Annotated in this window: 244 protein-coding genes and 2 riboswitches (2 of these 246 only partly in view); of the genes, 100 read left to right on the top strand and 144 right to left on the bottom strand. The window is 29.5% G+C overall.

Annotation, left to right across the window (positions count from 1 at the left end; all coding sequences use genetic code 11):
• The 9 genes from ACTTA6_RS03390 to ACTTA6_RS03430 form a co-directional block, all read right to left on the bottom strand.
• Positions 1–819: the 5' portion of an ammonium transporter gene (locus ACTTA6_RS03390; protein WP_440614682.1), read on the bottom strand. It extends 474 nt beyond the left edge of the window; the window shows 819 of its 1,293 coding nt (coding positions 1–819); its start codon is at positions 817–819; the stop codon falls past the left edge of the window.
• A 227-nt stretch (positions 820–1,046) separates the two neighbouring features.
• Positions 1,047–2,348 (bottom strand): ammonium transporter, encoded by a 1,302-nt coding sequence (locus tag ACTTA6_RS03395; protein ID WP_440614509.1) that lies wholly within the window; start codon positions 2,346–2,348, stop codon positions 1,047–1,049.
• Between the two features lie 145 nt (positions 2,349–2,493).
• Positions 2,494–2,769, bottom strand: coding sequence for an HU family DNA-binding protein (locus tag ACTTA6_RS03400; RefSeq protein WP_075506581.1), 276 nt, complete (start codon positions 2,767–2,769; stop codon positions 2,494–2,496).
• Positions 2,770–2,926: 157 nt separating this feature from the next.
• On the bottom strand, positions 2,927–4,039 hold the full coding sequence (gene rseP / locus ACTTA6_RS03405; RefSeq protein ID WP_440614510.1) for an RIP metalloprotease RseP: 1,113 nt from the start codon (positions 4,037–4,039) through the stop codon (positions 2,927–2,929).
• Positions 4,040–4,098: 59 nt separating this feature from the next.
• Positions 4,099–4,782 carry a uracil-DNA glycosylase family protein gene (locus ACTTA6_RS03410; RefSeq protein ID WP_440614511.1) on the bottom strand — a complete coding sequence of 228 codons (684 nt, stop codon included), beginning with the start codon at positions 4,780–4,782 and terminating at the stop codon, positions 4,099–4,101.
• Between the two features lie 178 nt (positions 4,783–4,960).
• The gene (locus ACTTA6_RS03415; protein WP_440614512.1) at positions 4,961–6,307 is read right to left on the bottom strand and encodes an NAD(P)/FAD-dependent oxidoreductase; all 1,347 of its coding nucleotides are present in this window, start codon (positions 6,305–6,307) and stop codon (positions 4,961–4,963) included.
• 46 nt (positions 6,308–6,353) lie between these two features.
• The gene (locus tag ACTTA6_RS03420; protein WP_440614513.1) at positions 6,354–6,773 is read right to left on the bottom strand and encodes a hypothetical protein; all 420 of its coding nucleotides are present in this window, start codon (positions 6,771–6,773) and stop codon (positions 6,354–6,356) included.
• Positions 6,774–6,784: 11 nt separating this feature from the next.
• Positions 6,785–7,384 (bottom strand): LysE family translocator, encoded by a 600-nt coding sequence (locus tag ACTTA6_RS03425; protein WP_440614514.1) that lies wholly within the window; start codon positions 7,382–7,384, stop codon positions 6,785–6,787.
• Between the two features lie 37 nt (positions 7,385–7,421).
• Positions 7,422–7,967, bottom strand: a complete 546-nt coding sequence (locus ACTTA6_RS03430; RefSeq protein ID WP_440614515.1) for a DUF4174 domain-containing protein — start codon at positions 7,965–7,967, stop codon at positions 7,422–7,424.
• Between the two features lie 32 nt (positions 7,968–7,999).
• Between ACTTA6_RS03430 and ACTTA6_RS03435 the strand changes: the two genes are divergently transcribed.
• On the top strand, positions 8,000–8,203 hold the full coding sequence (locus ACTTA6_RS03435; RefSeq protein WP_440654396.1) for a hypothetical protein: 204 nt from the start codon (positions 8,000–8,002) through the stop codon (positions 8,201–8,203).
• A 5-nt stretch (positions 8,204–8,208) separates the two neighbouring features.
• Here ACTTA6_RS03435 and ACTTA6_RS03440 read toward each other — a convergent pair whose 3' ends face one another.
• Positions 8,209–8,661 carry an Lrp/AsnC family transcriptional regulator gene (locus tag ACTTA6_RS03440; RefSeq protein WP_440614516.1) on the bottom strand — a complete coding sequence of 151 codons (453 nt, stop codon included), beginning with the start codon at positions 8,659–8,661 and terminating at the stop codon, positions 8,209–8,211.
• Positions 8,662–8,778: 117 nt separating this feature from the next.
• Between ACTTA6_RS03440 and ACTTA6_RS03445 the strand changes: the two genes are divergently transcribed.
• The gene (locus ACTTA6_RS03445; RefSeq protein ID WP_440614517.1) at positions 8,779–9,753 is read left to right on the top strand and encodes a dihydrodipicolinate synthase family protein; all 975 of its coding nucleotides are present in this window, start codon (positions 8,779–8,781) and stop codon (positions 9,751–9,753) included.
• 23 nt (positions 9,754–9,776) lie between these two features.
• Here ACTTA6_RS03445 and ACTTA6_RS03450 read toward each other — a convergent pair whose 3' ends face one another.
• Positions 9,777–10,166, bottom strand: coding sequence for a DUF2306 domain-containing protein (locus ACTTA6_RS03450; protein WP_440614518.1), 390 nt, complete (start codon positions 10,164–10,166; stop codon positions 9,777–9,779).
• Between ACTTA6_RS03450 and ACTTA6_RS03455 the strand changes: the two genes are divergently transcribed.
• A complete protein-coding gene (locus ACTTA6_RS03455; RefSeq protein ID WP_440680381.1) occupies positions 10,150–10,611 on the top strand; it encodes a DUF2141 domain-containing protein in 462 nt (153 codons plus the stop codon). The genes ACTTA6_RS03450 and ACTTA6_RS03455 overlap by 17 nt on opposite strands.
• A 69-nt stretch (positions 10,612–10,680) precedes the next feature.
• Here ACTTA6_RS03455 and ACTTA6_RS03460 read toward each other — a convergent pair whose 3' ends face one another.
• The 3 genes from ACTTA6_RS03460 to ACTTA6_RS03470 are packed head-to-tail and all read right to left on the bottom strand — an operon-like array spanning position 10,681 to position 12,988.
• Entirely contained in the window at positions 10,681–11,130 is a 450-nt protein-coding gene (locus ACTTA6_RS03460; RefSeq protein ID WP_440614520.1) for a YtoQ family protein, read from the bottom strand.
• A gap of 17 nt (positions 11,131–11,147) precedes the next feature.
• Positions 11,148–12,353 (bottom strand): M20 family metallo-hydrolase, encoded by a 1,206-nt coding sequence (locus tag ACTTA6_RS03465; RefSeq protein WP_440614521.1) that lies wholly within the window; start codon positions 12,351–12,353, stop codon positions 11,148–11,150.
• On the bottom strand, positions 12,353–12,988 hold the full coding sequence (locus tag ACTTA6_RS03470) for a DUF1028 domain-containing protein (protein WP_440614522.1): 636 nt from the start codon (positions 12,986–12,988) through the stop codon (positions 12,353–12,355). Before ACTTA6_RS03470 ends, ACTTA6_RS03465 begins: the two co-directional genes overlap by 1 nt.
• Positions 12,989–13,130: 142 nt before the next feature.
• On the opposite strand from ACTTA6_RS03470, the gene ACTTA6_RS03475 reads away from it, so the two are divergent.
• The 4 genes from ACTTA6_RS03475 to ACTTA6_RS03490 are packed head-to-tail and all read left to right on the top strand — an operon-like array spanning position 13,131 to position 18,499.
• Positions 13,131–14,687, top strand: coding sequence for an ABC transporter substrate-binding protein (locus ACTTA6_RS03475; RefSeq protein ID WP_440676748.1), 1,557 nt, complete (start codon positions 13,131–13,133; stop codon positions 14,685–14,687).
• A gap of 56 nt (positions 14,688–14,743) precedes the next feature.
• Complete coding sequence (locus ACTTA6_RS03480) at positions 14,744–15,685, top strand: ABC transporter permease (RefSeq protein WP_440614524.1); 942 nt, start codon at positions 14,744–14,746, stop codon at positions 15,683–15,685.
• Positions 15,682–17,544, top strand: a complete 1,863-nt coding sequence (locus ACTTA6_RS03485) for a dipeptide/oligopeptide/nickel ABC transporter permease/ATP-binding protein (RefSeq protein WP_440614525.1) — start codon at positions 15,682–15,684, stop codon at positions 17,542–17,544. The genes ACTTA6_RS03480 and ACTTA6_RS03485 overlap by 4 nt, the downstream gene beginning before the upstream one ends.
• 4 nt (positions 17,545–17,548) lie before the next feature.
• Positions 17,549–18,499 carry an oligopeptide/dipeptide ABC transporter ATP-binding protein gene (locus ACTTA6_RS03490; RefSeq protein WP_440614526.1) on the top strand — a complete coding sequence of 317 codons (951 nt, stop codon included), beginning with the start codon at positions 17,549–17,551 and terminating at the stop codon, positions 18,497–18,499.
• An 18-nt stretch (positions 18,500–18,517) separates the two neighbouring features.
• Here the strand turns inward: ACTTA6_RS03490 and ACTTA6_RS03495 are convergent, their stop codons facing one another.
• The gene (locus ACTTA6_RS03495) at positions 18,518–19,537 is read right to left on the bottom strand and encodes a D-2-hydroxyacid dehydrogenase (RefSeq protein ID WP_440614527.1); all 1,020 of its coding nucleotides are present in this window, start codon (positions 19,535–19,537) and stop codon (positions 18,518–18,520) included.
• A 62-nt stretch (positions 19,538–19,599) separates the two neighbouring features.
• Between ACTTA6_RS03495 and ACTTA6_RS03500 the strand changes: the two genes are divergently transcribed.
• Complete coding sequence (locus ACTTA6_RS03500) at positions 19,600–20,085, top strand: YajQ family cyclic di-GMP-binding protein (protein WP_262589405.1); 486 nt, start codon at positions 19,600–19,602, stop codon at positions 20,083–20,085.
• Between the two features lie 84 nt (positions 20,086–20,169).
• Positions 20,170–21,465: a DEAD/DEAH box helicase gene (locus tag ACTTA6_RS03505; RefSeq protein ID WP_440614528.1), complete on the top strand. Its 1,296-nt coding sequence runs from the start codon at positions 20,170–20,172 to the stop codon at positions 21,463–21,465.
• Positions 21,466–21,467: 2 nt separating this feature from the next.
• Here ACTTA6_RS03505 and ACTTA6_RS03510 read toward each other — a convergent pair whose 3' ends face one another.
• The 3 genes from ACTTA6_RS03510 to ACTTA6_RS03520 all read right to left on the bottom strand — a co-directional run bounded on the left by ACTTA6_RS03510 (position 21,468) and on the right by ACTTA6_RS03520 (position 23,003).
• The gene (locus ACTTA6_RS03510) at positions 21,468–22,088 is read right to left on the bottom strand and encodes an SOS response-associated peptidase (RefSeq protein ID WP_440614529.1); all 621 of its coding nucleotides are present in this window, start codon (positions 22,086–22,088) and stop codon (positions 21,468–21,470) included.
• A 1-nt stretch (position 22,089) separates the two neighbouring features.
• On the bottom strand, positions 22,090–22,638 hold the full coding sequence (locus ACTTA6_RS03515; protein WP_440614530.1) for a tetratricopeptide repeat protein: 549 nt from the start codon (positions 22,636–22,638) through the stop codon (positions 22,090–22,092).
• A 107-nt stretch (positions 22,639–22,745) separates the two neighbouring features.
• Positions 22,746–23,003 (bottom strand): hypothetical protein, encoded by a 258-nt coding sequence (locus ACTTA6_RS03520; RefSeq protein WP_440614531.1) that lies wholly within the window; start codon positions 23,001–23,003, stop codon positions 22,746–22,748.
• A 130-nt stretch (positions 23,004–23,133) separates the two neighbouring features.
• On the opposite strand from ACTTA6_RS03520, the gene ACTTA6_RS03525 reads away from it, so the two are divergent.
• Positions 23,134–23,529: a hypothetical protein gene (locus ACTTA6_RS03525; protein WP_440614532.1), complete on the top strand. Its 396-nt coding sequence runs from the start codon at positions 23,134–23,136 to the stop codon at positions 23,527–23,529.
• Between the two features lie 6 nt (positions 23,530–23,535).
• Here the strand turns inward: ACTTA6_RS03525 and ACTTA6_RS03530 are convergent, their stop codons facing one another.
• From ACTTA6_RS03530 to ACTTA6_RS03540, 3 genes are read right to left on the bottom strand one after another with little or no spacing between them, the layout of a single operon-like run.
• On the bottom strand, positions 23,536–23,994 hold the full coding sequence (locus tag ACTTA6_RS03530; RefSeq protein WP_440614533.1) for a hypothetical protein: 459 nt from the start codon (positions 23,992–23,994) through the stop codon (positions 23,536–23,538).
• Positions 23,995–24,003: 9 nt separating this feature from the next.
• Positions 24,004–24,693, bottom strand: a complete 690-nt coding sequence (locus ACTTA6_RS03535) for an ion transporter (protein WP_440614534.1) — start codon at positions 24,691–24,693, stop codon at positions 24,004–24,006.
• On the bottom strand, positions 24,694–25,305 hold the full coding sequence (locus ACTTA6_RS03540) for an arylesterase (RefSeq protein WP_440614535.1): 612 nt from the start codon (positions 25,303–25,305) through the stop codon (positions 24,694–24,696).
• Here ACTTA6_RS03540 and ACTTA6_RS03545 point away from each other — a divergent pair.
• Together ACTTA6_RS03545 and ACTTA6_RS03550 are read left to right on the top strand one after the other, a co-directional pair.
• Entirely contained in the window at positions 25,304–25,969 is a 666-nt protein-coding gene (locus ACTTA6_RS03545) for an ABC transporter ATP-binding protein (RefSeq protein ID WP_440614536.1), read from the top strand. The two genes, ACTTA6_RS03540 and ACTTA6_RS03545, sit on opposite strands and share 2 nt — an antisense overlap.
• Entirely contained in the window at positions 25,953–28,487 is a 2,535-nt protein-coding gene (locus tag ACTTA6_RS03550; RefSeq protein ID WP_440614537.1) for an ABC transporter permease, read from the top strand. The genes ACTTA6_RS03545 and ACTTA6_RS03550 overlap by 17 nt, the downstream gene beginning before the upstream one ends.
• Here ACTTA6_RS03550 and ACTTA6_RS03555 read toward each other — a convergent pair whose 3' ends face one another.
• The 6 genes from ACTTA6_RS03555 to ACTTA6_RS03580 all read right to left on the bottom strand — a co-directional run bounded on the left by ACTTA6_RS03555 (position 28,488) and on the right by ACTTA6_RS03580 (position 32,634).
• Positions 28,488–28,901 (bottom strand): carbonic anhydrase, encoded by a 414-nt coding sequence (locus ACTTA6_RS03555; protein WP_440614538.1) that lies wholly within the window; start codon positions 28,899–28,901, stop codon positions 28,488–28,490.
• Positions 28,898–29,401, bottom strand: a complete 504-nt coding sequence (locus ACTTA6_RS03560) for an SOUL family heme-binding protein (protein ID WP_440614539.1) — start codon at positions 29,399–29,401, stop codon at positions 28,898–28,900. Before ACTTA6_RS03560 ends, ACTTA6_RS03555 begins: the two co-directional genes overlap by 4 nt.
• 68 nt (positions 29,402–29,469) lie before the next feature.
• Positions 29,470–30,024 carry a hypothetical protein gene (locus ACTTA6_RS03565; protein ID WP_440614540.1) on the bottom strand — a complete coding sequence of 185 codons (555 nt, stop codon included), beginning with the start codon at positions 30,022–30,024 and terminating at the stop codon, positions 29,470–29,472.
• A complete protein-coding gene (locus tag ACTTA6_RS03570) occupies positions 30,021–30,767 on the bottom strand; it encodes a sulfite exporter TauE/SafE family protein (protein WP_440614541.1) in 747 nt (248 codons plus the stop codon). Before ACTTA6_RS03570 ends, ACTTA6_RS03565 begins: the two co-directional genes overlap by 4 nt.
• Positions 30,758–31,027 carry a GNAT family N-acetyltransferase gene (locus ACTTA6_RS03575; protein ID WP_440614542.1) on the bottom strand — a complete coding sequence of 90 codons (270 nt, stop codon included), beginning with the start codon at positions 31,025–31,027 and terminating at the stop codon, positions 30,758–30,760. The genes ACTTA6_RS03570 and ACTTA6_RS03575 overlap by 10 nt, the downstream gene beginning before the upstream one ends.
• A gap of 173 nt (positions 31,028–31,200) precedes the next feature.
• The gene (locus ACTTA6_RS03580; protein ID WP_440614543.1) at positions 31,201–32,634 is read right to left on the bottom strand and encodes a helix-turn-helix domain-containing protein; all 1,434 of its coding nucleotides are present in this window, start codon (positions 32,632–32,634) and stop codon (positions 31,201–31,203) included.
• Between the two features lie 111 nt (positions 32,635–32,745).
• Between ACTTA6_RS03580 and ACTTA6_RS03585 the strand changes: the two genes are divergently transcribed.
• The 3 genes from ACTTA6_RS03585 to ACTTA6_RS03595 all read left to right on the top strand — a co-directional run bounded on the left by ACTTA6_RS03585 (position 32,746) and on the right by ACTTA6_RS03595 (position 35,463).
• Positions 32,746–32,907 (top strand): hypothetical protein, encoded by a 162-nt coding sequence (locus ACTTA6_RS03585; RefSeq protein ID WP_440614544.1) that lies wholly within the window; start codon positions 32,746–32,748, stop codon positions 32,905–32,907.
• A gap of 40 nt (positions 32,908–32,947) precedes the next feature.
• Complete coding sequence (gene aceA, locus ACTTA6_RS03590; RefSeq protein ID WP_440614545.1) at positions 32,948–34,222, top strand: isocitrate lyase; 1,275 nt, start codon at positions 32,948–32,950, stop codon at positions 34,220–34,222.
• 101 nt (positions 34,223–34,323) lie between these two features.
• Positions 34,324–35,463 carry a glycine cleavage T C-terminal barrel domain-containing protein gene (locus ACTTA6_RS03595; RefSeq protein WP_440614546.1) on the top strand — a complete coding sequence of 380 codons (1,140 nt, stop codon included), beginning with the start codon at positions 34,324–34,326 and terminating at the stop codon, positions 35,461–35,463.
• Here the strand turns inward: ACTTA6_RS03595 and ACTTA6_RS03600 are convergent.
• Together ACTTA6_RS03600 and ACTTA6_RS03605 are read right to left on the bottom strand one after the other, a co-directional pair.
• Positions 35,460–36,227 carry an ABC transporter permease gene (locus ACTTA6_RS03600; protein WP_262589435.1) on the bottom strand — a complete coding sequence of 256 codons (768 nt, stop codon included), beginning with the start codon at positions 36,225–36,227 and terminating at the stop codon, positions 35,460–35,462. The genes ACTTA6_RS03595 and ACTTA6_RS03600 overlap by 4 nt on opposite strands.
• A complete protein-coding gene (locus ACTTA6_RS03605; protein ID WP_440614547.1) occupies positions 36,217–37,149 on the bottom strand; it encodes an ABC transporter ATP-binding protein in 933 nt (310 codons plus the stop codon). The genes ACTTA6_RS03600 and ACTTA6_RS03605 overlap by 11 nt, the downstream gene beginning before the upstream one ends.
• A gap of 123 nt (positions 37,150–37,272) precedes the next feature.
• Between ACTTA6_RS03605 and ACTTA6_RS03610 the strand changes: the two genes are divergently transcribed.
• Entirely contained in the window at positions 37,273–37,587 is a 315-nt protein-coding gene (locus ACTTA6_RS03610; protein ID WP_440614548.1) for a thioredoxin family protein, read from the top strand.
• 1 nt (position 37,588) lies between these two features.
• On the opposite strand, the gene ACTTA6_RS03615 is transcribed toward ACTTA6_RS03610, so the two are convergent.
• On the bottom strand, positions 37,589–39,028 hold the full coding sequence (locus ACTTA6_RS03615; protein ID WP_440614549.1) for a sodium:solute symporter family transporter: 1,440 nt from the start codon (positions 39,026–39,028) through the stop codon (positions 37,589–37,591).
• Between the two features lie 128 nt (positions 39,029–39,156).
• Between ACTTA6_RS03615 and mgrA the strand changes: the two genes are divergently transcribed.
• Complete coding sequence (mgrA, locus tag ACTTA6_RS03620) at positions 39,157–40,185, top strand: L-glyceraldehyde 3-phosphate reductase (protein ID WP_440614550.1); 1,029 nt, start codon at positions 39,157–39,159, stop codon at positions 40,183–40,185.
• Between the two features lie 85 nt (positions 40,186–40,270).
• Here mgrA and ACTTA6_RS03625 read toward each other — a convergent pair whose 3' ends face one another.
• The gene (locus ACTTA6_RS03625; protein ID WP_262589440.1) at positions 40,271–40,564 is read right to left on the bottom strand and encodes a hypothetical protein; all 294 of its coding nucleotides are present in this window, start codon (positions 40,562–40,564) and stop codon (positions 40,271–40,273) included.
• A 3-nt stretch (positions 40,565–40,567) separates the two neighbouring features.
• A complete protein-coding gene (locus tag ACTTA6_RS03630) occupies positions 40,568–41,080 on the bottom strand; it encodes a pentapeptide repeat-containing protein (RefSeq protein ID WP_440614551.1) in 513 nt (170 codons plus the stop codon).
• Between the two features lie 105 nt (positions 41,081–41,185).
• Here ACTTA6_RS03630 and ACTTA6_RS03635 point away from each other — a divergent pair, with 105 nt between their 5' ends.
• On the top strand, positions 41,186–42,250 hold the full coding sequence (locus ACTTA6_RS03635) for a tartrate dehydrogenase (protein WP_440614552.1): 1,065 nt from the start codon (positions 41,186–41,188) through the stop codon (positions 42,248–42,250).
• On the opposite strand, the gene ACTTA6_RS03640 is transcribed toward ACTTA6_RS03635, so the two are convergent.
• The 12 genes from ACTTA6_RS03640 to ACTTA6_RS03695 form a co-directional block, all read right to left on the bottom strand.
• A complete protein-coding gene (locus tag ACTTA6_RS03640; protein WP_440614553.1) occupies positions 42,247–43,284 on the bottom strand; it encodes a Gfo/Idh/MocA family protein in 1,038 nt (345 codons plus the stop codon). The genes ACTTA6_RS03635 and ACTTA6_RS03640 overlap by 4 nt on opposite strands.
• 1 nt (position 43,285) lies before the next feature.
• Positions 43,286–44,269, bottom strand: a complete 984-nt coding sequence (locus ACTTA6_RS03645; protein WP_440614554.1) for an aldose epimerase family protein — start codon at positions 44,267–44,269, stop codon at positions 43,286–43,288.
• A gap of 8 nt (positions 44,270–44,277) precedes the next feature.
• Positions 44,278–45,039, bottom strand: coding sequence for an SDR family NAD(P)-dependent oxidoreductase (locus ACTTA6_RS03650; RefSeq protein ID WP_262589446.1), 762 nt, complete (start codon positions 45,037–45,039; stop codon positions 44,278–44,280).
• 129 nt (positions 45,040–45,168) lie between these two features.
• Positions 45,169–46,017: a phytanoyl-CoA dioxygenase family protein gene (locus ACTTA6_RS03655; protein WP_440614555.1), complete on the bottom strand. Its 849-nt coding sequence runs from the start codon at positions 46,015–46,017 to the stop codon at positions 45,169–45,171.
• A gap of 44 nt (positions 46,018–46,061) precedes the next feature.
• A complete protein-coding gene (locus tag ACTTA6_RS03660) occupies positions 46,062–46,841 on the bottom strand; it encodes an ATP-binding cassette domain-containing protein (protein ID WP_440614556.1) in 780 nt (259 codons plus the stop codon).
• A complete protein-coding gene (locus ACTTA6_RS03665) occupies positions 46,841–48,436 on the bottom strand; it encodes an ABC transporter permease (RefSeq protein WP_440614557.1) in 1,596 nt (531 codons plus the stop codon). Before ACTTA6_RS03665 ends, ACTTA6_RS03660 begins: the two co-directional genes overlap by 1 nt.
• A gap of 72 nt (positions 48,437–48,508) precedes the next feature.
• A complete protein-coding gene (locus ACTTA6_RS03670; RefSeq protein ID WP_440614558.1) occupies positions 48,509–49,414 on the bottom strand; it encodes a sugar ABC transporter substrate-binding protein in 906 nt (301 codons plus the stop codon).
• A gap of 189 nt (positions 49,415–49,603) precedes the next feature.
• Positions 49,604–50,506 carry an ROK family protein gene (locus ACTTA6_RS03675; protein WP_440614559.1) on the bottom strand — a complete coding sequence of 301 codons (903 nt, stop codon included), beginning with the start codon at positions 50,504–50,506 and terminating at the stop codon, positions 49,604–49,606.
• A gap of 5 nt (positions 50,507–50,511) precedes the next feature.
• Positions 50,512–51,261, bottom strand: coding sequence for an SDR family NAD(P)-dependent oxidoreductase (locus ACTTA6_RS03680; protein ID WP_440614560.1), 750 nt, complete (start codon positions 51,259–51,261; stop codon positions 50,512–50,514).
• A 2-nt stretch (positions 51,262–51,263) separates the two neighbouring features.
• The gene (locus ACTTA6_RS03685) at positions 51,264–52,736 is read right to left on the bottom strand and encodes a tripartite tricarboxylate transporter permease (RefSeq protein ID WP_440614561.1); all 1,473 of its coding nucleotides are present in this window, start codon (positions 52,734–52,736) and stop codon (positions 51,264–51,266) included.
• The gene (locus ACTTA6_RS03690) at positions 52,737–53,243 is read right to left on the bottom strand and encodes a tripartite tricarboxylate transporter TctB family protein (RefSeq protein ID WP_440614562.1); all 507 of its coding nucleotides are present in this window, start codon (positions 53,241–53,243) and stop codon (positions 52,737–52,739) included. It abuts the gene before it with no gap.
• Between the two features lie 23 nt (positions 53,244–53,266).
• Entirely contained in the window at positions 53,267–54,241 is a 975-nt protein-coding gene (locus ACTTA6_RS03695) for a Bug family tripartite tricarboxylate transporter substrate binding protein (RefSeq protein ID WP_440614563.1), read from the bottom strand.
• 160 nt (positions 54,242–54,401) lie between these two features.
• On the opposite strand from ACTTA6_RS03695, the gene ACTTA6_RS03700 reads away from it, so the two are divergent.
• Positions 54,402–55,403 (top strand): 4-hydroxythreonine-4-phosphate dehydrogenase PdxA, encoded by a 1,002-nt coding sequence (locus ACTTA6_RS03700; RefSeq protein WP_440614564.1) that lies wholly within the window; start codon positions 54,402–54,404, stop codon positions 55,401–55,403.
• A gap of 3 nt (positions 55,404–55,406) precedes the next feature.
• Here the strand turns inward: ACTTA6_RS03700 and ACTTA6_RS03705 are convergent, their stop codons facing one another.
• The 3 genes from ACTTA6_RS03705 to ACTTA6_RS03715 are packed head-to-tail and all read right to left on the bottom strand — an operon-like array spanning position 55,407 to position 57,547.
• Entirely contained in the window at positions 55,407–56,168 is a 762-nt protein-coding gene (locus ACTTA6_RS03705) for an SDR family NAD(P)-dependent oxidoreductase (RefSeq protein WP_440614565.1), read from the bottom strand.
• Between the two features lie 9 nt (positions 56,169–56,177).
• Complete coding sequence (gene rbsK, locus ACTTA6_RS03710) at positions 56,178–57,089, bottom strand: ribokinase (RefSeq protein WP_440680382.1); 912 nt, start codon at positions 57,087–57,089, stop codon at positions 56,178–56,180.
• Complete coding sequence (locus tag ACTTA6_RS03715) at positions 57,089–57,547, bottom strand: RbsD/FucU family protein (RefSeq protein WP_440614567.1); 459 nt, start codon at positions 57,545–57,547, stop codon at positions 57,089–57,091. The genes rbsK and ACTTA6_RS03715 overlap by 1 nt, the downstream gene beginning before the upstream one ends.
• A gap of 77 nt (positions 57,548–57,624) precedes the next feature.
• Between ACTTA6_RS03715 and xylB the strand changes: the two genes are divergently transcribed.
• Together xylB and ACTTA6_RS03725 are read left to right on the top strand one after the other, a co-directional pair.
• Positions 57,625–59,073, top strand: coding sequence for a xylulokinase (gene xylB, locus ACTTA6_RS03720; RefSeq protein ID WP_440614568.1), 1,449 nt, complete (start codon positions 57,625–57,627; stop codon positions 59,071–59,073).
• Between the two features lie 10 nt (positions 59,074–59,083).
• On the top strand, positions 59,084–59,710 hold the full coding sequence (locus ACTTA6_RS03725) for an AAA family ATPase (RefSeq protein WP_440614569.1): 627 nt from the start codon (positions 59,084–59,086) through the stop codon (positions 59,708–59,710).
• Here ACTTA6_RS03725 and ACTTA6_RS03730 read toward each other — a convergent pair.
• From ACTTA6_RS03730 to iolD, 6 genes are all read right to left on the bottom strand, one after another.
• A complete protein-coding gene (locus ACTTA6_RS03730) occupies positions 59,707–60,471 on the bottom strand; it encodes an ATP-binding cassette domain-containing protein (RefSeq protein WP_440614570.1) in 765 nt (254 codons plus the stop codon). The two genes, ACTTA6_RS03725 and ACTTA6_RS03730, sit on opposite strands and share 4 nt — an antisense overlap.
• Entirely contained in the window at positions 60,471–61,565 is a 1,095-nt protein-coding gene (locus ACTTA6_RS03735; RefSeq protein WP_440614571.1) for an ABC transporter permease, read from the bottom strand. Before ACTTA6_RS03735 ends, ACTTA6_RS03730 begins: the two co-directional genes overlap by 1 nt.
• Positions 61,566–61,656: 91 nt before the next feature.
• Positions 61,657–62,682: a sugar ABC transporter substrate-binding protein gene (locus ACTTA6_RS03740; RefSeq protein ID WP_440614572.1), complete on the bottom strand. Its 1,026-nt coding sequence runs from the start codon at positions 62,680–62,682 to the stop codon at positions 61,657–61,659.
• Between the two features lie 113 nt (positions 62,683–62,795).
• On the bottom strand, positions 62,796–63,818 hold the full coding sequence (locus ACTTA6_RS03745; protein WP_440614573.1) for an NAD(P)-dependent oxidoreductase: 1,023 nt from the start codon (positions 63,816–63,818) through the stop codon (positions 62,796–62,798).
• 10 nt (positions 63,819–63,828) lie between these two features.
• Positions 63,829–64,986 carry a Gfo/Idh/MocA family protein gene (locus ACTTA6_RS03750; RefSeq protein ID WP_440614574.1) on the bottom strand — a complete coding sequence of 386 codons (1,158 nt, stop codon included), beginning with the start codon at positions 64,984–64,986 and terminating at the stop codon, positions 63,829–63,831.
• A 6-nt stretch (positions 64,987–64,992) separates the two neighbouring features.
• Complete coding sequence (iolD, locus tag ACTTA6_RS03755) at positions 64,993–66,837, bottom strand: 3D-(3,5/4)-trihydroxycyclohexane-1,2-dione acylhydrolase (decyclizing) (protein ID WP_440614575.1); 1,845 nt, start codon at positions 66,835–66,837, stop codon at positions 64,993–64,995.
• Positions 66,838–66,931: 94 nt separating this feature from the next.
• Between iolD and ACTTA6_RS03760 the strand changes: the two genes are divergently transcribed.
• Together ACTTA6_RS03760 and ACTTA6_RS03765 are read left to right on the top strand one after the other, a co-directional pair.
• Positions 66,932–68,374: an NAD-dependent succinate-semialdehyde dehydrogenase gene (locus ACTTA6_RS03760; protein WP_440614576.1), complete on the top strand. Its 1,443-nt coding sequence runs from the start codon at positions 66,932–66,934 to the stop codon at positions 68,372–68,374.
• 2 nt (positions 68,375–68,376) lie between these two features.
• On the top strand, positions 68,377–69,171 hold the full coding sequence (locus ACTTA6_RS03765) for an HpcH/HpaI aldolase family protein (protein WP_440614577.1): 795 nt from the start codon (positions 68,377–68,379) through the stop codon (positions 69,169–69,171).
• Here the strand turns inward: ACTTA6_RS03765 and ACTTA6_RS03770 are convergent.
• The 3 genes from ACTTA6_RS03770 to ACTTA6_RS03780 are packed head-to-tail and all read right to left on the bottom strand — an operon-like array spanning position 69,168 to position 71,402.
• Positions 69,168–69,983 (bottom strand): 3-methyl-2-oxobutanoate hydroxymethyltransferase, encoded by an 816-nt coding sequence (locus ACTTA6_RS03770; RefSeq protein WP_440614578.1) that lies wholly within the window; start codon positions 69,981–69,983, stop codon positions 69,168–69,170. The two genes, ACTTA6_RS03765 and ACTTA6_RS03770, sit on opposite strands and share 4 nt — an antisense overlap.
• Positions 69,983–70,396, bottom strand: coding sequence for a MarR family transcriptional regulator (locus ACTTA6_RS03775; protein WP_262589473.1), 414 nt, complete (start codon positions 70,394–70,396; stop codon positions 69,983–69,985). Before ACTTA6_RS03775 ends, ACTTA6_RS03770 begins: the two co-directional genes overlap by 1 nt.
• Positions 70,397–70,424: 28 nt before the next feature.
• On the bottom strand, positions 70,425–71,402 hold the full coding sequence (locus ACTTA6_RS03780) for a DUF1907 domain-containing protein (protein ID WP_440614579.1): 978 nt from the start codon (positions 71,400–71,402) through the stop codon (positions 70,425–70,427).
• An 87-nt stretch (positions 71,403–71,489) separates the two neighbouring features.
• On the opposite strand from ACTTA6_RS03780, the gene ACTTA6_RS03785 reads away from it, so the two are divergent.
• From ACTTA6_RS03785 to ACTTA6_RS03805, 5 genes are read left to right on the top strand one after another with little or no spacing between them, the layout of a single operon-like run.
• A complete protein-coding gene (locus tag ACTTA6_RS03785) occupies positions 71,490–72,434 on the top strand; it encodes a ketopantoate reductase family protein (RefSeq protein ID WP_440614580.1) in 945 nt (314 codons plus the stop codon).
• Complete coding sequence (locus tag ACTTA6_RS03790; RefSeq protein WP_440614581.1) at positions 72,434–73,303, top strand: 2OG-Fe(II) oxygenase; 870 nt, start codon at positions 72,434–72,436, stop codon at positions 73,301–73,303. The genes ACTTA6_RS03785 and ACTTA6_RS03790 overlap by 1 nt, the downstream gene beginning before the upstream one ends.
• Before the next feature lie 31 nt (positions 73,304–73,334).
• Entirely contained in the window at positions 73,335–74,318 is a 984-nt protein-coding gene (locus tag ACTTA6_RS03795; protein WP_440614582.1) for a phytanoyl-CoA dioxygenase family protein, read from the top strand.
• A 10-nt stretch (positions 74,319–74,328) separates the two neighbouring features.
• Positions 74,329–75,249: a DMT family transporter gene (locus ACTTA6_RS03800; RefSeq protein ID WP_440614583.1), complete on the top strand. Its 921-nt coding sequence runs from the start codon at positions 74,329–74,331 to the stop codon at positions 75,247–75,249.
• A gap of 37 nt (positions 75,250–75,286) precedes the next feature.
• Entirely contained in the window at positions 75,287–76,210 is a 924-nt protein-coding gene (locus tag ACTTA6_RS03805) for a hydroxyacid dehydrogenase (RefSeq protein WP_440614584.1), read from the top strand.
• On the opposite strand, the gene ACTTA6_RS03810 is transcribed toward ACTTA6_RS03805, so the two are convergent.
• Both ACTTA6_RS03810 and ACTTA6_RS03815 read right to left on the bottom strand, forming a co-directional pair.
• The gene (locus tag ACTTA6_RS03810; protein WP_440614585.1) at positions 76,203–77,285 is read right to left on the bottom strand and encodes a Gfo/Idh/MocA family protein; all 1,083 of its coding nucleotides are present in this window, start codon (positions 77,283–77,285) and stop codon (positions 76,203–76,205) included. The genes ACTTA6_RS03805 and ACTTA6_RS03810 overlap by 8 nt on opposite strands.
• A gap of 31 nt (positions 77,286–77,316) precedes the next feature.
• Positions 77,317–78,549: a cytochrome-c peroxidase gene (locus ACTTA6_RS03815; RefSeq protein ID WP_440614586.1), complete on the bottom strand. Its 1,233-nt coding sequence runs from the start codon at positions 78,547–78,549 to the stop codon at positions 77,317–77,319.
• Positions 78,550–78,654: 105 nt separating this feature from the next.
• Between ACTTA6_RS03815 and ACTTA6_RS03820 the strand changes: the two genes are divergently transcribed.
• Complete coding sequence (locus ACTTA6_RS03820) at positions 78,655–79,125, top strand: tetratricopeptide repeat protein (RefSeq protein WP_440614587.1); 471 nt, start codon at positions 78,655–78,657, stop codon at positions 79,123–79,125.
• Between the two features lie 40 nt (positions 79,126–79,165).
• Here ACTTA6_RS03820 and ACTTA6_RS03825 read toward each other — a convergent pair whose 3' ends face one another.
• The 3 genes from ACTTA6_RS03825 to ACTTA6_RS03835 form a co-directional block, all read right to left on the bottom strand.
• On the bottom strand, positions 79,166–80,218 hold the full coding sequence (locus ACTTA6_RS03825) for a TRAP transporter substrate-binding protein (RefSeq protein ID WP_440614588.1): 1,053 nt from the start codon (positions 80,216–80,218) through the stop codon (positions 79,166–79,168).
• 86 nt (positions 80,219–80,304) lie between these two features.
• On the bottom strand, positions 80,305–81,594 hold the full coding sequence (locus tag ACTTA6_RS03830) for a TRAP transporter large permease (protein ID WP_440614589.1): 1,290 nt from the start codon (positions 81,592–81,594) through the stop codon (positions 80,305–80,307).
• On the bottom strand, positions 81,594–82,190 hold the full coding sequence (locus ACTTA6_RS03835; protein ID WP_440614590.1) for a TRAP transporter small permease: 597 nt from the start codon (positions 82,188–82,190) through the stop codon (positions 81,594–81,596). Before ACTTA6_RS03835 ends, ACTTA6_RS03830 begins: the two co-directional genes overlap by 1 nt.
• A gap of 112 nt (positions 82,191–82,302) precedes the next feature.
• On the opposite strand from ACTTA6_RS03835, the gene ACTTA6_RS03840 reads away from it, so the two are divergent.
• Entirely contained in the window at positions 82,303–83,268 is a 966-nt protein-coding gene (locus ACTTA6_RS03840; protein WP_440614591.1) for a hydroxyacid dehydrogenase, read from the top strand.
• A gap of 44 nt (positions 83,269–83,312) precedes the next feature.
• Here the strand turns inward: ACTTA6_RS03840 and iolE are convergent, their stop codons facing one another.
• Positions 83,313–84,215 (bottom strand): myo-inosose-2 dehydratase, encoded by a 903-nt coding sequence (iolE, locus tag ACTTA6_RS03845; protein WP_440614592.1) that lies wholly within the window; start codon positions 84,213–84,215, stop codon positions 83,313–83,315.
• 138 nt (positions 84,216–84,353) lie between these two features.
• Between iolE and iolG the strand changes: the two genes are divergently transcribed.
• Genes iolG through ACTTA6_RS03860 form a run of 3 tightly spaced genes read left to right on the top strand, consistent with a single transcriptional unit; the run spans position 84,354 to position 87,131 of the window.
• Positions 84,354–85,355, top strand: a complete 1,002-nt coding sequence (gene iolG, locus ACTTA6_RS03850; protein WP_440614593.1) for an inositol 2-dehydrogenase — start codon at positions 84,354–84,356, stop codon at positions 85,353–85,355.
• A 1-nt stretch (position 85,356) separates the two neighbouring features.
• Positions 85,357–86,097 carry an ATP-binding cassette domain-containing protein gene (locus ACTTA6_RS03855; protein WP_440614594.1) on the top strand — a complete coding sequence of 247 codons (741 nt, stop codon included), beginning with the start codon at positions 85,357–85,359 and terminating at the stop codon, positions 86,095–86,097.
• A complete protein-coding gene (locus ACTTA6_RS03860) occupies positions 86,094–87,131 on the top strand; it encodes an ABC transporter permease (RefSeq protein ID WP_440614595.1) in 1,038 nt (345 codons plus the stop codon). Before ACTTA6_RS03855 ends, ACTTA6_RS03860 begins: the two co-directional genes overlap by 4 nt.
• On the opposite strand, the gene ACTTA6_RS03865 is transcribed toward ACTTA6_RS03860, so the two are convergent.
• The gene (locus ACTTA6_RS03865; RefSeq protein ID WP_440614596.1) at positions 87,132–88,151 is read right to left on the bottom strand and encodes a LacI family DNA-binding transcriptional regulator; all 1,020 of its coding nucleotides are present in this window, start codon (positions 88,149–88,151) and stop codon (positions 87,132–87,134) included. It abuts the gene before it with no gap.
• 142 nt (positions 88,152–88,293) lie between these two features.
• Between ACTTA6_RS03865 and ACTTA6_RS03870 the strand changes: the two genes are divergently transcribed.
• From ACTTA6_RS03870 to ACTTA6_RS03885, 4 genes are all read left to right on the top strand, one after another.
• Complete coding sequence (locus tag ACTTA6_RS03870; protein ID WP_440614597.1) at positions 88,294–89,298, top strand: substrate-binding domain-containing protein; 1,005 nt, start codon at positions 88,294–88,296, stop codon at positions 89,296–89,298.
• 75 nt (positions 89,299–89,373) lie between these two features.
• The gene (locus ACTTA6_RS03875) at positions 89,374–90,228 is read left to right on the top strand and encodes an SDR family oxidoreductase (protein ID WP_440614598.1); all 855 of its coding nucleotides are present in this window, start codon (positions 89,374–89,376) and stop codon (positions 90,226–90,228) included.
• A gap of 19 nt (positions 90,229–90,247) precedes the next feature.
• Positions 90,248–91,090: an amidohydrolase family protein gene (locus tag ACTTA6_RS03880; protein ID WP_440614599.1), complete on the top strand. Its 843-nt coding sequence runs from the start codon at positions 90,248–90,250 to the stop codon at positions 91,088–91,090.
• Positions 91,091–91,093: 3 nt separating this feature from the next.
• Positions 91,094–92,056: an aldo/keto reductase gene (locus ACTTA6_RS03885; RefSeq protein ID WP_440614600.1), complete on the top strand. Its 963-nt coding sequence runs from the start codon at positions 91,094–91,096 to the stop codon at positions 92,054–92,056.
• Positions 92,057–92,092: 36 nt separating this feature from the next.
• Here ACTTA6_RS03885 and ACTTA6_RS03890 read toward each other — a convergent pair whose 3' ends face one another.
• Positions 92,093–92,932 (bottom strand): phytanoyl-CoA dioxygenase family protein, encoded by an 840-nt coding sequence (locus ACTTA6_RS03890; RefSeq protein WP_440614601.1) that lies wholly within the window; start codon positions 92,930–92,932, stop codon positions 92,093–92,095.
• Positions 92,933–92,965: 33 nt separating this feature from the next.
• Between ACTTA6_RS03890 and moaA the strand changes: the two genes are divergently transcribed.
• From moaA to ACTTA6_RS03930, 8 genes are read left to right on the top strand one after another with little or no spacing between them, the layout of a single operon-like run.
• The gene (gene moaA, locus ACTTA6_RS03895) at positions 92,966–93,958 is read left to right on the top strand and encodes a GTP 3',8-cyclase MoaA (protein WP_440614602.1); all 993 of its coding nucleotides are present in this window, start codon (positions 92,966–92,968) and stop codon (positions 93,956–93,958) included.
• A gap of 1 nt (position 93,959) precedes the next feature.
• Positions 93,960–94,505 (top strand): cyclic pyranopterin monophosphate synthase MoaC, encoded by a 546-nt coding sequence (gene moaC / locus ACTTA6_RS03900; RefSeq protein ID WP_440614603.1) that lies wholly within the window; start codon positions 93,960–93,962, stop codon positions 94,503–94,505.
• A gap of 5 nt (positions 94,506–94,510) precedes the next feature.
• Positions 94,511–94,780: a molybdopterin biosynthesis protein MoeD gene (locus ACTTA6_RS03905; protein ID WP_262589501.1), complete on the top strand. Its 270-nt coding sequence runs from the start codon at positions 94,511–94,513 to the stop codon at positions 94,778–94,780.
• The gene (locus tag ACTTA6_RS03910; RefSeq protein ID WP_440614604.1) at positions 94,780–95,232 is read left to right on the top strand and encodes a molybdopterin synthase catalytic subunit; all 453 of its coding nucleotides are present in this window, start codon (positions 94,780–94,782) and stop codon (positions 95,230–95,232) included. Before ACTTA6_RS03905 ends, ACTTA6_RS03910 begins: the two co-directional genes overlap by 1 nt.
• Positions 95,219–96,124, top strand: a complete 906-nt coding sequence (gene msrP, locus ACTTA6_RS03915) for a protein-methionine-sulfoxide reductase catalytic subunit MsrP (RefSeq protein WP_440614605.1) — start codon at positions 95,219–95,221, stop codon at positions 96,122–96,124. The genes ACTTA6_RS03910 and msrP overlap by 14 nt, the downstream gene beginning before the upstream one ends.
• Positions 96,124–96,708, top strand: coding sequence for a sulfite oxidase heme-binding subunit YedZ (locus ACTTA6_RS03920; protein ID WP_440614606.1), 585 nt, complete (start codon positions 96,124–96,126; stop codon positions 96,706–96,708). The genes msrP and ACTTA6_RS03920 overlap by 1 nt, the downstream gene beginning before the upstream one ends.
• Entirely contained in the window at positions 96,701–96,946 is a 246-nt protein-coding gene (locus tag ACTTA6_RS03925; RefSeq protein WP_440614607.1) for a DUF1244 domain-containing protein, read from the top strand. The genes ACTTA6_RS03920 and ACTTA6_RS03925 overlap by 8 nt, the downstream gene beginning before the upstream one ends.
• Before the next feature lie 21 nt (positions 96,947–96,967).
• Positions 96,968–97,384: a YqaA family protein gene (locus tag ACTTA6_RS03930; protein WP_440614608.1), complete on the top strand. Its 417-nt coding sequence runs from the start codon at positions 96,968–96,970 to the stop codon at positions 97,382–97,384.
• Here ACTTA6_RS03930 and ACTTA6_RS03935 read toward each other — a convergent pair.
• Positions 97,365–97,865, bottom strand: coding sequence for a molybdenum cofactor synthesis domain-containing protein (locus ACTTA6_RS03935; protein WP_440614609.1), 501 nt, complete (start codon positions 97,863–97,865; stop codon positions 97,365–97,367). The two genes, ACTTA6_RS03930 and ACTTA6_RS03935, sit on opposite strands and share 20 nt — an antisense overlap.
• A gap of 15 nt (positions 97,866–97,880) precedes the next feature.
• Here ACTTA6_RS03935 and ACTTA6_RS03940 point away from each other — a divergent pair, with 15 nt between their 5' ends.
• The 3 genes from ACTTA6_RS03940 to ACTTA6_RS03950 all read left to right on the top strand — a co-directional run bounded on the left by ACTTA6_RS03940 (position 97,881) and on the right by ACTTA6_RS03950 (position 100,321).
• A complete protein-coding gene (locus ACTTA6_RS03940; protein WP_440614610.1) occupies positions 97,881–98,627 on the top strand; it encodes a sulfite exporter TauE/SafE family protein in 747 nt (248 codons plus the stop codon).
• A 36-nt stretch (positions 98,628–98,663) separates the two neighbouring features.
• Entirely contained in the window at positions 98,664–99,254 is a 591-nt protein-coding gene (locus tag ACTTA6_RS03945; protein WP_440614611.1) for a putative 2OG-Fe(II) oxygenase, read from the top strand.
• A 91-nt stretch (positions 99,255–99,345) separates the two neighbouring features.
• Positions 99,346–99,408: riboswitch (SAM riboswitch) on the top strand.
• A gap of 7 nt (positions 99,409–99,415) precedes the next feature.
• Entirely contained in the window at positions 99,416–100,321 is a 906-nt protein-coding gene (locus ACTTA6_RS03950; RefSeq protein WP_440614612.1) for a homocysteine S-methyltransferase family protein, read from the top strand.
• On the opposite strand, the gene ACTTA6_RS03955 is transcribed toward ACTTA6_RS03950, so the two are convergent.
• Complete coding sequence (locus ACTTA6_RS03955; RefSeq protein WP_440614613.1) at positions 100,314–101,195, bottom strand: DMT family transporter; 882 nt, start codon at positions 101,193–101,195, stop codon at positions 100,314–100,316. The two genes, ACTTA6_RS03950 and ACTTA6_RS03955, sit on opposite strands and share 8 nt — an antisense overlap.
• Positions 101,192–101,674 carry a YbaK/EbsC family protein gene (locus ACTTA6_RS03960; protein WP_440614614.1) on the bottom strand — a complete coding sequence of 161 codons (483 nt, stop codon included), beginning with the start codon at positions 101,672–101,674 and terminating at the stop codon, positions 101,192–101,194. Before ACTTA6_RS03960 ends, ACTTA6_RS03955 begins: the two co-directional genes overlap by 4 nt.
• Before the next feature lie 140 nt (positions 101,675–101,814).
• Between ACTTA6_RS03960 and glnA the strand changes: the two genes are divergently transcribed.
• Complete coding sequence (gene glnA, locus ACTTA6_RS03965; RefSeq protein ID WP_440614615.1) at positions 101,815–103,221, top strand: type I glutamate--ammonia ligase; 1,407 nt, start codon at positions 101,815–101,817, stop codon at positions 103,219–103,221.
• A 7-nt stretch (positions 103,222–103,228) separates the two neighbouring features.
• On the opposite strand, the gene ACTTA6_RS03970 is transcribed toward glnA, so the two are convergent.
• From ACTTA6_RS03970 to ACTTA6_RS04010, 9 genes are all read right to left on the bottom strand, one after another.
• A complete protein-coding gene (locus ACTTA6_RS03970; protein ID WP_428080472.1) occupies positions 103,229–103,399 on the bottom strand; it encodes a hypothetical protein in 171 nt (56 codons plus the stop codon).
• Positions 103,400–103,471: 72 nt separating this feature from the next.
• Positions 103,472–103,804, bottom strand: coding sequence for a HesB/IscA family protein (locus ACTTA6_RS03975; RefSeq protein WP_075506524.1), 333 nt, complete (start codon positions 103,802–103,804; stop codon positions 103,472–103,474).
• Complete coding sequence (locus tag ACTTA6_RS03980) at positions 103,804–104,103, bottom strand: SUF system Fe-S cluster assembly protein (RefSeq protein ID WP_075506523.1); 300 nt, start codon at positions 104,101–104,103, stop codon at positions 103,804–103,806. The genes ACTTA6_RS03975 and ACTTA6_RS03980 overlap by 1 nt, the downstream gene beginning before the upstream one ends.
• A gap of 2 nt (positions 104,104–104,105) precedes the next feature.
• A complete protein-coding gene (gene sufU / locus ACTTA6_RS03985) occupies positions 104,106–104,570 on the bottom strand; it encodes a Fe-S cluster assembly sulfur transfer protein SufU (protein ID WP_262589517.1) in 465 nt (154 codons plus the stop codon).
• Positions 104,567–105,787 (bottom strand): aminotransferase class V-fold PLP-dependent enzyme, encoded by a 1,221-nt coding sequence (locus ACTTA6_RS03990; RefSeq protein ID WP_262589518.1) that lies wholly within the window; start codon positions 105,785–105,787, stop codon positions 104,567–104,569. Before ACTTA6_RS03990 ends, sufU begins: the two co-directional genes overlap by 4 nt.
• A complete protein-coding gene (gene sufD / locus ACTTA6_RS03995) occupies positions 105,784–107,022 on the bottom strand; it encodes a Fe-S cluster assembly protein SufD (RefSeq protein ID WP_440614616.1) in 1,239 nt (412 codons plus the stop codon). The genes ACTTA6_RS03990 and sufD overlap by 4 nt, the downstream gene beginning before the upstream one ends.
• The gene (sufC, locus tag ACTTA6_RS04000; RefSeq protein ID WP_440614617.1) at positions 107,022–107,756 is read right to left on the bottom strand and encodes a Fe-S cluster assembly ATPase SufC; all 735 of its coding nucleotides are present in this window, start codon (positions 107,754–107,756) and stop codon (positions 107,022–107,024) included. Before sufC ends, sufD begins: the two co-directional genes overlap by 1 nt.
• Positions 107,757–109,199, bottom strand: coding sequence for a Fe-S cluster assembly protein SufB (gene sufB, locus ACTTA6_RS04005; RefSeq protein ID WP_440614618.1), 1,443 nt, complete (start codon positions 109,197–109,199; stop codon positions 107,757–107,759).
• 1 nt (position 109,200) lies between these two features.
• Positions 109,201–109,626: an Rrf2 family transcriptional regulator gene (locus ACTTA6_RS04010; protein ID WP_440614619.1), complete on the bottom strand. Its 426-nt coding sequence runs from the start codon at positions 109,624–109,626 to the stop codon at positions 109,201–109,203.
• 148 nt (positions 109,627–109,774) lie between these two features.
• Between ACTTA6_RS04010 and ACTTA6_RS04015 the strand changes: the two genes are divergently transcribed.
• Positions 109,775–110,419, top strand: a complete 645-nt coding sequence (locus ACTTA6_RS04015) for an alpha/beta hydrolase (RefSeq protein ID WP_440614683.1) — start codon at positions 109,775–109,777, stop codon at positions 110,417–110,419.
• On the opposite strand, the gene ACTTA6_RS04020 is transcribed toward ACTTA6_RS04015, so the two are convergent.
• Entirely contained in the window at positions 110,416–111,561 is a 1,146-nt protein-coding gene (locus ACTTA6_RS04020) for an anhydro-N-acetylmuramic acid kinase (protein ID WP_440614620.1), read from the bottom strand. The two genes, ACTTA6_RS04015 and ACTTA6_RS04020, sit on opposite strands and share 4 nt — an antisense overlap.
• 45 nt (positions 111,562–111,606) lie before the next feature.
• On the opposite strand from ACTTA6_RS04020, the gene tyrS reads away from it, so the two are divergent.
• Positions 111,607–112,836 (top strand): tyrosine--tRNA ligase, encoded by a 1,230-nt coding sequence (gene tyrS / locus ACTTA6_RS04025; protein ID WP_440614621.1) that lies wholly within the window; start codon positions 111,607–111,609, stop codon positions 112,834–112,836.
• Here the strand turns inward: tyrS and ACTTA6_RS04030 are convergent.
• The 3 genes from ACTTA6_RS04030 to ACTTA6_RS04040 are packed head-to-tail and all read right to left on the bottom strand — an operon-like array spanning position 112,833 to position 118,897.
• On the bottom strand, positions 112,833–115,469 hold the full coding sequence (locus tag ACTTA6_RS04030; protein ID WP_440614622.1) for a hypothetical protein: 2,637 nt from the start codon (positions 115,467–115,469) through the stop codon (positions 112,833–112,835). The two genes, tyrS and ACTTA6_RS04030, sit on opposite strands and share 4 nt — an antisense overlap.
• A complete protein-coding gene (prfB, locus tag ACTTA6_RS04035; RefSeq protein ID WP_440614684.1) occupies positions 115,466–116,557 on the bottom strand; it encodes a peptide chain release factor 2 in 1,092 nt (363 codons plus the stop codon). Before prfB ends, ACTTA6_RS04030 begins: the two co-directional genes overlap by 4 nt.
• Before the next feature lie 3 nt (positions 116,558–116,560).
• Positions 116,561–118,897: a penicillin-binding protein 1A gene (locus tag ACTTA6_RS04040; RefSeq protein WP_440614623.1), complete on the bottom strand. Its 2,337-nt coding sequence runs from the start codon at positions 118,895–118,897 to the stop codon at positions 116,561–116,563.
• A gap of 99 nt (positions 118,898–118,996) precedes the next feature.
• Here ACTTA6_RS04040 and ACTTA6_RS04045 point away from each other — a divergent pair, with 99 nt between their 5' ends.
• Complete coding sequence (locus tag ACTTA6_RS04045; protein WP_440614624.1) at positions 118,997–120,802, top strand: Rne/Rng family ribonuclease; 1,806 nt, start codon at positions 118,997–118,999, stop codon at positions 120,800–120,802.
• On the opposite strand, the gene ACTTA6_RS04050 is transcribed toward ACTTA6_RS04045, so the two are convergent.
• Both ACTTA6_RS04050 and thiS read right to left on the bottom strand, forming a co-directional pair.
• The gene (locus ACTTA6_RS04050) at positions 120,799–121,572 is read right to left on the bottom strand and encodes a thiazole synthase (protein ID WP_440614625.1); all 774 of its coding nucleotides are present in this window, start codon (positions 121,570–121,572) and stop codon (positions 120,799–120,801) included. The two genes, ACTTA6_RS04045 and ACTTA6_RS04050, sit on opposite strands and share 4 nt — an antisense overlap.
• A 1-nt stretch (position 121,573) precedes the next feature.
• The gene (gene thiS / locus ACTTA6_RS04055) at positions 121,574–121,783 is read right to left on the bottom strand and encodes a sulfur carrier protein ThiS (protein WP_075506542.1); all 210 of its coding nucleotides are present in this window, start codon (positions 121,781–121,783) and stop codon (positions 121,574–121,576) included.
• Positions 121,784–121,799: 16 nt separating this feature from the next.
• Here thiS and aroQ point away from each other — a divergent pair, with 16 nt between their 5' ends.
• From aroQ to accC, 3 genes are read left to right on the top strand one after another with little or no spacing between them, the layout of a single operon-like run.
• Entirely contained in the window at positions 121,800–122,240 is a 441-nt protein-coding gene (aroQ, locus tag ACTTA6_RS04060; RefSeq protein WP_440614626.1) for a type II 3-dehydroquinate dehydratase, read from the top strand.
• Positions 122,237–122,671, top strand: a complete 435-nt coding sequence (locus tag ACTTA6_RS04065) for an acetyl-CoA carboxylase biotin carboxyl carrier protein (protein ID WP_440614627.1) — start codon at positions 122,237–122,239, stop codon at positions 122,669–122,671. Before aroQ ends, ACTTA6_RS04065 begins: the two co-directional genes overlap by 4 nt.
• A 3-nt stretch (positions 122,672–122,674) precedes the next feature.
• A complete protein-coding gene (gene accC, locus ACTTA6_RS04070; protein ID WP_075506549.1) occupies positions 122,675–124,012 on the top strand; it encodes an acetyl-CoA carboxylase biotin carboxylase subunit in 1,338 nt (445 codons plus the stop codon).
• Here accC and ACTTA6_RS04075 read toward each other — a convergent pair.
• Both ACTTA6_RS04075 and ACTTA6_RS04080 read right to left on the bottom strand, forming a co-directional pair.
• Positions 124,009–124,410, bottom strand: a complete 402-nt coding sequence (locus ACTTA6_RS04075) for a DUF2155 domain-containing protein (RefSeq protein WP_440614628.1) — start codon at positions 124,408–124,410, stop codon at positions 124,009–124,011. The two genes, accC and ACTTA6_RS04075, sit on opposite strands and share 4 nt — an antisense overlap.
• Positions 124,373–124,732 carry an NADH-ubiquinone oxidoreductase subunit NDUFA12 family protein gene (locus ACTTA6_RS04080; RefSeq protein ID WP_440614629.1) on the bottom strand — a complete coding sequence of 120 codons (360 nt, stop codon included), beginning with the start codon at positions 124,730–124,732 and terminating at the stop codon, positions 124,373–124,375. The genes ACTTA6_RS04075 and ACTTA6_RS04080 overlap by 38 nt, the downstream gene beginning before the upstream one ends.
• Before the next feature lie 114 nt (positions 124,733–124,846).
• Between ACTTA6_RS04080 and ACTTA6_RS04085 the strand changes: the two genes are divergently transcribed.
• Positions 124,847–125,662: a TSCPD domain-containing protein gene (locus ACTTA6_RS04085; protein WP_440614630.1), complete on the top strand. Its 816-nt coding sequence runs from the start codon at positions 124,847–124,849 to the stop codon at positions 125,660–125,662.
• A gap of 2 nt (positions 125,663–125,664) precedes the next feature.
• Here the strand turns inward: ACTTA6_RS04085 and aspS are convergent, their stop codons facing one another.
• From aspS to ACTTA6_RS04100, 3 genes are read right to left on the bottom strand one after another with little or no spacing between them, the layout of a single operon-like run.
• Positions 125,665–127,449 carry an aspartate--tRNA ligase gene (gene aspS / locus ACTTA6_RS04090; protein WP_440614631.1) on the bottom strand — a complete coding sequence of 595 codons (1,785 nt, stop codon included), beginning with the start codon at positions 127,447–127,449 and terminating at the stop codon, positions 125,665–125,667.
• A complete protein-coding gene (locus tag ACTTA6_RS04095; protein WP_440614632.1) occupies positions 127,450–128,112 on the bottom strand; it encodes a DNA replication protein in 663 nt (220 codons plus the stop codon).
• Complete coding sequence (locus ACTTA6_RS04100; RefSeq protein WP_440680383.1) at positions 128,109–129,188, bottom strand: hypothetical protein; 1,080 nt, start codon at positions 129,186–129,188, stop codon at positions 128,109–128,111. Before ACTTA6_RS04100 ends, ACTTA6_RS04095 begins: the two co-directional genes overlap by 4 nt.
• A gap of 11 nt (positions 129,189–129,199) precedes the next feature.
• On the opposite strand from ACTTA6_RS04100, the gene purM reads away from it, so the two are divergent.
• A complete protein-coding gene (gene purM, locus ACTTA6_RS04105; RefSeq protein WP_440614635.1) occupies positions 129,200–130,231 on the top strand; it encodes a phosphoribosylformylglycinamidine cyclo-ligase in 1,032 nt (343 codons plus the stop codon).
• The gene (gene purN, locus ACTTA6_RS04110) at positions 130,206–130,787 is read left to right on the top strand and encodes a phosphoribosylglycinamide formyltransferase (RefSeq protein ID WP_440614636.1); all 582 of its coding nucleotides are present in this window, start codon (positions 130,206–130,208) and stop codon (positions 130,785–130,787) included. Before purM ends, purN begins: the two co-directional genes overlap by 26 nt.
• Here purN and ndk read toward each other — a convergent pair.
• On the bottom strand, positions 130,777–131,178 hold the full coding sequence (ndk, locus tag ACTTA6_RS04115; protein ID WP_440614685.1) for a nucleoside-diphosphate kinase: 402 nt from the start codon (positions 131,176–131,178) through the stop codon (positions 130,777–130,779). The two genes, purN and ndk, sit on opposite strands and share 11 nt — an antisense overlap.
• 1 nt (position 131,179) lies before the next feature.
• Entirely contained in the window at positions 131,180–132,634 is a 1,455-nt protein-coding gene (locus ACTTA6_RS04120) for a leucyl aminopeptidase (protein ID WP_440680384.1), read from the bottom strand.
• A gap of 59 nt (positions 132,635–132,693) precedes the next feature.
• On the opposite strand from ACTTA6_RS04120, the gene ACTTA6_RS04125 reads away from it, so the two are divergent.
• Genes ACTTA6_RS04125 through rsmA form a run of 6 tightly spaced genes read left to right on the top strand, consistent with a single transcriptional unit; the run spans position 132,694 to position 140,388 of the window.
• Positions 132,694–133,836 carry an LptF/LptG family permease gene (locus ACTTA6_RS04125; RefSeq protein WP_440614638.1) on the top strand — a complete coding sequence of 381 codons (1,143 nt, stop codon included), beginning with the start codon at positions 132,694–132,696 and terminating at the stop codon, positions 133,834–133,836.
• Between the two features lie 3 nt (positions 133,837–133,839).
• On the top strand, positions 133,840–134,913 hold the full coding sequence (locus ACTTA6_RS04130; protein WP_440614639.1) for an LptF/LptG family permease: 1,074 nt from the start codon (positions 133,840–133,842) through the stop codon (positions 134,911–134,913).
• Positions 134,903–137,707, top strand: a complete 2,805-nt coding sequence (locus tag ACTTA6_RS04135) for an LPS-assembly protein LptD (protein WP_440614640.1) — start codon at positions 134,903–134,905, stop codon at positions 137,705–137,707. The genes ACTTA6_RS04130 and ACTTA6_RS04135 overlap by 11 nt, the downstream gene beginning before the upstream one ends.
• 5 nt (positions 137,708–137,712) lie before the next feature.
• Positions 137,713–138,645, top strand: coding sequence for a peptidylprolyl isomerase (locus ACTTA6_RS04140; RefSeq protein ID WP_440614641.1), 933 nt, complete (start codon positions 137,713–137,715; stop codon positions 138,643–138,645).
• A complete protein-coding gene (locus tag ACTTA6_RS04145; protein WP_440614642.1) occupies positions 138,635–139,606 on the top strand; it encodes a 4-hydroxythreonine-4-phosphate dehydrogenase PdxA in 972 nt (323 codons plus the stop codon). Before ACTTA6_RS04140 ends, ACTTA6_RS04145 begins: the two co-directional genes overlap by 11 nt.
• Entirely contained in the window at positions 139,603–140,388 is a 786-nt protein-coding gene (rsmA, locus tag ACTTA6_RS04150) for a 16S rRNA (adenine(1518)-N(6)/adenine(1519)-N(6))-dimethyltransferase RsmA (protein WP_440614643.1), read from the top strand. Before ACTTA6_RS04145 ends, rsmA begins: the two co-directional genes overlap by 4 nt.
• Here the strand turns inward: rsmA and gmk are convergent.
• The 4 genes from gmk to fabD are packed head-to-tail and all read right to left on the bottom strand — an operon-like array spanning position 140,377 to position 142,966.
• Positions 140,377–141,009, bottom strand: a complete 633-nt coding sequence (gene gmk, locus ACTTA6_RS04155; RefSeq protein ID WP_440614644.1) for a guanylate kinase — start codon at positions 141,007–141,009, stop codon at positions 140,377–140,379. The genes rsmA and gmk overlap by 12 nt on opposite strands.
• An 8-nt stretch (positions 141,010–141,017) precedes the next feature.
• Positions 141,018–141,257: an acyl carrier protein gene (locus ACTTA6_RS04160; protein WP_008544320.1), complete on the bottom strand. Its 240-nt coding sequence runs from the start codon at positions 141,255–141,257 to the stop codon at positions 141,018–141,020.
• A 48-nt stretch (positions 141,258–141,305) separates the two neighbouring features.
• A complete protein-coding gene (gene fabG / locus ACTTA6_RS04165) occupies positions 141,306–142,043 on the bottom strand; it encodes a 3-oxoacyl-[acyl-carrier-protein] reductase (protein ID WP_440614645.1) in 738 nt (245 codons plus the stop codon).
• A complete protein-coding gene (gene fabD, locus ACTTA6_RS04170; RefSeq protein ID WP_440614646.1) occupies positions 142,040–142,966 on the bottom strand; it encodes an ACP S-malonyltransferase in 927 nt (308 codons plus the stop codon). Before fabD ends, fabG begins: the two co-directional genes overlap by 4 nt.
• Positions 142,967–143,052: 86 nt before the next feature.
• On the opposite strand from fabD, the gene rpsF reads away from it, so the two are divergent.
• From rpsF to ACTTA6_RS04230, 12 genes are all read left to right on the top strand, one after another.
• Positions 143,053–143,406 (top strand): 30S ribosomal protein S6, encoded by a 354-nt coding sequence (gene rpsF, locus ACTTA6_RS04175; RefSeq protein ID WP_440614647.1) that lies wholly within the window; start codon positions 143,053–143,055, stop codon positions 143,404–143,406.
• Complete coding sequence (gene rpsR, locus ACTTA6_RS04180; RefSeq protein WP_440614648.1) at positions 143,406–143,678, top strand: 30S ribosomal protein S18; 273 nt, start codon at positions 143,406–143,408, stop codon at positions 143,676–143,678. Before rpsF ends, rpsR begins: the two co-directional genes overlap by 1 nt.
• Positions 143,678–144,136 carry a 50S ribosomal protein L9 gene (rplI, locus tag ACTTA6_RS04185; RefSeq protein ID WP_440614649.1) on the top strand — a complete coding sequence of 153 codons (459 nt, stop codon included), beginning with the start codon at positions 143,678–143,680 and terminating at the stop codon, positions 144,134–144,136. Before rpsR ends, rplI begins: the two co-directional genes overlap by 1 nt.
• A gap of 68 nt (positions 144,137–144,204) precedes the next feature.
• The gene (locus tag ACTTA6_RS04190; RefSeq protein ID WP_440614650.1) at positions 144,205–145,623 is read left to right on the top strand and encodes a replicative DNA helicase; all 1,419 of its coding nucleotides are present in this window, start codon (positions 144,205–144,207) and stop codon (positions 145,621–145,623) included.
• 20 nt (positions 145,624–145,643) lie between these two features.
• Entirely contained in the window at positions 145,644–148,037 is a 2,394-nt protein-coding gene (locus tag ACTTA6_RS04195; protein ID WP_440614651.1) for an efflux RND transporter permease subunit, read from the top strand.
• Positions 148,037–148,582 carry a CvpA family protein gene (locus tag ACTTA6_RS04200; RefSeq protein ID WP_440614652.1) on the top strand — a complete coding sequence of 182 codons (546 nt, stop codon included), beginning with the start codon at positions 148,037–148,039 and terminating at the stop codon, positions 148,580–148,582. The genes ACTTA6_RS04195 and ACTTA6_RS04200 overlap by 1 nt, the downstream gene beginning before the upstream one ends.
• A complete protein-coding gene (gene purF / locus ACTTA6_RS04205; RefSeq protein WP_440614653.1) occupies positions 148,536–150,017 on the top strand; it encodes an amidophosphoribosyltransferase in 1,482 nt (493 codons plus the stop codon). The genes ACTTA6_RS04200 and purF overlap by 47 nt, the downstream gene beginning before the upstream one ends.
• A gap of 3 nt (positions 150,018–150,020) precedes the next feature.
• On the top strand, positions 150,021–150,578 hold the full coding sequence (locus ACTTA6_RS04210; RefSeq protein ID WP_440614654.1) for an HD domain-containing protein: 558 nt from the start codon (positions 150,021–150,023) through the stop codon (positions 150,576–150,578).
• A 29-nt stretch (positions 150,579–150,607) separates the two neighbouring features.
• On the top strand, positions 150,608–151,903 hold the full coding sequence (locus ACTTA6_RS04215) for a glutamate--cysteine ligase (RefSeq protein ID WP_440614655.1): 1,296 nt from the start codon (positions 150,608–150,610) through the stop codon (positions 151,901–151,903).
• A complete protein-coding gene (gshB, locus tag ACTTA6_RS04220; RefSeq protein WP_440614656.1) occupies positions 151,893–152,816 on the top strand; it encodes a glutathione synthase in 924 nt (307 codons plus the stop codon). Before ACTTA6_RS04215 ends, gshB begins: the two co-directional genes overlap by 11 nt.
• Complete coding sequence (locus tag ACTTA6_RS04225) at positions 152,813–153,688, top strand: DMT family transporter (RefSeq protein WP_440614657.1); 876 nt, start codon at positions 152,813–152,815, stop codon at positions 153,686–153,688. Before gshB ends, ACTTA6_RS04225 begins: the two co-directional genes overlap by 4 nt.
• Positions 153,689–153,719: 31 nt before the next feature.
• On the top strand, positions 153,720–155,048 hold the full coding sequence (locus tag ACTTA6_RS04230; protein ID WP_440614658.1) for an MFS transporter: 1,329 nt from the start codon (positions 153,720–153,722) through the stop codon (positions 155,046–155,048).
• Here the strand turns inward: ACTTA6_RS04230 and ACTTA6_RS04235 are convergent.
• A complete protein-coding gene (locus ACTTA6_RS04235; RefSeq protein ID WP_440614659.1) occupies positions 155,045–155,818 on the bottom strand; it encodes an MOSC domain-containing protein in 774 nt (257 codons plus the stop codon). The genes ACTTA6_RS04230 and ACTTA6_RS04235 overlap by 4 nt on opposite strands.
• An 11-nt stretch (positions 155,819–155,829) precedes the next feature.
• Between ACTTA6_RS04235 and ACTTA6_RS04240 the strand changes: the two genes are divergently transcribed.
• Genes ACTTA6_RS04240 through ACTTA6_RS04260 form a run of 5 tightly spaced genes read left to right on the top strand, consistent with a single transcriptional unit; the run spans position 155,830 to position 160,277 of the window.
• Positions 155,830–156,654, top strand: coding sequence for a phytanoyl-CoA dioxygenase family protein (locus ACTTA6_RS04240; protein WP_440614660.1), 825 nt, complete (start codon positions 155,830–155,832; stop codon positions 156,652–156,654).
• Between the two features lie 4 nt (positions 156,655–156,658).
• Complete coding sequence (locus ACTTA6_RS04245) at positions 156,659–157,339, top strand: formylglycine-generating enzyme family protein (protein WP_440614661.1); 681 nt, start codon at positions 156,659–156,661, stop codon at positions 157,337–157,339.
• A gap of 27 nt (positions 157,340–157,366) precedes the next feature.
• A complete protein-coding gene (locus tag ACTTA6_RS04250) occupies positions 157,367–158,377 on the top strand; it encodes a Gfo/Idh/MocA family protein (RefSeq protein WP_440614662.1) in 1,011 nt (336 codons plus the stop codon).
• Positions 158,374–159,453 (top strand): Gfo/Idh/MocA family protein, encoded by a 1,080-nt coding sequence (locus ACTTA6_RS04255; RefSeq protein WP_440614663.1) that lies wholly within the window; start codon positions 158,374–158,376, stop codon positions 159,451–159,453. Before ACTTA6_RS04250 ends, ACTTA6_RS04255 begins: the two co-directional genes overlap by 4 nt.
• Positions 159,450–160,277, top strand: coding sequence for a phytanoyl-CoA dioxygenase family protein (locus tag ACTTA6_RS04260; protein ID WP_440614664.1), 828 nt, complete (start codon positions 159,450–159,452; stop codon positions 160,275–160,277). The genes ACTTA6_RS04255 and ACTTA6_RS04260 overlap by 4 nt, the downstream gene beginning before the upstream one ends.
• Here the strand turns inward: ACTTA6_RS04260 and ACTTA6_RS04265 are convergent.
• From ACTTA6_RS04265 to ACTTA6_RS04285, 5 genes are all read right to left on the bottom strand, one after another.
• On the bottom strand, positions 160,270–160,740 hold the full coding sequence (locus tag ACTTA6_RS04265) for a GFA family protein (protein ID WP_440614665.1): 471 nt from the start codon (positions 160,738–160,740) through the stop codon (positions 160,270–160,272). The genes ACTTA6_RS04260 and ACTTA6_RS04265 overlap by 8 nt on opposite strands.
• 72 nt (positions 160,741–160,812) lie before the next feature.
• On the bottom strand, positions 160,813–161,310 hold the full coding sequence (locus tag ACTTA6_RS04270; protein ID WP_440613961.1) for a hypothetical protein: 498 nt from the start codon (positions 161,308–161,310) through the stop codon (positions 160,813–160,815).
• Positions 161,307–161,858, bottom strand: a complete 552-nt coding sequence (locus tag ACTTA6_RS04275; protein ID WP_440613960.1) for a hypothetical protein — start codon at positions 161,856–161,858, stop codon at positions 161,307–161,309. Before ACTTA6_RS04275 ends, ACTTA6_RS04270 begins: the two co-directional genes overlap by 4 nt.
• A gap of 416 nt (positions 161,859–162,274) precedes the next feature.
• Positions 162,275–164,680, bottom strand: coding sequence for an N-6 DNA methylase (locus ACTTA6_RS04280; RefSeq protein ID WP_440613959.1), 2,406 nt, complete (start codon positions 164,678–164,680; stop codon positions 162,275–162,277).
• Positions 164,673–167,177, bottom strand: a complete 2,505-nt coding sequence (locus ACTTA6_RS04285; protein ID WP_440613958.1) for a DEAD/DEAH box helicase family protein — start codon at positions 167,175–167,177, stop codon at positions 164,673–164,675. Before ACTTA6_RS04285 ends, ACTTA6_RS04280 begins: the two co-directional genes overlap by 8 nt.
• 78 nt (positions 167,178–167,255) lie before the next feature.
• On the opposite strand from ACTTA6_RS04285, the gene ACTTA6_RS04290 reads away from it, so the two are divergent.
• Positions 167,256–167,483, top strand: coding sequence for a hypothetical protein (locus ACTTA6_RS04290; protein WP_262589584.1), 228 nt, complete (start codon positions 167,256–167,258; stop codon positions 167,481–167,483).
• Here ACTTA6_RS04290 and ACTTA6_RS04295 read toward each other — a convergent pair.
• The 6 genes from ACTTA6_RS04295 to mobA are packed head-to-tail and all read right to left on the bottom strand — an operon-like array spanning position 167,476 to position 173,701.
• On the bottom strand, positions 167,476–168,525 hold the full coding sequence (locus tag ACTTA6_RS04295; RefSeq protein ID WP_440613957.1) for a threonine aldolase family protein: 1,050 nt from the start codon (positions 168,523–168,525) through the stop codon (positions 167,476–167,478). The genes ACTTA6_RS04290 and ACTTA6_RS04295 overlap by 8 nt on opposite strands.
• 2 nt (positions 168,526–168,527) lie before the next feature.
• Positions 168,528–169,643: a serine/threonine protein kinase gene (locus ACTTA6_RS04300; protein ID WP_440614666.1), complete on the bottom strand. Its 1,116-nt coding sequence runs from the start codon at positions 169,641–169,643 to the stop codon at positions 168,528–168,530.
• Positions 169,644–169,648: 5 nt separating this feature from the next.
• Entirely contained in the window at positions 169,649–170,866 is a 1,218-nt protein-coding gene (locus tag ACTTA6_RS04305) for an aminopeptidase P family protein (protein WP_440613955.1), read from the bottom strand.
• A gap of 6 nt (positions 170,867–170,872) precedes the next feature.
• Entirely contained in the window at positions 170,873–171,778 is a 906-nt protein-coding gene (locus ACTTA6_RS04310; protein WP_440613954.1) for a DMT family transporter, read from the bottom strand.
• Positions 171,779–171,827: 49 nt separating this feature from the next.
• Entirely contained in the window at positions 171,828–173,081 is a 1,254-nt protein-coding gene (locus tag ACTTA6_RS04315; protein WP_440613953.1) for a molybdopterin molybdotransferase MoeA, read from the bottom strand.
• Positions 173,078–173,701, bottom strand: a complete 624-nt coding sequence (gene mobA / locus ACTTA6_RS04320) for a molybdenum cofactor guanylyltransferase (RefSeq protein ID WP_440613952.1) — start codon at positions 173,699–173,701, stop codon at positions 173,078–173,080. The genes ACTTA6_RS04315 and mobA overlap by 4 nt, the downstream gene beginning before the upstream one ends.
• Positions 173,702–173,725: 24 nt before the next feature.
• Here mobA and ACTTA6_RS04325 point away from each other — a divergent pair, with 24 nt between their 5' ends.
• From ACTTA6_RS04325 to ACTTA6_RS04350, 6 genes are read left to right on the top strand one after another with little or no spacing between them, the layout of a single operon-like run.
• On the top strand, positions 173,726–174,124 hold the full coding sequence (locus ACTTA6_RS04325; protein WP_440613951.1) for an iron-sulfur cluster assembly scaffold protein: 399 nt from the start codon (positions 173,726–173,728) through the stop codon (positions 174,122–174,124).
• On the top strand, positions 174,125–174,601 hold the full coding sequence (locus tag ACTTA6_RS04330) for an HPP family protein (protein WP_440613950.1): 477 nt from the start codon (positions 174,125–174,127) through the stop codon (positions 174,599–174,601).
• 2 nt (positions 174,602–174,603) lie between these two features.
• Positions 174,604–175,443, top strand: a complete 840-nt coding sequence (fdhD, locus tag ACTTA6_RS04335) for a formate dehydrogenase accessory sulfurtransferase FdhD (RefSeq protein ID WP_440613949.1) — start codon at positions 174,604–174,606, stop codon at positions 175,441–175,443.
• 16 nt (positions 175,444–175,459) lie between these two features.
• On the top strand, positions 175,460–177,115 hold the full coding sequence (locus tag ACTTA6_RS04340; protein WP_440613948.1) for an NADH-ubiquinone oxidoreductase-F iron-sulfur binding region domain-containing protein: 1,656 nt from the start codon (positions 175,460–175,462) through the stop codon (positions 177,113–177,115).
• Complete coding sequence (fdhF, locus tag ACTTA6_RS04345; RefSeq protein WP_440613947.1) at positions 177,115–179,883, top strand: formate dehydrogenase subunit alpha; 2,769 nt, start codon at positions 177,115–177,117, stop codon at positions 179,881–179,883. The genes ACTTA6_RS04340 and fdhF overlap by 1 nt, the downstream gene beginning before the upstream one ends.
• Positions 179,884–179,888: 5 nt before the next feature.
• Positions 179,889–181,334 (top strand): protein adenylyltransferase SelO, encoded by a 1,446-nt coding sequence (locus ACTTA6_RS04350; RefSeq protein WP_440613946.1) that lies wholly within the window; start codon positions 179,889–179,891, stop codon positions 181,332–181,334.
• A 3-nt stretch (positions 181,335–181,337) separates the two neighbouring features.
• Here ACTTA6_RS04350 and ACTTA6_RS04355 read toward each other — a convergent pair whose 3' ends face one another.
• The 4 genes from ACTTA6_RS04355 to ACTTA6_RS04370 are packed head-to-tail and all read right to left on the bottom strand — an operon-like array spanning position 181,338 to position 184,598.
• Complete coding sequence (locus ACTTA6_RS04355; RefSeq protein WP_440613945.1) at positions 181,338–181,850, bottom strand: class I SAM-dependent methyltransferase; 513 nt, start codon at positions 181,848–181,850, stop codon at positions 181,338–181,340.
• 4 nt (positions 181,851–181,854) lie between these two features.
• The gene (locus tag ACTTA6_RS04360) at positions 181,855–183,012 is read right to left on the bottom strand and encodes a 2OG-Fe(II) oxygenase (RefSeq protein WP_440613944.1); all 1,158 of its coding nucleotides are present in this window, start codon (positions 183,010–183,012) and stop codon (positions 181,855–181,857) included.
• Between the two features lie 12 nt (positions 183,013–183,024).
• Complete coding sequence (locus tag ACTTA6_RS04365; protein WP_440613943.1) at positions 183,025–184,128, bottom strand: NAD(P)/FAD-dependent oxidoreductase; 1,104 nt, start codon at positions 184,126–184,128, stop codon at positions 183,025–183,027.
• A gap of 2 nt (positions 184,129–184,130) precedes the next feature.
• Entirely contained in the window at positions 184,131–184,598 is a 468-nt protein-coding gene (locus ACTTA6_RS04370) for a TspO/MBR family protein (RefSeq protein ID WP_440613942.1), read from the bottom strand.
• Positions 184,599–184,619: 21 nt separating this feature from the next.
• On the opposite strand from ACTTA6_RS04370, the gene ACTTA6_RS04375 reads away from it, so the two are divergent.
• Positions 184,620–185,378, top strand: coding sequence for an SDR family NAD(P)-dependent oxidoreductase (locus tag ACTTA6_RS04375; protein WP_440613941.1), 759 nt, complete (start codon positions 184,620–184,622; stop codon positions 185,376–185,378).
• Here the strand turns inward: ACTTA6_RS04375 and ACTTA6_RS04380 are convergent, their stop codons facing one another.
• From ACTTA6_RS04380 to ACTTA6_RS04425, 10 genes are all read right to left on the bottom strand, one after another.
• On the bottom strand, positions 185,379–185,918 hold the full coding sequence (locus ACTTA6_RS04380) for a DUF3833 domain-containing protein (RefSeq protein WP_440613940.1): 540 nt from the start codon (positions 185,916–185,918) through the stop codon (positions 185,379–185,381).
• Between the two features lie 10 nt (positions 185,919–185,928).
• Entirely contained in the window at positions 185,929–187,107 is a 1,179-nt protein-coding gene (locus ACTTA6_RS04385; RefSeq protein WP_440614667.1) for a class I SAM-dependent methyltransferase, read from the bottom strand.
• Positions 187,107–187,871: a DUF1365 domain-containing protein gene (locus ACTTA6_RS04390; RefSeq protein ID WP_440613938.1), complete on the bottom strand. Its 765-nt coding sequence runs from the start codon at positions 187,869–187,871 to the stop codon at positions 187,107–187,109. The genes ACTTA6_RS04385 and ACTTA6_RS04390 overlap by 1 nt, the downstream gene beginning before the upstream one ends.
• Positions 187,864–189,102 carry an NAD(P)/FAD-dependent oxidoreductase gene (locus tag ACTTA6_RS04395; RefSeq protein ID WP_440613937.1) on the bottom strand — a complete coding sequence of 413 codons (1,239 nt, stop codon included), beginning with the start codon at positions 189,100–189,102 and terminating at the stop codon, positions 187,864–187,866. Before ACTTA6_RS04395 ends, ACTTA6_RS04390 begins: the two co-directional genes overlap by 8 nt.
• Positions 189,103–189,108: 6 nt before the next feature.
• Positions 189,109–191,979 carry an aminomethyl-transferring glycine dehydrogenase gene (gcvP, locus tag ACTTA6_RS04400; RefSeq protein WP_440613936.1) on the bottom strand — a complete coding sequence of 957 codons (2,871 nt, stop codon included), beginning with the start codon at positions 191,977–191,979 and terminating at the stop codon, positions 189,109–189,111.
• Positions 191,979–192,359: a glycine cleavage system protein GcvH gene (gene gcvH, locus ACTTA6_RS04405; RefSeq protein WP_440613935.1), complete on the bottom strand. Its 381-nt coding sequence runs from the start codon at positions 192,357–192,359 to the stop codon at positions 191,979–191,981. Before gcvH ends, gcvP begins: the two co-directional genes overlap by 1 nt.
• A complete protein-coding gene (gene gcvT, locus ACTTA6_RS04410) occupies positions 192,359–193,459 on the bottom strand; it encodes a glycine cleavage system aminomethyltransferase GcvT (protein WP_440613934.1) in 1,101 nt (366 codons plus the stop codon). The genes gcvH and gcvT overlap by 1 nt, the downstream gene beginning before the upstream one ends.
• Positions 193,460–193,537: 78 nt before the next feature.
• Positions 193,538–193,627, bottom strand: a riboswitch (glycine riboswitch).
• A gap of 31 nt (positions 193,628–193,658) precedes the next feature.
• Positions 193,659–194,531, bottom strand: coding sequence for a DMT family transporter (locus ACTTA6_RS04415; protein ID WP_440614668.1), 873 nt, complete (start codon positions 194,529–194,531; stop codon positions 193,659–193,661).
• On the bottom strand, positions 194,531–195,472 hold the full coding sequence (locus ACTTA6_RS04420; RefSeq protein WP_440613932.1) for a biotin-dependent carboxyltransferase family protein: 942 nt from the start codon (positions 195,470–195,472) through the stop codon (positions 194,531–194,533). Before ACTTA6_RS04420 ends, ACTTA6_RS04415 begins: the two co-directional genes overlap by 1 nt.
• Positions 195,462–196,139 carry an allophanate hydrolase subunit 1 gene (locus tag ACTTA6_RS04425; protein ID WP_440613931.1) on the bottom strand — a complete coding sequence of 226 codons (678 nt, stop codon included), beginning with the start codon at positions 196,137–196,139 and terminating at the stop codon, positions 195,462–195,464. The genes ACTTA6_RS04420 and ACTTA6_RS04425 overlap by 11 nt, the downstream gene beginning before the upstream one ends.
• Positions 196,140–196,167: 28 nt before the next feature.
• On the opposite strand from ACTTA6_RS04425, the gene ACTTA6_RS04430 reads away from it, so the two are divergent.
• The 3 genes from ACTTA6_RS04430 (at position 196,168) to ACTTA6_RS04440 (ending at position 198,121) form a co-directional block, all read left to right on the top strand.
• On the top strand, positions 196,168–196,941 hold the full coding sequence (locus ACTTA6_RS04430) for a 5-oxoprolinase subunit PxpA (RefSeq protein WP_440614669.1): 774 nt from the start codon (positions 196,168–196,170) through the stop codon (positions 196,939–196,941).
• Positions 196,941–197,426: a tetratricopeptide repeat protein gene (locus ACTTA6_RS04435; protein ID WP_440613929.1), complete on the top strand. Its 486-nt coding sequence runs from the start codon at positions 196,941–196,943 to the stop codon at positions 197,424–197,426. Before ACTTA6_RS04430 ends, ACTTA6_RS04435 begins: the two co-directional genes overlap by 1 nt.
• Before the next feature lie 83 nt (positions 197,427–197,509).
• Positions 197,510–198,121 carry a YjbE family putative metal transport protein gene (locus ACTTA6_RS04440; protein WP_262589620.1) on the top strand — a complete coding sequence of 204 codons (612 nt, stop codon included), beginning with the start codon at positions 197,510–197,512 and terminating at the stop codon, positions 198,119–198,121.
• On the opposite strand, the gene panB is transcribed toward ACTTA6_RS04440, so the two are convergent.
• Both panB and ACTTA6_RS04450 read right to left on the bottom strand, forming a co-directional pair.
• Positions 198,118–198,894 (bottom strand): 3-methyl-2-oxobutanoate hydroxymethyltransferase, encoded by a 777-nt coding sequence (gene panB / locus ACTTA6_RS04445; RefSeq protein WP_440613927.1) that lies wholly within the window; start codon positions 198,892–198,894, stop codon positions 198,118–198,120. The two genes, ACTTA6_RS04440 and panB, sit on opposite strands and share 4 nt — an antisense overlap.
• Before the next feature lie 4 nt (positions 198,895–198,898).
• A complete protein-coding gene (locus tag ACTTA6_RS04450; RefSeq protein WP_440613926.1) occupies positions 198,899–199,318 on the bottom strand; it encodes a VOC family protein in 420 nt (139 codons plus the stop codon).
• Between the two features lie 126 nt (positions 199,319–199,444).
• On the opposite strand from ACTTA6_RS04450, the gene ACTTA6_RS04455 reads away from it, so the two are divergent.
• Positions 199,445–200,320 (top strand): phytanoyl-CoA dioxygenase family protein, encoded by an 876-nt coding sequence (locus ACTTA6_RS04455; protein ID WP_440613925.1) that lies wholly within the window; start codon positions 199,445–199,447, stop codon positions 200,318–200,320.
• A 3-nt stretch (positions 200,321–200,323) separates the two neighbouring features.
• On the opposite strand, the gene guaA is transcribed toward ACTTA6_RS04455, so the two are convergent.
• The 7 genes from guaA to ACTTA6_RS04490 are packed head-to-tail and all read right to left on the bottom strand — an operon-like array spanning position 200,324 to position 206,535.
• Positions 200,324–201,886, bottom strand: coding sequence for a glutamine-hydrolyzing GMP synthase (gene guaA / locus ACTTA6_RS04460; protein ID WP_440613924.1), 1,563 nt, complete (start codon positions 201,884–201,886; stop codon positions 200,324–200,326).
• Positions 201,876–202,313 carry a tetratricopeptide repeat protein gene (locus ACTTA6_RS04465; protein ID WP_440613923.1) on the bottom strand — a complete coding sequence of 146 codons (438 nt, stop codon included), beginning with the start codon at positions 202,311–202,313 and terminating at the stop codon, positions 201,876–201,878. The genes guaA and ACTTA6_RS04465 overlap by 11 nt, the downstream gene beginning before the upstream one ends.
• Positions 202,313–203,389: an IMP dehydrogenase gene (gene guaB, locus ACTTA6_RS04470; RefSeq protein ID WP_440614670.1), complete on the bottom strand. Its 1,077-nt coding sequence runs from the start codon at positions 203,387–203,389 to the stop codon at positions 202,313–202,315. Before guaB ends, ACTTA6_RS04465 begins: the two co-directional genes overlap by 1 nt.
• Before the next feature lie 37 nt (positions 203,390–203,426).
• Complete coding sequence (locus ACTTA6_RS04475) at positions 203,427–204,038, bottom strand: RlmE family RNA methyltransferase (protein ID WP_440613922.1); 612 nt, start codon at positions 204,036–204,038, stop codon at positions 203,427–203,429.
• Positions 204,039–204,067: 29 nt separating this feature from the next.
• On the bottom strand, positions 204,068–205,042 hold the full coding sequence (locus ACTTA6_RS04480; RefSeq protein ID WP_440613921.1) for a glycosyltransferase family 9 protein: 975 nt from the start codon (positions 205,040–205,042) through the stop codon (positions 204,068–204,070).
• A 33-nt stretch (positions 205,043–205,075) separates the two neighbouring features.
• Positions 205,076–205,885, bottom strand: a complete 810-nt coding sequence (gene pssA / locus ACTTA6_RS04485; RefSeq protein ID WP_440614671.1) for a CDP-diacylglycerol--serine O-phosphatidyltransferase — start codon at positions 205,883–205,885, stop codon at positions 205,076–205,078.
• 2 nt (positions 205,886–205,887) lie between these two features.
• Positions 205,888–206,535 (bottom strand): phosphatidylserine decarboxylase, encoded by a 648-nt coding sequence (locus ACTTA6_RS04490; protein ID WP_440613919.1) that lies wholly within the window; start codon positions 206,533–206,535, stop codon positions 205,888–205,890.
• Between the two features lie 76 nt (positions 206,536–206,611).
• On the opposite strand from ACTTA6_RS04490, the gene ACTTA6_RS04495 reads away from it, so the two are divergent.
• Positions 206,612–207,826, top strand: a complete 1,215-nt coding sequence (locus ACTTA6_RS04495; protein WP_440613918.1) for an NADP-dependent isocitrate dehydrogenase — start codon at positions 206,612–206,614, stop codon at positions 207,824–207,826.
• Here the strand turns inward: ACTTA6_RS04495 and alaS are convergent.
• Positions 207,818–210,484 (bottom strand): alanine--tRNA ligase, encoded by a 2,667-nt coding sequence (gene alaS / locus ACTTA6_RS04500; RefSeq protein ID WP_440614686.1) that lies wholly within the window; start codon positions 210,482–210,484, stop codon positions 207,818–207,820. The two genes, ACTTA6_RS04495 and alaS, sit on opposite strands and share 9 nt — an antisense overlap.
• An 88-nt stretch (positions 210,485–210,572) precedes the next feature.
• Between alaS and ACTTA6_RS04505 the strand changes: the two genes are divergently transcribed.
• Together ACTTA6_RS04505 and ACTTA6_RS04510 are read left to right on the top strand one after the other, a co-directional pair.
• Positions 210,573–210,962: a tetratricopeptide repeat protein gene (locus tag ACTTA6_RS04505; protein ID WP_440680385.1), complete on the top strand. Its 390-nt coding sequence runs from the start codon at positions 210,573–210,575 to the stop codon at positions 210,960–210,962.
• Between the two features lie 29 nt (positions 210,963–210,991).
• Positions 210,992–212,770 carry a tetratricopeptide repeat protein gene (locus ACTTA6_RS04510; protein ID WP_440680407.1) on the top strand — a complete coding sequence of 593 codons (1,779 nt, stop codon included), beginning with the start codon at positions 210,992–210,994 and terminating at the stop codon, positions 212,768–212,770.
• Positions 212,771–212,824: 54 nt separating this feature from the next.
• Here ACTTA6_RS04510 and recA read toward each other — a convergent pair whose 3' ends face one another.
• From recA to ACTTA6_RS04535, 5 genes are all read right to left on the bottom strand, one after another.
• Positions 212,825–213,979 (bottom strand): recombinase RecA, encoded by a 1,155-nt coding sequence (recA, locus tag ACTTA6_RS04515; RefSeq protein WP_440613910.1) that lies wholly within the window; start codon positions 213,977–213,979, stop codon positions 212,825–212,827.
• Positions 213,980–214,086: 107 nt separating this feature from the next.
• On the bottom strand, positions 214,087–215,385 hold the full coding sequence (locus tag ACTTA6_RS04520; protein ID WP_440613909.1) for a TolC family protein: 1,299 nt from the start codon (positions 215,383–215,385) through the stop codon (positions 214,087–214,089).
• A complete protein-coding gene (locus ACTTA6_RS04525; RefSeq protein ID WP_440613908.1) occupies positions 215,382–216,308 on the bottom strand; it encodes a uridine kinase in 927 nt (308 codons plus the stop codon). The genes ACTTA6_RS04520 and ACTTA6_RS04525 overlap by 4 nt, the downstream gene beginning before the upstream one ends.
• Positions 216,309–216,315: 7 nt before the next feature.
• Positions 216,316–216,681: a GFA family protein gene (locus ACTTA6_RS04530; RefSeq protein ID WP_440613907.1), complete on the bottom strand. Its 366-nt coding sequence runs from the start codon at positions 216,679–216,681 to the stop codon at positions 216,316–216,318.
• Positions 216,682–216,694: 13 nt separating this feature from the next.
• Positions 216,695–217,078 carry a VOC family protein gene (locus ACTTA6_RS04535; RefSeq protein WP_440613906.1) on the bottom strand — a complete coding sequence of 128 codons (384 nt, stop codon included), beginning with the start codon at positions 217,076–217,078 and terminating at the stop codon, positions 216,695–216,697.
• Positions 217,079–217,266: 188 nt separating this feature from the next.
• Here ACTTA6_RS04535 and ACTTA6_RS04540 point away from each other — a divergent pair, with 188 nt between their 5' ends.
• Together ACTTA6_RS04540 and ACTTA6_RS04545 are read left to right on the top strand one after the other, a co-directional pair.
• On the top strand, positions 217,267–217,662 hold the full coding sequence (locus ACTTA6_RS04540; RefSeq protein ID WP_075506508.1) for a LexA family protein: 396 nt from the start codon (positions 217,267–217,269) through the stop codon (positions 217,660–217,662).
• Complete coding sequence (locus ACTTA6_RS04545) at positions 217,640–218,917, top strand: Y-family DNA polymerase (protein WP_440613905.1); 1,278 nt, start codon at positions 217,640–217,642, stop codon at positions 218,915–218,917. Before ACTTA6_RS04540 ends, ACTTA6_RS04545 begins: the two co-directional genes overlap by 23 nt.
• Before the next feature lie 15 nt (positions 218,918–218,932).
• Here ACTTA6_RS04545 and ACTTA6_RS04550 read toward each other — a convergent pair whose 3' ends face one another.
• The 5 genes from ACTTA6_RS04550 to ACTTA6_RS04570 all read right to left on the bottom strand — a co-directional run bounded on the left by ACTTA6_RS04550 (position 218,933) and on the right by ACTTA6_RS04570 (position 224,833).
• The gene (locus ACTTA6_RS04550) at positions 218,933–219,967 is read right to left on the bottom strand and encodes a GMP reductase (protein ID WP_440613904.1); all 1,035 of its coding nucleotides are present in this window, start codon (positions 219,965–219,967) and stop codon (positions 218,933–218,935) included.
• A 67-nt stretch (positions 219,968–220,034) separates the two neighbouring features.
• Positions 220,035–221,186 carry a DUF1501 domain-containing protein gene (locus ACTTA6_RS04555; protein WP_440613903.1) on the bottom strand — a complete coding sequence of 384 codons (1,152 nt, stop codon included), beginning with the start codon at positions 221,184–221,186 and terminating at the stop codon, positions 220,035–220,037.
• Positions 221,183–222,622, bottom strand: coding sequence for a DUF1800 family protein (locus ACTTA6_RS04560; RefSeq protein WP_440613902.1), 1,440 nt, complete (start codon positions 222,620–222,622; stop codon positions 221,183–221,185). The genes ACTTA6_RS04555 and ACTTA6_RS04560 overlap by 4 nt, the downstream gene beginning before the upstream one ends.
• An 18-nt stretch (positions 222,623–222,640) precedes the next feature.
• Complete coding sequence (locus ACTTA6_RS04565; protein WP_440613901.1) at positions 222,641–223,510, bottom strand: glycosyltransferase; 870 nt, start codon at positions 223,508–223,510, stop codon at positions 222,641–222,643.
• 3 nt (positions 223,511–223,513) lie between these two features.
• Positions 223,514–224,833, bottom strand: coding sequence for a glycosyltransferase family 39 protein (locus tag ACTTA6_RS04570; RefSeq protein ID WP_440613900.1), 1,320 nt, complete (start codon positions 224,831–224,833; stop codon positions 223,514–223,516).
• A 79-nt stretch (positions 224,834–224,912) separates the two neighbouring features.
• On the opposite strand from ACTTA6_RS04570, the gene ACTTA6_RS04575 reads away from it, so the two are divergent.
• Complete coding sequence (locus tag ACTTA6_RS04575) at positions 224,913–225,428, top strand: TraR/DksA family transcriptional regulator (protein ID WP_262589647.1); 516 nt, start codon at positions 224,913–224,915, stop codon at positions 225,426–225,428.
• Here the strand turns inward: ACTTA6_RS04575 and ACTTA6_RS04580 are convergent, their stop codons facing one another.
• The 5 genes from ACTTA6_RS04580 to ACTTA6_RS04600 all read right to left on the bottom strand — a co-directional run bounded on the left by ACTTA6_RS04580 (position 225,429) and on the right by ACTTA6_RS04600 (position 229,321).
• On the bottom strand, positions 225,429–226,055 hold the full coding sequence (locus ACTTA6_RS04580) for a glutathione S-transferase family protein (RefSeq protein WP_440613899.1): 627 nt from the start codon (positions 226,053–226,055) through the stop codon (positions 225,429–225,431).
• Positions 226,052–227,068: an NAD(P)/FAD-dependent oxidoreductase gene (locus ACTTA6_RS04585; protein WP_440613898.1), complete on the bottom strand. Its 1,017-nt coding sequence runs from the start codon at positions 227,066–227,068 to the stop codon at positions 226,052–226,054. The genes ACTTA6_RS04580 and ACTTA6_RS04585 overlap by 4 nt, the downstream gene beginning before the upstream one ends.
• Positions 227,069–227,389, bottom strand: a complete 321-nt coding sequence (locus ACTTA6_RS04590) for a 2Fe-2S iron-sulfur cluster-binding protein (protein ID WP_440613897.1) — start codon at positions 227,387–227,389, stop codon at positions 227,069–227,071.
• Between the two features lie 60 nt (positions 227,390–227,449).
• A complete protein-coding gene (locus tag ACTTA6_RS04595; protein WP_440613896.1) occupies positions 227,450–228,451 on the bottom strand; it encodes a fatty acid desaturase in 1,002 nt (333 codons plus the stop codon).
• A 102-nt stretch (positions 228,452–228,553) separates the two neighbouring features.
• Positions 228,554–229,321: a bacteriorhodopsin-like gene (locus ACTTA6_RS04600; protein WP_440613895.1), complete on the bottom strand. Its 768-nt coding sequence runs from the start codon at positions 229,319–229,321 to the stop codon at positions 228,554–228,556.
• A 213-nt stretch (positions 229,322–229,534) separates the two neighbouring features.
• Between ACTTA6_RS04600 and ACTTA6_RS04605 the strand changes: the two genes are divergently transcribed.
• A protein-coding gene (locus ACTTA6_RS04605) for a propionyl-CoA synthetase (protein ID WP_440613894.1) crosses the window boundary here: on the top strand, positions 229,535–229,922 show its 5' portion. Its footprint extends 1,508 nt past the window's final position; 388 of the gene's 1,896 nt are visible here — the first part of the coding sequence; its start codon is at positions 229,535–229,537; the stop codon falls past the right edge of the window.

Here is a 229,922-nt window from a genome sequence, read left to right on the forward strand (position 1 = left end):
TAAGTGAGTGTTAACCGCAATTTTACTAATTGCATTCACATCATCGAACGTTCCCATTGCAAGTTGACTAAAACCATTAAATCCAAACCAACCAAACCATAATAGGAAAGTTCCTAATGTGACAAGTGGTATTGAAGATGCCGCAAAAGGTACTAAAGATTTTGTTTCACCTTTTTTATTAAATCTTCCTTCTCTTGCGCCCAATAATATTACACCTGCTAAAGCAGCTGCACCACCACATGCATGAACTAAAGTTGAGCCAGCAAAATCAGAAAAACCTGAAGTTGCTAACCAACCTCCACCCCACTGCCATCCCATTGAAATAGGATAGATGATACCAGCCATGATTGCTGCAAAAATGAAAAATGGCCAAATTTTAATTCTTTCTGCTACAGCACCAGATACAATTGATGCAGTTGCACAAACAAACATTGTTTGAAAAAACCAATCAGAATAGTCTGAATACCCTGTTGAAAGTTCTGAAGCATCGCTCCACATTGAGAATGAGCCAATAAATCCACCTTCAGGAATTCCGTAAGCTAAATTATAACCACAGAAAAAAAATATTAATGAACAAATTGCAAACTTACCTATATTCTTTGCTGCAATTGTAGAGACACTTTTAGTTGTAACTAGTCCACTTTCAAGCATACAGAAACCTGCTGCCATGAATGCAACTAAAACACCACCAAGATAAAATCCTAATGAATTGAAAATATATTGTCCTTCAGCTGACATTGTTGTTTCTGCTGAAGCTAAATTAGTAAAGCTTAAAAATATTAATAAGCTCAATGATATTTTTTTTAAATGATTAATCATTATCTCTCCTTTTTTTGATCTTGTCGTTTTAATAAATAATTGAATTTTAAGTACTGCTGATAGATCAAAAGAGTTATGAGAAATAAGCATATGTGTAAAAAAAAGGCCCCATTTCTGGGGCCTTTGGTTATTAACTAACTAGAGAGAGATATAAGTTAATTCTTTGTTTAGAGGCTCTTCAATGAGATAACGACATGGAGATCGAAGAGCCTCTATATTGCATGCAATTAGTCACGTATTGCGTAAGCAATTACACCTGTTTCAGTAACGTCTGTACCTTTAGTTTCAGCTTCTTTACTTAATCTGATTCCAAAAGTACCTTTCATTATTGACCATACGATGTAAGACACAGCAAACACAAAAATGTTAATTGAAAGTACACCAATTAATTGTGCACTGAACGATGCATCAGCGTTTGTTAATGGCACTGCAAGTGTTCCCCAAATTCCAGCAAATAAGTGAGCTGGGATTGCACCTACAACATCATCAAGTTTAAAGCTAAATAATAATTTAGTTCCAAACACTACGATTAATCCACCAACAGCTCCAATTAAAATTGCTGCAAATGGAGATGGTGCTAATGGTTCTGCAGTGATTGCTACTAGACCACCAATTGCTCCGTTTAACATTTGAATTACATCTGTTTTACCGTACATTAATCTTGTAATGATACCAGCGGCCATTACTCCACCACATGCTGCAAGATTTGTATTGATAAAGATTGATGAGATCGCAACTGCATCGTCAAAAGTACCTAATGCTAATTGTGAACCACCATTAAATCCAAACCAACCTAACCATAGGATGAATACACCTATTGTCACTAATGGAATTGAAGATGCAGCAAAAGGTTGTAACGCTTTTGGTTGACCTTTACTGTCAAATCTTCCACTTCTAGCACCTAACAACATAATACCAGCTAAAGCAGCTGCACCACCTGTTGAGTGAACTAGTGTTGAACCAGCGAAATCAGAGAAGCCTAGTTCTGCTAACCAGCCTCCACCCCACTGCCAACCCATTACGATTGGATAAATAATTCCAGCTAAGATAGCTGCAAATAAGAAGAACGGCCATAACTTGATCCTTTCAGCCATAGCACCTGAACAAATTGAAACTGTCGTTGCACAGAATACCATTTGGAAGAACCAGTCCGAACCATCTGAATAACCAGTGTCAATTGCACTTGCATCTGACCATGGTGTAAACGATCCAATATATCCGCCTTCTGGAATACCATAAGCTAAGTTGTAACCAACTAGCCAAAACATAATTCCAGCAATTGCGTACAAACCAATATTCTTTGCGCAAATTACTGAAACACTTCTTGAAGTTACCATCCCAGATTCTAACATTGCAAAACCTGCTGCCATGAACATGACAAGGAAACCACAAATTAAAAATAGTAGAGTGTTAAATATAAACCCCACTTCAGCAGAAACTGTTGTCTCTGCCATACCCGCACTACTCATGTTTAGTAAAAATACTAAACTTAGTAATGGTGCAGACATTCTCTTTATTATTTTAGTCATAAGACCTCCACTTGTTAAAGTGGTGGTTTATAAATTCAAAAAATTTAAAAACTAACGCTGATTAGGAAAATTGGGTATGCAGTTTTTGCATATAGTAACAGCCCTAAACGTATTTTTACATTACGTTAGGGCTGTTAAAAAAATATTATCTATTGAATACTTCTTTTAAAGCTTTCGCTGGTAAGAATTTTACTTTCTGAGAAGCAGCGATTTGAATCTGCTCACCAGTTCTTGGGTTTCTTCCAACTCTAGCTTTTCTTTTAGCTACTTTGTACGTACCAAATCCAGCGATTTTTACTGAATCATCACCTTTTAGTGCATCTAAAATAGTGTTGGTAATTGTATCAAAAGTTCGCTCAGCGTCTGCTTTGCTCAAGTTTAATGAGCCAGAAAGCTTTGCTACTAGTTGTTTTTTGTTCATTTTAGCTCCGGTTTTGTTGGTTAATATTGATACTTGTCATAAACGTTGATAAATCAAGCTTTTTTTTAGTGTCTTTATTAATAAGACACACAATATCTTGTTAAAAATTAAATAAACGTTGATTTTATTGATCTTTTTAACAATTTAGAAATTTAAATTATCTAAATAAACCAAGGTCTTTTAGGTCATTAAATGTTGTGAAAAACATCAATGATAGCAACAAAAACAATCCGATTCGAAAAAAGCCTTCCTGTGTTTTCTGGGACAAGGGTCGACCCAAAACCTTTTCAAATGCATAAAACATTAAGTGTCCACCATCTAACATTGGTATCGGAAACAGGTTTATTAAGCCTAAACTTATTGAAATATAAGCCATCATACTAATAAAAGCTAACACTCCAAAGGTTGCAACTTGTCCTGAGATCTTTGCAATCCTTATAGGGCCACCAAGTTGCGAGGTGTCTGCTTTACCCATGATCATTCCACCGATGTATTTTAAAGAAGAAACACTGACAAAATAGACTTCGTTTGCTGCATGATACAATGCTTGTGCTGGTCCTAATTTAACATGATTAATTTTATCATTGTAAGCACTTAATTTTATACCAACCATTCTTTTATTAATTTTATTTCCTAAACCATCTTCACCTTCAACAATATTAGGTTTTATTTTTAAAATTAATTCTTCGTAAGAACGCTTTACTTTAAAATCTATATAGTCTGACGTTGACATTGTGATATATTTTGAGACTTCCATGATGCTTTTAACTTCATTGCCATCAATTTCTAAAATAATATCTTGGTTTTTTAAGCCTCCGACCATTGCAGGACTATCTTTTTGAACTTCGCTAATTACAGCAGGAGTAAAATCTTTTCCAACAAAAGTATAAATGCAAAAGAAGATTGCTAAAGCTAATAAAAAGTTAGCTAAAGGGCCACCAAATACAATTAAAACTCTTTGATATAAAGGTTTTAAAATAAATAATTTATCTCTTTCCTTTTCATTATATTTTTCTAAAATTTCTTCATGATCAGCTTGTGAATAAACATTACGATCCCCAAAAAACTTAACATATCCACCTAGAGGAATTGCACATACTTTCCATCTAGTTCCATGTTTATCATTCCAACCAAATAATTCTTTACCAAATCCAATAGAAAAATCAGTAACCCCTACTCCATATTTTCTTGCAAAATAATAGTGTCCATATTCATGGATGAATACAACAACTAAAATAAGAATTAAAAATGGAACAATATAACTAAGCATATTTTATATTTTAATTTAATATCATATTTATCACAACCCCTCATTGACGTGGCAAAATTTTAATCTTTGTGACATTTTGTTAAGGCATTCATCATTGAGGACTTGTTTTCTCTAAATTGAATATTTTTCCTTGCGTTTGCACCTGAAGGATGAGGAAAACCTTTCAAAAAACACTTTAAATTGAGATTATATTTATCCTCCAGATATTGAATTGTAGAAGAAACTGTATTTCCTAGAGGAATAATAATTGCATTTTTAAATTGCTTTAGTTCTTTGAGGAAGTTTTTTTCAATAAAATTGATCAATAATTCTTTTTTTAGAATGTTGGCACCAGAATAGTTTTTTCCTTTGTCAAATACGGGGTATTTAACTAATGATGTTGTATGTAAATATTTACTATCTTTATCAAATAAGCTTTCAGATGATTTTATTTTTAAAATATTATTTATCTTAAGTTCATCTAAGTATTTAATTAATCCTGTTCGCATGCTTCCTTTAAAACTTGACTGATTTTTTACTTCTTGAAGAGAACCCTCTTTATTAATTACATCATAACTTTTTAGCATTTGCTGTAAACCAGGTGTTATACCTACAATCATTATTTTTGCTTTAGGATTAATATAATCAAAAGGTGCATAATAAATTTCAATATTTTTATCTTTAATAATTAAAAAATTATTATGGATAACAGACTCTTTATTAATGTTTTTTAAAGATTTAATTTTATTAAGGTAATTCAACATTGTTTTTAGATATTTATCAAATTGCAAATAATGAGTCTAATCAATCAAAAAATTAACAAGATAGGAAAAAATTATTTTTTAAACTTAAAATACAAAGAAAATAATATAAGACCTACAAGGACAATGCCTACCAATATCCTTAAGTATTGATTAAAAAATATATCTATAAACTCAATCATTAAATATTAAACTTATCCTTAATTCTATAAAACCACACTGCTAATTTGAAATAAAATACTCTTAATTGTGGGAAAATAAATTTCTTAGGTAAACCTTTGTAAATTAACGAAATATCTAAATCTTTACTATTTGATGAAAAAACTAACTTTGATAATTGTTTTCCAGTCCAAGGAGCAGCGCTTACACCTACACCGCTATAACCAAATCCATAATAAATTTCTTCATTATCTATTTTGCCAATTGAAGGAGTAAGTTTTTGAGATAATGCAATCAAACCTCTCCAATTATAATCAATTGTAACATTGCTCCATTTAGGAAAAATATTTTTTAAAAATTTTTCCATATCATTTGCTCTGTTTTGATTTGATTGGTTGCTTCCTTCAAAATCTCCTCTAGTACCAAACAAAATTCGATTATCAGGTAACTTTCGATAATAATATAAAAGGTTTTTAGAATTAGCTATTGGAGCGTAAGTATTAAAATTATGTAAGCTAAGCTCTTCATCTGTAAGTGTTCTTGTTACTATAATATTTGAAATAACAGGTAACACCTTTCCATCCATTTCAGGAATTAATCCTTCTTGATAAAATCCGTTAGTTGCAACTACAATTTTTTTTGTTTTTATTGAGCCTTCATTGGTTCTTAAAAGATAAGAACCATTTTCTTTTTCAATTTTTTCAACTTTTGTGTATTCATAGATTTTTAACTTTTTAGATAAAGCATGCTTTGCAAGTCCATTTATGAATTTTAAAGGATTGATTGCAAATCCTGGTTTATATGAAAAAGCTCCAAATTGCTCAGTTCCACCATGACCTACTTCATCAAATTCTTCTTTTGAATATACTTTAGTTTCTATTCCAAATTCAGATTTATAAACTTCAGCTTGCTCTTTGATTTGATCAAATTTATTTTTGTGATGAGCTACAACAAAGTTATTTTCACCAGTCACATCACAATCAATATTATAATTTTCAATTAATTCTTTAGTGTAATTAGCTCCTTCAACAGAATTTTTAAAAAATTTTCTAGTCTCCTCTGTTCCATAAACAGATTGCATTTTTTTATAAGACATCTTGCTTGGAGGAAGGCAGCAAAATCCTGCATTACGAGATGAAGCACCCCAACCTACTTTTCCAGCCTCAACTAAAACTATATCTAAATTATAATTTTCAATTAAGTTAATTGCACAAAGTAAACCTGTGTAACCTCCACCAATTACCACTATTTCAGAACTAATATCTTTTTGAAGTTTCTCTAAATTTAAATTCTCACTTGAGGTTGCTTCCCAATAACTAGGAACAGGTTTGTTGAACTGATAAATATCTGAATGATAAATATTACTCATTAGTTAACGTTAGGTTAACATAACCCTTAATTATCTAAATAATAATTTACTTAAATTTATCTTCCCAGAATACAACTCTGTCGTCTGTTTTTTCTATTAAGTCCTTACAAAATATTCCGTATTTATCTAAAACTTTTGAAAAGTTTTTATAATCTTCACCCATCTCTTTTTTCATGCTTTCAAGGGAAATTTTAACTATATTTCTCATTGTATCTGTGTTCATACCTAATTGCTGACCAATCATAAAAACAGATTCTAATGATAAATCTGCTGATTTATTAAGTCCTGCTATAGTTTCATCGTTAGCACTACCACTTTTTTTAAAACCTTCTTCAGACAATAAATAATAACTATAACAAGTCGTAAAATCGCCTTGTAGGTTATTAAATACAAAAGTTTGTTGATCATCAGCATTAGCACTAATGCTTAAGATGCTAAGAATTATTGCAGATATAAGTTTTTTCATTTTTTGTTTTTTTAAATTTTAATTGAAAGCATCCATATACCAACCAAAAATAAAGACAATGAGAAGATTTTGTTTAATATTTTTGAATATTTTTCATTTCTAAATTTTGCACCTAGTAAGTCACCAAATAATGTCCACAGAGTAAATGACACGCAGTTATTAAATGTAAAAATTGTACTGATTAAAATTATTCTAATTAAACTTTGAGAACCATCTAAAAAGATTGTGAACATTAAAGAAATTATCACATAAGCTTTTGGGTTAAATACTAAAAGTATAACTCCATCAACAAAAGTACATTTTAAATTTTGATTGTTGTTTTCATATGTGCTTGCCTTAAAGAATTTATAGGCAAGATAGATTACATATAATGATCCAATTATCTGAATGTATTGATATTGATCATTAATAAATGAAAAAAATATATTAAAACCAAAACCTATAAGAAAAGTAACTATAATCGTTGCAAGATGATAACCAAAATTTGCTGATAAAGTTTTAGCAAAACCAAATCTAGCTCCATTAGCTGCAAAGAACATGTTCCCAGGTCCAGGGCTAAAAGCCAGAGGAAATAAAAAAATTATTAAAGCTACTATTTCAATTAGAGTCATATTTTAATAGGTAATTAAATTTATAATATTCTTTAATTTAGGTTTTTTTATTTTTTTTATACATTGTCATCCACTTTTCAAAGATTACAATTGCATCATCCATATCTTTAGTTTTGTTAGGATGATTTTTTGCTCTTCCAAGCATAGTTGCAATAACATTTACTTGATACTTGATGGATCTTTTTTTAATTGCTTTAACTGTATAAAGCGCCTTTTCTTTATTCTTAAAACCTAATCCATGTAAAGTTGTCTCAGGTTTATAATCAGAAAATAATGAAAGATTTAAAGGTTTAAAACTTTTATCTTTTATCATTTTATTCATTGGCATTTTATCAACTAAGGTAAATATCTTTTTAAGATTTATTGTATCTAGCTTAGCTTTTTCAGTTCCATCAAAACCAATTAAACTCACACTAAAGTTTTTAGCTTTATCTAATTTTGTAACGAGTTTAATAAATCGTTTGTGAAATTCTTTTATGTGCTTTTGGTATATATCTTTTGAATTTTTATACTCTTGATTAGTGTAGTTTGGTGTATTCAAAACTAACAACCTACATTTCCATATATATTTTTTAAAATTCATTGGTATATTAAGTATTTTAGTTAATAGGATATATGAAGGAAAAAGAAATTAAATCTCATTTTAAGAAAAAAGCGCTATCTAAACTTGCTTTATCGATAAGCTTTTTCTTAGTTCTTTTAACTTCCACTGGATACATATTTAATTCTAAAGCTGCAATTTTTCTATTTTATATTTTCAGTTTTGCATTCATTTACAATTTGCTAATCAATTTCTTATTAGAAAAGTTTGATATCTGAAAAATTTATTCCACACGGGAGTATTCCGACTTTACTCTTCTCAAAGGTATAGAGGTTTCAACAGAAGAAACACCCTCTATTACAGTTAGTTTTTTAGTTAAAAAATCTTCAAATTCCTCAACGTCTTTAACTGCAATTCGTATTAAATAATCTTTAGCTCCAGTCATTAACCAACACTCAACTACTTCAGGGAAATTTAAAATTTTTTTCTCAAATTTATCAAAATTTTTTGATTGCTGTTTTTCTAAGCTAATAAATATGAAGGCAGGAAATTTATAACCAAGAGAGGTTTCATCAATATTTACTGAATAATTTTTAATTATATTGTTTTCTTCTAATTGATTTATTCTTCTTGCTGTAGGAGCAATACTTAAATTTATTTTCTCACTTATATTTTGAAGTGTAGTTTTGCTGTTATTTTTAAGTATTTTTACAATCTTTTTATCAATTTCATCCATATTTTTAATAAATTTTATTAATATTTATCAAATATCTTATAAAATTTACTAATATTCAACTATAAATTAGTAATAATAGAGAAAATTTATTTTTTATTTCGTGTAATTACTAATTACATGAATAAATCTAAATCATTTGATCCACTTTGGGTTCCAATTATTTCTCAATATCAAAATACAAAAAATTTAGAGCTAGATGAAAAGCTTATTCAAAAACATATCAATTGGTTAGACCCATATGTAAAACAATTCTTGGTATGCGGGACTACAGGGGATGGGTGGGATTTAACTGATGAATTAATAATCAATTGGTTAGATATATTAAATGATAATTCTTTAATTAAAAAAGATATCAAAATATTATTTGGAGCATTTGGAAAAACAACAGAAGATGTTCTAAAACGGACAGATATAATTGAAAGATATATAATTAAAAATGGAACCTCTGCAGGATTTTTTGGATTAACTTTATGTGCTCCTGTTGACGAAAACATCAAGCAAGAAGAAATTATTTCACATTTTAAACGTATTATTGAAAATACATATTTACCAATTTCTATCTATCAACTGCCTCAAGTAGTAAAATGCAATATTGAACCTGAAACATTAAAAATTTTAAAAGACAATTTTCAAGATAGAATTCAATTATTTAAGGACACTAGTGGTGAGGATGATGTTGTTAATTCTGGAATTAATTTTAATGATTTAATATTTTTAAGAGGAGCAGAGGAAAATTATTTTGATCATTTACAACCAAACGGAAAATATGATGGATTTTTATTAAGCTCAGCAAATTGTTTTGGGAAAATTTTAAGAGAAATTTGTAATAATGTTGAACAGGGTAATTTTAGAGATGCAGAAAAGATGTCTCAAGAGCTAAGTGATATAATTAGAATTTCATTCTCAGAAGGTCAAAAACTAGATTTTGGAAACCCTTTTTCTAATGTAAATAAAGCTTTTGCTCATGTCTTGATTAACAAAGATAATCTTAGCTGCAAAACTTGTTTTGATAGAAATATACCTGGTGAGTTTCTAAATGATATGTTTTTATTATTAGCTAAATACAATTTAACAAAATCTTTAAACGTATAAATTAGATCTTAATTTTAGTATTTTCAGCCTATCAAAATTTGATGCATGATACGTCCTGGGTAAAGCGTAAAAAAGCCTGTAAGAATTAAAGCAAAAAAATAAGTTGCGATCATTACTTGTTTGTGACGTTTAATATTACCAACTCTTACAAAGTAAATTCCAAGACCAAGAGAGAAAATTGTCCACAAACTCAATAAATGTATAGGACTATAATCTCCCCACATTTTTGTTTCGTGTATGAAAAAAGAGGTTATCGCTACAATCAGCATTAAGACTACCCAAATACGACCTAACAATTTATGAATTGCCCCACCTTTTTTCATAGAAAGTTGAATACCACCTAAAATTATTGCAATCATTGCCATAATTGCATGAAGTGGTATAGGGTGTGCTTCATTGAATAATAAAGTCATGATTAAGTTTTATCGAAATTTATTTGTAATTTTTATCTTACCGTTTCTTATTACTATATCTCATACTTATGCTGCAACTGTAATTGTGAAAGTTAGTAATATTGAGAAAAAAGGTGAAATGCATTTAGCTATTTATGATGATGCAGAGGTATTTGAAAATGATGATGGTGAAAAAGGTGGTGCAGCAGAAGGCATTATTCAAGGTGTAATCGAAGATGTAGAAACTGGAAGTGTAACTTACACATTTGAATTACCAGATGGTACTTATGCTATCGGTATTTTTGTTGATAAAAACTACAATAATAAAATGGATAGAAATTTATTTGGTGTGCCAAAAGAGCAATTTGGTTTTAGTAATAATGCCAAAGGTAAGTTTGGACCACCCTCATTTGAAGATGCTTCCTTTACTGTTTCAAGTGATATGAAACTTGAGATTAATTTATAAATTTCGGCGTACGAATTTGTTGAGATAAAAAAAATAATAAAAAATAACGATTTTAATAATTTCATTATTTTATTTTAAAGAGCCCTCTAGAACATATTTTAGAATTCTAACTACTTGTTTTTGATCTGAGGCAACTGCTGAGGCTGCAGCATCTACCTCTTTAAGAGCATGTTGATGATCATCACTATGAATAACTATAATAGATTTGTTTAATGCAGATGCATATCCAGCATCAAAAGGTGCGTTCCATTGTTTGTATTTTTCACCAAATTTAACAACGACCACATCGCTTTCTTTGATTGATTTTTTAGTTCTAATTGAATTGATATTGGCTCCTTTTCGATCTTTCCAAAAATTTTTCTCTTCAGGACCTAAGATTTCAACTCCACAATCGTCTGAAGATGCGTGATCAGTAACTGGAGATGAAAATTGAATGTCTAAATTTTGTTTTTTACATTCATCAATAATTTCATCTCGCCAATTTGTGTGAATTTCTCCTGCTAAATATACTTTCAACATCAACACCTCTTATTAAATCAATTAAAATTAATTAAAAATTTTTCAATAACTTTAACCGCTATTTGCATATCCTTTTCGATAGTAAATTCTTTTGGGTTATGACTTAAACCTTTTTGACTTCTTACAAAAAGCATTGAAATAGGACATAAATCAGACATCGCTGATGCATCGTGTGTTGCTCCTGACATCAATACAAATGGATTTAATTTTAAATTCTGAAATGATTTTTTAAGTTTACTCATCATTTTCTTATCACAACTAACAGCACTTTGATCGTAAGTTTTGTTTAATTGAAATTTAAGACCTCTTTTTTTGCAAATTAGCCCAATTTTTTTAGAAATCTCTTTTTCTACTTTTTTTCTTTTTTTATCATCGACACTTCTACATTCTACGAAAGATAAAGATTTTGCAGGAATAGCATTTACACTATTTGGTCTATTCTCAATCGATGCCATTGTTGCTAAAAAGTTTTTATTTTTTTTAGCCAAATTTTCCACAGCATTAATAACTTCTGCAGTTGCAGCTAATGAATCTTTTCTAAGATGCATTGGAGTAGTTCCTGCATGAGATGCATAACCTTCGATTTCAAGTTTAAATCTAGATATTCCAGAAATACCATTCACTATTCCAACTGCTAAGTTTTTACTTTCTAGAACTGGTCCTTGTTCAATATGAACCTCAAAGAAGCCTAATAGATCTTTTTTATTTCTTTTTAATGAATTAATTTTTGATGGATTGCATCCAAAACTTTTTAAAGCTTGTTCAATAGAAATATTATTTTTATCTTTAAGTTTTAAATCTTTTTTATTAAACGTTCCTGCTAATGATCTTGGTCCCATTAATGCTGTTGGAAACCTAACACCTTCTTCATCTGCAAAAGCTAAAATTTCTACATTGTAAGGTAAAATAATTTTTTTTTTCTTTAATTCTTTTAAAGCTAAAATTGGAAGTATCACTCCCATGATACCATCATATCTTCCAGAGTTGTAACCGCTATCTTGGTGTGAACCTATCAATAATGTTTTAGCATTTTTTTTAGGACTGACGTATTTACCAATTAAAGTTCCAGCTGCATCTAAACTAATTTTTAATCCAGCATCACTCATCCATTGTTTTAAAAGATTGTTTGCAGATTTATGTTCTTTTGTAAAAGGTAACCTCGTAACCCCTTCTGCAGGTTTTGAACATTTTGCAATTTTTTCAATATAATTTTGTATAATCATTATTTAGTTGGAAGTTTTTTTAACCACTCTTTATATTTAGTTTTATTAGTCATTTTTAGAATTTTTTCGAGTTTTACCAATGGATTTTTATCATGATCCACTCTTATATTTAGTGGTGGATTGTTTTTTTTAAAGACTAGTAATGCAGCAGACATTAATCCTCTTTTGTCGCTGCCAAACTTTTTGCCTATTTTAAGAGCTTCTAGCAATGTCTTGGCTAATGGTTCATTTTTAAACTTAAAATTATCCACAATTTTATTAATCACCTTATCGTTGGACAGCATATTTCCACTTATAACCAAATTTGGCATAACAATATGATTAAAGTATTTTGTATTTTTATTTCCTGTAAATGAAAAACCTTTGCCTGATAAGTTTAAACAAGAAACTTGTCTGTAATGTTTTTGCTTATCATTTTTGATAACCTTATTGGTTGCTGTTGTTGGTGTATGTTTATTTAAATTATTTAAAATGTTTTCACCCCAAATAGTGCTTGGATAAAAACCTTGTGATGCTGTAACACCTTTTTTTATATCTCCTCTTAAAACCCATCCTCCTACACAAAGATTTCCTGTTGCAGCAGCTCCACCTATTTCGCCCGTTTTTGGATTTCTAGCTAAAATTGAAAATGTCATAAAATGGGTACCCTACTACAAAATTGTTTTATTTTACTATTTTTTTTGCTCAGGAAAAACTGAAATAAACAAATGATCGGGTTGAATTCAAAATTATCAATTGTTAGGCTTTATTTATAATAAATATAACGATGGAGATAAAATGTTAAAAAAGTTAAGAACGTTTTTTATTAGTCTTTTATCATTAGTTTTCATAACTGGTTTTACAGTTGCATCTAACGCCAAAGTATTGGTGGTAGGTCAAATAGCTGAGCCAAAATCTTTAGATCCAAGTACAGTTACGGCTGTAAATGACTTTAGAATAGTAATGAATATCTATGATGGACTTGTAAGATATACAGACGGAAAATTAGAAGTTGAACCAGCTTTAGCAAAAAGTTGGGATATTAGTAGCGACGGAACAGTTTATACATTCAATTTAAGATCAGGAATTAAATTTCATGATGGATCAGACTTTAACGCTGATGCCGTGAAGTTTAACTTTGATAGAATGTTAAACAAAGATCATCCTTATCACAATACAGGACCTTTCCCGCTATCTTTCTTTTTTTCAGCAATCAAATCAGTTGATGTAGTAAATGCTAATACAGTTAAGTTTACATTGAATGAGCCTTACGCTCCTTTTTTATCTAACTTGGCATATCCAACAGGTTTAATTGTTTCACCAGCAGGTGTTAAAAAACACGGAAAAGATTTTGGAAGAAATCCTTCTGGTACTGGTCCATTTAAATTTAATGAATGGAAATCAAATGAAAGAGTTGTTGTTGACAAAAACTCTGGTTATTGGGATGGAAAAGCTGGAACAGATGCAGTTGTTTTTAGACCTATAACTGATGCTAATACTAGAGTTGCTGAAATGCTTTCAGGTGGAATTGACATGATGGTTGAAGTTCCTCCTGCATCATTAAGTAAATTTGGTGGAAGTAAATTTAGCGTAGTTGAACAAGCAGGACCTCACGTTTGGTTCTTGATCTTAAATGCAAAAGAAGGTCCTTTTGCTAATAAGAAAGTAAGACAAGCTGCTAACTATGCAATTAACAAACAAGCAATTGTAAATGACGTGTTAGAAGGAACAGCTGCGATAGCTGCTGGACCAACACCTCCTGCATTTGCTTGGGCGTATAACAATAGTTTACAACCATATCCTTATGACCCTGCTAAAGCTAAAGCTTTAATTAAAGAAGCAGGTGTTGAAGGTGCAAAACTTACTTTCTATGTTACTGAAGGTGGTTCTGGAATGTTAGATCCTGTTGCAATGGGAACTGCAATACAAGCAGATCTTAAAGCTGTAGGTTTTGATGTTGAAATCAAAACTTTTGAATGGAACTCATTCCTAGGTGAAGTAAACCCAGGTTTAGAAGGAAAAGCAGACATGGCAGAAATGGCATGGATGACAAACGATCCTGATACACTTCCTTTCTTAGCGCTAAGAACAGAATCTTGGCCTGACAAAGGAGGATTTAACTCTGGATATTACTCAAACCCTAAAGTTGATGATCTTTTAAATAAAGCAAGATCATCTACTGACCAAGCAGAAAGAGCAAAATTGTATCAAGAGATGCAAGAAATTGTTCAAGAAGATGCTCCATGGGTATTTGTTGCTAACTGGAAACAAAATGCAGTTACTAGCAACAAAGTGAGTAACTTTTCACTTCAACCTTCATTCTTACTTTTATTAAAAGACGTTAAGAAAAACTAAAAAAAGTTAAGAATTATAATAGTTGCCCTAGGCTTAAAAAAGCCTAGGGTATTATCATGAATTATCTCCTTCAAAGATTACTATCAGCAATCCCTGTTCTTTTAGGTATTACAATTATAGTTTTTTTTATTATTTCACTAATTCCAGGGGATCCAGCAACAGCAATACTTGGTTCTTATGCAACACCTGAGAATGTAAAATTACTAAATGAACAGCTAGGATTAGATAAGGGATTAGTTCAAAGATACTTCATTTGGCTTGGCAATTTAGTTCAAGGTGATCTTGGAAGATCGTTTGCTTTAAATCGTCCAGTATTGGATGAAATTTTAGAGAGATTTAATGCTACATTAATTTTATCAGGAACTGCTTTCATTTTATGTTCTGTTGTTGGTGTTTTAATTGGAACAATCTCTGCATTTAAACAATACACTATTACAGATAAGATAATCACTTTTACTGTTTTAACTGGAATTTCATTGCCATCATTTTTTTTAGGAATGATGATGATTTTATTATTTGCAGTTAATCTTCAGTGGCTCCCAGTATCAGGAATGTATGCAATTTATGGTGGGGGTGATTTTTTAGATTTAATCCATCATTTAATAATGCCTGCAATAGCACTAGCATTAGTTGCAACTGGAGTAGTTGCAAGAATAACAAGAAACTCTGTTTTAGAAATACTTAGACAAGACTACATTAGAACAGCAAGAGCTAAAGGAGTTAGAGAAGGAAATGTACTTTTCAAACATGTTTTAAGAATTGCAATTGTCACTATTCTTCCAATTTTAGGTTTGCAGGCTGGATTTGTTTTATCTGGATCTGTTTTTATTGAAATTGTTTTTCAATGGCCAGGTGTTGGAAGAATGTTGGTCGATGCAATTTTAAAAAGAGATATTTTACTTGTTCAAGGTGGTGTCATGTTTGTTGCTGCTTGTTATGTATTGTTCAATATCGCAGTTGATTTGTTACAAAGATATTTAGATCCAAGGATTAAATGATTAATTTTTTAAAATTAATTTCAAGAAACAAACTTGCTTTATTTGGTGGAATTTTATTAATTATAATTTTTGTAGTCTCATTTCTAAGTCCTTTGTTGCCTTTAAAAGATCCTGATGTCATTAAAACTAGTGACAGATTTCTTTTACCTTTTTCAGAAGGGTACTTACTGGGTACAGATCACTTAGGTAGAGATTTGTTATCAAGGTTATTATGGGGAACTAGATTAAGTTTGTTGGTTGGAATATCAGCAGCTTTAATTTCAGCAACCATTGGATCAATACTTGGAACTATTGCTGGGTTTTATGGAAATAAAACTGACAATGTTATTATGCGTATCATAGATGTATTGATGGCATTTCCTTATATTTTGCTAGCACTTGCAATAGTTGCAGTTTTAGGCCCTGGTCTTTTTAATGCTATGATTGCAGTTGCTTTAGTTAACATTCCTTTTTTTGCAAGAAATATCAGAGGTGTCACTGTCACGATTGCTAACAAAGAGTTTATTGATGCTGCAAGATTATCTGGAATGAGTAATTTTAAAATTATTATTTATGAAATTTTTCCAAATATTCTTCCGGTTATAGTTGTTACAATTTCAACAACTGTTGGCTGGATGATACTAGAAACAGCTGGATTATCTTTTTTAGGTTTAGGTTCACAACCTCCGCAAGCTGATTTAGGTTCAATGCTTGGGGAAGGACGAAGTTCACTAATTGTAAATCCTCATACATCGTACGTACCTGGGGCTATGATTTTCTTAATTGTTATTGGAGTTAATTTATTTGGTGATGGTATTAGAGATGCATTAGATCCAAGGTTAAGCAAAGGAGAATTGGTTAAACCTCAGCCTGTCACTCAAATTAAATTAAATAAAAATATTGAAAATAACAGTAATTCTTTTTTATCAGTACAGAATTTAACTACAGCTTTTGAATTTGATAACAAATTACACATAGCATCCAAGGATGTTTCGTTTGATATAAAAAAAGGTGAATGTTTAGGATTAATTGGTGAAAGTGGTTCAGGAAAATCAGTAACAGCTTTATCAATTACTTGTCTTGTTGCTTCTCCTCCAGGTGTGATTGTTGATGGATCAGTAAAATTTCAGGGTGATGATATTTTAAAAATGAATTATGAACAAATTAGAGAGTTAAGAGGAAATAAAATTTCATATATTTTCCAAGATCCTCTTTCTACCCTACACCCACTGATTAAAATTGGAAAACAGCTTGAAGAAGCATTTATTGAACATAATCATCAAAAAAGTAACGAAGCTACATTAAAAGGTAAAGAGTTATTAAAGTTAGTTCAAATTCCAAATATTGATAATGTATGGAATTCATATCCTCATGAACTTTCTGGTGGAATGAGACAAAGAGTTTCTATTGCAATGGCATTAACTAATGATCCAGAATTAATTATTGCAGACGAACCAACAACTGCTTTAGATGTAACAGTTCAAGCTCAAATATTATCATTACTGGATACTTTAAGAAAAGAGAGAGGATTATCCGTTTTATTTATTTCACATGACTTTGGAGTTGTTTCGCAAATTTGCGATCGTGTAATTGTAATGTATGGAGGCCAAATTGTTGAGGAAGGTAAAACAGAAAATATAATGAGTAAACCAAGACATCCATACACTAGTCAGTTGATGGAATGTGTTCCTCATATTGGATTTGGAAAAAGAAAACTTCCAACAATATTAGGTAGTCCCCCATCTATCACATATAAGAAAGAAATTGGATGTTCATTTGCTAGTCGTTGCTTAATTAAAAAAAACAACTGCCTAAATGAAGATATCAAAATAGTTCAGAAAGGAGATAGTGAGGTTAGATGTTTGTACCCTCATGAATAATACAATGGACATTTTATCTGCAAATAATCTCTCAAAGTTTTATTCAAAAAATAAAGGTTTATTTAACAAGCAATCAATAAATTTAAGAGCCGTAAACAATATTAATATTAATTTAAAGGCAAAAGAGTCATTAGGGATAGTTGGTGAGTCTGGTTGTGGTAAATCAACATTAGCAAAAATGCTAGCAGGATTAATTTCACCTTCTTCTGGAGAAATAAAGATACAAGACAAAGATATAAATAATTATGAAAAGTATGAACTACCAAATCATATTCAATATATGTTCCAAGACCCAATCAGCAGTCTAAATCCTAGAAAAACAATCTATCAATCTTTAGCAGCACCTTTAAAATATCTTAGAAATCTCGATGAAAAAGAAATTGAAAAAGAGATTAAAAGCATAATTAAAGAAGTTAATTTAAAAGAAGAGTTTTTAAATCGTTTCCCACACGAATTTTCAGGAGGCCAAGCTCAAAGAATTGGTATTGCAAGAGTATTACTATCTAAAGCAAAGATTATAATCCTAGACGAGCCAGTTTCCGCTCTAGATGTTTCAGTTCAATCACAAATATTAAATTTATTAAACGATTTGCAGAAAAAGTTTGAATTATCTTATATTGTAATTAGTCATGATCTTGCGGTGATAGAAGCTATATGTGACAGGGTAATGGTTATGTATTTTGGTGATATAGTTGAAAAATCTGATGCTAAAGAATTATTTCAAAAACCTTATCATCCATACACAAATTTACTTTTAAATAGTATACCTAAAACTAATCAAAAAATTGAAATTCAAAGTTTAGTTGAAACAGAATTGCCAGACCCAATTAATCCACCTAAAGGATGTTCGTTTTATTCAAGATGTGAAAATAAAACTGAAAAATGCAAAGATGTTAATCCTTCAGAAACTGAGAAAGAAAATAGAAAATATAAATGTTTTTTCCCAAACATTTAATGCTTGTTTAAGCTAGATCTAATAACCTAACTTTCTATCTATTTGATTAATTAATTCTTTATTATCTGTGAATAATTTTAAATTTTTAAAGAAAATTTTAAGAACCATCTCAATATAATTACCCTCACTATCAGAGGATATATGAGGAGTGATAATTAAATTTGGGGTATCCCAAAGGTTTGATGTTTTTGGAATAGGTTCTTGTGAAAATACATCTAAAATTGCTCCAGCAATTTCATTGTTTTGAAGTTTAATTCTTAAAGCTTCGTAATCTAAAACAGATTGCCTTCCAATATTAACAATCCCACACGTAGATTTTAATTTGTCTAATCTTGATTTATTAATTAATCCTTTAGTCTCATCCGTTTCTGGAACTGCTAAATATAAAAAATCAGCATCTGGTAACACTTCATCAATTTTATCGAACGTAATAACTTTAGAGCATCCCTCAACATTTTTTCCTTTTCTATTTACACCAATAACTTCAGCTCCAAGCTTACTGATATGTTTAATCATTGAACCACCTAAAGAACCAGTTCCAACAACAACTACTTTCCTTCCTTCAATAGGTTTTCCAAGTAAAGATACAAATTCTTTATTTTTTTGGTTGGTTACAATTCTAGTCATGTGATTTTGGAGCATTAATATACTCATCAAACCAAACTCACCTGCTTTTTTAGCATGAACACCACTACTATTAGTTAAAACTAAATCCTCGTTCATCCAATCAAAAGGAGATAAATGATTAACACCAGCTGAAATCACATGGATCCATTTAAGGTTAGGTGCAATTTGTTTTAAATCTTTTGTTGGAAACTGCCAGCCGAGTAAAATGTTAGCTGATTGCATTGATGAGATAAAATTATCGTCATCCCAATCAATTACATATTCAACTTTGTCCCTTAACTCAGGATATTGATCAAAACCCTTTTCAATTTCTTCCTTAGTGATTGTATTATTTTTCTCACCTTCAGCATCACAAGGCAAAAATCCCTCTTTCCAATGATTATTTCTAATGTGAATTTTAATTTTTTTCATATTTTAAATTAATATTATCTTTAATTTCATTTAATAAAAAATAGATTATTGTATAAATAACTATGCCTTCATTTGATGTAATCAGTAAAATTAATTATCAAGAATTTGATAATGCTTTAGCAAATTGCCTAAGAGAAATTAGTAATCGATATGATTTTAAAGGACTTCATATCACTATAGAGCGAAAAGATAAATCAGTTACTACTAATGCTCCTGATGAATTAAAATTAAAGCAAGTTAATGAATTATTACAAACTCATTTAGTAAGAAGAAAAGTAGATCCAAGAGTTTTAGAGGTTAAAAGTTCCGAAGGTGCTTCAGGTGGAGCAATTAGACAAGTAAGTGAACTTAAAGAAGGTATTAGCCAGGAAAATGCAAAAAAAGTAATTGCTGACATTAAAAAACTTAAGCTAAAAATTCAGGTAAAAATTCAAGGTGATGAATTAAGAGTTGATGGTAAAAAAAGAGATGATCTTCAAGAAGCTATAGCAGCTATTAAAGCTATTGATATTGGGCTTCCAATAGACTTTGTAAACTTTAGAGATTAATCCTCCCAAACTATTTATTGTATTTGGTACAAAAAGATATAAGCAGACACTCAATTACTTAAAATTTATATCAATCCCGACATAATGAACTTCTCTGATCTAAATATTGAAAATAAATTAAAAAGATCAATTGAATTAGCTGAATTTAAAACTCCAACCCCTATTCAAAGTCAATCAATACCAATTAGCTTAGAAGGAAAAGATGTTTTAGGAACTGCTCAAACAGGTACCGGTAAAACACTAGCATTTACAATTCCAATGCTAAATAAGCTTTTAAAAGATAAGAAAGCAATGGCATTAATAATTTGTCCAACAAGAGAACTTGCAACACAGGTAATGGAAACTGTTTTAAAACTTAATATTAGAGAAATAGGAATTGGTAATGCTCTTTTAATTGGTGGTGAGAGTATGCAAAAACAACTAAGACAATTAAAAAAAGGAGCAAGAATTATAGTTGGAACCCCTGGAAGAATTAACGATCACATAGAACGAAAAAGTTTGAACTTATCTAGAGTAAATTACTTAGTTCTAGATGAGACAGATCGAATGTTAGATATGGGATTTACTCCTCAAATAGAAGTAATTTTAAAATTTATTCCAAAAAATCATCAAACATTATTGTTTTCTGCAACTTTACCTGAAAACATTTTAAAAATTTCTCAAAAGTATCTTAATAATCCTGAAAGAGTGTCTATTGGATCTTTATCAACTCCAATTGAAAAAATTAAACAAGAAACTTTTCAAATCACAGCAGACAAGAAATATCATGAGTTGATTAATCAATTAGTTGAAAGAAGTGGATCTATTTTAGTTTTTGTTAAAACTAAACATGGTGCTGATAAAATTGTAAAAAGATTAAAATATGATGGCCATAAAGCTGATGCCATTCATGGAAATCTTAGACAAAGTAAAAGAGATAGAGTTATTAGAGGATTTAGAAATGGTAATAGTAGGATTTTAATTGCAACAGATGTTGCAGCAAGAGGATTAGATATTCCAGTTATAAAACACGTTATCAATTATGATCTTCCACAAGTTCCAGAAGATTATATTCACAGAATAGGTAGAACTGGTCGTGCTGGAAAAGATGGTTCTGCTTTAACTTTTTTAACAAACAACGACAGAAGTATGTGGAGATCTATACAAAAATTAATAGATCCTGACTTTAAAGTTAAAGAAGAAGCAAGACCAAATAATCAAAAAAGTAAGAAATTTAATAAAAAAAATAAATTTAAAAAGAAATTTAAGAATAAATTTTCTAACAATAAATTAAGTAAAAAGAAGAAATTCAAAAAATTTGAAAACAAAAATAATAAAAGAAAATTTAAAAATAGAAAAAGACCTAAAAATTTTAAATTTAAAAAAAATAAAAGAAAATAGATTTATATTTTTTGTATTAAAGAAGCGCTATTATTTGTAGGCTTATTTACATCTTTTGAAACTTCATGAAATATAAGATCTGGTGATTTACGTTCATTTAGAAACGCTGATCCTTGTAATTCTAAATTAAGATATCTATTAACATCCGCTTGATTAAGAATAACTGGTTGTCGGTGATGAATTTCCTTAATATTTTCTTTTGCTTCTTCTGTAATTAAACAAAACTGATCGTCTTCAAATATTCCTGCAAAATAGATAGTATTGGTATCTTCACGAGTAAAATAATGAGGAGTTTTTTCTTTCTCTTCCCTCTTCCATTCATAAAATCCATCCGCAACAGCAACACATCGATTATTTTTAATCAATTTTTTAAATGAAACCTTTTCATCAATGGTCTCAAGTCGTGCATTAATCAAAGCTTTAAAATCTTTATCTTTCGCCCAACTTGGGACCAAACCCCATTTCAAAGCTTCTAAGGTATTTCCATTTTTATATTTTTTTATAACTGGAAGTTTTTGATAAGGATGAGCATTATAGTTTTCATTATCTTCAACCTGAATTGCAGATTTAACTAAAGAACTAGTTTTAGTAACTGGATTTTTAACAACGTATCTTCCACACATTTTAAATTGTTTGTTCTTTCATCAAATCTTCGATTTGTTTTATCATGATCTCTGGAGATCGCATGGACGGATAAATCTCTTGTGCTTGTTTATAACTTCTAATTGCTTTTTCAAAATTTTTTAACTGAATATTTACTAAACCCTGCCCTGCTAAAGCACCAAAATGTCTTGGTTCTAATTCTAAGACTTTATCAATATCATCTTGTGATTTTTGATATTCTCCCAACATATAAAGAACAGTTGCTCTCTTATTCCAAGCTTCAGCCCAATTTTCATCAAGATTTATTACTTCAGTAAATATTTCTCTTGCTCTTTTTGGCTGTTGGTTTCTAACAAACATTGAACCTTCTTCTAAACGAGCAGTCAGCTTTTCATCAGTTGGATGAGTGCTCCATAAAGACCAAATTTCCTGTTCAACAATAGATGCTACTTTTGCTTTATTAACTTTTAGCTCATTAAATAATTGATTTAGCCTTACGTCTCGATCATTTGCAAAAGATTGCAATTGTGAAAGTAATAAAATTAAAATTACTATAAATGACTTTTTCATAATCAAATATTAACAAATATGAATAATAGAGTCTTTATTCTTAAAACAATTTGATCATATTTTTACAACTTCAAAATGAATTTATAAATTTATTGAGATGAAAATTCTTAAGGTTTGTAGCAATTTGTTGTTTCTTTTTTTATATTATAAATACAAGTAATTAATTTAGGTTCAAATTGCATTTTTGACGAACCATTATTTTTAAGATTATACAATATTTTTTGATCATTTATTAAAATTGTACTCTCTAAATTATATCCATTTGATAGATAATGATTTACTGTTCTAAGATTTCCAAGAGAGTCAGCAATAACTGAAGAAAAAATAAAATTTAAACAAAATAATGTAATTAGTACTTTTTTCATGAAGCGATTATTTCACTTTAAATTATTATATGGAAAAAAAAATATTTATTTATCAAAAAATCTCTTTATTGCTTAATAGATTTAAATATTTTGTTTATTTTTTAGTAATTATTACGACTATAGAAAATCAATGAATTTTTTAAAAAATTTGATTAAAGGTGACTACGGACTTGGTAAAACATTCTGGGTTTATGGAACCCTATACCAGCTAATATTTAGCTTAATAATTTTTATAACATTTTTTTTTGCTTTAGATTCAATTGATAAATCTCTTATTAATTATAGTCAAAATCCTGAGTTAATTATTAAACAAATTTTTTCTAATATTAATAATTTTTACGCAACAATACTCGTAATAGAGTTAGCAATACTATTGATTTATACATTAATAATTACTATTGCGATCTGGAGAAGCGCAAGTAATAATGAAAATTGGCTTTGGCCAAGAGTTGTAAAAGTTTCTATAGCACTTTCTGTAGTCTATTATTTATACAAATTGATAATATTCTTAGAATTATTCGGCTAAAGATAATCAAGTATTTTGATTTTTATTCTTACAGTTATAAAATAAAATTTCTTTTTCCTTTTCTTTTTCTTTTTGATTAATATTTTTTGTTATCTCGTGAATAAGTTCTCCTGTTTTAAAAGTCAAAACAGCCGATTCTGAGTAATTGTTATTATCATCAAGAGCTTGAATTAAAACGACATCTTTATTGGAAATTTTTACGTCTAGTTCAATTTTATCAATAAAATTCGATAAATTTTTAATATTTAATACATTTGGTGATTTAGACTCTATTATTAATTTATTAATATCATCTTTCTTAATTTGATCTTTTGTGAACGTTTCAAAGTTATGATCTGGATTTTTTAAAATTACTTTTTCAAATGCACATGTAAGATTTAAATTTCTATCTATGGTAATATTTGTATTCTGTGCATTGGCATAACCAAAACAAATGAAACTTAAAACTACAACAAATCTTTTCATTAAAAAGTCTTATAGCTTTTTCTGATTGATTACTACGTCCACTAATATCGCAATCAACAAATTAAGCATTGTAATTCCGCATATAATTATAAAGCTGAAAAAATAAATCCAAGCCCACCAGTAAACATCTTGTAATGGCAGCATTACTTGTTCCCAACTAGATAGAGTTAAAACCTGAAACAACGTAATCATAGCAACACCAACATCGCTCCATCTTTCAGGAATATCTGTGCTAAATAAAATTGAGCCTATAGTTGCGTATATATAAAGAATGATGAACAATAATAATCCAACATAAAAAACTCTTTTGACTGAAGTAAGCAGCGCTTCAATGATTTTTTTTAATTCTGGAACAACCGAGATAATTCTCAATACTCTAAATACTCTTAATAATCTTAAAAGTAAGAAGCTAGAATTATTAGGAATTGGAATTAATGAAATTAAAACAATTAAAGTATCAAATACATTCCATCCACTTTTAAAAAACTGTAGTTTTTTAGGTTCTCCTATAAACCTAATTATAATTTCGATAACAAAAAATATAGTAATTGAATAATCTAAATAATTAATTGCTTGTCTGGTAAGATCACTTAATTCATAAGTGTTAACTCCAATTGTAATTGCATTTAATATGATAATTGAAATAACAACAAACTGAAAAATTCTGCTTTCTTTAAGATTATATAAAAATTTATTCATTTAATTTAAAATATTAATAATACTTTTTTTAATAGTTTCACTTACTTTAATTGTTCCTTCTTTGTTTGGGTGAATTCCATCTTGTTGATTTAAACTTGGATCGAGTGCAACTCCTTCAAGTAAAAATGGGATAAGTGGTAAATTATATTTTTTTGATAGTTTTGGATAGATTGCATCAAACCTTTTTTTGTATTCAGCACCATGTGTTGTTGGAGCAACCATACCTGCAATAATAATTTTGATTTTTTTATTATTTGCTATCTTTATGATTTCTTCTAAATTTTTCTCAGTTTCTTCTGGTTTTATTCCTCTCAACATATCATTGGCGCCTAAACCTAAAATGATTAAGTCAATACCAGGTTCTGATAAACTCCATTCAGCAATATTTAATCCTCCTGAAGATGTGCTTCCAGAAACACTGCCATTAATTATCTTTATATTTAAACCATCTTTTTTAAAATTATCTTCTAATACTACAGATAAATGATGTTCTTTAGGTAGACCATATCCAGCCATCAAACTATCGCCAAATAAGACAACCTTTTCTATTGCGAAAGCGTTTATGTGCACTAGAAAGATCATCAAAATTTTTATAAATAAACTTTTATTCATGAATGATCTTCTTAAATTAAAAAAAATAAATCTCAAATACCAAACTGGTAAAGAAAGTATCAGTGTTTTAAAGAATATTGATCTAACCATTAAGCAAAAAGAGACAGTTTCTGTCGTAGGTGAAAGTGGATCTGGTAAAACTAGTTTAATAATGTTGGTTGGAGGACTAGAAAAACCAACTTCAGGTAAAATTGTTTTTCAAGATCAAGAAATAACAGGTTTAAATGAAGATGAAGTTTCAGAGATTAGAAAGAAGAATATTGGAATTATATTTCAATCTTTCTATTTAATTCCAAACTACACAGCAGTTGAAAACGTTGCTTTAACATTAGAATTAAATAATTTTAAAAATCCTGAGAGTGAGGCAAAAAATTTGTTAGATAGATTTGGTTTAAAGCACCGATTTAATAATTTACCTAGTCAGTTATCTGGTGGTGAACAGCAAAGAGTTGCAATTGCAAGAGCTATAGCAATGAAGCCTGAATTAATCCTAGCTGATGAACCTACTGGAAACTTGGATACTGAAAACTCATTAATGATTTCAGATATTCTATTTAAATATGTAAAAGAGGAAGGGTCTTCCTTAATCATGGTAACGCACGATCCAAAACTTGCAAACAAAGCAAAAAGAAAAATCAAAATAAAAGATGGAAAAATTAAATAATCGATCTGAATTTAGTTTGATTTTTAAATATGCTTTGAAGGATTTAAGCAGAAACTATCACAAAATCTCAAGTATTATTGTTACTCTATTTATCAGTCTCTTTATATTAAGTGCTATTTTTACTATTGAAGATAGTCTTAAAAAAGAGCTGAACGATAATGCTAAAGCCTTATTAGGTGGTGATTTAGAAATTGATTACAATCGTAACCAAGGAAATCTAGAACTAGTTAATCAGGTAAAAGAATTTGCAACTGTATCTCAAATGATTGAGTTCAGCACTATGCTTTCAACAACTGGAAGAGAAAAAAATAAATCTTTATTTACTAGAATTAAAACAGTTGATGAAAAATACCCGTTATACGGCGAAGTAGTATTTGAGCCTGAAGGTGCATACGAGCGAATGCAAAAGGAACCAAACACTATTTTAATTAATGAAAGTTTGTCAAAAACACTAAATATAAAACTTAATGAACAAGTTAAAGTTCAAGACCAAAATTTTACAGTTATTGGAATTATAAAATCAGTACCAGATGTAAGTGGATTTGTTGCTTTTGGTGATTGGGCACTTGCTGGAAAACAAACCTTAGAGATATTAAAACTAAACGGGATTGGAAGCTTTTTAAACTACGAATACAAAGTAAAATTTAAAGAAGGAGATAACCCTGAAGAGTTAGAAAAACAAATTGAGAATATCTTTAAAGATGATCAAAAAGTAAAACTTCGTTATCCTGAAAATTCAGCAAGTGGAATAAAGAGAATAATCAACAATTTTTCACAATTTTTATCTCTTGTTTCAATAAGTGCGATGTTGATTGCTGGAATTGGTATTGCAAACACCCTTCTCTCTTTTATTAACCAAAACAACATGTCAATTGCAGTTAGAAAAGCAGTTGGATTTTATTCAGGAAATATAAAAACACTATATTATCTTCAATTATTAATATTGTTGTTTGTAATTACTGTTGTCTCCTATGGCTCTAGTTTTTTAATAGTCCCTATTGCTGATAAATACTTATCAGATGGACTTGGATTAAATGTTTATCCAGTATTCTCTATTGTGAATTTTATTAAAATATTTTTAGTAGGTTTGTTGGTACTTGTAATATTTTCTATCCCAACAATAAGTTCAATTGACCAAGTAAAAGCATCTAATTTATTTAGAAATGTTTTTCAAAACCTACAATTTTATTATTCAAAAAAGTCTGTTGTTTTAAGTTTTATTTTGCTCTCTATTTTAGTTTTGTTATTTACAGTTGGCTCCGAACAACCAACTTACAGTCTAGGATACTTTGCTGCATTTTTTGTATGTTTGATTGTATTTTTCTTTCTTTCAAGAATAATTATATTTTTTCTTAAAAAATTTAAATCAAGCTCCAATATTTCATTAAAGGTATCAATTAAGAATATCACTCAAACTAAAAGTATAACTCCAATTACTATAATGTCTTTAGGTTTAGGAGTTACTTTACTTTTAACATTGGCGTTGGTTGGAACAAATTTTCAAAGAGAAATTGCTAAATCAATTCCTGATATTGCACCTGATTATTTCTTTGTAGGAATTCAAAAAGGAGAGCGTGAAAAGTTTGAGCAAGGAATATTAAAGATGGATCCAGATGCAGACATTGAAGTTGTTCCTATGGTTTCATCTGGAATTACAAAAATTAATGGCATTAATCCAAATACTTATATTAAACCCGATAATGATAGTTATTGGGTAATTGGAAGTGAAAGAAGATCTTCATGGGTGGAAGATGTTCCTGAAGATAATCCATTAGTTGCTGGAAAATGGTGGGATTTGAATAAACCAAATCAACTTCAGATATCTTTAGACGCTAAAGTTGCAAGAGATTTTAACATTCAATTAGGAGATATTTTTACTCTAAATATTTATGGAAGAGAAATTGATGGCGAAGTAGTTAATTTTAGAGAAGTTGATTATCGAGATTTAAGTATTAACTTTGCAATGCTATTTAATCCTCAGTTCGCTCAAAATATTCCTCATGAATATTTAGCAACAGCAAAATTTAACTCTGATAAATTTGATGAAACTAAAATGCTAGAAGTTATGCCTAGCTTATCCATGATAAAAATTGCAGATTATCTGACAAAAGTAACAGCTGTTTTAAATAAAGTATTCATTGCAGTTACTCTAATATCAGCTGTTACTATTGTGATTGGTTTAATTGTTATTTCAAGTGCAATTATGGTTCAAGGTAAGGTCAAAGAGTATCAAAACTTAGTATTTAAAATTCTAGGCTTCTCAAAAAAAGAAATAATCCTCTCATCATTAATAGAATTTATCATTATATTTAAATCAGTCATACTGATTGCAATATTTTTTGCAGTAATTGGTTCTAAATTTATTATGGAAAATATCTTTGAACTTGTATGGATGTTTGATTTTAAAGTTTTAATCTACTTAGGTTTTTCAATCGGATTTGTAACATTGATATTGATTATGTTAACAAATTTAAAATATCTAAATCCAAAAGTTTACCCTTTGATTAGAAATCAATAATTAAAATTTTGTAATTTTACTATCTAAAGCAATTACATTTAATTCCACTTTTAGTTTTGGAAATCTTTTTTTAATTTCTTTTTTAAGTTTATTAAATGAGTCTTGGTGTATTTTTTTTTCATTTGCTGGTGTAAATTCTTTTTTTCCATTAGCAATTTTTGCAGCACCACAATCTTTGTGATTTATAACAATAAGCTTTTCTATTTTATGAAGCTGTATTGAAGTTCCAAGATTATCATAAAAAGTATTATGCCATTTTTTAAATTTATTGTGTGTGACCCCTACTGCAGCACCAGCAATTGTAAAAGCACTGTACTTACCAGTTAATTTTTTTTTCTTTAAATGATTGTGAACTAAATGTTGAAATCTTGGGTCCATACAAGATAACACCATTGCTTTAAATTTTGACTTCATGAATTAAACTCCACTTTATACATTGCCTCATTCCTTCTATTCATTGGAAGGGTAAAAGGACTATCATATGTAGCTCTAATAGGTGGACTTATAATTGAAATATTATTTTTGTTTAACTCTTTTTCTAGGATTTCTTTATGTTTTATGAAATTTCCATCAGAAGCTCTGCCAGAATATCTAAGTACAGCATAATATCCTCCTTCAATATTTACTATTCTTACATCATCTCTACTTGGGTTAGGTACATTATCTGAATTAAACTTTGAAGGTAAATAAAACTGCATAGTCATATTTCCATTTTTTTCGACTTGAGTAACCGGAGTAGTCATTGCTATCTTTTCTTGAGCATCATTTCTTCCAGAAATATAATTAAATAATTTTCTAAAATTACTATCTATTCCAGCTCTAGAGGTTTCAACTGCTAAACGATCAGAATATTTTCTGATCTCATAAATTTCATTTTTATCAACTACTTCATACTTTGCTTCTTCATTAGCCATGACAATAGAATACGGTAAAAGAAAGAAAGTACAAAATAGAAGAATTAATTGTTTTTTTATCCTCATGGTTAAATGATTTTATATTCAAAATTTTGTGTTGTTTCATTAATTTGAACTAATTTTGCTCCATTTCTTTCATGAAAATTCGTTGCCATCTCTGTTAAAGGTGAAAGTGTTACTAATCTATTTAAATGATTGGATTTTTTTATCTTTTTAAACACTTCTTTTACAATTAACTTTCCTCCACCTTTTTTCTTTGACCAAACAGTATAAGCAATAGCGATTTGTCCACCTTTTTGATCTCTCATCGCACTTTGCAAAAAAGCATCAGTACTTAATTTTTCAAGTTCATCCACACTTTTGGGAATTTGATTTGTATAAGCAAAACACATAACAGCATGAATTTCGCCTTGATACTCAACACCATAAATTTTTCTTCCAAATCCTGTTCTAAATTCATTATCTAATTCTGGTCGAACTGGATCTTCCTCTACATTACATTCTTTAAGTTCAACAAGTTTAGCACCTTTTACCCAACCAAAAAAATTATCAATTTTTTTATTAAAAACTTGTTTATTTTTTCTTATTCTTGCTTTTATTCTAGGATTAAATTTTTTTTTCATATTAAATAATCATATAAAAGTTTTGAACTACTTATAAAAATTAAAATATATAAAATATTATAAAATAATTTTTCATTTATAATTTTAATTAATTTATATCCAATTAGTATTCCTATAAAAGCAAGAGGAAATAAATATACAGATTGTTTAAAAGTTGCTAAATTTGTCATTGAAAGGTTAATATATAAAGGAAGCTTTATTAGATTAACAAAGGTAAAAAATATAATTCTTGTTCCCACATAAATTTCTTTCTGCATCCTTAAAGGAAGCATATAAACACTTACAGGTGTTCCTCCTGCATGGACACAGAAACTTGTAAATCCAGCTATAACAGAACAAATACTTCCTTTGATAGAATTTTTTTGAGACTTTGCCTCCTTATCTTTTTTAAAAAAGAAATAATGACCTGCAAATATAAATCCCATTAAACCAATCATAAATTTTAACAAATCTTCAGAAAAATATGTGAATGTGAAAGAAGCAATTAATATTCCAACGGCAGCAAATGGAACCATTAACTTTAAAGTTCCTAAGTCATATTCTTTTCTATATTTATAAACTGCAATAAAATCTGAAAATATTAAAATTGGTAAAATTATTCCTAATGCTTGATTCAAAGGCATCACAATGGTCATTAATGGAATAGATATTAATGTCATTGATCCACCCAAACCTGATTTTGCAATACCGTATAAAATTATTGCTGGAACTACTGTGAAGAAAAATAATAAGTTTATTTCCATTTGTTTAATGAATTTAATAGTTTTGAACCTAAAGGACTAATTGGTTCTTGAAGAATTATTTCTTTTCCTGTTTTTTGTTTAACTAACTGTAATAATTTTGTTGCTATTCCTTTTTTTCTAAAAATTGGATTAACAAAAATGTATTCGACTTCTCCCTTTTCATTAAATCGAACAAATCCAAGTGTTGTATTTTCATTTTTATAAGTAAAAACACCATCCGCTTCATCTAATTTATAAGTAGATAAATCAATGCTGTTCATAAATCCTAGTAATTAAGGAGCAAAAGGATAATTGCTATTGCAGCAACTATAGAACTAACAACGATATAATTTAGCTTTATGTTGAACTTTTTCTCAACAAAATCAGTTATTTTTTCCCAAAATAATACGATCAGAAAAATTATTATAGCTGGTAAAATATATTTAATCATAGTTTAAGATTTATCGTCACTAACATAAACAGAAACCCCACGACTATTTAAGTCAACGTCGAATTTTTTATGTAGTGGTGGAAATGCTCTTTGTGAACAATCTAATCTGTCACAGGTTCTACAAGAAACACCAATAGGAATTTCCGTTGATTTATCATTAATGTTCATATTTTCAGTATAAATAAAATCTTTTGCATATTTTGCCTCACAACCTAAACCTATAGATAATACATTTTTAGATTGACCAAATCTTCCAATTCCTTTTTCTACAGTTTTTGCAATACAAACATATTTTTCACCATTATTCATTTTACTAACTGCTGTATGTAAAACTCCTGGAGTAGTGAATGCAGTATAAACATTCCATCTTGGACAAGCTCCACCATATCTTGGAATATCAATTCCAGATAATGAAAATCTTTTTGAGATATTTCCAGCCATATCAACTCTTAAAAAATGAAATGGGATACCTGGTAGTTTTGGATCTTGCAAACATGTAACTCTGTGAGCTACTTGTTCAAATGAAGTTGCAAATGTATTTTGCAATAATTCTAAATCATATTTTAATTTTTTACATTCAGAATGAAATAGTTTGTATGGCATCAAAATTGCAGCACCACAATAATTTAACAAAGCAACTTTAGTAAGTTTTTTCGATTCTTCCGATGGAAAACTAAACTTAGTTAAATAATATTCAACATCTTTAATTGCACCTAGTTGCGCAATTTGAGAGGCAGCATGTAATTTTTTTGTTTCTAAAGAACTATAATCACTTAGTAATAACTCTTTTTTACTTTTGTTATAGATTTTTGAAAATGGTTTACTCTCATCCGGAATAACATCTTTTACAGTTATTGAATATTCTGACAGTAAATAATCACACAGAGATAAATATCTTGTTCGATTATTTTTTTGAATTTTATTAAAAACTTTATTTGCAAACTCTTCTAACTTTGGAAAATAATTTTTATTCTCTTGAAAAAAATCAACTACTACTTCTCCGGGAAAAGAATTTTTTCTATTATCTACAATTTTACCTGATATTTTTTCAATCTTACTTATTAATTCATGATCTTTTTTTTTAAGAATATCTCCCAATCTAACGATTGCTTTTCCAATCTTTGGATTTGTGCTTACTAAATCTTTTACTTCTGGACCTAAAATATCTAAGTCTTCAAACAAACTATCATCTAAAATTTCTGAAATTGTATTTTGAAGATTAATATCTGTTTTAGATGTAAGATCCGACAATTGGATATTTAGTTTTTCACAAACATTTAAAAGTAAATCACCATCTATTTTTCTTTTACCGCTTTCAATTAAGTTTAAATAACTAGGAGAAATACTTAAATCTTCAGCTAATTTATTGGCTTGCAGTCCAAGTTGTCTTCTAAAAGCTCTTATTTTTGGGCCTATTTTAAGATCTAATTGACTCATTTTACTATTTGTAAATTTTGTAAATTTATTTTTACAACATTTTTTCCCTATTTACAAAGCTTTTTAACGTTTTTTATAGATTTTGTAAATTTTGTAAAATATATGACTCGTATGGATAAAAACTTAAAAAACACAGAAAATGAAGCTCAAATCATCAAAAAAGAGGATTTAGATCACCATCATAGTAAAGGAATTTACATGAGGGACGATCATTGTGATTGGGGTTCAAGTGGAATGAGTGAACTAATCGAAGCTTTAAACGATAGTAACTAATTCAACTTTTTCAATTTTCTTCAACAAAGGATTAAAAACAATGAGTGCTGAAAAAATCTCTTTCGAGTTAAAAAGGTTCGCAGGTATCAAACGAGACTACACTGATGAAGAAGTGGAGAGATTAAGAGGTTCAATTAAAATTGAGTACTCACTTTGCAAAAATCAATCTGAAAAACTATGGCAATTATTAAATACTGAAGCTTATGTTAATACCCTTGGTTCTTTGTCAGGTAACCAAGCTGTTCAACATGCAAAAGCAGGTTTAAAAGCAATATATCTAAGTGGTTGGCAAGTTGCAGCAGATGCTAATACTGCTGGAGAAATGTATCCAGATCAATCTTTATATCCTTATGATAGTGCTCCTAAGTTAGTTGAGTCTATGAACAACTCTTTAATTAGAGCAGATCAAATTCAACATATGGAAATGCAAGATGGAGACATGAAAAGAGAGGAAAAAGTAGATTATATGCTTCCAATTATTGCTGATGGTGAAGCAGGTTTTGGTGGACCATTAAATGTATTTGAATTAACTAAAAAATTTATAAGAGCAGGCGCTGCAGGTGTTCATTTTGAAGACCAATTAGCTAGTGAAAAGAAATGTGGTCATATGGGTGGAAAAGTTCTTGTTCCAACTGGTACTATGGTTAAAAATTTAAAAGCTGCAAGATTAGCTGCTGATATTGCAGAAGTTCCTTTAATTATATTAGCAAGAACAGATGCTAATGCTGCAAAACTTATTACAAATGATTTTGATGAAAATGATAAACCATTTTTAACTGGGGAAAGATCTCCTGAAGGTTTTCATTATGTTAAAGATGGAATTGAACAAGCTATCTCTAGAGGTTTGGCTTATGCACCGTATGCTGATTTAATTTGGTGTGAAACAGCTACTCCTAATTTAGCTGAAGCCAAAAGATTTGCAGATGCAATTCATGAGAAATTTCCTGGAAAACTATTAGCTTACAATTGTTCTCCATCATTCAATTGGAAAAAACATTTAAGTGATGACGAGATTGCTTCATTTCAACAAGAAATTGCTAAAATGGGTTACAAATTCCAGTTCATTACTCTTGCTGGTTTTCATACTCAAAACATTGCAATTTTTGAGCTTGCTGAGAAATATAGAAAAGAAGGTATGGCTGCATATTCTAGAATTCAACAACAAGAATTTGCTAGAGAAAAAGATGGCTATACTAGCGTTAAACATCAAAGAGAAGTTGGAACATCTTATTTTGATGCAGTCTCAAATACTATTAGTAGTGGCCAAAGCTCAACAACAGCAATGGCTGGATCTACTGAATCTGAACAGTTTTAAAAAAAAATAACTTCCCTCTCCATTTTTTTTTGATAGCCCTTAATATAACTAGGGCTATTTTTTTTATTTGTAATTAATACTCAGACTGTTAAGGCTCTCAAATGTCTAATAAAAACTTTGGTTTTGGAACACAGATTAGAAAATCTCCTTATTTCGATGCTACAGTAAAATGGGGGGCAACAGGTTTTTCTGTCTATAATCATATGTATATTCCAAGGGATTTTGGAAGTCCTGAGCAAAACTTTTGGAACCTTATTGAAAAATCAATTTTATGTGATGTGGCAGTCGAAAGACAGGTCGAGATCACTGGTCCTGATGCAAATAAATTTACTCAGCTTTTAACTCCTAGAGATCTTTCAAAGTTATCTGTTGGACAATGTAAATATGTTTTAATTGTAAATAATGATGGTGGAATTTTAAATGATCCAGTTTTATTAAGACTGGCTGAAAATCATTTTTGGTTATCTTTAGCTGATAGTGATGTTTTGTTATGGGCGCAAGGTGTTGCAGTTAATTCAGGTTTAGATGTTAAGATATCTGAACCAGATGTTTCCCCTCTACAGTTACAAGGCCCCACCTCACAAGAAATAATGGTCAAACTATTTGGTGAAGATATCAGAGATCTTAAATATTATTGGTTAAGAGAATATCAACTTGATGGAATTCCCTTAATTGTATCAAGAACTGGCTGGTCAAGTGAACTTGGTTATGAAATTTATTTAAGAGATGGTTCAAGAGGTAATGAACTTTATGAAAAAATAATGGAAGCTGGTAAAGAACACGGCCTTCAGCCTGGTCATACATCTTCTATTAGAAGAATTGAAGGTGGAATGCTTTCTTATCACGCAGATGCAGATATCCATACAAATCCTTTTGAATTAGGATTTGATCGATTAGTTAATTTAGATACTGATATAAATTTTATAGGTAAAGAAGCACTAAGAAAAATAAAGCAAGAGGGAATTAAAAGAAAACAAGTTGGTCTTATAATAGATTGTGACCCTCTATCAGGACCTAACACAACTTTTTGGCCAATTGAAAAAGATGGCAAGAAAATTGGTAAGGTAACTTCAGCTGTATATTCACCTAGATTAAAAAAGAATATTGCACTTGCAATGATTGAAGTTAATTATTCAGAGTTAGGCAATAAATTAGATGTGGAAACACATAAAGGAAAATATTCAGCTACAATAGTAGAAAAACCTTTTTACGATCCAAAAAAGAAAATAGCTAGTAGCTAAGATTTAATATTATATCCTTTTTTCAATAGAACTGTAACAACAGTTACACATGACATCAAAAATACTACCATCGAAATAACACTCACCCAAATATTGAAATCTGAAACACCATAAAAGGCAAATCTTAAACCATTAATTAAATAAACAACCGGGTTAAAATAAGTTACTGTTTGCCAGAACTCAGGTAACATATCTAAAGAATATAAACTACCACCTAGAAATACCATTGGAGTAATAACTAAAGTTGGGATGATAGACATTTGCTCAAAATTAGAGCTCATTAAACCAATTAAAAAACCAAACAAAGCAAAAGTAAATGCTACTAATACTAATAAAAATATCATTAACAATGGATACATTACTTGGACCTCAACAAAGAACGTTGATGTTAAAAATATAACTAATCCAACAATAAGAGTTTTAGTAGCACCAGCACCCACAAAAGCTAAAACAATTTCAAAAGTTGAAATTGGTGCAGCTAAAATTTCATAAATAGTTCCATTAAATTTTGGAAAAAATATCCCAAATGAAGTGTTACTGATTGATTGAGTTAACAACGTTAACATTAAAAGACCAGGAACAATAAAAGATCCATAACTAATTCCATCAATCTTTTCTACATATCCACCAATTACAGATCCAAAAACAATAAAATAAAGAGAGGTTGATAGAACTGGTGAAAATAATGATTGCATCAATGTTCTCTTAAATCGATCCATTTCATGTAAGTACATTGCTCTAAATGCGTAATAATTAAACTTCATTGTTCTCCTTTACTAATGTCACAAATATTTTTTCTAAAGTAGTTTGTTCAGTTTTTAAATCTTGTAATTTTAAATTTGCATCTTTTAAATCTTGTAACAAGTTAGTTATTCCAGTGCTTTTAGCTCTAACATTATATGTGTAATTGATTGATTTTTTATCTTCTCCAATTTCTAAATTATACTTATCTAAACTGCTTGGGATTTCAGTGATTTCTTCTTGAAGATCTACTGTAAGCTTTTTATGTCCCATTTTTTTCAATAATTCTTTTGTTTCATCAACAACGATAATTTCTCCTTGATTGATTACTCCTACTCTATCAGCGATTGCTTCTGCTTCTTCAATATAATGAGTGGTAAGAATAATTGTTACACCAGTTTTTCTTAGTGTTTCAACTACCTTCCACATGTCTTGACGTAATTCAACATCAACACCAGCTGTTGGCTCATCTAAAAATAATATAGTTGGCTCGTGAGACAATGCTTTTGCAATTAATACCCGTCTCTTCATTCCTCCAGACAACTGTCTTAATCTTAAATCTTTTTTATCCCATAAGCTTAAGTCTTTTAAAATTTTTTCAATATGTTTTGGATCTGGTTTTTTTCCATACAAACCTCTTGAATAAGAGACATTGTTAAAAACTGTTTCAAATTGTTCTAAAGTTAATTCTTGTGGAACTAATCCAATTCTGGATCTTGTTTCTCTGTAATCATCAATGATATCAAAATCATCTACAGTAACTTTTCCTGAAGATGGTCGAACGATTCCACAAATAATACTTATAAGAGTAGTTTTACCCGCACCATTTGGTCCAAGCATTGCAAAAATTTCACCTTTTTTAATGTTTAGGTTTATTTTCTTTAAGGCTTCAAAGCCATTATCATAGACTTTTGATAGATTATTTATGTTTATTTGATCTGACATGGACTAGGCATATATAGAGACAATTTATTGTATTACAATAATTTAAAATTTGTTTACAACTTACAATTAATGAGAAAATTTTTTATATTTATTTGTTTTATATTGGCATTCACCGCTAACGGGATGGCTAAAGAAACAACTTACACTAAAGAGTTATTTGATAAAGCTTTGTCAGATGGAAAAGTTGTTGTGGTTAGTTCATGGATTAAATATTGCACATCTTGTGCGAGCCAAATGAAAGTTCTCGATAAAGCAAAAAATGATTTTGAAAATATTGAATATTTTACATTTGATGTAACTAATAAAGAAATTGCTGAATTTTTTAATATTCAATACCAAACAACCCTTTTAATTTTTAAAGATAATAAAGAAGTTTACAGAAGCATTGGTGAGACCACCAAAGAACTTATTTATGAAGCTTTAAACTCCGTTGTCTAAATCAATTACTTTTCAATTTTAAAATTATTGCTGGTAAAAAAGTTGCAATAACAAATGATAAAAATAATAAAGATTGAGCCACAAAAGGTGAAAATAAATCTTTAGACATCAATCCCCCAACCAATAAACTCTTAGAAAAATCTGGATAAGGAAACATTAAAAATCCACCAAATAAACCTATGATAATTGAAACATAAGCAGTTTTTTCATTTACCTTGTTATAAAAGCTATAAAAGACTGTGAACACAAACGCACAACAAAATAAATCTGCAAGCAAAAATAAATATAAAATATCAAATCCTTTTGATGCAACACCAAATGCTATCAATGATAAAAATACGATAAAGTATTTAGAAATTTTTAAATAATCTGTTTTTTTATCTAAATTAAAAGTTGCTTTACCATCTACAACAAACAAACTTGATATCGCATTAACCAATGTATCAACTGTTGAAATTGTTAAAGCTAATCCAAGAATAATAATAATTAAGGAAAGCATTTCGGTTTGTTCTTTTAATAATAAAGTAAAAAATCCTAAATCAGTTCTTGCTGAAGGATCAATAGAAAATGAAACCATTCCAATAAAGCCCATTAAAAAAACTATCGGTACAATTACAAAAAACGAAATGATTAATGCTGATTTTAAAGTGTTGTAATCTTTAGCAGCATAAACCCTTTGCCAATTTCCTTGGTGAAATAGATTAGTAGCTGCAACAGCTATAAAAAAAGTTAATCCAGCAGTATAACTTGGAATATAAGATGAACTTAATAATTGCGGATTTTTTTCTTTAATTAATGCAAAAGAAAAATTATCTCCTGTTGATGAACTGATAATTAAAATTAGAATTAATAAAAGAAAGCCAATAACAATCATTTGAATATTATCAGTAAAAATAGAAGCTCTTAGACCTCCATAAAGCGTATAAGTTAAAGTAGCTAAAAGCACTATTAATGCTGTGATCCAAAGATCTGTACCTGATAAATAATTGATTAAAACTGCAACAGCTGTCACCTCTGCACAAAGAAAAATAAACATGTAAAAAATTGTCATTAACAAAATCAGTTTAAATAAACTTTTTCCAAATTTTTTTCTCATAAATTCAATTAGAGATGAGCCTTTTGGAAACTCAGATCTAATTTTTCTTCCAAAATAAATTAAGAAAATCATTGGAAAAGCTGTACCAAGTGCATAACCAATAACGGCCCCTATTCCTCCCCATGTGGCAGCAGCAACAGGGCCAAATAAAATCCATGCTCCTAAAGCAGACGCAACAAGACTGGTCGTTAATGAAAATAATTCTATATTTCTATTGGCTGTTAAATAATTACTTATTCCTTGGAATTTTTTAGAATGATAAATTCCTAAAACAGCAAATACCAAACTAATTACAATTACTAATGCTAATGATGATGATTGACTTAAAAAGTATGTGTTATCCATTTTATCCCTTTCTGAATTACCGGACAGGTTCGTAGGGTTTAATCTCAGTCTGTTAAGACACCCCTTTGTTTTAAATATATATTTAAATTTATGTTTTTAAACTAAAATATTAAGTTATATTAATAGTTATGAGTTACAAAGCATCACCAAAAAGATATTCCAACATGAAATATAGGAGATGTGGAAAGAGTGGTGTTGATCTACCTTTAATAAGCCTTGGTCTTTGGCATAATTTTGGTGGTAAACAACTTACATCTGAAGCAAAGAAAATGTTGTTTTATTCTTTTGATTCAGGGATTACCCATTTTGATTTAGCAAATAATTATGGTCCCCCAGCAGGAAGTGCTGAGGCTAATTTTGGAAAAATTTTAAGTAAAGAATTTAAAAGATATAGAGATGAATTAATCATCTCATCTAAAGCAGGTTATGATATGTGGGAAGGACCTTACGGTGAATGGGGTTCAAAAAAATATATCATTGCAAGCTGTGATCAAAGTTTAAAGAGAATGGGATTGGATTATGTAGATATATTTTATTCACATAGATTTGATCCAAATACACCATTAGAAGAAACGGCAGATGCTTTAGAGCTTATTTATAGATCTGGTAAAGCACTTTATATTGGGATCTCTTCCTATTCCTCTAAAAAAACTATTGAGATGTTCAATATTTTAAAAAAAAGAAACATTAAAATATTTATCCATCAACCTTCTTACTCTTTAATAAATAGATGGTTTGAAAAAGACTTGGATAAAAATTTAATTAAATTAGGAATTGGAACTATTGCTTTTTCTCCATTAGCACAAGGGATGCTATCTGATAAATATTTAAAAGGAATTCCAAAAGCATCAAGAGCAAGTGATCCAAAATCTGCATTAGATAAAAGTTTCATAACTAAAAGAAATATAAAGATAATTTCAGATTTAAATCAAATTGCCAAAAAAAGGGGTCAAACATTGTCGCAAATGGCTTTGGCTTGGGTGTTAAATAATAAAGCAGTCACTACAGCTTTAATTGGGGCAAGTAGTGTAAAACAAATAAAAGAAAATATTGAAAGCTTAAATAATTTAAATTTTTCTAAATCTGAACTTAAAGAGATAAATAAAAAAGCTAAAGACGGAAATATTAATAAGTGGGCAAGATCTAGTTCTTATTAAAAGAAGTGTTTTTCAATTAAATAATGAAGAGTAAAAATAATTAAAGAAGCACAAATAATTAGAAACACTCTTTCTTGATTACTCATTATTGTTGACCTTTGTGATTCATTATTTCAATCATACACTGAGTAGCATACTCTCTCCACTCTGTAGAATTCTTATTTTTTAGGCTATTTAAATGATCTCGGTTACTTTGAATATCGTCTTTATGTTTTAGATAATCAGCCCCATTTAGATTTGCTTCCATAGAAGAAAGGTTGGTTTCCATTGCTTTTATCCATTCTTTACCAAGCTCAACACATTTTTGATCATCTTTTTCATCACAGATTTGTTTGAAAAAATTAAAAATAACATCATCAGTATTAACTGAAGTGTTCATATCTTATTGCTCAATACAGGTTCCAATTGAGTCTGGACCACATGTCTTACCATTAGTCCAAGTAGCACCAATCAGATTTGCATTTTCAAAATTTGCATTAGTAATGTTTGCAGATGTAAAATTTGCTTCCATTAAATTAGCATTTTGAAAATTAGCTTCTATTAAAGTTGCCCCCATGAAATCAACTCTTGTTAAGTTTGAATTTGTGAAATTTGTTTTTTCAAAATTTGCACCAATACTGACTGTCTCGTAAAGATTGGCTCTAACAAATGTAGATTCTGGAAAAGTTCCAAAGGATAAATTTGAATTCATCATAATACTTTTGTCTAAGTTTACTTGAACAAAACTTGCAAAAGATAAATTCGAGTTTGGTAGATAACTACCTTGTAGATCCTGTGCATCTGAAAATCTGCATTTAGAATAATCTACACCATCTGTTAATGGATCATCACATGCAGCATTTGAATTTGAAACAAAAAAGAAACTAAAGAATATTAAAAGAAGTATTTTTTTCATAATCAAAACTAACAAATAAAATATGTCAAAACAATGAAGGTTTATGACTTTAAAAATAATTTAACATTATAAATTAAAGTGTTTTTGAAGTATAAAAATCAACCTATGAAAGAATATAACATTGCATCAATAGCAGGAGATGGGATAGGAAAAGAAGTAGTCCCTGAAGGCTTAAAAGTACTAAAAGACGCTGCTGAAAAACATCAATTCAAAATAAATTTTACAGAATATGATTTTGCTTCATGTGATTATTATGAAAAACATGGAAAAATGCTTTCAGATGATTGGAAGGAAAAATTAGGAAAACATGATGCAATATTCTTTGGCGCAGTTGGAATGCCAGATCAAGTTCCAGATCATATATCTTTATGGGGATCCTTACTTCAGTTTAGAAGAGAGTTTGATCAATATATTAATCTTAGACCAGTAAAATTATTTCCTGGAATAAATCCTCCTTTAGCAAATAAAAAACCAGGTGACATTGATATGCTGATTGTTAGAGAAAACACTGAAGGTGAATACTCTTCTGTTGGTGGAAGGATGTTTAAAAATACTGATAGAGAAATAGCTATTCAAGAAACTATCATGTCTGCGCATGGAGTAGATAGGGTTCAAAAATTTGCTTTTGAATTAGCAAAACAAAGAAAAAGAAAAAAATTAACCAATGCAACAAAATCAAATGGTATTTCAATTACTATGCCGTTTTGGGATGAACGTTTTAATGAAATGAAAAAAAATTATCCTGATATTGAAACAGATCAATATCATATTGATATTTTGGTTGCTAGATTTGTGCTAAATCCTGAATGGTTCGATGTTGTTGTCGCATCTAATTTATTTGGAGACATTCTTTCAGACTTAGGACCTGCTTGCACTGGAACTATTGGAATAGCTCCATCTGGAAACATTAATCCTGAAAATAAATTTCCATCTTTATTTGAACCAGTTCATGGTTCAGCGCCTGATATTGCAGGAAAAGGTATTGCTAATCCTGTAGGACAAATTTGGTCTGGTGCAATGATGTTAGATTATTTAGGAGAAAAAGAAGCTTCCAATTCAATTGTTGAAGCTATTGAAAAATCTTTAAGTGAAAAAGAAAATAGAACTAAAGACTTAGGTGGAGATGCTGATACCTTAAAATGTTCTAATTCAATACTATCTAATCTTTAAATCTTAACCTTCTTACCAGTTTTTGCACTTTTTGTTATTGCTGCAAAAATTTTTAAAGAAATTAAACCATCATTACCATTTACTTTTGGTTTAACTTTTTTTGATACTACATCTGCAAAATGATCAATTTGGTTTACTAAAGTACTATCGTCTTTTTTGTTTTTATCTTCATTAACAAATATTTTATTCCACCAACTTCGCTCATTTTTATAAAACCAATATTTTAAATTAGGAAATTGCAATGAACCCTTAGTTCCACCGATCATATATGCAGATTGATTAGTTATAGGATAGGCTGGGTTTTCTCCTGCAGTTAATTCATAACTCCATGGAGCAACAATTGTATCTGATAAATTTAATGTACAAAGTGCACCTGAATTAAAAATTAAACTAATTGTTGCTGTATCTTCAACTGCAAATTTTCTAGATTTGTTGGTTGTAAATGCTTGAACATATTTAATAGATCCAAGCAAATAACAAATCATATCAATATCATGGACTAAATTAATTCCTAAAGGCCCTCCTCCTTTACTAATTCTCCATTTTTCTTTGTAATAAGCTTTGTGTTTGTAAAGCCAACACAAAACATTTGCTGAAACGATGTTTCCTAATTTACCTTTATCAATTAACTCTTTTACCTTTGATACAATTGAGTTGTGTCTTCTGTGATACCCAATTAATAACGGTGTTTTATTTTTATTAGCACTACTAATAATTTTTTTAGCTGAATTAATGTTATCTGAAATAGGTTTTTCTAATAATACTGGAATTTTTTTCTTTAAAAAACTGACTGTATGTTTTTCATGAAGTTGATTTGGAGTAGCTACAATTACTGCATCTAAATTCTTTGAATTTAAAAGTTCGTCTACATTTGAAAATAATGGGATTTTATATTTTTTTGATAAATTTTTAGCGTTGTTACTGATATCAACTATCGAATGAAGATTAGCTTTTTTTGATTTTGAAATTGCCTTTATATGTTGCAACCCCATTAAGCCAGTTCCAACAATTGATATGTTTATTTTTCTATTCATTTTATGAAATATTTATTTTTGTAAAGTACTTATAAAGTTTTTTAGGTTTTATTAAAGAACTTGGAAAATTTTTATTGTTTGGTGCATCTGGGTAGTGTTGTGTTTCTAAACAAACCCCCTGGTAAGGAGCAAGTTTATTTTTATACCTCAAACCTTGACTTGTATAGAGCTGTACACCAGGAAGATTTGAATAAAAGTCTAATTGAATATTAGTTTTTTTATTTTTTAGAGAGGCTAAATAATTTTTAGAATTTTTTTTAATACAATATGTTAAATCAAATCCCAATTGATTGATTGTATTAGATACTCTCTTTATTTTTTTGTTTTTAATAATGTCTATTTTTTTTCCAATATTTTGAAACTTATTAAAATCATTAATGGTATTTTTAACTTTTTTAATTTTACCAGTTGGGATTAATTTATTAGTTACTTCAAGATATTTTTCAGAGTTAATTTTTAAATCATGATTGAAAATTGTCTCTTTTTTACTCTTATTCAGGTTCCAATAACTATGATTGGTTAAACTCACATGAGTTAATTCGCTTGATTTATATTGATATTTTATAAATAAGCTTTTGTTTTTGATTTCAAAAATACACTCTGAATTTAGATCTCCTGGAAAACCTTGGTCTAAATTTTTAGATAACAATTGATAGATAATTTTATTTTTTGAATGATCTTTTATTTTCCATTCTAATCTATCAAATCCTATTTTTCCTCCATGTAGTGTATTTTTTCCTTCGTTACCATCGAGTTTATAGATTTTATTTTTAATCTTAAATCTTGAATTTGATATTCTACCTGCGTACCGTCCACAAGTAGCGCCCACATAAAAATTCTTACTACCATAATTTTTGGTAGGACCTAAATTTAAGATTAGATTTATTTTCTTTTGCTTGTCATAAACCTCATATAAGCAAGCACCAATATTAATTGATTTAACTCTTAAATATTTGTTTTCTATCGTTGAACTTTGTACTTTCACAAAGTCTCTTATAGCCAACCTTTATCAACGATGTAAGATTGATTTGTGCAACCAGAAGACTGTTCTGATGAAAAAAACAATACAGTTTGAGCAAGTTCATGTGGCATTAATTTCTCTTTTAAACATTGGTTTTTCATCAAATCTTTTTCAGACTCTTCGTTTAACCACATATCAATTTGTCTTTGTGTTAAGACCCACCCAGGTACTACTGAGTTAACCCTAATGTTAAATTCCCCTAAATCTCTAGCAAAGGATCTTGTCAAACCAACTACTCCAGATTTTGCAGCTGTATAAGCTGCCATACCACCTTGTCCAACCATCCAAGATGCTGAACCCATATTAACAATTACACCACCTTTATTTTCAATCATTGATTTTTTTACTGATTGAACTGTGAAAAAATAATGTCTTAAGTTTACATTTATTCTCTCATTCCAATATTCTTCTGTAACATCATCAATTTTATGTCTTGTGTCATTAGCAGCATTATTAATTAAAATATCAATTGGACCTTTCTGATCAATAATATCTGCAATAGTTTTTTGAAGTTGTTTTATATTTAACAAATCACATTCAATAAAAGTTGGTATTGAATATTTTTTATTTTTTATACTTTCAATTAATTTTTCGGATTCTGATACATTAATATCTATAAAATAAACTTCTGAACCTTGTTCACAAAAATGTTCAACAATTGAAGCTCCAATTCCTGATCCACCCCCTGTAACAAATACTCTTTTATTTTCTAAATCATAATATTTTACTTTCATTTTCTTAATCCTCCACTAGTTACAAAAATCTCTATCAGCATTATTTATAATTTTTATTTGATTAATTTTCTTAATGCTGTTTTTATTATTTTTACTATTTATAGAGTATTTAAATTAAAAATATATATTTTATTTAGCTTTATAACCTAAACCAATATTATTTATTTTTTTACTTGCATCCATTATTTTTGGATATTCATAATTTAATCCTAAAAGCTGTCGCACTTTTGGGTTTGAATTATTTTTGAAGTCTTCCGATAAATAAGTAACTAAATCTTCAACTGGTTTTATATATTTTGGAAGAAACTCTATCAATAAAGCTGCTCTTTGGTGATCTGATTTATTTGGTGATGCTCCATGCCAACAGTTACCATTAAAAAAAACTAAATCACCAGGATTAGCAATCATTTGTTGTTTGTTTGAAAAGTCATCATTTTCATTTGGATAGTGTAGTTTCTTCTGTGATTCTGGTATGAAAGCTGTTGCTCCTGATTGTTCTGAGCAAATATCTAAAGGTATAGTAGCCTGACAGTTTTGTGCAAATGAACTATTAAGACCCATGGGAAAAGTCTCACTATTATAAAAATCCCAATATGGATAATCGATATGTAGTTCTTGACCTATTGATCCTGGTAACAATCTACTTGCGCAGTATGATCCACAAAAAAACTCTGAACCTAAAAGTTTAGACATTAAGCTAAAAATAATGTCATTTGTTATTAATTTGCTGAAAACCTCCCCTTTACCAAATAAATTCCATATCCTTTGCTGTAGTTTAATTTTATCAGACGCCTCAGCCTCGGCGTTAAAATGGGTTTCTTTTTGCTCTTGTGTATCAGCAAAATGATTAACAATCTCTCTTGCTTCTTTGATATCTTTTAAATTATATGCATTTTCAATAATAATTACTCCAGATTCATGCATTAACTCGTTTATTGCTTCGTTAATATTAAAAGTATCTCTTGAGAATTTACGCATAGATAAACTTTAAGTGAAAAAAAATTAAAAAAAAATAAAAAAAATTATAACTCTAATTCTTTAGCTAGATCGCCAATTTTAGCTCCACCTGCCATCAATCTTTTCACATCTTCATTACCTAGTTCTGAAGACAATCCTGAACCAATTACTTCTCCTAAACTTAAAAAAGTAAATCGATCAGCTATAAGACGCGCATGTATTTCATTGTGTGTAATAAGTATAATTGCAATGTTTCCTAAATTTTGAACTTTTTTAATTGTCTTTAAAACTTCCATTTGCTGCTTTTGACCTAACGCTGATGTAGGCTCATCCAATATTAATATCTTTGCACCAAAATAAATTGCTCTTGCAATCGCCAATGTTTGTCTTTGTCCACCTGACATTGTTCCAACTGGCTGATTAGGGTTTGCAATATTAATTCCAATTTTAGACATTTCTTCTGTTGTTATTCTGTCCATCTCATCCATTTGCATTAAACCAAATCCGCTAGGTCCTTTTATTAATTCACGTCCAAGAAAAAAATTTCTTGTTACTGATGTTAAAGCGTTGAGTGCTAAATCTTGATAAACTGTTCCAATACCTGCATCAGATGCTTGACGTGGTGTAGTAAAGTTAACAATTTCTCCATCTACTTTTATTTCTCCACTTGTCATAGGGTGAACACCAGATAAAACCTTAATCAAAGTTGACTTTCCAGCACCATTGTCACCTAAAAGCGCGTGAACTTCACCAGGATAAACATCTAAAGAAACCCCGTTTAAAGCAGTAAATGATCCAAATTTTTTTACTAAATTCTTTATCTCAATTAATGGTTTTTTATCCATTAGATATTTCCCATGATTCGTTTTCTAATATTCTCATTTGTTAAGGCAGCAGTAACAAGAACTGCTCCAAGGAATACTCTGTAGAAAGATCCATCAATTCCAGGAATATAAAAGAATGCTTCTTTTGCAATTCCGAAAATGATTGTGCCTAGAATTATTCCACCAATTGTTCCAAATCCTCCGGTTAACACAACACCACCAATAACCGCTGCAGCTATTGCTTCTAATTCTTTTAAGTTACCTTTAGCTGTATCTGCAGTATTAACTTCAAATACTTGACACGCTGCAAACATAGTTGCGCAGAATGCTGTGAACATAAATAACGAAATCTTAACTTTATTCGTTGGCACTCCATTAGCCTTTGCAGCACTAAGATTTCCACCTGTTGAATAAATCCAGTTACCTGCTTGAGTTTTACTTAAAATTAAATAACAAATAAACGCTATAAGTCCCCAGATCATTAAACAAGAATACATTCCTTTAGCAAAAATATTTCCAAAATTATTTACATTCCAATCTGCCGTAAAATATAACCAATTAAATACTGGCTCCATGATGTCGCCTCCAAAGAAATTAGCAACCGGTCTTGCTGTAACTATTGTATCTATGTAAGCTCTTGCTATATCAATATCAGTAACTGCTTTTGCCGCAACATCAGGAACATTAACTCCAGCTTCTATTTTCTTAGTTAAAATTTCCACCATTGAATCATTTCCAGATTTTTTTGCCCCAGCTAATGATTTTTCTAAAGTTGCAACCATCTTTTCAGCATTCATGGCAGTTTTGTAGGCTGCGACTTTCTCGTTAATATATGTTAATCGTTCAGTTAATTTTGCAACTGTGCTAGCAGGCACAGTGCTAAGAATTTCTAATAATTGGTCATTTGGTAAGGCTTTAGCGGCATCTCTTTCCATTTCTCCATGACCTGGAACATTTATAATGTTTTTAATATCTGGTAAATCTGTAACAGTTGTTGATCCAGCTGTTTGATCAGGAGCTCTATTAAAAGCTCTATACGAAACTTCTGTTAAACCTCGTAAAAAGAAAAGTCCACCTAGCGTTACAATGAAAGAAGCTATACCACTTTTAACAATTATCCATCCTTGTATCCATCCAAAAGATAATGTCATACATAATGTAATTAATATTGCTAATAATGGAGATACATCTTGAATTTTAAATAATGTGTATCCTTCAAAATGAAAACCTCCTTCAAAAGATATATAGGGAATAACAACAGCAAAACCCCATTTTAGTATCATTGCCATACAACCACCGGCAAAACCAATCATTGAACCAACAGAAAGATCAAATTCACCTGCTATGATTAACATTCCAGCAGCAAGTGCAACGATCCCTAATTGTGCAATTACCCTAAAATTATTTCTAATTCCTAAAGCGTTAAATCCTTCACCAGAAAAAGGGTTAAGAGAAAATTGTCCTTCTGGAATAGAAAAGTATCCCAACATACAAAATAGTAAAACCATAACTCCAAAAGGTCCAACTTCTGGTCGAGACATAAATGCAGAGTACCATTTTTTTTCACCTTGTCGGTCTGACTCTTGTCTTGGTTTTTTTGTTGTTGATGTGTTCATTTATAAAAGACTTATTAATTTTGTTAAAAAAAAAGGGCCGATTGAATAATCGACCCTTTAAATTATTACAGACTATCTATCAATACCTGCTAAAGCAGCAACTGAAGAAGCGTTAGACTTGTCAACGAAGCCAGGTCCTGATGGGATGTTAGCTCCTGGTAAAAGTCCAGCACTGTTGTTGTACAAGTGTAATACGATAACTGGCATATAACCTTGTAATCTTTGTTGTTGATCGATAGTGAAAGCAACTCTTCCAGATCCAATTAAATCCATAACTGCAGGACTTAAGTCGAAGCAAGAGTGGTGTACTGTCATACCTAGATCAGCTAAAGCTTTATCAACAGCTTCACACACGTGTGGTCCTACTGAAAGGATCGCATCGATATCGCTGTTAGCTTGTAAAGCAGCAGTTGCTCTAGTTTGAATAGTTGCAGGGTCAGATGTAGTATCAGTCATTTGCATAGGAACAGCAGAACCGTAACCTTCACATCTGTCTACAAGAGCTGTGTTGTATGCTTCTTGAATCATACAAAGTGCTTTAGAAGCACCTTCAGCTTTTGCTCTTTCACCAGCTTTTTGACCAGCAAGTAATTCTGGCTGACCAACGTGCATTAAAGCACCTAGGCTAGCAGATGACTCTAAACCAGAGTTCATTGTAATTACTGGAACACCAGCAGCAACAGCAGCTTTAATAGCTGGGCCTAATGCATCTGGATCTGGTAAAGAAATTACCATACCATCTGGTTGAGTAGCTGCAGCAGCTTGAATTGAGCTTGCCATATCAGCCATATCAGCAGAAGGGTTGTAGATATATTCGAAGTCAGCACCGATTGCTCTAGCTGCGTCTTCACCACCTTTTTGAACTACTGGCCAAAAAGGATCTTTTCCTTCACCATGAGTAATCATGACATATCTTTCAGCGAACGCAGAAGTTGCAAATAATGCAAGAGCTGCAATCGAAAGTATAAGTTTTTTCATTATTTCTCCCTTTTTTTATGTTTTTAAATTAATTTAAAAAATGAAATATACCTACTTTGAACAAAGATCATAACAAAAAAAGTAAATACAACTTTTGATTGATTTTTTTTTTGAGATTTTTTTCCTAAATTTACTTATATTTAGTAAATTAAAATTTTTCTAAATTTAATTCTGATCGAAAATTAAAAATTAATATGTCGCGCTTCTTCCTAATCTTGCAGCACCTCTAACGCCACTAGCATCACCATATCTTGGTTTTAAAAAAACACCCTCGTATTCTCTTCCAATTACAAATTTTCGCACCAGTGAATCTATTTCATGTAAGAAATCAATTTCGTTTGAAACTCCTCCTCCGAAAATAAAAGCATCTGGATCTAAAATATTTATTATACTTGAAAGTGACATTGCTAAATTGACTTTAAAGTCATCTATAAATTTTTCAGCATCTAAATCATGTTTTCTATTTAATTCAAAAATTTCATTTGTTTTTAAATTTTTTCCATAAAGTTTTTTAAATCTTTTTGCCAAACCTAAGCCAGATAAAAAACTCTCAATCTCTGCTTCTCTTGGATTACTCGAATCGAAATTTTCCTTCTTTGCTGCGAAATAAGGAATTTGGTTATGACCCCACTCACCTGCAACACCATTTGGACCACTTACTATTTTTTTATCAATTACCAAACCACCTCCCACTCCAGAACCTAAAATAATTCCATAAACAATTTTATAATGTTTCCCTGCTCCATCTATGGCTTCTGATAAAGCAAAACAATTTGCATCATTTTCACAAAACACCTCTTTACCTAATGCTTTACGCAAATCATTTTGAAAAGGTTTTTTTTCTAACCAACTGATGTTGGGAACATTTTTAACCAATCCTGTTTGAGGAGAGTGAACTCCTGGATGACAAACACCAATCGGAAGCTCTTGACTAAACTCTTCTTCTAATTTTTTATGAATGTCTCTTATTGCGGTTATAATTTGAGTATAGTTTTTTGGACATGCTATTCTAGACCTGTGTTTTTCTTGTCCATCTTTTTCAAGTACAACACTCTCTATCTTTGTTGCACCAACGTCTATACCTGCTTGCATAATTATTAGTAAGTTGCTCTACCGCCACTAAGATCAAATACTGCGGCTGTTGAAAAAGAATTTTCTTCGCTTGATAACCAAGCAACTAAAGAAGCTAATTCCTCTACCTTAGCAAATTTATTTCTTGGTATTTTTGAAAGCATATAATTTATATGTTCCTCGGTCATTTGATCAAAAATTCTAGTTTTTGCTGCAGCTGGAGTAACGCAGTTTACTGCAATATTTTTTTGTGCAAGTTCTTTACCTAAAGATTTGGTTAATCCTATCACTCCTGCTTTTGAAGTACTGTAAGCACTTGCGTTTGGATTTCCTTCTTTACCTGCAATAGATGCAATATTTACAATTCTTCCATAATCATTCTTAGCCATAAATGGAACAACCGCTTTGCAACAATAAAAGACTGCATTCAAGTTTAGGTTAATAACTTTGTTCCACTCTTCTATTGGGTATTCTGCAACAGTAGTGTTCATGCCTGCTACTCCTGCATTATTAATAAAAATATCAATCTTGCCGTGAGACTTTTCAACTTCAGATAATTTTGAATTAATTGTTTCATAGTTGCTTACATCAACTATTTGATAAGTTAAATTTTCAGAATTTACCCTCTCTAAAGCTTTTTTAGCTTCTCCTTCATCTATATCCCAAATTACTACCTTAGCACCAGACTCGATAAATCTTTCAGTAATAGCTAAACCAAAACCTTGGGCCCCACCTGTTACAATTGCTACTCTGTTATTTAAATCAAATTTAATCATCTTTATTTTTTAAATTTTTTCGATCTTATTAAAGGAAAAGCTAAAGCAATTAAAGATAAAATAAAGAATGTTAAAGCTATTGGTCTTGTAAAAAACATTAACCAATTTCCATCAAATATAACCAGAGATTGTCTTAACGTACCTTCAACCAACTCACCTAAAATTAATCCAATAATAACAGGGACAACTGAGAAACCATATCTTCTCATAAAAAAACCAAGCACACCAAAAAATAACATTATCCAAACATCAATTATAGATTGATTTAATGAATAAGTTCCACAAACTGAAACTGCAAAAATCATTGGCCATAATATTTTATTAGGCACCAAAGTTATTCTTGCAAAAATTTTTGCACCAAAAAAACCAAATATAAAGAACAAAACATTGGCAATTAACATTGCTCCAAAAATTCCATATAAAAAGTCAGGTTGTTCTCTAAATAAATCAGGTCCAGGTCTAACCCCATGTATAATTAATCCAGTTAAAATTACAGCTGTTGTTGCACTACCTGGAATTCCAAGTGCAAGTGTTGGAACCATTGCTCCACCTGTTGCTGCATTGTTTGCAGCTTCTGCACCAGCTATACCTTCAATAGATCCTTTACCAAATTCTTCTGGTTTTTTTGAAAATCTTTTTGCTTCTGAATATCCAATTAAAGAAGCAACTGTTCCACCCTCTGCAGGCAACACTCCAATAAATGAACCTATACCACTAGATCTTAAAATTGTTTTCCAAGTTTTTTTGTAATCATCTTTACTTGGAAGTTTAATTGCTTTTAAAGCTATTCTGTTAAATACCTGATTAATTAAAGTTGACTGAGTTAACATCTCACTCATTGCAAACAACCCAACTACAACAGGAATAAAACCAATTCCTTCGGTTAATTCATTAATTCCAAATGTAAATCGATCAATTGATGTCATAAAATCTTTACCGACTGTTGAAATCAAAATTCCAAATGCACCTGCAATCAAATTCTTAATAGGACTTCCTTCTCCAATTGATGCAAGCATCGTTAAACCAAAGATCGCTAATGCAAAATATTCTGGCTGACCAAATTCATAAGCAAGCTGAGCTAATATAGGTGCAAAAAAGACAAGTATAATAACACTAAAAATACCACCAACTGTACTTGAAACAGTTGCCATTCCTAAAGCTCTTCCAGCTTCTCCTTTTTGTGCCAAAGGGTAACCATCTAAACAAGTTGCTGCAGCAGCTGGTGTTCCTGGTGTATTGATTAACACGGCTGTTATCGCACCACCGTAAGTTCCTGCACAATAAATAGAAGTTAACAATACAATTGCTGACAATGGATCAAGTGTCATTGTAAATGGTAAAATTAATGCACCACCAGTTGTTGGACCTAAACCAGGTAACACTCCTAAAATTAATCCAAACAAAGTTCCAAAAATTAAAACTAATAATAGCTTTGAGCTAAATAAAGGAGCCATCATTAATAATAAATTATCCATCTAGCTATAATAAATGTTAGTTATAATTCCAGGTGGAAATCTTAAACCTAAAATTGTTTCAAAGAAAATAAAGACAATCACTGGAAAAATTATTCCAACAAGTAATAAATAAAATATTCTTTTCTCTCCCCAAAAATAAGAAACAAAAATAGATAAAACTGAAATTGCTAAAAAGAAATCTAAAGTTTTTGAAATTACTAAAAAAATCACAAAACTTGAAAGTGTTAAAAAGAATGACTTTGGTAATTTTTTTTGAACCTTCCAAGGATTTTTAGTTGCTAAATAATAGATTAATAAAGTCATAGCTATTATTAAAACCAAAAGTGCTTTTGGAAAAGTTGCAGGCTGTATTCCTCTATTTAAAATAGGAGGTACAATATCAAAAGTAAAAGTAGTAATTAATAACGCTACAGATATAAAAATAATTACAAAAGAGACTTTAAATTCGTCTCTAAAAAAAAAGGGCAAACTTTTGTTTGCCCTTTTTTGTTTTTGTACATTTTTCATATGCAAATGTACTTTTAAATAGATTAGTTAATGTAACCTAAAGCTTTTAGCTGAGCAGTCATTTCAGCAAGCATTTCTTCCATTTGCTTACCCCACTCGTCAGCACCAACTACACTGGTGTCATCAAGACCAATTTCAGTTAAGAAATTTTTGTAATAGTTGTGGCTCATAGCTTTCATCATTCCAGCTTCTAGTTGTTTAACTCTCTCTGCTGGAGCACCTTTTTTAGTTACGAAACCTCTAACAGTAGATAAAGAAACAGGAATTCCTAATTCTTTAGCTGTTGGAGAGTCTCCAATTTTAGCCATTCTATTATTTGCTAAAACAACTGATACACAAAGTTTACCTTCGTTAATTTCAGTTAATGCTTCACCTAAGTTTAAAACACCTACATCGATATCACCTTTGATAAGGTTAGTTTTAATTGGCGCTACACCTTTGTAAGCAACAATAGTTGGATCTGTTAATCCACCTTTTTTAGTAAATGCAATTGCACTAACGTCATCAATACCACCAGTGTGTGTTGTTCCATATTTTAGTGATTTTGATTTTTGCGCGCTAATGAATTTTTTAGCATCTTTAATTTCATTGTTACAGTTAACAACAAATAATTGAGGATCGTCTGTACCTCTTGCTAAAGGCTGCATATCGCTTAATTTTACTTTAGTTTTTCCTAAAGCCATTGATACTGCGTGACCAGTAGTCCAAGTTAGAGTGTGGTTACCATCTGCAGGTAAAGACATCATGTAATCCATAGATGCTGCTCCACCGCCACCTTTTTTGTTAACTAACTGCATATCTTGTTTAAGAACTCTTCTCGCTCTAAGTAACATCATTCTAGTAGTAACGTCAGTTCCACCACCAAAACCAGCATGAGTAATTGCTTGTATTGGATGTCCATCAGCTTTTGCTGAAGTGATCATTAATGGAAGAGCTACAACAAAAAATTCAGTTACTAAAAAAGCAGCTGCTAAAAATAGTTTAAAGCTTTTTTTCATTATTTCCCTCTTTAGTTTATTTAATTTATATATATAAGTTATATGTAAATATATAATCACATTCAGATATAAAACGTAAAGTAAAAAGTGAAAAATATTTGTTTAGATTCTATATATAATATCTATATATAGTTACACTTAGTAGTATTTAAAAAAATTAATGACACAAACAAAAGCTAATATTGCAGTTTTACTTGGTGATCCAGCAGGTATTGGACCTGAGCTTATTTCAAAATTATTAAGTGAAGAAATAACTAACAAAGCAAATATTGTTGTTATTGGCGAAAAACAAATACTTGAGAGTGGAAATAATGTAACTGGCAACTCTCACCAACTTAAAATAGTAGAAAATTTTAATCAAATTGATTTTAATAAATCGAATAGATTTCTATTAGATATTTCAAAAGGAAAAAACCACAAATATAAAATAGCTGAACCCTCAAAAGAATCAGGTGAAAGTGTTTTGGAAGCTTTAGATTTAGCATTAACTCTTGCTAAAGAAAAAAAAATCGATGCGATTAATTTTGCTCCAATGAATAAAACAAGTTTAAAACTTGGAGGAAATACACATTCAGATGAATTACAATTGATGGCTGAAAAATTAGATGTAAAAAGTTTTTGTTGTGAGTTTAATGTTATAGATAATTTTTGGACTGCAAGAGTAACCTCTCACATTCCAATTAAAGAAGTTGCACAGCACATCACAAAAGAAAATATCTTAAAACCAATTAAACTAATAAATGAAGTTATGGAATTGAATGGCGTAAAAAATCCTAGAATAGCAGTTCAAGCACTTAACCCACATGCAGAATTCGGCACTGAAGAAAAAGATGAAATTATTCCAGCGATAGAAGAAGCAAAAAAACTTGGATTTAATACAGATGGTCCGTTACCATGTGATACATCTTTTGTGGTTGCTTATAAAAATAAAAACCATGATTGTATGGTTGGAATGTATCATGATGCACTTCAGTCTGGACTTAAAGCATTTGGTTTTGACAGAGGAGTTACAGTTCAAGGTGGGTTAACAGTTCCTGTAACAACTACTGCACATGGATCAGCTTTTGCAATTGCTGGAAAAAATGAAGCTAATTTAGCTCCAATTTTAAATTCATTTAAAATTGCTTTATCAATGGCTGAAAATAAAAAAAAGTTAAGCTAAGCTTTAAATTAAACCAGCATCTACCGTAAAATTTTGCTTAGTACATCCAGACGAAACATCTGATGCCAAGTATAAAACCATCCTTGAAACATCCTCAGGTAATATTTGTTTTTTAAGACACTGTTTATCTAAAATTTCTTTTTTAAATTTTGGATTTAACCATAATTTTGACTGTCTTTTAGTTGCAACGGACCCAGGTGCAATTGAGTTTATTCTAATATTATGTTGTCCTAAATCTCTAGCTAAAGATTTAGTTAAACCATAAATTGCAGCTTTTGCAGTACTGTATGCTGGAAACATAACGGCTCCTCTAATCCAACTAACAGAACCTAAATTTATTATTGATCCACCTTTATTTTTAATCATACTTTTTTTTACCGCTTGAGTAGCAAAAAAGTAATGCCTCAAATTTATTGCCATTCTGTCGTCCCAGTATTTTTCAGTAACTTCTTCAAGAGTATGTCTTTGATCATTAGATGCATTGTTTACCAAAATATTAATTGGACCTTTTTTTTTAATAATACCATGGATTAGAGTTTTGTATTTTTTTATATTTTTAATATTACAAAATTGAAAAGTAGGGATTTTTTGTTTTTTCTTTTTAATTTTCGAAATTAATTTTTGAGCTTCTTTTTTATCTATATCAAAAAAATAAACCTCAACACCTTGTTCACAAAGATTTTCAACAATTGATGCACCAATACCAGTTGCTCCACCTGAAACTAAAGCACGTTTATCCTTTAAATCAAAATATTGAACTTTCATTTTTATTTTTTAATAATTTTCTACTTCTTGAAGTAATGGCATTGATGCTGATGCACCTAATTTTGTTGTTGATATTCCTGCTACTTTATTTGCAAATACTAATGCATCTTTATTTTCCAAACTGTTAGCTAATGCTACAGCAAATGCACCATTAAAAGCATCTCCCGCACCAGTAGTATCTACAACATTATTTTTTAATTTAAATGCCTCAACAAAATAATCTTCTTTTCCATTAGAATAATAAACACCCTTCTCTCCTAATGTAATTATAATATTTTTAACTCCTTTTTTTAAAAAATCTTTAGCAGCTTCTTTAATATCATTTTCTGATTTTATTTTTTTATTTAAATAAAATTCTGCTTCTGTTTCATTTGGAGTAAAATAATCAATTAATTTAAAGTACTCCTCTTCTATTTTTCTTGCAGGCGCTGGATTTAAAATTGTAACACAATTATTTTCTTTAGCTTTACTTAAAGCATAAAGTGTCACTTGCTCTGGAGTTTCTAACTGAGTAAGAAAAATTTTTGAATTTTTTATAGTGTTTAGATTTTGATCTATATCTTCATTATTTAAGTGGGCAGCTGCCCCAGCAACAACATTAATTGCGTTATGACCTTTTTCATCAATCATGATACCCGCAACTCCTGTTGAAAGATTTTTATCTTGGATAATTGAATTTATATTTATTTGAGCCTTTTTATATAATTTTAATGCCATATTAGCATGAGTGTCTTGACCAATTTTTGTTATGAAATGAACATCTCCCTTTAATCTTGCAGCTGAAATAGCTTGATTTGAACCTTTGCCACCAGGCCCGACTATATGATTTTTTCCTAAAACTGTTTGACCCTTAACTGGAATTGTCTCACCAAAGAAGCAAAGATCAGCAACAAAAACTCCAAATACACAAATTGAATTCATTATTTTTCAAGAACCCACACATCGCCATTGGGTTTAACTACACCTTTTGTAAAAATAAAACAGCCAAATGGTCTTGTTTCATTAGTAGTTATAATTGCGTAAGCATTTTTTGTTTCTTTATAAAAATTATTTCTTTCTATAGATCCTATTTTCCAATGATCTCCAGATATTTTTTTTGTTGTATCTATAAGTTCTTTGTGGACATCATTTAATTCATTTGGTTTTCCATCAATTTCCATTCTCAAAATTGGATATTCTATAAAACTATCTAAGGGAAAAACTGAAAGAATAGCTTCTGCCGCTCTTGAAGCGTTTACACCATCAATTCGATAAACTCTTTTATTCAAAGAATATGCTGGAAAATTTGAGTCACAAAGTATTAGCTTATCACCATGTCCCATACTGCGTAAGCAGTGTAAAACATCAGGGCTTAGTATTGGATCAATTTTAATTAACATATCCTTATACAACTAAATTAATTTCAATAATTCAATAAATTAATTCAATTACAATAATTAAAATATATAATCATAGAATGTATTTAGGTATCGATCTTGGAACAACATTAATGAAATGTATTGTTATTGGAGACAATCAAGAAATAATTTGCAAAACCTCTAGCAAAAATATTCCATTATCTAATCTAAAAAGTGGGTGGTCAGAACAAGATCCTAAATCATGGATCATTGCCCTGAATTACTGTATCAAAAAATTAAAAAAAGAAATTAATTTAAAAAATATCAAGTCAATCTCATTTTCTGGGCATATGCATGGTGCTACATGTCTTGATAAAAATTACGATGTGATCAGAAAATGTATCTTATGGAATGATACTCGAAGTCACAATGAGTGTAATGATATAATGAATGACAAAAATGTTTTAAATATTTCAGGAAATATTGCAATGCCTGGATTTACATCACCCAAAATTTTATGGCTTAAAAATAATGAATTAAAAAATTTTAAATCAATTCACAAATGTTTGCTACCTAAAGATTATTTGAGATTTTACATTACTGGAGAATTTTATAGTGACTTATCTGATGCATCTGGAACATATTGGCTTGATGTAAAAAGTAGATCTTGGTCAAAGAAATTATTACAAACTACTTTTATGAACCTTTCTCAAATGCCTAAAACTTGTGAAGGGACAGATCAAACTGGAATTGTTAAAAAAGAAATCGCGGAAAAATATGGTTTTGATTTAAAATGTAAAGTCTACGGAGGTGGAGGAGATAATGCGGCAGCAGCTGTTGGTCTAGGTCTATATGAAGAAGGCGATGCATCAATATCTTTAGGTACATCAGGCGTAATATTTGCTTCAACAAAGAAATTTTTAAAAAACTATAATGATGCGATTCATTCATTTTGCCATTGTTTACCTAACACATGGCATTTAATGTCTGTTATGTTGTCTTGCACATCTAATATTAATTGGTTTATTAAAAATTTTAATTCATCTCTAGAAGAAATTTCACTAAATCTAAAAAAAGTAATTAAATCCAAAAATTTAATCAAAAATGCTCCGTACTATTTACCTTATTTAACTGGTGAAAGGACGCCTATAAACGACCCTCATGTTCGTGCAAGTTTTAACAACGTTGATATAAGTACAACGAGATCTTCAATGATTTACAGTTTAATAGAAGGAATTTCATTTGGATTAAATGACAACTATCAAGCCCTTTCAAAAACAAAAATTAAATTAGAAAATCTTTATGTAATTGGAGGAGGTTCAAATAACGAAACTTGGATTAAAATTTTAGCATCTATTTTAAATAAAAATCTTGCAATTACAGAAACTTCAGATTCAATGGCTGCTTATGGAGCAGCAAAAATAGCTTTTTTAGGTTACAATAATCTTGATCACCAAAAAGAACTAAAATCTCCTAAAGTGAAAAAAATTATAAAAAAAGATTCTGATCTTGCTTCTATGCTTTCAGATAGGTTTGATAAATGGAAAAAATTTTATACTAAAACTTAAAATTATAATTATGAAAAGATTAAGCTATGAAGAACTTATCAGCGATTTAATAAAAAAATTAGATAATATAAAAAATAGATATTTGATAGCTTTAGCAGGACCCCCTGCTTCGGGGAAAACTACTGTTTCTGAAAAGATAACAAAAGATTTAAATCTAAAAGGATATCCATCAAATATTCTTCAGATGGATGCGTTTCATTATGATAATGGTATTTTAGAAAATAAAGGTTTACTATCCAAAAAAGGATCCTCTGAAACCTTTGATGTTATGGGTTTAAAAAATTTTTTAAATAGATTAAATGATGAAGGTGAAGTTATTGTCCCAATTTTTGATCGTTCTTTAGAATTATCTAAATCATCAGCGGTTATAATTTCAAAAAAAACAAGAGTTATAATAGTTGAAGGAAATTATCTTCTTCTAAATTCTGAACCTTGGAAAAAATTACATAATTATTTTCAATCTAAAATCATAATTGATTGTGAAGAAAAAATTAGAGAAGAAAGGCTTGTAAAGCGTTGGGAAAATTTTAATTTACCTAAAGAAGAAATTCATAAAAAAGTATATGAAAACGATCTCCCGAACGGATTAAATGTTTTGCAAAATAGTATTGAAGCAGATTACACTTTAATTAATTAAGCTTTCGGCGGTTCTTTAGCTCCAGTCATGAATGCAACAGCATCTGACATTTCATATTTTTTAGGATCAATAACACACAATCTAGTTCCTAGTCTGTGAATATGAATTCTATCAGCTACCTCAAAGACATGAGGCATATTGTGAGAAATTAATATAATAGGAATTTTTCTTGCTCTTACCTCACCTATTAACTCAAGAACCCTTCTGCTTTCTTTAACACCTAAGGCAGCTGTTGGCTCGTCCATAATTACCACTTTAGTTCCAAATGATGTTGCTCTAGCTACAGCTACACCTTGTCTTTGACCTCCTGATAAAGTTTCTACTAATTGATCAATATTCTGAATTGTTAACAATCCTAGATCAGAAAGACGTTTTCTAGCTTCATCAGCCATAGCTTTTTTATCCAAAAATCTTAAAAATTTTCCTAGAAAACCTTTTTTTCTAATTTCTCTCCCCAGAAACATATTATCAGTAATTGATAAAGCTGGAGATAGAGCTAAGTTTTGATAAACGGTTTCTATACCTAGTTTTCTTGCCTCAATAGGAGAAGTAAAAGTTACATTCTCTCCATCTAAAAGTATTTCGCCACTATCAGGTATTACTGCTCCACATAAAACTTTAATTAAAGTTGATTTACCAGCGCCATTGTCTCCAATAACTCCTAACACCTCTCCAGGATAAAGCTCCAGATCAGCACTATCCAAAGCAACAACTCTTCCATATTTTTTTGATAAATTTTTTGCAACAAGAACAGGTTTCATTAATTTGATACCTTCCTAATCCATTGATCTATACCAACAGCAATAATGATCAAGCAACCAAGCGCGAACCTTTGCCATAAAACATCTAATCCAGCAATTGACAAACCAGAACTAAATACACCTACAATTAATGCTCCAAATAAAGATCCAATAATAGTTCCTCTTCCACCAAACAGTGAAGTACCACCTATTACAACTGCTGTAATAGAGTCTAGATTTCCTTCATAAAAACTTGTTGGTGAAACTGATCCGACTCTTCCTATTGAAACCCATGCTCCTATAGCAATAACCAATCCTGCAACAGCATAAATTGATACAAGCATTCTATCTGTTCTAATACCAGACAGCTCTGCAGCATCTTTATCATCTCCAATTGCATAGACATGTCTTCCCCATGCAGTCTTATTGAGCATAAACCATAAGAAAACAAATATAGCGATCATCAAGAAAGCACCGTAAGTAAATACGAAACCTCCAAGATTTATTCTTTCACCCCAAAAATGTAATAAAGGTGCATTCTCTTCAATTACTGAACTTCTTATAGATTGAGAACCAGTAAAAAAAATAACTAATGCAAAAAATATATTCCAAGTTCCAAGAGTAACAATAAATGGAGGTAATTTTAATCTTGTTACTAATAAACCATTTATAGCACCAGTCACAACTCCTGAAATCATACCTATTGCAATTGCAGGTAAAGTGGGCATCCCAAAATCAATTGAAAGTTTTCCCATAACGACTGATGCAAGAACCATCATTGCAGCAACACTTAAATCAATTCCAGCAGTTAAAATGATCAGTGTTTGTGCTGCAGCTAAAATTCCAACAATTGTTACCTGTTGAACAATCAAAGATAAATTAAATGCAGAAAAGAATTTTCCTCCAGCTATAAATCCAAAAGCAATTACGCTTAAAATTAAAATAATTACTGGAACAATAGTTGGATTACCATGTAGAAAATGTTGAAGTTTTTTTAAAAACGTTTGCTCACCAATATCAAATGTATGGTGGTCTTGAGCCTTATCACCTATATCTGATGTAAACTTTGGCTGATCTTTTAAATCTTTTGATATGTCATCAGATATTTTGCTCATGAATAAAAAATAAAATTAATAATTACAGAATTTAAAGTCAAGTTTATCAGGGCAGAAATATTCTGCCCTGACAAAATGAAAAGTTATTGGATTATCCCCAACATCTGTCCATTCCTTCTTTAACACTTATTGAAGGAACTCCACTTGCAGCATCATCTGTAACTAAATTTACACCAGTATTAAAAAACTTTAATCCTGGAGAGTTCTCAGGTTTAGTTCCATTTTCTGCCCAAGCTTTAATAGCCTCAACACCTAAAGAAGCCATTAAAAGAGGATATTGTTGTGATGTAGCTCCAATTATACCTTTTTTAACATCAGCTACACCTGGACATCCACCATCAACAGAAGCAATTAATACACTTCCATCTGCTTTGCCCGCTGCTTTTAAAGCTTCATAAGCACCAACAGCTGCTGGTTCGTTAATTGTATAAACTACATTAATGTCTCTATCTTTCTGAAGACATTTTTCCATTGCTGTTCTTCCACCTTCTTCGTTACCATTTGTAACTTCATTACAAATGATTCTTGGATCATCTTCGTCTCCCCATCTTGAAACGTCTTTAGTATCAATACCAAATCCGTTTAAGAAACCTTGGTCTCTTAAAACACCAACAGATGGTTGACTTTCATTAAGATCTAACATTGCAATTTTTGCATTAGCAGCATTTGCTCCTAATTTTGCAGCAACCCAAGCACCGCCTAGTCTACCAGCTTCAAAGTTATCAGTAGCAAAAGTAGAGTCTGCAGCTGTGATAGGTTCTAAAGGTGTATCAAGCGCAATAACTAATAGACCGTTATCTTGTGCGTTTTTTAAAACTGGAACTATTGCTTTAGTATCAGATGCAGCAATTAAAATTCCTTTTGCACCAGATGCTATACAAGTTTCAACAGCTCTTACTTGAGTTTCATGGTCACCATCAATTTTTCCAGCAAAAAATGATAATTTTACACCTAACTCATTAGCACGAGCCTCAGCACCTTCTTTCATTTTTACGAAAAATGGATTGATATCCGTCTTAGTAATCAAACAAGCTTCAATTGCAGCATTCGCTGAAGTAGTCACAAAAAATAGACCACTTAAAATCATTGAAGCGAGAGTTAACGTTAGTTTTTTCATATATATCTCCCTTTTATTTATTAAGAGTTAAATGTAATTGGAAATGATTAGCAACAAAAAAAAACGCTCACAACTAAAAGTTGAATAAATTGTCAAACAAATAATTTTTAAATTTAGTTAACACTGACAGGTTTGGAGCTTAACAATTCAACTGTTTTTAATTGTGCTTTTTTACAATATTTTGGTTTTTGATTTTTTAAAATTAAATCCATATCTTTAAGAACTATATTTCCCATGTCAAAAAAAGCCTCCTTTAATGCACCGGCTCTATGAGCTGAAAATAAAATATTTTTTACTTTTCTTATAGGATCATTTTTTCTTACAGGCTCTTCTGGAAATACATCAGTAGCTGCATAAATATCTCCTTTTTTTAATCTAGTAACTAAATCTTTAAAATTAACAACTGCTGCTCTACTCATTAGAATAAATAGAGTATTTGGCTTCATTCTGTTTAACAATTTTTTATCAATTAAATTTTTATTTTCAGTTGTCACGGCTGCTAAAACATAAATTACCTCACATTTTGAAAACATATCTTTTAAATTGATCGGCTGAAATCCATATCTTTTGATCACATTTTTTGGAAGCCATGGATCATAAACAGAGATATCTTTTGTAAATGGTAAAAGTAGTGGATAAAGAGATTTTGCTAAATCACCAAACCCTAATAAACCAATTTTTTTACCTGACAACATTGATGCTTTAAGATTACTTTCTAGGCCATATTTCTCTTTACCTTTTAGAAAATCGAAATGCGCTTCATGAATATTTCTTAATAGGGATAATGTCATTCCTAATGCTATCTCAGCTACAGGTTTAGAAAAAACAGGAGAAGTAGCTATCACATGAATACCTCTTTTATGACAATATTTATAATCAACATTGTTCATAAAATTACTTTCAACATTTATAATTGCTTTTAATTTAATTGCTTTTGATAAAAGTTTTTTATTTAGATCGGGTTGACCCATTATAAATGAAGCTTTGTGAATATTACTTTCATAAAATTTTTTTTTGTTTTTGCTTGGGGCTACAATAAGTGTGTATTTAGTTTTAAGTTCTTTTAGTTTTTTTTTTGTGAAAATTAGATCTAAAGTTCTTGGGAAAGGATCTGAAATTACAATTAATTTTTTCATAAATAAAAAATTAATTCATAATTTTTTTTATTTCCTCTAACGTAAATGGTTTAGGTTTTTTGCAAGTAGTCTTTATTTCTTGCGGGATACCTGTTTGAGATGCTCTCATAGTTGAGTCTATGATATCTAAAACATGCAAAGAAAGCTCACCATTACATCTATGTTCTAAATTGTGCTCAATTGCATAAGCCATCTCCGATAGACCAGCTCCTCTATAATTTGCATTTGTTGGAGATTCATTTGCTCTTGAGCTTTGACTTTTAATGTTAATTTTTCCTAAAGGCATCATATCTGTTTTGTGCTCACCCCAATTACCGCCAGCAGTCACTGAAACAAAAGCTGATCCACCAAACATATTTGGATCAGGAACAATAATTGATCCTTTGTTACCATATAGCTCTATGTGGTTTCTTTGATGAGCGACTACATCAAATGATAAAGTTATCTGTATAATGCAATCATTTTCAAATTGTATAGTTGCAAGATAAGTTGTTGGAGTTTCTACTTTAAATTTTTGACCTTTTTTTGGGCCTATCCCAATTTCTCTTTCTTCAAAAACTTTTGTACATCTTCCTTGTACTTGTTTTGCTGGACCAATTAAATTTACTAATGCCGTAAGATAATATGGACCCATATCTATTACGGGACCCCCTTCATTTTCAGCAAACCAAGGTTCTGGGTTTGGATGATAAGATTGCACTCCAGGGAAAGCAAAAATAGCATTACCTAATTTAATGTCACCAATTACACCGTTATCAATGAGTTCAAGAGTTTTCTGAATGCCCCCACCCAAAAAAGTATCTGGTGCATTTCCAATATAAAGATTTTTCTCTTTAGCAAGTTCAACTAATTTTTTTCCATCTTCAAAGTTAACAGCCATAGGTTTTTCAGCATAAGAATGCTTACCATTTTCTAAAGCCATTTTTGAAACTTCAAAATGTGCGCCAGGAATTGTAAGGTTTAAAATTATTTCAATCTCTTTATCTTTAAGAAGTTCTTCAACTGTTACAGCTTCAATATTGTAATGAATTGCACACTTCTTCGCTGTTTCCATATTAATATCAGCGCATTTAACAATTCTGATATTATTGAAATACTCCTGAGCTCTAAAATAAGTTTCTGAAATATGACCACATCCTATAAGGCCTACTTTAAATACTTTATTCATAAAGGATTAAATACCTTGTCTTTGTTTGCTTCTTCCTTCTTTATAAAGTTTTAAAGCTTCTTCATTTTCTTTAGTAGTTGGAATTTCTAAAGTTGGACTATCCCAAAAAGATGATCCTTCTACCCATTTATAAGCATGAGTTTTAATTGAAATAACATAAGTTACATCAGACGCTTTAGCTCTTTTAAATGCAGCTTCAAGATCTGAAATTGAAGTAACGTGTTCAGATTTTGCACCCATACTTTCAGCATGTTTTGCAAAATCTACATCAACTAAGCCAGGTGTGTTTGAACTCTTTAATAAGTTATTATACTCTTTTCCACCTTTGAATAATTGAAGTCGGTTTATAACTGCAAAGCCACCGTTATCACAAACAACTATGATCAATTTATTTTTTGTAATTACTGAAGAATAAATATCAGTATTATTTAATAGATAAGATCCATCACCTACAAATGAGATCACTTCTTTATCTGGATTAGCCATCTTAATTCCTAATGCTCCAGATATTTCATAACTCATACAACTAAAGCCCCACTCTGTTTCATGAGTATTAAGTTCTCTTGGTCTCCATACTTGAATTACTTCACCTACCAAACCTCCTGCAGCTGTAACCGCAATATCAGTTGGATCAGAATTTCTATAAATAGCTCCAATTACTTGAACATAACTTGGAACTTCCTGATTAGTTGGAGCGCTCTCTTTATCTATATGTTCATTCCATGACTTAAGTTCTGTTTGAGATTTCTTGTTCCAATCTTCACCTGCTTTCCAATCACCTAAGGCTTGAGAAAGTTCAGTTAATGAAACTTTTGCATCTCCAACAACAGCTTGTGCTAAATGTTTATTAGCATCATATCTTGATACATTAATTGAAACTAATTTGAAATTTTCGTTTTCAAAGTTTGCCCATGATCCTGTTGTAAAATCAGCAAGCTTTGTACCTATTGCAATAGCAAGATCGGTTTGTTTTGCTAATGAGTTTGTATTTTTTCCACCAAGTCCTCCGATTTGACCTGCAAAATGAGAATGATCTCTCTTCATTGTTGAATAACCCATTACAGTTTGTGTAACTGGAATATTGTGTTTAATTGCAAACTGACTTAACTCTTCCATTGCATCGGAGTAAAAAACTCCACCTCCAGATATTATGATTGGATTTTTTGAAGATTTAATTTTTTCAGCTGCCTCTTTAATTTGAAATTCATCTGGTCTTGGTCTTCTAATTGTATGAACTTTCTCTTGAAAAAATTCTTCTGGATAATCAAAAGTTTGGCCTTGGATATCTTGGCTTAAAGCAATACAAGCAGGGCCACAATCAGCAGGATCTAACATTGTTTGAACTGCTATAGGAAATGATTGAATTATTTGTTCAGGTCTAGTTATACGATCAAAATATCTTGTAACTGGTTTGAAAGCATCGTTTGCAGTTACACTTGGATTGTTAAAATGTTCAACTTGTTGCAATACTGGATCTGGCATTCTATTTGCATAAGTATCACCTGGTAAAAATAAAATTGGCAATCTGTTACTCATCGCTACTGCTGCTGCAGTAACCATATTGGTTGCTCCTGGGCCAACAGATGAAGTAGCAACAAAAATTTGCTGTCTTCTTTTTGCTCTGGCATAACCTATTCCAGTTAAAGCCATATTCTGCTCATGATGGCCTCTATAAGTTGGTAATTCTTTTTGATTTTCCTCAAGTGCTTGACCTAAACACGCTACGTTTCCATGTCCAAAAATTCCAAAGACACCAGGAAAGAGTGGTTCTTTTTTGCCATTAATTAATATTTTTTGAGCAATTAAATATTTAACGATTGCATGTGCACAAGTTAGAGTGATTTTTTTCATAATTGGGTTTATTTTTTTTATGTATAATGTTTATATATATTTATATTTATAAATTAAAAAACCCAACTTAGTAAACCTTAAAAAATAAAAAATTATGTATAGCAAATTTGGACAATTCATTGATGGAGAATGGCAAGAAGCAGAAAAAAAAGAAACCTATGATGTAATCAACCCTGCAACAGAGGAAGTGATTGGAAAAGCATCAAAAGCATCGTCAGCAGATGTACAAAAAGCATTAAAGTCAGCTGAGAAAGGTCTTAAAGTTTGGAGTAACACTACTCCTTGGCAAAGATCATATGTAATTAGAAAAATTGCAGATCTAATGAGAGAGAAAAAAGATGTTCTTGCTAAATGGTTAACACTTGAAGTTGGCAAACCTCTTGCTGAAGGAGTTGGAGAAGTTAGCGGAGGAGCGGATATATTTGAGTGGAATGCTGAAGAAACAAAAAGAATTTATGGTCAAACTGTTCAAAGTAGATTTCCTGATACAAGAGTTCATGTTTATTATCAGCCAGTAGGAGTTGTGGCTGCTTTAATACCATGGAACTTTCCAATCATTTTAGCTGCAAGAAAAATTTCAACAGCACTAGCTGCGGGTTGCTCTGTAATTTGTAAACCAGATGTAATTACGCCTGGTGCAGTTATGGAATTAGTTAATATTTGTAAAGAAGCAGGTGTTCCTGATGGTGTAGTTAATTTATTATCTGGTGATCCTGCAGAAATTTCAAATGAACTATTAGAGTCTGATATTATTAAAAAAGTATCAATTACTGGTTCAACAAGAGTTGGAAAATTAATATTAAAGAAAGCTGCAGATAAAGTTCAAAGAGTAACTATGGAGCTCAGTGGTCATTCACCTTTTATTGTTTGTGATGATGTTGATATGAATAAAGTTGCAGATATTGCGATTACTGCAAAATTCAGAAACAATGGACAAGTTTGTATCTCTCCAAACAGATTTTATATCCAAGAAAATAAAAAAGACGAATTTCTTGGAGCTTTTATGGATAGAGCAAAGAAATTAAAAATCGGAAATGGTATGGATGAAGGAACTATCTTAGGTCCTTTAACTACTGCAAAAAGATTGGATGAAATTGAAAAACTAGTTGAGACAACAAAAAATGAAGGGGCCGATGTTTTGATGGGAGGAAAAAGACCTTCAGGTTTTAACAAAGGTTATTTTTATGAGCCAACTGTTTTTGATAATGTAAAAGACGATTTTACGATTATGAGAGAAGAGCCATTTGGTCCTCTCGTACCCGTTCTTACATTTAAAACATTTGATGAAGTTATTGAAAGAGCAAACAATAACGACCTTGGTTTGTGTAGTTATTTGTATACAAATAACATGGATCAAGCGAACAGAGGTTCTGAAATGTTAGAGTCTGGCTGTGTTGCTGTTAATACTGGTGCAGTTGCTGTAGCAGAAGCTCCTTTTGGTGGTATCAAACAAACTGGTTATGGACGTGAAGGTGGATCAATGGCGATCAAAGATTATCTAAACGTTAAATACACCCACATGGCATTAAAGGTATAATAATGAGAAAAAATAAAATAAAACAAATGATGAAAGACGGTAAGCCCGTCATTAATGGTTGGTGCGCAATTCCAAGTACTGCATCTGCAGAAGCAATGGCACATCAAGGCTGGGATTCATTAACTATAGATATGCAGCATGGTTTAGTTGATTACAGTAATGCACTTCCAATGCTTCAAACAATTTCAACAACGGATGTCACTCCACTTGCTAGAGTTAATTGGAATGAGCCAGGACAAATAATGAAAATTTTAGATGCTGGTTGTTATGGAATTGTTTGTCCAATGGTCAGTAATAGAAAAGAAGCTGAAAATTTTGTTCAGGCATGTATGTACCCACCTGATGGTTACAGAAGCTTTGGTCCTGTTAGAGGATTAATTTATGGTGGTGCAGATTATGCAGATCACGCTAATGAAGAAATTCTTAAATTAGCAATGATAGAAACTAAAGAGTCTTTAGAAAATTTAGATGAGATAATGTCTACACCGGGTGTTGATGGTATTTATATTGGGCCTGCAGACTTAAGTTTAGCAATCGGTGAAAAACCTGGATTTGATCGAGCTGAAACTACAAAAGCTTATTCTGAAATTTTGAGAATTCTAGAACATGCGAAGAAAAATAATATTTTTGCAGGAATTCACAATGGTACAACAGACTACGCGATGAAGATGATTGAAAAAGGTTTTGATTTTGTAACGATAGCTTCTGATTTAAGAGCTTTAAGTGCTGGTGCAAAAGCGACTGTAGATAAGATGAAAGGTTCTTTGTCTAAAAAAGACGACGACGCTACTTATTAATCAAGTTGATTTAAAAATTCTTCAAATTGATTTTTATCTAAATTAGAAGATTGTTTCTTGCCTGGAAACTTTCCAGTCATAGAATCTTTTTTAAATGCTTTAAGAGCTTTAACTCTTTCAACTTTAATTTCATTTCTAAGTTTTAATAAGTTTCCATAAGCTTTAGAATGTCTTGGAGGATTTTCAGTATCGCCACAAATATCTTCCATAAATAAATACATCACATCTGCATTTCTTCCAGATCCTAAAGAAACAGTAACAATATCTGTTCGTTTAGAAATTTCACCCATTACGTTTTCAGGTATTACTTCACACTCGGCAGAAAAAGCTCCTGCATCTTCTAATCTTTTAAATTTTTGAAATAACTCATGAGCCTCATTTGCTGTTTTACCAACTGCTCTAAGTCCACCAATCCAAGTTGATTTTCTTGGAACTAGTCCCAAGTGACCCATAACAGGTACATCTTCCTTTGCTAGCATTTCTACTATATCCATACTTCTTGGCGTCATTACTGCATCAGCACCATTTTCTAAAGCTTTGAACGCTCCACGCATAATATCATCTGCTGTAACAAATTCGTTCAAAACTAAAGCTGCGGTTAAAAAAAGATTTTTGGACCCTTCCCTAACTGGAATAACATTTTTAGCGTTAGCAATAATCATGTCAAAGCCAGCTTTTTCTGCAGCAGCAGCCTCATCAACAGTATTCGCGGTAACTTGAGTAAATTTTCTTTTTCCTTTTGCCGCTTTTAAATCACCTACTGTAGTTGATCTTTTGGCTGGTTTTGCAGCCCATGTGTATACATTCTTCATTAAATACCTTTATAAAGAACGTCTCTTCGATCAATAAATTCCTCAAAAGTCTTAATGGTAACAACTGATGGTAAAATAAAAATTGATCTTTTGTCCTTTTCGTTTCTAATAATTCTAAAATAACCTTTTTTGATTGCTGTATCGATATAAACATTAGAAGTTAAATAAGATTTCTCTATAACTCTCAATAGTTCATTTTTTGTAATAGATTTATTTTTATAATAAGCAAGCATTACCATGTGCAGCATAATCCAATGTTGAGGTGTCAGAGAAAACCAATTTAATAAATCATTTGCTAACCTTCCCTCAAAATCTCCAAGTGAAATTTCAGCTAATGTAATTCTTTTCTGAGTTGATTTTGAAATTTTTTTCTGTTCTTCAAAATTTTTTGGATACTTAAACTGTCTTTTCATTTAAATAAACTTAAACTTATTAAGTTTTCTATTCAATACTATTTTTGCTTAGTAGTTCTTTATAAATATTATTCACTCTATGAACTTCTGAAGCTGTATTAAAATATCCTTCATATTCTATTTCATCTGGTGTTACATCAAAATGGTAATGACCAGCATCTTTATCGTCTTCATAAGAATGAAAATGTGTATGTTCACCAGACTCCCTTAAATTCAATTCTCCTCCTGTAGGATCTCCAGTCCAAAGTACTGTATAACACTGCAATTTTGGACCAACAGGTTCGTAAAATTGAAGAAAATCTTTTACACACTTCATTTGTTTTGGATCATAGTATTCATGTGTAATATCTTTGTAATCTGGTTGAACATGAGATCTTACTTTACCTTCTAATATTCTAAATACACCTGCGATAGCAACATGTTCATTTTCTTTAAGATTTAAATTATTTGATAATGAGGACCTCATTGCTTGCGGTAGCGAACCTTGATCTCCTGATCTACCTTTAATTTTTATTTTAATTACTTTTCCTTGTTTACCATCTGTATAATAAATATTTCCAAGTCCTCCATGTTTTCGTGCGCTATATTTTTCAACAATACATTTTTTATCAGGACTTACTCTTGCAATTATAGATCTAGACTCGTCAGTAATTAAATTTTCATTAATTACTAATTCTCCACAGTGACCATCCAAACACGACATTGCACCAGATCCAGCACCTAAAGCATAAGATTTTTCTGATCCAATCATTTTAGAAATTTCTTGGTAATCAAATTCAGCACCAATAAAATTAGGATCATGCATGTATGGCTCACCACCAACATCGATGATTTTTTGATTGCCACTCATCCCTTCAGATGGACAATCCCATTCACGAAGATTAGGACAATCTACAACTTCTACTTCAACATTTTTAAAATTTTCTGAGAGTCCTTTTTTTAATGCACTCGCTATATCTTCAAGTGAATGATTTGTGAAAGTTCCTTTTTCTATTTTTAATTGCATGATGTTAATAAGCTATAATTTATTTTGCATATTGTCTATAGATAATATATATAATTTCTATACATAAATAATTTAAAAAAGGTAACGATGATAAATAAAGATTTAAAAGTAGCCGTATTAGGTGCAGGTGCAATGGGATGCCTGTTTGGAGGATTGCTAGCTGAAAAAGGTTTAAATGTAACTTTAATTGACGTTTGGAAAGAACATGTCGATGCGATAAATAAAGATGGTTTAAAAATGGATGGTCACGGAGGCGATCGTATAATTAAAGTTAATGCTACTTCTGATCCATCATCGTTAGATAAAATGGATGCAGTGATTGTTATGTGTAAAGCAACTGCATTAGAACCAGCTCTAAATAGCATTAAAAATATTATCGGAGAAAAAACAGTTTTCATGTCTTTTCAAAATGGAATTGGTCATGAAGCAATAATTCAAAGTATCGTTGGAAATGAAAAAGTGATCGGTGGAACAACAACACAAGCTTCAAATATTTTAGGACCAGGTCATATAATGAACCATGGCGCATTGCCTTCATGGATTGGTGAGTATGAAGGAGGTATAACAGAGAGAATTACAGAAATAGCTAATACTTTTACCGCACATAATTTAGAAATGATTGCAGCTGAAGATGTAAAAAAAAGAAAATGGATGAAACTTTTTGCTCTAACAGCAATTGGTCCTCTTTCAGCTATATTTGATCTACATCACACCGATCTATACGTAAATAATAAAGCTAATGATGTTTCAAGAGGGCTTGGTAAAGAAATCATTTTAGAGACAAGAGAAGTAGCGCTTGCTGATGGAGTTAATGTTTCTGAAGATGAATGTCTATTTATGTTCAATAAAATTGTAGATTCGATGCAAACTAATAAATCTTCAATGGCTTTTGATGTTCAATACAAAAGAAAAACAGAAATTGATTTTATAAGTGGTGCTGTTTCTAAAATTGGAAAAAAACATGGAGTAAAAACGCCTTTAAATGACCTGATGTATAAAATGATTAAGGTTAAAGAAGGTATGTATAGTTAATGCTTAAAATCAATCGATTAAAAAAAATTAAAAGTAATTTTCCTGTACTAGTTGGAGAAAAGGTTGTTGAAAAAAATACGTGTAATTTATTAATTGATGAGATTAGTAAATCTAAAGCTTTTGACGACATGATTATGGGTGGTCGAAGCAGAATTAATAAAGGCTCAAAAAATTTTAATAACTATATTAAATCTTCAAATAATTCTGCAAAACTCTTCAAACTTTTTAATAGCAAGGCATTTTATAAAAAAATTGAAACTCTTTTTTCTAAAAACTTTAAAGATGGGTCTTGGACAAACACTCACAAACCAAAAATATTTAATCAAAAAAAATTTACTATTAAAAAGAAATTAAATTCAAGTGAATTAAAAAAAATGTTAGGAAACAATTACACTAACCCAAAAGTTAATTTAGATATTGATTTTTCGGTTTCTAAAGGAGGATACAGATTACGTCCTCATAGAGACGATATTACCAGATTGTATAATTTCTTAATTTATCTAACAGATATTCCCAAAAAAAATGGAGGATCACTTACAATTTATAGAAAAAAATCAAAGAAAAATTTAAGAAAAAGTTTCAGACGATTTCCAAAAATGAGTGAATTAGAAATAGTAAAAGCATTTACTCCAAGGAAAGGAACTGTGGTATTTTTTCAATCTACACCAAATTCTTATCACGGAGTTAAACGTTTTATAGAAAAAAACTGTCCAAAAAGATTTTTTATTTATGGAAGTTATGCACTCAATAAGCCAGTTATTTGGAATTATAAAGGAACAGCTTACTATCCTCACATCATCAGCACAAAGAAAAAAATGTTAACTTCTTTTCATGATGCAAACTATTTAACAACTGCTCCTAAGAATTGATATTGTTAAAAAATTCTACTAGGTTCTATTAATGGCAAATAATCTACAAAAGAAATTATTTGAACAAGGATATTTGAGAGTAAAAAATGTTCTTAACTATGAAAGAGATTTAAAACCAATCCTTAATGACATGGAATTTGTGATGGATTGTTTAATCCAAAAATTTGCAAAAAAAAAAGATTTAAAAAAAGTTCTTAATTTAGATTTTAAAAAAAAATATTCTTATATATCAAAATTAAAAATTGATGATTTAGATCAATATTTTAACACTAGATTGCCAAGAGATCACGTTAAGAAAGATAGCGATTACTTTGCTACTCAATCTTTATGGAATTTAATTACTAATAAAAATATTTTAGATGTTGTTGAAAAAATTTTGGGAAAAGAAATCATGTCTAATCCAGTTCAAAATACTAGAATTAAACAACCTGAAAAAAAATTACCAAAAGGTTCAATTTTAGACGGTTTAAGTGGAAGAACACCTTGGCATCAGGATGCTGCAGTTCTCAGTCCTAAAGGGCAAAAATTGACTGACATGGTTACTGTATGGATACCTTTTACAAAAACTACAAAAAAAAATGGGTGCATGATTACTGTTAAGAAAATTAATAAAATGGGATTATTAAATCATATTGCTGGTTATAGAGGCCAAGTAGAAATTAAAGACAGTAAATTACTGGATAAAATGCAGCATATTCACTTAGAGGCAGACGTTGGAGACGTAATTCTTTTGCATAAACATTCAATTCACTGCTCCTTACCTAATAGATCAAATGATTTTAGAATAAGTGCAGACCTTAGATACAATGTAGCTGGTCAACCTTCTGGGAGAGATCCACTTCCAAATTTCTATGTAAGAAGCAAAAATAAAAAAAATCTTAAAATTCAGAATTTTAAACAATGGTTAGCTCTTTGGGAAAAAGCAAAAGAAAAATGTATTCCACGTAAATATGCCTTTAAATATCCTTTGCCAACGTTTAAGAATAGTAAAAGAGATCTTTCAAAATTATTATAAAAATTAACAAATGAATTCAGTAACTACCCGTGTCTACTCGGTAGACTTTTTTTTAGCAATTCTTGGCTATTCCTTATTTGTTATCATGGACTCTATAGCAAAAGAATTGACAAATTATTATCATGTAACACAAATAATATTTATTAATTCTTTATCGGCATTACTGCCAATTTTACTTTACACGCAAGTTAGAAATTCTTGGAAAAAAATTAAGACTAAAAACTTTTTTGTACATTTGGTTAGAGCAATAACTTTAATAATTTCAATGGGATTATTTTTTCTTTGTATAAATAAACTTCCACTTACAACCATGTATAGCATCATCTTCTTTACACCCTTTGTATTAACAATTGGATCTGTAATTTTTTTAAAAGAAAAAGTAAGTTGGAGAAGATATACGGCAATATTGATCGGTTTTATTGGAACGATAATTGCAATTAACCCTTTTGGAAAAGAAATAAATAATTATGTGTTATTAGCATTATTGATACCAATTTTTGGGTCTGTAGGTCATTTATTGGTTAAAAAATATGGTCAATCAGAAAGCGTGTATTCATTTTTAATAATTGGGAAGTTAATTTTAATTGTGATTTCTGGTGTGATTACCTTTGAGCTTTATATTCCAATGACTAAAACAGATTTTTTTTTAAATTTTAATGCAGGTTTATTAAGAGGAGTGGGAATGATTTTTATTATAAACTCTGCTCGACATCTTCCTGCCTCAATATTTGCAAATACACAATATGTTCAATTATTAATTGGTGCATTGATTGGTTTTTATATTTTTAATGAAATCCCTACTTGGAATGTTTATTTAGGAAATGTTTTTATAATTGGAGCTGGAATTTATATCGTTTTAAGAGAGATAAAACTTTCTAGAAATATTGTTTCAAATTCAATAAGACCAACAACAATTTCAATAAAAAAGTAAGTTATTCAATTTAAGTTAAAAATATATATAAGTAAGTATGGCTAAAATCTTAATAACAGAGTTTATTAACCAAGACAGTTTAGATGATCTAAATAATACTTTTGAAATCAAATTTGATGAAAAGCTTTGGGAAAAAAAAGAAGAACTTAAAGAAATTATTAAAGATTATGATGGTTTAATTGTCAGAAATAAAACTCAAGTAACCAAAGATATTTTATCTAACGCTAGTAAATTAAAATTTATAGGAAGACTGGGTGTTGGTTTAGATAATATTGATACTGAATTTTGTAGAACCAAAAATATTCATGTCCAACCTGCAACTGGTATGAATGCAGACTCTGTAGCTGAATATGTGATTTCATCTTCTATGTCTTTAATAAAAAAAATTCCTATGTTTCATTATCGAACGATCAAAGGTGATTGGCCTAGAACAACTATTAAATCCTCTGAAATAAATAGAAAGTCTATTGGAATAGTGGGTTTTGGTACCATCGGCAGAAAAGTTGCTGACTATAGTTTGAAAAATGGACTGAATGTTTTGGCTTATGATCCTTATATTAAAAAATTAGAAGATAATGAAAAAAATTATAAATTATCTTCATTAGAAGAAGTATTTAAAAATGCAGATATTATTTCTTTACATTTACCATTAACAGAAGAGACTAAAAATTTAATCAACAAGTCTTCATTCTCTAAAATGCAAAAACAGCCAATTATAATCAATACTTCTAGAGGTAGTGTTGTAAATGAGAATGATCTTATAGATGCTTATGATCAAAATCTAATTTCAGGATTTGCATTAGATGTGTTTGAAAATGAACCTATTAAAAAAGATTTATACGAAAGAATTACATCTGAAATGAATTGTATTTTAACTCCTCATATTTCAGGTGTTACTACAGAGTCAAATATTAGAGTTAGCAATTTTATAGTTAAAAAGGCAATTGATTTTTTTAAGTAATTATTTCGTTTAACTTAACTACTCTTCCAAGTTTAATTGATGTCTCAGCAGCTTCTCCAACAGCAACTGCAATTAATCCATCATTCAAAGATACCTCTGGCTTTAATTTATTTTTTACAGCATTTATAAAGGCTAAATGCTCATAATAAGTTGATCCATGATGATGTCCTGCTTCAAGTATTTTTGGATCTACACTAACACTTTCTTGTTTTGTTTTTCCATCTCTCATACCAATTCTTACATCAGAAGTAGTTTTCCCAGACTCGTTTGAAGGAACTGAAGTTTCAATTTTACCAATATTTCCTGTTGCGGTTAACTCTTCTTGCATTTCAGAATTTTCAGCAAACATACAAAGCTCAAGCATACTTCTCGAACCATTCTCAAAATTAACAATTACGTAAGCATTATCAATAATATCTGGTTTTTTCCCATCATACTCTTCATCTAAGTGATTTACATCTTGTCCCCCACTCGCATAAACACTTACAGGTTCACTCTTAACAATAAATCTCATCAAATCAAAAAAATGACAACACTTTTCAACTAAAGTTCCTCCAGTATTTTTTTCAAATCTATTCCAGTCATTTACTTTTTTTAGGAAAGGAAATCTGTGCTCTCTTATTGTTAATGTTTTTAGATCACCAATTGTTTTGTTGTGAATTTCTTTGATAAATTTTGAAACAGGAGGCATGTACCTATATTCCATTGCAGTCCAAAATACTGATGGATAATCCTTAATAAGTTTTTCTATTTCTAAACAATCTTTTGTCTTAGTACACAAAGGTTTTTCAACCAATATGTGTTTCTTAGTTTGAATTACATCTTTTAAAATTTGAATATGAGTAAAATTAGGAGATGAAATTATATAAACATCAACTAAATTTTCTTTAATCAAATCTTGATGATTTTCAAAGCAAACAACTTCCTTTTTGAGTAGTTCTTGACATTGTTTCAAAGATTCTTTGTGAGGATCTGAAAGAGCAACTACCTCAGCTTCGTATATCAAAGATAAATTTAAAATATGTTCTCGAGCCATCGTGCCAGCTCCAATTATTCCATATTTAATTTTTTCCATATTTATTATCTATCAGTTTAATTAAATAAATTTAATCAATTGTTAATCCACTTGGTACTTTTTCTGGTTTACCGAGTGGTCTTTGATTTCCACTTTTTCCAGTTAGAGATTGTAAAAAAGAGACTAATTGATCAATTTCTTTTTCACTTAAATCTATTGGTTTGATATCTATACTTGAAATAATTCTATCCTGTTCTCTTTTGTCAGAAAAAGTCACAAAATCTATTTGTTCTAACCATGGAGCATTTGGTAAATTTGCATATTGAGGTTTCCAATTTTTGTTCATAGTTACTGGATTTAAATGATGTTTAATTATACCCTTAAGTGTTGGATAAGCACCATTATGACCATAAGGTGCCGTTAAAGAAACATTTCTTAGAGCGGGTGTTTTAAATTTATACATGTCATCCACATCATCTGTTTCAACCATTCTTCCAACATCACGTGCATAAGGATCAAATGGTCTGGTTCTGCCTGGTCCAAATTGTGGAATACCTATTGAGTGAAATTTTTGATCAGACAATAAAGACCCTGAATGACATGAGCTACAATTAGCTTTACCATAGAATAAATTCATACCTGCAATCTGATTTGAATTTAAAGCTGATTTATTTCCGTTTAAATATTCATCAAATGGAGAGTCAAAGGATGTCCATTCATGAATTTCAAAAGCTGCAATTGAGTTTACTATATGTGTAATATTTATGTCTAAAGCATTATCAACATCGTCAAAAGCATGTTTAAACATCTCAACATATTCAGGAACTCCTCTTATTCTATGAGTAATCACAGGCCAAACTCTATCAATTCTCATACTATCTTTACCGACTTTTGAAACCAGTCCTATAATTTCATTTTCACCTGGATTTCCAGCCATTTCAAATTGTCTTGTCATTGGAAATAAAGCTTGTACCGCTACTATATTATCAAGACCTTTAGGAAGCAGTTCTTGTGCTGGGGTATTAAAACCATTTCCAAATATATCAGATTTAGTCACTCTACCATCATGAAGTAATGTGGTAATATCTTTAAATCCTAAATTCCATAATGCTAAAGCATTTCTTGGAATACGTTTTTTAATTTTATCATCCCCTGATCCAGCTGTTCTTTCTAATCCAATACCATGTCCACCTTCACCAATTCCTAATGAAAGTCCATCAGACCCTCCTAGGTCATGGCTATGACAAGTTGCACAAGCAATATTACGATTGGCTGATAAAATTTTGTCATGAAATAAAAGTCTTCCTATTTTAACCTTTTCCATATCAACTTTATGAAAATCATTACCTGTTAAAGGTTTTGGTAATTCAATTGAATATGTTTTGTTTGCTGAAATTAAAAATGGAATTATAAATATTAATATTTTTATATGTTGAGATACTTTTTTATAATTTTTTTTATTCCATCCATAGTTTTTGCAGAAATTGAAAATGCTAGAGATTTGATGGAAGCTGGAAAATTTCAAGAAGCTATGGAAGAGTTGATGCCAGCTGCTCGATCTGGAAATGCAGATGCTGAAGAACTTATTGGAATAATGTATGCAATGGGCCTTGGAGTTGAGCAAGATGATGTTAGAGCTTTTGAATGGTATCTTAGATCTTCGATGAAAGGTCATCCTGGTGCTCAATCGGGTGTTGGGTGGTATTATGAAATCGGTAGAGGACTTCCTGCCGCTGATCTTGTTAGAGCTTACATGTGGTATGGTTTGTCTGCTATTGGAGGCGATCCTGATGCTGCGATTTCTCAAGAAGAAGTTGTTAAAAAAATGACTCCTGAACAAATTGAAAAAGCGCATATACTTATTAAAGATTACAAAGCTTGGATTTATCCGTTTAGGTAATGAGGCGAATAATTAAATCCGCCCCATCATTAAATTAAGATTATAAGTCTTTGTCGTATGCACTTGATGCTTTTTTCTCAGCATCAGCAACTGCACTTGTTAAAGCGTCAAAGATTTGTCCTCCACCTTTAACATTTGACTTAAACCAATCATAAACTGGACTAGCAGCTTTTTTGAAGCTAGCTTTTTGTGCTGGAGTTGGAACATATAAATCTCCACCACCTGCTACAAAGTCTTCATATGCTTTGATTGATTTTCTTTTTGGAGATGCAAATGTAGCTTGCTGCAATGCATAAAATCCATCCGTAATAACTTTCTTAAGTTCTTTTGGCATAGATTGATATTTTGCATTGTTCATCCACCAAAGTGCTCCCATGTATGCATGACCGTCTAAAGTAACATATTTTAGACCTGCATCTGGAAACTTCATGTTCATGATGTCAGTTATTCCATTTTTAGAACCTTCAACTACACCTGTTTGAAAAGATGTAAATAATTCTGGCCATGGAATAGGAGTTGGAGATGCACCTAAAGCTCTAACAAGCTCTTGAGGTAAGTCAGCTACAACAGTTCTGATTTTTAGACCTTTCATATCTGATGGTTCTGCAACTCTTCTTTTAGTGTTAGCAAAATTTCTCCATCCACCAGTATTTCCGATAGTCATTAATCTTATTGTGTCGCCTGAATCTTTAAGAGCCATTTGTCTCATAGTTCTTACAAAATCACCTTGCATAACATCTTCAGCAATTCTGTCGTCTGCCATTAGATATGGTAAATCTAAAACTTGAACGTATGGGAATACACCAGCTGCTCCTCCAGAAGTAGAAATGTAAACATCAATGCTTCCATCTGAAACACCTTGTAAACATTCTGCTCCTTTAGAACATAACTGTGTACCTACAAAAAGTTCCACAGATATTTTTCCATTTGATGCTGCTTCAACATAGTTTTTAAATACTACTGCACCATCATAGTCTTCATCTTGATCATTGGAGTTCATTGTCATTCTTAAATTGTAATCAGCTGCTGAAACAGAAGCTGTAAAACTAATTAAAAATAAAAATGAAAAGAATGATTTTATTAATTTACTCATTATTTTTTCCCTCTCATTAAATATATATTTAAGTGCAGAAAATATACCTAAATTGAACCTCTGTGTCTATTATCTAAAAACTATAATTATTTTGCAAAACCTGTAAGTAAAGGAATGGTCATTGAGATTGATGGGAAGTACGTAATTAAAAATATTACAATTGCTTCTACTGCTAAAAATGGCAATATAGCTTTTGATATAGTTTCAACTCTTTCACCGGAAACTGATGATGCAACAAATAAAACTAAACCCATTGGTGGTGTTGCTAAACCAACAGTTAAGTTAACTGACATAATAATTGCAAAATGAACTGGATGTACACCTAATTCTACAAACACTGGTCCTAGTATTGGTCCTAAAATAATTATTGCAGGACCTGCATCTAAAAACATTCCAACAACAAATAGTAAAATATTTATAAGAAACAATAAAATATAGGGATTATCAGTTAATCCTAAAACAAATTCAGCAAGATATTCTGGTGCATGAGATAAGCTAACAACTGTTTTAAAAGCCATTGCAGCACCAACCAAAAGTAATACTACAGATGAAACCATTGCAGCTTTTGTCATAACCTTTGGTACGTCTTTCCACTCTAAAGATTTTAAAACAAACAAGCCAATAAACATTGCGTAAGCAGCTGCAACTGCAGATGCTTCAGTTGGAGTAAAAATTCCTCCAAGTATACCTCCTAGAATTATAACAGGAGTCATCAATGGGAAAAAAGCTTTCAAAGAAGCTTTTCCTCTTTGTCTCCATGTTGTCTTTTTTGTTACGGCAGGAAAATTATATCTTTTAGCCATAAACTTGATTGTAACCATCAAACTAACACCAACTAAAATTCCAGGAATAATACCTGCTAGGAATAAGGCAGCTACGCTCTCTCCCATAACGTATGCATAAATAATCATTATTCCTGAAGGTGGAATGATTGGACCGATTACTGAACTCGCTGCGGTAATTGCTGCTGAAAATTTTTTAGTATACCCTTGCTTCTCCATAGCAGGAATTAACATCGAACCAATTGCAGAAGTATCTGCAACTGCAGATCCAGATAGGCCAGCAAAAAGCATTGAAGTTAAGACGTTAACATGTGCTAAACCACCTTTTAAATGCCCCATCATCGCCTGGCTAAATTCTACTAATCTTTGAGTAATTCCTCCCCTATTCATTAGTTCACCAGCTAACATAAAAAAAGGAATTGCCATTAAAGGAAAGCTATCAATACCATTGTAAATATTTCTATAAAGCATTGCTCCATCTCTAGATTGATCATTCAGCCAAAGTAAAATTCCAGGAGCAGCCAACAATCCAAAAAATACTGGTAATCCAATTAACAAAAATAATAAAAATAAAGGGAGAAACCAAATTAACATTATTGGGTCTCCAATTTTTGTTTATCTAAATCTTCAGGTAATTCTAATTTTGTAAAATTACTTAAAAAATTTCTTAAAATTAACTCTATGTTTACTGAAATCAAAAAAACAATTCCAACAGGTAACGACATATACATCCAAGCTAATTTTATTGGCTCTGCTTTGCCACCAATTAGATTAAATGGAATTTTGATTGAAGCTGAATTAAATATCCATCCAGCATTAATGTGTTTCAAACCTAATTCAAGTCCAATGATCAAAACAAATAAAGATATGATCAATAAAAATAAGGTTAAAAAAGTTGATATGATTTTAGGTAAAAATCTTTCCAGCATATCAATTGAGACAAAACCACCCCATCTATAAGCTGAAGGAGCAATTAACCCTGTCATCCATAGCATTAAAAATCTCGCAACTTCATCAGGCCAAGGTAATGCGTTGTTGAGAACATATCTAAAAAAAACCTGGATCATAATTACGACAACCATTAAAAAAATTGCGATCCATGCAAATTGTCTTCCAATTCTTAGAAAAAAAGTATTTATCTTTTCAAGAAAGTTAAAAATGTAAAGTAGAGTTTTTATAGTTAAATTCACAACTAAATTTATTTTAATAAGAAAATAATTACAACTTTTTAAAAAACTATTTTACATTGTTAGATATTTTTCGTATTAGAAAAGCCTTCAACAGAAAAGCTTAAATAAAATTATGAGTAATAAAAAGAAAATTCTAGTTATCCAAAAAGTTCATGATAAAGGTATGGAATTAATTAATAACCATCCAGATTTTGATGTAGAGGTAACCGACGATGTTTCAGTAGAAAACTTAAAGGCTAAAATAAAAGATTGTGATGCTGCTTCAATTAGAATAGCAAAACTACCAGGTGAAGTAATTAACGAAGCCAAAAATCTTAAAATAATATCTAGACATGGAGTTGGCTACGATAATATTGATTTAAAAACAGCTAAAGAAAGAGATATCAAAATTGCTATTACAGCTAATGCAAATGCAGTTACAGTTGCGGAGCATGTTATGTTTGTCTTGCTAAATATTGCAAAAAGAAGAGAGCTTTATCATACAACGGTTAAAGAAGGTAATTTTAAGGATAGAAATAAATTACCCAAGACTATTGAAGTATGGAAAAAAAATTTCCTAATTATGGGATTTGGTAGAATCGGTAAAGCACTTATTAAAAGATGTTTAGGATTTGAAATGAATGTATTCGTCTATGATCCATTTGTAGATAAAGATACAATAGAGAAGCTTGGTGGAAAAAAAGTTGATAGTCTTGAAGAGGCAGTAAAAACAATGGATGTAATATCTTTACATATGCCTTTAACAGAAAAAACAGAAAATCTTATTAATTATGATTTACTTAAAACGATGAAGAAAAACTGCATCATCATTAATGCTGCAAGAGGTGGAATTATTCATGAGGAAGATCTTGATAAGGCTTTAAATGAAGATTTAATATTTGGAGCAGGTATTGATGTATTTAAACAAGAACCACCAGAAAATGATAATCCTCTCTTAAAGAATGAAAAAGTTTATTTAAGTCCTCATACAGCAGCATTTACTGATGAATGTATGACAAGAATGGGGGTAGAAACAATTCAAAATATAATTGATTATTTCGATGAAACATTGGAAAAATCAAAAATTGTAAGACTATAGTAAAAGATTTAATCTAAAAATTTAGATTTATTATTTATTGAAAATTAACTTTTATAAATCTCAATACCACTAAGATTTAATGTTTCAGTTAAATACTTGTAACCTATTTTTGCATATTCGAATGGATTTGCTTTTGCAGGATCTTGTTCTGCCTCTACTACTAACCATCCAGAATAATTTTTTTCTTTTAAAACATCAAATAAGGGCTTGTAATCAATACATCCATCACCTGGAACTGTAAATGCACCTTCTAAAAATGCTCCTCTAAAACTTAAGTCTTCTTTTAAAGATTTTTCTAAAACATTTTTTCTAATGTCCTTACAATGCATGTGAATTAATCTTTCGCTAAAGTCGTTTAATATTTTTAACGAGTCTCCCTGAGCAAACAGCATATGGCCAGTATCTAATGTTAGTTTTACACTATCATGAGTGTTCTCAAGCAATCTTACTGTATCTTGTTCAGTCTCTATTACAGTTCCCATATGATGATGATAAGCAAGTGGCATACCTTCGTCTTCAAGATATTTTCCCATTTCTGAAATTTTTTCATAATATTTTTTAGACTCTTCAAGATCCATTTGGGGTCTTGTAGATAATTTTCGATTTGGATCCCCTTGAATTGAGCCAGAAACTTCAGCAAAAACCATGCATGGTGAATTACAATCTTTAAAAAGTTTTAACTGATCTTGAATTAGATTTTTTTCTTCGTCGACACTATTTGTTCTTAAATTAGCTCCATACCAACCTGAGCATAGATTAAGATTAAATTTGCTAAGTTTTGGAATTAATTCTTCTGATTTTTTTGGAAATTTACCACCAGATTCAATTCCAATAAATCCTGCCTGACTAGCTTCAGACAAACATTGTTCTAAAGGAGTATCACCACCCAATTCAGGCATATCATCATTACTCCAGGCAATTGGTGCTATTCCTAATTTTACTGACATATTAATTATTTAAAAAGTTAAAATTATTTTTAAATTATGATGTTTTGTGCATCAAGAAAATTATAATTTAATTTGATGTTTAATTCATCATTTAAAAATGTTTCTTGATTTTATTTTTTAATTCTGTTCTATATTATTATGCTTAACTTTTCTTTAATGGGAGCAGGACGAATTGGAAAAATGCATGCTGAATTTATTGCAGCACATCCGAATGCAAAATTAAAATATATATATGATGTTAACTCAGAATTCGCTAAAGGAGTATCAAAATCAACAGGGTGTTCAATTGCATCTTCACCTGAGGAAGCAATAAATTCAGATGATGTAGATGCAGTTCTTATCGCTTCAGCTACACCAACACACACTCAATTTATTACAATGGCAGCAAAAGCAGGAAAGGCAATTTTCTGTGAAAAGCCAATTGATTTAGATATCAATAAAGTAAATGAATGCATGGAAAATATAAAGGGAACAAATGTTCCTATTCAAATCGGCTTTAATAGAAGATTTGATGCAAGTCATGCAAAAGCTCAACAAGCAAGAGTAAAAAAAGAAATTGGTGAATTAGAAATGGTTGTTATTACAAGTAGAGATCCTGAGCCTCCAGGGATTGACTATCTAAAAGCTGCAGGAGGATTTTTTAGAGATACCACTATACATGATTTCGATTTAACAAGATTTATTTTAGGGGATGATCCTGTAGTTCAGATATCTGCATTCGGAGGTGCTTTGTTTGATAAAAATTCACAGCAAGAAAAAGATCTAGATACAGCAATGTTTATTCTAAAATCAAAAAAAGGCGTTTTAATCCATATTAATAACTCTCGAAGAGCAGTTTATGGATATGACCAAAGAGTAGAGGTATTTGGAAGTAAAGGCATGGTAATTTCAAACAATCAAACCCCAACTTCTTTAGAAAGATACACAAGTACATCTACAAATGAAAAAGGACCCATACATTTCTTTTTTATTGAAAGATATGAGCAAGCTTACAGAGATCAATTTAATGAGTTTGTAAAATGTGTTGAAGATAAAACAAAACCATTAGTAGGATTTGAAGATGGGAGAAACGCTTTAATAATAGCTAATGCAGCATATGAATCATTTGAAAGTGGCAAAGTTGTAGATGTAAAATTCTAAAATGAGCATTCTTTCTTTAAATAATATAGAAAAAAATTTTGGAGCCATACAGGCTTTAACAGGGGTTAGTTTTGATATTAAAGAAGCTGAAACTGTAGGATTAATGGGTGATAATGGAGCGGGTAAATCTACACTACTAAAAATTATAGCTGGTAATTTTAAACCTTCAAATGGTGAAATAAAGTTTGAAAATAATACTGTATCATTTGAAAAACCAATAGATGCAAGAAAATCTGGCATTGAGGTAGTTTATCAAGACTTAGCTCTTTGTAATCATTTGACTGCAGCATCTAATGTTTTTCTAGGTAGAGAGATACAAAAAGGTATTTGGCCATTTAAATATTTGGATTATCCAGCAATGTTTAAAAAATCTTCTGAATTATTTGAGGAACTTAAATCTGAAACTCGACCAAAAGATTTAGTTATGCAAATGTCTGGGGGACAAAGACAGGCTGTGGCTATTGCAAGAACTAGACTTACAAATCCTAAATTAGTTTTAATGGATGAACCAACAGCAGCAATTAGTGTTAGACAGGTTGCTGAAGTATTAGATCTTATAAAAAGATTAAAAGATCAAGGAATAGCTGTAATGTTAATTAGTCACAGAATGCCAGATATATTTGAAGTATGTGACAAGCTAGTAGTATTAAGACGAGGCGAAAAGGTTTGTGAAAAAAATATAAAAGATTCTTCTACAGAAGAAGCAACAGGCCTAATTACAGGAGCAATAGACAGAGTATGAGTTCACTAAAATTTAATCAAGAAATAATCTCTAAGACAGAAAAAAATGTATTTCAAAAACTTGTTTCTGAACAATCTTTTTGGGTAACAGTAGCTTTATTTGGGATTTGTTTTATTATGTTTTTTGTAGAAGATGCTTTTTCTAGCAAAGACAATCTTTTTAATATTACACGAAACTTTTCTTTCATTGGAATAATGGCAATTGGAATGACATTTGTAATTATTACCGCTGGAATAGATCTATCAGTTGGATCAATAATGGGTGTCACAGGAGTAATATGTGGTTTATTTTTGGATGCACAATTTTTGCCTGAATGGTATTCCAAAGCTTCTTACTTTGAGGGAGTATACGTTTGGGTATCAATAATTTTAGCTTTACTTGCTGGTACATTAATTGGTGCAGTAAATGGATATCTAATTGCTTATGTTAAACTTTCTCCTTTTGTAGTCACTTTAGGAATGATGGCTGCTGCAAGAAGTTTAGCTTTAGTAGTCTCAAACAATAAAATGTTTTATGAATTTGGACCTAAAGATGAAATGTTTTATGAAATTGGAGGAGGTTCAATGCTAGGTCTTGCTAACGCAACTTGGTTATTAATATTTCTTACGATAGTTATGGGTTTAGTATTGAAATATACCTCATATGGCAAACATGTTTTTGCAGTTGGTAGTAATAAAAAAGCTGCTGAATTATCTGGAATTAATACGAGATGGATTGAAATGTCAGTCTACATGATCAGTGGACTATTTGCGGCAATTTCTGCTGTTATGATAGTTGGATGGATGGGCTCTGTAACTAATGCTTTAGGTTATACTTACGAATTAAGAGTTATTGCAGCAACAGTTATTGGTGGTGCTAACTTAATGGGTGGTGTTGGTGGTACTTTTGGGGCATTTATTGGTGCTGCATTAATGGAAACAATTAGAAACAGTCTTCTAATGGCTGGAATTGACCCTTACTGGCAAGGAACATTTTTAGGAATATTTATCGTAGGTGCGGTTTGGTTGGAAAAAGTTAAAAATAAGAAGAATTAATTAATAAACTTTTTTATCCATACAATTATATTTGTTGAAAATTAATATATCTGAAAAAAAAGAATTTTGATTATCTGAATTTTTCTCAAAATCTAAAATTTTATCAAATGCAACTTTAATTTCTAATTCAACATCATGGCTTATAACAAAATCCATTTTATTATTTTCTAAAAGATCTCTAGAATTTTTATTTAGTTCATGACCTACAAATACAATATGATCTTTTACATCCATTTCACTAATTGCTTTTGCGACACCTAAATTTCCTCCAGCAATATTATAAATTCCTAACGGTGGTCCATTTTCTTTAATATATTTTTTAACATATTTGTAACTTTGTTCCGATGTATCTAAATTAAAAACACTTTCTTTAATTTTAAGATTTGGAAATTCTGATCTTAATACTTTTCTAAAACCTAGCTCTCTTTCCTGTTGGCACCTGTATGGCATGCTCATGACCATCAAAATTGAACCTGATCTTTTCCCAACATTTTTTCCAATTATATTTGCAGCAGTAGATCCAGCATTAGATTGATTATTACCTATATAAGCTGATCTGTTCGAATTTGGAAAATCAGTGGTTAATGTAATTACAGGTTTTCCTTCACTTGCAATTTTACTTAGCTCGTTATTTATATTTTGATCCTCCTGTGAAACTATAATCACTGCATCAAACTTTGAAGTTTCTTTTAAAATTTTTACAAATTGACTAGGTTTAAATTCCTTTGCAGGAATAAAATATTTTATCAGATTAAACTTATAAATTTCATTATTAATTTTATCTAAACTCTCCTCAAGAGTCTTGTTATATGAAGGTCCTGATTGACAACAAATTAAAATATTTTTAGTTTGATTTTTATTATTTCCGTTTTGAAGGTTATTTAAAATTTTTAAGATTTTATCTTTAGTTTTTTTACTCACACCTTTTCTGTTATTTAAAACTCTATCTACAGTCGCTGTACCATACCCTGACTCATCGGAAATTTTCTTTATAGAGACATTTTTCCAATGATTCTTCATGCAAACATGGTATCACTAAATGATGTAAAATCAATCATTTGATGTATCACTTTTTAGTTGTATTACATCATTTTACTTGAAACTAAGACTCATTCTAAATAGTATTTGTTTAATAAATTAACTAACTAATAGAGAGAGAAATATGAGAAAAACAATAATTGCAATGTTAGCATTTATTTTTGTGTCAATTTCTGGAATTTCATATGCAGCTGATAAAGTTTTTGCATTAGTTCCAAAAGCTATGAACAACCCGTTTTTTGATTTAGCGAGAGATGGTTGTAAAGTTGCTGAGAAAGAAATTGGTGGGATAGAGTGTTTATACATTGGACCTGGAGAGCATACTGAACAAGAACAAGTTCAAATTGTTCAAGATTTAATTGCTAAAGGTGTTGATGGAATTGCTGTTGCATCTTCTAATGCGGCTGCAATGGCAAAAGCTGTTAAAGGAACAAATATTCCAATTATTACTTGGGACTCAGATCTTTTAACTAAAGATGCTGGTTTAAGAGCAGCTTATGTTGGAACAAAAAACTATGACATTGGTGTATACCTTGCGCAAATCGTTATGATGTTAAAACCTAACGGTGGTGAAATTTGTATACAATCTGGTGGTGCTGCAGCTGCAAACCACAATGAAAGAATGTCAGGAATAAGAGACACTATTGCTGGAAGAGCAGATTCAGGAACTTATCCTAGTGCGGCTCTTAAAGGTGAAAATGGATGGACTGAAGCTAGCGGATGTCCTCTGTACACGAACGATGATTTCCCTCTTTCTGTACAACAAATGGAAGATATCTTTGCAAAACATCCAAACCTAACAGCATTTGTACCAACTGGAGGTTTTCCTCAATTCGTATCTAAAGCTTTCAGAAGAGTTGCTGAAAAGCACGCAGATAGAATCGGTTCTATGAAAACTGCTGTTGTAATTGCAGATACTCTTCCAATGCAAATGGAAGATTTAGATGCTGGAAGAACACATGGTCAAGTAGGTCAACAACCTTATATGATGGGCTACAAAGCTATGTATGTTCTTAAAGATATAGTAGATGGTAAAGCATTAAAATTTGACAACCCATCACTAAAAGCAATCTATACAGGTCTTGATGTTTGTATGAAGCCAAACATTGGATCTTGTATTGCGGGATAAAATCATTATTCTTCTTAAAAGTTTCTAAGCCCAATTTTTATATTGGGCTTAGTTGTCTGTATAACTTAAAATTTTATGACTAATAAATATATATCTGATCAAGCTAACCAGTTTAAAAATAAAATAATAATTGTAACAGGAAGTACTCAAGGTAGTGGAGCTGAGACAGCAAAATTGCTTGCAAGCAGAGGTGCTAAAGGAATAACTATCTGTGGAAGAAATAAAGATAAAGGAAACAAGGTAAAAGCTGAAATAGAAAGTATGGACGTGGAATGCTTATACGTTCAAGCTGATTTAGAAAAACTTGAAGATTGTAAAAAAATAGTTTCTGAGACTGATAAAAAATTCAACACTGTAGATAGTTTTATTAATGTTGCTGCTTTTACAGAAAGAGGAACGATCTTAAGCACTACAGAGGAAAATTATGACAAAAATTTTAATGTAAATGTAAAAGCTCCTCTTTTTATGATGCAAGATGTTATAAAAATAATGATTAGAGATAAAAAAAAAGGAACTATTGCTCATATTTTATCAATGGCTGGATATAGTGGTATGCCTTTCTTAACTGCTTACAGCTCTTCTAAAGCAGCATTAGCTATAATGATTAAAAATGTTGCAAATTCAGTATCTGGGCACCAAATAAGAGTGAATGGTGTAAATTTAGGTTGGACAGATACGCCAGCAGAAACAGTAATTCAAAAAAAATTTCATAATGCAGATGATGACTGGTTAAAAAAAGCGGAAGCCAAAGTTCCATTTAAAAGATTAAACAAACCTTTGGATGTTGCTAAGATCTTAGCTTTCTTGTGTTCAGATGAGTCGGGTATTATGACTGGAAGCATTGTTGATTTTGATCAAACAGTTGCAGGATGGCATTCTTATTCAGCATATGACACTAAGATTTTAGATGAAAGTATTTTGGGAGAGTGAACCTAATTTAAAATAACTTATGAAAGTTATTGATTCACATCAACATTTTTGGGATCCTTCAAGGTGTGATTATCATTGGATGCCAAAAGACAATCTAATATTAAATCAAAAATATGAAGTTAAAGATTTAATTCAAGTTTCTGACTCAATAGATTTACACAAAACTGTTTTAGTTCAAGCTGCAGCAACTAATGCAGAAACTGAATATATGTTAAACATTGCTGAAGGTTCTGATTTAGTTTGTGGAGTTATTGGTTGGGTAAATTTTGAAGACCAAAATCAATTAGAACAATTAAAAATTTTCTCAAAACATCCTAAATTTCTTGGTGTTAGACCTATGATACAAGATATTCCAGATGAAAATTGGGTTTTAAATAAAAATTTTGATACTTTTTTTAAAAATATAATTAATTTAGATTTAAGCTTTGATGCACTAGGATTTCCAGTGCACTTAGAAAATTTTTACAAAATTGCTACAAAATATCCTTCTCTAAGATTTATCATAGATCATTTAATGAAACCAAAAATCTGTAATAATAAACAAGAAGAATTTATTCATTGGCAAAAAGGTATGAATAAATTATCTAAGCTAGAAAATGTATATTGTAAATTTTCTGGTATGGTCACAGAAGCCTGCGAAAATTGGACTGAGCAAGATCTAAAGCCATATATAGATGAAATATTAAATCTATTTACTGATAAAAAAATTTTGTGGGGGTCAGATTGGCCTGTTTGCAACTTAAGAACAAACTATTTAGGATGGTATAATGCAGCAACAAATTTACTTAAAGAATTAAGTATAGCTGAAAAACAAAACATCTTTTATAATAATGCAGTAAAGTTTTATAAACTAAAAATATAATTTATGAAAAAAAATAAAATCAAAAATACTGGTGTTGAAGTCACTGAATTGAGTTTTGGAACTTCTTCTTTAGGAAGTATGCCTGATACTTACGGTTATGAAGTACCTGAACAAAGAGCTCAAGAAACACTAAAAAGATTTTTTAAAGGTCCAGTAAATTTGCTTGATACTTCAAGAAATTATGCAATGGGAGAAAGTGAAAAAAGAATTGGTATAGCAATAAAAGAAAATGGTGGATGGCCAGAAAACTTTGTCTTATCAACTAAAATTGATAGAAATATGGACACATTAGTTCTTGATAAAAAAAGAACAAGAGAGTCTGTTGAAGAAAGTTTAAAAGCTTTAAACGTTGATTCTGTAGACGTTTTATTTCTACATGACCCAGAATACGTAAAAGATATAAATGACGTAACTAAAAAAGATGGGGCTTTGGATGAATTGTTTAAAATTAAAGAAGAAGGTTTGGCAAAAGCAGTCGGTTTAGCTATGGGAAGAATAGATATTATGTTCCCAATCTTAAGAAAGTGGGACTTTGATGTCATAATAAATCACAACAGATACACTTTGTTAAATAGAGAAGCAGATGAAATGTACAGCTATGCTCATAGTAAAAATATATCTATTTTCAACGCTGCCCCTTACGCGGGCGGTGTTCTGGCAAAAGGTCCAAGTAATTTTAAAAAAATAACTTACCAGGATGCTACTGAAGAAAAACTTGCACCAGCTAGAGAAATAGAAAAAGTTTGTAAGAAATATAATGTTGAAATGGGTGCTGCAGCTTTACAATTTTCTATGAAAGATAAAAGAATAACATCTACTATTTGTGGTGTTACTAGTGTTCAGAGTATTGAGAAAAATATTTCATGGGCTGAAACAGATATTCCAGAAGAATTTTGGAATGAAGTTTTAAAATTACCTTACTCAACTAAAGATCCGGAGTCTGAGAGGACATATACTCCAGGCTAAATTTTAAAAAAATTTAAGAAAAAATAGATTTTATAATTAATCTGAATTATTTTCATAAAGGGTTGGAAACATTTTACCACTTAAATCATCACCGTTTTTATATCCATTAGCCTCTATAATTGATCTTTCTTCTCTAGCCCAATCACCTCTATAAATTATTTTTGAATTTTCTTTCGCCATTCTAAGTGTAAATCTATTTATATCTGATTTTGGAGTAGTTTCGTGTAAAGCTCCATGCAAAGTCCTAATATCAAAATATACACAATCTCCTACTTCTAAATCCCATTCTAAAAACTCATAATTTTCTTTATTAGAAATTATATCTGGTGTTAATTCATACTTAACACCATTCACAACTCCTTCTGCTCCATCAACTTTATGGCCGTCTTTAAAACGAGTTCTTAGAAATAATTTATCCCACAAATGAGAGCCTTTTATCCAGGCTATAGAGTCTTCTTTTCTTACTGGTTCAAGAGGTATCCACAAAACACACATGGAACCTTCAAAATCAAAATAAGAAATATCATGATGAAATGGTGGTTTAGATGTAGAGCCAGCTTCTCTAAAAAACCAATTATCCATTACTAAATTAATCTGCTTAGCATCTAGTAATTCAGAGGCAATTTTAGCTGTAGGTGAATTAAAAACAAAATTCTCAAATTCTTTATGCAAGTTCCATGTCCAAAAATCCTCTAAATAACAAGGTAAATTTGGATCTAGGGTGTGATTGGTAAACCTGGGGCTTGGATTGTTTTTTGCTTTATTTATTCCAGATCTTAGAAGCTCAATCCATTTGATATCAAATTTATTTCTTAAAAATACCGCTCCATCTCTTTTAAATAGTTTGATCTCATTATCATTTAAAATTTGACTCATAGATTATTTAAGAAATAATACTCAATATATCATATGAATATTCTCAAAGATAGTTTTGGGCGGAGGTTTCCATACATAAGATTGTCAATATCTGATGTGTGTAATTTTAAATGTGGCTACTGTTTACCTGATGGTTATAAGATAGATAAAAGTGATAACAGAACCTTTATCACTAAAGAAGAAATTGGAAGACTTGCAAAAGCTTTATCAGAATTAGGTGTATCTAAAATAAGATTAACTGGAGGAGAGCCTACAGTTAGAAAAGATTTTTTGGATATAATTAAAATAATTAAAAAAAATTCAGGTATTAAAAAAACTGTAATCACTACTAATGGATATCACTTAGATAGAATTGCAGATGATTTAAATAAGAGTGGTCTTGATGGTATAAATATAAGTATTGATAGTCTTGATCCAAAGACTTTTAGAAAAATTACTGGACATGATAGATTAAATGAAATTTTAGAAGGAATTAAAAAATTACAAAAACTAAATTTTAAAAATATTAAAGTTAATGCAGTCCTTCTTAGAGGCGTTAATGATAAAGAAGAAGATTTTAAAAGTTGGGCTAATTTTATAAAAAATAATCAAATTGATTTTAGATATATAGAATTAATGCAAACTGGAGATAATTTAGATTATTTTAATCAGTATCATGTGTCTGCAAATAAATTTACAGATTATTTAAATAATAATAATTGGGTAATTCAAACATTTGGTAAAGATGCTGGTCCTTCCAAGAATTATATAAATCCTGAATACAAAGGAAAATTTGGTGTTATTGCACCCTACTCAAAAGATTTTTGCAAGAGTTGTAACAGACTAAGAATAACTGCCAAAGGTGATTTAAGATTGTGTTTATTTGGAAATACTGGAATAAATATTAGACACTTGATGCAAAGAGATGACCAAACTGAAGAACTGAAAGATTTAATTTTGAAACAATTAAATTATAAAAAAGAATCTCACTATCTTGAAATAGGAGAAACAGGATTAACAAAAAATCTATCAACAACAGGTGGATAAGATGAAAAATTTAAAAATTGTAACTAACAATGATTTAAAAAACTGGGCAAAAGAAATTTTTGAAAAAAATTCATTTAAAATGATTGATGTTTCTGAAAAAAAAGAAACATTCCGTAGAGCTTTGGCATCAGGAAAAATTTATGTTGGCAAAGAGGTATTTGAACTTATTAAAAGTAAAAAGATGCCTAAGGGTGATCCAATCACTTTAGCAGAAGTTTCGGCAGTATTAGGTGTTAAAAAAACAAGTGAATTAATACCTTTGTGTCATCCTCTTCCAATAGATCATACGGCTACTAAAATCATAATGAATGAAGAAGATAGTTCACTAGAAGTATACTGTGTGGTTTCCACCTATGCCAAAACAGGTGTAGAGATGGAAGCAATAATGGGTGTAAATGCAGCTCTGATTACAATTTACGATTTAAGCAAAATTGTAAATCCTCATCTAAAAATAGATAATGTAAAATTATTAATTAAAGAAGGTGGAAAAACTGGATTATGGAAAAATCCAGATGGACTTCCTAATTTTTTAAAAGATTTTTTCTAAACTTTATGAAAGTTAAAATTGAGTTGTTTGGAGCTGCTAGAGATTTTAATGACCAAAATTTATTAGAACTAGATCTGGGTCAAAAAACAACAATCAAGGATATAAGGAATAAAATAATTCAATATGTAGATCAGAAATTCAATGGAAATGAAAATTATATAAAAATCATTAACTCTTCAGCTTTTTGTTCAGAAAAAAATAATATTGTTAGCGACAATTATAAAATCACAAACAATGAAAAAATTGGTATTATTCCTCCAATTGGAGGAGGCTAATGCTTCATACTGACATTATAGATAGTAAAGTTAAAAAATTATCATTAATTGATGCTGAAAAATTTATAGCATCCAATGATTTTGGAGCATCGCTAATTTTTAGTGGCACAGTTCGTAATCAAAATAATAATAAAAGTGTTTTAGGTATTACATATGATAGCCATGATGCTTTGGTAATAAAAAGTTTTGAAGAAATTTATAGTGAGGCAGAAGAAAAACTAAACATAAAGAATAAGAGTGTTTTTATTGAACATGCCAAAGGTTACTTAAACTTAGGCGAAATTAGTATTATTATAGCAGTTGCGTGCAAGCATAGAGATGAGGCTTATGTACTATCAAGATATATAATTGAAGAAATTAAAAAAAGGTCTCCTATATGGAAAAAAGAACATTACACAAATAATCAAAGTGATTGGTTAAAAGGAAATCCTATTATTCATGAAAAAAATTAAGTATTCAGAAATAACACCAGAGAAAATTTATAAAAATAGAAGATCTTTTGTTAAATCTCTTGGGTATGGAGCAAGTTCTTTAGCTTTAGCCACAATTCCTTTTGCAAGTCAATCTCAAGCTGATGATAGGAATGAACTTACAAGTTTTAAAGATATAACAACTTATAATAATTATTATGAGTTCGGTACTTCAAAGAGTGATCCTTATGTTAATTCACAAAATTTTAAAACATCACCATGGACAATAAGTATAGAGGGTGAAGTTGAAAAACCTATCAAAATTTCTATGGAAGAAATAACCGAAACATTTACCTCTGAAGAAAGAATATACAGATTAAGATGTGTAGAAGGATGGTCAATGGTAATTCCATGGATGGGTTTTTCGTTAAGTAAATTATTGTCAAAAGTAAACCCAACTAGCAAAGCGAAGTATGTTGAATTTGAAAGTGTTTATGATCCTGAACAAATGAAAGGTCAAAGATATCCGGTTTTGAACTGGCCTTATAAAGAAGGATTAAGAATTGATGAAGCAATGCACCCTTTAACTACAGTTGTAACAGGTTTATATGGTAAAAAGCTTCCAAATCAAAATGGAGCGCCTCTTAGAATATTTATCCCTTGGAAGTATGGTTTCAAAAGTGCAAAAGCAATTGTTAAGATAAAATTTGTAGAAAAAATGCCGACTTCATCATGGATGTGGGCATCTCCACGAGAATATGGATTTTACTCTAATGTTAATCCTAATGTAGATCATCCTAGATGGTCTCAAGCAACAGAAAGAATAATTGGTAAAGATATTTGGGTGCCAAGAGTAAAAACGCTCATGTTTAATGGTTACGGAGATGAAGTTGCAAATTTATATACAGGGATGGATCTAAAAAAATATTTTTAATGAGAAAATATTTTAAACCAGGTGTATTTATTTTAAGCACAATTCCGTTTTTATTAATTTTTTATAAAATATACTTCAATAAACTTGGGCCAGAACCTGTAAAAGAAATTACTCATTTTACTGGAGAGTGGACTTTAATATTTATCTGTCTAACATTAAGTATGACACCACTTAAAAGGCTAACTAGTTTAAATATTTGGATAAGTTTTAGACGAATGTTGGGATTGTTTGTATTTTTTTATGCATCTCTTCACCTGCTTACTTACATAGGTATAGATTATAGATTTAATTTACAGCCAATACTTGATGATGTTCTGAAAAAAAAATACATCTTTATTGGATTTGCGGCATGGGTATTACTGCTTCCATTGGCAATTACATCTTCTCAAATGATGATGAAGTTATTAAAAAATAATTGGAAAAAATTACACAGATTAATTTATGTAATAGCGATATTTGGAGCTCTTCATTATATATGGTTATCTAAAACAATTTTTTTTAGACCACTAGTATATTTGGCAATAATACTTGTTTTACTTGCTTTAAGAATTAAAATTAAAAATAGGAACGTAAATTATGGATGATAATCTAAAAAAAGAAATTCAATCAGCTACACTTGAAAGATTAATAAAACATCTAGATGAGAGAAAAGACGTACAAAATATTGATTTAATGAATTTAGCAGGATTTTGCAGAAATTGTTTGTCTAGATGGTACAGAGAAGAAGCTGAAAAAAAAGGAGTAGAAATATCAGATCCTGATGCAAGGCAATATATTTATGGAATGCCCTACTCTGAATGGAAAGAAAAATACCAAAAATAACTTTCTATTCAATTCAAGTTAATGTTTGCTTATTTAAGTCTATTTATTATTTCGTTTTTAGCGGCAACTATACTTCCTTTTTCATCAGAGGCTATATTGGCAACTTATCTATTATCAGAAACTTATAATAAATTTTTGTTAATATTTTTTGCAAGTTTTGGAAATATTTTAGGATCTATCTTCAATTGGTTTCTAGGAATTTATTTACTTAAATTTCAAAATAAAAAATGGTTTCCATTTAGTAGAACACAAATTGATAGGTCGTCTAAGTGGTTTAAAAAGTATGGTAAATGGTCTTTGTTATTTGCCTGGGTACCAATTATTGGTGATCCACTTACTTTTGTCGCTGGAACGATGAGAATTAAATTTTTAATTTTTTTATTGCTTGTAAGTTTTGGAAAAATAATGAGATATTTTTTTATTTCTCTTTTAGTCTAGGAAACAATTCAACAAAATTACAAGGTTTATGATTAATATCTAATTGATGTTTAAGGATACCGTCCCAAGCATCTGTTACTCCTCCTGAGGATCCTGGTAAGGCAAATATGTATTTACCATTTGATAGAACTGCACAAGCTCTAGATTGAATTGAAGACGTACCAACTGTTTTTAAACTAATAGTCCTAAAAACTTCGCCAAATCCTGGAATATGTTTATCTGCTATTTCATCAACAGCTTCGGGTGTAATATCTCTTCCAGTTAAACCTGTGCCACCAGTTGTAATGATAACATCAATATCTTTATGATTAGTCCAGTCTTTTAGAATTTTAACTATATCTTCTTTATTATCTTTACAAATTTTTCTGTCAATTAATTGATGATTTGCCTCTTTAATTTTTTCAACCAAGATCGCACCAGATTTATCGTTATCAATTGTTCTTGTATCTGTTACAGTTAGTAAAGCTATATTTACAATCATAAATAAATTTTTTTAATGATTATACTTACAATATTTTTTTTTATAACTGCAGTATTATATTCAAGCATAGGATTTGGTGGTGGCTCTACTTATCTTGCATTACTTTTAATTTGGGATGTCCCTTACTATATTTTTCCAATTTTAGCTTTGATTTGTAATATTATTGTAGTTTCTGGAAATTCTATAAATTTTTTAAAATCAAAGAATATTAATTTTAATTTACTTTATCCTTATTTAATTGGTTCTATACCTCTTGCTTTTATAGGAGCATCGATCTCTATTGAAAAAAATTTATTTGAAATTTTACTTTTCTTTATTTTAATATCAGCTGGAGTTTTTTTACTTATTGAAAGCAAATCCTTTAACAAACAAAAAATTGAAATTAAAAAAACACCCCTAGTTTTATCAATATTAATAGGATCAATAATTGGTTTAATGTCTGGTTTGGTAGGTATTGGTGGTGGGATATTTTTAAGTCCTATTTTATTTTTGATGAAAGCAGGGCTTCCAAAACATATAACAAGTACTGCATCCTTATTTATTTTAGTAAATTCAATTTTTGGCATAGCAGGACAATTAACAAAGGATATAGTCTTTAACGAATTTTTAAATTACTGGCCACTATTTATTGCTGTCTTAATTGGTGGCCAAATTGGAAGTTTTTTAAATATAAAATTCCTGTCTAACAAAATATTAGCTCTAATGACTGCATGTCTAGTAATTTTTGTTGCTATAAGAATGGGCATAACACTTATTGCATAAGTTGAATTAATTATTTTTTGATATATTTAATCTCTCATGAAAAATTTTAAACCATTTGGGCCTTCAATAGGAAAATCTAAAATTTCTAAAAAATTTTTAGAAAAACTTAACAAGGAAGTTGATACAAAAATCTTCTCAAAATCCAATGATTATAGTCCAAAATTAGCAAGTCAAATTAGAAAAGAAGTTCAAATTTCTAAAAATTTTATAAAAATAAATTTAGAAAAAGAATTAATAAAAAATATTAAAATTTTTCTAGCTAAAGAAAATATTAAAAAAATTAAAGAAATTAAAATTTTAAACCTGTGGGTCGTTAGCCAATACAAAAATGAGTATAATCCTATACATTATCATGAAGGAGACTTGTCAGGTGTTGGTTATTTAAAAATTCCAAAACATATGACAAAAAATAAAAATGTTAAAAATAAAAAAATAAAAACCAATGGAACAATTGATTTTATTAATGGACAAAAAGCTTTTCTTTCAAAAAGTATTTTTAATTTGATACCAAAAACAGGCGATCTTTTAATATTTCCCAATTACTTAATGCATACAGCCTACCCATTTAATATTGAGGAAGAAAGAAGATCATTTTCTTTCAATGCTAAAATAATTTTTAATAAATAATTTACAAATTTAAATAATATTATATAAATCAATTTGCCGATTTGATCCTATTGCGGGCATAAACTGCTAAAATGGAAATTCCCAATAGATCTAATTAGCAAGGTAGTTGAACTATATTGTGCACCTGCATGTAGCTTAAGCACTAAAAAAGTGAGGATAAAATGAATAAAGATTTTTTTAAAACAACAAAAATTTTAGATGGTGGAATGGGTCAAGAATTATTGGCTAGAGGTATGGAACCTAAAGGAACTTTGTGGAGTGCAAATGCTTTAATTGAGGAAAAATACCACGACTTAATACTTAATATTCATAATGATTTTATTAAATCTGGAGCTGATGTAATTGTAACTACAACTTTTACAACGAGAAGAAAAAGATTGAGAGAAAATGGAATAGAAGATCAATTTAAATTCTTAAATCAGAAAGCGTGTGAAATTGCACAAAAAGCTAAATTAAATAATCCTCACATTAAGATTGCAGGAGGACTCCCGCCTCAAGATTTGACATATGAAGAAGACAAGAGAAGTGAAAAAGAAATCACAAAAGATCATTTGGAATTAGCAGAAATACTAAACCCTTCAGTAGATTTTTTCTATTTTGATGTTTGGAGTAGTATCAAAGAAATTAGATGTGGAATAGAAGCTATTAAAAAATTTAACAAACCATACTTAGTTGGGGTTCATATTTCTGAAGGAAACTCTTTACCAAGTGGGGAAAAAATTTCTGCAATTAATTCAATAATTACTGAAAATTGCCTAGGAGTAATTCTAGCATGTGTTTCACCTGAAAATTATGAGAATAATTTAGATGAAATTCAAAAACTTAAAGTTCCATTTGGTTTCAAATTAAACGGATTTATCACAACTAAACCAAAAGGTGGTTATACTTCTCAGTATAAAGAAAATGATGGATCGAACCCCAATAGTTTTTTAGGTCAAAGAAAAGATTTAGATCCTGAAAAAATATCAATTTTTGCAAAAAAATTTAGAGAAAATGGTGCCACAATTCTTGGAGGATGTTGTGAAACTCGGCCATCACATATAGAGGCAATAAAAAACACTATTTAAATTTTGTACCTTTTCTTACAAAATAGATACCTGTAGCAACTGCTATCAATGAAATTATAACTTTCGTTGTTATTAATTCTTTTAAAAAGATATAACTTAAAATGGTACCAAATATTGGAATTAAATAAGATACTTGAGATTGAAAAATTAAACCATTGTTAATTAAAATTCTAAATCTCAATAACCAAGCAATTCCAGTAGATACCAACCCAAGATAAATAACTGAAAAAGTAGAATCTAATCTTGGAACAGTTTTCCAAGGTTGTTCAATTAAACATACTAAAGGTAATAATATAATAGTAGCCCAAATCAAAATTGAACTGGTTACATTTTCATTTTTTTTCTTACTTATTTTTAATGTTAAAAGACCTCCAATTACATAACAGGTAGCACCTAACAAAATTAATAATGCTGAAGTAAAGTTATTTTCATTAATTAATAAATTATCTGAAAATAAATAAACTATTCCTGAAAATCCAATTAGAACTCCTGTTGTTCTAATTAAATTAAATTTTTCATTTTTGGTGTAAAAATGTCCTAGTACTACTGAGCTAAGTGAAGTTGATGACATTAAAATTGCTGCTAAGTTACTTTGAACAGATTTAATCCCATATGCTATTAAAAAAAATGGAGCTACTAAATTTATAAATCCAATCATCGCAAACCAATACCAATCTTTTGAAAATGCCTCGATTTTAATTTGTTTGTAAAAGCAAAGTAGTAAAACTGGAATTGAGCCAAAAAAAACTCTTAGAAATGCAATCGTAACAGGTCCAAATGAATAGGTTGCAATTTTAATATTAAAAAAAGCAGATGCCCAAATTAATGCTAGCAACGTTAATAAACTATAATCAATTAGTTTTGGTTCTCTCATTCAATAATATCTTCTGGTGTTCCTTTTGTTATTTCAATTAATTTATTATAATTTATTTTGAAAACAGCATTTGGATGTCCAGCTGCTCCAAATATATCTGGGAATCTCTCAAGACTTTTATCAATAAAGATTTTACATCGCCTCAAGTGCCCTACTGGAGACACTCCACCAATTGTATATCCAGTATTTTCTTTAACGGCTTCAGGAGATGCCATAGACACGTCTTTTTCATTGAGAATTTTTTTTAATTTATTTAATGAGCAACGTTTGTCTCCAGATACTAAACTTAATATATAAGTTTCACCTGCCCTAAAAAGTAAACTTTTAACAATGGCACCAACGTTGCAACCCAAAGCTGTAGCAGCATCATTGGCCGTTCTTGCTGTTTTTTCTAAGACGATAACATTTAAATTTTGATCGAATGTTTTAAGAGCTTTTTCTGCCCTTTTTACCGGTTCTTTATTTAGTATTGATTCCATTGAATTTATTAAATTCCTTAATTTGATTGAATAGATACACTACTTATGTAAAAAATGCATAGGTGTTATTTATTAAATAAGCATTATTTTTTAACTTTTTTTTGCTAATTAAGCTCCATCAAAATTACATAGGAGACAAAATGAGTGCAGAAAACGTTTTAAAATTTATTAAAGAAAAAGAAGCAGAATTCGTAGATCTAAGATTTACTGATCCAAGAGGAAAACTTCAACATTTAACTATGGATGCATCAATAGTGGATGCTGACATGCTTAATGAAGGAGTTTTTTTTGATGGCTCATCTATTGCTGGATGGAAAGCAATTAACGAATCTGACATGATTTTAAAACCTGATACTGCAAGAATGTTCATGGATCCTTTCACGTCTCATAATACTGTAGTTTTGTTCTGTGATATTTTAGATGCAATCAAAAAAGATCCTTACGAAAGAGATCCAAGAGGAGTTGCAAAAAAAGCAGAGGAATATTTAAAAGCATCAGGTATTGGTGATAAAGCGTTTTTTGGACCTGAGCCAGAATTTTTTGTTTTCGACGATGTAAGAATTAAAAATGATATGAATGAAAGTGGATTTAAAATTGATAGTAAAGAAGGTCCATATAATTCAGGTAAAGAATATGAAAATGGAAATATGGGACATAGACCTCAAATCAAAGGAGGTTATTTTCCTGTGCCACCTGTAGATAGTGAACAAGATATGCGTGGTGAATATTTAAAAAACTTAAAAGAAGTTGGTATCAAAGTTGAAAAACACCACCATGAAGTTGCTCCAAGTCAACATGAACTTGGTATGTATTTTGGAACTTTAGTTAACCAAGCAGATAACGTTCAACTTTATAAGTATGTAGTTCAAATGGTGACACATTCATTTGGAAAAACTGCAACCTTCATGCCAAAACCAGTTGCGGGTGATAATGGTTCGGGTATGCATATTCACCAATCTATTTGGAAAGGTGATACTCCCGTATTTTCAGGTGAAGCATATGCAGGACTTTCAGAAACTGCATTACACTATATTGGTGGAATTTTAAAACACGCTAAAGCAATTAATGCTTTTGCTAACTCTACTACGAACAGTTACAAAAGATTAATTCCTGGATTTGAAGCACCAGTATTATTAGCTTACTCTGCGAGAAACAGATCAGCGTCATGTAGAATTCCTATTACTTTAAGTAAAAAAGGTGCAAGATGTGAAATTAGATTTCCAGATGCAGCAGGTAATCCTTACCTAACGTTTGCAGCAATGCTAATGGCTGGTATCGATGGAATTAAAAATAAAATACATCCAGGTGAGTCTTTTGATAAAGATTTATATGAATTGCCACCAGAAGAAGTTAAAGCTATACCAACTGTTTGTGGATCTTTAAGAGAAGCAATGGAAAGTTTAGATAAGGATAGAGAGTTTTTAACTCAAGGTGGTGTATTTACTGACGACCAAATCGATGCTTATATAGCTCTTAAGTTTGAGGAAATTCATAAATTTGAACACGCACCTCATCCTGTAGAGTTTGAGATGTATTACAGTAGTTAATATTTAATTACTGTCTGGTTGTTGCAATTGTATCTTTGTTAATACCTTTTTTAACAACGTAATCTTGAGTACCGTTTGCACCGGTCTCAACTTCTTTACGTAAATCTTTAAAGAAAGTTCTTTCTTTAATTGTATCTTTTAGGTTTTTAACAAGATTTTTAAATTCAAATTTATTCATACCTAGATATATATACTAGGTATGCGTATGATGCAATACTGATATGCGTTAAATGGGAATATTCAACTTTTGCTAGATTTTAAAGGATTCCCCACAACCACATCTCTCTGTTTCGTTTGGATTATTGAATACAAATGAAGAAGATAGCTCTTCTTTTTTGTAATCCATTTCTGTTCCAAGCAAATACATAATAGCTGCAGAATCGACAAATACTTTTACACCTTTTTCCTCAATGACTTCATCATTTGGATTTACTTCTTTGGTATACTCCATAACGTAAGACATACCAGCACAACCTCCTGATTTAACTGAAACTCTTACACCTAAAGAATCTTTTTCTGCATTAGACATAATTTCTTTAATTCTTTCCGCAGCATTATCACTTAATTTAATAATTGGATTCATTATAAATTTAACTCCAGTTTTGCAGCTTCTGACATCATGTCTTTATTCCAAGGTGGGTCCCAAACTAATTCAAGATCAACGTCCTCAATACCCTCAACTTGCATTGCACCATCTTTAACTTCTTTAGGTAAACTTTCAGCAACTGGACAATTAGGAGTGGTCAAAGTCATTTTAATTTTTGCAAATTTATCATCCTCAACTTTTATATCATAAATCAAACCTAGTTCATAAATATTCACTGGTAACTCAGGATCGTAAATTTTTCTAATTTCTTCAATAATTTGATCTTTTTTCGACATAATTAATTTTCTGTTTTAACCTCATCAGTTTTATTATCAAAAGCTGAGACTAGTGTATGCCAAGATAGTGTGGCACACTTTACTCTCATTGGATATTGTTTTACTCCAGATAAACACATTAGTTTTGTTTTTTCATCTTCTTTAAGATTTTCTGATTTAAGTTCAGGATTTTCTTTAATCATCCCCAAAAAATCTTCAACAATTTCTTTTGCTTCATTTTCATTTTTGCCTTTAATTAAATCTGTCATTATTGATGCAGAAGCCATAGAAATTGCGCAACCACTACCTTCAAATGAAATATCTTCAACAATTCTTTGACCATTTAATTTTAAATAGACATGAACGTTATCACCACACAGCGGATTGTTGCCTTTGGCATCTTTATTAAAATCTTCTGTCTTACGAAGATTTCTTGGATTTTTTCCATGCTCTAAAATTATTTCTTGATATAATTCTTTTAAATTCATTTTAAATTAAATATTTTCTTACAGTTATTTATTGCATCATTAAGTTTATCTAAATCTTCTTTGGTATTATATATTCCAACAGAAGCTCGTGCGCTCGCTGGTATATTAAGTTTGTCATGTAAAATTTGACAACAATGATGACCAGCTCTTATTGCAACTCCGTCTTCATCTAAAATTGTTGCGATGTCATGAGGATGCACACCTTCTAAAGTGAAAGACAAAACTCCACCTTTATTTTTTGGGTTTCCAATTAATTTTACTGAATTATTTTTTTTTAATAATTCTTGTCCATACTCAACTAATTCTGCTTCATGTTTCATAACATTTTCAATACCTACGCTCTCTAGAAATTTAATTGATTGATCAAAAGCAATAACTTGCGCTGTAGCCATGGTTCCAGCTTCATATTTATTAGGTAAATCACCATAGGTAATTCTATCTTTTTTAACCTCTCTAATCATTCCGCCACCACCTTGGTAAGGAGGAAGTTCATCCAGCCACTTTTTCTTACCATAAAGAACCCCTAATCCTGTAGGGCCATACATTTTATGACAAGAAATTGCATAAAAATCACAATCTAAGTCTTGCATATCTAGCTTTAAATGAGGAGCTCCTTGGCAACCATCTACGACAACTATTATTCCTTTTGAATGTGCTAAATCAGTAATTTCTTTTACTGGTAATATTGCTCCAGTCACATTTGATAAATGAGTAATTGAAATAACTTTTGTATTAGGAGTAATTTTCTTTTCAATTTCTTCTAGTGTAATTTCTCCTTCTTCATTTATTTCCGCAAAATTAATTTTTATATTTTTAGATTTTCTTAAAAAATGCCAAGGTACATAATTTGAATGATGTTCTAATTCGGTAATTAATATTTCATCACCTTCGTTTAAATGATTTTGACCCAATGTATTAGCAACAAGGTTTAATGCTTCGGTAGCACCTTTGGTAAATACTATTTCATTTTTATCTTTAGCATTAATATATTTTTGAACTGATGTTCTGGTATTTTCATATAAATTTGTTGCAGCAACCGCAAGATAGTGAACACTTCTACCAACATTAGAAAATTGTTTGGTATAAAATTCATTAATTCTATCTACCACTACTTTTGGTTTTTGTGATGAATTTGCACTATCCAAATAAACCAAATCATTATTTTGGATTTTCTCATCAAATATTGGAAATTCTTTTTTAACTTGATCTATGTTCATACATTTATACCTGATAATTTTTTAACTAATTTTTTTACATCTTCATTAGAAATTTTTTCAATTACCTCGTTAAGAAAACCATTTGTTAATAATTTTTTTGATTCTGAATAACTGAGACCTCTAGACATTAAATAAAAAATTGAATTTTCATCAATATTTCCTGATGTAGATCCATGTGAACATTTAACATCGTCTGCATATATTTCTAATTCTGGTTTAGCATTAAATTCAACACTTTCATTTAACAATAAAGCTCTACTTAATTGATATCCATCTGTTTTTTGTGCTTCAGGACTTACAAAAATTTTACCTTGATAAATACCTTTTGATTTATCATTCAATACACTTTTAATTAATTGATAACTTTTACAATTTTCTTTTTTATGATTAATTACAGTTTTTATTTCATGATGTTTTTCATTTTCTAAATTGATAATTCCATTTAATGCAATAGAACCATATTCGTCATCTAGATTGCAATTGATATCTTGTTTTATAAATTTTGAACCTTCTGATAAAATAAAATATTCTAAATGACTATTTTTAGATAAATTAATATCTTTGTTGAAATACTTTATATTTTCTGAAGTATTTGAGTCTAGACTGTAATTTTTTAAAATTGAATTCTCTCCAATCTTAATTTTTTGTCTAAAATTAATGAAATTTTTTTCAGAATTTTCATTTAAAAAATTAACTACACACAATGAACTGTCATCTTCTAAATTAATATCTACTCTAGAATTAATTGCAGAAGATTTTAAACCATCACTTAAATAATTAAATAAAATCAAAGGTTTTTTAACATTGTAACCTTTTTTAATAGTAATTTTCGAAACACTAGTAAGAAATGCTGAATTCAAATTTAAAAGAGTATTTTGATAAACAGTATCATCTAAGTCTAAATTCTGATCGACTAAGATTTTATCTTTGTCTTCGTGTTTAAAATCAAAATCATATAATTTTCCATCAACAAAACTTATTTTATTATGTTCAAATTCTAGTGGAAAATCTTTTTCTTCAAAAATTTTATTTTGATCAACAATAAAGTTTAAATTGTCAAAATTTTTTGAAATAATTTGATTTATATCTGAAAATTTCCAATCCTCATTTCTTTTATTTGGTAAGCCTTTTTCAAAATAATTATTAAAATTTTCTTGTTTAATTTTTTTCTGACTATCAGAAAAATTATTTAAACTAATAATTTTATCAAAATTTAATTTAAGTTCATTTTGCATTAATTAAAATCCTCATAACCTACTTTTTCCAATTCTTTTGCTAATTCAAAATCACCTGATTTAATAATTTGTCCATTTTTAAGAACATGAACAAAATCAGGTTTGATATAATCCAACAATCTTTGATAATGAGTTATTATTAAAAAAGAATTGTTTTTATTTCTTAGTGAATTAACTCCTTCTGAAACTATTCTTAAAGCATCTATATCTAATCCTGAATCTGTTTCGTCTAGAATTGATAATTTTGGATTTAGGATAGACATTTGTAAAATTTCATTTTTTTTCTTTTCTCCACCTGAAAACCCTACATTAAGTTGTCGGTTTAAAATTTTTTCGTCAAATTTAAGCTCTGCAGATTTTTCTTTTATTAATTTTAAAAACTCAATTGCATCTAGCTCTTTTTCGCCTCTAGCTTTTTTAATTGCATTTATTGATGTTTTTAAAAAAGTGTTTGTATTAACACCTGGTATTTCCATTGGATATTGGAACGCTAAAAAAATCCCTTTATGAGCTCTTTCTTCTGTTTCTAATTCTAATAAGTTTTCTCCATTAAATGTAACTTTGCCATTTATTTCGTAACCTTTTTTTCCTGACAAAATATTTGATAATGTACTTTTTCCAGATCCGTTTGGACCCATAATTGCATGAACTTCTCCTGGTTTAATATCTAAATTTAAACCTTTTAATATTTCTTTTTCATCAATCTTTGCTTTAAGATTTTCTATTGATAACATCTATCCAACGCTCCCCTCTAAACTAATACCTACAAGTTTTTGTGCCTCTACTGCAAATTCCATTGGTAACTGCTGTAGAACTTCTTTACAAAAACCGTTTACTATTAAACTAACTGCCTCTTCTTGATTTAATCCTCTTTGATTACAGTAATATAGTTGTTCATCACTAATTTTTGATGTTGTAGCTTCATGTTCTATATTTGATTTAAGATTTTTGTTCTTGATGTAAGGAATTGTGTGAGCTCCACATTTGTTGCCCATTAATAAAGAGTCACATTGAGTAAAGTTTCTAGAATTATCAGCTTTTGAAGATATATCTACTAATCCTCTGTACATCATATCTGATTTACCTGCTGAAATTCCTTTTGAAATTATTTTACTTTTTGTATTTTTTCCTAAGTGTATCATTTTAGTACCAGTGTCTGCTTTTTGATGGTTGTTTGTAATCGCTATAGAATAAAACTCACCTACTGAATTATCACCTTTCAAAATACAACTTGGATATTTCCAAGTAATTGCTGAACCAGTTTCTACTTGAGTCCAAGAAATTTTAGAATTTTTACCTTTGCATAATCCTCTTTTAGTAACAAAATTATATATTCCACCTTTTCCATCCTTATCTCCTGGATACCAATTTTGAACTGTTGAATATTTTATTTCTGCATCATCAAGAGCAATTAATTCAACATTAGCTGCATGCAATTGATTTTCATCTCTCATTGGAGCTGTACATCCTTCTAGGTAGCTTACATAACTTCCTTTATCAGCTATGATTAATGTTCTTTCAAATTGTCCTGTTTCTGATGCATTGATCCTAAAGTAAGTAGACAATTCCATAGGACATTTAATATTTTCTGGAATGTATACAAATGAGCCATCAGTAAAGACTGCAGAATTAAGAGTTGCAAAAAAATGATCAGTTGTAGGGATAACTGATCCAAGATATTTTTTAACTAACTCAGGATGTTTTTGAATAGCTTCAGACATCGAGCAAAATATAATTCCTTGCTTGGTAAGTTCTTCTTTAAAAGTTGTTGCAACAGAAACAGAGTCGAAAACTGCATCCACAGCAATACCATTTAATCTTGCTTGCTCTTGAAGAGGAATTCCTAATTTTTTATATGTCTCTAATAATTTAGGATCAAGATCATCTAAACTTTTTGGTTTATCTTTCATACTTTTGGGAGCTGAGTAGTAGTAAAGATCCTGATAATCTATTTTAGGATATTTCGGTTTCTGCCAATCAGGCTCTTTTAATTGTTTAAATCTTTCAAAAGCTTTTAATCTAAAATCTAACATCCATTGAGGCTCTTTTTTAATATTGGAGATAAATTTTATTACATCCTCATTTAAACCCTTGGGTGCTTTTGTATTTTCTATATCTGTTGAAAAACCATATTTGTAATCTTTCAAACTATCTATTTCTTTCTGCCTACTATCCATACTATACTCTGTTCTCTTTATTATTTTTTAATAAGTCGTTTAAGCTTTTATTTTCAAAGAAAGTATTAATATGAACCTCAAGTTCATCCCATAGATTGTGTGTAATACATTTCGTAGCTTTACCGTTACAACCTTTTTTAGATTCTTTTTTACACTGAACAGTCTTAACTTTCTCATCTACTGCATTGAAAATATTTGTAAGTTTTATTTCACTAGGGTCTTTTGATAAAATGTAACCTCCTTGATTACCTCTAATACTTTTCACAATTTGATTTTTTTTAAGTTTTGAAAATATTTGTTCTAAAAAATCTAATGAAATTCCTTGTCTTAAAGAAATGTCTCTTAATGATACAGGGTTGATATTATCAAACCTTGCTAGATCAACTAATGCCATTACGGCATATCTTCCTTTTGATGTTAGTTTCATTTTTACCCTTAAAATGTGGGTTTTTATACATACCCGACTAAAATGGTCAAGTTTATAAAGTAAAAAAAGACTACCATTTTGTCGCTCAGTTGTGATAAACGTACATTTTTTTTGAGAACAATAATCAATTGCATATATGGATAATAAAATTTTAGAAATTTTCATACCTGGACCTGCTGGTAGATTAGAAGCTAAATATTATAAAAGTAAAAAAAATACTTCTCCTATTGCATTAGTCCTACAGCCTCATCCACAGTATGGGGGAACCATGAACAATAAAGTAGTTGTAGATACATTTCATGCATTCTTGGAAAATGATTTTTCAGTTTGCAGAGTAAACTTCAGAGGAGTTGGAAAAAGTGATGGAGAATTTGATAATGGTCAAGGTGAACTGGCAGATGCTGCAGCAGCATTAGATTGGTTGGAAAGAGAAAATTTTGATAATTCGCAATGTTGGGTTTCAGGATTTTCTTTTGGTTCTTTGATTGCAATGCAGCTGCTTATGAGAAGACCAGAAATAAACAGATTTATAGCCATATCTCCACAACCTAATGTTTATGATTTTTCTTTTTTATCTCCATGTCCAACATCTGGGATGGTTGTTTATGGAAAAAAAGATGAGTTGGTGCCAGTAGAATATATTACTGAATTGGATAAAAGATTAAGCGCTCAAAAAGGTATCAAAGTTGAATTTCAAACTATAACAGAAGCAAATCATTTCTTTTCTAAAACTGATGACGCTTTAACAAAAACTTTGGATAAATATATAAAAAAAGAAACAGCTTTATATTAATAATTATTTACTAGTTTGCCTCCAATGACTGGGGCATTACATCTTGTCGTAGTTGGAAAAGAAATTGGTAAATTTAATTTAGATCTGATTGCTAAATAAGCAAACGCTTGGGACTCGATATAATCTCCATTCAGTTGAAAATTATCTATCACATCAAAATTATTCTTATTTAAATTTGAATTTCTAATAATTGATTGAATCAAAAATTTGTTCTTTCGACCTCCACCACAAAATAAATATTTGTTAGAATTATTTTTATTTAAAAATTTGATTCCTTCTGCAATCAAATATGCTGTAAATTCTGTAATTGTTGAACACCCGTCTTCTAAAGATAAACCTCTTGCAAAAGATATATCAAATTCTTTTACATCAAGTGATTTTGAATAAGTCTCAATTTTGAAATTATCTATTGCTTGATTTAGAATTAATTGATCAATTTTTCCAGATTTTGCAATCTTACCATCTTCATCAAAGGTTAAATTTGAATTATTCCTGATCCATTGATCTATTAAACAATTACCTGGGCCAATATCATAAGCAATTAAATCATTTTCTATATTATTGGAAATATCATTTATTATTGTAGCATTGGATATTCCTCCAATGTTAACAATGCAAATAGGTTGAGCTGAATTATCTTTTTCTTTATTTAAAAATTTATTAACTAACAATCTGTGGTAAATTGGTGTTAGAGGTGCTCCTTGGCCATTGTTATCAATATCTGCTTGTCTAAAATCGTAAATTACTTGTTTTTTTAATAATTGAGATAACAAATTGCCATCACCTAGTTGTTTAGTAATTTTAATTTGAGGGTTATGAAAAATCGTTTGACCATGGAAACCTATAAGATCAATTTCTATTCCATTTTTAAATGCTATTTTGCTGATCTTTTCAGCATGAAAAATAGTTAAAGCTCTCTCCAAATCACTCAATTCCTTAGAATATTTTGTCAAATCTTCACTACTTTTAATTTTGTCTCTTAAAGTTGATAATTGCCTATAGAGATCAATATCGTACTCAAAGTATTGATCAAAAATTAGTTCTACCTCATCATATCCGTCAGATTTAATTATTGAAACGTCGACTCCATCCATAGATGTGCCACTCATTAAGCCCATAGCTGAAAATAATTTTTTTTTCATTGATATTATTTTTAAAAAAAATTTGTATATAGTAACTATAGTCTTATGAATAAATTTTTAAAAGAATTTAAAGATAGAGGATATTTCTATCAATGTACTAGTGAAGCTGACTTATCTAATTTATTAGATAAAGAAAAAATTAAAGCTTATATAGGATTTGATTGTACCGCTGAAAGTTTGCATGTTGGTAGTTTGTTGCAAATCATGTGTTTGAGATTGTTACAAAAAAATGGTCACCAGCCAATAGTATTATTGGGAGGTGGAACAACAAGAATAGGTGATCCCTCAGGAAAAGATAAAACAAGAAAAATTTTAGATGAAAATGAAATTGAAAAAAATATTAAAAATATTCAAAATATCTTAAAAAAATTTCTAGACAGTGACGATCCAAAAACTTCACCTATTTATGTCAATAATTATACCTGGCTTAAAGATTTAAATTATATTTCTTTTCTAAGAGATATAGGAAAACATTTTACCATTAATAGAATGCTTACATTTGATAGTGTAAAGCTAAGATTAGAAAGAGAACAATCACTTAGCTATATGGAATTTAATTACATGATACTCCAAGCCTATGATTTTTTAGAATTAAATAAAAAAGAAAATTGTGTTCTACAAATAGGTGGTTCTGATCAATGGGGAAACATTGTAAATGGTGTTGAACTTATTAAGAGATATTCTAATAACCAAACATATGGATTAACAACACCATTAATTACTCTAGCCACAGGTGCAAAAATGGGAAAGACTGAAAATGGTGCTATTTGGTTAGACGAAAAATATTTATCAGCTTATGACTACTGGCAATTTTGGAGAAATGTTGATGATCGGGATGTAATTAAATTTTTAAAAATGTTTACTGATATTGATATAAGCGAAATCAATGCTTTAGAGAAAAAAAATATTAATGATTTAAAAATATTGTTAGCAAACAAAGCCACAGCTATGTTGCATGGAGAAGATACTGCTCAAAATTCTGCACAAGCCGCAAAAGAAGCATTTTCTGGAAATTCTTTGGGCTCTAACTTACCAAGTGTTAAAATTGAAACAAAACAATTAGAAAATAATGTCAATATAATTGATTTAATAATTTTATCTAAAGCAGAAAATTCAAAAAGTGAGATAAGAAGATTAATTAAAGGTAAAGCTATTAAGATTAATGATGCTGTAGTTTCAGATGAAAAATTTATTATTAATCAGCAGCTGTTTTCAGAAAATTATATAAAGCTTTCTATAGGTAAAAAAAGGCATATTAAAATTGAATTAAGTTAGTTTCTTTTAATTTTTTCAAGAGTTCTAGTTATAAACCTTGGAGTTAATGTTTTTATTGGGTTTACTGATGTTTCAAGATCTTTTGGTGGTCCTTTTATTTTAAAACTTACTCCAAAAACACCCTCTCCTGTTTTATCACCAACTAAAATTTTACCTAATAATGGAATTTTACTTATTGTTTTATTTATAGTTGTTGCTGGTACCAAAGTCCCTCTTAGACTTATCAATTTTTCTTCTTCTACATAACCACTCATTAATATTGAAATAGCTGGGCCAATTGCATAGAGCTCATCTATTGTCATTAGATTTTTCTGGTTATTGAATTTCATCTCAAACTCATCAAATCTTATTCCTTCTCCAGTTAAAATATCAGCAATTCCTTGTAGGGAAGCTAGTGTTAAAATTTTTGTTAATGCTGGTACCTCTTTTAACTTAAAGTCATAAATTTTAAGATTTGATACTGATTTTTCATTTTTTTTTGTTGATATGAAATCCAATTTGCCTTCATCAAATCCTTTTATAAATTTATATCTTTTCACCAATGGTTTTGCTCTAGATGAATAAAGTTTAGTTATTTTTTCGCCATTGTCAGTTGTTTCGATAGAAAAAATTATATTTTTATTATTTTCAAAATTTGCAGATAAATTTGCATCAACAACTTTGTTATCTTTAATCAAAATTGACCCTTGTAAATTTTTAACAAAATTAATTTCATCTATATAAATTTCATTCAGATTTAAGTTCAATTTAAAATTATTCTTAAAAATTTTATTTTCTTTTTCTTTTTTACTCTCAAGTAAATTTGTTACAATTGAATTAGCGTTTAAGAACAATCCATTTAATTTATAATGATTTTCATTTTGTCTTTGAATAATAAACTGATTTTCTTTATTTTCAGTATCAATATAATCAAAATCAATTTTATCAAACCTGTCTATTAAATAATCTTTATCCAATATTAAATTATTAATCTTAATTTTATTTGCATTATCTGTGATGTTTATATTTTCAAAATTTAAATTTTTTGAATTTCTTAATATTCCAGCGACTGCTAAATTTGTTTTTTCATTTATATTTTTTTTATAATTTAAATTTTTAATTTCAAAATCTGTTTGATTTAAAACTAATTTTAAATCAAAATTGGTTTTTTCTTTATCATTAAGAACAAAATAATTTATTTCATCATAGTTTTTATCAATTTTTATATTTCCGTTACCTGAAAGAGTTAATGAACCATTTTTATATTTAATATTGAGTTTATGATTTTGAAGGTTGAGAAATTTTTTAGTTGATGGGAAAAATTGTTTTAAGAATTCTTGATTTTTTAAATCAACACTTTTTAAATTAATATCAGATATAAATTCAAAATCCTTATCATTTTTGTTGTAAAAATATTCAATATAATCAAAATCTTTATTAAGTTTTACTTTACCTTCACCTTTGACGGTAAAATCTTTGTTTTTATACTTTAACTGTATTTTATGATTTTCAATATTTATTTGATTCTTAATAAGTGGAAAATATTCTTGGATAATTTTTTGATTTTTTAATGTTCCTTTTTTAATATTTAAATTAGTTTTAAATTCAATATCATTTTGATCTCTTTTAAAAGTATATTCAATTTTATTTGTTTTGTTGTCTAACTTAAATTCGCCTACACCATTAGCTGAAAGAGCTTTATTTTCATAAATTAATTTTAATTTATGATTATCTAATAAGATTTCACTATTTTGATTTGAAAAATAATTTGGAATTAGATTATTATTATAAATAACTTTTTTTAAACTTATATCAGAGTCTATTCTTAAATTATTTAATTTAAACTTATTTGTTATTTCAAAATTGAAAATATTCTCAGAACTAAACTTGGTATTTTTTAAATTAAAGTTATTTAAATTTGAATTTAATAGATTAATTAAATAGTTTGATAAAACTGCCTCAGAATTTTGAATTTTACCCTCTATGTAGTGATTATTATTCTTTTTGTTAACTTTTAATAATTTAGAGGAAAAATTAATTTGATCTGATGCAAATTTAATATCTTCAAATAAATATTTGTCTTTTTCAATATTAAATAAAAAATTAATATTATTAAAATCTAATCCATTAAATAATTTAAATTTTCCATCTTTCAATAATCCTTTGATTTTGTAATCACTTTTAATTTTTCCATTTTGATCTAAGTTTAGATTTAAATCAAAAATTACATATCCTTTTTTAATGAAAGTTTCCAAAATTAATAATTCTGGTTTATTGCTTGTGGCTCTTATAAATTTTACAAAATCTTTTAAAAATATTGACTTTGTTGCTACCTCAAAATTAGAGGAAACTAATTTATTTTTAAGAATAGAATCAAGTGATACTTGAGTTTTTATGTATTCAAGCTCGAGTGGTCTATTTGCATAATAGATGATTGCACCAATAGTTTTTGCATTTATTTTAAGTTTAAGAGGATCAAGAATTAATTTTACCTTTTTTAAAGATACATCCAAATCATTATTACTTTGAACAACTGTGTCTTTTATCTGTTGATTAAATTTGTCGGTTTCTATTCCAACAATGCTTAAATAAAATATCAGTGATATTAAAAATCCCAGAAATAATAAAAAGTATTTAAAAATATTTATTTTCATTTAATTTTGTATAGAGATTGTTCCAAAAAATCATCTAATTCTCCATCAAGAATTTTATCTGGGCTTGTGCTTTCAAAATTTGTTCTGTTATCTTTTACCAATCTATAAGGTTGCAAAACATACGATCTTATTTGGTGCCCCCAACCAATTTCTGATTTATTGTTTGCTGTACTTTGGTTCTCCTCTTCTCTTTTTTTAATTTCAAAATCGTACAATCTTGCTTTTAACATATTCATACAAGTTTCTTTATTTTTATGTTGCGATCTTTCATTTTGGCATTGGACTACTATTTTCGATGGAATGTGAGTAATTCTTACAGCGCTATCAGTTGTATTTACATGCTGTCCACCAGCACCACTTGATCTATAAGTATCTATTCTCAAATCTTTCTCTAAAATCTCAACATTTATATTTTCATCCACTACTGGGTAAATCCAGACACTTGCAAAACTTGTGTGCCTTCTTGCTCCTGAGTCAAATGGTGAAATTCTAACCAAACGATGAATACCCGACTCTTTTTTCAACCAACCAAATACGTAATCACCTTCAATTTTTATTGTTGCTGATTTAATACCAGCTTCATCTCCTTTGTGCTCACTAATTAAATTTGATGTAAAACTTTTTTTATCAGACCACTTCAAATACATTCTTCTCAACATATCTGCCCAATCTTGACTTTCAGTTCCTCCAGCACCTGCATGTATTTCAATATAACAATCTAAGGAATCTGCTTCATCTGATAAAAAACATTTGATTTCATTTTTTTTTACTTCTTTTTTTAAATCTTTAATATTTTGTAATATTTCTTCCTGTACTGCTAGATTACTTTCCTCTAAAGCAACCTGATTCAAATCATCAAAATCATTTAATTTTTGTATAGACTGATTTAAAGAATTTACTAAATCTTCGTAGAGTTTTTTCTCTTTTATAACTTTTTTTGAATTGTCTTTATCTTGCCAAAAATTGGCATCTAACATTTGAGAATTTAATTTTTCAAGTTTTGAGTAAATTTTATTGTTTTCAAAGATACTCCTTAATTCTTTGATTAATTTTATTAATTTCCTCTTTGTAATTTTGGTAATTGTTATCCATTAGTAAAACTTTAGTATGTTGTTTATATCTATTCTATTAGAATTTGAATAAAGAACTTTACCATCTACAACATTTTTCTTTTTAAAAACCTCAATTATTGTATTTTTAGATGTAAATTTAGCTTTCTGGCCTGTTGAGGGATCCACAACCATCATAATTGTATCTTTTGCAGCTTTAAATGGTCTAGCCTCAGACTTTTTAACAGAATTTTTTATAAAACTTTTGAATATTGGCAAGGCTGTTTTTGATCCTGTTTCAAATTTACCAAGTGGTGTTGGACTATCCATTCCAACATAAACACCTACTAACAAGTTTGATGTAAAACCAATGAACCAAGTATCAGTATTATTATTCGTGGTTCCAGTCTTTCCTGCTATATTTAATTTTAAATCTCTTAATTTTTTTGCGGTTCCTCTTTGAACCACCCCTTCAAGTATTGACGTCATTTGATATGCGGTTTCTTCGGAAAAAATTTGTGTAAATTTATTTTTTAACTCAGGATAATCATCACTAAGATAGGATATTGCATCACAATTTACACAAGATCTCTTATCATTATTATAAATAGTATTTCCCTCACTATCCTGAATCCTGTCAATCAAAACAGGTTCAACAAGTTTTCCTCCATTAACAAAAACAGAATAAGCAGATGTAAGCTGCAACAAAGTAGTTTCAGCAGAACCTAAGGAAATTGACAAAAGTTCCTCAGGATTTTCGTAAATTGACAGTTTTTTAGAATAGTTGATAATTTTGTCTAACCCTAAATCTTGAGCTATTCTAACTGTCATTAGATTTCTTGATTTCTCTAACCCAGTTCTAATTGTAGATGGACCGTAAAATTTTTTTCCATAATTTTCTGGTTTCCACAACTTTAAATCATCTCCTTGATCTAACACTAAAGGTGCATCCAAAACTAATGATGTAGGTGTGTAATTATTTTCTAAAGCAAGAGCATAAACGAATGGTTTAAATGCAGACCCTGGTTGTCTTTTCGCTTGAGTGGCTCTATTAAACTCACTTTTTTTAAAACTAAAACCACCATTAAGAGCCAAAACTCTTCCTGTATAAGGATCCATTACAACAATTCCTCCATTTATTTTTGGCAATTGTTGTAAGCTATATTTTTTATCTTTTATTTGTTTCACATAAATTATATCACCAATTTTCAATAATTGGTTAAACTCTTTTTTTGTCCAAGAAATATCTTTATATTCAATAACACCATCATCTTTATCAATCGTTTCTACAATTGCTGAAAATTTATTTAATTTTTTTACAATTGCTAATTTCCAATTAATTGATTTTTCAAGTTTGTATTTATCTAAATCTTTGTACCAGTTCGAATTGTAAGGTTTGTTAATTAGTGCTCCCCTCCAACCTTTTCTCTGATCATAGGAAATTAATCCAGATCTTAGTGAATTAGTTGCAATTTTTTGTAAATCTAAATCTATTGGAGTATTGATATTTAGACCTTGTTTATAAACTTTATCATAAGTCAAACTTTCTATGACATTTTTTCTAACGTCTTCAATATAATATTGCGCATCTTCTAAGTATATTTTTTGTTTTTTCTTTAATTTAATTTCTTGATTACTTAATTTTACTAACCATTCAGATGTTATATAATTATTTTCATATAAATTTTTTAAAACTAAATTTCTTCTAAATTTTGCTAAATCTTTATCTTTATAAGGATTGTATTTACTGGGTGCTTTAGGCAAAGCAGCTAACAATGCAGCTTCTGAATAATTAAGTTCTCTTATAGATTTATCAAAATATTCCAAACTTGCAGCAGCTACACCATAGGCTCCACTACCAAGATAAATTTGATTTAAATAAAGTTCTAATATCCTTTCTTTAGACAACGCTCTCTCAATCCTAAACGCTAATATTGCCTCTTTTATCTTTCTATTTAGACTTACTTCATTTGTTAGTAAAAAATTCTTTGCTACTTGTTGAGTAATAGTTGAGGCACCTTCTAATCTTTTAGAGGACATTATATTTGAAATATTATTAATTACTGCTCTTAGAACACCTTTCGCATCTACACCGGGATGAGAGAAAAAATTTTTATCTTCTGCAGATAAAAATGAATTAATTACATTTTTTGGTATAGCGTTGTAAGGAACAAAAACTCTTTTTTCTTTTGAAAAATCTGCAACTAATTCTCCATTTCTTGAATAAACTTTGCTCGAAACTGGGGGCTTATAACTCTTTAGAAATTTATAATCCGGGATATCATTGGAGTATTTCCATAAAATACTAAATATTAAAATACCCAATAATATTAAAATAGTTGAGGAAAATAATAGAATATTTTTAAATAATTTACTCATTTTATTTCCATTATATCTTGGAATTTGTTAAAGATAAGGCATCAGAATTAAACAAAATTTATTACTAAAAAAATTAATGAACTTAATGATCAACATATTATGGAAAAAAATTTATATATCGATGCATCGCATCCAAATGAAACTAGAGTTGTACTTAAATCAGGTGAAAATATTGAAGACTACGAGTACGAAGGTTTAAAAAACAATTTAATAAAAAATAATATTTATTTAGGTAAGGTAAGCAGGATTGAACCTTCGCTCCAAGCAGCTTTTGTTGACTTTGGAAGAGAAAGACATGGATTTTTATCATTTAATGATATTCAGTCAGATTATTATCAAATACCAAAAGCTGATCTTGAAAAAATAAAAGAAGAAGAAGAAAAAGCAAGGGAAGAGCTTTCAAAACAAGTTGAGGCAAAAGAAGAGGAAAATATTGCTGAGGGTAAACTTGAAATAGATGATCCAATAGAGGAAAAAGTTCAAGATGTAGAATCTGATAAAGAGGAAGTAGAGACAAAAGAAAATTCAGATGCAGAGGAAAAAACTGAAAAAAAACCTGAAAAAAGATTTAAATTTAAAAGATACAAAATTCAAGAAGTAATCAAACCTAATCAAGTAATTCTTGTCCAAGTCATCAAAGACGAGAGAGGTCAAAAAGGTGCTGCACTAAGCACATTTATTTCAATTGCAGGAAAATACATAGTTCTGATGCCGAACACACCTAAAGGTGGCGGAATTTCCAGAAAAATATTTAATCCTGCAGATAGAAAAAAAATTAGAACTATTTTAAATGAAATTAAAATTCCTAAAGAGATGGGTTTAATTGTAAGAACAGCAGGAAGCAACAAAACAAAAAATGAAATCAATAGTGACTTAACAACTCTTATTAATACTTGGGGGCATATAAAAGATAATGCAATTAATTCTATAGCTCCATCTTTAATTCATCAAGAAAGCGAAATAATTAAAAGAACTTTAAGAGATATGTACGATGATAGTACTAACCAAATTATTGTTGAAGGAAATGAAGGTTATAAAAAAGCCCAATCTTTTATGAAAACAATGATGCCATCAAGTGTAAAAAAAGTTAAAAAATATAGAGGAAGAACACCACTATTTATTGAGGAAAATATTGAACAAAAATTAAATCAAATTTTTGACTCAGAAATTAAACTCAAATCGGGAGGATATTTAGTTATTAATCCTACAGAAGCACTTGTATCAATAGATATTAACTCTGGTAGCTCAATTAAAGGTAAAAATGTTGAGAGCACAGCTTTAGACACAAATATTGAAGCAGCAGAAGAAATTGCGAGACAAATAAAAGTAAGAGATTTATCAGGATTAATAATTATAGATTTCATTGATATGCTTAGTTTTGGAAACCGACGCTTAGTAGAAAGAAAGCTTAAGGAAAAATGTAGATCTGATAGAGCAAGAATTCAAATAGGAAGAATAAGTAATTTTGGCCTTTTAGAAATGTCTCGACAAAGATTGAGAGAAAGTGCTGTTAAATGGAAAGTAACTTTAACAGACGAGTCTTTTGCTCAAAAATTATTAAAAATTGTTGAATTAAAGGCTGTAACCAATAAAGCAAAATTTGTTGAAGTAAGAGTCTGTGAAAAAATTTCAGATTTTCTAAAAGAAAACTTTGTTAATGATTTAACTTACTTTGAAAAAAAAAATAAAATGACAATTGATATCATCAGTGACAACTCTCTGATAATTCCAGAATATATTATCAACGTTCAGAACAAATCCAAAAAAACTATTGAACTTGTTGAACATTATGAAAAATTAAAAAACTTAGAAACCCAAAATAAAGAAGATAAAATTTCTCAAAAAAAAGAAGTAAAAAAAATAAAAAAGAATTATAAAAAAAAGAAATATTATAAAAAAAACTAAATAATACCTTTTAATGGAGAAGAAGGGTTTCCCATTAAAGTTTTATCTATTCTTCCTGAGTTGTATGATTGTCTTCCAGCAATAACAGCATTTTTAAATGCAAGAGCCATATCAAATGGTTTTTTTGCTTTCGCAATTGCAGTGTTTACCAATACTCCATCACAACCCAGCTCCATTGCAATTGTAGCATCTGAAGCCTGTCCAAGACCTGCATCAATTATCAACGGAAGTTTAGTTTGTTTCCTGATTATTTGAATATTAATTTTATTTTGTATTCCTAAACCTGATCCAATTGGTGCTGCTAATGGCATTATCGCAGCAGCTCCAACATTTTCTAATCTTTTTGCCATTAATGGATCATCGTTACAATAAACCATAACTTTAAACCCCTCTTTAGTAAGAACTTCAGTAGATTTTAAAGTTTCAATCATATCTGGAAATAAATTTTCCTTATCTCCCAAAACTTCTAATTTAACTAATTTCCACCCACCAATTTCTCTTGCTAACCTCAAAGTTCTCAAAGCTTCTTTAGAATTAAAACAACCCGCTGTATTAGGTAAATAGGTAATCTTTTTTGGATCTATATAATCCATTAACAAAGGTTTGTTCTTATCAGAAATATTTACTCTTCTAACTGCAACAGTTACTATCTCTGCTCCTGACAATTTGATAGCTTTCGCACATTCAGACATAGTTTTATACTTTCCAGTACCAACAATTAATCTAGATTTAAATTTTTTTTTAGCAATGATGAGATTATCTTTTTTCATACTACCCTCCTCCTATAAAATGAACAATCTCAATTTTGTCGTTTTGTTTTAATTTAATTTTGTTAACATTTTTTTTATCTATTATTTCTTCATTAAGTTCAATTGCTACTTTTTTCATAGGAATTTTAAGGTGTTTTATTAAATCTGAAAGTTTATATGTTTCAGAAATTGATCTGTTTTTACCATTTACTTTGATTTTTATTTTTTTCATCGTATATAAAAGCTGAATGAATAATAAAATAATTATTATTAATGGTCCAAATCTTAATCTATTAGGTGAGAGAGAACAATCACAATATGGATCAGGTAACTATGAACAACTTAAAGAAAATTGTTTAAAAAAATCAAAAGAGGTTGGGCTAGACTGTGAATTTATCCAATCAAATTTGGAAGGAGATTTAGTAAATACAATTCAAGATGCACGTAAAACTTATGATGGAATGATTATAAATGCTGCCGCATTTACACATACTTCAGTTGCAATAAGAGATGCACTTGAATTGTTCAAGAAACCAATAATTGAAATGCATATATCAAACATATATAAAAGAGAAGAATTTAGACATAAATCACTTATTAGTGGAGTTGCTACAGGTGGGATTTTTGGATTAGGCACTGAAGGATATATTTTGGCCATAATTTCATTACAAAAGCTTTTACAAAAATGAAAATAGATAAAAACATAATCAAAGAACTTAGTAATTATTTAGATGAGTTTAATTTAACTGAAATAGAAATTACCGAAAAAGATACTAAAATTAAAGTTTCAAAAAATAACGTATCAATTAGCAATCAAACAATTCCAGCATCTGTAAACAATACAAATTTAACTGCTGCTTCCAAATCTTCTGAAAGCGTTAAATCTGGTACAGAAATTACTTCTCCAATAATTGGAACTGCTTATCATGCACCAGAACCTGGGGCAAAAAAATTTGTTGAAGTCGGTAAAAAAATTAAAAAGGGTGACACAATAATGATTGTTGAAGCAATGAAAACAATGAACCATGTACCTTCTACCCATGATGGTGTTGTAAAAGAAATTTGTGTTGATGATGGTCAGCCAGTTGAGTTTGGTCAAACAATTCTTATTTTAGAATAAATAATGTTTAAAAAAATTTTAATTGCAAACCGTGGGGAAATTGCAGTTAGAATTATAAGAGCATGCAAAGAATGGGGTATAGCAACAGTTGCGGTCCATTCAGATGTTGATAGAGAAAGTATGCATGTAAGAATGGCAGACGAAAGTGTCTGTATAGGTTCTCATCAGCCAGCAAATAGTTATTTAAATATTCCTGCGTTAATGTCTGCAATAGAACTGACTAATGCAGATGCTGTTCATCCAGGATATGGCTTCTTATCAGAAAATGCTAACTTTGCTAAAATTTTAGAAGAAAATAAAATTAAATTTATTGGTGCATCTTCAAAACACATCGAAATGATGGGAGATAAAATTCAAGCTAAAAGAATAGCTAAAGAAAATGGTTTACCAGTCATTGAAGGATCTGAAGGTGGCGTTAGGGATATTAATGAAGCAAAAGATCTTTGTAAAAAAATTGGTTTTCCAGTTCTAATTAAAGCCTCAGGTGGGGGTGGTGGAAAAGGTATGAAAATAGTACACAAAGAGGAAGAATTCGAAACATTGTTTTCCACAGCAAAATCAGAAGCACAAAAATACTTTGGTAACGATGAAGTGTATATTGAGAAATTCTTTCAAAATCCAAGACATATAGAAGTTCAAATTCTTGCTGGAAAAAATAGAGTTGTGCATTTGCATGAAAGGGATTGCTCTGTTCAAAGAAGACATCAAAAACTTATTGAGGAAACTCCTAGTCCTGTTTTGAATGATGAAATTAGAAAAGATCTTTTTGAGAAAACTGTAAAAATGGTCTCTAAAATTGGATACATGGGCGCTGGTACAGTTGAGTTTATCTACGAAGATGGAAAGTTTTATTTTCTAGAAATGAATACAAGAGTTCAAGTCGAACACCCTGTTACAGAAATGGTAACAGGAGTAGATATTATTAAAGAACAAATATGGATAGCATTTTCTGAAGAAACGGCATTAAAACAAAGCGATATTAATCCAAGAGGTCATGCTATTGAATGCAGAATAAACGCTGAAGATGCTAGTAAAAATTTTCAACCATCACCAGGGGTTATAAGTATGTGTCACCAGCCATCTGGATTTAGAACAAGAGTAGATGGAGCTATATTTCAAGGTTACAAAGTTACTCCATATTATGACAGTATGGTTTGTAAATTAATTTGTCATGGACGAAATAGAACAGAAGCTATTCAAAGAATGAATAGATCTTTAGATGAATTTGTTATTGAAGGTATTACAACTACTATCCCACTTCACAAAAAATTGTTAAATCATAAAAAATTTATCAATTCAGATTTTAATGTAAGCTGGCTAGATAAAGATACTATAGTTTAATAACATTTTATTAGCCACACATCATAAATAGGATGATCAAACGGAGTTATTGAAGGGCTTGAAGAAAACATCCATCCATTAAAAACAAAAACTTCATCATTATTTTGATTTGATAAATCTCTGACTTGTATGTAGGCAGTAATTTCTGGATTATCATCAAATTCAGAATTTTTACATTTTAAACTTTGAATTGATAAGTCTTTAAATTTTAGTAATTGACCATTTTCAAGTTTCAATGAGGTATTTTTAGAACTAATCTTATCTAAAATTTTAATTTCAGTAAAAGAACCTTCAAGTTGACTTTTGGAATGTGAAATAGATGTAAATAGAAAAAAGAAGATTAGTAAGTAAAGAAAAAAACTATTCTTTCCAACTAGTATATTTTTTTTTAACACCATTTTTATTTTTATTTGGATAATATGCTTCTTCGGTACCAGTTAAATTGGATTGATGAGGTTTTTGCCACTCATATTTTTCTAGCTCATGTTTTTTTTCTATTTTGTTAGGTGTAAAATGTATCCATGAGTACCATTCAACTGGAATTTTTGATGCATCAATAACATCAGAATATATTACCCATCTTTTTCCTTTTTTATCTTCGTAATATTTGTTTCCAAGCTGATCTGTACCAGCAAGTTTTCCAAAAAAAATTGTTTTTAATCTTGTTCCAAAAGTATCTTGATTCCACCAAGTGAAAATTTTTTTAAAAAGTGTCAACATGTTATTTTATTTTTTATTTCAATTAAAAATTGTAAAAATTAAATTAGACTAAAATTTGAATAAGTATATAAATTAAAAGAATCTATTTTCAAACTAATTTTAAACTGAGGTGAAATGGCAAAATATCTTGTAGAAACTTATTACACTTGTACCTTTAAGGTGAATCATTACTTAGAGGATATAAATGAAACAGAGCTTAAAAATCTTGAAAAAAGAGACGATGGTAAATTCGAAGTTTTAGATGTCAAATTAGACAATAGAAAAACTAAAAGTTTAGATCCAAATAATAAAAAAGTAGTTGAAAATAAAAAAATTGAAATAGTTTCAAAAAGTGCAAGTGAAAATTCTATTAGTAAAGAAACAGTTGTTCAAAACTTAAACAAAAACTCAGAAAAAAGTGGAAAAAGATTTAGTATGCCTGACAGACGAAAAGGCTATATCCAAAAAGCTACAATCGGAGATCATAAAGTCTATCTTCATACAGGTGAATATGAAGATGGAAAAATTGGAGAAATATTTATCGACACAAGTAAAGAAGGAGAGCTAGTTAAGGCATTAATGAATAACTTTGCTATCGCAGTGTCTTTAGGTCTTCAATACGGAGTGCCATTAGATGAATTTATAAGTGCATTTGTGGGAACAAAATTTGAACCATCAGGTAAAGTTCATGGAAATGATAGAATATTGAGTGCTACTTCTATTTTAGATTATATTTTTAGAGAGCTTGCTATATCTTATCAAAATAGAGAAGATCTTGCACATACTCCTGCAATTGGTGGAAACGATTTGAATGATCAAGAAAATGATGATCAAAATCAATTATTAAAAATTGTAAAGGATATTACTAGCAAAGGATTTGTTAGAAATAATTATAAAAAAAATCTAGTTGATTTGTCTGATGTTAAAATAAGTCTTAAAGGTAAGAAATAATTTTATTTTTTATTTTTTAGAGACAAGTTTAATTCTTTTAATTGTTCTGGGTTAACTTCTGATGGAGCATTCATCATCAGATCCTGAGCATTTTGGTTCATTGGAAACATTGTTACTTCTCTTATATTCTTTTCATTAGCTAACAGCATAACAATTCTGTCGATACCTGGAGCAATACCCCCGTGAGGTGGAGCGCCATAACTTAATGCATTTATCATACCACTAAATTTTTCATCTACTTGCTGCTTATCGTAACCAGCAATTGAGAATAACTTGTACATAAGTTCGGGTTTATGATTTCTTATAGCGCCGGAAGATAATTCAATACCATTACAAACAATATCGTATTGATAAGCTAAAAGTTCTAAAGGATTTTCAAGATCTTTTTCTGTCAAATCACCTTGTGGCATAGAGAATGGATTATGACTAAATTCAATTTTGTTGGTAACCTCATCTCTTTCAAACATTGGATAATCAACTACCCAACAAAACGCGAAAATATCTTTATCAATTAAATCTAAATCTTCTGCAATTTTGTGTCTTGCCTGAGAAGTTATTTTTTCTAATTCATTTTGTTTTCCACAAGCAAGAAAAATACTGTCACCTACCTCCGCATTAGTTAAATTCATTATTTCTTGCAATGCTTCTTTGGTGAAAAATTTTCCTATAGGTCCTTTACCAGATAGCTCAGTATCTTTTTCAAATGTAAAATAAGCCAAACCTGATGCTCCTTGCTCTTTGGCCCATTTATCAATATTATCAAAAAAGCTTCTTGGTTTATCCTTAGTATTTTTTGTTATTATGCATCTTACTCTTGAACCAGATTTTACTAACTTTTTAAATATTTCAAAAGATACATCTTCTCTTGTAAATATTTCAGTAATATCATTTATAATAAGTGGATTTCTTAAATCAGGTTTATCACTTCCATATTTTAACATTGCTTCTTTGTAAGAAATTCTTGGAAACTTATCGTTTAATAATTTTTTATTCGAAAATGTTTTAAAAGTATTAACCATTAATTTTTCAACAACATTAAAAACATCTTCTTGTTCTACAAAAGACATTTCTAAATCTAGTTGATAAAATTCACCTGGACTTCTGTCTGCTCTTGCATCCTCATCCCTAAAGCAAGGGGCTATTTGAAAATACTTATCAAAACCAGATACCATAATTAGTTGTTTAAATTGTTGTGGCGCTTGAGGTAACGCATAAAACTTTCCTGGATTTAATCTACTTGGAACTAAAAAATCTCTAGCACCCTCAGGACTAGAGGATGTTAGTATTGGTGTTTGGAATTCCAAAAAACCTAATTTAGTCATTTCATTTCTAATGTGTGAAATAACTTTTGATCTTAAGATTATATTTTCATGTATTTTTTTTCTTCTTAAATCCAAAAATCTATATTTTAACCTTATTTCCTCAGCGTATTCTTGATCACTAAAAACTGGCATCGGTAATTCTTTGCAAGAACCTAGTTCTTCGTAAGTATCAATTTTTACCTCAATTTCTCCTGTGCCTATTTCTTTGTTAATTGTATCTTCAGATCGGGCTACAACCTTACCTTCGATTTTAACTACAGTTTCTAATTGAGTTTTTTCTAAGTTTGTAAAATTTTTATTATCCTTATCTATAATACATTGTGTGACACCGTAATTATCTCTTAAATCTATAAATAATAAGTTGCCATGATCTCGTTTTTTATTGATCCAGCCTGAAAGAAATACTTTTTTATCAACGTCTTCTTTTCTTAATTCGTTACAAGTATGTGTTCTATATTTGCTCAATTAATCTCCTAAAGCTTCTTTAATAATTTTAAAATCGATTGGTTTTTTCCTTTTTAAACTAATTTCGTCGATCTTATATATGAATTCAGATATTTTGCCATAGGATCTATCTATTCTTTTTATAATGAAATCTATTAATTTCTTATCAATTGATATCTGACGATCAGAAAGATTTTTTAATATTAGGGCATATAATAAATCATCCTCCGGCTTATCAATCTTTGATAAAATAAAATTTTTAGCTCTAGAATTTAAATCATTTAATTCAAAGGAGTAATCAACTATGGGTTTAGTTGAAGTAACAATTAAGTATTTGTTGTCTTGCTCAATATTGTTAAAAAAAGTAAATAATAACTTTTCATCAATATTTTTATTTAAATCTTCAATAATTATATTTTCATAGATTTTAATTTTTTTTAAATATTCATTACTAATATCAGCTGCGTTTATTTTAATACCCTTAAATTTATGTAGAAAAATATTAATTAAATGAGACTTTCCAGAAAATTTTTCGCCAATTAAATTTATAAAATTTTTTTCCCATTTAGGCCAACTATTCAATAATAAAAATGAAAATTCATTAGATTTAGATACATAAAAATCCTGATCTTGAAAGTTTTGTTCATAATCAAATTTTAAGATTTCTTGATTTAAAGATTTCATTCTAATACCCAAATTTTATTTTTGATTTCAAAAAAATAATCATAATCTTTCATCACATTTAAGAATTGATCTCGGGTACCATTAAATATTACTTTATAAATGTTTTTTTTATTATCAAATTTAAATATATTGAATTTATTAACCAATTCTATACTTGAAAGTGTTTCTTCAAACTGATCGATTTTAATTATATTGCTATTATCAACTGATATAGTCAAATCCAATTTAATTGAAGTATTTATTATGTTTTTTAATTTCCAATAATCTTCAAAAACTGTTTTTTGTTTATCTATAAATTTTTTTAAATCTTCTAAATTTTCTAAATTTATATTTTTGAATTTAAAATTTTTTAAATTTTGGTTCTTATTAAATACTATTTTATTAAGTACTCGAATTTCTTGATTATTTTTAAAAACAATCATTATAATAAAATCTTCAAAATTATATTTTTTTGAAATTTCTCTAAAATCAAAATCTTCTAAATTGTTAATATTTTTTTTAATTAAATTATAATCATCAATATCCTCGTTTGGTAAAATGTAATTTAATTGATGGTATTTTTCTTTTTTAAAATTCCAGTTTCTAAATAATTGACTTTCTGAAAAAAGAAATATTTCATTTTTTTCTTCATCTACTTCTATTGGAAAAAAAATTAAATCTTTTTGAATAATAGATGAAGGAAATACATTTTTTTTTTCTAATAATTCGAAAAAACTTTTTTTATTAAATTCTACATTCAAGGTAAGATTATATATTTCATCAATAAAACTTTCTTGAACAATCGAAAATGTTTCAACTAAACTTTTAACTTCTTTAGTTGAAGAATTTTGAAGTTTTTTTTGATCTTTGCTTTGAGCAATCGTAAAAATAAGTTCCTCATATGCTTCAACAAAACCTCGATTTATTATCTTATTTTTGTCAAATGAGGCATTAAATGGAGATGAAATTTCAATTTCTTTTATAGAAAATGTTTTTGCAACACTATTTTCTGTGGAAAAAAAAATATTTAATAAAGCAAGAAATAGAAAAAGATTATATAAACTCTTCTGTTGAATTAATTTTAAAAAACACCTCATATAATATTGTAATGAATAATAAAAATTTTACCTATAAAAAAAGTGGTGTTAACATTAAAGCTGCTGATAAGTTTGTAAATTTCATTTCATCAGTATCATCAAAAAAAAGGGGCAAAAAAAAGTTTTCTAATATTGGGGGCTTTGGTTCTATTTCAAATATCCCAAGCAACATAAAGCAACCTCAAATAGTTGCTTGTACAGATGGTGTTGGTACTAAAATTGAAATAGCTAATTCTTTAAATAAATTTGATACAATTGGTATTGATCTTGTGGCAATGAGTGTGAATGATTTAATTGTTCAAGGTGCAAAACCGTTGCTTTTTTTAGATTACATTTCAATAAACAAAATTGATTTAATTAAACTTAAGTCGATTATTAAAGGAATAGTTAAGGGCTGTAAACTATCAGATTGTGAACTTGTAGGTGGAGAAACAGCAGAGATGCCTGGCACTTATTCAAAAGGTAAATTTGATATAGCTGGTTTTGCTGTTGGTATTGTTGGCAAAAATAAAATCTTAAATAAAAATAAAATCAAAAAAAATAATTTAATATTAGCGATACCATCTAGTGGATTACATTCAAATGGGTTCTCACTTGTAAGGTATTTAATAAATAAAAAAAAAATTAATTTAAATAAAAATAAATTTTTAAATTCAGAACTTTTGAAACCAACAAAAATATATGTGAAAGAAATAATCAACATAATTTCAAAAAATCTTATTAATGGTTGTGCAAATATTACGGGAGGAGGACTTGCGGATAATATCAAAAGAGTTATTCCTGATAACATGGTAGCAGATATTGATTTAAAAAAAATTAAAACTTTAAAAATATTTAATTGGCTTAAAAAAAATGGAATACCAGAAAATGAAATGTTAAAAACATTTAACTGCGGTGTTGGTTTTTGTTTAATTATTAACAAAAAAAACTTAAAAAAAGTTCAAAGTTATTTTCCTAAAGATTACAAACCATATGTAATTGGAAAAATTATTAATGGTAAAAATAAAGTGAAATTAAATGGTTCTATCAATTGGAACAAATAAAATAAAAACTGCAACATTTATCTCTGGAACAGGTAGTAATTTAAAATCACTAATTAAGTTTTCTAAATTAAAGAAATCACCTATTTCTATAAATCTAATAATTACTAATAATAAGCTAGCCAAAGGTTTAAAATATGGAACTATTTTTAAAATTAAAAAAAAAATAATTAGTTTCAAAAATAAAGATATTGCTGAAAAAAAAATACTTAAAGAACTTAAAAAAAATAAAATTGAATTAATTTGTCTAGCAGGATTTATGAAAATACTTTCTAAAAATTTTATTAAAAATTTTAAAGGTAAAATTTTAAATATTCACCCTTCACTACTACCAAAATACAAAGGTTTAGATACCCATCGAAGAGCTATAGAAAATAAAGATAAATACTCAGGATGCACTGTACATTTAGTTGATTCAAAATTAGATTCTGGAAGAATAATTCTTCAAAAAAGAGTTAATATTTATAAAAAAGACAGTCCAGATAGCCTTGCTAAAAAAATTTTAGCTGAAGAACACAAATTATATCCCAAGGCTATTTTGAAAATTTTTAACCCTTAAAAAAGAAATCAATTTCAATTTTAGCATTTTCAACACTATCAGACCCATGAACAGAGTTTTTATCAATTGAAATCCCATATTTCTTTCTAATTGTGCCTTCTTCAGCATCTTTAGGATTTGTTGCGCCCATTAATTCTCTATTTCCCAAAACTGCGTTTTCTTTTTCAAGTACCATTACCACAATTGGGCCAGATGACAGGTATTCACACAAATCATTATAAAACGGCTTTGTTTCATGGACTTTATAAAAATTTTCTGCCTCTGATTTTTCAATTTGAATTTTTTTTTCTTTTAAAATTGAAAAACCACTTTTTTTAAACATTTCTTTTATTTCATTCTCAAGATTTCTTTCAACTGCATCAGGTTTTATAATTGATAAAGTTTGTTCAATATTACTCATATTTATCCTCTATTAGTTTATTTAATAATCTTACTCCATAACCTGTAGCTCCACCTGAGTTTAATGCACCTCCATATTTAGAGAAAGCCATACCAGCTATATCTAAGTGAGCCCATGGTGTTTTATTTAAAATAAATCTTTGTAAAAATTGAGCAGCAGTTGTTGAGCCTGCTCCACCAACATAATTAATATTTTGCATATCTGCATTTTTTGAATCAATTAATTTATCAAAGTTTTTATTTAGTGGCATTCTCCAAACTTTTTCTTCAACTTTTTCTCCTGCTTCGATTAATTCTTTTGATAATTTATCATTATTTGAAAATAAACCTGCATATTCTGATCCAAGTGAAACTATAATTGCACCTGTAAGGGTAGCTAAATCAACTATAAATTTAGGTTTAAATTTCTTCTCTGTATATGTAAGCGCATCAGCAAGCACAAGTCTACCTTCAGCATCTGTATTTAAAATTTCGACTGTTTTCCCACTATAAGATTTTACTATATCTCCTGGTCTTTGCGCATTTCCACCTGGCATATTCTCTACCAATCCTACAACACCTACTGCATTCACTTTTGCTTTTCTTAAAGCTAAGCTTTTCATCAATCCAACAACAACTGCTGAACCAGCCATATCATATGTCATATCTTCCATAAATTTAGCAGGCTTAAGTGAAATGCCCCCAGTATCAAAACAAACTCCTTTACCTACAAATGCAAGAGGTTTTGATTTATCTTTCAACCCATTCCATTCAATGGTGACCAAATAAGACCCCCTAATACTTCCTTGTCCAACGCCAAGTAAAGTATTCATCCCTAATTTTTTTAATTTTTTCTCGTCATATACAGTTACTTTTAATCCAAACTTTTTCAGTGAAATTAATCTTTTTGCATATTCATCAGGGTGTAAAACATTTCCAGGTTCAGAAACAAGTTCTCTGGTTAAAAAACTTCCCTCTTCAATAGATTTAGATTTTAATTGATTTTTAAAGCTAGGTATTTTTTTACCCAAAACAAATATGGTTAAACTTTTATTGTTTTTTTTTGATTTGTACTTATCAAAAGAATAAGATTTTAATCTAAATCCATGTAAAATATTTAAAATTAAGTTATTTGAAAATTTAGTTAACGTATTTGTGTTAATAAAGTAACTTTTTACTTTAAAATCTTTGCAAAAATCGTACAAGGAAGCACCTAAATTTACTTCTTCAAAATTTTTAATATTTTCTTTAATTGAAACTAAGATTATTTTTTTCTTTGAGCTAATTTCAAAAGATAGAATATTTTTTTTTGTGTTTTTACTTTTTATTAAATCTGAAATTAACGAAAATTCAGACTTAGAAATAATTTTTTTAAGATTTGATATGTTAAAGTTGTTATCAACAAAAAAGCATTCATTATAAGGGCCTGTTTTTGATATATTTTTTCTATAGATAATTTTTACTGACATAAATATTACTTAAACTCTTAGAATTGAATGCTATATATGAGTTAAATTAGCATTTTTCAATGGAAAAAATATTATTTAGAAAATTACTATCAGATTATTTGATTTTTTTTATAATTGCCCTCTTATCTGCAGCAACTGTAATTTGGGTTTTTCAAGGTGTAAATTTTTTAGATATAATGGTAGATGATGGTAGAGACTATTTAGTGTACTTGAATTATACTTTACTAAATTTTCCAAAAATAGTTAGTAAAATTTTTCCATTTATACTTTTTTTTAGCCTTTATTATGTCACAGTAAAATATGAATTAAGCAACGAATTAATTATTTTTTGGAATTATGGAATCCATAAAATTGAAATAATAAACTTTATATTGAAAGTTTCATTTTTTTTAACATTTTTTCAGATCATATTAAATTCTTACGTTGTTCCAATCACACAAGATTTGGCTAGGACATCCTTGAGAATGTCAAGTGTGAATTTTCTTGATAACTTTGTTAAACCACAAAAATTTAATGATACTATAAGGGGATTAACAATTTATGCTGAAAAAAAAAATAAAAATGGTGATCTAGAAAATTTATATATAAAGAAAGAAATCAGTAAAAATGAATTTCAAATTACTTACGCAAAAAAAGGTAAATTTGATAAAATACAATCTCAAACTATATTAATTCTGTTCAATGGAGCAACGATAACATCAAAAAATGATAAGATAACAAATATTTCTTTTTCAAAATCTGATTTTTCTTTAAAAAATTTACAAACTAACACAACAACTTATAAAAAAACCCAAGAGTTAAATTCATTCAAACTTTTTAAATGTTTAAATAATTTTTATAAGTATAAAAAAGACAAATTTGAATTAATTTCAAAAAATATTGAAAATTGCTCTTTTAAAAACATCCAAAATATATTTAAAGAAATTTATAAAAGATTTATTATACCTTTTTATATCCCAATTCTTTCAATTATACCTTTAATTTTAATCATATCATCTAAAGAAAGTTCTAATTATCAAAAATTAAGATATTTTACTTTTGCTTTTGGTTTCATAATTATAATTTTTTCTGAAACTACAATTAGATTTATTTCTGAAAATTTAATTCAAAACATAATATTTTTCCTTGCTCCAATGATTTTGTTAATTTTTTCATATTTATATTTTTTTTCAAAATTTAATTATTTGGAAAATAAAAACTAAGTTATGAGTGTTTATATAAAATTTATTTCAATCTTATTTTTCAAATCAATAATTTATGTCTTTTTAATAATGATATCTCTTGTTTTTCTGTTAAATTTATTAAGTGAATTAGAATTTTTTAGAGATCTGGAGGTGGGTTTTAATTTTACTATATTTTTATCTATTTTGAACTCACCTTCTTTGATGTTTGAAATGTTTCCTTTTATTATGCTTATATCAGCCCAGCTTTTTTTTATAAAAATTTTTGAAAATAAAGAGATCGATATTTTTAAATATTCTGGTTTAAAAAATACAAAAATTTTACTTATCTTATGTTCACTTTCTATGTTGCTAGGAATATTAATTGTTACACTATTTTATAATTTTTCCTCGAATTTAAAAAATATTTATCTAGAATTAAAATCAAATTATACTAGCGATGGTAAATACTTAGCAGTAATAACAAAGAATGGTATTTGGATTAAAGATAGAATTGATAATAAAATCTTAATCACTAATTCATCTTCCATAGAACAAAACTTTTTAATTGATAATATTGTAACTGAGTTAGATGAAAACTTTAACGTCATAAGAAACATTAAAAGTAAAAAAATGAATATTTTAAACGATGATTGGATTATATTAGATGCTAAAGTTTATCAGGAAAGTGATTATTTTATAGAAAAAAACCTAAAATTAGAAACAAATTTTAATTATAAAAAAATAAAAACGCTTTATTCCAATCTATCTGCATTAAGTCTATTTGAACTGTATCAATTAAGAGAAAATTACAAAAAATTAAAATATTCACTTATTGATTTGGATTTACATATTTTAAAAATTATCTTTTTTCCAATCTTTTTAGTTTTAATAACACTATTTTCATCTTTAATAATGCTACAAATGAAAAAAATTAATGGAAATGCTTTCAAAGTAACAACAGGTTTATTTTGTTCTGTGATAATTTATTATTTAAATAACTTCTTTTATGTTTTAGGAAGTACTGAAAAAATTTCAATATTATTATCTTTATTTGTCCCTTTAATGATTTTATTAATAATTAACTTTTCAATGATATATAAAGTAAATGAAAAATAATTTATTTATATATATTATAATTTTATTATTTTATTCATTAAATATAAATGCATTTAGCCAAGATCAATTTAACTTTGAAATATCAGAAATTGAAATATTAGAAAATGGAAATAAAATTATTGGCAAAAATAAAGGAACAGCTAGTTCAAACACTGGAGTTATTATTAGTGCAAATGAGTTTCAATATAACAAAAATTTAAACACTCTAATAGCAATTGGTGAGGTAGAAATAATTGATGAAATTAATAATTACTCAATTTTTGCTGAAGAAGCAATTTATAAAAAAAATGAAGAAATAATATCAACATTAAAAAAATCTAAAGGTATAAGTCATATTGATAATGTATCGATTAAAGCAAAAAACTTTATTTACAATAGAAAATTAAATATCATTTCAGCTTTTGAAAATGTTTTTGTTGAGGATAAAAATCGAAATTATAATTTAAACTCTGATTTTGTAGAATATTCAATTCTAGAAAAAAAAATAATCACTGATGGCAATTCAAAATTTTTAAATCTTAACGATGAAAGCAACCTGGAAGCAAGGTCTTTTGAATTCAATATTAAAGAAAACATAATAATTGCAGAACAAGAAGTAGTATACAATGATACAAAAAAAAATTATAAAATTTTAGCTGATTCAATAACTTATTTTAAAAATATAGGTAAAGTTTTTTCTAAAGGAAGAACGACTGCAAAAATAAATGATAAATATGATTTTAGATCTCAAGATGTAACATATTTAAAAAATGAAATGGAACTTTCTTCAAATAAAAAGACAATTTTATTTGATGATAATAACTTTTATAGTTTATCAAATTTTAAATATCTTATTGAGTTAGAAACTTTAATTGGTGATGATATTTTAGTTAATACTAATCATAATACACCTAAAAGTGATAAATATTTTTTTTCTAACGCTATATTAAATTTAAAAGAAAATAATTTTATTGCAAAAGATACAATAATAAATTTTCATAAAAACCTTTTTGATGAAAATGAAAATGATCCAAGAATTAAAGGAGTTTCCTCAAATAAAAAAGGAGAATTAACAACCATTAACAAAGGAGTTTTCACAAACTGTAAGAAAAATGATAACTGTCCTCCTTGGTCTATGCAAGCTGAAAGTATTCAGCATGATAAAAATAAAAAACAAATAAATTATAAAAATGCTTTATTAAAAGTATATGATATTCCTGTATTATATTTTCCTAAATTTTTTCATCCCGACCCATCTGTTAAAAGGCAATCTGGATTATTAAGACCTGTATTAAATAATTCAAATGTTCTAGGAAATTCAATTACTATTCCTTACTTTCATGTAATTTCAGAAGATAGTGATATAACGATCACTCCAACATTATTTGATAGAGACTCTCAAATGTTGCAAAATGAATATAGAAAGTTAGGAAAAAATTATAACCTTAAAACTAACTTTGGATACACAAGAGATTACAAATCAACTAAATCAAATCAAAAGAAAAATTTAAGTTATCTATTTTCTAATCTAGAGTACGATTTAAATATAAGTGATTTTCAGTCAAGCAAACTATATTTTAAAGTAGAAAAAGTAAATAACGATACATTTTTAAAAGTATTTGACACAAGCCTTCTTGAGAATAGCACATCACTAAAACCAAAAAATTCTGATAGTTTGTTTAGTCAATTAAAGTTTAATTTAGAACATGAAAATTACAATTTAAATACAGGGATGAGTGTATATGAAAATTTAAAAGGTAGTAAAAGTGACAGATATCAATATGTATTTCCCTATTATAGTTTTGAAAAAAATATATTATCAAACATTGATGAAGGGTCTTTCAGCTTTAAATCAAGCGGAAGCAATGAGCTGATTAATACAAATCAAGTTAAATCAAAAATTATAAATGATCTTGATTTTTCAAGTATGAATTATATTTCAAATAATGGAGTAGAAAATACTTTCAGTGTTAGCTTAAAGAATATGAATACAATGGGTAAAGATACTTCGGAATATAAATCTAGTCCTCAAATTGAACTTTCATCAATAATTGAATTAAAATCAAAATTACCTTTACTAAAAAAAACAAAATTTTATCAAAATTATTTAACACCAAAAGCATCATTTAGATTTAATCCAAGTGATATGAAAAACCACAAAAACTCTTTCAGAACAGTGAATACTGATAATATTTTTTCAATAAATAGATTAGGAATAAATGATTCTCTTGAAGCAGATAAATCGCTAACATTGGGAATTGATTATAGAAAAGAAAATCTTGAAGATGTTAACAAATATTTTGAATTCAGATTAGCAACAGTTTTAAGAGATGATGAGGAAGATTTTATTCCAAAAAAAACAACATTAAATAGAAAAATGTCAAATATTTTTGGCTCTATTGAAAATAATTTTTCAAATATCATTCATTTTAATTATAATTTTGCAATAGATAATGACTTAAAAACATTTGAATATAACGATATTAACACCACAATTTCATTAAATAATCTAGTTACAAAATTTAATTATGTTAAAGAAAGTGGTGATATGGGTGATGAAAATTTTATATCAAATTCTTCTAGTTACAAGATTGATGAAAATAAAATTTTCACATTTAATACAAGAAGAAATAGAAAATTAAATTTAACAGAATACTATGATCTAGTATACCAATATAAGAATGACTGTTTAACGGCGGGTATTAAATATAAAAAAACATATTATGAAGATAGAGATTTAAAACCAACTGAAGATATATTTTTTACAGTTACCTTATTTCCATTAACAACTTATGAACATAAAATAGATAGATAATTTAAATGAAAAAGATAATCAAATTAATTTTGATTTTATGCTTTAGCTTAGTATTGCTAGCTACAAATAAAACATTTGCCTCAAAAAATAAAATAATACTAAAAGTGGAAAACTCGATCATAACATCTGTAGATATTTTAAATGAAATTAAATATCTTAGTTTGCTTAATAAAAATTTAGATAAACTAGATCAAAAAAAAAAAATTGAGATTGCAAAAAATTCATTAATAAAAGAAAAAGTTAAATCTATTATATTATCTAGATATTTTAAAAATTTTGACTTAGATCAAAAATATTATGAAAATTTAATTAATGATTTTGCTAAAAGAATTAATATTGAAAGTCATGAAGAATTAAAAATATTCTTAAAGAAGAGAAATTTAAAGTTTAATGAAATTGAAAAAAAGATAAAATTAGAAATAATGTGGAATCAATTAATTTTAAGTAAATTTTCAAAAGATGTTAAAGTTAATATAGATGAAATAAGGCAAGATGTCTTAAGAAGTAATATCCAAAGAGAATACTTAATTTCAGAAATATTATTTTCAATTAAAGAAAATGAAAAAATAAAACTAAAGTTAGATAAAATAAAGAAAGATGTAAAAGAAAGTAGTTTTGAAAATGCAGCCCTTATACATAGCATTTCAAATTCTGCAAATAATGGTGGAAAATTAGGTTGGATTAAAGAAAATTCATTAAGTAATAAAATCAAAATAGAATTATCTAAAATTTCAAAAGGTGATTATACAGATCCAATAGTTATACCAGGAGGATTCTTGATCCTCAAAATAAATGAAGTGAGAGAAATTAAAATTAAGAATAACATAGATGATGAAATTAAAATTATTTCAAAAGAAATAGCTAATAAGCAATTAAATCAATTTTCATCTATTTTTTATAATAAAACCATAAAAAATATTCAAATTAATGAGTTATAAACAACCAATACTCATTGTGCCTGGAGAACCTAACAGTGTTTTCTTAGAACTTTTCTTTAAATCATTAAAAAAAGTAAAAATTAAATCACCTTTAATTTTAATAGCCTCCCATAAGCTTATTAAACTTCAAATGAAAAAATTAAAATATAGTTATAAAATTAATATTATAAATAAATATAATTTTGATATCAAAAAACTTAAAAACAAATCTATAAATTTAATAAATGTTAATTATTCAACAAATATAGCTTTTAGCAAAGCATCTTCAGACTCAAACAAGTATATAAACCAATGTTTTGAAACTTTGTTTAAGTTAATTAATAGATTTAGTTATAAAAAAATTATCAATGGACCAATCAACAAAAAAAAATTCTTAAAAAAACAACATCTTGGCATAACAGAATTTATTTCAGAAAAATTTAATATTAAAAAAAATGTTATGTTGATTTACAATAAAAAACTATCTGTCTGCCCTTTAACAACACATCTTCCTTTAAAAAATGTAGCAAAAGAAATAAATAAAAAATTAATACTAGAAAAAATAAAAATTTTAAATGAATTCTATAAAAAGAAATTGCATGTAAAAAAACCTAGAATAGCTATACTGGGTTTAAATCCTCATTGTGAGAGTGTTGATAAATATAATGAAGATGAAAAAATTATAAAACCATCGGTGAATTATCTAAAAAAAAGAAAATATTTTATTGATGGACCTTTTCCTGCTGATACTATTTTTTTAAAACAAAATAGAAAAAAGTATGATGTTATTGTAGGTATGTATCATGATCAAGTCTTAACGCCTATAAAAACACTATATGAATACGATGCAATAAATATAACTTTAGGACTTCCTTTTATAAGAGTTTCACCAGATCATGGGCCAAACGAAAACATGCTTGGAAAAAATAAATCTAACCCACTTAGTTTAATGAGAGCAATTTCATTCTTAGATAAAAATTGATTAAAGCAAAAAAAAGTTTAGGCCAAAATTTTTTAATTGATAGTAATGTATTAAATCAAATTGTTAATTGTGTTAAAATTGAGAACAAAACTATTTTGGAAATAGGACCTGGCACAGGAAACCTCACAAAATTCATTTTAAATAAAAACCCGAAAAAATTTACAGTTATTGAAAAAGATAAGATTCTTATAAGTAACTTAAAAGAAAAATTTAAAGAAAAATTAAACATTATTAATGATGACGTTTTGAATATTGATGAGACCACATTATTTAATGAAAAAGTACAAGTATTTGGAAATTTACCATACAATATTTCAACAGAAATTCTAAGCAAATGGATAGTTAATTTAAAAAAAGATTTTTGGTTTGAAAATTTAGTTTTAATGTTTCAAAAAGAGGTGGCTGATAGAATAATAGCAAAATATAATAATACAAATTATGGAAGACTATCTATCCTTGCAAATTGGAAGTTAGTTGTTCAAAAAATTTGTGATATTAAACCAACTTCATTTTCACCTAAACCAAAAGTAGATAGTACTTTACTCTTATTTACTCCAAAAAAAAATTTTTATAGAATAAATTATCCTAAAAACTTAGAAAAAATAACCCGTATTTTTTTTAACAGCAGAAGAAAAATGATTAAGAAGCCATATAATCAAATCTTTAACGGTGATCTTAGAATTTTAGAAAAACTTAAAATTGATTTAAGTTTAAGACCTCAGAATTTAGATTGTGAAACTTATTATAAACTTACTGAGGAATATGAGAACTTACGAAGTTAGTTTTTCAATATGGTTTCTTACAAAATTTAAATCGTAATCTTTAGAACCATCATTTAATTCTGCTTCTATAAGATTATCAATTTTAAAGTAACATTTTTCTAGTTCATCATTTATGATTACGTAATCATAATTTATCCAATGCAAAACATCTCTTTCAAATTGTTTCATCCTTTCTTCAGCAATCAACTTGTCTTTCATATCTCTATTTGAAAGTCTTTGAAATAAAACTTCTTTACTTGGAGGTAAAATAAAAAAGGAAATTAATTTAAAATCTAATTTTTTATTTTTAATTTGATCAGCACCTTGCCAATCAATATCAAATAAAACATTCTTACCTTTATTTAAATTATCAATAACAGGTGTTCTTGTTGTCCCATAATAATTATTAAATACTTTTGCATATTCTAGAAATTCTTCATTCTTGATTAATCTTTGAAATTCATTGTCATTAACAAAGTAATAATCTTTATGGTTAACTTCACCTGGTCGAGGATTTCTAGTTGTGTGAGAAACTGAAATAACGTAATTTTTTTTTTTTGATAGTAAATTTACTAGTGTAGTCTTCCCTGCACCGGAGGGGGAAGAAAGTATTATCATTACCCCATCTTTTTCTGAGGGCATTGAAATTTCTAGTTTGCTTTTCCTTCGATAAATTTAACTGCATCTCCAACAGTTAAAATTTTCTCTGCTTCACTATCTGAGATTTCAGATCCAAATTCTTCTTCAAAAGCCATCACTAATTCAACGGTATCTAGACTATCAGCGCCTAAATCATCTATAAAACTTGATTCTTCAGTTACTTTAGCTTCATCTATACCTAAGTGATCAGCTACAATTTTTTTTACTTTGCTTGAAACGTCTTCTGACATATTGATCCTTTTTGTTATATTTCGTTAATAGTTTAAAAAGCTATTTTGTCAAGCCATATACATGCCACCATTAACATGCAATGTTTCGCCATTTATGTAGCTGGATTGATCAGAGCATAAAAAACTAACAGCATTTGCAATATCATCAGGCTCTCCGAGACGTGCTGAGGGTATTTTTGATATAATCGTTTCTTTAAACTTTTCATCTATCTTATCTGTCATTGCAGTTTTAATAAATCCTGGAGAGATACAATTAACATTGATGTTTTTCTTAGCATATTCAATTGCTAAGCTTTTTGACATTGCCACTATTCCAGCTTTTGACGCGGTGTAGTTAGCTTGACCTAAGTTTCCTGTATGGCCAACAACAGAAGTAATATTAACAATTTTTCCAGATTTATTTTTTAACATTTTTTTTATGGCGAATTTACTCATCAAAAATGTTGAAGTTAAATTAATATCAATTACCTTTTTCCATTCGTCTAAACTCATTCTAATAGCTAAATTATCCTGAGTAATTCCAGCATTATTAACAATGCAATCTAAACTACCACCCAATTCTTTTGTTGCATTTTCAATAAATTCATCAATTTTTTCACTTTGAGATATATCAAACTTCAAAATATTTATTCTTTCAAATTCTTTTTTTAATTCTTCAAGTTTCTCAATTCTTGTTCCCGAAGCTAAAATATTAGCACCACTTTCATTTAATTTTTTTACAATTGAATTTCCTATTCCTCCAGATGCACCTGTAACAATTATATTTTTATCTTTTAAATCATTCATATTTTTAAATTTTCTATATTCTCTAGACTGTTTATCGTATTAATTTTAACTTCTTTATTAATCCTTTTTACCAAACCTGACAGAACTTTCCCAGGTCCAATTTCTATAAAATGATCTACATCATTATTTATTATATTTAAGACACTCTCTCTCCATCTTACTCTATTTTCAATTTGTTTTATTAATAGTGATTTTAAATCTTCAGTATTTGAAATCACCTCAGCTGTTACATTTGATATCAACTTGTTGCTCCCGTCAGAAAATGAAATTTTACTTAATTCTTCTGTCATAATCTCAGTTGCTTTGCTCATAAGGCTACAGTGAAAAGGAGCACTAACTGGAAGTTTTATATTTTTAATTGAATTCTCTTTTAGTACCTCAATTAATTTTTCTAAATCTTGAGTTTTTCCACTCAAAACAATTTGCCCTTCTGAATTATCATTTGCTATTTGTGCTTTAAATTTAGATTCATTGTCATTTATTATTTTTTCTATTATTTCAACAGTTGATCCAAGCACTGCAACCATACCACCCTCACCCTTTGGTACAGAATTTTGCATAGCATCGCCTCTGATTCTTAAAATTTTTAATGTTTCTGCAAAGTTTAAATATCCAGCGCAAGATAAAGCAGAATACTCTCCTAAAGAATGACCAGCAAAATACTTTGCTTCATTTAAATCAATATTAAATTCCTTTTTAATAACGTTAAATATAGAATAGCTTATTAAAAAAATTGCTGGTTGTGTATTTGCTGTTAAATCAAGCTCTTCTTTAGGTCCTTCTAATATTAGCTTTGAAATTGAATAATTTAGTGTCTCGTCCGCCTCTTTAAATAGGCTTTTCACAAGCTCAAATTTGTCATAAAACTCTTTTCCCATTCCAACTATTTGAGATCCTTGACCCGGGAATATTACTGAAAACATATAAAAATATTAATAATTTTGTGTTTTTATCTATTGTAATTGAACTTTTATAATAGTATATCCTCACTTTTTATTAAAGAACATAAATGAACTTATACGAACATACTATAATAGCTAGACAAGATACATCTCCAAGTGAGTTAAAGCAGTTAACTGAAAAATATTCAAAAATTGTTGAAAAAAATGAGGGTAAAGTTGTAAAAACTGAGAACTGGGGCCTTCTAAACCTTTCTTACCTAATCAAGAAAAATAAAAAAGGAAGTTACATTCACTTTAAAATTAAAGGTAAAGGTAAAGTAGTTGAAGAGTTAGAGAAAAATGAAGCTATTGATAAAAAATTATTAAGGTATCTAACTGTTAGAGTAAAAGAATTTGATTTAGATGCTAATTACTTTGGAAAAAAAGAAGATAGTGAAAACAAAGAAAGTACCAAAAACTAATGCCAAAAAGACAAAGTGGAAATAAAAAAGGAAAACAAAGTAACTTTGCAAAGTTAAGTATTTTTCAACCAAACAAATATAAATTTAAAAAGACTTGCCCACTTTCAGTAAAAGGAGCACCTAAAATTGATTATAAAAATATCAAACTTTTAAAAAGATATGTTTCTGAAAATGGAAAAATTTTACCTTCAAGAATTACAAACGTTTCTCAAAAAAAACAAAGAGAATTATCTTTATCGATTAAAAGAGCAAGAAACCTAGCTTTGATATAATGAAAGTAATTTTATTAGAAAACGTTAAAAGAATTGGATCTGTTGGAGAGGTAATAGATGTAAAAAGAGGTTTTGCTAGAAACTTTTTGATTGCAAACAAAAAAGCTCTTTATGCCTCCAAAGAAAATATTAAAGAAGTAGAAAAAATAAAAGCAGAATTATCTAAAAAAGATAATGAGAGAAAACAAGAAGCAGCTAAGATAGCGGAACAAATCAATAATAAAGAATACTCAGTTCAAAAACTAAGCACTGAAAACAATGAACTTTATGGTTCAGTAAAACCAACTGAAATTTCAAAACTTATTCAAGAAGAAAACAAAATTGAGATCAAACCTTCAATGATACAACCAGTTGAAGAAATTAAATCTTTAGGAAAATTCAAAGTTAAAATTTCTTTACACTCTGAAGTTGATGCTGAGATAGTTGTTAATGTTACATCAGCAGATACAATTCAATAATTATACATTCTTTTCAACAGCTGAAATTTAAAATTTAAATAATAAATTTTTTTTTGTAAGTTTATTTTATGGAAAATAACTTAAGTATAGTTAAAGACAAATTCAAAGAATTACCAAATAACATTGAAGCTGAACAAGCTGTAATCGGCTCGATACTGGTTAGTAATGATATTTTTGATGAAGTAAATACGATTGTTTCTTCTATTAACTTTTACGATCCTATGCATCAAAAGATTTTTGAAGCTATCGAAAGTCTTATCTACAAAGGTATGCTTGCTAATCCCATAACTTTGAAAAATTATTTTGAAGATGAAAAAGATGACATCAATGTTCCAGAGTATTTGGTAAAAGTAACTAAGTTTTCTACATCTGTAAGACAAGCAGTAGAGTATTCAAAAATTATATACGATATGTTTGTCAGAAGAGAGCTGATCAAAATTTCTGAAGAAACTATCGATAGTGCAAAATTGAATGATCTTGATACTAGTGGTCAAACTATAATTGAGAATTCTGAACGACAATTATTTGATTTAGCTGAAAAGGGATCTTTTAGCTCCTCACTTATTAAATTTGACGATGCCATGAAACAAACTATAGAGATGGCTTCAGCTGCATATAAAAATGAAGAAGGAATTGTTGGGGTTCCAACAGGGCTCAGAGACTTAGATGATAAACTTGGAGGTTTGCACCAATCTGATTTAATCATTATTGCAGGTCGTCCATCAATGGGGAAAACTTCACTTGCTACAAATATTGCATTCAATGCTGCACAAAAATTACAAGATAGTGGTAAAAAATCTTCTATAGCTTTTTTCTCTTTAGAAATGTCATCTGAACAGCTTTCTACTCGAATTATCTCAGAACAAGCAAGAATTAGCTCAAACGATATAAGAAGAGGAAGAATTTCTGATGATCAATTTGATAAATTTCTTGAGACTTCTAAAAATATAGCTGAACTTCCACTTTATATAGATGAAACACCGGCTATCAGCATTGCAGCACTAAGTAATAGAGCAAGAAGAATTAAAAGACTGTTTGGATTAGATATGATCGTGGTTGATTATATTCAGTTAATGAGGGGAACAACTTATAATAAAGATGGTAGAGTTCAGGAAATCTCTCAAATTACGCAAGGGCTAAAAGCAATAGCAAAAGAACTAGCTGTTCCAGTTGTTGCTTTATCGCAGTTATCAAGACAAGTTGAACAAAGAGATGACCACAAACCTCAATTAGCAGATTTAAGAGAATCAGGTTCGATCGAGCAAGATGCAGATGTTGTAATGTTTGTTTATAGAGAAGGATATTATCTATCTAGAAAAGAGCCAAGAGAAGCAACTGTAGAACATGCTGAATGGCAAGCTAAAATGAATGAGGTAGCACACTTAGCACAAATTATAATTGGGAAACAACGACACGGTCCAATTGGTAATATAACACTTGAGTTTGAGGAAAGATTTACGAAATTTAAAGATACTCAAACTAATTAATTTCCAATATAAAAGAGCTAATGTTAGCTCAAATGTATCAAAACTTAGTTTTAAAGAACCCAAAGGCAATATTTGTATTGCTTCTTATTTCTATTCTAAGTTTTGGTTATTATTCAAAAGACTTTAGACTAGATGCTTCATCAGAAACCTTATTAATTGATGGAGATCCAGATCTCGCATACCTGCAAGAAATTACTGAAAGATACGGGTCTAAAGAATTTTTAGTTCTCACCTATACTCCTAATGAAGGAATGGTGACAGACTCCTCAATAAATAATCTGTTGAGTATAAAATACAAAATTCAAAGTTTAGATTGGGTTCATAGTGTTATTACGCTTTTAGATATACCACTTTTAAATAATTCAGATGCACCACTTCAGGAAAGATTAGAAAGCTTTAAAACTTTAAAAGATGAAGAGGTGGACAGAGAAAGAGGATTTAGTGAAATTTTAAATAGTCCTGTTTTTAGGAATTTTGTAATAAGTGAAGATGGTAAGACAAGCGGGATCATTGTTAACATCAAACAAAATAAAAAATTAGAAGATATTGAAAATAAATCTAGAGAAGAAATTGAAAATTACAAAGATCAAATCAAAAAACAAAATCATCAAAACATTTTAGAGATAAGACAAGTAATTCAAAGTTATGGCGATGTTGGAAAAATTTACTTAGGTGGAATTCCAATGATCGCAGATGATATGATGACTTTTATTAAAAGTGATATCATTGTGTTTGGTATTGGAGTTTTATTATTTATCATAGCAACTCTTTGGTTTGTATTTAGAAATCTAATTTGGATTGTAGTTCCTATTAGTAGTTGTTTTTTCTCTGTAATTATTATGATGGGTCTACTTGGATTACTTGGGTGGAAAGTAACTGTTATTTCATCAAACTTTATTGCCTTAATGCTTATTCTTACAATGGCAATGAACATTCATATGAATACCAGGTTTCTTCAGCTTAAAAAAAATTTTCCATCAAAAGACAACTTTGAAATCATTTCTCTAACAACTAGCAAAATGTTTTGGCCTATATTGTATACAGTTTTAACAACAATTTTGGCTTTCTTGTCTTTAATCTTTAGTGAAATTAAACCAATTATAGATTTTGGATGGATGATGACTTTTGGTTTGATTACATCTTTTATAATTACTTTTACTTTACTGCCTACCCTTTTAAGTTTTACTTCAACAGGAAATGTATCTCTAAAAAAAGAACAAGATTCTAAAATTACATCAATACTTGGTTCAATTTCTTTAAATAATAAATTTACAATTTTTTCTGCAACTGGAATTATTATTGTCTTAAGTGTAGTTGGAATTAGCAAACTCGAAGTTGAGAATAGCTTTATAAATTATTTCGATAAAAATACTGAAATATACAAAGGAATGAAGCTAATTGATGAAGAACTTGGTGGAACTACACCTTTAGAAGTTATTTTAAAGTTTCCTAAAAAAGAAGAAAAGAAATCAGAGGATGATGATGAGTTTGAAGATTGGGGAGATGAAGAAGATACTAATGATGAAAAATATTGGTTTACTAAGGATAAGATAGATAGAATTGCATCTGTTCATAATTATTTAGATAGTCTTCCACAAGTTGGTAAAGTTTTATCTTTTTCGTCAATTATTGATGTTGCAACACAACTAAATAATAACAACCCACTTGGTACTTTAGAGATGGGAGTATTATACTCAAAGATACCTGAAAGTATTAAAACAGAGATAATTGATCCATACTTATCCATAGAAAATAATGAAGCTCGAATAAGTCTTAGAATAATAGACTCGCAAGAAAATTTAAGAAGAAATGACTTAATTAATAAAATAAATTTTGATCTAGAAAATGAATTAGGATTAGAAAAAGATGATTATAAATTAGCAGGCGTATTAATATTATTTAACAATTTATTACAAAGTTTGTTTAAGTCACAAATTTTGACACTTGGTTTGGTTATGATTGGTATTTTCTCAATGTTCATTATTTTATTTAGAAATATAAAACTTTCATTAATAGGTGTTGTTCCAAATTTTATAGCTGCATTCTTTATTTTGGGGATTATTGGTTTGCTAGGAATACCATTGGATATGATGACTATCACAATTGCTGCAATTACAATCGGTATAGCTGTTGATAATAGTATTCACTATATCTATAGGTTCAAAGAAGAATTCAATAAACTTAAAGATTACAACCAGACATTAAAAACTTGTCATTCAACAGTTGGAGTTGCAATTTTAAATACCTCGATCACAATTGTTTTTGGTTTTTCAATTTTAGTATTGTCTAAATTTATACCAACTATCTATTTTGGAATGTTTACAGGTCTTGCAATGTTACTTGCAATGATATCAGTCTTAACTTTGCTGCCTGCTTTGATATTGGTAGTTAAACCTTTTGGTAAAGATGCTTAATGGTAGATGCTCTTAAAGATTTTTTTGAAGCATCTTCTATTATTGATTTAATCTATATCGCAGTAACCATATGGTCTTTAATTAGTTGTTACAGAAAAGGGTTTGTCTTAAGCATACTTTCAATGGCAAAATGGCTCTTGGCCTACGTTATTACACTAATTTTATTTCCACGTATAAAACCTTATGTAAAAGATATAATCGACAACGAATATGTTCTCGATGTTGGACTTGGAATTGCAATATTTATAGTTGTTATCTTTTTAGTCTTATTAGTTAACAAAGGTATCAGTAAAGCAATAAAATATACTGGCATTGGTGGCTTGGATACTACCTTCGGATTCTTTTTTGGGTTTGTTAAAGCATATATTGTATGTGTATCAATTTTTTCTGGAGTACATATTGTTTATAACTACGATAAATGGCCAATTAATTTAGATAAATCATACGTCTTTCCATATTTGAAAAAAGGTAGTAGTTATCTTGTTGAAGAATTTCCTAATGAAAAAACATATCAAGAATCTAAAGAAAAAATTGAAGATATTTGATCCAAAACTAAAAGAAGAATGTGGAGTATTTGGCATAAGCAATGCAAAAGATGCCTCTGCATTAACAGCTTTAGGTTTGCACGCACTTCAGCATAGAGGCCAGGAAGGTTGTGGAATTGTTACCTTTGATGGCGAAAAATATTATTCGGAAAAAAGATTTGGCTTAGTTGGAGATAATTTTAATAAAGAAAAAGTTTTAAAAAACCTTAAAGGTAATTATGCTATTGGACATAATCGATATAGCACTACTGGCAACAATATTTTAAGAAACATCCAGCCTTTTTTTGCAGATACTAATGCAGGTGGAATTGGGGTATCTCACAACGGAAACTTAACAAATTCAATATCTTTAAGAAACAAACTCGTAGAAGAAGGAGCAATTTTTTATACTACTTCTGATACAGAAACTATTGTTCAGTTAATTGCTAAATCTAAAAGATCAAAAACAATTGATAAAGTTATTGATGCAATATTCCAAATCCAAGGAGGATATGCTTTGGTAATGATGACACAAAAATCTCTAATAGGTGTAAGAGATCCTTATGGAATTAGACCATTGATGATTGGAAAACTAGGAAGTAGCTATGTGCTAGCTTCTGAAACTTGTGCATTAGATATTATTGGAGCAAAATTTATAAGAGAAGTAGAGAACGGTGAAATAGTGTTAATTGAAAATGATGAACTAACTAGTATAAAGCCCTTCCCTCCTAAAAAAGTAAGACCGTGTGTGTTTGAGTATATTTATTTTTCAAGACCAGATAGCTTACTTGATAATAAAACAGCTTATGAGCATAGAAAAAATTTAGGAAAAGAACTTGCAAAAGAAAATGATGTTGAAGCAGATATAGTTGTTCCTGTACCAGACTCAGGTAATGCTGCAGCTCTCGGTTTTGCTCAAAACTTAAAAATGAATTTTGAACATGGTTTAATTAGAAATCACTATGTTGGAAGAACTTTTATTGAGCCAAGTCAGCAAATTAGAAGTTTGGGTGTAAAATTAAAATTAAATGCAAACCAAAGCACTATTAAAGATAAAAAAATTATTTTAATTGATGACTCGCTAGTGAGAGGAACTACTTCATATAAAATTGTTAAAATGCTATATGATGCAGGTGCAAAAGAAGTTCATGTTAGAATTGCTTGTCCTGAGATCAAATATCCAGATTTTTATGGTGTAGATACCCCAACTAAAAAAGAGTTATTAGCAGCAAATAAAACTAATGACGAAATTTGTGAATACATAGGAGCAAAATCACTTAAATTTTTATCTATTGATGGATTATATAGAGCAATTGGTTTTGACAAAAGAAATGAAACTTACCCTCAATTAACTGACCATTATTTTACTGGTGATTACCCAGTTAAACCTGTTGATGAATTGGGTGATAATAAAATAACTCAACTTTCTTTATTAAGTACAGCATCTAATAATTAAAATATGAAAACAGTAAATTTTACTGAAATGAAAAATGGAACCAAGGATGAGTACTTGTTGCTTGATGAGTATGAGCAAAAATATATTGATGGTACTGCTGATCGAATATTAAAATTTATGAGTGGATTAAATTCTACTTTAGAGGGATACAAAATAACTAGACTTGAACACTCTCTTCAAACTGCAACAAGAGCTTTTAAAGATAATGCAGATGAAGAAATGGTAGTTGCAGCTTTGTTACATGATATTGGAGACGAGTTAGCTCCTGTTAATCATTCAGAATATGCAGCTTCAGTTTTAAAACCTTATGTTTCAGAAAAAACACATTGGATCATTCAAAAGCATGGTGAGTTTCAAATGTATTATTACGCGCATCATCTTGGAAAGAATCAAAATCAAAGAGATAAATATAAAGATCATAAATATTTTAACGATGCTGTAGAGTTTTGTGAGAAATGGGACCAGGCGTCTTTTGATCCAGACTATAAAAGTATGAAATTAGAGGAATTTGCGCCAATGGTGAGAAAAATATTCTCAAGAAAGCCCTATTCTTTACTTTAAATTAAATTAAAATCCACTATCTAAAACGCATGATTAACAATAAAGAGAAAATTATTGAATATTTTAAATCTGGTATCAAAGAAGATAAAGATTTTAGAATTGGTATCGAACATGAAAAGTTTTTATTCAATACTAAAGACAATAAAAGAATTGATTACCTAAAGGTAAAAGAAATGTTTACAGCCTTAACTGAGTTTGGCTGGAACCCTGTTTTTGAAAAAGAAAACATTATTGGTTTAAATAAAGCTGGTAAAAATATTACACTAGAACCTGGTAACCAAATTGAATTATCAGGTGATAAGTTAAACCATATGCATGAAGCATGTGCAGAGTCTCAAGACTATTTATTTGAATTAAAACAAGTTACTAAAAAATTAGATATCAAAATAGTTAGTGCAGGTTTTGATCCTATTTCAAAATTAGAAGATATTCCAGACAATCCTAAGCAACGTTATGAGTTAATGACAAAAGTCATGCCACTAGGTGGAGAGCTTAGTTTAGACATGATGTATCGAACGTGTGGAACACAATTAAATATTGATTACAATTCAGAAGAAGATTTTATTAAAAAATTTAAATTAGCTAATTCTATTGTTCCAATTTCAATTGCACTATTTGCAAACTCATCAATCGTTGAAAAAAAGAACAGTAATTATTTATCTTATAGATCTAAAGTATGGCAAAGCACTTCAAGAGGAGGTTTGCCTAAGTTATTTTTTGAAAATTTAGATTTTGAGAAATATGCAGAATTTGTCATGAACTTTCCAATTTTATTCATTCAACATAATGATCAGTATATTTCAGGAAGGAAATATACATTTAAAGATTTTATGGATGGAAAAATTGAAGAAATAGGAAATAGACTTCCAACAGAAACTGATCTTACAACTCACTTAAGTACAATCTTCACTGAAAACAGACTGAAGAAGTATATTGAACTTAGATCAATGGATACCTGTGGTTGGGATTGCCTATGTGCTGGACCAGCTTTTAATATTGGTATGTTATATGGAAATTTAGATGAAGCATACGAATTAGTCTCTTCATGGGAAACGGACAAAATAATTAATGCTTATCTAGAAGCTCCACAAAAAGGATTTAATACTCAATTAATGGGTAAAGACTTATTGTATTGGACTTCTGCTCTTTTGAACATTTCTAGAAAAGGATTAGAGAAAAGAGATGTCATTAGTAAAAAAGGAAATAACGAAACTATCTTCTTAAATCATTTGCAAAATGTAGTTGATAATAAGACTACAAATGCAGATCATATGATTAGTAAATTTTCGAAAGATGAAAATTTAGAAGAATTATATGACAAATAAAATAGTAGCTGTTCAAGGCAACCATCCCTCTTCCTTAAACCCTGTAACTGATACTAGTGCTTTTTTAGCTAACGAAATACAAAACAAATATAAGATTTTTTATTATGATCCAAAAGATCTATCAATAATTAACAAAAAAGTTATAGCTAAAGGTTCTTTCATTAAGTTCAATTATCAAAACAAGAAATTTTACAAAATCATTAAAGAACAAACTTTAGACCTTGCAAAATGTAAGTTTATTTTAATCCGTCAAGATCCGCCATTTAATTTAGAATATATTTCAACTACTTACATTTTAGATTTTATTAAAAATAAAGTTAAAATAATCAATAACCCAACATCTATCAGAAACATCTCTGAAAAGTTATATTCAACAAAATATTTGAAATATATGCCTGATACACTTTTTTCTCAGGATATAAATGAAATCAAAAATTTTATTAAAAAACATAAGAAAGTAATTATCAAACCTATTCATAGTTATAGTGGTAATGATATTCACTTATTAAATAAATTTAATTCAAAACTTATTAATAAATTTATTAAAAAACATGATCATATCATGTGTCAAAAATTTTTACCTAAGATTAATAAAGGAGACAAAAGAGTTTTTATAATTAATGGAAAAGTTTGTGGTGCAATTTCTAGAGTTCCTAAGAAGGGATCTTATTTAAGCAATATGAGCAAAGGCGCTAAACCAATTAATATCAATTTAACTAAGCAAGAAAATAAAATTTCAAAATTAATTGCAAAAGATTTAAAAAAAGAAAATATATATTTTGCAGGGATTGATTTTATAGATCAAAAATTAAATGGAGATATCAATGTTACTTCCCCTACAGGTCTTAAAACTTTTTTTGATTTATCAGGAATAAATTTAGCAAAAACTTTTTGGAAAGAATTAAAGGCATGAACAATTTAACAGATCAACAAAAAGGTTCTTTAATGGCTTTTGTTGCAGTGATGTTTATCACTCCTGATAGTTTATTTATTAGGCTTTCAAATGTAGATACTTGGGGATTAGTTTTCTATAGAGGTATCATTCCATTTGTAACTGTATTTGCTGGAATGTTGTTTATTTACAAATCAAGTTTTTTTAAATTACTCTATGGAAATTCAATTTATGGTGTTGCTTATATAGTTACGTTTTCCATTACCAATATTACTTTTGTACTATCAATTCAAAACACAAATGTTGCAAACACACTTGTTATGATTGCACTTGCACCAATGTTATCTGCTATTTTTGGTGCAATATTTTTAAAAGAAAAACCAGATCGAAATACTTTAGTTGCTATTGCAATTACGTTTTTAAGTGTTCTTTATATATTTTACGACTCAGTGAAATTAGGAAATATTTTTGGAGATATTTTAGGTTTTATTACTGCATGCGGTCTCGCTGCAGGAGCAACAATCATCAGAGCTGGTAAAAGCCTTAACCTAGTTCCTTCAGCTGTGGTCGGTAAACTAGTCGTAGCATTAGTAGCTTTATTCTTTATCGATACGTTTGAGCTAAAAGACAATGATATTTATATCATTCCAGCGATGTGTATCCTTTGTGTGGCCATTCCTTTTGTGTTGGTAACACTAGCTCCAAGATACATAACAGGAGCTGAGGTAAATCTATTCTTTCTAATGGAAACAGTATTGGGACCCATTTGGGTGTGGATGGTTGTTAAAGAACAGCCTTCAATGGAGACAATTCAGGGAGGAGTGGTAATCATTTTAACAATCGCTATTCACTCATTCCTAGCCATAAAAAAAACACAAACCAAAACTACTTAGCCCGCAATTTATTGATACTTAAAATTTAGAAATGCAAAAAGAAGTAAAAAAATCCTGGGCCCTATTTATAGGTATTGGAACCATGATGATAGCTCATGGATTACAAATGCAGATAATGGGGATTAGATCTGTGCTTGAAGACTTTAGTGTTTTTACCACAGGGATCTTCATGTCAGGATATTATGTTGGTTATTTTATTGGCTCAAGAACAACTCCAAATTTTGTATCTAAGGTTGGTCACATCAGAGTGTTTGCAGCTTTTGCATCCCTTGCATCACTTAGTGCATTGCTTGCGGTAGTTTATGTAAATCCATTTATGTGGACAGTGAGTAGATTTATAACAGGTATCAGTTTAGTTAGTTGTTACGTTGTTACTGAAAGTTGGTTAAACGATAGAGCAACTAATAAGAATAGAGGGCAATTATTATCTGCATACATGATGGTAATTTATTTCGGTCTTGCAGTTGGAATGTTGTTACTTAACTTAAGTGAACCAAAAGCCTATGAACCTTTTATTTTGGTATCTGTGCTTTTATCTTTAGCACTTGTTCCAATTTTATTAACAAAAAGACCAGCTCCAAAATTTAAAAAAATTGAAACAATTAGTATTAAAGAACTTTATGAAATCTCTCCTCTTGGAACTTTTAGTTCTTTTTTCACTGGAGTAATTCATGCTGCATTTTTTTCATTAATTTCAGTTTACGCAACCCTTGCAAAACTAACTTTATTTGAAACTTCAATTCTTTTGTTTATAGCAACAATTGCGGGAGTGTTAAGTCAAGGACCAATTGGATATTTTTCTGATCAATACGATAGAAGAAGGGTAATTATCGTAACAACATTTGGAAGTTCCGCTTTAGCATTATTATCAATTTTAACTTCTAATGATCCTATACAAAACATTTATTATATGGATGAACTTGCATTTAAAAAAATAGTTTTCTTTATTGCGGTTGGTCTCTATTCAAGTTTATGTCTTCCATTATTTTCTTTAAATCTTGCGCACACTAATGACTTTGTACCAAAATCTAAATTCGTAGCTGCTGGAGGAGGACTTCAATTAATTTTTGGTGTTGGTGCAATAAGTGGTCCAATTTTATGTTCACTATTCATGGGTTGGTTTGGATTAAATGGATTTTTTGGATTTTTAATTATAGTTCATGCTTTAATTGGTGCATTTGGTTTATACAGAATGAGAATAAGAGAAACTGTGGACAATCCAGATTCTACATTTACACCTGTTCCTGCAACCATCACACCTGCCGGATTAGAATTAGATCCAGATACTCCAGAAACATTAGATAACACTGCTACAAACGAAACAAAAAATGTTTTTGAGGAACCTAGTTCAACAAATTAAATTATAATTTTATCCTCAATAGAGACTTCACCATCCTCTAGGGGAATTAAATAAACTCCAAGATCCATGTGATCATAAAATTCTTTAAGTTTCTGAGGAAGGTTAAAAGTTATTTCACCTGATTTAGGTTTCAAATTAGTTGCTGAACATCTTGGAATATGATCATCAACTTTAAAGGGTACACCATTAATATTGATGGTTTTACCTATCCAATTTCTCTCCTCCCAAGCACCTAAACCACTTACGTAGAAGTTTCCTCTAAACCTTTGGTGTTCTACTTCTTTACCCATGTTTTTTTCAAAGTCTTTAACACTATTGTGATTTATCAAAGATATTGAGTTCATTAACTCTCCCCCACTATTTGTATCAAAAAAAGGATTTTGGTTATTCTTTAGTAGAAATACTGGTCCTTTAACTTGGCTATCTAAATTTAATACTTTTTGTTCTATTAAACGTACTTCTTCAGGATTGTTAGGATTGATTGAAAATAATTTTTTTTGATCATCAAATAATTCTAGATTTCCTTCATTAAATTCAAATGAATATTTATTAAGTATAGGTGTATTTTTTAAAGTAAGAAAATTTATTAATTTTCTTTCAACAGGCTCTTGTTCCATTTTTTGAGCCTCTCCAGTATCTAATAGTCTTGAGAATGCAAACAAACGATCATTAATAATTCCTATATTTTTTTTAATCTCACATTTATTAATTTTTTGAAACGAGATTGATTTTACTGGTGAAAAATAAATAGAGGATATGCTAATATTCATTCCAAAAACATATGGCTAATTTAAATTCAAATCAACTTAAAGAATACCAAGATCAAGGTTACTTGGCTCCAATTGATATTTTATCAAAAGAAGAAGCACAAGAAGCAAGAGATGAAATTGAATTAATCGAAAAAGAAATGCCTGATGAAATTGATAAATCAGAAAGATACAATGCTCATTTAATTTCACCAAAACTAGATGCCATAGTTCATAATTCAAAACTATTAGATGCTGTAGAAAGTATTATTGGAAAAAATATTTTAGTATGTGGAACAACTTTGTTTATAAAAAATCCTAACCAAACAGGTTTTGTAAGTTATCATCAGGATGCAAAATATATTGGTTTAGAACCTCATAATTGGGTTACGGCTTGGGTAGCTTTAACAGATTCAAATGAAGAAAATGGTTGTATGAAAATGTGGCCTAAATCACATATAGAAATCAAAGATCATGATGAAAAATTTAATGAAGGAAATTTGTTAACAAGAGGTCAGACAGTTGATGGTGTTCCAGAAGGTGAAGTCAAATCAGTTGAACTTGTTGCAGGTCAAATGTCATTGCACCATCCAAGAATAGTTCATGGATCAGGAATAAACAAAAGTAATGACAGAAGAATTGGATTTGTAATCCAAAGTTATATTGGCACCAATGTTAAACAAGTATTAGGTAAAAATAGTGTTCAATTAGCAAGAGGAGTTGATGAATTTCATCACCATGAGATAATTCAAAGACCAAAATCACTGATGAATAAAGAAGATTTGTTGATTAAAAAAAGAGAAAATCAAAATCTTCAAGATATTTTTTATAAAGGCTCAGATAAAAAAGGAAACTACTAATTAAATGAAGAAATTAATTATTTTGAGTTTATTTTTGTTTTCTAAAACATTTGCCTTTGAAAATCCTAAAATTGATTTTGGAAATTTTTCTTTAAATAAATATGAAATTACTATCCAAGAATTTAAAAATTATGCCAAAAAAAATAATTTAATCACTGAAGCAGAGAAAACTGGTGGTGGATATGAATGGGGTGCTGGTTGGGAAAAAAGAGCTGGTTGGACATATAAAACCCCGTACGGTGAAAATCCTGATAGTGAATTAGAACCAGCGGTACATGTTAGTAGATACGAAGCTGAGGATTACTGTAAATCAATAGATGGTAGACTGCCCTCTTTTGATGAATGGTCTTACGCTGCATATCAGCAAGTATTTAATTCTTCAGAGTTTGAAAAAGGCAAAGTCTATAAATACCCAAGTGGGGATGAAGCAAAAAATATGAATTCTCAAGGATTATTAAATTATGACAAACATTTTGATGTAACTAAACTACCAGAAGGAATTAATGGTTTAGTTGCAATGGGAGGAAATGTTTGGGAATGGATAGACGATCAAAAAAATGACAATTCATTAACAGCTGGTGCATCATGGTGGTATGAAGGTTCTAAAACTTCTAAAAGTGGAGCGCAATACAAACCATCTAATTTCTATGCAATTTATGTTGGTTTTAGATGTGCTTTTGATTAAAATTTTATTTTAAAATTAAATCTTCAAATGAAAAATAATTTAAAATTAGGAGTTATAGGTATCGATCATGGTCATATCTTTGACATGTTGGACGAAATGTTAAAAGAAGGATGTAATTGTGAGTTCTTTTGGACAGAAGGTGATCCATTAACCTTGAAAGAGTTTAATTCAAAATATCCAAATATTAAAAGAAAAGAAAATAAGGAAGAAATATTAAATGATCCATCAATTGATATGATTTTAATATCTTCTATTCCTAAAGATAGAGCTCATAATTCAATAGAAGCTTTAAAAGCTGGAAAAGATGTAATGGTCGATAAACCTGGTTGCACTACATTAGATCAATTAAACAAGCTTAAACAAACAGTAAAAGAAAATGGAAAAATATGGTCAGTTAATTTTTCAGAAAGATTTCATGTTGCAGCTGTTGCTAAAGCTGAAGAATTAGTTAACGAGGGAAAAATTGGTAAAATAAAGCAAACAATTGGAACAGGTCCACACAGACAAGGCAACTATGAAAGACCTGATTGGTTTTATGATCGAGAAAGTTATGGTGGAATAATTACTGATATAGGCTCACATCAAATTCATCAATTTTTAGTATTTACAAATTCAAATGAAGCAAAAATTAATCATGCTCTTGTAGAAAACACTACTAAGAAGGAAAAGCCTGGTTTTCAAGATTTTGGAGAAGTTAATCTAACTGGTAATGGTGGACATGGTTACGTTAGATTAGATTGGTTTACTCCAGATGCACTTCCAACATGGGGAGATGGAAGATTATTAATCCTTGGGGATAAAGGCTATATAGAAATAAGAAAATATACAGATTTAACAAAATCAGAAAAAGGTAATCATTTATATTTAGCTAATAATGAAGAAGTTAAATACATCGATTGCTCTGATGTTAAGCTTCCCTACTTTAGAAATTTAATTAATGATGTAATCAACAGAACTGAAACTGCTTGCTCACAGAAATTAACTTATCTTTCAATGGAACTTGCAATAAAAGCACAATTACAAGCTGAAAGTAAATGAAGAAATATCAAGTAGCAATTATTGGAACCAACATAGGTGCTAAGCACTATGAAGATTTCCAAAAAGTTAAAGAAAGATTTAATGTTCACACTTTATGTGGGCTTACAAGAGAAGCAATTGATAACATTTTATCAAATGACACTGATACAAAAGTATCACTCAACTTTGATGAAGTATTAAAAGTAAAAGAAATAGATATCATTGATATATGTCTTCCACCCCACTTACATTTTTCAGCGTGTAAAAAAGCTATGGAAGCTGGAAAGCATGTAATTTGTGAAAAGCCATTAGTATCAAGTCTTAAAGAAGTCGATGAATTACAAAAGATCAGTAAAGAAACGGGTAAAATTATTTTTCCTGTTTTCCAATATCGATATGGTTTAGGATTTTCAAAATTAAAAGCATTAATAAAATCTGGTTTAGCAGGAAAATCATTGGTTGCTTCATTAGAAACTCATTGGAATAGAGGAAAAGATTATTATTCAAAACCTTGGAGAGGAACTTGGGAAGGAGAACAAGGTGGAGCTATATTAAGTCATTCAATACACATTCATGACTTAGTAAGCATGATCTTAGGTCCAGTTTTAAATGTATTTGCTAAATTATCAACGAGAGTAAATGATATTGAAGTTGAAGATTGTGCAGCTTTATCAATTGAAATGGAAAATGGAACTTTAGTTACAAGCTCAATTACACTTGGAGCTGCAAACGATACAAGCAGACTTCGATTTTGTTTTGAAGGATTAACAGCAGAATCTGGAGCATCTCCGAATAAACCATACAGTCCAGCGGATGATGAGTGGCATTTCTTACCAAGATCACCTGTTACTCAAGCTCAAATAGATGAGGTGTTATCAAAAGTAAATGAGCCTCAATCTTGGTATGCAGGTATGTTTGATGAAATTGCAAATAAATTAGATGGATCTGCTAGTGATGAAGTAACTTTATCAGATGCTAGAAAATCTTTAGAATTTGTTACTGCTGTCTACGATTCTTCTAGACAAAATAAAAACATTAAACTTCCAATAGATAAAGATAATCCACTTTATCATTCATGGTTACCAAATAATTCATGATAAACTTTGAGCTCAATGAGAGTTTAATTGAAGAATTTAATAATAATGGTTATCTGATTTTAGATAACTTTTTAGATTTAAATTACATAGATGATCTTAGAAATAAATTTGAGCCTTTATTTAAAGGTAATTTTGAAACAGGAATTGAGCCAGATGAATGGAACTGGAAATTTGGTAAAGATCCTGAAGATGTTACTCGTCAAATCTGTAATGCTTGGAAAGCAGATCATTTAATAAAAAAAGTAGTTTGTCATAAAATAATTGGTGAAGTTTGCTCTCGTTTAATGAACTGGCAAGGTGCAAGATTAGTTCAGGATAATGTTTTATGGAAACCACCTGGAGGAAAAACCTTAGGATTTCATCAAGACGCTGCTTATGATGATTGGCTTATTCCACAAACAATGATGACTTGCTGGATGTCATTAGATGACACTTCAAAAGAAAATGGAACATTAGAGTATATTAAAGGCTCTCATAAATGGGGTCTTCAACCTCCTAAAGGAGAATTTCACTCCCCTGAAGATTATAAAAAAGAATTAAATATTTTTGCTGAAAAAAATAATAAACAAATAGAAGTTTCTTATGTAGAAGTACCAGCTGGTGGTGTTTCATTTCACCATGGCTTTACCTGGCATGGATCAGGAATAAACACTTCAAGCAATAACCGAAGAGCAATTGTTTCTCATTGTGTTCCAAGTAATGCTAAGTTTCACCCAACAAATGAAGGTGGAACAGCTAAGACTTATAAAAAATATAAAAAAGAAAATAGTGATTTGTTAGATGAAGAATACTTTCCTCTTTTATGGGAAAGTAATTCTATTTAGATCCATCAAACCTATCTTCATCCTTTTTAGTTGGATTGTAAGTAGGTGATGTTTCAAATTGTTCTTCACATTTAATATCAATATAAGGTGCTTTTGATCTTGTAAAAATCTCACCTGATACTCCAAACCAAAAACTTGGTGGATCAAATGTTGCAGCAGCAATAGCTGTTAAACCTTTTAAAGCAGGTGCTGATATTGTCCAATAAACACTGGTTCCACATTTTTTACAAAAATTTGTTTCAAAAGTATTTCCACTTTCAGTTACAAATTTGTATTGATTATAATTTTGTGAATGATGTTTTACATTTTCTTCTTTAAACCAAGCACCAACACCAAAAGGACTTCCTGATCTTAGTTGGCAGTATCTACAGTGACAAACTCTGGCTCTTTCTGGATTACCGGTTGTTTCATATCTGTTGTCTCCACAAGCACAGCCACCTTGATGAATTTCTTTATCTGACATAATTAAAGACTATAGTATTTTAATAACTTAATTCAAATAGGATCTTAGTTGCAATTACTAAAATCAATTTGATTAGTAGTATTCATATTTTTTTTCCTTCTTTTTATATCTGTCAGAATGAATATTAACATAATTACCCTGCTCATAAGCATTACACCAAAAAACACGTCTTTGTTCTCTAACAAGTGCAGCACGATTACGTTCTACTCTCTCCTTTTCTTTCATTTCCTCTTGCTGTTTTTCCCTAAGTGCTTGCTCTTCTTGTTTTCTAGCAATTGCTTCTTCTTTTAATTGTTTATCCAATTCTTCAGGGCTTAATTTAGATTGAGGAGGTACATATGCATTTACAGGAGTAATTACTTGTTTCTCCTTTATATATTTCTTAGGAAGTTTTCTTCCTATCATTGAATAATATTTTTCAGGATCCTCATCCTTTATTTTTGCACCATGTACACTTAGATAGTTCTTAACTTCTTTGTTAACTAAAGAGTTATAATTTACCTTAATCTTCCCCAAGCTCCTTTTTCTTGAGGAAGATTTTATTGATCTTGCGCCTTTATATTTTCTCATTTTGAACCTCTCTTTTTTTGCATTTTCTTCAGTATTTCTAAGAGCTTGAAATACTTAGAGAGCAGCCGGTCCTCTATGGTGTTTAATTTTAAAATAGCACTCCCTTGATCACAGTCTCTTGCAAATGCTAGACCTGTTTTACGAATGATAGAATTAGCAGATACAACAACTCCTTTTTCTCTAGCATCTTCAATAAAATCAGCTACTTTATCTTTGTATTCTTGACCTTCGTATTCCAGCATCTCATGATTAAATATACCTGCTTCAATAATAGGGATTCGTCGAAGACGAATTGCTACATCAATCATTTTGGTAACAATAAACTCTTCTTGAACATCAATAGGTTTTAAATAATCAATTAACCGATTGATAAAGTTTTGAAGATCTTCAAGTTTTTCTCCAATGACTATATGCTTTTCTGCATCAAGTCCGTGTTGGATTGCATTTTTACTGACCATTAACTTTCCAAGTTTAGTTTTTGGTCCAGTAGATTTCTTAGCGTTTCTTCTATTTGCTAAGAGTTGTTTTTTACTTATTTTTTTAGCCATAATAATCCTCCTGATTTAGCTAAATTGCAGATGCGATCCTGCTTTCGCTAACTCACCAGAATATGGCTTTAATTAAGAGTGCATGGGAAACGCCCAAGACGATCTTTTTTATAAAGACAACCTATTATATCACAATTAATTATATAGGATCAATACCCTCAAAAAGACTCTAAACACTCATTAATTTAATAATTTAGTTTTGGTAGTTGACCATTATTTGGAGGTCTAGCGGGACACACTTCTTCACACTACCTGACACTACTTCACACTAATTACGCAGATAATTGAAAATTAATTAAAAAAAATTCGCATACAGACTCATCAATATAAGTAACAAACTAGTGTCCAGACTAGAGACTTTTGAGATAATTCAAATACTTTAAAAGTGAATGTTATAGGTGTATTTGCAAGTGTAACTAATTTGACCAAATTTTATTAATTGTATTGTTAAGTCTATTGTTGAAATTATTCAATAATTGTTTGTTATTATTTATGAATTTAATTTCATTTTCAATTCTATTTACTTCTTGTTTTTGAATTTCAATAGATGGGATATGTAATTTTAAATATCTAAGTTTTTCTTGTGATAAGTTTGAAATATTTACTTTATTTCCATAACCAATAATTTTATTTCTAATTTTACTATTCATTAAGTAATAACAAAGAAACTTTGGTAAAATAATTTTTGTATTAGGAATTATTCTAATAACAAAACCCGTAAATACTGCTTCAAAACCATAATCATCTACAATACCAGGAAAACCTATTCTGCTTGAAGTTCCTGAAGAGCGAACTAAAAGTATGTCATTCTTATTAACTTTGTATCTTTCAATTTCATTTCTTGGTGCTTTGATTTCACCCATTTCTTTAACTATAATTTCTCCAAGATTATCCTTAATACAAGTTACGCCTATAGTTTTAACAATTTCACCTTTTTGCTCTTTTGAAAAATTCATACCATTTTGAAATTTTATTACTAATTTGTCTAATTCAAATCTTTCCCACTTAGTATCAATATTAATTGAAGGTTTATAATTTTCTATAACTTGTTCACACCCATCAATAATTTTTTGGTAATCATTTAATTCCTCAATTATTTGAATTTGAGTATCCATATTAGGAACTGGAATTTTAAAATTTCGAAAATTTCTTGGATAAACGTGTTTTTGAGCAACACCTTCTTGCATTTCATAAATGTTTTTTTGTTTAAATTTTAAAATATAATACAAAAACTTATCATCTAGTTTCTTTGAATTAGATTTAATTGTAAATGCATCGCTCACAAATATAGGTTCATTATGGGAACTTATATATCCAGCATCACCAGAACTACTTATTGTAATTGTAAAACCCTGTCTGTTAGATTTTGAATGATAGTAAGAGATTTTTTTACCACCAGCAATCACAGGTATTCTTCCTGGTTTTGCAGTTTTTTTTGTAATTGTTTCTCCTCTTTCAAATTCTACTAATTCATTAATGTTAATAAGTTCGTAAGATGAATTATTTTCTTTAATATCAATATATTGGTTAATATCTAATGAGTAATCTTCAGTAATTATTTTTTTCTTTTTAATTTTCTTTATCAGAGGATTATTAAATTTAGATTTTTTAAACTCATCTATTATTATAGGTAAATCATTCTCATCAATCCTTTTTCTATTTGCGCCTAAATCAAAACCGTCATTATTAATTTTAATAAAAATTATATTCTCTGTTTTTTTTGATTTTTCTTTGTCTAAAATAAAAATTGACGTTTTAACACCAGAGTAGGGATTAAATATTCCTTCAGGTAACGAAATTATCGCTGTAAGTGATGTATCTATCAAATTTTTTCTTAATTGTTTATATGCATTACCTCTTTGAAATATAATTCCCTCTGGCACAATTATACCTGCACGACCATTTGGTTTTAAATGCTCATTGATGTAATCAATAAACAAAACTTCTGCTTTAGTAGATTTAACTCCAAATCTATTATGAGGAGTTATTCCACCTTTTGGAGAAAAGAATGGAGGATTAGCAAGTATTACATCATAGTATTCATTCCATCTATCTTCACTTGAAAGTGTATCGTACTCATTTATTTTAGGATTAGTAAATTTATGTAAGTACATATTTACTAATGACATTTTCACCATATCAGGAGAAATGTCATAACCATTTAAGTTTTCACCAATTTTTTTTCTATCTGATGCAGTCAGTCCATCTCCTAAATTCTTCTTAGTATTTTGTTTTAAAATATGTTTGTAAGAACTAATTAAAAATCCTGCAGTACCACAAGCAGGGTCTAATATAGTTTCATTTTTTTGTGGATTTACTATCTCAACAATAAAATCAATGATATGTCTTGGTGTTCTAAATTGACCTGCATCACCTTGTGAACCCATAAAAGATAATAAGTATTCAAATGCATCGCCAAGTTTTTCTGAATGAGAGTAATTAAATTCATTAATTTCTTTTAAAAACATATTCAATGTTGATGGGTCTTTAAATGGAAGAAATGAGTTTTTAAAAATCTCCCTAAATAATTCAGGAAGATTTTCATTATTGTACATTTTTTCAATTGCATCTTTATAGAGTTCAAATCTATCTGAACCAGATGTTTTTGAATTCATTAAGTTCTTCCAACAATATTTTTCAAACTTTCCAGAAAAGTATGATTTCTTTCCACCTAATGATACTGATTGCTCATCCATATCATTCATAAACTTATAAATTAGACCATTTGTGATTTGTTCAACTTGTGCTTTTGGGTCAGGTAACTTACCAACCAATATCTGTCTTAAGGTATTAATTCTCTTTTTGGTTACATCATCAAGCATCAAGAAATCTTTCTAAATTAATATTTTCTTTAATATATTTTGGAATTTTGTTTATAAAATCTTTAGGTATTTTAAAAAAGAATTCACCAGAAGGTTCATTATTTAATTCTGAATAATTACCAGAGTCCACTTTTTCTCTAAAATTTTTATCAGTTGCGTATGCTTCAAAGACTTGTTTTATTGCATAAAAAGAATTTTCATCTGGTCTATATTTGTCATCAAATTTATCAAATTCTTCATCAATGATTTCCTCTTTATTCTTAATTTTTTTAATAAAACCAAACATATATAGTAATAATTCTTTTATTGAGATGTTTACATCTAATCCTAATGATAATCTTAGATTGTCAAGAGTACGAGATTTATTAAAATATTTTTCTTTTAGATAACTTTCTGCATCACTAAAGTTTTGACTTTCAACCATATCATATAATATTTTGTAAGATGCTTTGTCTTTAAGAATATCTTCTTTTAAAGATTTATATAAATCTCTATCTATCCTCATTCCTGCAGGTGAAATATTTATTACTTCTGTATTTTGAACTGGGTCTTTGTTTAAATTAAACACTTCACCAACTGGTGGATCAGTAGTGTCTCCTGGTCCATCTGTAATTGTTCCACCTTCTCTAGGGAGATTTAGTACTTTGTCATAATTAAAGTCTTCCTCAAAATACTTGTAATTTTTAAAGTAATCAAAAAGTAAGAAAGTTGTTTTTTTAGAGTTTATAGATTTTGGTATTTGATTTTTATCTTTCCAGCACTCTTTAAAGTCAAACAATCTTGTTCCTCTACCTTTCATTTGAATAAATTCAGTTGGTGAAAACACAGGTCTGAATAAACAAATATTTAATAAATCCTTACAATCATACCCTGTAGTCATCATTCCTACGGTAACACAAACTCTTGCTTTAGATGTTTTGTAATATTCATTAATAAGTGAGTTTCCTCTTAAGTTATTATTCTTGTCAGTAAATTGTATTGTCATTTGTTGTGGATCGGGTTTTTCAACATTTGAAGTTACCTGTATTGCAAAATCTGATTGATATAGACCTTCAAATTCTTCATCTGCGACTTTATTTAAAATTGTTGTAATTTTTTCAGCGTGTTTTTGCGAAACACAAAATATTAAAGTTTTTCCAATTTCATTTGTAAAAGGGTCTCTAAGAGCATCTTTCATAAATGCTTTGCAGAAAGACAAATTTGTTTCATCAGACTTAAATTTTCTTTCATAATCTTTTTTGAAAAAAGTTTGCTCCTCTACATCCTTTCCCTCTGCATCGACACCTTTGAATGACAATCCCTCTTTACTCATAATGTCTGCTGACAATCCTGTTTCAATATCTATTACAGTAGGATTAGTTAAATATTTGTCTCTCACACCATCAGTTAAAGTATATCTGAAAGTCGGTTCTCCATCATAACATCCAAATATAGAATATGTATCTAACATTAGTCTTCTCTCTAATTGTTTAGGGTCAGTAATTGACATATCATCAGCATCTACTGATTTTAAAAAATCTCTTGGTGTTGCTGTGAGACCTAATTTAAAACCAATAAAATATTCAAAAACATTTCTACTACTTGCACCTAAACTTCTATGTGCCTCGTCTGAAATTACTAAATCAAAACTATTTGGTTTAAATATTCTTTTGTATTTGTAGTTTTTAGTAAATGATTGAACGGTTGAAACAACAATATCTGATTGTTCCCAATCCCTTTTTTTTTCTTTCCAAATTGTTGTTGTATAATCATTACTTAAAATATAATTAATTTCTTTTTGTGCTTGTGTTTCAAGTTCTAGTCTATCAACTAAAAATAATACTCTTTTGACATTATATAATCTTAAAAACATTTTGATGATAGCAGCAGATGTAGTTGTTTTACCTGTTCCAGTTGCCATCTCTAAAAGAAATCTATCACTACCTTCTTTGATTTTTTTTTGAATTTTTTTAACTGCCTCTAATTGGTACGGTCTTAAAAATGTAAGATAGTTTTTTTCAATAAATTCATCTCTTTTACTTTCATTTTTGTAATCTGGATTAATTTTATAATCTTTAAATTGTGTAAGTGTTAAGTAGTCACTATTTATTCCGTCATCTTCATCATCATCTCTAGGTGGATTAAAAACTTCTACTCTCATCTCTAATTCTTGTTGAGACGGAAATTTTTCAATGATGAAAGGATTGCCTTGATTTAAATCCCATAAGAAATGAGTGATACCATTTGATAAAATTATAAATCTACATTTTAATGAATTTGCGTAATCTCTTGCTTGTTCTTTACCTGATAGAGGAGATTTTAGTCTATTCTTTGCTTCTATTACACAAAGGTGTTTTTTACTTGAATTAAGCAAAACATAGTCTGCTCTACCAAATTCATTTTTAGTTTCTGTTTTGACATTTACATCGATGTCATCTACATAACCAGGTAATCTCCAATCTGCCTCTCTTAGCAGTTTTTCAATTATTATTCTTGCATCTGTCTCTTGCGAATTCATAAAATTTTTTATAGGATTTTATAGGACAACTAGTGTCCAGACTAGAGACTTTCGAGATAAAACAAGAAACGAGATGGTGTGAATAAAGAAAACGCAAGTAAGCTTTGGAAAATTATTCAGGAAGCTGGCGATTATTTGGTGGGGCAATTACCTGACCATCCAAATCACCCTAAAGGAAGAAACCCCTATGCTCATGTTGCTATTTGTGTGAAAAGCAAATTCAATGCAAGTTACAAGGATATTCCTGACGAACAATTTGATGAAGTTATAAAGTATATTGAGTTTTTAAAAGAAAATCCTAGTTAGCTTTAATTGTATTTAACAATTCATCAACATCGCTATCTTTAGTATTCCAAGCAGCAACCAATCTTACCGCTTTTCCGTCTAACTCTTCTTCATTCATCTTGTAACCATTTGAGTTTAGATGTTCTATCTTTTCTCTTGGAAATTTTGCAAAAACTTCATTTGCTTCTGTTGGATAAGCAATTTCAATATCATTATGTTTGCTTAAACCATCACTTAATTTTTTACCCATTGCATTTGCATGTTTTGCGTTTCTTAGCCAAACATCATTTGAAATGTAGGCATCTAATTGAGCAGATACAAAACGCATTTTAGATAACAAGTGCCCTGCTCTTTTCATTAAAAAAGCAATGTCCCCTACTAATTCTTTCTTAAAAAATATAATTGCTTCAGCTGCTAAACATCCATTTTTAGTTGCTCCAAATGACAATACATCGACCCCTGACTTCCAAGTCATTTCAGCAGGAGTTGCACCTAAGGATACCAATGCATTAGCAAATCTAGCACCATCCATATGTAAATTTAGATTATGTTTGTGAGTAATTTCTGCAATTTTTTTAATTTCATCTAGTTGATAAACTTCACCTGTTTCACACACTTGAGTAATGCTAACTGATGAAGGTTGAGTGTGATGAACAATACCTTTTCCACCAATAGATTGATGTAATTCTTCTGCAGTTATTTTTCCCATTATTCCACTTAAAGGGATTAATTTTCCACCTCCTGTATAAAATTCAGGTGCACCACATTCGTCAGTATTAATATGGGACATTTTATGACAATAAATATTTCCGTATGAAGGTGTCATCGTAGATAAAGCCAAAGCATTAGCAGCTGTACCTGAAGCAGTTGGAAAAACAATTACATCTTTTTCAAATATTTCAGAAAACTTATCTTGTAATTCAGTTGATAGAGGATCATTTCCATAAGGAGTACTATCTCCTTCATTTGCTTTTATGATTGCTTCTAATACTTCAGGGCAAGCACCCGCAACATTATCGGAAGCGAATTTAACTCGCTCTCTTTTTGTTTTTATTTTTGCCATTGTTATTGTTTTGGAAAATAATCTTTTAAAGTACCTTCTCTATATACATCTGCTGTACAACAATGAAGTCCTCCACCAAAAGCATAAGCATCTCTAAGTTCTACTGGTACTACTTCCATTCCCAATTTATCTAACTGCTCAGCTTGATAAGTTTCACTTTTCTCAACACAAACTGTTTTAGGATCTAAAACTAAAACATTCATTGATAACCAAGTTGAAGAATAGCAAAGTGGTGGTGGTTCGTTGTGAGCTGGTTGAGCGCTATCAACAATTTCCCAGCCATTATCTTCAAAAAGTTTTCTTTGTTCTTTTGGCAATCTTCTTTGAGGATTGTTGATAATTAAACCTTCTTTTATTGGGGTAAAAGTTGCATCAATGTGAATAGGATATGGATCTCCTGGAAAATTTACTGCGTGTACTCTATGGTCTTTGTAATGTCTCTTTAGCCAATCAATTCCTTTTAAATTAGTTGTAAATCCATGTTGCACAACCAAATCTTTTCCAAATCTCAATACATCTGCTGCATCAAACAATGGCTCTTCTTCAGTAGTTACAAAGTATTTTTTCTCAGTCCACTCTAATCTTTTTTGAACACCAATTTTATCTGATAAATAATCTTTTCTATAATCTGCATCTGTTAGTCTTGGCTTTGGTGCAGACTCGTGTCTCATGTTAGGATCTTGATTGTAATAATCTTTAAGTAATGGTCGGTAACATAGATATTCAAACCAACGACATCTATAACTCATTGTTGCTTCTAAAATTTCATTACCTACAGTTAACAAAACATCTCTTGGAGGCATACAACCAAACATAGTTTCTGCTTCCCAATCGGGTGTTGATGTCTTTTGATTAAAATCAATTGGTGTTGGTCGATCAACTTTAATGCCTCTTTTTTGAAGCATGTTTGAAAAGTTGTCTAATAATTCATTTGCTTTATCGACAGTATCTTTGGTTCTTGGACCAAACTGTCCTCGCATATCACTATCTTCAGGAACTTTTGCATCTAATGCTGGCTCTGGTGCTGGAATACAAGTACCATCCGCTCTTCCAACAATAACATGTTTTAACGGATCCCACTCATTCCAACTATTAACAATAGTTTTATTCTCACTCATAAAGACTAGTTTTTTATAATATTATGTTCAGGCCCGAAAGGAAATTTTGTAATATTTTCTGCTCTATCTTTACCAATTACTAAAATATCATGTTCTCTATATCCACCAGCACCAGGATTGCCTTCTGGTATCATTATCATTGGCTCCATAGACACCACCATATTTTCTTCAAGAACAGTATCAATATCTTCTCTTAATTCTAAACCAGCTTCTCTTCCATAAAAGTGTGAAAGCATACCAAATGAATGACCGTAACCAAATGTTCGGTACTGAAGGTAACCAAGTTCAGCAAATAATTCGTTTAGCTCATGACAAATGTCTGAACATTTAACACCTGGTTTAATTAATTCTAATCCACGCTTGTGTACTTTGACATTTGCTTCCCAAGCTTTAAGTGAGGCATCATCTGCGTGATCTAAAAACAAAGTTCTCTCTAGAGCAGTGTAATATCCTGAGATCATTGGAAAAGTATTTAAAGATAAAATATCTCCTTTAACTAATTTTCTATTAGTCTTTGGATTGTGAGCTCCATCTGTATTGATACCAGATTGAAACCATACCCAGGTGTCCATGTACTCTGCACCTGGATAACTTTTAACAATCTCCCTTTCCATTCTATCTCTTGCTGCTATTGCTACTTCGATCTCCGTGTTATCTTCTCTAATATTTTTAGCTATTTCTTCACCACCAATGTCGGCAATCCTTGCGCCATTTCGAATAATCTCAATTTCTTCATCAGATTTAATCATTCTAAGTTTCATTAGATCTTTTGAAACATCACTAAATACAGAGAAAGTAAATATAGAACCTATTTTTTCTCTCATATCTAAAGTGACATGATCATTTTCAATTCCAATATTTTTTGGAGGTTCATCTCTTCCAATAATTGATACAATTGCTCTTAAAAAATTATCTCTCTTCCAATCAGTATAAATAACATTATCACAATGCGATCTACGCCATGGTTGGCTTGCATCAATATTAGCTGAAATTGTTGAAATTTTATCTTGAGTAATCACACACCCGTATGGTCTTCCAAAAGAACAATAAATAAAACCTGTGTAATACGCAACGTTATGCATGGATGTTAAAATAATCATATCAAGACCATTTTGTTCCATTACTGATCTAAGTTTACTTACTCGATCGTTATATTCTTTATCTGTAAATGGTAATTTTACTTTTTCACCATTTTTAAGTTCAAAAAAATCTGGTCGTTCCATAATAATTTAATTTAAGGCTATGTAGCGTTTATTCCATCTCATAATTAAACTGTAGTAGAATAAAGATACAAACAGAAAAAAACCTCCAATAATTGTATTTGTTGATGGCACTTCATTAATTCCTAAAATTGGTAACCAAACCCAAAATATTCCACCCACAACTTCTGTTAAAGATAACAATGTTAACTCAGCAGCTGGAATAGCTTTTGAACCAATTGAATACAAAATTAAACCTGAACAAACTAAAAATCCATGTAGTGAAAATAATGAACTATTATAACTCGTGGCAAAGAATGCTTGTCCAGTAGACAAAATCATAATTGATGCAAACACAAAACAAAAGAAACCAGCAAAAGCAACTGTTGTAAATTTAGGAGTTTCCTTTCTCCATCTTAATGAAACTGAAAATACGGAAAAACCTATAGATGAAGTTAGTCCAAACACAAAACCAATTAAAGATTTCTCACCAGTATTACCAATTGCCATTATCAATATACCAGCTGAAGCAATTATAATTGATATCCAAACATTAAGTGAAATTCGTTCTCTAAGAAATAAAAATGCCAAAAGAGCTGTGAAAAAAGGCATTGCAGCCAAACAAAGTAAAGTAACAGCGGCACTGGTGTTTGTTATCGAATAAATAAACGTGATCATTGCAACTCCAAGACCAGAGCCACCAACAATTCCTGATAATCCTATTTTTAGGTAATTTTTATAAAAGTTTTTTCCTTCTTCAAAATATAGGTAGAGATTAAGTAGAATAAAAATAGTTAAACCTCTTCCAAATATATACTGCCAAGGAACAAGATTAGGACTATCCATATATCTCACTACCAAAGGTCCAAATGACCATAAAATACCCGCAAAAAGTACAATTGGGACAGCAAGTTTTGGATTTCTTAACTCTAACATTTGTAGAAATCTAATTCTAAAAAGATTTTTCTACAACAAAAATACGTTTCTAAATCAAAGTTTGATTAGAGTGATTGGGGAAAAAACAATCTAAGATGTCCCCTTTTTTAAATTTTGATTTCCCTGCTGGCAACAAAGACCAAATGTTTGATTTAACAAAAGATTTAACTCTAAAAGACTCTTGCCCTTGTAAAATCTCAACTTCTATTTTTCCATTTTTAGTTGTGCTTAGTTTGCTTTTTGCAAACCTTGTAAAATTCTGTTTTTTTGAAAAGCTATTTTTTAAAGTTGCCCTAATAGGCTGTTCTTCACTTAGCCCTAAAATATTTTCCATAAAGGGGATAACAAAAAATCTAAAGCAAGCAGATGATGACATTGGATTTCCTGGAAGACCAAAGATTGCTTTTTGTTTTCCTTTAATTTTAGCAAATAAAATTGGTTTTCCTGGTCGGATTGCTACACTTTTAAAATAATTGGATAATTTATAGGTTTTAACAACACTTGGAATATAGTCATATTTTCCAGCAGAAACAGCGCCTGATGTAATCAATATATCGGTATCACTACTTACAAGTTTTTTAATTTGAGATTTATAAATATTTTGATGGTTGTCTCTAAGTATTCCACCATTTTTAAAATTGAATAAAAAGTTTTCTTTAAGATTTTTGATATAATGACTATTAGAGTTTCTAACTTTCCAATTTGGTACATTGTCTTGATCGGTAATTTCATTTCCAGTTGAAAAAAATAAAATATTAATTTTCTTTTTAACTTTAATCTTTTTTATCCCCAAAGTTTTAAATGCTAAAATATGATTTGGTTGAATAATTTTGTTTTTTTTGACAACAACCTCACCTTTTTTAAAATCTGAACCTGCAAATCTTACATGATTAAACTTTTTAATTTTTTGATTAACTAAAATGTATTTTTTATTATTTTTATTTGGATAAAAAATAATTTGTTCTATTGGGATAATTGTATCAAAACCTTTTGGAATTATACCACCTGTCATTATTTCAACAGCATCATATTTTTTAATTTTTTTATTTAATGATTTTGTTCCTGCTGCAATGGATCCAATTATTCTAAATTGTTTTGGTGAATTTTTCTTAATTCCATTGGTATCTTTCGATTTAATTGCAAATCCATCAAATGCAGCATTATCTCCTGCTGGATAATTGATCTTTGAATAAATATTATCTGAAATCACTCTGTTAAGAGAGTTTTCACTTAATATAGTTTCATCTTTAATTTTAATTTTTGCTTTTTTTAAAATTTTTCTAGATTGATCGTAACTAATCATTTTTTTAATAATTCTTTAGCTTGTTCTAAATCTTCTTTTGTATTGATATTAAAGAAAGGATCTTGATTTGGAAACTCCATATTAATTGTTTTAACTCCAATACTATTAGCCCACAATTCAACTTTCCGAGCTCCTTTTTCTAGATCATTTTCTAATTGATCTAATAAATTCATCGACCATAAGCCAAAGATGTTATGCCTAGTATTGTTTGATTTTATAAAAAATAAACTGCTTTCATTTTCATCAATTTGATTAATGAATTGCTCTAAAATTTCTTTTTTAAAGAAGGGAGTATCTACTGGAAAAGTTGCTATCCATTGATAGTTTTTATTATGATCTTTGACCCATTTCATTGCTGACAGAACTCCACCTAAAGGGCCAAGATCTTTTTTAATATCTGCAATTAGTGAAATTTTATCTGAATTAGTAAATTTAATTGAATTATTAGATACTATTAATACTTCTTTAAATTCATCAATTATTTCTGCCAAAATGTAATCGATTAATATTTTATCAGCTAGCAATATCTGAGATTTGTCTTCACCAAACCTTTGTGACTTACCGCCTGCTAGCACTGTTCCTAAAATATTGTTATGTTCCATGAATAAAATATAAAACATTCAAAGTTGAATTAAAGAAATTAAATGGATTTAAGAATTTTAGAAATCGCGTCTCACACAGAAAATAATAAAGTTTTAGAAAACTTTACTCACAAATCAAAAAACAAAAATCCAATTTGTGGTGATGAGATGGAAATAAGCTTAATTGTCAAAGATGACGTTGTAAAAGATATGGGTTATCAGTGTAAATCTTGTATTTATTGCCAAGCATCTGTCAGCTTATTATCTAGGAAAATTAAGGATAAAAACTTAAAGGAAATAAAAGATTTTGTTACAGCTGGTGAAAAATTGTTTGAAGATGTTAAAGTAAGTCTAGAAAAACACTGGAAAGATTTTAAAGAAATTTTAGATAAAAAAAATCTTTCAAGAAAAGAATGTTTGCTTTTACCTTTAAGAACAATTGTTAAAGCATTAAAAATTTAAATGATAAAAATCACAAAACCATTATTGCAAAAAGCATTGATTGCAGGTTTTTTTTCAACAATCACTATAGGATTACTTACAGTATTAACTTATAAAAGTACTCTTGGATATTTTATTGCAGCATCATTTGGCTCATCCATGGTTTTATTGTTTGGATTTCCTGAAAGTCCTTTTGCTCAACCAAAAAATGTTTTCTTTGGACATTTGTTAACTGCTTTAGTGGGGGTATTATTTGTTAATTTTATTCCACTTCCAATTTATATGAGTATTGCATTTGCAGTAGGTATTGGAGTGTTCTTAATGATTTTATTAAATGTTGTTCATCCTCCTGCGGGAGGAAACCCAATAATTGTTATTATTGGAAGTGCTTCTTATGACTATTTAATTAATCCAATTATATTTGGATGTATCATAATTTTGTTACTCGCAATCATAATCAATAAATATTTATTGCAAAAAAACTATCCTTTAAAATAATTATGAATTCAAAATATAAAGTTTTAAAGTATTCATCTAATAATTTTAAAGATGTTGAAGATTTAGTTTCTATTGAAGAACCATTAGAGATTTCTTTAAAGTACAAAGAAAAAGATAATTGGGTTGAGCAAACTTTATCGATTACGATGAGAACCCCTGGTAATGATGAAGATCTTGTAAGAGGATTTTTATTTAATGAACAAATTGTAAAAAGTTTAAATGATATCGATAGCATTGAAAGTTATGGAGACAAAGTTGGTCAATATAAAATTCAAAATAAAATATTAGCAACACTTAATAATTCAGAAAATGTTAATATATCAAAAATTAAAAGAGATTTTTTAACCAACTCATCTTGTGGTGTTTGTGGGAAATCTTCATTGGATGCGCTCGAGATAATTAAAACTACAAAGACAAATGCCTCAGAACCTAAAATTTCAAAAGATGTAATTATTCAATCACCTGATATTTTAAGAGAAGGTCAGTCTGAATTCAGCAAAACTGGTGGTATCCATGCAAGTGGTCTATTTAATAGTGATGGAAAATTGATAGCTCTAAGAGAAGATGTTGGAAGACACAACGCTTTAGACAAACTGATTGGCTGTGCTTTGGAGAAAAACCAATTTGATCCAAAAGACCAATTTATTACGTGTTCTGGGAGACTTAATTTTGAGCTAGTTCAGAAGGTTTTAATGACAGATATTGGGATTATGATCGGGGTTGGTGCGCCAACAAGTCTTGCTATCGATTTAGCTAATAAGTTTGACATTACCCTCATAGGTTTCGTAAAGAGGGACAGTTTTAATATTTACACAAATAACAAAAAAGTTAAGGTGGAATAATAATAAAAGGGAAATTGTGTCAAAAAATATAAGTAATTTATCTGGAAGAATAGGCTTAAAAGAAAACCTATTTAAGCAAATTTCAGAGAACACATTAAGTGAAAACCCTCAAGATATTAAAGAAATTGCAAAAAAACATAATCTAGGAGTTTCAACACTTCATGGTGCAGAATCTTTTTATGAATTTTTAAGACCTTCACACAGAGAAAAAAAAGCTTTCGTTTGTAATGGTAGTGCATGCATGTGTGCAGGTACGCAAGACAAACTAAAAGATAAATTAAAAGAAAAATTAGGTGATGACAAAGTTGGAGAAATGTTTTGTCTGGGTCATTGTTATGAAAATCATGCATTTCACTATGATGGCGAAAATTATGCTGGGAAAGATATTGAAAAGATTGATCAAATTTTAAAAGGTGAAGAAATTAAACAAGAAAAGTTTTTTTCTAAAAGTTATGCAACAACAAGTTTTTTAATGGATGATAAATTATCATCAACAGATCAATTCAAAGAACAGTTAAGTAAATTTTTAAAAATAGATAAAAAAGAAATAGTAAAATCATTATTAGACTCAAACCTTACAGGAAGAGGTGGCGCAGGTTTTCCAACAGGAATGAAATGGGATTTCTGCAGTAAAGCAAAAGGTGATAAAAAATATGTTATCTGCAATGCAGACGAAGGTGACTCAGGAGCTTTTTCAGACAGATACCTGTTAGAAGATCAACCATTAAAAGTTATTTTTGGAATGGTGCTTTGTGGATTTGTAATTGGAAGTGATGAAGGAGTTTTATACATCAGAGGTGAGTATCCAAAATCGATTGAAGCGATCAATGGATGTATTAATGAACTTAAAAAATTAAATCTATTAGGTGAAAATATTTTAGGGACAGATTTTTCTTTTGATCTTGGAATTTGTATCGGTCAAGGTGCATATATTTGTGGAGAAGAAACAGCTTTGATAGCTTCTATTGAAGGAAGAAGAGCTGAAGTAGATGTAAGACCTCCCTTCCCTGTAACAGAAGGGTTGTATAAAAAACCAACTGTAGTTAACAATGTTGAAACTTTAGCAGCTGCAACTGGAATTTTATTAAATGGATCAGAAAAATTTTCTTCAGTTGGAAACAAAAAGTCAGCTGGAACAAAATTAGTTTGCTTGGATAGTTTCTTTAATAATCCAGGTGTTTATGAAATTGATATGGGAACACCAATGAAAAAAATATTTAATGAAATTGGTGGTGGATACAAAGAACCTGTTAAAGCTTTTCAAATAGGAGGTCCTTTAGGTGGAGTTGTTCCGTTAAGTGAAATAGAAAATTTAAATTTAGATTTTCAAGAGTTTACTGCAAAAGGTTTTATGCTAGGTCACGCAAGTGTAGTTAGTATTCCAAAAGATTTTCCAATGGCTGAATACATTCATCATTTATTTGAATTTTCTGCAGAAGAATCTTGTGGAAAATGTTTTCCTGGAAGACTTGGATCTTACAGGGGAAAAGAAATGTTTGATCAAGCTAAGAAGAAAACAGCTAAAATTCCTTTAAAATTACTAGAAGAGTTGTTGGTTACTATGCAAAAAGGCTGCTTATGTGCTCTATGTGGAGCAATCCCAACTCCTATTCAAAACATCCTAAAATACTTTGGCGATGAAATGAAAAATGATATGGTGAAAGATAATTAATGAGCTCAGAGAAAAGAAAAATTGCATATATTGATGGAAAACCTTACGAAATAGGTCCTAATCATACATCTATTTTAAAGTTTGTTAAAAGCTATGTTGGTGAAAAAAAGGTGCCAACTTTATGTGATGATCCTAATTTAGCACCATATGGAGCTTGCAGAGTTTGTTCTGTTGAAGTTGCTTTAGAAAAAGACGGACCAACTAGAGTAGTTGCATCTTGTCATACACCTGTTGCAGAAAACCAGCACATATTCACTTCAAACGAAGCATTAACAAGCCTTAGAAAAAATATTGTTGAATTAGTTTTAACTGATCACCCAATGGAATGTGATACTTGTGAAGTAAACAATAACTGTGAACTTCAAACAGTTGCAAATGATTTAGGTGTTGCTGATCATAGATACAATAGTCCTAAGCAACATAAAGGAATTCCAAGAGATACTTCTCATGATTACATGAGAATGAATTTAGATAACTGTATTAACTGCGGAAGATGTGTCAGAGCATGTGATGAAATTCAAGGATCATTTGTTTTAACAATGAGTGGTAGAGGATTTGAGTCTAGAATTACAACAGACGACGATATGATGTTTGGAGATAGTTCTTGTGTGTCATGTGGAGCTTGTGCTCATACATGTCCAACGGATGCAATTTCAGATGTATTCCAATCTAAATCTGCAGCTGTAGATAAAAAAGTTAGAACAACTTGTTCGTACTGTGGTGTTGGTTGTAACTTAGAAGCATCAATCAAAGATGATAAGGTAGTTGCAATAGACACTCCTAAGCAAACAGAAGTAAACGCTGGTCACACTTGTATTAAGGGGAGATACGCATTTAGTTTTTATGAACACCCTGACAGATTAAAAACTCCATTGATTAAAAGAAATGGAAAGTTTGAAGAAGCAAGTTGGGATGAAGCGTATGACTTTATCAAAAAAGAAATGAATAGAATTACAAAAGAAAATGGACCAGATGCTTTTGCTGGAATTTCTTCTGCAAGATGTACAAACGAAGAAAACTATGTTTTCCAAAAAATGATTAGAGCGGCTGTTGGAACTAACAGTGTAGATTGTTGTGCAAGAATTTGTCATTCGCCTACAGCTTGGGGTATGCAACAAACATTTGGAACAGGTGCTGCAACTAACTCAACAGAAGATATTTATCATGCAGATTTATTTTTAGTGATTGGTGCAAACCCAACCAATGCTCACCCCGTAACAGGAGCAAAAATTAAACAGCAAGTGATGAAAGGTAAAAAATTAATTGTCCTTGATCCAGTAACAACTGAATTAGCTAAACTTGCAGATTATCACATCAAACTTAGACCTGGAACTAACGTTGCGGTTCTAAATATGATGTTACACTTTATTATTAAATCTAAACTTTATAATGCTGACTTTGTAAGAGATAGAACAGAAGGTTTTGATAATTTCTTAAAAGAAATTGAAAGACAGGATGTTGATCAATTAGCAAAAGTTGCTGGTGTTGATAAACAACTAGTTAAAGAAGCTGCAATTGCTTACGCAACAGCAAGAAATTCAATGGAGTTCCATGGATTAGGAGTTACTGAACACGAACAAGGTTCTAAAACTGTGATGTTGATTGCTGATTTAGCAATGATTACAGGAAATATTGGAAGAAAAGGTGTTGGTGTAAATCCACTTAGAGGCCAAAATAATGTACAAGGTGCTGCGGATATGGGATGTCAGCCTCACCAAGGTGCAGGTTATTTTGAAGTAGCAGATGAAAACAATCAAAAATTTTATACTGAAAAATATGGTGTAACTCATCCTACTAAACCAGGTTTAAAAATTCCTCAAATGTTTGAGGCTGCAATCAGTAAAGAACTAAAAGGTTTATGGATTATTGGTGAAGATATAGTTCAAACAGATCCAAATAGTGCACATGTTATTGAAGCAATGAACTCATTAGAGCTATTAGTGGTTCAAGAAATATTTATGAGTGAAACTGCAAAACTTGCAACTGTAGTTTTACCTGGAACTACATTCTTAGAAAAAGATGGAACTTTTACAAATACTGAAAGAAGAATTCAAAGAGTTAATAGAGCAGTTCCTCCATTACCAGGTACAAAACCAGATGGACTAATTGTAACTGAGATGATGCAAAAATTAGGTTTTGATCAACCATCTTATGATGCAGATCAAGTATTAGCAGAGATTGCTGATGTGGTACCATTCTTTAAAGGTGTTACTAGAGAGAGACTTGGTAAATTAGGATTACAATGGCCAGTAAAAGAAGATGGTACAGATACACAAATTCTACACACAGAAACATTTAAACTTGGAAAAGGAAGATTGAAAAACTTTGATTGGAAAGAATCTAGTGAGATAGAAGCTAATCAAAAAGATTATCCATTAATTTTAACTACAAGTAGAGTTTTACAACATTACAATGCAGCAACAATGACAAGAAGAACAAAAAACATAAACATTGTTGATGAAGACGTTTTACTAATTCATCCTAAAGATGCAGCTCATAGAGATTTAAATACAGGTGATATTGGAAGATTATATTCTGGAAGAGGAGAAGTTGCTTTAAAAGTTGAAGTAACAGATAAAGTGAAGGAAGGAATTGTATTTACAACATTCCACTTCCCTGAACACATGGTCAATATGGTAACTGGTCATGGAAAAGATGAGGAAACAATGTGTGCTGAATACAAAGTTTCATCAGTTGAAGTTCAAAAAATTTCTAATCAATTTAAAACAGAAGTTAAACCAAAAGAACATCAAGCTGAAGTTAGTTAATTAAAATGACCATCGGTTGGCATTTTGATAATTCATATTCAAAACTATCAAAAACATTTAAAGAAGACATCAAACCTACACCAGTTCATGAGCCTGAGCTTGTTATTTTAAATGAAGAACTTGCTAAAAATTTAAATTTAAACTTTTCAGGAATAGATAAAAAAAAATTAGCTGAAATATTCTCAGGAAATAGTTTGCCTGATGGAACTAATTCAATTGCGCAAGCATATGCTGGTCATCAATTTGGTCATTTCACGATGCTTGGAGATGGTAGAGCTGTTCTATTAGGAGAACATATAGATAATAAAAATCAACGTTTCGATATACAATTTAAAGGTTCAGGAAGAACCTCTTTTTCTAGAGGCGGAGATGGAAGAGCAGCTTTAGGTCCAATGTTAAGAGAATACATAATTAGTGAAGCAATTAACGCTTTAAATATTCCAACAACAAGAAGTCTTGCGGTTGTTAAAACTGGAGAAAAAGTTGTTAGAGAAAATTTGTTAAATGGAGCAATTTTAACAAGAGTCGCGTCCAGCCATATTAGAGTTGGCACTTTTCAATATATCGCAGCCACTCAAAATCTAGAGGATCTTAATACATTGGTTGATTACACAATTGATAGACACTATCCAGAAATTAAGTCCTCAAAAAATAAAGCTTTAGATTTGTTAAGTCTTGTAATGGAAAAACAATGTCAATTAGTCATTAATTGGATGAGAGTTGGATTTATTCATGGAGTGATGAACACTGATAACATGGCAATTTCTGGTGAAACAATTGATTATGGTCCATGTGCATTCATGGATCATTATGATCCAAAAACTGTTTTTAGCTCTATAGATAAATTTGGAAGATATGCTTTTTCAAATCAACCACCAATTACAAAATGGAATTTAGCGAGATTTGCAGAATGCTTGATACCACTTATTAATAAAGATGAAGATTCAGCAATTAAAATTGCAACAGAGTTAATCGATAACTTTCAAAAAATTTATGAAGAAAAATGGTTAAATATGATGAGAGATAAACTTGGTTTATTTGGTGAAGATAAAAATGATCTAACTTTAATTAATAAACTTTTGGATTGGATGAAAAAAAATAATGCAGATTACTCAAATACCTTCTGTCATTTAATGGGTGTTGAGATTTATGATGAAGTTTACAAAAATGATGATTTTAAAAATTGGACCGATGAATGGGAAAAAAGATTAAAACTAAATAATTCATCTGACAAACATTTAGAACTGATGAAGGAAACCAATCCTGTTGTTATACCAAGAAATCAAAAAGTAGAAGAAGCTCTAGCTGATGCAGACGAAGGAAATCTGGAAACAATGAATAAACTTTTAAAAGTTTTAAATAATCCTTATTCTGATCAAGAAAATATTATTGAATTTCAAAAGCCTACACCAATTAGTAATGAAAAGTATCAAACTTTTTGTGGTACATAAATTTTATTTGTAAGCAATAATATTTAAGCTTATTGGTACTGGACCGTACGGTGCATAATCACTTGTGTCATCAAACAAAGAAAAACTTTTAACTCGTTCAATTTTTTCAAACCCAGCTTCTATTAGAAAATTATTCATAAATTCAAAATTCCATCCAAAATAGTGAAAATCATAAGGATCAATTTGACCACCAAACATCATTCTCATTGCATGCCATTTAACTGTATATGGAGCTTTTGGATCTAAAAAAACTTTACATAAAATATCCATGTCTGGAACAGAGACGTAAAATTTTCCATTTTTTACTAATACTCTATGTATCCCTTTTAATGTTTTTTTAATATCATTTTGACTTACATGCTCTACCACATGACTTGCGTAAATTTCTTCAATAGAATTTTCCTCGAATTGACTGAGATCAGTTATATCACCTATAAAATCAACTCCATCTTTTTCTTGGATATTTAAGATTTTCCAACCTTCTTTTTTTTCTTCACCACCAATATGTAACTTCATAAATTTACAATTTAACATTAAATGGAAAATGCATCCAGCCAGTGACAATATACTTTAATCCTTTTTTTAAAATCTCACCTCTATGTGCATGTGTCCATTCAGCGGGCCAAATCAAGGTTTTACCTGCTTTAGGTTTGATTCTTAGATCAAAATGATCAAAGTAAGTTTCACCGCCGTCTTCAACATCATTTAGGTAAGTCATCCAGGCAAAGACTCTATGCATACTCTGTAAGTTTACTCTCTCACAATGCATCATGCCAAAATGTCCTCCAATTTCGTATTTTTGAATATTAAAAGAAGGTATATCAAGACTTTGTATATTTTGTTTAATAAAAGGCCACTGTCTCTTATAGTCTTGAAAACACTCATTTAAATAATCAAAATAATTTTTTAAATCTTCATATCCCTCTTGATTTAAATTTCTAGGATGTATTGAAATATCTATTGATTTTTTTACAGCTTGATTGTTGTTACCATAACCAACCTCTCCATTTTTTTGCAGATCTTTTCTTCTTTCAAAAAAATTTATTATTTTTTCACAAATTTCTTCATTGTTTATATTCCAACAACCAATAAAATTTCTATTCTCTGATACTGGAGTTCTGTTTAATTTAATATTTTTTGCACTTTTATCGCTGAGACGGATTATACCTGCATACTTATAAGTATAGTGTTGTCCCTTATTAATTTCACCATTTTTTATTAAAAAATTTGCATACATCTGATTTCCTAAAGGAAAATCATTTTTTATCTTTAAAGTTTTTTCATAAAATATTTTTGCTTTAGCTATGTTATTTTGTTTTTCAAAACACATGGCCATTGCTAGATTCGCATATAAATATTCAGGGTCTAGATTTAAAGCATTTTCAAATGATTTTTGGGAAAGTTCATAATTTCCTAATTCATTACACATTAAACCTAAATTGTAATGAGCAACTTTATTATTTGGATTTAATTTAATTGATATTTGAAACTGCTCTTTAGCTTTTAGATGTTCATTTAATAAAACATATACATTTCCAAGTAAAAAATGATTTTGATGATTTTCTTTTTCATTGTTAATTATTTTAGTTAGTTCAAATTCAGCTTTTTCATAATTTTTTTCGTCTACAAGTTTTGTAATTTCTGTTAATGACTTCACATCTAAATTATTTAATTGCATCAATTAAAAAAATTATAATACGTAAGGTTCGTGTCTTGCAGTTTTTCCCAATACTCTTTCTACTGCAAAATCACTGATATCAATCGTTTGATATGAACCAGTTGTAATCAATTCTGTTAATGCTCGACCAATACCTGGTGCTTGCATTAATCCTCTTCCAGTAAAACCAGTAGCCATATAAACATTGTCGTACTTAGGATGTTTCCCAACAACAGCATTATTATCTAATCTGTTACAATCGTAGTAACCTGCCCAGCCTCCAGTTAATTTTAATTCTTCAAAAGCTGGTATTCTTTTTGCTAGTGCTGGCCAAACTAATTCCTCAAAATCATTCCACGCTGGCTCTAAATCATCTGCACCAAATACTGATAATGGTGATCCTGCTAAATACTCTCCACCCTCAGGTCTCCAATAAACACCAGTAGTTAAATCACCGGTTAAAGGCATTTCTTTTATGTATGTTGGGCATTTTACTCTAAACACTGTGTGTTTTTGAGGCTCAACAGGAATATCTTCTAATAATTCTTTAGTCCAACAACCAGCTGCGGAAACAATTGTTTTAGCATTTATCTCTGAAAGACTTTTAACCTCTCCTTTTATAAACTCTGCTCCAAGTTCTATTGCCTTACTTTTAAGTGCGCTATGAAACATAAAAGGATCAATCCAACCTTCACTTTGATTATCTGTGTAAGTAGCAGTCTCAACACCTTCATCATTTATATATGGAAATACTTTCGATAGCTCTGAGCCTTTAATATTTTTTGTACCTGCATCACATTCCTTATGATTTTCTAAAGCTTTATATTGTTCTTCAGCATGTTCGGGACCAAACATCAAAAGGTAGCCATTGGTTACCATACTTGCTGTTGGATTAGGATTTTTTTCAGTTTTCAATAATTCTGGTATTTGAAAAATAAATTCTCTTGCAAATTTACCAAGTAAGATATTTTCTTTTTGAAAAAATTGTCTTCTAAAACCTCCTAAAGACAAAGGAAATGAAGCTGTTTTGTATGTTGGATCTCTTTCAATAACTTTAACTTTTCTTCCTTCTTTTGAGAGAAAATAAGCAGTTGCTGCCCCAATTATTCCACCGCCAACTACAACAACATCATCCATAATTAATTCAATATAATCAAACTACTATTTAAAATTAGAGCAAAGCAACACCAAAGTAAATATGGAATCATCAAATACGAGCTCATCATTGTGACGCGTCTATATCTTATGATTAAATTAATAATGAATGCAATTAACACAACTAATACTAATAAAGCTAAAACCATGTTGTGAAATACAAAGAAAACTATACTCCAAGTTGCATTAAAAACTAAATGAATAAAATAAATATAAACTGTATTCATCTCTTTATTTTTGGAATTCCAATACATCCAAATAGAAATTGTCATCAATAAATATAAAATTGTCCATACCGGACCAAACACCCAGTCTGGTGGATTAAAAACAGGTTTATTTAACAAAGAATACCAAGGCTCTTTGAAAGTAACTGTAGCTAAACCTCCAATTAATGAAGCTGAAAATGTAATGATAAGAAATAATATAAATGTTACGATTTTATTTTTTAACATAATGTTTATACATAACAAAAAATGAACAAAAAAACTATTTGGATAACAGGTGGCAGTACAGGAATTGGTAAAGCCTTGGCAATTAAATTTGCAAACAAAGGATGGAACGTTGCTGTATCTGCGAGAAGAGTGGAGCTCCTAGATGAACTTTCAAATAATTATGAAAATATTTCATCATTCCCTTTAGATGTTACTGATAAAGCAAAATGTATAGAAGTTTTCAATCAGATTAAAACTAAGTTTGAAAATATTGATATATGTTTTTTTTCAACTGGTACATGGAATCCAAAAAAAGAAAAAGAACTCGATGTTGAACAAATGGAAGATGTTTTTAAAGTAAATTTTTTTGGAACAGTGAACTCCATTAAAGCAGTGGAACAATATTATAGAGAAAGAAAAAGTGGTATAATCACTATAGTTTCATCTATTGCTGGTTATAGAGGATTGCCTAATTCAACTGGTTATGGACCATCAAAATCTGCACTAAATAATTTAGCAGAAAGTTTATATTTTGATTTTAAAAGGTACAATGTTCGAGTTTGTTTGGTTTCTCCTGGTTTTATTAAAACACCAATGACTGATAAGAATGATTTTAAAATGCCATTTTTGAAAACACCTGAATTTGCTGCAGATCAAATTTATGATGGCTTAATTAATAAAAATGTTTTCGAGATACATTTTCCAAAAGCACTTACTTTAACTTTAAAGTTCTTTAGTTTTCTTCCAAGTAAACTTTATTTTAAATTAGTGGGGAAGATGACTAAGCATCAAAAGAAGTAATTAATCTTTAACGAATACAACAGTTAGCTCTGCTACTTTAAATCCAAACTTAGTCATTGTAGCTCTGTTGATTGCAACTCTTTCATCCTGTTTAAAGATCCAATCATCAAAAGTAATTTTTAATTCTTTTCCTTTAACTGGAACTAACAAAACGTATTCAAATTTAAAAGCAGGTCCGTAAGAATATCCTATTGCTTTTCCAACAACGTCCCCTGCTGTACCTTCATAATTATGTTCATCTATTTTAGTAATTGTCCACTCTCGGTCTTGAACTTCACCATCATCCCAATTAAATTTTTCTTTTAAAATTAGTTGTTTACCATCCCATGTTCCGTCTAAATCAGCTGAAAATTGTCTTGTAACTTTTCCTGATCGATTTTGTAAAACACCCCAAGCTTTAACGTTTCCTGTAAGGTATTCTTCAATAATTAATCTAGGTTCTTTATTTTTAAAATCTTCTGGTTTCATGGCACTATTATTTGAGCAACTTGTAATTAAGAATGCCAAAATTATCAACGAAATTGATTTAATTATTTTCATATTATTGCTGTTATTTATTCTGCATTGAAAATTGAATCAAATCAATATTTTTAGATTTAAATCCAGCTTCACAATAAGATAGGTAAAATTCCCACATTCTTTTAAAGGTCAGATCAAATCCTTGGTTTTTAATTTGATCCCACTTTCTCAAAAACTCTTCTCTCCAGATAGCTAACGTTTCTGCATAGTGATCTGCATACGAAATGTATGAGTTTATTGTTAAGCCATTATCTGAAACATATCTATTAATACTATTTTTATTGGGAAGAAATCCTCCTGGGAAAATATATTTTTGAATAAAATCCTGTTTATTTTTATATCTGTCAAACAAACTATCATCAATGGTTATTGCTTGAATTGCAGCCTTCCCACCATTTGATAAATTATCCTTTATAGTTTTAAAATAACTCTCTAAATAATTTTGCCCAACTGCCTCAATCATTTCAATTGAAGCGATCGAATTATATTTTCCTTGAAGATCTCGGTAATCTTTTATTTCAATATTTACTTTTTCATTTAAACCACATTTATGAATTCTCTCTTTTGCGTATTCGAATTGTTTTTTAGAAATAGTAATACAATCTAGTTTCACATCATATTTTTTGCCTAAATATTCTGCAAAACCACCCCATCCACAACCAATTTCTAAAACTTTGTCACCAGAACTAGGTTTGATTAGATCAATTAATTTTTGGTATTTATTATTTTGCGCAACACTTAAATTTTTTGAACTATCATCAAAGATTGCACTTGAATAAGTTAAAGTATCATCTAGCCACAATGAAAAGAAATCATTTCCAAGATCATAATGTTTTGCAATATTTTCCTTACTTCGATTTTTTGTATTTTTGATTATTTTATTTTTTATAAAATTGATTACAGGAAGATCAAGCAAACCTGAGAATTTGTAAATCACTTGAATATTTCTAGCTGTTAACTCAATTAGATCTGAAAGATTATCAGTTTCAAATTCACCTCTCATATAACTTTCAGCAAAACCAATGCTTCCACCTCTAATTAAATTATAATTAAAATTTGGATTTTTTATTTTAATATTTGCCTTTAAAGATTGGTCATGGTTACCAAACTTTAATATCTCACCTTCATAGGTAGTAATCTCAAGGTATCCATTTTTAATTTTACTTAAAAATTTAAAAACCAATTTATCTGCAGCTCTATTTAATAACATTAATTTTCAACCGTTAAATTGTTTCTTATTTTTATTTTTTTTTTAATAATCTTAATTCCTTTCATCCATAATTTAAAGGCCTCAAAATGGATTGCTGATATTATTTTTATAGTCATCAGAGGGTGCTTTAAATATGATTTTAATAATTGACTACTATTTAAGTTTATTCTTTTTCCATCTTGAGATGCAAATAAAATTTTTCCCTCTTGATCGTATTGATCAATGATTACAGAAAGTTTTTCATCAGGATTAAGAATTCTAAAGAAATACTTACAATTCATTTCTATAAAGGGTGACACATGAAATTTTTTAGAACAATTATTTTGAATTAATTTATTTTCACTATCTACCCTAAAAACATAAGTATGTTGCTCACCAAATGTATTTTTTACCTCATATAATATAGAAACTAATTTGTCATTTTGATTGTAAACGAAAAAAATACTTAGAGGGTTAAATACATAACCAAAAATTCTTGGATAACAGAGAAGCTTAATTTTAATACCTTCAGTGTCTATTTTATTTTGTTCTAAATTTTTTTTTACCCACTCTTCAAGAGAAGATCCGTCCCGTTCGCCATGATCCTTTTCATGAAAACTAATTAAATTAAACTTATTCAATGAAAAGAAGCTTATCTCCTGATCTATTTTTCTTAACTCAGATAAATCAATTAAAAGCGAGAAGACGCTATACTTAAAATAGTGCTCTTTTGGTTTGAAACGTTTATGGATTACTTTTCCGTTATATATACATGAGTTAGTCATTTAGGTATTTTAGCATTTCAATAGATGATTTTATTCCATCTTCATGAAAACCGTAACCAAAATAACTCCCACAAAAAAGCAAATCTTTTTTATTTTGTAAACTAGATAGTTCTTGTTGAGCATCTAGTGCTTGTTGATCATAATAAGGATGAGTAAATTTAACTATTTTAAGTATTTTACTCTCATCAATTTGAAAATAAGGATTAAGAGTTAAAAAAATGTCCTCATCGCATTTAAGGTTTTGCAAAAGGTTTAACCAATAAGTAATAGAATTTTTTTCTAAATCCTTGTCATTGATTGATGAATTCCATGAGGACCATGCCTTTTTATTTTTTGGCATCGCTCTTTTGTCTGTATGAATATATGCAATATTTTCCTTGTAACTAAAATTAGATAAAATTTTTGTCTCTTCATTAGTAGGATTATCAATCAACTTTAAAGCTTCATCAGCGTGAGCTGCTATTACAACTTTATCGTAATCAAAAAATTCACTTTCACCACCATAATATAAATCTAACCCTTTTGACTTTCTTATAATTTTTTTAATTTTATAATTTTTAAAATATTCACCACTTATCTTTGAAATTACTTTATTTACATAAGTTCTGCTTCTATTAGATACAGTATACCACTGAGGTCTATTTTTTAGTTTAAAGAGTCCATGATTTTGAAAAAATTTTAAAAAAAATGTTATTGGCATCTTGCTTGCTTCATAAGGTGGCATAGACCAGATTGCAGATACCATTGGGATAATATGGTAATCAATAAATGTTTTTGATAGTTTGTTGTTTTCTAAATATTCACCTAAAGTAAGTTTTTGATCTGTAACATTTATTTGATCACTTTTTTTATAAAATTTAATGATATCAAAAAACATTTTTAAAAAATTAGGATTAAACAAATTAGATCTATTGGAAAAAATTCCATTTAAACCTTTTCCGCAATATTCAAAGTTTGTATTTTCAACCGATACAGAAAATGACATGTCACTTTTTTCAATCTGAACATCATTTTCTTTAAAGAAATTAATTAAATTTGGATAGGTTTGAAAATTAAATACAATAAAACCAATATCTACAGATACTTTCTTTTCATCAAAAATTAAATCTATTGTATGAGAATGACCACCAAAATGATCTTCTTTCTCAAAAAGATCTACATGATGTTTATTTGATAAATAATATGCAGCACTTAAGCCTGATATCCCAGAACCAACTACAGCAATTTTCATTAATGATTATGCCGCGTCTTCTTTAAACTCATCCATACTTGGACAAGTACAAAAGATATTCTTATCTCCATAAACATTGTCCACTCTTGCAACTGGTGGCCAAAATTTATTTGTTTTTAAGAACTTAGCAGGATAAGCAGCTTGCTCTCTTGAATATTTATGACCCCAATCATCTGAAGCAAGTTCTATATCAGTATGAGGAGCGTTCTTAATAGGATTGTCTACTTTATCAAACTCACCAGAATTGATCTTATCTATTTCAGATTTGATATTTATTAAAGTATCACAAAATCTATCAAGCTCAGATAAACTCTCACTCTCTGTTGGCTCTATCATCATAGTTCCCGCAACTGGCCAAGACATTGTTGGTGCATGGAAACCATAATCGATCAATCTTTTAGCGATATCTTCCTCAGTGATACCTGTCACACTCTTAATTGATCGAATATCTATAATACATTCATGAGCAACATTGCCATTTGAACCTTTGTACAAAATTGGGAAATGATCTTTAAGTCTATGAGCTATATAATTTGCGTTTAATATCGCAACTTGAGTAGCTAGTTTTAAACCTTCAGAACCCATCATTTTAATATACATCCAAGAAATTGATAAAATACTTGAGCTTCCCCAAGGTGCAGCTGAGACAGCTCCTATTCCTGTAGCGGGTCCACAATCTTTAACAACTGGATGATTAGGTAAATAAACTTGTAAATGTCTTTTACATGCAATTGGTCCCATTCCTGGTCCTCCACCACCATGTGGAATACAGAATGTTTTGTGTAAGTTTATATGACAAACATCTGGACCAAAATTTCCAGGTCTTGCTATTCCAACAAGTGCATTTAGGTTTGCACCATCCATATAAACTTGACCACCGTGTTTATGTATTAGTTCACAGATATCTGTAATTTTTTCTTCAAATACACCGTGAGTAGACGGATATGTAACCATTAATGCTCCAAGATTTTCAGAATGTGCTTCTGCTTTTTTCTTCAAATCTTCAAAATCAACATTTCCTTCTTTGTCACAATCAACAACTACAACTTTCATTCCAACCATTTGTGCACTAGCAGGATTTGTTCCATGTGCTGAGCTTGGAATTAAACATATATTCCTGTTTTCTTCTCCTCTATCTAAATGATATTTTCTAATTACCATTAAGCCTGCATATTCTCCTTGAGCGCCAGCATTTGGTTGAAGTGAAACACCTGAAAAACCTGTAATGGATCTTAACCAATTTTTTAGATCAGTGAATAAAGCTCTATAACCTTCCATCTGCTCTACTGGTACAAACGGATGAGGCTCAGCTAACTCTCTCCATGAAATAGGAATCATTTCTGCAGTAGCATTTAATTTCATAGTACATGAACCAAGTGCAATCATAGTTCTGTTAAGAGCTATATCTTTATCTTCTAATTTTTTTAAATATCTAAGCATCTCTGTTTCTGAATGATATGAGTTAAAAACAGGATGTTCTAAGTATTTAGAGGTTCTCAGTAAATTTTTTGGTAAATTAGGTAAACTTACTGTTGGATCTTCTTTTTTAATAGACTCGGCTGCATTAAAAATTTTCAACAATTGATTTACTCTATAAACGTTTTTCTTTTCATCAAAAGAAACTGCTAACATTTCAGAATTTACTCTTCTGATGTTTACTTTTTGATCTAAAGCATTTTTATAGATCTGATCAGTCTTATCTTTTGTTACAATTGTAACTGTATCAAAGAAATGATCTGAATAAATTTCATATCCAGATTGTTTTAATTTATCTGCAAAATTTTTAGCTAATTGAGAAACTCGTTCTGCAATAGTTTTTATTCCATCTGGTCCGTGGTAAATTGCATATGCCGCTGAAACAATTGCTAACAATGCTTGAGCAGTACAAATGTTACTTGTCGCTTTATCTCTTCTAATGTGTTGTTCTCTTGTTTGAAGAGATAATCTGTAAGCTTTGTTTCCATGTCTATCAACAGACACACCAATAATTCTTCCTGGCATAGATCTTTTGAACTCGTCTTTAGTTGCAAAGAAAGCTGCATGAGGTCCACCATAACCCATTGGAATTCCAAATCTTTGAGAGCTTCCAACTGCAATATCTGCACCTAATTCTCTTGGTGTTTTAAGTAGCGCTAAAGCTAATAAATCAGAAACTAGTACAGCTTTTCCACTTTTTTTATGAATTTTGCTGATAGCTTCACTTGGATCTTTGATGTCTCCTAAAGTTCCAGGATATTGAAGAATTCCACAAACTAAATCCTCTTTAAGTTGATCCAACACTTTATCTTCATTGCCAACAAGTACTTTTAATCCCATTGGCTCTGCTCTTGTTTGAATTACTTCAATTGTTTGTGGATGACAATTTTCTGATACAAAAACTAAATTACTATCCTTTTTATTTAACCTGTGACTTAATCCCATAGCTTCTGCAGCTGCTGTTCCTTCATCAAGCAAAGATGCGTTTGCAATATCCATGCCTGTGAAATCAACAATCATTTGCTGAAAGTTTAGAAGCATTTCTAGTCTTCCTTGTGCTACTTCAGGCTGATAAGGAGTATATGATGTATACCAACCTGGATTTTCTAAAATATTTCTTAAAATTACATATGGAGTGTAAGTTCCATAGTAACCCATACCAATAAAATTTGAATAAATTTGATTTTTTTTTGAAATCGCTTTCAATTTTCTTAATGCTTCATACTCAGAATTAGACTCTCCTATATTTAATCCATCTTTCAATTGTATCTTTTCTGGAACTGTACTTTTTATTAAATCATCTAATGAATTATAATTAAGCTCCTTCAGCATTTTATTTTGATCTTCTTCTGAAGGTCCAATGTGTCTTTTTAAAAAGTCTTTTTGTGAGTTATGTAACATTAGCTAGCACTCTCCTTTGCAAATTTATCGTATTCTTCTTTGTTCATTAAGCTGTCCATTTCTGAACTATCTTTCAATTTAAGTTTAAAAAACCAAGCTGATCCTTCAGGGTCTTCATTGATCTTTGCAGGATCATCTACTATAGCTTGGTTAGTATCTACTACTTCACCACTTACAGGAGTATAAACATCACTTGCAGCTTTAGTAGACTCAACTACTCCTGCTGTGCCATCTTTTTCAACGTTTGAACCTTTTTCAGGTAACTCAGCAAAAACAATATCTCCCAACATTTCTGTTGCATGTTTTGTAATTCCAATAGTAGCAACATCTCCTTCCACTGTAATCCACTCATGCTCTTTTGAAAATTTAACTTCACTCATTAGTTTACTCCTTTCACATAACTTTTTTTATAAAATGGTAACCCACAAACACTTGCAGGATGTTTTTTTCCTCTTACTTCTAGTAAAACTTTTGTATCAACTTTAGAAAACTCTTTATCAATGTAACCCATTGCTATTGGACCATTTACACTTGGTCCAAAAGTTCCACTAGTAACCTCGCCAATAAGTTTTTCTGACTCATCAAATATTTTAGTTTTTTCTCTAGCAATCAATCTTCCTTCTGGCTTAATCCCAATTCTAATTTTAGAGGTACCCTCTTGTATTTCTTTCATAATTTTATCAGAACCAATAAATCCACCATTTGAAATTCTCTCTTTAGAAATTGCCCAATTTAAGTTTGCTTCAATTGGTGTTTTTTCTGTATCAAGTTCATGTCCATATAAGCACAATCCAGCCTCTAATCTCAAGGTATCTCTTGCCCCAAGTCCTATAAGTTGTGCTCCTTTTTCCATCAAATTCTGAGTAAATCCTTCGGCTAAATCGTTATTAATAGACACTTCAAAACCATCCTCTCCAGTATAACCAGACCTTGTAACAAAAGCTTTTTGATCTTTATAATCAAACCAGTTCCCAGTCATAAAATTAAGTTTTTCAACACCTTCTATTATATTTTTTAAAATCTCAACTGACTTTGGACCTTGAATTGCAATTAATGATCGTTGATCATCAAGAACCATTTCATATTTATCTTTCAGTAAATTTGATAAAATTTTAAAATCATTATCTTTGCATGCTGCGTTTAAAATAATTAAATATCCTTTTTCAATTTTAGTGATTATCAAATCATCATGAATTCCAGCACTATCGTTCATTAAAAAACTATATTTAGAACAGTTTTGTTTCAAATTTTTTAAATCAAGTGGAAAAATTTTTTCAAGATCAGCAGTTAAGTCCACTCCACCATGAATAAATAATTGACCCATATGAGACACATCAAAAATACCTGCATTTGATCTTGTGAATTTATGCTCCTCAACAATCCCTTTGCTGTATTGTATGGGCATTTCATATCCAGCGAATTCTACAAATTTAGCTTGGTTATCTTGATGAAGTTTGTTTAAAGATGTTTTTTTTCCCATACTAACTCTGTCGTACCCATCTGTATTTTTGCCTGAGAGTTTTACTCCTTCGGCGAGAACTCAATCTCTTTCCAGAGTTAATATAATACGGTCCTTTTACCTGAGAGTTTCCTGGGCGGTTGCTCCTTCGGTGTCACAAACTTTGTGATCTCTCCCGTTAATAAATATTCTAATAAATACCGTTTAATGTCAAATGTTATTAGATCGCTTTTTTTTCTGAGGTATATAAATTGTAAAATTGAAGTAAAACTGCAAAAATAACTATTGATCCTCCAATTATAACAATGAAAGGTGGTTGTTCATTTATAAACAACCACGCCCATAAAGGACCTAGTACAGCTTCTGTTAGCATTATGATTGCAACCATTGCCGATGGTGTTCGTTGAGCTCCGATAGTAATAAAGATAAAACCTAATCCTAATTGTAAAAACCCAGCTAAAAATCCTAAAAAAATATCATTAGGAGATATCATTATTTTTTCTGACATTAGGAAACCTATTAACAACGCAAAAACACCTGCAACAAATTGAGCAGGAACCATATCAACAGTTGGATATTTTCTTACTACTAAAATTAATGTAGCAAAGGATATTGGCATTATGAAAGCTGCAATATTTCCTGACATTTGGCCTGGAGATAAAGAACTTCCGACCATTAGAAGTATTCCTGAAATCGCAAGAATTATTGAAGTAAGAGTAATTGCTGAAATTTTTTCTTTTAAAAAAAAGTAACCAAATATTGCTAGGAAGATTGTTTGTGTTTGAATAATAAAATTAGCATTAGCGACTGTTGTGTTATACATCGCGAACACATAACCACTAAAACCAAGTGATAAAATAAATCCACCAAAAAAACCAGGAAATCCTAAATTATAAAAGGATCTAAATACTTGTTTCTTATAAGTTAAAGTTAAATACAAGCTAATAACAATTAGGAAGAATACCGTTCTCCAAAATAATATTTGCCAAAGGGTTGCTCCTTCAAATGACTTAACGATCAAACCTCCAAAACTGAGACTACATGCACCTAGAAAAACTAAGAAGGGTCCTGGAAGTTTTCTAATAATATTCATTATATTTGATTAAGTAAGTTCTGAGTGTCCATCTCATATAATTTAAACAAAGTTTCAGCATCAGATAAATTTATCTCTTTAAATTTGATTTTTGAGCCAGGTGATATTTGTACTAACCGATCATAATCAACACTAGCTACCACACCAATTTTTGGATATCCTCCAATAGTACCATGGTCTGAAAGCATAATAATTGGGTTTCCATCTGCTGGTACTTGGATGACTCCTTTTAACAAACCTTCTGATTTAATATTGGTATTTACAATATTTTCAATTTTTGGACCCTCTAAACGCATCCCCATTCTATCTGAAAGTTTTGATACAGAAAATTCTTTTTCAAAAAATATTTTTTTTCCTTCCTCTGAAAAATAATCAAAGTTTGGTCCTTCTATTACTCTGATATTTTCAACTTTAGAATTTATGTAATTAGTCTTTTTTTTACTTTGGTCTGAATTAATATTTAGGATATTTACTTTTTGACCGTTTTCCAATTTTTTTCCATTATTTGATCCAATATTTGCCTTGGTATTTATCGAACAACTATTCCATTGAAATTTTAAATCTAATTCTCCACCAACTGCTAAATAGCCATAAACTGATTTATTTGTTGAGATAAGATTGATTTCATCTCCACTTTCGATTTGATAACTCTCATAACAATTACCATCAATTTCTGTGCCATTTTTAATAATTTTAAAAACAATATCGCCAGTGACTACTATGTTAATTTTATCTCCAGAATATTTTAAATGTGGTCCTTGGTATGCAAATTCTATAACTGGAGAATTTAATTTATTACCTACCAGCTTGTTAGCTAAACTATAATTTCTATTATCCATCGCTCCACTAAATGGAATTCCTATATGATATAAGTTGTTTCTTCCTTGGTCTTGAAAAGTAGTATTAACTCCAGCTCTTATAATTTCAAAATTACTTTTCATTGTAGTTATTATATTTTTCAAGATTTATTTGTTTAAAAACTACTATGTCTCCGGGATTTATTAAATTTGGCTCTAATTCCTTTGAATTATCAAAAACATCTACAGGTGTATTACCAATTATATTCCATCCACCAGGGCTTTCAAATGTATAAATATTTGCGAATTGTTCAGTTAAAGCAACTGATCCTTTGGGGACTTTTACTCTTGGTGTTTCTAATCTTGGTACTCTCATATTTTCATCCAAATCACCTAAAAAAGGCATACCGGCAATAAATCCGGTCATATAACAAAAATATTCCTTACTAAAAAAATTTTCTAAAATTTTATCTCGATTAATATTTAATTTTTCTTCTAATCTTTTTATATCGAGAGAAAATTGATCATCACAACAAACTGGAATTTCTATTTTATTACTATTGTTATCTTGAGTTTCATTAACATTTAAATTTTCAATTAATTTTTTAATCTCTTTAAAGTTTGTTTTTCTAAGGTCGTAAGAAACTATTAATTTATTATAAGAAGGAGTAAGATTATTAATACTTTCAATATTTTCTTTTTTTAAAGCTTTAAAATATTTTATTACTTCAGAGTTAACTGATTTATTTACCTCTACACCAAAATCGCAATAAACAGCTGCGTCACCAAGATTTGATATATTTTTTATCATGGCATGTTATACTTCAACAATTAGAACTATGGAAATTAATATAAATTGTGATTTAGGTGAAAAATCAAAACACCATTCAAATAAATATGATCCAGACTTACTTGATATAGTAAATTCTGCTAACGTTGCATGTGGATACCATGCCGGTGATGAAGAATCTATGAAACAAGTAGTTCAAATATCAAAAAAAAATGGTGTAAGTATTGGTGCTCATCCATCATTCAATGACCCAGAAAATTTTGGAAGAAAAAGAATGAACCTTGAACCTGAAGAAGTTAGAAAATTAATTATTGATCAATATGAAATTTTACAAAAGATTGCTCAAGATCATGGAGAAAATGTTACTCATATAAAACCACATGGAGCATTAAACAATATGGCGTGTGAGGATATTGATCTTGCGACTACATTAGCAAAAGCGATCAATGAAATAAGTAAAGATTTGATTTATTTAGTACCTACTGGCTCTAAAATGGAACAAGCAGCTAAAAAATTAGATATGAAAATTGCCTGTGAAATTTTTGCAGATAGAACCTATGAAGATGATGGAAATTTGGTTTCTAGAAAAAAGCTACATGCATTAATTACTGATCCTGAAGAAGCTAAAAAACATGTATTAAGCATGGTAAAAAATCAGGCACTGAATTGTCACAGTGGAAAGCAAATACCTTGTGAAATTGACTCTGTATGCATACATGGAGATAATGATAGTTCACTTGCTACAGCAAGATCAATTAAAGAAAATTTAATTGAAAATGGACTTAAATTAAAACCTTTAAGCCAAATGGAGAAATTTTTATAATGATTAAAAAAATATTTATTACTTTGATATTTGTTTTGTTTGCGTCCAACGCAATGTCAGCAGGTTCAGACTCAACACCAAAGAAAGTAAAGTCAGATTACGATAAAGCAGTTCAATCAATCAAATTTGCAAAAAAATATGAAAAAAAAGGTAAATTAGAAAAAGCTAAAAAGAGATATGAAAAAGCTCAAAAGCTTCTTCTCAAATCTAATAAAGAAAAGCCTCTTCAAGCAGATACTTTAAACTATCTCGGTTTTACAACTAGAAAACTTGGCGATTACGAAAATGGAGAAAAATATTATCTTTTAGGTTTAGAAATTGATCCAAATCATAAAGGTATTAACGAATACCTTGGTGAACTTTATGTTGTTACAAATAGAATGGATTTAGCTAAAGAAAGACTTAAAGTATTAAAGACTTGTAACTGTGAAGAATATAACGAGTTAAAAGAAATAATAGAAGGAACTAAGAAATCTAAATACTAATTTATCAGGTGGTCAAATCTTTTGGCCACCTTTTTAACTCTTTTGATTGCAATCTTCTTAAATTAAAATAATAATTAGACATCTTGATTGAAGAGCTCATAATTCTAACCCAAATTATTTTTATTACTATTATCTTAACTGCAGATAATGCTGTGATAGTTGGATCTATTGCATCAAATTTTGTGCCTAAAAATAGAAAACAAATTATCTTGTGGGGTGTAATTGGAGCATTTGTTTTTAAAATCTTTTTTGCAATCTTTGCAACTTTTTTATTCGAATTTTATTTTATAAAAATTTTAGGTGGATTGTTGTTGGTATGGATAGTTAATGATTTAAGAAAAGATCTTGTAGATATAAAAAATATAAAACCTTCTGTTAAAAAAACAAAACAGCCTTCGTATATAAATAGTATAGGTAAAGTGCTATTTGCTGATCTGATGATTAGTTTTGATAATGTAATTGGTGTTGTTGCTGCAGCTCAAGGGTATTTTGGCTATATGATTTTTGGTCTTGTCCTATCGGTCGTTCTTACTGGTGCATTAGCTACTTATATGGCTAATTATATTCAAAAACATATTTGGATAGCTTACATTGGTTTAATATTTATTTTAGTTGTTGGTCTACAATTAATTATAGGTGGTTTGGTAGATCTCGAGATACTCAATATTAACGAAGAATTTAAAAAATATTTTTAGTTAAAAGAGTATTTTTTTGAGGGAAATTTTCTTTTTTTAACCTCAGTTGCATACTTAGAGACTGCTTTTGATATTTCTGTTTTTATATTTGTATATTTCTTAACAAATCTAAATTTGATTGGATTTAAACCTATTAAATCATCGAATACCAAAATCTGTCCATCACAATTATTAGATGCTCCTATCCCAATTGTTGGAATGCTAACACTTTTAGTTACTTGTTTTGCTAATGAAGTTTGAACACACTCTAAAACCATACAAAATGAACCAGCTTCTTCAACTAACTTAGCGTCTTCCATAATATTTTCTTTTTCACTTTGTTTCTTACCTTTAAATTTAAATGTTTTATCTGATTGAGGCAAAACACCTATATGGCCCATTACAGGAATATTATTTTTAACTAAAGTTTTAATAGTATTTATAATTTTCTTTCCACCTTCTAATTTGACACCATCACATTTAGTTTTTTTCATAATTAATTTTGCATTTTTTAATGCCTCTTTAGGATTACGATAAGTATTATGAGGCATATCAACAATCATTAAACTTTTTTTAATACCCATACGAACACTCTTAGAGTGTTCAATCATTGTATTCAAAGTTACTTCTCTAGTAGACTTATAATTATATAAAACTGATCCAAGTGAATCTCCTACTAAAATTAGATCACAATAATTGTCTAAAACCGAAGCAATATTTTTAGAGTAAGCAGTTAAGGTTACTAATTTAGTTTTATTTTTTTTCTTAATAAAATCTGAAATCTTTTTATTCATCGACTTACCAAGAGCCGGTATTTTCCATTGAAGCCCAAGGCTCTTTAGGCTCTAAGTTTCCTTCTTGTAAGATTTCTATTGAAATATTATCAGGTGATCTAACAAATGCCATATGACCATCTCTTGGTGGTCTATTAATAGTGTAGCCCATGTCCATTAATCTTTGGCAAGTTTCATAAATATTGTCTACTCTATACGCAAGATGACCAAAATTTCTTGAACCTTCTCCTAGCTCATCCCCATCCCAATTATATGTTAACTCAATTTCTGCCTTTTCATCGTTAGGAGCAGCAAGAAAAATTAGAGTAAATCTTCCTTTTTCATTCTCCATTCTTCTTGTTTCTTTTAGCCCAAGACCTTCACAGAAAAATTTTAAAGACTCATCTACATCTTTGATGCGGATCATTGTGTGTAAATATTTCATTATTTAATTTATAATTAAAAATCTTTTCATTTCAACAATCATTATTTTGAAAAGTAAAAATTATTTAAACAATTAAATAATAGATTTATATTGAACTAATAATAAATTAATTTAAGTTTTCTATTAATGTCAAAAATATTTAATTTAGAATTTGAAAAAATAAATATTGAAAATATAATCAATAATTTAAATAAAAAAGGATATTTTTCTTTTAATAATGCAGTAAATCTTGATACTCTTAACTCAATTGAGAATGAAACAAGTAAATCAAAATTAAATTTAAATGTAAACAAAATTTCAGGTGTATATAATGAAAATCAATTTTTTCTCACTAATGTATTAGCACAATCAAAAACTTGCTATAATTATATTACCTCAAATTTAGTAACTGATATTTCGGAAAAATTTCTTGGTGAAAAATTTAAAATTTCATCATTAAGGTATTATGAAACATATGGTAATCATTACATGCAATGGCATACTGACAATAAAAGTGGAACAGAATTTAGACAAGATTTAGGTATAATTTTCATACTATATATTTCAGATGTATATGATGGTCAGTTTCAGTACATTGAAGGGTCTCATAATTGGTCAGAATTTGAAGGTAAAAATAATTACAATGATGAATTTATTGAAAAAAATTATAAAGAAAAAATTATCGATTTTAAAGGTCCTAGGGGCACATTAATAATTTATAATACTAGAGGAATTCATAGAGCAAAAATTGTTAAAGACAAAAATTTTATTAGGAAAAGTTTATTCTTCCAAGTTGGGAATAATCTTAAAGGTGGGGCACCTATCATAATAAATGCAAGTTATTTAAAAAATATTAATGATAAATTAAAAATGTTCTTAGGTTTTGGAGAAGATAATAATAATATAATTTACCCAAAAACATCGTTAAACACACTCCCACTTAATAAAAATATTAATAAATTATTTATATCATATTTTGTACAAAGGTTGAAAAAATTTGTAAAAAGTTTTTTAAGTAATTGAAATTTATTCTAATTCAATTGTACTTGGTGGTTTAGATGTAACATCGTAAACAACTCTATTAATGCCTCTTATGCTATTAACAATTTTGTTAGAAATAGTTTGCATAAAAGATTTTTTAAACTCATAAAAATCTGCAGTCATTCCATCTTCAGAAGTGATTGCTCTTAGTAAGCATAAATACTCATATGTTCTGTTATCACCCATAACTCCAACTGTTTTTACTGGAAGTAATGCTGCATATGCTTGCCAAATTTTGTGGTAAAGCCCGTGATCTCTTAAAGCCTGAATAAAATAATGATCAGCTTCTTTTAAAATTTTAATTTTTTCATTTGTTATAATACCGGGCATTCTGATTGCTAGGCCTGGGCCAGGAAATGGATGTCGTGAAATTATTTCATGACTTAAATTTAACTCTAAACCTAATTTTCTAACTTCATCTTTAAATAGAAATTTTAATGGCTCTACTAATTTTAATTTCATTTTTTTAGGTAAACCACCCACATTATGGTGAGACTTTATTTTAGAAGTTTGACTCCCTGTAACAGACTTGCTTTCAATTAAATCTGGGTACAACGTTCCTTGTGCTAAAAATTTTACATTTTTTATTTTCTTTGCATATCTCTCAAATATTTTAATGAATAGATTTCCTATTATTTTTCTTTTTTTCTCTGGATCGGATACATTTTTTAATTTACTTAAAAATTCCTTTTCAGCATTCACGTAGATTAAATTCATTTTTAGTCGTTTTTTAAAAGTTTGAACAACCTGAACTTCTTCATTTTTTCTAAGCAATCCAGTGTTAACAAAAATACAATATAGTTTTTTTCCTATTGCTTTATTCAATAATTGAGCCACCACACTACTATCTACTCCACCTGATAACGCACAAATAACTTTATTGTCTCCAACTTGAGATCTTACATCTTTAATTAGTTGTACTTTTTGATCTTTTGAAGACCAATTTTTCTTAATTTTACAAATAAGAAAAATAAAATTACTAATCAGTTTTTTTCCACTTTCTGTATGCGTTACCTCTGGGTGAAACTGCACTCCATAAAAATTTTTGATTTTATTTTCTACAATTGCAAATTTAGAATTTGAGCTTGATGCAATTACTTTAAAATTTTTAGGTAATTTAGATACTTGATCAGCATGGCTCATCCAGACCACTTTAGATTTTTTTGTACCAAAAAAATTATTAGTTAAGAGACTATTATTTTTTTTAATTACATTTGCTAAACCAAATTCACGGTGCTTTGATTGTTTTACTCTTCCTCCATTAAGTTTTGACAATATTTGGTGTCCAAAACAAATACCAAGAACAGGAATATTTAGTTCTAAAATTTTTTTGTCAAATGAGTACTTATTAATTTGATAAACATTGAGAGGACCTCCTGATAAAATTATACCTTTTACACTTTGATTAATTTGATTAATTTTAATTTTTTTATGACTTACAATATCAGAGAAAACTCCAAGTTCTCTAATTCTTCTTGCTATTAATTGTGTAAATTGTGAACCAAAATCTACAATTATGATTTTGTTAAGGCTATTATCAAGACTCATTACTTGGTTCTAGATTATTTAAAGACTCTAAAATTTCATTATTTTCATTACATAATGACTTACATACTTGAACAAATGTTTCAGATAATTCTTTAACTTTATCATAATTAGATTTTTCAAGTGCAATTTTCATTAGCATTAAAATAGCTTCTTCATTTTGAGGATCAATTAATAAAGTGGTTTCTAAGTTGTATTCTTCTTTTCTTTGATCTTCCTCGTGATTATAAATTTTTGCTAAATACAAATATGAATTTACATCCTTTGGATTAAATACAATATTTCTCTCAAATAAAAATCTCGCATCCTCATATTTTTCTTTTTCATACAATTTAATTGCTTCATTAAAAAAATTTTCCTTTGAAAAAGAATTTGATTGAAACAAAACAATTAAAACAACCAATGAAATAAATTTCAAAATTTTATTCATTAATATTTACTATCATTTTTAATTACATCTACATTATGAACCATACTTTCATAAAATCCAGCTTTAGTAATTTTAACAAATTGTGGTTTGTTTCTCAATTTCACAATTTCTTTTGAACCAAGATAACCCATAGACGATTTAAGGCCACCAATTAATTTAAATATAATACTGCCAACATCACCTTTGTATTTTACAAAACCTTCTACTCCCTCTGGAACATACTTGGATGTATCTTTTTGCTTAGTTTGAAAATACCTATCTGCTGAACCTTTATTCATAGCTCCTACAGAACCCATCCCTCTAAAGCTTTTAAATAATTTTCCATTTTTCTTAATTAATTTACCAGGTGTTTCATCTGTACCTGCAAATAAAGAACCTATCATTACAGCATCCGCACCTGCTGCAAAAGCTTTTGCTAGATCGCCAGAATATTTTATTCCACCATCAGAAATTATTTTTACATTTTTATTTTTAAGTCCATTTCTTACTGATAAAATTGCACTTAACTGTGGAACACCTATCCCTGCTACTAATCTTGTTGTGCAAATTGATCCTGGTCCAATCCCAACTTTAATAATATCTACTCCTAATTTAATTAAAAATTTTGCTGCTTCTGGTGTTGCAATATTTCCAGCACATAAAGCGATATTTTTACCTTTAATTTTTTTTATATATTTAACTATTTCTCCTACTTTTTTGGTATGGCCGTGGGCAGTATCCACTACGATTAAATCAACGCCTTCTTTAAGAATGGCTTTTGCTCTATCAAATTCAGCAATTGATGCTCCAACGGCTGCACCGACTAATAATTTTTGTTTTTTTACTTTTTTAATTTCTAATATTTGTTTTTGAATATCTAAATTTCTGTGAATAACTCCTATTCCTCCAGCTTTACCAATTGCAATAGCCATATTACTTTCTGTAACAGTATCCATAGCAGAAGATAAAAGCGGTATTTTAAGCTTTAATTTTTTTGTAAGATTTACTGAAGTATTTACTTCAGATGGCAATATTTCCGAATACTTCGGAGCTAATGTAACATCGTCAAAGGTAAGTGCTTCTTTTATAGGGACCATAGTCTTTTATATACGATTCCTTTTAAATTAAAAGTCCCTATCTAAGTTTTCTGCAAATTATAAAACTTTCCTTTGAATCTTTTCTGCTAGATTTTGGTTTAAAAACTTTTACCTCTTTAAAATATTTTTTTCCTTCTGCGACTATTTCGTTAAAAGTTCCTCCCATAAAAATCTTTGATATGAAATAACCATTTTCACTTAACATATCTTTTGCAAAAATCATCGCCTCTTTGCAAAGTTCGCCTGTTTGAATAGAGTCTATATTCTTTATCCCAGTAGTATTTACTGCCATATCCGACATCACAACATCAACCTTGGAGTCAGTATTCTTCTTTATTTCTTGCTGAACACTTTCTTCTGTAAAGTCTCCTTGAATTTGAAGACTATTTCCAATTGGTTCCATTTTTTTTAAATCAATCGAAATTAATTTTCCGTTTTTAGATATCTTTTCAACATATTGTGACCAACTACCGGGGGCTGCACCAATATCAATGACTGTTAATCCACCCTTAAATATTTTAAATTTTTCATTTATTTCAATAAGTTTATATGCAGATCTGGCTCTAAATCCGTCTACTTTTGATTGTCTTACGTAAATATCTCTACGCTGTTTATTTACCCAATTTTTTGATATTTTATTTTTTTTCAATTTATTAGTTAGTTTTCTTTAAATTAAATTCAAATATTTAAAACACTCATTACATCATTTTCTGTAATTTTAGTTATATCATCCGATTGATAAAGATTTTTACTATCTAAAATTTCAATATTTTTTAATTTGGGAGAAAATTTTTTTGAATTTGTTGGTCCAAATAAAATAATCATAGGAATTTCAGCCAAAGAAATCATATGCATCACACCATTATCTATTGAAATTGCTTTCTCTAATCTTGATGAAAGAGCTGTAACCAATGGTGGTCCAGAAAATGTGCTTTCCATTTCAGGAAACAACGCATTATTAATATTACTTTTAATTTTATGAATTAATTCTTTATTATTTTTTTCAACAAAAAAAACTGGCTTTTTATTTTTTTTAGAAACTTGTTCTGCTATGTTTAAGAATTTATCTATTGGCCAACTTTTTTTTCTATAAACGTTTCCTTGTGTCATTGAAAACCCAATATAATTATTATCAGGTAACAATCTTTTGGCTTCTTGAAAATATTTTAAATCAATTGAATTTAATTTAAATTTAGTTTGTGGAATTTCATCACTTATTAATAATTCAATATTTCTTAAAATATTAATGTTTTCAAATTTTGTAGATTTATAATCTTTTTTTTCTGAACAAAATTTAAAATTAAATGTTGAAGAATAAAATTTATTAGATGGAAATTGTTTTAATATTATAGTGTTTCTGAGTTTTGATTGTATATCAATAATTAAATCAAATTTTTGTAGAGAGTTATCCTTTAAGATTTTTTTCTTTGATACTAATAAATGCCACCATCTAAAACCAAAGTAAATTATATTAGTTTTTAACTCCTTTGGCTTTAAATTGTAGTCTGATAAAGCATGATTAAAGTGATTTTTATGTGCTGATAAGTAGTAAATATTATCTGATCCAAATTTTGTAATTAAACTGTTGATTAAATCAAATATTTGGATGCTATCGCCTAAACCTCCACCTGAATTATAAACTAAAATTTTCATTTATTAATTTAGAAAAAAAAGATTAAGAAAATATTAAAGTATATCTTCTAAATTTTCGTTTTCATCTTCATTTTTAACAGTTTCATTTTTATCTTTTTTAATTTTTTGATAATTAAAAAAACTTATTGGAATCAATAAAAGATAAATAAAACTACTAACTGCTAATATTTCAAAAGTATAAATTAATAGTAATCCAAAAAATAAAACTATACCAAATAATAAAAATATAGTCGTACTTCTCTTTATAACAATTTTTTTAAATGAGTATGTTGGAATTTTACTAATTAAAAGTAATGAAGTTAAAATAAAAATACATGGAACTAATATAGTATAGTTTACAGGAATTATATTAATTTCACTCATACTGAATGTTAAAGGTGATAATACTAAAATTCCACCTGCTGGAGATGGCACGCCCTGAAAAAAATTATCTTTCCAAGATGGTTCTTGAGATGAATTTACATTAAATCTTGCTAATCTTAAGGCTACACAAATTACATAAACTAAACACAACAACCATCCAAATTTTCCTAAAGAATTTAAATTCCAAAAATACATTATAAAAGCTGGTGCAACACCAAAACTAATCATGTCAGTTAAAGAGTCTAATTCTTTGCCTACTTTTGATGTCCCTTTTATTAATCTTGCAATTCTGCCATCTAGGCCATCAATGATTGCAGCAATTATGATTGCAACAATAGCTAATTCAAATCTTCCATCTATTGCAAACCTTATTGACGTAAGTCCTATACAAACACCAATGAGTGTAAGCATATTTGGCAATATAACTCTCGCATTACTTTTTTCAGGAACAATTTTAAAATGGTTTTTTGGTTGTTGCATATCTATCTTTTGGCCAATAGAGTTTCTCCTGAAATAGCTGTTTGACCAATTTTTACTAATGGTTCATAATTTTCGTAGTAAACATCTGCTCTACTTCCAAATCTTATCATTCCAATTCGGTCACCCTGATTAAGTGTTTGATCTTTATTTGTCTCACAAACAATTCTTCTTGCAACTAAGCCTGCAATTTGAACTATTACGATATCATTTCCATGATTATCTTTTAATTTATAATAGTTTCTTTCATTGTCCTCACTCGCTTTATCTAATGAAGCATTTAAAAATTTTCCTGGCTTGTATAAAATATCTTCAACTTTCCCCGAACAAGGAGTTCTATTTACATGACAATCAAATACGTTCATGAAGATACTAATTTTTTTAAATTTTTTATTTTCTAAATTTAATTCTTTTGGCCCATCTACCTCTTCAACTTTAATTACCTCACCATCTGCTGGACTTACTAGATAATTATCATCTCCTATGATTGCTCTTTCAGGGTCTCTGAAGAAATAATAAACCCATATAGTTAAAAGCAATCCAATTAATCCCAAAAATCCATTTACTAATAATAAGATGATTGTGATGAAGCCTGCGATTACAATAAACTTGTAACCCTCTGTGTGTATCTTTGGAAATATCTTGGTAAACATATTCTTCTATTTGCTAATTTTCGATTAATATGTATATAAACCAATCAAATTCAATTAATAAGATAAATTTAATTTAATGAGCAAAATCAAGGTAAATAACCCAGTTGTGGAGTTAGATGGCGATGAAATGACTCGAATTATCTGGGAGTTTATTAAAAATAAATTAATCCTTCCTTATATCGATCTAGGTATTGAATATTACGATTTGGGAATGAAAAGTAGAGACAATACTGATGACCAGATCACAATTGACTCAGCAAACGCAATCAAAAAAATTGGTGTTGGAATTAAATGCGCAACCATTACTCCAGATGAGGCAAGAGTAGAGGAATTTGATTTAAAAAAAATGTGGAGATCTCCTAATGGAACAATAAGAAACATTATTGGAGGAACAGTTTTCAGAGAACCAATTATTTGTAAAAATATTCCAAAATTAGTTCCTTCGTGGACAGATCCTGTGATCATTGGAAGGCACGCTTTTGGTGATCAATATAGAGCAACTGATTTTAAAGTACCTGGTAAAGGTAAAATGGAAGTTAAATGGACTTCTGAAGATGGAAAAGAAGAAATAAAATATGAGGTATTTAATTTCACTGGTCCTGGTGTGGCGCTATCAATGTATAATTTGGATAAATCTATTCAAGACTTTGCAAGATCATGCTTTAGCTATGGATTAATTAAAAAATGGCCTGTGTACATGTCTACAAAAAATACAATTTTAAAAAAATACGACGGAAGATTTAAAGATATTTTCCAAGAAGTTTTTGACAATGAATACAAAGAAGAATTTGAAAAACATAAATTAACTTACGAACACAGATTAATTGATGACATGGTTGCATGTGCAATGAAATGGAGTGGAAAATATATCTGGGCTTGCAAAAATTATGATGGAGATGTTCAATCAGATACTATGGCTCAAGGTTATGGATCATTAGGTTTAATGACAAGTACTCTGTTAACTCCTGATGGAAAAGTGATGGAAGCTGAAGCAGCTCACGGAACTGTTACAAGACATTATAGAATGCACCAACAGGGAAAAGAAACTTCTACAAATCCTATTGCATCTATATTTGCATGGACAAGAGGATTGTCGCACAGAGGAAAATTAGATAACAACCAAGAATTAATTAAATTTGCTCAGACATTAGAAGCTGTATGTATTGAGTGTGTTGAAAATGGTTCGATGACAAAAGATTTAGCAATTCTTGTTGGACCAAATAGTAAATTTTTAACTACTAATCAGTTTTTAGATGAAATTGATGGTAATCTTAAAAAGAAATTAAATTAAAGATTTTATTTTTTCAAAAGCATCATTGATTTTGGATTGGTCTTGACCACCTGCTTGAGCGAAGTCTTTTCTTCCACCACCTCCTTTGCCTCCGATTACTTCTGAACCTGCTTTTACAAATTGTACTGCATCAAATTTTTCAGTTAGTTTTTCTGTGACACCTACAGCTATACCAACCTTGTCATCTTTGCTTGCAAAAACTATTACAATACCTTCACCTAATTCTTTTTTACCTTTGTCTACAAGTTTTCTTAATTCTTTAGGCGGAAGATCATCAACATTTTGAATTCTTACTTTCACCCCATTAACATCTAAGTCATTAACTTTATTTTTGGATTGATCTTGTAATATTGAATTAACAGATAATGTTTCTAACTGTTTGTTTAAATTTTTGATTAAAGCTTTTTTATCACTTTCATCTAAATTAGGTTTTCCGCCAAGATCTGAGATTTGCTTACTCAATTCATTGATTTGTTCATCATCTTTTTCAGATGATAAATTTAACATTTTTTCTTTGTTTTTAAGGTAATCTTCCAGCTGCTTATCTCTTAAAGCCTCTACTCTTCTAACACCTGCAGCAATTGAAGATTGGCTGATAATTTTAAATTTACCTATATCACCAGTGTTTTTTACATGAGTTCCACCACATAATTCAGTTGAAAAGTATTTTTCTCCTTCATCTCCCATTGATAATACCCTTACTTCATCTCCATATTTTTCACCGAATAGTGCTAAAGCTCCATTATCAACAGCTTCTTTAGGCGTCATTATTCTTGTAGTTACATCTGATTGTTTAGAAATCATATCATTTACATGACTTTCAATTTTAACCATCTCTTCCTCTGAAATTGGTTTCATATGACTAAAATCAAATCTTAATCTTTCTGGCTCAACAAGAGAACCTTTTTGAGTAACATGTGGACCTAAAACTCGTCTTAAAGACTCGTGCAACAAATGAGTTGCTGAATGATATGCCCTTGTGTCATTTCTTTTTTCAATATTGATTTTCATTTCAACATCTTGCTCTAATTTTATTGAGCCTTTTTTCACTCTTCCATAATGAACAAATAGATCTCCCAATTTTTTTTGAACATCTGTTACTTCAAATTCAAATTCATCCTTAGAGATCAAACCTGTATCTCCTACTTGACCTCCAGATTCAGCGTAAAATGGTGTTTGGTTAACAACAATGATACCTTCGTCTCCAGCATTTAAAGTGTCGACCTCTTTGTGATTTTTAAGAAGTGATTTTATAACTCCTTGTGCTTGATCATTTTCATATCCTAAAAATTCTGTTGCTCCATGCTTTTCTTTAACTCCATACCAAACTTGCTCAACTACACTATCTCCAGATCCTTTCCAATTTTTTCTTGCAAGCTCAATACTTTCTCTCATCAGCTCACCAAATCTTTCTTTATCAAACTCTAAAGATTTTGATTTTAAAATATCTTCTGTGAGATCAATTGGAAATCCATAAGTTTCATAAAGTTTAAAAGCAATGTCACCTGGTAAAACTTTATCTATTTTAGAAATTTCATCATTTAAAATTTTAATTCCTCTATCTAAGAGAACTAAAAATTTTTCCTCTTCCATCTTCAAAGTTTCTTTAATTAAAGACTCTGCTCTTTTAAGTTCAGAATAATTCCCTGACATTTCATTTAATAGAGTATCAAACAATTTTGAAAAAACTGGATCCTTAGATCCTAATAAATGAGAGTGTCTCATCCCTCTTCTCATAATTCTTCTGAGCACATATCCTCTTCCTTCATTAGATGGCAATACTCCTTCGGCAATTAAAAATGAGCTAGCTCTTAGATGATCAGCAATAACTCTAAAACTTGATAGATTTGATTTATCTGATTTAATTTTAATTATATCTGATGCAGAATTAATTATTTTTTTAAAATGATCTGTTTCATAATTATCATGAGTGCCCTGTAATAATGCAGCAATCCTCTCTAAACCCATTCCAGTATCTACAGATGGTTTTGGAAGATTTATTCTTTTATCTTTTGTAACTTGTTCAAATTGCATAAAGACTAGGTTCCAAATTTCAATAAATCTATCTCCGTCTTCATCTTTAGTGCCAGGTAATCCTCCATGTAAATGATCACCATGATCAAAAAAGATTTCTGAACAAGGTCCGCATGGCCCTGTTTCGCCCATTGACCAAAAATTATCTGAAGTTGCTATTCTAATAATTCTATCATCGCTAAAACCTGCTATTTTCTTCCAAAAATTGAAGGCTTCATCATCTTCATGAAACACGGTTACATAAAGTCTATTTTTATCTATTCCAAAATCTTTAGTGATTAAATTCCATGCATAATCAATTGCTTGCTCTTTAAAATAATCTCCAAAAGAAAAGTTTCCCAACATTTCAAAGAATGTATGGTGACGAGGTGTGTAACCAACATTTTCTAAGTCGTTATGCTTTCCACCTGCCCTTACACATTTTTGAGATGTGGTTGCTCTTACATAATCTCTTTTTTCTAACCCTGTGAAAACATTCTTAAACTGGACCATTCCAGAGTTGGCAAACATTAAAGTAGGATCATTGTTGGGAACTAAATTGCTAGACTCAACAATTTTATGATCATTCTTTTCAAAATATTTTAAGAAAGTCTCTCGTATTTGATTTAGAGTTTTTTGAGCCATATTTTTAAAATACATTTTTTTTTTACTATGTCTAGTTAGCTTATCCATTACCTAGACACCTGATAGTAGGTTTAGTAAGTTCTTATCAATGAAAAAAATAGACAATAATTTTTCAGAACCAACTAAGCAGCAGTTGATTAATCTTGTAGAGCTCTATCAAGCTGGAAGATATGATGATGTTGAAAAACTATCATTGTCTATTACTAAAGAATTTCCCAAGCATCCTTTTGCCTGGAAAGTGCTTGCTGCAGTACTTAAACAAAATGGAAAGATAAATGATGCAGTAATTGTCAGTCAAAAATCTGTGAAGCTAAATCCAAAGGATCCTGAGGCTCACAAAAATTTGGGTATCCTATTGCATGAACAAAATAAATTAAAAGAATCTGAAGAAAGCTTTAAACAAGCTATATCATTAAAGCCAAACTATGCTGAAGCTTACAGTAACTTGGGTAATATACTACGAGAACAAATAAATTAAAAGAATCTGAAGAAAGCTTTAAACAAGCTATATCATTAAAGCCAAACTATGCTGAAGCTTACAGTAACTTGGGTAATACATTACAAGAACAAGGTAGGCTAAGAGAGGCTGAGGTAAGCTATAAAAAAGCAATTGAATTAAAACCTGATTTCGCAAACGCCTACAGTAACTTAGGTACCCTGCTTAAAGATATGGGAAGATTGAGTGAGTCGTGTTCAGCTTTAATTCAAGCAATAAATTTAAATCCACATTTTAGTGATGCATATGCAAATCTTGGTATAGCTATTAAAAATATTAAATTTAATTCATCAAATGTTAAGCTTTACCCAATATTAATAGAATTGTTAAATAAGGGAAATTTTGCACGCCCTGAGGATTTAGCTGGAAGTATTTGTGGTCTATTAAAGCATGATCCGCTGATCAAGAATTTACTAATTAAGAAAAATTTTCCTTCAAATATCGAAAAGGCAAATTTAATGATTAACAGTCTAGATAAACTTAAGCTTCTTCATCATTTAATGCGTGTATGTCCTCTTCCAGATCTTCAATTCGAAAGTTTGTTTGTAGAAATGCGAAATTTGCTTCTTTCAAATCTAGATAATATCGAGGAAACTCCTGAATTTATATATTTTTTATCTACTCTTTCTCTTCACTGTTTTACCAATGAATATGTCTACATTGAAAAAGATAAAGAGACTAAGCTGATTGAAGGATTAGAAACTGAAATTATGCAAACTATTGAGCAAAGAAATCAACCAGAAATCAAAAAAATATTGTGTCTAGCATCTTATCGACCATTACATCAATACAAATGGTGCAAAAAGTTAAACTGTCTTGATAATATAGAAGAAGTTAAGTTGAGATTGATTGAAGAACCTTATGCCGAAAGAGAAATAGTTAAAGAAATTCCTATTTTAGAAGAAATATCAGATGATATATCTCGAAAAGTAAGAGCACAGTACGAACAAAACCCTTATCCTAGATGGGTTAAAACAGGAATACCTTTAAAAACAAAATCAATATCTGAAGTTTGTGCAGAATTAAATCTTCATCTGCAAGCAGAAAATATAAAAAAAGTATCTTCCCCAGTTATACTTATTGCTGGTTGTGGTACTGGACAAACTTCGATAGGAACAGCATCTAGCTTTTCTGACTGCAAAGTCACTGCAGCAGATCTAAGTCTAGCAAGTATAGCATATGCTAAAAGGAAGACAAATGAGCTTGGAATAACTAACCTAGAATATTTGCAAGCTGATATATTGAAGCTACATAAGCTTGAGAAAAAATTTGATATCATTGATAGTGTAGGTGTTCTTCATCATATGGAAGAGCCAATGGCTGGGTGGAAAGTTCTTACAAATCTACTTAAGCCTGGTGGCTTGATGAGGATAGGTTTATATAGCGAATTAGCTAGACAAGAAATTGTGAAGATTCGAAAAGAAATAGCATTAAAAAAAGTGGGTACATCTGAGTCTGAAATTAGACAATATAGACAAAAATTAGCTTACTCGAATGATAAGGATCACAAACAATTAACTAAGTCTAGTGATTTTTATAGTCTCAGCACATTAAGAGACTTAATATTTCATGTACAAGAACATCGTTTTACAATCCCAGAGATTAAAAAATGTCTAGAAGAATTAGAACTAAAGTTCTGTGGATTTATAAATAAAGACACTATCTCAAATTTTAGAAAGTTTCATGGAGAAGATGCAAATATCTACGATCTGGAACAGTGGAATCAATTTGAGCAAAGTAATCCTCGAACTTTTGCTGTGATGTACCAATTTTGGTGTCAAAAGATATAAGTTAGGGAAAAAAGGCGCTTAAATTAAGCGCCTTTTATTAATAAAGATGACCTATTAATTCTTTTTAGATGGAGGAGTAGCTTCAGCTTTTGCTTCTTCTTCTTTTTCAGCTACTTTCTTTTCTTTTTCCAATTTTTCAGGATCTATTGGGTTTCCTTCTATTTTTTTAGAAATAACACCAGCTTTTTCCCTAATTGCCATTTCAATTTCTGCAGCAACTTTAGGATTTTGAGCTAGATAAGTCTTAGCATTCTCTCTACCTTGACCAATCTTCTCTCCTTTATAAGCATACCATGCTCCTGATTTTTCAATAATATCTGCTTTGGAACCAAGATCGACTAATTCACCCATCTTGCTAATTCCTCTTCCGTACATTAAATCAAATTCAACTACTTTAAATGGTGGAGCTACTTTATTTTTAACTACCTTCACTCTTGTTGAGTTACCAATAATTTCATCTTTATCTTTGATGGCACCAATTCTTCTAATATCCATTCTAACAGATGAATAAAACTTAAGTGCATTACCACCTGATGTAGTTTCTGGACTTCCAAACATAACTCCAATTTTCATTCTGATTTGGTTAATAAAAATCATCATTGTATTTGTGTTTGAAATTGAACTTGTTAATTTTCTTAACGCCTGACTCATTAACCTTGATTGAAGACCAACATGATGATCACCCATCTCACCTTCGATCTCAGCTTTTGGTGTTAAAGCTGCAACAGAGTCGATTACAATAACTGAAATAGAGCCTGATTTTACTAGCGTATCAGCGATTTCTAATGCTTGCTCACCAGCATCTGGCTGTGAAATTAAAAGTTCTTCAGTATTTACACCTAATTTTTTTGCATAAACTGGATCTAAAGCGTGCTCTGCATCAACGAATGCACAAATTCCACCAGCTTTTTGAGCTTCAGCAACAACTTGTAATGCTAACGTTGTTTTTCCAGACGACTCTGGTCCATAAACTTCAATAATTCTTCCTTTTGGTAATCCGCCTATACCTAAAGCTAAATCAAGACTTAAAGAACCTGTTGAAACAGACTCAATATCCATAGCTCTCTTTTGGCCAAGCTTCATTACAGAGCCTTTTCCAAAATTATCTGTAATTTGAGCTATTGCTGCATCTAATGCTTTGTTCTTTTCTTTAATATCCATTTCTTGATCTTTAGTAGATTTAACTACTTTTAGGTTACTTTTCGTCATTTTTTGCCTCTTTTTTTACGTTTTTTAACAGTCGAATCATGATTTAAATGTACACATTTTGTTCTCATTGGCAAGATCTTTGTTTTAATGGATAAAAAAAGATTGAATTACTTAAGATTTAAATAGTCGCTATTTAAAAGTCCTACTGATTTTAAAACTCTGTATTGAGCTAACAAGTAGCTTCTTTCAGCTTCAGCAAGATTAATTTTTGCGTTTATTAAGTTTGATCTAGATTGAAGAACATCAAAAGTAGATCTTCCAGATCCACTTTCATATTCAAAGCTAATTCCTTCAGTTGCAACTTCTGAAGCTTTAACTTGTGATTGCACAGCTTGTAAAAAACTTCTTGAAGATTGCAAAGTTGACCAAGAAGAAGTCACTGATTGTGTATTATTTTTCTGAGCATTCTCTAATAATAATCTTTTCATACCTTTAGCTTGAAGATTTTTGCTTACATTAGATTTATTTTTTCCACCAAATTGGAAAGGCCATGAAACAGTTGCTTGTAAAACATCCTTTTCTCTTTCATCATAAGTTGCACTTAAGTCATCGGTATAAGTTCTTTCTAAAGAAATTTTTGCTGTTGGTGAAAGATCAGATCTTGCAATTTTTACATCTAGCTCAGATTGTCCGTATTCTATTTCAGCAATAATTAACTCTGGGCTTTTCTCCAAAGATATTTTTTTAGCTTCACTTAGATTTTTAGGGATTGTCTCTTGAGCATTATATATTTTTTTTAATTTTGCTTCTTCTGCAATAGTTCCAATTACATTTTCGTAATTTAATCTACTAGTTACTATATTATTTTGAGCTTCAATATATCTTGCTTGTGCGCCTGCAAGAGAAGATTGAGATTGTGCCAAATCAGATGCTGTAATTTGCCCCCTACTTAATCTTGCATTATCTAATTCAAATTGTCTTTGAAGTAAGTTTACGTTTTCTTCATTAATATTTAATTTTTCATAAGCTAAAATTAAACCTGTATAAGCTTCAATAGCTCTTAAAAAAATTTCTTGTTCTTTTTTAATTAATTTTGCTTCTGTTAAATTTAATCCTAACTTACTTTTTTCATATTCTGTTTTTCTTCCACTACCATCAAGCAATGTTTGTTCAAGTTTAATTGAAGAAGTCATCGTATCAGTGTCAGTGATAGCAGCATCTCCTCCACTTTGATTTGTAAGTTTATTGGTATCCTCAAAATTTTTTGTACTAGAAAGAGTTAAGCTGGGTAACAAATCACTTCTAGACATGTTAATTACTTCTTGTTGAATTTCTAAATTTTTTCTTTCTGCTTGAAGTTCAAGATTATTGTCAAAAGTTTGTTTTAGCGCTTCTTTTAGAGTTGCTGAAAATGCACTCAATGGAAAAATAATTGTACAAAAGATGATTAATAAAATTTTTTTCATTTATTATATTTTATTGTCTTAATTTGATGGTTACTATTTAAATTTAAAATTATTGTAGAATATTTCGGAGCAAATTTAAACATGTTCTGCGTAATTCTTTGGTAAGTTTGCATAAAATTAATTACGTCTCCTTTACTCATTATTTTATGACTAGATTTATTTATAGTATTTAACCACAACTTGTGCTCTTGTTTTAGTCTCCATTTCTGAAGCAAACTGAAATTTTTAGCTTTTAGATAAATCAGGCAATTTAATTGAGAATATAGTTTTTTATATTTTGTCTTTAGTTGCTCGTTTACATATTTTCTCCAAATAAGTTTTTGGTCTTTAGTTCTTTCAAGTGAATTAATTGGTTTTTTAAGTGTTTTATTAATTTCAGCTCTTGCGCCAACACACCAACCTTCAAAAATTATTACATCTGGCTTCTCTTTAATATTATACCAATTTTTTTGAGGAGATCGGTCATCAACTGCCTTATTAAAACTAGGTAACCTTATTGATTTAAAGTTTTTACTTTTTGATTTTTTAAAAAAATCTAACATAAATTTTACATCATGTGTTCCTGGCACTCCTCTTGTCATCAACATAGGATGTACTTTATTGGATAAAATAGATCTTTCTTTTCTAGTTTTATAAAAATCATCAATAGAAATTTTGAATACTTTTAGTTTGAAATATTTTTCTAATATAATTTTTATGATTGAGCTTATTGTTGTCTTACCAGTTCCTTGTCCTCCAGCCAAACCAACAAAGTAAGGTTTTTTATTATTAGTTTTTTTTGCAATCCAAAAACACACTGGTATCAGAAAAGATTTAAGCATCTTATCTTTGTTACTAAATTTTTCTTTTGAGGTTTCTTGTGATTTAATAAATTTTAGACAATCACTTTTAACTTTTTTAAAACACTCAGCAGTAGATTGCATTGAACTTTTATTTTTCTTGATCCATTGGATGGTTTAAACCATCAAATTGAGCTATCTCTTTTATATCTTCAACTTTAACTTCATCGACACAACCTAAATTAAATCCAGTCATCGATGGTGCACTTCTTGGATTGTGATGAGTGTAAATTCCACATTCAGTACAGAAATAATGCTTAGCAACTTTTGTATGATATTGATAAAGTTTTATTTTATCTTCACCTTTGGTAAGTTTAAAATCCTCATTTTTAACCATACCCATTGTTGCATTTTTTCTTTTGCAAATTGAACAATTGCATCTAACAATTTTTGCTAATTCGTTAACTGTAGAATTAATTTCAGCTTCTACAGATCCACAATGACAACTTAGTTTCATATATCTCCTTAATTTAAGTTAAAATACTTTTTGCTGCAATCTTATTTCCATCTAAATCACGAACGTATGCATAATAATTTCCATCTTTTCTAACACCTGGTCCACCTTCATCTGTCGCTCCTTTTGATATTGCAACTTCATAAAATTTATCCACTGCTTCTTTAGTGTCGGCCAATAAAGTAGTTTGTGAACCATTTCCAAAAGTTGCAGGCTCACCATTTACAGGATGAGTTACGTAAAATTGAACTTTATCTGGATCACTTGAATGAGCATAACCCAAATACTTTTCTGTTTTTAAAATTCTTTTTAATTTTAAAGGTTTAAAAACAGCATCATAAAAGTCACCTGATTTTTGATGATCATTAGAACCAACCATGACAAAATCTAAAATATTCATAACTAAACTCAGAATTTATATATTTAAATAACCAACTTAAACTATCTATGGTTTAAGTTATCCACAAGTCCACAATATGTGGATTGGATGTTCACGTTTTGATTCACTTTTGATTCAGTTACAGACTCAAAATACAACCTATTGAGTGTATTCCATAAATAGTCTATAAAGTAGAACAAAACAAGAACATGAAACTAACAATCCCTTATTATTTACATAAAGCAGGCGCTGGTTTTCCTTCTCCTGCAACAGATTATATCGAAGAAGATATCGATCTAAACATGCATTTAATAAGAAATGTTCCAGCAACTTTCATCATCAGGGTTCAAGGTAAATCCATGGTTGATGTTGGTATTAATGATGGAGATTTATTGGTCGTTGATAAAAGTTTAAAACCAAAAAACTTTTCAACTGTGATTGCGAACGTTCATGATGAGCTTGTAGTTAAAACTTTAGTTCAAGAAAGAGATAAAAAATTTTTAACTTCTGGATCTAAAGAGTTTTCTGACAGAATTTTAATCAATGAAGAACAAGATGTTTTTATTTGGGGAGTAGTTACTTATGTCATCCACTCAGTATACTAAGAAAATAGCACTCGTTGATTGTAATTCTTTTTATGTTTCTTGTGAAAGATTATTCAATCCTAAAATAAGAAAAAAACCAGTTGTCGTTTTATCTAATAATGATGGCTGTATCATTTCAAGATCGAATGAAGCAAAAGCTTTAGGAATTAAAATGGGTGAACCTTATTTTAAAGCAAAAGATATTATTGTTAAAAATAATGTAAATGTTTTTTCATCAAACTATTCTTTATATGGAGATTTATCTAGAAGAGTGATGCGAACTCTTAAAAGATTTAATTCTGAAATAGAAGTTTATTCAATTGATGAAGCATTTTTAGACTTATCAAACTTTAAAGATCAAGATGTAGAAAAAGTTGGAAAAGAAATTAGAGAAACTATTTTACAATGGACTGGTATTCCAACAAGTATTGGGATCGCAAAAACAAAAACATTAAGTAAAGTTGCAAACCATATTGCAAAGAAAAAACAATCAGGGGTTACAAGTTTAATTGGAATAGATAATTTAGATCCTATTTTAGAAAAAGTTGAAATTAATGATGTTTGGGGTGTTGGTAGACAACTTACTAAATTTTATCAAAAGCATGGAATTTATAATGCCAAACAACTTAAGAATAAATCTAATACATGGATTAAGAAAAGTTCCAATGTTTTAAGTTCAAGAACAGCAATGGAGCTTAGAGGAATTCCTTGTATTGATTTAGAAACAACTACAACCAAAAGAAAGAGTTGTGTGGTTTCAAGATCATTTGGAAAAAGAATTGAAACGTTTCAAGAATTAAAAGAAGCAGTTGCAAACTATTGTTTAAATGCATCTGAAAAAATTAGATCAGAATCTTTAGTTGCAAAAGCAATTACGGTATTTGTAAGAACAAGTCCCTTTCATAGAAACTTTGGTTATTATTCAAATGCAAAGACGGTTGATTTTCCTATTGCAACAAACAATAGTATTGAAACAGTTAAAACAGCAGTTTCAATCCTTGAGAGCATATTTAAAAATGGTTATCGTTATCAAAAAGCAGGTGTGATGCTAACAGGTTTATCCAATGCAAATGACAAAACAAATTTATTTACATCTGAAAAGGATGAAAAAATAAACAGCTTAATGAGATCAATTGACAATACTAATCATCGATATGGAAGATCTACTTTAAGTGTTGCAAGCGCTGGAGTTCATAAAAAATGGAATATGCGAAGGCAGTATTCTTCTAAAATTGATACAGCTGATTTTTATTGTTTACCAACGATTAGAGCTTAAAAAAAAATTATTAGTTTATTTTACAAAAGTATCGTTAAATTGATTAGATACTCTTACAAAAGTAGTACATTTACTCAATTGTTTGAGAGATGGGGCCCCTACATAAGTACAGCTACTTCTGACACCACCAAGAATATTTAAAACTGTATCGTTTATTTTCCCTCTATATTTAACTCTAACTTTTCTTCCCTCACTACTTCTGTAATCTGCTAATCCACCGTAATGTTTTTTGTTAGCAACTTCTGAACTTGATCCATAAAATTCGATATATTTTGATCCATTTACTTTTACTATTTTACCTTTCCCTTCATCATGACCTGCTAACATCCCACCTAACATTACAAAATCTGCACCACCACCAAATCCTTTTGCAACATCACCAGGACATGTGCATCCTCCATCAGCGATGACATGGGCACCAAGACCGTGAGCTGCATCAGCACATTCAATTACTGCACTTAATTGTGGATACCCTACTCCTGTTTGAATTCTAGTAGTACAGACACTTCCTGGTCCTATTCCAACTTTTACTATGTCAGCACCACTTAAAACTAGTTCTTGTGTCATATCTGCAGTTACAACATTTCCTGCAATAATAGTTTTTGTTGGATATTTTTCTCTTACTGATTTGATAAAATTTGTAAAATGCTCTGAGTAACCATTTGCTACATCAATACAAATAAATTTGAAAAAACTAAATTCTTTCAAAACCTTATCTAAGTTTTGAAAATCCTCTTTTTTAATACCAACACTAAGTGCAATGTTTGGATAGATTTTTTTAATATTTTTATTTTGTTTTATTTTTTTTACATCATGTTGTTTTGTTAAACATGTGATCATTTGATGATCATTTAATTTTTCAGCAATACTTAATTCACCAACACCATCCATATTAGCTGCCATAATAGGAATACCTGACCACTCGTTTTTACTGTATTTAAATCTGTAAGTTCTAAGAAGATTTACGTCTTTTCGACTTTTTAATGTGCTTCTCTTAGGTCTGAATAATACATCAGAGTAATCTAGCTTAAGCTCTTCTTCAATTCTCATTAGTTAGAGGCTATAATTTATAAAATTATATTTCAATTCAAATTGTAGCCTGTGGATAAGTATTTATTTAAGCTTTAAAAAGCTTATCAGATAAGTTGTCTAACTTATCACCCCAGAATACATCTTTTTGAATTCTGTCAAATTCAACATCAAACACTGTAGACATTGCGGATGCATATACAGATCTTGCATCAATTGTTGAATTTAAATCTCTTCCTTCAAATAATTCTTTTTTCTTTAAGCCTGGCCAGTCTGTATGAACTTGAGCTTTTTTTAATAGTCCCCCAGCCATTAAAATTGCTGAGCCATATCCATGCTCTGTACCATTACTTCCATTTTGTTTAATGGTTCTCCCAAATTCAGTAAGCGTAACTATTAGAGTGTTATCAAATGCTTCCTTTGACATTGATTGTTTTAATCCTTTTACAATTCTGTCGTAGTCATTAAGACAATCTGCGTGAGCTCCGTTAGTTCCTCCTTGAGCAGCATGCGTATCAAATCCATCAACTTCAAATACAGCTACTCGAGGGCCATTAGTTTTGGATAATTGCTCCCCAGCATTTGATGCGAGAGACCAATTTTCTCTACTTCCCAAATTTTTAAGATCTCTATTCATTACAATTTTTAAATTTTCTCCCAATAATCTCTCATCATGATCTTTGAATGCTTGTTCAATTAATCCCAATGTCATTTTAGATGGAAGTCTATCTCCTACTGGATAATAATTATTATTCATAGGTACGCCTCTAATTAATAATGGCATGGGTAATGCTAAAGCTAAACCTTCACCTGTAAGACCTGCTATTTTCATTCCCCTGCCAAGCCAACCTGTTTTTTCTTGGTAAGGAATTTTTCCACCAGACTCCATTAAGTTTTGACCATCAAAATGTGATCTACCAGTATATGGAATATTTGTTGCATGAACTGCTGCACCTAGATCTTGATCCCACAATGATTTGAAAGTTGTTAATGAGGGATGTAAATCAAAATCACTTGTTAGTTCCAAAGTTCTATCAAGATTGATTTTACTTCTTAGTTTTTCAAATTTTTTATCATTTTTAATTGGAATAGCGCACAATCCGTCCATTCCGCCTCTTAACATTATTACTACTAAATTTTTTTTAATTTTATTATTAGCTAATGTTGGAACACCAAAACCTGCAAAATATAAGGATGTTAACGCAGTAGTTTTTAAAAAATTTCTTCTATTTATCTTCATGCTTTTAAAAACTCCGGATGATTAAACAACAATACATTTCTTTCACTTGATCTTCTTAACATATTTTTAAAGACATAGTCTGATATCTTTCCAGGATTATCAAAATTATTATTTATAATTTTTTCATAAAAATCTTTGTTATCATTCCCAGATTTTAGAAAATCATGGCTTCTATCTGCAAAAACCAATCTTCTAATTAATAATTCTGGAGACATCCAATCATCTGAATGTTCAGACCATCCGTTAGGCTGTTTAGCTCTGTATGGATGATTTCCAATATTTCTTAAAACTCTTTCAGGCAATCTCATTGTTTTAACTGCTATATCTCCCAATTCATATGTATCCATTAATTCTGGTTTAGGTGGCCAATTTAAATCTGCAGTTTTTGCCACCTGAATAAACCAATTTTCAGGGGTCTGAAATTTTTTATATTTATCATTGTATTTAAAAGCAACCTTTATAGCTGCCTTATGAATTTCAGGTATATGACCATCTGATTTTTTAAATGCATCAATAATTGGTTGCTTCATCTCTTTAGTTGGTTCATCAGTAATTAAGAATCTGCAAAGCCTTTCAGCAACAAAATCTCTACAATTTGGATGATTAACTAAATCTTTAATTACAACTGCTAATGTTTTTCTTCCTTTTTTATATTCTACTCCTAAGACATTTTTTTTACCAGGTTGATGATATTCAGAATTAAACCAAACATTACCTGTTTCTAATTTTTTCTTACTCCAACGTTGCTGCCATCCTGTCATTATATAAGCTAACTGAATTACATCTTCTTGAGAATAGCCTGCTTTTGGAGACACTGTGTGAAGTTCCAATAACTCTCTTGCATGATTTTCATTAATTGTTGCTGGCCTTTTCTTTTTTCGTCTCCAATCTTGACTAGCAGTAACACTTTTTGGACCTGCATTTTCACTGTTATCTAGATGATGTATCATTGCCCAAGATGTTGTTACGTCATAAACCATTTTTTCAAAGGACTGATTTAAATTCGGCCAAATTGTTTCTCTTTGATATGCACCTGTTGAGTAATTAGCTAAAAAATCTTTTTCACTGATTGCAAAAAAGTTTCCCCAAAACATCCAAAGTTTAGCTAAGACAGGATTTTTACTATTTATCGCTTCATTGTGTCTGATAGCAATTTCTAAGGACTCCCAAAAATATTGACCCGTATCATGTCTTAATTTTTTTTTATGAGCCTTGTAAAGATTTTTATTATCTTTGTATTTTTTTCTTAAAACTTCTCTATCACCGTAAACCCAGTCTCTATAATGACCTCTCAATTCTTTTTCTGTAAGAATTTTTCCTGTCCATGAAAATTCCGGAATTTCATCTAATTGATTTAGAGCCCAACTTAATGGATCAGAAGGAACTTCCTCATTTGGACCTATTCCAAATGCAACTTTTCGAAAAAAGTTTTTCATAATGTTACAATATTACAATTATTTTATTTTATCAATATCGTGGATGTTTGTTAAGGAATTATTAAATTCTTCAATATTTTCTCTTAAAGCTAAACTAGAAATTGAATAAATCATTATTAATAATAAAACTAAAGGTAATGAAGTTACAATTGACGCATTACTTTTGATTAACAAAATATAAAAAACAATAAATAAAGCTGAACGAATTAAAACTGTTTTTCTAAACACACTTATTATTGAAAGAGAGTGTTTTAATAAATTAAAAAAACTCATTTGAGATGGACCAAAATATCTTTTGCCTCTAATTGATGGAGAAGAAATTAAATCTTTTTCAATTTTTTTCAGTGATCCAGAAAAACTATTCCAAGTAGATTTTTCATCTAACATTTTTTTTACAGTTGCTTTTGAAAGACATGTAAAATTACCAAATTTAATGGATTTCCCTGTAAATGCTAAAGTTAAAAATTTGTGAAATTGATAGCATAATTTAAAGAATATACTTTCTGATCTTCTAACCCTTTCACCAACTATAGATCTGTCTCCAGCTTCCTTTGATAATTCGACAAAGTTTTTAATTTCTTCTGGTCTATCCTCGCCATCTCCATCCATTGGAATGACATAATCAAATTCCTTTTTGTCATAGATATATTTTAAACCTGAAGCAATGCATCTTGCATGACCTCTATTTTCTTTCATATTGATAATTTCAATTGAATGAATGTTTTCAACATTTGGGTATTCATCAATGATTTGTTGTGACGAAGCATCATTAATCACCACTAAAGATATTTCAGAATTTAAATCTTTTATCTCATGATTAATATTTTCAATTAATAGCTTCAAAGACTCGCGGTCATTGTAAACAGGTACTAAAATTACATATTTCATAGATTATCTTGATCCAACACAGATACTATCAAGACACATATAATCTTTCAATTGATCAAGTTTCTCTCTTTGAACTAAACCTTCCCAAACTGGTCTGGATTTTAAATGATAAGATAAATTGCCTGCGTTCCATTCATCTCCAAGAACAACATTTATCTTAGAGCTAAATTGTTGATCCCAAGCATATTGAGTTTTCATCGCAATTTCTTTACCTGGATAGTCTGTTCTCTTGTCGTCTTTTGAGATTGAAACATAAGCGTACAAAACAGGTGATAAAAAGAAAAAAAATAAAAACCCAATCATAAAAGGTTTTAATTTTTTCAAATTTATTTGAGATTGAAATAAATAAACAATTAATGTTCCAAAGGATAAATAAAATGGTGTCATCCACATTGTTCTAATTTTTGATCCTGTTATCAAAGATGTTAAAAACATCAGAACAATCGGTAAAATATTGATTGCCAACAAAAATAATAAATTTTTATCTTTGAAATTAATTTTATATTTAAGTTTTTTGATCAATAACAAAGTCAAAATTATAAATGGAACTAATATACCAATTTGTTTTCCTAAAAATATTAATGGATATTTTATGTGATCAATGAAACTTGATTGCTCTAAACCTGTTCTTGCAAGTCCATAAGTAATTGTAATGAATTCATTATTATTAAGCCAAATTAAGTGAGGAACTAAAGCAATTATAAAGACTTCTATTGTAATCAAATATTTAAAATCAAACTTTCTTTCTTTTTTTAAAATTAAATAAATAAATAAAAGTGAAATAGATACTAATAAGTAAATGAACAAATATTTTGATAAAAACCCTAATGCACCAAACAAACCTATTAAAAAGCAATCCCAAAATTTAATATTTTTACCACTATAAATTTTCCAAGAATAATATGCTGTTAATGACCAAAAAGGTAATTGGCATACATTTACGTTAAACTCAGGTGTGGTAAAATTATAAAAATAAATTGTTTCAACTAGTAAAACTGAGATTAAACCAAGAAATTTATTCTTAAGTATTTTATTTGAAAGTTTGAATACATAATAAAATGAAATAATTACAAAAATTTGGCTTAGCAAGTAATATGACCAATCCTGTGAACCAAAAATTTGAAAAAAAACTTCTGAAAAAAAAGCACTCATAGGAGGATGCTTATTAAAACCCCAATCTAAATTACTTCCCCAAGCTAGAGCCTCAATTGTATCTAAGGGTAAATTGTGATTTGTAAGAGTTGGAATCAAGGTCCAGAAAATTAGATGAGAAGTAACAAAAATATAAAAAAGATTATCTATATTTTTGTTATTAATGGTCATTAAGTAAATATTTATAACAATTAAGCTTGCTTGACACCCCTATTTTGCTGAATATACTCCGACCATTCAAAATTACGCTATGCCAAAGACTGCTAAAGCAAAGAAAAAAGTTTCTAAACCAAAAGCAAAAGTTGCAAGTAAGCCAAAGAAAACTGTGGCTTCGCCGGCTAAAAAAGTTCCTATAAAAATTTCAAAAACTTACGTTCCAAAAGAAACTGAAAAATATATGTGCGAAAAACATAAAGTATTTTTTAGAATGAGATTAAATGAATGGAAGAAAGAATTAATTAAATCAAACAATGAAGCGCTATACAATGGAAGTATGGATGACAACAATATTTCAGCAGATCTAGTAGATCAAGCAAGTTCATACATTGATAAAAATGTAGAGATGAAAGCAATTAACAGACAAATTAAGTTAATTTCTGAAATCGATAAAGCTTTAAGAAGAATTATGGACGATACTTATGGGTATTGTTTAGATACAGCTGAACCAATTGGTTTAAAAAGATTAATGGCAAGACCTGTTGCTAAATACACTATCGCTGCACAAGAAAAGCATGAAAAAGAAGAAAAAGTTCATGTGGATGATTAATTAAGGTTTTGGAATTTTTGCCTCTTTATCCATAAAGGCATATCCTTTTATAACAGCCTCACGTTCAGAAATTTTTTGATACCATCTAGATAAATTTTGATAATTTTTTAATCCAATATCATGCCATTCATGTCTTGCTAACCAGGGCCAAGTTGCAATATCAGCAATGGTATAATCATCTCCAGCTAAAAACTTAGAATCTTTTAATCTTGTATCTAATTCTCCATAAATTCTTTTAGCAATTTTAAAATATCTTTGTTCACCAAATTCACTTTTTCCAGGATTATAATGATGAAACTGGTGATGCTGACCAATCATTGGACCAATAGTTCCCATTTGAGCCATCAACCATTGATTAATCACTAATCGATCTTTTTCGTTATAAAACTTTCCACTTTTTTCACCCAGGTACATCAATATTGCACCAGACTCGAAAATACTTTTACTATTTTCATGATCAGTAATTACAGGAATTTTGCCAAATGGACTTATCTTTAAAAAATCTGGATTAAATTGTTCGTCGTTTCCTATGTCAATCTTGGTTACTTTGTATTCATAACCAATTTCTTCTAGCATAATACCAATCTTCCAGCCATTTGGAGTGTTGGCAGAAAATAATTCTATCATTTTTTTACACCAAGTCTCTCTTGAGCAGCCTTTGATGTGGTTGTGAATTCAAATCTTAATTTTTCGTCTGGTCTTGCATACTTAAAACAACCTCGAGCAGCAAGAGCTCCTTCGTGGAAACCTGAAAGAATTAATTTTAATTTGCCTGGATAAGAACAAATATCGCCAATTGCAAATATACCATCAACATTAGTCTCAAAGTTTTCAGTATTTACTTCAACTGTTTTTTTATTGATTTTTAATCCCCAATTTAAAATGGGACCAAGTTGCATAATTAAACCAAAAAAACCAAGAACATAATCAGATTGTAATTCTTTAATTTCTCCTTCATCATGTTTTATTTTCACTGAATTAATTTGATTGTCTCCGTTAACAGAGTCCATTTGATACTTAGTGTATAAATTTAATTTTCCCTGATCGTTTAATTCTTTTACTTTTTGAACACTAGATTCAGCTCCACTAAATCCATCACGTCTATGAATTAAATTTACTTTAGAAGTATTTGATAATTCAATTGCCCAATCTAAAGCTGAGTCTCCTCCACCAAATATTGAGATAGTTTTGTCTTTAAAAATTGTTTTATCTTTAATTGAATAAAATAATGAGGACCCTTCAAATTTTTCACATTCTTTAACTGGAAATTTTCTAGGCTCAAAAGATCCAACCCCACCAGCAATAATAATTGCAGCTACATCAAACTCTTTGTTTCCACTTGTTTTGACATGCCAACGATTTTCAACTTTTTTTAATTCCTCAACTCTTTCGTTTAAATGAAATTTTACATTAAAAGGTTTTATTTGTTGGAGGAGATTATTTGTTAATTCTTCACCAGTACATTCTGGGACGGCCGGAATATCATAAATAGGTTTGTCAGGATAAAGTTCGATACACTGTCCACCTGCTTTATCAAGATTATCAACTATTTCACATTGAAGTCCTATAATTCCAAGTTGATGAGCACAGAACAAACCAGTTGGTCCTGCTCCAATAATTAACACATCTGTTTTATTCATCTAAGCTTGCTTTTCTGGAATAGTAACTTCTAATCCATCTAATTCATCTGAAACAATCAATTGACAACTTAATCTACTATTTTGTTTTGGTTCATATGCCATATCCAACATATCTTCTTCACCGTCTTCTTTAATTGGAAGTTTATCTAACCAGTCTTCTTTTACATATACATGACAAGTAGCACATGCCATTCCGCCTCCACAATCAGCATCAATTCCAGGAATATCGTTTTGAACTGCCCCTTCCATTACTGTTAATCCATTTTGAACATCAATGGTGTTAGTTTTGCTATCGTGAGTGTGGTAAGTAATTTTTGCCATGCGTTATATATAAGTTCTTATCTAAATTGAGCAAGTAAGTAAAAACATACTTAACAAGATTTATGCATTTTGAGGTTCTGGCACTTCCTTTTTGAAAAAATAGCTAGTATCCTCTGTTTGCTTCATTATAGCTGGTAAAATTTCTTTGTAGGCATCAATTAAACCATCATTTGTTCTTGGTAATTGATCTTTAATATGATGATGAAGTTTATCTAAGTTATAAGATGGAACTGTTGGAAACATGTGATGTGTTACATGATATTCCATTTTCCAATATAAAAAGCTTAAAATAGGATTTAGATACATTTCTCTTGTAGTGTATCTGTGATCTTTAATATTTCTTGCTAATCCAGCATGTTGAGTAAAAGAAACTAGTTTGTGTAAAGTTCTTCCATAAAATTTTGGTAATAAAAAAAATAAAACTGGTAACCAAGATGATGCAATTAAAGACCACAATATAATAGCAATCCAAATTGCAACAAAAACTCTAGAATTAAAAATAACTTTTGATTGAGCGTTTTCAGGAATGCAGTCTTGCATTACTTTTGTTTTTACACCGAATGCATGTTGAATAATTTCGTAAGCTATACTTTTTTTAAAATAAACAAGTTCCATAAATGGAATTAAATTCATTAATAAATTTTTTGGAGTATCTTTTAAATTATTTCCATATTCAATTTCATGATCAAATGGATTTTCTGTTGAATATGTATTTCCGTGATGAACAAAGTGTGTGTATCTCCATCTTAATGGTTCAAAATTAGAAAGATAAGAAGAGATATAGTAAAAAAATTCATTTAAAGATTTTGATTTAAACGCAGTTTTGTGACCTGTCTCATGCCACAATGGATTTGAAAAACCATAAATGTTTCCATAAACCAAAAACCAAAAAGCAGACCACCACGTGCCCCAAGTTATATATGCCAAAGTTCCTGTTATTAATAACAATCCAAAAAAAACTGAAACATGTTGAAGACCTTTAACATCAGATTTTTTTGAAAGCTCTTTAAGAACCTCTATATCAACCTGGCATTTGTGCCATTTTTCTAATTTTACATCCATAATTATAAATATGTATAATAACTATACATATTTTTACATAAGGCAAAAAAAAAGGGCAAGTACAAAATTGTACCTGCCCTTTTTAAATTTTAAGTAAAACTACTACTTAGCTCTACCAGGTTGTTGCATAGCTGCTGCCCAAATGATCAGACCGAAAGCGATCTTGTTCAAGAAGTCAGCTGCGTTGTAAATCACGTTTAGTGAGTTAGCATCTACACCACCTGTTAGGTAACCAAAAATGTAACCTAATGGGTAAATCGCCCAACCTACAGTAACGATCATTCTCATTGCACCAAAAGCAGTTACAAGTGCTTTGTTACCACTTTTCGCCGCTCTCTTACCTGCTTCACCAGAGAATACTTCATATAAGATGTATACCCAACCAGCCATACCGATTATGAAACCAAGTGTAGCGTTGATGTATCCAGCTTCTCCTAAGTATCCACCTACTAGCATTACTAATGTACCAATCATTAGTCTCCAGAAAATTCCAGAGTCTGATTTGTTTACTGCTGATAGAACAAAATAGAATTCTAACATCAATAATGGCACTGTAATTAACCAGTCAATGTATCTGTATACAGTTGGTGAGTCACCAGTAGCGATCCATACATCTCTCATGTACATGTAGTGTACGAATGCAATACCAGTTACTAGACCAGCAACTGTCATTGAAACTCTCCATCCAGCTGGAACTGAACTTCTTTCTAAGAAAAAGAATACAGTAGCAGCTAAACAAGCCATAGATACTAACCAAAACGAAATACCTACGAAATCGTCTTGAGCCAGCATAGCTGTTTCAGCGTTTGCAACACCAGTTACTCCCATAAGAGCAACAACTGTAAGAGCAAACAATTTAAGTTTTTTCATAAAAAACTCCCTCTTCGTTAGTTTTTATTTATTTAGTTTATATAAACTAGACTTAAGTAACCCTAAGCCAAAGTTGGGGTTAAATAGCAAATTAAATTAGTTTTATGAAGACTTAATTGTCATTAATTTGCATTGATTTTATTGAATTTTTAAAATTAAATACAATTTATAAGTTAAAAACCAAAAAAATAACAAAAATCGAATCAAATTAGAATGTCAAAAAAATTTCAAAGTATTTACGAAAATTCCATTCAAAACCCTGAAAAATTTTGGCAAGAAGCGAGTGGAGATATCTTTTGGTTTAAAAAACCAACAAAAATTTTAAATAAATCTAATCCTCCTTTCTATAAATGGTTCGAAGATGGTGTTACTAACACTTGTTATAATGCTCTCGACATTCATATTGACCAAGGAAGAGGACAAAAAACAGCTTTAATCTACGATAGTCCTATTACAGGCAATAAATCTAAGTTCACTTATGAAGAACTTAGAGCAAAAGTATCAAGATTTGCAGGTGCTTTAAAGCAAGAAGGTGTAAATAAAGGAGACAGAGTAATTATTTACATGCCGATGATCCCTGAGGCGGTAATTGCTATGCTTG

It is taken from the genome of Candidatus Pelagibacter sp. HIMB1636, from assembly GCF_052047675.1.
Lineage (GTDB): Bacteria > Pseudomonadota > Alphaproteobacteria > Pelagibacterales > Pelagibacteraceae > Pelagibacter.

What these genes read in the sequence shown, in the direction of transcription:
- ACTTA6_RS03395 (WP_440614509.1), bottom strand. Translation starts at nt 2,348, where the DNA reads ATGACTAAAATAATAAAGAGAATGTCTGCACCATTACTAAGTTTAGTA.
- ACTTA6_RS03400 (WP_075506581.1), bottom strand. Translation starts at nt 2,769, where the DNA reads ATGAACAAAAAACAACTAGTAGCAAAGCTTTCTGGCTCATTAAACTTG.
- rseP (WP_440614510.1), bottom strand. Translation starts at nt 4,039, where the DNA reads ATGCTTAGTTATATTGTTCCATTTTTAATTCTTATTTTAGTTGTTGTA.
- ACTTA6_RS03410 (WP_440614511.1), bottom strand. Translation starts at nt 4,782, where the DNA reads ATGTTGAATTACCTTAATAAAATTAAATCTTTAAAAAACATTAATAAA.
- ACTTA6_RS03415 (WP_440614512.1), bottom strand. Translation starts at nt 6,307, where the DNA reads ATGAGTAATATTTATCATTCAGATATTTATCAGTTCAACAAACCTGTT.
- ACTTA6_RS03420 (WP_440614513.1), bottom strand. Translation starts at nt 6,773, where the DNA reads ATGAAAAAACTTATATCTGCAATAATTCTTAGCATCTTAAGCATTAGT.
- ACTTA6_RS03425 (WP_440614514.1), bottom strand. Translation starts at nt 7,384, where the DNA reads ATGACTCTAATTGAAATAGTAGCTTTAATAATTTTTTTATTTCCTCTG.
- ACTTA6_RS03430 (WP_440614515.1), bottom strand. Translation starts at nt 7,967, where the DNA reads ATGAATTTTAAAAAATATATATGGAAATGTAGGTTGTTAGTTTTGAAT.
- ACTTA6_RS03435 (WP_440654396.1), top strand. Translation starts at nt 8,000, where the DNA reads ATGAAGGAAAAAGAAATTAAATCTCATTTTAAGAAAAAAGCGCTATCT.
- ACTTA6_RS03440 (WP_440614516.1), bottom strand. Translation starts at nt 8,661, where the DNA reads ATGGATGAAATTGATAAAAAGATTGTAAAAATACTTAAAAATAACAGC.
- ACTTA6_RS03445 (WP_440614517.1), top strand. Translation starts at nt 8,779, where the DNA reads ATGAATAAATCTAAATCATTTGATCCACTTTGGGTTCCAATTATTTCT.
- ACTTA6_RS03450 (WP_440614518.1), bottom strand. Translation starts at nt 10,166, where the DNA reads ATGACTTTATTATTCAATGAAGCACACCCTATACCACTTCATGCAATT.
- ACTTA6_RS03460 (WP_440614520.1), bottom strand. Translation starts at nt 11,130, where the DNA reads ATGTTGAAAGTATATTTAGCAGGAGAAATTCACACAAATTGGCGAGAT.
- ACTTA6_RS03465 (WP_440614521.1), bottom strand. Translation starts at nt 12,353, where the DNA reads ATGATTATACAAAATTATATTGAAAAAATTGCAAAATGTTCAAAACCT.
- ACTTA6_RS03470 (WP_440614522.1), bottom strand. Translation starts at nt 12,988, where the DNA reads ATGACATTTTCAATTTTAGCTAGAAATCCAAAAACGGGCGAAATAGGT.
- ACTTA6_RS03475 (WP_440676748.1), top strand. Translation starts at nt 13,131, where the DNA reads ATGTTAAAAAAGTTAAGAACGTTTTTTATTAGTCTTTTATCATTAGTT.
- ACTTA6_RS03480 (WP_440614524.1), top strand. Translation starts at nt 14,744, where the DNA reads ATGAATTATCTCCTTCAAAGATTACTATCAGCAATCCCTGTTCTTTTA.
- ACTTA6_RS03485 (WP_440614525.1), top strand. Translation starts at nt 15,682, where the DNA reads ATGATTAATTTTTTAAAATTAATTTCAAGAAACAAACTTGCTTTATTT.
- ACTTA6_RS03490 (WP_440614526.1), top strand. Translation starts at nt 17,549, where the DNA reads ATGGACATTTTATCTGCAAATAATCTCTCAAAGTTTTATTCAAAAAAT.
- ACTTA6_RS03495 (WP_440614527.1), bottom strand. Translation starts at nt 19,537, where the DNA reads ATGAAAAAAATTAAAATTCACATTAGAAATAATCATTGGAAAGAGGGA.
- ACTTA6_RS03500 (WP_262589405.1), top strand. Translation starts at nt 19,600, where the DNA reads ATGCCTTCATTTGATGTAATCAGTAAAATTAATTATCAAGAATTTGAT.
- ACTTA6_RS03505 (WP_440614528.1), top strand. Translation starts at nt 20,170, where the DNA reads ATGAACTTCTCTGATCTAAATATTGAAAATAAATTAAAAAGATCAATT.
- ACTTA6_RS03510 (WP_440614529.1), bottom strand. Translation starts at nt 22,088, where the DNA reads ATGTGTGGAAGATACGTTGTTAAAAATCCAGTTACTAAAACTAGTTCT.
- ACTTA6_RS03515 (WP_440614530.1), bottom strand. Translation starts at nt 22,638, where the DNA reads ATGAAAAAGTCATTTATAGTAATTTTAATTTTATTACTTTCACAATTG.
- ACTTA6_RS03520 (WP_440614531.1), bottom strand. Translation starts at nt 23,003, where the DNA reads ATGAAAAAAGTACTAATTACATTATTTTGTTTAAATTTTATTTTTTCT.
- ACTTA6_RS03525 (WP_440614532.1), top strand. Translation starts at nt 23,134, where the DNA reads ATGAATTTTTTAAAAAATTTGATTAAAGGTGACTACGGACTTGGTAAA.
- ACTTA6_RS03530 (WP_440614533.1), bottom strand. Translation starts at nt 23,994, where the DNA reads ATGAAAAGATTTGTTGTAGTTTTAAGTTTCATTTGTTTTGGTTATGCC.
- ACTTA6_RS03535 (WP_440614534.1), bottom strand. Translation starts at nt 24,693, where the DNA reads ATGAATAAATTTTTATATAATCTTAAAGAAAGCAGAATTTTTCAGTTT.
- ACTTA6_RS03545 (WP_440614536.1), top strand. Translation starts at nt 25,304, where the DNA reads ATGAATGATCTTCTTAAATTAAAAAAAATAAATCTCAAATACCAAACT.
- ACTTA6_RS03540 (WP_440614535.1), bottom strand. Translation starts at nt 25,305, where the DNA reads ATGAATAAAAGTTTATTTATAAAAATTTTGATGATCTTTCTAGTGCAC.
- ACTTA6_RS03550 (WP_440614537.1), top strand. Translation starts at nt 25,953, where the DNA reads ATGGAAAAATTAAATAATCGATCTGAATTTAGTTTGATTTTTAAATAT.
- ACTTA6_RS03555 (WP_440614538.1), bottom strand. Translation starts at nt 28,901, where the DNA reads ATGAAGTCAAAATTTAAAGCAATGGTGTTATCTTGTATGGACCCAAGA.
- ACTTA6_RS03560 (WP_440614539.1), bottom strand. Translation starts at nt 29,401, where the DNA reads ATGGCTAATGAAGAAGCAAAGTATGAAGTAGTTGATAAAAATGAAATT.
- ACTTA6_RS03565 (WP_440614540.1), bottom strand. Translation starts at nt 30,024, where the DNA reads ATGAAAAAAAAATTTAATCCTAGAATAAAAGCAAGAATAAGAAAAAAT.
- ACTTA6_RS03570 (WP_440614541.1), bottom strand. Translation starts at nt 30,767, where the DNA reads ATGGAAATAAACTTATTATTTTTCTTCACAGTAGTTCCAGCAATAATT.
- ACTTA6_RS03575 (WP_440614542.1), bottom strand. Translation starts at nt 31,027, where the DNA reads ATGAACAGCATTGATTTATCTACTTATAAATTAGATGAAGCGGATGGT.
- ACTTA6_RS03580 (WP_440614543.1), bottom strand. Translation starts at nt 32,634, where the DNA reads ATGAGTCAATTAGATCTTAAAATAGGCCCAAAAATAAGAGCTTTTAGA.
- ACTTA6_RS03585 (WP_440614544.1), top strand. Translation starts at nt 32,746, where the DNA reads ATGGATAAAAACTTAAAAAACACAGAAAATGAAGCTCAAATCATCAAA.
- aceA (WP_440614545.1), top strand. Translation starts at nt 32,948, where the DNA reads ATGAGTGCTGAAAAAATCTCTTTCGAGTTAAAAAGGTTCGCAGGTATC.
- ACTTA6_RS03595 (WP_440614546.1), top strand. Translation starts at nt 34,324, where the DNA reads ATGTCTAATAAAAACTTTGGTTTTGGAACACAGATTAGAAAATCTCCT.
- ACTTA6_RS03600 (WP_262589435.1), bottom strand. Translation starts at nt 36,227, where the DNA reads ATGAAGTTTAATTATTACGCATTTAGAGCAATGTACTTACATGAAATG.
- ACTTA6_RS03605 (WP_440614547.1), bottom strand. Translation starts at nt 37,149, where the DNA reads ATGTCAGATCAAATAAACATAAATAATCTATCAAAAGTCTATGATAAT.
- ACTTA6_RS03610 (WP_440614548.1), top strand. Translation starts at nt 37,273, where the DNA reads ATGGCTAAAGAAACAACTTACACTAAAGAGTTATTTGATAAAGCTTTG.
- ACTTA6_RS03615 (WP_440614549.1), bottom strand. Translation starts at nt 39,028, where the DNA reads ATGGATAACACATACTTTTTAAGTCAATCATCATCATTAGCATTAGTA.
- mgrA (WP_440614550.1), top strand. Translation starts at nt 39,157, where the DNA reads ATGAGTTACAAAGCATCACCAAAAAGATATTCCAACATGAAATATAGG.
- ACTTA6_RS03625 (WP_262589440.1), bottom strand. Translation starts at nt 40,564, where the DNA reads ATGAACACTTCAGTTAATACTGATGATGTTATTTTTAATTTTTTCAAA.
- ACTTA6_RS03630 (WP_440614551.1), bottom strand. Translation starts at nt 41,080, where the DNA reads ATGAAAAAAATACTTCTTTTAATATTCTTTAGTTTCTTTTTTGTTTCA.
- ACTTA6_RS03635 (WP_440614552.1), top strand. Translation starts at nt 41,186, where the DNA reads ATGAAAGAATATAACATTGCATCAATAGCAGGAGATGGGATAGGAAAA.
- ACTTA6_RS03640 (WP_440614553.1), bottom strand. Translation starts at nt 43,284, where the DNA reads ATGAATAGAAAAATAAACATATCAATTGTTGGAACTGGCTTAATGGGG.
- ACTTA6_RS03650 (WP_262589446.1), bottom strand. Translation starts at nt 45,039, where the DNA reads ATGAAAGTAAAATATTATGATTTAGAAAATAAAAGAGTATTTGTTACA.
- ACTTA6_RS03655 (WP_440614555.1), bottom strand. Translation starts at nt 46,017, where the DNA reads ATGCGTAAATTCTCAAGAGATACTTTTAATATTAACGAAGCAATAAAC.
- ACTTA6_RS03660 (WP_440614556.1), bottom strand. Translation starts at nt 46,841, where the DNA reads ATGGATAAAAAACCATTAATTGAGATAAAGAATTTAGTAAAAAAATTT.
- ACTTA6_RS03665 (WP_440614557.1), bottom strand. Translation starts at nt 48,436, where the DNA reads ATGAACACATCAACAACAAAAAAACCAAGACAAGAGTCAGACCGACAA.
- ACTTA6_RS03670 (WP_440614558.1), bottom strand. Translation starts at nt 49,414, where the DNA reads ATGAAAAAACTTATACTTTCGATTGCAGCTCTTGCATTATTTGCAACT.
- ACTTA6_RS03675 (WP_440614559.1), bottom strand. Translation starts at nt 50,506, where the DNA reads ATGCAAGCAGGTATAGACGTTGGTGCAACAAAGATAGAGAGTGTTGTA.
- ACTTA6_RS03680 (WP_440614560.1), bottom strand. Translation starts at nt 51,261, where the DNA reads ATGATTAAATTTGATTTAAATAACAGAGTAGCAATTGTAACAGGTGGG.
- ACTTA6_RS03685 (WP_440614561.1), bottom strand. Translation starts at nt 52,736, where the DNA reads ATGGATAATTTATTATTAATGATGGCTCCTTTATTTAGCTCAAAGCTA.
- ACTTA6_RS03690 (WP_440614562.1), bottom strand. Translation starts at nt 53,243, where the DNA reads ATGAAAAATGTACAAAAACAAAAAAGGGCAAACAAAAGTTTGCCCTTT.
- ACTTA6_RS03695 (WP_440614563.1), bottom strand. Translation starts at nt 54,241, where the DNA reads ATGAAAAAAAGCTTTAAACTATTTTTAGCAGCTGCTTTTTTAGTAACT.
- ACTTA6_RS03700 (WP_440614564.1), top strand. Translation starts at nt 54,402, where the DNA reads ATGACACAAACAAAAGCTAATATTGCAGTTTTACTTGGTGATCCAGCA.
- ACTTA6_RS03705 (WP_440614565.1), bottom strand. Translation starts at nt 56,168, where the DNA reads ATGAAAGTTCAATATTTTGATTTAAAGGATAAACGTGCTTTAGTTTCA.
- rbsK (WP_440680382.1), bottom strand. Translation starts at nt 57,089, where the DNA reads ATGAATTCAATTTGTGTATTTGGAGTTTTTGTTGCTGATCTTTGCTTC.
- ACTTA6_RS03715 (WP_440614567.1), bottom strand. Translation starts at nt 57,547, where the DNA reads ATGTTAATTAAAATTGATCCAATACTAAGCCCTGATGTTTTACACTGC.
- xylB (WP_440614568.1), top strand. Translation starts at nt 57,625, where the DNA reads ATGTATTTAGGTATCGATCTTGGAACAACATTAATGAAATGTATTGTT.
- ACTTA6_RS03725 (WP_440614569.1), top strand. Translation starts at nt 59,084, where the DNA reads ATGAAAAGATTAAGCTATGAAGAACTTATCAGCGATTTAATAAAAAAA.
- ACTTA6_RS03730 (WP_440614570.1), bottom strand. Translation starts at nt 60,471, where the DNA reads ATGAAACCTGTTCTTGTTGCAAAAAATTTATCAAAAAAATATGGAAGA.
- ACTTA6_RS03735 (WP_440614571.1), bottom strand. Translation starts at nt 61,565, where the DNA reads ATGAGCAAAATATCTGATGACATATCAAAAGATTTAAAAGATCAGCCA.
- ACTTA6_RS03740 (WP_440614572.1), bottom strand. Translation starts at nt 62,682, where the DNA reads ATGAAAAAACTAACGTTAACTCTCGCTTCAATGATTTTAAGTGGTCTA.
- ACTTA6_RS03745 (WP_440614573.1), bottom strand. Translation starts at nt 63,818, where the DNA reads ATGAAAAAATTAATTGTAATTTCAGATCCTTTCCCAAGAACTTTAGAT.
- ACTTA6_RS03750 (WP_440614574.1), bottom strand. Translation starts at nt 64,986, where the DNA reads ATGAATAAAGTATTTAAAGTAGGCCTTATAGGATGTGGTCATATTTCA.
- iolD (WP_440614575.1), bottom strand. Translation starts at nt 66,837, where the DNA reads ATGAAAAAAATCACTCTAACTTGTGCACATGCAATCGTTAAATATTTA.
- ACTTA6_RS03760 (WP_440614576.1), top strand. Translation starts at nt 66,932, where the DNA reads ATGTATAGCAAATTTGGACAATTCATTGATGGAGAATGGCAAGAAGCA.
- ACTTA6_RS03765 (WP_440614577.1), top strand. Translation starts at nt 68,377, where the DNA reads ATGAGAAAAAATAAAATAAAACAAATGATGAAAGACGGTAAGCCCGTC.
- ACTTA6_RS03770 (WP_440614578.1), bottom strand. Translation starts at nt 69,983, where the DNA reads ATGAAGAATGTATACACATGGGCTGCAAAACCAGCCAAAAGATCAACT.
- ACTTA6_RS03775 (WP_262589473.1), bottom strand. Translation starts at nt 70,396, where the DNA reads ATGAAAAGACAGTTTAAGTATCCAAAAAATTTTGAAGAACAGAAAAAA.
- ACTTA6_RS03780 (WP_440614579.1), bottom strand. Translation starts at nt 71,402, where the DNA reads ATGCAATTAAAAATAGAAAAAGGAACTTTCACAAATCATTCACTTGAA.
- ACTTA6_RS03785 (WP_440614580.1), top strand. Translation starts at nt 71,490, where the DNA reads ATGATAAATAAAGATTTAAAAGTAGCCGTATTAGGTGCAGGTGCAATG.
- ACTTA6_RS03790 (WP_440614581.1), top strand. Translation starts at nt 72,434, where the DNA reads ATGCTTAAAATCAATCGATTAAAAAAAATTAAAAGTAATTTTCCTGTA.
- ACTTA6_RS03795 (WP_440614582.1), top strand. Translation starts at nt 73,335, where the DNA reads ATGGCAAATAATCTACAAAAGAAATTATTTGAACAAGGATATTTGAGA.
- ACTTA6_RS03800 (WP_440614583.1), top strand. Translation starts at nt 74,329, where the DNA reads ATGAATTCAGTAACTACCCGTGTCTACTCGGTAGACTTTTTTTTAGCA.
- ACTTA6_RS03805 (WP_440614584.1), top strand. Translation starts at nt 75,287, where the DNA reads ATGGCTAAAATCTTAATAACAGAGTTTATTAACCAAGACAGTTTAGAT.
- ACTTA6_RS03810 (WP_440614585.1), bottom strand. Translation starts at nt 77,285, where the DNA reads ATGGAAAAAATTAAATATGGAATAATTGGAGCTGGCACGATGGCTCGA.
- ACTTA6_RS03815 (WP_440614586.1), bottom strand. Translation starts at nt 78,549, where the DNA reads ATGGAAAAGGTTAAAATAGGAAGACTTTTATTTCATGACAAAATTTTA.
- ACTTA6_RS03820 (WP_440614587.1), top strand. Translation starts at nt 78,655, where the DNA reads ATGTTGAGATACTTTTTTATAATTTTTTTTATTCCATCCATAGTTTTT.
- ACTTA6_RS03825 (WP_440614588.1), bottom strand. Translation starts at nt 80,218, where the DNA reads ATGAGTAAATTAATAAAATCATTCTTTTCATTTTTATTTTTAATTAGT.
- ACTTA6_RS03830 (WP_440614589.1), bottom strand. Translation starts at nt 81,594, where the DNA reads ATGTTAATTTGGTTTCTCCCTTTATTTTTATTATTTTTGTTAATTGGA.
- ACTTA6_RS03840 (WP_440614591.1), top strand. Translation starts at nt 82,303, where the DNA reads ATGAGTAATAAAAAGAAAATTCTAGTTATCCAAAAAGTTCATGATAAA.
- iolE (WP_440614592.1), bottom strand. Translation starts at nt 84,215, where the DNA reads ATGTCAGTAAAATTAGGAATAGCACCAATTGCCTGGAGTAATGATGAT.
- iolG (WP_440614593.1), top strand. Translation starts at nt 84,354, where the DNA reads ATGCTTAACTTTTCTTTAATGGGAGCAGGACGAATTGGAAAAATGCAT.
- ACTTA6_RS03855 (WP_440614594.1), top strand. Translation starts at nt 85,357, where the DNA reads ATGAGCATTCTTTCTTTAAATAATATAGAAAAAAATTTTGGAGCCATA.
- ACTTA6_RS03860 (WP_440614595.1), top strand. Translation starts at nt 86,094, where the DNA reads ATGAGTTCACTAAAATTTAATCAAGAAATAATCTCTAAGACAGAAAAA.
- ACTTA6_RS03865 (WP_440614596.1), bottom strand. Translation starts at nt 88,151, where the DNA reads ATGAAGAATCATTGGAAAAATGTCTCTATAAAGAAAATTTCCGATGAG.
- ACTTA6_RS03870 (WP_440614597.1), top strand. Translation starts at nt 88,294, where the DNA reads ATGAGAAAAACAATAATTGCAATGTTAGCATTTATTTTTGTGTCAATT.
- ACTTA6_RS03875 (WP_440614598.1), top strand. Translation starts at nt 89,374, where the DNA reads ATGACTAATAAATATATATCTGATCAAGCTAACCAGTTTAAAAATAAA.
- ACTTA6_RS03880 (WP_440614599.1), top strand. Translation starts at nt 90,248, where the DNA reads ATGAAAGTTATTGATTCACATCAACATTTTTGGGATCCTTCAAGGTGT.
- ACTTA6_RS03885 (WP_440614600.1), top strand. Translation starts at nt 91,094, where the DNA reads ATGAAAAAAAATAAAATCAAAAATACTGGTGTTGAAGTCACTGAATTG.
- ACTTA6_RS03890 (WP_440614601.1), bottom strand. Translation starts at nt 92,932, where the DNA reads ATGAGTCAAATTTTAAATGATAATGAGATCAAACTATTTAAAAGAGAT.
- moaA (WP_440614602.1), top strand. Translation starts at nt 92,966, where the DNA reads ATGAATATTCTCAAAGATAGTTTTGGGCGGAGGTTTCCATACATAAGA.
- moaC (WP_440614603.1), top strand. Translation starts at nt 93,960, where the DNA reads ATGAAAAATTTAAAAATTGTAACTAACAATGATTTAAAAAACTGGGCA.
- ACTTA6_RS03905 (WP_262589501.1), top strand. Translation starts at nt 94,511, where the DNA reads ATGAAAGTTAAAATTGAGTTGTTTGGAGCTGCTAGAGATTTTAATGAC.
- ACTTA6_RS03910 (WP_440614604.1), top strand. Translation starts at nt 94,780, where the DNA reads ATGCTTCATACTGACATTATAGATAGTAAAGTTAAAAAATTATCATTA.
- msrP (WP_440614605.1), top strand. Translation starts at nt 95,219, where the DNA reads ATGAAAAAAATTAAGTATTCAGAAATAACACCAGAGAAAATTTATAAA.
- ACTTA6_RS03920 (WP_440614606.1), top strand. Translation starts at nt 96,124, where the DNA reads ATGAGAAAATATTTTAAACCAGGTGTATTTATTTTAAGCACAATTCCG.
- ACTTA6_RS03925 (WP_440614607.1), top strand. Translation starts at nt 96,701, where the DNA reads ATGGATGATAATCTAAAAAAAGAAATTCAATCAGCTACACTTGAAAGA.
- ACTTA6_RS03930 (WP_440614608.1), top strand. Translation starts at nt 96,968, where the DNA reads ATGTTTGCTTATTTAAGTCTATTTATTATTTCGTTTTTAGCGGCAACT.
- ACTTA6_RS03935 (WP_440614609.1), bottom strand. Translation starts at nt 97,865, where the DNA reads ATGATTGTAAATATAGCTTTACTAACTGTAACAGATACAAGAACAATT.
- ACTTA6_RS03940 (WP_440614610.1), top strand. Translation starts at nt 97,881, where the DNA reads ATGATTATACTTACAATATTTTTTTTTATAACTGCAGTATTATATTCA.
- ACTTA6_RS03945 (WP_440614611.1), top strand. Translation starts at nt 98,664, where the DNA reads ATGAAAAATTTTAAACCATTTGGGCCTTCAATAGGAAAATCTAAAATT.
- ACTTA6_RS03950 (WP_440614612.1), top strand. Translation starts at nt 99,416, where the DNA reads ATGAATAAAGATTTTTTTAAAACAACAAAAATTTTAGATGGTGGAATG.
- ACTTA6_RS03955 (WP_440614613.1), bottom strand. Translation starts at nt 101,195, where the DNA reads ATGAGAGAACCAAAACTAATTGATTATAGTTTATTAACGTTGCTAGCA.
- ACTTA6_RS03960 (WP_440614614.1), bottom strand. Translation starts at nt 101,674, where the DNA reads ATGGAATCAATACTAAATAAAGAACCGGTAAAAAGGGCAGAAAAAGCT.
- glnA (WP_440614615.1), top strand. Translation starts at nt 101,815, where the DNA reads ATGAGTGCAGAAAACGTTTTAAAATTTATTAAAGAAAAAGAAGCAGAA.
- ACTTA6_RS03970 (WP_428080472.1), bottom strand. Translation starts at nt 103,399, where the DNA reads ATGAATAAATTTGAATTTAAAAATCTTGTTAAAAACCTAAAAGATACA.
- ACTTA6_RS03975 (WP_075506524.1), bottom strand. Translation starts at nt 103,804, where the DNA reads ATGAATCCAATTATTAAATTAAGTGATAATGCTGCGGAAAGAATTAAA.
- ACTTA6_RS03980 (WP_075506523.1), bottom strand. Translation starts at nt 104,103, where the DNA reads ATGTCGAAAAAAGATCAAATTATTGAAGAAATTAGAAAAATTTACGAT.
- sufU (WP_262589517.1), bottom strand. Translation starts at nt 104,570, where the DNA reads ATGAATTTAAAAGAATTATATCAAGAAATAATTTTAGAGCATGGAAAA.
- ACTTA6_RS03990 (WP_262589518.1), bottom strand. Translation starts at nt 105,787, where the DNA reads ATGAACATAGATCAAGTTAAAAAAGAATTTCCAATATTTGATGAGAAA.
- sufD (WP_440614616.1), bottom strand. Translation starts at nt 107,022, where the DNA reads ATGCAAAATGAACTTAAATTAAATTTTGATAAAATTATTAGTTTAAAT.
- sufC (WP_440614617.1), bottom strand. Translation starts at nt 107,756, where the DNA reads ATGTTATCAATAGAAAATCTTAAAGCAAAGATTGATGAAAAAGAAATA.
- sufB (WP_440614618.1), bottom strand. Translation starts at nt 109,199, where the DNA reads ATGGATAGTAGGCAGAAAGAAATAGATAGTTTGAAAGATTACAAATAT.
- ACTTA6_RS04010 (WP_440614619.1), bottom strand. Translation starts at nt 109,626, where the DNA reads ATGAAACTAACATCAAAAGGAAGATATGCCGTAATGGCATTAGTTGAT.
- ACTTA6_RS04020 (WP_440614620.1), bottom strand. Translation starts at nt 111,561, where the DNA reads ATGAAAAAAAAATTATTTTCAGCTATGGGCTTAATGAGTGGCACATCT.
- tyrS (WP_440614621.1), top strand. Translation starts at nt 111,607, where the DNA reads ATGAATAAATTTTTAAAAGAATTTAAAGATAGAGGATATTTCTATCAA.
- ACTTA6_RS04030 (WP_440614622.1), bottom strand. Translation starts at nt 115,469, where the DNA reads ATGAAAATAAATATTTTTAAATACTTTTTATTATTTCTGGGATTTTTA.
- ACTTA6_RS04040 (WP_440614623.1), bottom strand. Translation starts at nt 118,897, where the DNA reads ATGAGTAAATTATTTAAAAATATTCTATTATTTTCCTCAACTATTTTA.
- ACTTA6_RS04045 (WP_440614624.1), top strand. Translation starts at nt 118,997, where the DNA reads ATGGAAAAAAATTTATATATCGATGCATCGCATCCAAATGAAACTAGA.
- ACTTA6_RS04050 (WP_440614625.1), bottom strand. Translation starts at nt 121,572, where the DNA reads ATGAAAAAAGATAATCTCATCATTGCTAAAAAAAAATTTAAATCTAGA.
- thiS (WP_075506542.1), bottom strand. Translation starts at nt 121,783, where the DNA reads ATGAAAAAAATAAAAATCAAAGTAAATGGTAAAAACAGATCAATTTCT.
- aroQ (WP_440614626.1), top strand. Translation starts at nt 121,800, where the DNA reads ATGAATAATAAAATAATTATTATTAATGGTCCAAATCTTAATCTATTA.
- ACTTA6_RS04065 (WP_440614627.1), top strand. Translation starts at nt 122,237, where the DNA reads ATGAAAATAGATAAAAACATAATCAAAGAACTTAGTAATTATTTAGAT.
- accC (WP_075506549.1), top strand. Translation starts at nt 122,675, where the DNA reads ATGTTTAAAAAAATTTTAATTGCAAACCGTGGGGAAATTGCAGTTAGA.
- ACTTA6_RS04075 (WP_440614628.1), bottom strand. Translation starts at nt 124,410, where the DNA reads ATGGTGTTAAAAAAAAATATACTAGTTGGAAAGAATAGTTTTTTTCTT.
- ACTTA6_RS04080 (WP_440614629.1), bottom strand. Translation starts at nt 124,732, where the DNA reads ATGTTGACACTTTTTAAAAAAATTTTCACTTGGTGGAATCAAGATACT.
- ACTTA6_RS04085 (WP_440614630.1), top strand. Translation starts at nt 124,847, where the DNA reads ATGGCAAAATATCTTGTAGAAACTTATTACACTTGTACCTTTAAGGTG.
- ACTTA6_RS04095 (WP_440614632.1), bottom strand. Translation starts at nt 128,112, where the DNA reads ATGAAATCTTTAAATCAAGAAATCTTAAAATTTGATTATGAACAAAAC.
- ACTTA6_RS04100 (WP_440680383.1), bottom strand. Translation starts at nt 129,188, where the DNA reads ATGAGGTGTTTTTTAAAATTAATTCAACAGAAGAGTTTATATAATCTT.
- purM (WP_440614635.1), top strand. Translation starts at nt 129,200, where the DNA reads ATGAATAATAAAAATTTTACCTATAAAAAAAGTGGTGTTAACATTAAA.
- purN (WP_440614636.1), top strand. Translation starts at nt 130,206, where the DNA reads ATGGTTCTATCAATTGGAACAAATAAAATAAAAACTGCAACATTTATC.
- ACTTA6_RS04120 (WP_440680384.1), bottom strand. Translation starts at nt 132,634, where the DNA reads ATGTCAGTAAAAATTATCTATAGAAAAAATATATCAAAAACAGGCCCT.
- ACTTA6_RS04125 (WP_440614638.1), top strand. Translation starts at nt 132,694, where the DNA reads ATGGAAAAAATATTATTTAGAAAATTACTATCAGATTATTTGATTTTT.
- ACTTA6_RS04130 (WP_440614639.1), top strand. Translation starts at nt 133,840, where the DNA reads ATGAGTGTTTATATAAAATTTATTTCAATCTTATTTTTCAAATCAATA.
- ACTTA6_RS04135 (WP_440614640.1), top strand. Translation starts at nt 134,903, where the DNA reads ATGAAAAATAATTTATTTATATATATTATAATTTTATTATTTTATTCA.
- ACTTA6_RS04140 (WP_440614641.1), top strand. Translation starts at nt 137,713, where the DNA reads ATGAAAAAGATAATCAAATTAATTTTGATTTTATGCTTTAGCTTAGTA.
- ACTTA6_RS04145 (WP_440614642.1), top strand. Translation starts at nt 138,635, where the DNA reads ATGAGTTATAAACAACCAATACTCATTGTGCCTGGAGAACCTAACAGT.
- gmk (WP_440614644.1), bottom strand. Translation starts at nt 141,009, where the DNA reads ATGCCCTCAGAAAAAGATGGGGTAATGATAATACTTTCTTCCCCCTCC.
- ACTTA6_RS04160 (WP_008544320.1), bottom strand. Translation starts at nt 141,257, where the DNA reads ATGTCAGAAGACGTTTCAAGCAAAGTAAAAAAAATTGTAGCTGATCAC.
- fabG (WP_440614645.1), bottom strand. Translation starts at nt 142,043, where the DNA reads ATGAATGATTTAAAAGATAAAAATATAATTGTTACAGGTGCATCTGGA.
- fabD (WP_440614646.1), bottom strand. Translation starts at nt 142,966, where the DNA reads ATGTTTTCAGTAATATTCCCGGGTCAAGGATCTCAAATAGTTGGAATG.
- rpsF (WP_440614647.1), top strand. Translation starts at nt 143,053, where the DNA reads ATGAACTTATACGAACATACTATAATAGCTAGACAAGATACATCTCCA.
- rpsR (WP_440614648.1), top strand. Translation starts at nt 143,406, where the DNA reads ATGCCAAAAAGACAAAGTGGAAATAAAAAAGGAAAACAAAGTAACTTT.
- rplI (WP_440614649.1), top strand. Translation starts at nt 143,678, where the DNA reads ATGAAAGTAATTTTATTAGAAAACGTTAAAAGAATTGGATCTGTTGGA.
- ACTTA6_RS04190 (WP_440614650.1), top strand. Translation starts at nt 144,205, where the DNA reads ATGGAAAATAACTTAAGTATAGTTAAAGACAAATTCAAAGAATTACCA.
- ACTTA6_RS04195 (WP_440614651.1), top strand. Translation starts at nt 145,644, where the DNA reads ATGTTAGCTCAAATGTATCAAAACTTAGTTTTAAAGAACCCAAAGGCA.
- ACTTA6_RS04200 (WP_440614652.1), top strand. Translation starts at nt 148,037, where the DNA reads ATGGTAGATGCTCTTAAAGATTTTTTTGAAGCATCTTCTATTATTGAT.
- purF (WP_440614653.1), top strand. Translation starts at nt 148,536, where the DNA reads ATGAAAAAACATATCAAGAATCTAAAGAAAAAATTGAAGATATTTGAT.
- ACTTA6_RS04210 (WP_440614654.1), top strand. Translation starts at nt 150,021, where the DNA reads ATGAAAACAGTAAATTTTACTGAAATGAAAAATGGAACCAAGGATGAG.
- ACTTA6_RS04215 (WP_440614655.1), top strand. Translation starts at nt 150,608, where the DNA reads ATGATTAACAATAAAGAGAAAATTATTGAATATTTTAAATCTGGTATC.
- gshB (WP_440614656.1), top strand. Translation starts at nt 151,893, where the DNA reads ATGACAAATAAAATAGTAGCTGTTCAAGGCAACCATCCCTCTTCCTTA.
- ACTTA6_RS04225 (WP_440614657.1), top strand. Translation starts at nt 152,813, where the DNA reads ATGAACAATTTAACAGATCAACAAAAAGGTTCTTTAATGGCTTTTGTT.
- ACTTA6_RS04230 (WP_440614658.1), top strand. Translation starts at nt 153,720, where the DNA reads ATGCAAAAAGAAGTAAAAAAATCCTGGGCCCTATTTATAGGTATTGGA.
- ACTTA6_RS04235 (WP_440614659.1), bottom strand. Translation starts at nt 155,818, where the DNA reads ATGAATATTAGCATATCCTCTATTTATTTTTCACCAGTAAAATCAATC.
- ACTTA6_RS04240 (WP_440614660.1), top strand. Translation starts at nt 155,830, where the DNA reads ATGGCTAATTTAAATTCAAATCAACTTAAAGAATACCAAGATCAAGGT.
- ACTTA6_RS04245 (WP_440614661.1), top strand. Translation starts at nt 156,659, where the DNA reads ATGAAGAAATTAATTATTTTGAGTTTATTTTTGTTTTCTAAAACATTT.
- ACTTA6_RS04250 (WP_440614662.1), top strand. Translation starts at nt 157,367, where the DNA reads ATGAAAAATAATTTAAAATTAGGAGTTATAGGTATCGATCATGGTCAT.
- ACTTA6_RS04255 (WP_440614663.1), top strand. Translation starts at nt 158,374, where the DNA reads ATGAAGAAATATCAAGTAGCAATTATTGGAACCAACATAGGTGCTAAG.
- ACTTA6_RS04260 (WP_440614664.1), top strand. Translation starts at nt 159,450, where the DNA reads ATGATAAACTTTGAGCTCAATGAGAGTTTAATTGAAGAATTTAATAAT.
- ACTTA6_RS04265 (WP_440614665.1), bottom strand. Translation starts at nt 160,740, where the DNA reads ATGTCAGATAAAGAAATTCATCAAGGTGGCTGTGCTTGTGGAGACAAC.
- ACTTA6_RS04270 (WP_440613961.1), bottom strand. Translation starts at nt 161,310, where the DNA reads ATGAGAAAATATAAAGGCGCAAGATCAATAAAATCTTCCTCAAGAAAA.
- ACTTA6_RS04275 (WP_440613960.1), bottom strand. Translation starts at nt 161,858, where the DNA reads ATGGCTAAAAAAATAAGTAAAAAACAACTCTTAGCAAATAGAAGAAAC.
- ACTTA6_RS04280 (WP_440613959.1), bottom strand. Translation starts at nt 164,680, where the DNA reads ATGCTTGATGATGTAACCAAAAAGAGAATTAATACCTTAAGACAGATA.
- ACTTA6_RS04285 (WP_440613958.1), bottom strand. Translation starts at nt 167,177, where the DNA reads ATGAATTCGCAAGAGACAGATGCAAGAATAATAATTGAAAAACTGCTA.
- ACTTA6_RS04295 (WP_440613957.1), bottom strand. Translation starts at nt 168,525, where the DNA reads ATGGCAAAAATAAAAACAAAAAGAGAGCGAGTTAAATTCGCTTCCGAT.
- ACTTA6_RS04300 (WP_440614666.1), bottom strand. Translation starts at nt 169,643, where the DNA reads ATGAGTGAGAATAAAACTATTGTTAATAGTTGGAATGAGTGGGATCCG.
- ACTTA6_RS04305 (WP_440613955.1), bottom strand. Translation starts at nt 170,866, where the DNA reads ATGGAACGACCAGATTTTTTTGAACTTAAAAATGGTGAAAAAGTAAAA.
- ACTTA6_RS04310 (WP_440613954.1), bottom strand. Translation starts at nt 171,778, where the DNA reads ATGTTAGAGTTAAGAAATCCAAAACTTGCTGTCCCAATTGTACTTTTT.
- ACTTA6_RS04315 (WP_440613953.1), bottom strand. Translation starts at nt 173,081, where the DNA reads ATGATTAGTTACGATCAATCTAGAAAAATTTTAAAAAAAGCAAAAATT.
- mobA (WP_440613952.1), bottom strand. Translation starts at nt 173,701, where the DNA reads ATGTTTTATATTTTATTCATGGAACATAACAATATTTTAGGAACAGTG.
- ACTTA6_RS04325 (WP_440613951.1), top strand. Translation starts at nt 173,726, where the DNA reads ATGGATTTAAGAATTTTAGAAATCGCGTCTCACACAGAAAATAATAAA.
- ACTTA6_RS04330 (WP_440613950.1), top strand. Translation starts at nt 174,125, where the DNA reads ATGATAAAAATCACAAAACCATTATTGCAAAAAGCATTGATTGCAGGT.
- fdhD (WP_440613949.1), top strand. Translation starts at nt 174,604, where the DNA reads ATGAATTCAAAATATAAAGTTTTAAAGTATTCATCTAATAATTTTAAA.
- fdhF (WP_440613947.1), top strand. Translation starts at nt 177,115, where the DNA reads ATGAGCTCAGAGAAAAGAAAAATTGCATATATTGATGGAAAACCTTAC.
- ACTTA6_RS04350 (WP_440613946.1), top strand. Translation starts at nt 179,889, where the DNA reads ATGACCATCGGTTGGCATTTTGATAATTCATATTCAAAACTATCAAAA.
- ACTTA6_RS04355 (WP_440613945.1), bottom strand. Translation starts at nt 181,850, where the DNA reads ATGAAGTTACATATTGGTGGTGAAGAAAAAAAAGAAGGTTGGAAAATC.
- ACTTA6_RS04360 (WP_440613944.1), bottom strand. Translation starts at nt 183,012, where the DNA reads ATGCAATTAAATAATTTAGATGTGAAGTCATTAACAGAAATTACAAAA.
- ACTTA6_RS04365 (WP_440613943.1), bottom strand. Translation starts at nt 184,128, where the DNA reads ATGGATGATGTTGTTGTAGTTGGCGGTGGAATAATTGGGGCAGCAACT.
- ACTTA6_RS04370 (WP_440613942.1), bottom strand. Translation starts at nt 184,598, where the DNA reads ATGTTAAAAAATAAAATCGTAACATTTATATTATTTCTTATCATTACA.
- ACTTA6_RS04375 (WP_440613941.1), top strand. Translation starts at nt 184,620, where the DNA reads ATGAACAAAAAAACTATTTGGATAACAGGTGGCAGTACAGGAATTGGT.
- ACTTA6_RS04380 (WP_440613940.1), bottom strand. Translation starts at nt 185,918, where the DNA reads ATGAAAATAATTAAATCAATTTCGTTGATAATTTTGGCATTCTTAATT.
- ACTTA6_RS04385 (WP_440614667.1), bottom strand. Translation starts at nt 187,107, where the DNA reads ATGTTATTAAATAGAGCTGCAGATAAATTGGTTTTTAAATTTTTAAGT.
- ACTTA6_RS04390 (WP_440613938.1), bottom strand. Translation starts at nt 187,871, where the DNA reads ATGACTAACTCATGTATATATAACGGAAAAGTAATCCATAAACGTTTC.
- ACTTA6_RS04395 (WP_440613937.1), bottom strand. Translation starts at nt 189,102, where the DNA reads ATGAAAATTGCTGTAGTTGGTTCTGGGATATCAGGCTTAAGTGCTGCA.
- gcvP (WP_440613936.1), bottom strand. Translation starts at nt 191,979, where the DNA reads ATGTTACATAACTCACAAAAAGACTTTTTAAAAAGACACATTGGACCT.
- gcvH (WP_440613935.1), bottom strand. Translation starts at nt 192,359, where the DNA reads ATGAGTGAAGTTAAATTTTCAAAAGAGCATGAGTGGATTACAGTGGAA.
- gcvT (WP_440613934.1), bottom strand. Translation starts at nt 193,459, where the DNA reads ATGGGAAAAAAAACATCTTTAAACAAACTTCATCAAGATAACCAAGCT.
- ACTTA6_RS04415 (WP_440614668.1), bottom strand. Translation starts at nt 194,531, where the DNA reads ATGAATATTATTAGAAAACTTCCAGGACCCTTCTTAGTTTTTCTAGGT.
- ACTTA6_RS04420 (WP_440613932.1), bottom strand. Translation starts at nt 195,472, where the DNA reads ATGAAAAGTAATTTTGAAATTATAAGAGCTGGAGTTAATACTACTTTT.
- ACTTA6_RS04425 (WP_440613931.1), bottom strand. Translation starts at nt 196,139, where the DNA reads ATGATAAAAAATATATCAAATCTTGGTGACGCAGCTGTTTATTGCGAT.
- ACTTA6_RS04430 (WP_440614669.1), top strand. Translation starts at nt 196,168, where the DNA reads ATGGAAATTAATATAAATTGTGATTTAGGTGAAAAATCAAAACACCAT.
- ACTTA6_RS04435 (WP_440613929.1), top strand. Translation starts at nt 196,941, where the DNA reads ATGATTAAAAAAATATTTATTACTTTGATATTTGTTTTGTTTGCGTCC.
- panB (WP_440613927.1), bottom strand. Translation starts at nt 198,894, where the DNA reads ATGAATAAAAAGATTTCAGATTTTATTAAGAAAAAAAATAAAACTAAA.
- ACTTA6_RS04450 (WP_440613926.1), bottom strand. Translation starts at nt 199,318, where the DNA reads ATGAAATATTTACACACAATGATCCGCATCAAAGATGTAGATGAGTCT.
- ACTTA6_RS04455 (WP_440613925.1), top strand. Translation starts at nt 199,445, where the DNA reads ATGTCAAAAATATTTAATTTAGAATTTGAAAAAATAAATATTGAAAAT.
- guaA (WP_440613924.1), bottom strand. Translation starts at nt 201,886, where the DNA reads ATGAGTCTTGATAATAGCCTTAACAAAATCATAATTGTAGATTTTGGT.
- ACTTA6_RS04465 (WP_440613923.1), bottom strand. Translation starts at nt 202,313, where the DNA reads ATGAATAAAATTTTGAAATTTATTTCATTGGTTGTTTTAATTGTTTTG.
- guaB (WP_440614670.1), bottom strand. Translation starts at nt 203,389, where the DNA reads ATGGTCCCTATAAAAGAAGCACTTACCTTTGACGATGTTACATTAGCT.
- ACTTA6_RS04480 (WP_440613921.1), bottom strand. Translation starts at nt 205,042, where the DNA reads ATGAAAATTTTAGTTTATAATTCAGGTGGAGGTTTAGGCGATAGCATC.
- pssA (WP_440614671.1), bottom strand. Translation starts at nt 205,885, where the DNA reads ATGCAACAACCAAAAAACCATTTTAAAATTGTTCCTGAAAAAAGTAAT.
- ACTTA6_RS04490 (WP_440613919.1), bottom strand. Translation starts at nt 206,535, where the DNA reads ATGTTTACCAAGATATTTCCAAAGATACACACAGAGGGTTACAAGTTT.
- ACTTA6_RS04495 (WP_440613918.1), top strand. Translation starts at nt 206,612, where the DNA reads ATGAGCAAAATCAAGGTAAATAACCCAGTTGTGGAGTTAGATGGCGAT.
- alaS (WP_440614686.1), bottom strand. Translation starts at nt 210,484, where the DNA reads ATGGCTCAAAAAACTCTAAATCAAATACGAGAGACTTTCTTAAAATAT.
- ACTTA6_RS04505 (WP_440680385.1), top strand. Translation starts at nt 210,573, where the DNA reads ATGAAAAAAATAGACAATAATTTTTCAGAACCAACTAAGCAGCAGTTG.
- recA (WP_440613910.1), bottom strand. Translation starts at nt 213,979, where the DNA reads ATGACGAAAAGTAACCTAAAAGTAGTTAAATCTACTAAAGATCAAGAA.
- ACTTA6_RS04520 (WP_440613909.1), bottom strand. Translation starts at nt 215,385, where the DNA reads ATGAAAAAAATTTTATTAATCATCTTTTGTACAATTATTTTTCCATTG.
- ACTTA6_RS04525 (WP_440613908.1), bottom strand. Translation starts at nt 216,308, where the DNA reads ATGCAATCTACTGCTGAGTGTTTTAAAAAAGTTAAAAGTGATTGTCTA.
- ACTTA6_RS04530 (WP_440613907.1), bottom strand. Translation starts at nt 216,681, where the DNA reads ATGAAACTAAGTTGTCATTGTGGATCTGTAGAAGCTGAAATTAATTCT.
- ACTTA6_RS04535 (WP_440613906.1), bottom strand. Translation starts at nt 217,078, where the DNA reads ATGAATATTTTAGATTTTGTCATGGTTGGTTCTAATGATCATCAAAAA.
- ACTTA6_RS04540 (WP_075506508.1), top strand. Translation starts at nt 217,267, where the DNA reads ATGAAACTAACAATCCCTTATTATTTACATAAAGCAGGCGCTGGTTTT.
- ACTTA6_RS04545 (WP_440613905.1), top strand. Translation starts at nt 217,640, where the DNA reads ATGTCATCCACTCAGTATACTAAGAAAATAGCACTCGTTGATTGTAAT.
- ACTTA6_RS04550 (WP_440613904.1), bottom strand. Translation starts at nt 219,967, where the DNA reads ATGAGAATTGAAGAAGAGCTTAAGCTAGATTACTCTGATGTATTATTC.
- ACTTA6_RS04555 (WP_440613903.1), bottom strand. Translation starts at nt 221,186, where the DNA reads ATGAAGATAAATAGAAGAAATTTTTTAAAAACTACTGCGTTAACATCC.
- ACTTA6_RS04560 (WP_440613902.1), bottom strand. Translation starts at nt 222,622, where the DNA reads ATGAAAAACTTTTTTCGAAAAGTTGCATTTGGAATAGGTCCAAATGAG.
- ACTTA6_RS04565 (WP_440613901.1), bottom strand. Translation starts at nt 223,510, where the DNA reads ATGAAATATGTAATTTTAGTACCTGTTTACAATGACCGCGAGTCTTTG.
- ACTTA6_RS04570 (WP_440613900.1), bottom strand. Translation starts at nt 224,833, where the DNA reads ATGACCATTAATAACAAAAATATAGATAATCTTTTTTATATTTTTGTT.
- ACTTA6_RS04575 (WP_262589647.1), top strand. Translation starts at nt 224,913, where the DNA reads ATGCCAAAGACTGCTAAAGCAAAGAAAAAAGTTTCTAAACCAAAAGCA.
- ACTTA6_RS04580 (WP_440613899.1), bottom strand. Translation starts at nt 226,055, where the DNA reads ATGATAGAATTATTTTCTGCCAACACTCCAAATGGCTGGAAGATTGGT.
- ACTTA6_RS04585 (WP_440613898.1), bottom strand. Translation starts at nt 227,068, where the DNA reads ATGAATAAAACAGATGTGTTAATTATTGGAGCAGGACCAACTGGTTTG.
- ACTTA6_RS04590 (WP_440613897.1), bottom strand. Translation starts at nt 227,389, where the DNA reads ATGGCAAAAATTACTTACCACACTCACGATAGCAAAACTAACACCATT.
- ACTTA6_RS04595 (WP_440613896.1), bottom strand. Translation starts at nt 228,451, where the DNA reads ATGGATGTAAAATTAGAAAAATGGCACAAATGCCAGGTTGATATAGAG.
- ACTTA6_RS04600 (WP_440613895.1), bottom strand. Translation starts at nt 229,321, where the DNA reads ATGAAAAAACTTAAATTGTTTGCTCTTACAGTTGTTGCTCTTATGGGA.